Origin of the sequence: Neptuniibacter sp. QD37_11 (assembly GCF_047778105.1) — a bacterium.
Lineage (GTDB): Bacteria > Pseudomonadota > Gammaproteobacteria > Pseudomonadales > Balneatricaceae > Neptuniibacter.
Genome location: NZ_CP180554.1, coordinates 686,278 through 913,906, shown reverse-complemented (window position 1 = coordinate 913,906; position 227,629 = coordinate 686,278). Strand labels below are relative to the sequence as shown.

General features: G+C 43.5%; 247 protein-coding genes (2 of these 247 running past the window's edge). 72 read left to right on the top strand and 175 right to left on the bottom strand.

All coding sequences use genetic code 11. The features are described from left to right. The 6 genes from ACMXYT_RS23150 to ACMXYT_RS23125 form a co-directional block, all read right to left on the bottom strand. Positions 1–119: the 5' portion of a GDCCVxC domain-containing (seleno)protein gene (locus tag ACMXYT_RS23150; protein ID WP_415900918.1), read on the bottom strand. Its footprint begins 94 nt before the window's first position; 119 of the gene's 213 nt are visible here — the first part of the coding sequence; its start codon is at positions 117–119; the stop codon falls past the left edge of the window. Next, positions 119–529 carry an organomercurial transporter MerC gene (gene merC / locus ACMXYT_RS23145; RefSeq protein ID WP_415912782.1) on the bottom strand — a complete coding sequence of 137 codons (411 nt, stop codon included), beginning with the start codon at positions 527–529 and terminating at the stop codon, positions 119–121. The genes ACMXYT_RS23150 and merC overlap by 1 nt, the downstream gene beginning before the upstream one ends. Positions 530–599: 70 nt before the next feature. Continuing rightward, positions 600–995 carry a MerR family transcriptional regulator gene (locus ACMXYT_RS23140; RefSeq protein ID WP_415900916.1) on the bottom strand — a complete coding sequence of 132 codons (396 nt, stop codon included), beginning with the start codon at positions 993–995 and terminating at the stop codon, positions 600–602. A 215-nt stretch (positions 996–1,210) separates the two neighbouring features. Further along, positions 1,211–1,936 carry a hypothetical protein gene (locus ACMXYT_RS23135; RefSeq protein WP_415912781.1) on the bottom strand — a complete coding sequence of 242 codons (726 nt, stop codon included), beginning with the start codon at positions 1,934–1,936 and terminating at the stop codon, positions 1,211–1,213. Further along, positions 1,926–2,762 carry a ComEC/Rec2 family competence protein gene (locus ACMXYT_RS23130; protein WP_415912780.1) on the bottom strand — a complete coding sequence of 279 codons (837 nt, stop codon included), beginning with the start codon at positions 2,760–2,762 and terminating at the stop codon, positions 1,926–1,928. The genes ACMXYT_RS23135 and ACMXYT_RS23130 overlap by 11 nt, the downstream gene beginning before the upstream one ends. Before the next feature lie 343 nt (positions 2,763–3,105). Further along, positions 3,106–3,315 carry a hypothetical protein gene (locus tag ACMXYT_RS23125; RefSeq protein WP_415912779.1) on the bottom strand — a complete coding sequence of 70 codons (210 nt, stop codon included), beginning with the start codon at positions 3,313–3,315 and terminating at the stop codon, positions 3,106–3,108. A gap of 512 nt (positions 3,316–3,827) precedes the next feature. Here ACMXYT_RS23125 and ACMXYT_RS23120 point away from each other — a divergent pair. The 4 genes from ACMXYT_RS23120 (at position 3,828) to ACMXYT_RS23105 (ending at position 7,588) form a co-directional block, all read left to right on the top strand. Then, a complete protein-coding gene (locus ACMXYT_RS23120; protein ID WP_415912778.1) occupies positions 3,828–5,420 on the top strand; it encodes a hypothetical protein in 1,593 nt (530 codons plus the stop codon). A gap of 84 nt (positions 5,421–5,504) precedes the next feature. Continuing rightward, a complete protein-coding gene (locus ACMXYT_RS23115; protein WP_415912777.1) occupies positions 5,505–5,993 on the top strand; it encodes a hypothetical protein in 489 nt (162 codons plus the stop codon). A 6-nt stretch (positions 5,994–5,999) separates the two neighbouring features. Then, the gene (locus ACMXYT_RS23110; RefSeq protein WP_415912776.1) at positions 6,000–6,509 is read left to right on the top strand and encodes a hypothetical protein; all 510 of its coding nucleotides are present in this window, start codon (positions 6,000–6,002) and stop codon (positions 6,507–6,509) included. 191 nt (positions 6,510–6,700) lie between these two features. Further along, positions 6,701–7,588, top strand: a complete 888-nt coding sequence (locus ACMXYT_RS23105) for a hypothetical protein (protein ID WP_415912775.1) — start codon at positions 6,701–6,703, stop codon at positions 7,586–7,588. 19 nt (positions 7,589–7,607) lie between these two features. Here ACMXYT_RS23105 and ACMXYT_RS23100 read toward each other — a convergent pair whose 3' ends face one another. Continuing rightward, entirely contained in the window at positions 7,608–7,949 is a 342-nt protein-coding gene (locus ACMXYT_RS23100; protein ID WP_415912774.1) for a phosphotyrosine protein phosphatase, read from the bottom strand. Between the two features lie 359 nt (positions 7,950–8,308). Between ACMXYT_RS23100 and ACMXYT_RS23095 the strand changes: the two genes are divergently transcribed. After that, entirely contained in the window at positions 8,309–9,547 is a 1,239-nt protein-coding gene (locus ACMXYT_RS23095; RefSeq protein ID WP_415912773.1) for a hypothetical protein, read from the top strand. A 29-nt stretch (positions 9,548–9,576) separates the two neighbouring features. Here ACMXYT_RS23095 and ACMXYT_RS23090 read toward each other — a convergent pair whose 3' ends face one another. From ACMXYT_RS23090 to ACMXYT_RS23080, 3 genes are read right to left on the bottom strand one after another with little or no spacing between them, the layout of a single operon-like run. Continuing rightward, on the bottom strand, positions 9,577–10,113 hold the full coding sequence (locus tag ACMXYT_RS23090; RefSeq protein ID WP_415912772.1) for a hypothetical protein: 537 nt from the start codon (positions 10,111–10,113) through the stop codon (positions 9,577–9,579). 33 nt (positions 10,114–10,146) lie between these two features. Further along, entirely contained in the window at positions 10,147–10,911 is a 765-nt protein-coding gene (locus ACMXYT_RS23085; RefSeq protein WP_415912771.1) for a hypothetical protein, read from the bottom strand. 21 nt (positions 10,912–10,932) lie between these two features. Next, positions 10,933–11,802: a PhzF family phenazine biosynthesis protein gene (locus ACMXYT_RS23080; RefSeq protein ID WP_415912770.1), complete on the bottom strand. Its 870-nt coding sequence runs from the start codon at positions 11,800–11,802 to the stop codon at positions 10,933–10,935. An 80-nt stretch (positions 11,803–11,882) separates the two neighbouring features. Here ACMXYT_RS23080 and ACMXYT_RS23075 point away from each other — a divergent pair, with 80 nt between their 5' ends. Both ACMXYT_RS23075 and ACMXYT_RS23070 read left to right on the top strand, forming a co-directional pair. Then, complete coding sequence (locus ACMXYT_RS23075) at positions 11,883–12,449, top strand: hypothetical protein (protein WP_415912769.1); 567 nt, start codon at positions 11,883–11,885, stop codon at positions 12,447–12,449. A gap of 211 nt (positions 12,450–12,660) precedes the next feature. Next, entirely contained in the window at positions 12,661–13,509 is an 849-nt protein-coding gene (locus ACMXYT_RS23070; RefSeq protein ID WP_415912768.1) for a hypothetical protein, read from the top strand. 13 nt (positions 13,510–13,522) lie between these two features. Here the strand turns inward: ACMXYT_RS23070 and ACMXYT_RS23065 are convergent, their stop codons facing one another. From ACMXYT_RS23065 to ACMXYT_RS23055, 3 genes are all read right to left on the bottom strand, one after another. After that, on the bottom strand, positions 13,523–14,218 hold the full coding sequence (locus ACMXYT_RS23065; RefSeq protein ID WP_415912767.1) for a hypothetical protein: 696 nt from the start codon (positions 14,216–14,218) through the stop codon (positions 13,523–13,525). 47 nt (positions 14,219–14,265) lie between these two features. Then, the gene (locus ACMXYT_RS23060) at positions 14,266–15,129 is read right to left on the bottom strand and encodes a hypothetical protein (RefSeq protein ID WP_415912766.1); all 864 of its coding nucleotides are present in this window, start codon (positions 15,127–15,129) and stop codon (positions 14,266–14,268) included. Between the two features lie 323 nt (positions 15,130–15,452). After that, a complete protein-coding gene (locus ACMXYT_RS23055; RefSeq protein WP_415912765.1) occupies positions 15,453–16,697 on the bottom strand; it encodes a hypothetical protein in 1,245 nt (414 codons plus the stop codon). A 91-nt stretch (positions 16,698–16,788) separates the two neighbouring features. On the opposite strand from ACMXYT_RS23055, the gene ACMXYT_RS23050 reads away from it, so the two are divergent. The 5 genes from ACMXYT_RS23050 to ACMXYT_RS23030 all read left to right on the top strand — a co-directional run bounded on the left by ACMXYT_RS23050 (position 16,789) and on the right by ACMXYT_RS23030 (position 21,457). After that, positions 16,789–17,289 carry a YgjV family protein gene (locus ACMXYT_RS23050; RefSeq protein WP_415912764.1) on the top strand — a complete coding sequence of 167 codons (501 nt, stop codon included), beginning with the start codon at positions 16,789–16,791 and terminating at the stop codon, positions 17,287–17,289. A gap of 3 nt (positions 17,290–17,292) precedes the next feature. Beyond that, complete coding sequence (locus tag ACMXYT_RS23045) at positions 17,293–17,904, top strand: restriction endonuclease (RefSeq protein ID WP_415912763.1); 612 nt, start codon at positions 17,293–17,295, stop codon at positions 17,902–17,904. A 116-nt stretch (positions 17,905–18,020) separates the two neighbouring features. Next, positions 18,021–19,280, top strand: coding sequence for a serine--tRNA ligase (gene serS / locus ACMXYT_RS23040; RefSeq protein WP_415912762.1), 1,260 nt, complete (start codon positions 18,021–18,023; stop codon positions 19,278–19,280). A 72-nt stretch (positions 19,281–19,352) separates the two neighbouring features. Continuing rightward, positions 19,353–19,883 carry a hypothetical protein gene (locus tag ACMXYT_RS23035; RefSeq protein WP_415912761.1) on the top strand — a complete coding sequence of 177 codons (531 nt, stop codon included), beginning with the start codon at positions 19,353–19,355 and terminating at the stop codon, positions 19,881–19,883. A gap of 53 nt (positions 19,884–19,936) precedes the next feature. Beyond that, on the top strand, positions 19,937–21,457 hold the full coding sequence (locus ACMXYT_RS23030) for a flotillin family protein (protein WP_415912760.1): 1,521 nt from the start codon (positions 19,937–19,939) through the stop codon (positions 21,455–21,457). A gap of 77 nt (positions 21,458–21,534) precedes the next feature. On the opposite strand, the gene ACMXYT_RS23025 is transcribed toward ACMXYT_RS23030, so the two are convergent. Continuing rightward, the gene (locus tag ACMXYT_RS23025) at positions 21,535–22,398 is read right to left on the bottom strand and encodes a hypothetical protein (RefSeq protein WP_415912759.1); all 864 of its coding nucleotides are present in this window, start codon (positions 22,396–22,398) and stop codon (positions 21,535–21,537) included. A gap of 360 nt (positions 22,399–22,758) precedes the next feature. On the opposite strand from ACMXYT_RS23025, the gene ACMXYT_RS23020 reads away from it, so the two are divergent. Next, the gene (locus ACMXYT_RS23020) at positions 22,759–23,391 is read left to right on the top strand and encodes a helix-turn-helix domain-containing protein (protein ID WP_415912758.1); all 633 of its coding nucleotides are present in this window, start codon (positions 22,759–22,761) and stop codon (positions 23,389–23,391) included. A gap of 65 nt (positions 23,392–23,456) precedes the next feature. Next, positions 23,457–25,409, top strand: coding sequence for an ATP-dependent helicase (locus ACMXYT_RS23015; RefSeq protein WP_415912757.1), 1,953 nt, complete (start codon positions 23,457–23,459; stop codon positions 25,407–25,409). 75 nt (positions 25,410–25,484) lie between these two features. Here ACMXYT_RS23015 and ACMXYT_RS23010 read toward each other — a convergent pair whose 3' ends face one another. From ACMXYT_RS23010 to ACMXYT_RS22995, 4 genes are read right to left on the bottom strand one after another with little or no spacing between them, the layout of a single operon-like run. Continuing rightward, on the bottom strand, positions 25,485–25,919 hold the full coding sequence (locus ACMXYT_RS23010) for a hypothetical protein (protein ID WP_415912756.1): 435 nt from the start codon (positions 25,917–25,919) through the stop codon (positions 25,485–25,487). A 15-nt stretch (positions 25,920–25,934) separates the two neighbouring features. Further along, positions 25,935–26,414 carry a hypothetical protein gene (locus ACMXYT_RS23005; RefSeq protein WP_415912755.1) on the bottom strand — a complete coding sequence of 160 codons (480 nt, stop codon included), beginning with the start codon at positions 26,412–26,414 and terminating at the stop codon, positions 25,935–25,937. Between the two features lies 1 nt (position 26,415). Next, the gene (locus tag ACMXYT_RS23000; RefSeq protein ID WP_415912754.1) at positions 26,416–27,549 is read right to left on the bottom strand and encodes a hypothetical protein; all 1,134 of its coding nucleotides are present in this window, start codon (positions 27,547–27,549) and stop codon (positions 26,416–26,418) included. A gap of 17 nt (positions 27,550–27,566) precedes the next feature. Continuing rightward, positions 27,567–28,142, bottom strand: coding sequence for a hypothetical protein (locus ACMXYT_RS22995; protein ID WP_415912753.1), 576 nt, complete (start codon positions 28,140–28,142; stop codon positions 27,567–27,569). A gap of 76 nt (positions 28,143–28,218) precedes the next feature. On the opposite strand from ACMXYT_RS22995, the gene ACMXYT_RS22990 reads away from it, so the two are divergent. Next, complete coding sequence (locus ACMXYT_RS22990) at positions 28,219–28,728, top strand: hypothetical protein (RefSeq protein WP_415912752.1); 510 nt, start codon at positions 28,219–28,221, stop codon at positions 28,726–28,728. 23 nt (positions 28,729–28,751) lie between these two features. Here the strand turns inward: ACMXYT_RS22990 and ACMXYT_RS22985 are convergent, their stop codons facing one another. From ACMXYT_RS22985 to ACMXYT_RS22970, 4 genes are all read right to left on the bottom strand, one after another. Continuing rightward, positions 28,752–29,528 (bottom strand): hypothetical protein, encoded by a 777-nt coding sequence (locus tag ACMXYT_RS22985; RefSeq protein ID WP_415912751.1) that lies wholly within the window; start codon positions 29,526–29,528, stop codon positions 28,752–28,754. Positions 29,529–29,532: 4 nt separating this feature from the next. Next, positions 29,533–31,638 (bottom strand): EAL domain-containing protein, encoded by a 2,106-nt coding sequence (locus ACMXYT_RS22980; protein ID WP_415912750.1) that lies wholly within the window; start codon positions 31,636–31,638, stop codon positions 29,533–29,535. A 255-nt stretch (positions 31,639–31,893) separates the two neighbouring features. Next, a complete protein-coding gene (locus tag ACMXYT_RS22975) occupies positions 31,894–32,553 on the bottom strand; it encodes a hypothetical protein (RefSeq protein WP_415912749.1) in 660 nt (219 codons plus the stop codon). 148 nt (positions 32,554–32,701) lie between these two features. Continuing rightward, on the bottom strand, positions 32,702–33,421 hold the full coding sequence (locus ACMXYT_RS22970) for a hypothetical protein (RefSeq protein ID WP_415912748.1): 720 nt from the start codon (positions 33,419–33,421) through the stop codon (positions 32,702–32,704). Positions 33,422–33,546: 125 nt separating this feature from the next. On the opposite strand from ACMXYT_RS22970, the gene ACMXYT_RS22965 reads away from it, so the two are divergent. Both ACMXYT_RS22965 and ACMXYT_RS22960 read left to right on the top strand, forming a co-directional pair. Then, positions 33,547–34,104: a hypothetical protein gene (locus ACMXYT_RS22965; RefSeq protein WP_415912747.1), complete on the top strand. Its 558-nt coding sequence runs from the start codon at positions 33,547–33,549 to the stop codon at positions 34,102–34,104. Between the two features lie 75 nt (positions 34,105–34,179). Further along, positions 34,180–34,812, top strand: coding sequence for an HD domain-containing protein (locus ACMXYT_RS22960; RefSeq protein ID WP_415912746.1), 633 nt, complete (start codon positions 34,180–34,182; stop codon positions 34,810–34,812). On the opposite strand, the gene ung is transcribed toward ACMXYT_RS22960, so the two are convergent. Then, on the bottom strand, positions 34,804–35,505 hold the full coding sequence (gene ung / locus ACMXYT_RS22955) for a uracil-DNA glycosylase (RefSeq protein ID WP_415912745.1): 702 nt from the start codon (positions 35,503–35,505) through the stop codon (positions 34,804–34,806). The two genes, ACMXYT_RS22960 and ung, sit on opposite strands and share 9 nt — an antisense overlap. A 305-nt stretch (positions 35,506–35,810) precedes the next feature. On the opposite strand from ung, the gene ACMXYT_RS22950 reads away from it, so the two are divergent. From ACMXYT_RS22950 to ACMXYT_RS22930, 5 genes are all read left to right on the top strand, one after another. Then, positions 35,811–36,077 carry a hypothetical protein gene (locus tag ACMXYT_RS22950; protein ID WP_415912744.1) on the top strand — a complete coding sequence of 89 codons (267 nt, stop codon included), beginning with the start codon at positions 35,811–35,813 and terminating at the stop codon, positions 36,075–36,077. 108 nt (positions 36,078–36,185) lie between these two features. Next, positions 36,186–38,183: a GspE/PulE family protein gene (locus tag ACMXYT_RS22945; RefSeq protein ID WP_415912743.1), complete on the top strand. Its 1,998-nt coding sequence runs from the start codon at positions 36,186–36,188 to the stop codon at positions 38,181–38,183. An 8-nt stretch (positions 38,184–38,191) separates the two neighbouring features. Continuing rightward, positions 38,192–39,424 carry a type II secretion system F family protein gene (locus ACMXYT_RS22940; protein ID WP_415912742.1) on the top strand — a complete coding sequence of 411 codons (1,233 nt, stop codon included), beginning with the start codon at positions 38,192–38,194 and terminating at the stop codon, positions 39,422–39,424. A 126-nt stretch (positions 39,425–39,550) separates the two neighbouring features. Next, a complete protein-coding gene (recA, locus tag ACMXYT_RS22935; protein ID WP_415912741.1) occupies positions 39,551–40,639 on the top strand; it encodes a recombinase RecA in 1,089 nt (362 codons plus the stop codon). A gap of 70 nt (positions 40,640–40,709) precedes the next feature. Further along, positions 40,710–41,201 (top strand): DUF2939 domain-containing protein, encoded by a 492-nt coding sequence (locus tag ACMXYT_RS22930; RefSeq protein ID WP_415912740.1) that lies wholly within the window; start codon positions 40,710–40,712, stop codon positions 41,199–41,201. 37 nt (positions 41,202–41,238) lie between these two features. Here ACMXYT_RS22930 and ACMXYT_RS22925 read toward each other — a convergent pair whose 3' ends face one another. Genes ACMXYT_RS22925 through ACMXYT_RS22915 form a run of 3 tightly spaced genes read right to left on the bottom strand, consistent with a single transcriptional unit; the run spans position 41,239 to position 43,883 of the window. Continuing rightward, positions 41,239–41,745, bottom strand: coding sequence for a hypothetical protein (locus tag ACMXYT_RS22925; RefSeq protein ID WP_415912739.1), 507 nt, complete (start codon positions 41,743–41,745; stop codon positions 41,239–41,241). 6 nt (positions 41,746–41,751) lie between these two features. Beyond that, on the bottom strand, positions 41,752–42,933 hold the full coding sequence (locus ACMXYT_RS22920; RefSeq protein ID WP_415912738.1) for an acetate/propionate family kinase: 1,182 nt from the start codon (positions 42,931–42,933) through the stop codon (positions 41,752–41,754). 14 nt (positions 42,934–42,947) lie between these two features. Beyond that, positions 42,948–43,883 carry a bifunctional enoyl-CoA hydratase/phosphate acetyltransferase gene (locus ACMXYT_RS22915; RefSeq protein ID WP_415912737.1) on the bottom strand — a complete coding sequence of 312 codons (936 nt, stop codon included), beginning with the start codon at positions 43,881–43,883 and terminating at the stop codon, positions 42,948–42,950. A gap of 288 nt (positions 43,884–44,171) precedes the next feature. Here ACMXYT_RS22915 and ACMXYT_RS22910 point away from each other — a divergent pair, with 288 nt between their 5' ends. The 3 genes from ACMXYT_RS22910 (at position 44,172) to ACMXYT_RS22900 (ending at position 46,295) form a co-directional block, all read left to right on the top strand. Beyond that, positions 44,172–45,143, top strand: a complete 972-nt coding sequence (locus ACMXYT_RS22910; protein ID WP_415912736.1) for a CNNM domain-containing protein — start codon at positions 44,172–44,174, stop codon at positions 45,141–45,143. A gap of 97 nt (positions 45,144–45,240) precedes the next feature. Continuing rightward, positions 45,241–45,978 (top strand): hypothetical protein, encoded by a 738-nt coding sequence (locus ACMXYT_RS22905; protein ID WP_415912735.1) that lies wholly within the window; start codon positions 45,241–45,243, stop codon positions 45,976–45,978. Then, complete coding sequence (locus ACMXYT_RS22900) at positions 45,978–46,295, top strand: hypothetical protein (RefSeq protein WP_415912734.1); 318 nt, start codon at positions 45,978–45,980, stop codon at positions 46,293–46,295. The genes ACMXYT_RS22905 and ACMXYT_RS22900 overlap by 1 nt, the downstream gene beginning before the upstream one ends. Here ACMXYT_RS22900 and ACMXYT_RS22895 read toward each other — a convergent pair. The 3 genes from ACMXYT_RS22895 to ACMXYT_RS22885 all read right to left on the bottom strand — a co-directional run bounded on the left by ACMXYT_RS22895 (position 46,292) and on the right by ACMXYT_RS22885 (position 50,190). After that, a complete protein-coding gene (locus ACMXYT_RS22895) occupies positions 46,292–47,065 on the bottom strand; it encodes a hypothetical protein (RefSeq protein ID WP_415912733.1) in 774 nt (257 codons plus the stop codon). The genes ACMXYT_RS22900 and ACMXYT_RS22895 overlap by 4 nt on opposite strands. Before the next feature lie 100 nt (positions 47,066–47,165). Continuing rightward, complete coding sequence (locus ACMXYT_RS22890) at positions 47,166–48,050, bottom strand: hypothetical protein (RefSeq protein WP_415912732.1); 885 nt, start codon at positions 48,048–48,050, stop codon at positions 47,166–47,168. 106 nt (positions 48,051–48,156) lie between these two features. Beyond that, positions 48,157–50,190 (bottom strand): hypothetical protein, encoded by a 2,034-nt coding sequence (locus ACMXYT_RS22885; protein ID WP_415912731.1) that lies wholly within the window; start codon positions 50,188–50,190, stop codon positions 48,157–48,159. A 123-nt stretch (positions 50,191–50,313) separates the two neighbouring features. Between ACMXYT_RS22885 and ACMXYT_RS22880 the strand changes: the two genes are divergently transcribed. Genes ACMXYT_RS22880 through ACMXYT_RS22860 form a run of 5 tightly spaced genes read left to right on the top strand, consistent with a single transcriptional unit; the run spans position 50,314 to position 55,217 of the window. After that, entirely contained in the window at positions 50,314–51,696 is a 1,383-nt protein-coding gene (locus ACMXYT_RS22880) for a DUF4139 domain-containing protein (RefSeq protein WP_415912730.1), read from the top strand. Further along, positions 51,696–53,321, top strand: a complete 1,626-nt coding sequence (locus ACMXYT_RS22875; protein WP_415912729.1) for a hypothetical protein — start codon at positions 51,696–51,698, stop codon at positions 53,319–53,321. Before ACMXYT_RS22880 ends, ACMXYT_RS22875 begins: the two co-directional genes overlap by 1 nt. A 36-nt stretch (positions 53,322–53,357) precedes the next feature. Beyond that, positions 53,358–54,476, top strand: a complete 1,119-nt coding sequence (locus ACMXYT_RS22870; RefSeq protein WP_415912728.1) for a tetratricopeptide repeat protein — start codon at positions 53,358–53,360, stop codon at positions 54,474–54,476. After that, on the top strand, positions 54,445–54,846 hold the full coding sequence (locus tag ACMXYT_RS22865) for a hypothetical protein (protein WP_415912727.1): 402 nt from the start codon (positions 54,445–54,447) through the stop codon (positions 54,844–54,846). Before ACMXYT_RS22870 ends, ACMXYT_RS22865 begins: the two co-directional genes overlap by 32 nt. Then, positions 54,843–55,217 carry a hypothetical protein gene (locus ACMXYT_RS22860; protein ID WP_415912726.1) on the top strand — a complete coding sequence of 125 codons (375 nt, stop codon included), beginning with the start codon at positions 54,843–54,845 and terminating at the stop codon, positions 55,215–55,217. The genes ACMXYT_RS22865 and ACMXYT_RS22860 overlap by 4 nt, the downstream gene beginning before the upstream one ends. 61 nt (positions 55,218–55,278) lie before the next feature. Here ACMXYT_RS22860 and ACMXYT_RS22855 read toward each other — a convergent pair whose 3' ends face one another. The 6 genes from ACMXYT_RS22855 to ACMXYT_RS22830 all read right to left on the bottom strand — a co-directional run bounded on the left by ACMXYT_RS22855 (position 55,279) and on the right by ACMXYT_RS22830 (position 59,004). Beyond that, positions 55,279–55,527 (bottom strand): hypothetical protein, encoded by a 249-nt coding sequence (locus ACMXYT_RS22855; protein ID WP_415912725.1) that lies wholly within the window; start codon positions 55,525–55,527, stop codon positions 55,279–55,281. Then, positions 55,527–56,672 carry an ArdC family protein gene (locus ACMXYT_RS22850; RefSeq protein WP_415912724.1) on the bottom strand — a complete coding sequence of 382 codons (1,146 nt, stop codon included), beginning with the start codon at positions 56,670–56,672 and terminating at the stop codon, positions 55,527–55,529. Before ACMXYT_RS22850 ends, ACMXYT_RS22855 begins: the two co-directional genes overlap by 1 nt. Positions 56,673–56,684: 12 nt before the next feature. After that, positions 56,685–56,825, bottom strand: a complete 141-nt coding sequence (locus tag ACMXYT_RS22845; RefSeq protein ID WP_415912723.1) for a hypothetical protein — start codon at positions 56,823–56,825, stop codon at positions 56,685–56,687. Between the two features lie 49 nt (positions 56,826–56,874). After that, positions 56,875–57,603 (bottom strand): hypothetical protein, encoded by a 729-nt coding sequence (locus ACMXYT_RS22840; RefSeq protein WP_415912722.1) that lies wholly within the window; start codon positions 57,601–57,603, stop codon positions 56,875–56,877. A gap of 14 nt (positions 57,604–57,617) precedes the next feature. After that, complete coding sequence (locus ACMXYT_RS22835; protein ID WP_415912721.1) at positions 57,618–58,097, bottom strand: type II secretion system protein; 480 nt, start codon at positions 58,095–58,097, stop codon at positions 57,618–57,620. Between the two features lie 631 nt (positions 58,098–58,728). Then, positions 58,729–59,004, bottom strand: coding sequence for an HU family DNA-binding protein (locus ACMXYT_RS22830; RefSeq protein ID WP_415912720.1), 276 nt, complete (start codon positions 59,002–59,004; stop codon positions 58,729–58,731). Positions 59,005–59,124: 120 nt separating this feature from the next. Between ACMXYT_RS22830 and ACMXYT_RS22825 the strand changes: the two genes are divergently transcribed. Beyond that, positions 59,125–59,778: a hypothetical protein gene (locus tag ACMXYT_RS22825; RefSeq protein WP_415912719.1), complete on the top strand. Its 654-nt coding sequence runs from the start codon at positions 59,125–59,127 to the stop codon at positions 59,776–59,778. Positions 59,779–59,781: 3 nt separating this feature from the next. Here the strand turns inward: ACMXYT_RS22825 and ACMXYT_RS22820 are convergent, their stop codons facing one another. From ACMXYT_RS22820 to ACMXYT_RS22810, 3 genes are all read right to left on the bottom strand, one after another. Further along, the gene (locus ACMXYT_RS22820; protein ID WP_415912718.1) at positions 59,782–60,531 is read right to left on the bottom strand and encodes a DsbC family protein; all 750 of its coding nucleotides are present in this window, start codon (positions 60,529–60,531) and stop codon (positions 59,782–59,784) included. 15 nt (positions 60,532–60,546) lie between these two features. Then, positions 60,547–60,984: a hypothetical protein gene (locus ACMXYT_RS22815; RefSeq protein ID WP_415912717.1), complete on the bottom strand. Its 438-nt coding sequence runs from the start codon at positions 60,982–60,984 to the stop codon at positions 60,547–60,549. Positions 60,985–61,079: 95 nt separating this feature from the next. Continuing rightward, positions 61,080–62,294: a hypothetical protein gene (locus tag ACMXYT_RS22810; RefSeq protein WP_415912716.1), complete on the bottom strand. Its 1,215-nt coding sequence runs from the start codon at positions 62,292–62,294 to the stop codon at positions 61,080–61,082. A gap of 92 nt (positions 62,295–62,386) precedes the next feature. Here ACMXYT_RS22810 and ACMXYT_RS22805 point away from each other — a divergent pair, with 92 nt between their 5' ends. Then, the gene (locus ACMXYT_RS22805) at positions 62,387–63,139 is read left to right on the top strand and encodes a hypothetical protein (RefSeq protein ID WP_415912715.1); all 753 of its coding nucleotides are present in this window, start codon (positions 62,387–62,389) and stop codon (positions 63,137–63,139) included. A 260-nt stretch (positions 63,140–63,399) separates the two neighbouring features. Here ACMXYT_RS22805 and ACMXYT_RS22800 read toward each other — a convergent pair whose 3' ends face one another. Next, positions 63,400–64,011: a cyclic nucleotide-binding domain-containing protein gene (locus ACMXYT_RS22800; RefSeq protein WP_415912714.1), complete on the bottom strand. Its 612-nt coding sequence runs from the start codon at positions 64,009–64,011 to the stop codon at positions 63,400–63,402. Between the two features lie 148 nt (positions 64,012–64,159). Between ACMXYT_RS22800 and mfd the strand changes: the two genes are divergently transcribed. Continuing rightward, positions 64,160–67,525, top strand: coding sequence for a transcription-repair coupling factor (gene mfd / locus ACMXYT_RS22795; protein WP_415912713.1), 3,366 nt, complete (start codon positions 64,160–64,162; stop codon positions 67,523–67,525). A 34-nt stretch (positions 67,526–67,559) separates the two neighbouring features. Here the strand turns inward: mfd and ACMXYT_RS22790 are convergent, their stop codons facing one another. Next, complete coding sequence (locus ACMXYT_RS22790; protein WP_415912712.1) at positions 67,560–68,138, bottom strand: DUF3592 domain-containing protein; 579 nt, start codon at positions 68,136–68,138, stop codon at positions 67,560–67,562. A 9-nt stretch (positions 68,139–68,147) separates the two neighbouring features. Continuing rightward, a complete protein-coding gene (locus ACMXYT_RS22785; RefSeq protein WP_415912711.1) occupies positions 68,148–68,690 on the bottom strand; it encodes a hypothetical protein in 543 nt (180 codons plus the stop codon). Between the two features lie 68 nt (positions 68,691–68,758). Between ACMXYT_RS22785 and ACMXYT_RS22780 the strand changes: the two genes are divergently transcribed. Genes ACMXYT_RS22780 through ACMXYT_RS22765 form a run of 4 tightly spaced genes read left to right on the top strand, consistent with a single transcriptional unit; the run spans position 68,759 to position 71,210 of the window. Next, the gene (locus ACMXYT_RS22780) at positions 68,759–69,250 is read left to right on the top strand and encodes a prepilin peptidase (RefSeq protein ID WP_415912710.1); all 492 of its coding nucleotides are present in this window, start codon (positions 68,759–68,761) and stop codon (positions 69,248–69,250) included. Then, positions 69,250–70,191 carry a hypothetical protein gene (locus tag ACMXYT_RS22775; protein ID WP_415912709.1) on the top strand — a complete coding sequence of 314 codons (942 nt, stop codon included), beginning with the start codon at positions 69,250–69,252 and terminating at the stop codon, positions 70,189–70,191. The genes ACMXYT_RS22780 and ACMXYT_RS22775 overlap by 1 nt, the downstream gene beginning before the upstream one ends. 9 nt (positions 70,192–70,200) lie before the next feature. Beyond that, positions 70,201–70,557: a hypothetical protein gene (locus ACMXYT_RS22770; protein ID WP_415912708.1), complete on the top strand. Its 357-nt coding sequence runs from the start codon at positions 70,201–70,203 to the stop codon at positions 70,555–70,557. A 44-nt stretch (positions 70,558–70,601) separates the two neighbouring features. Beyond that, on the top strand, positions 70,602–71,210 hold the full coding sequence (locus tag ACMXYT_RS22765; protein ID WP_415912707.1) for a hypothetical protein: 609 nt from the start codon (positions 70,602–70,604) through the stop codon (positions 71,208–71,210). Here the strand turns inward: ACMXYT_RS22765 and ACMXYT_RS22760 are convergent. Beyond that, the gene (locus tag ACMXYT_RS22760; RefSeq protein ID WP_415912706.1) at positions 71,140–71,625 is read right to left on the bottom strand and encodes a hypothetical protein; all 486 of its coding nucleotides are present in this window, start codon (positions 71,623–71,625) and stop codon (positions 71,140–71,142) included. The genes ACMXYT_RS22765 and ACMXYT_RS22760 overlap by 71 nt on opposite strands. 119 nt (positions 71,626–71,744) lie before the next feature. Between ACMXYT_RS22760 and clpP the strand changes: the two genes are divergently transcribed. Together clpP and ACMXYT_RS22750 are read left to right on the top strand one after the other, a co-directional pair. After that, positions 71,745–72,332, top strand: a complete 588-nt coding sequence (clpP, locus tag ACMXYT_RS22755) for an ATP-dependent Clp endopeptidase proteolytic subunit ClpP (protein ID WP_415912705.1) — start codon at positions 71,745–71,747, stop codon at positions 72,330–72,332. A 63-nt stretch (positions 72,333–72,395) separates the two neighbouring features. Beyond that, a complete protein-coding gene (locus ACMXYT_RS22750; protein WP_415912704.1) occupies positions 72,396–72,668 on the top strand; it encodes a hypothetical protein in 273 nt (90 codons plus the stop codon). Here the strand turns inward: ACMXYT_RS22750 and ACMXYT_RS22745 are convergent. The 7 genes from ACMXYT_RS22745 to ACMXYT_RS22715 form a co-directional block, all read right to left on the bottom strand. Beyond that, positions 72,641–73,813 (bottom strand): adenylate/guanylate cyclase domain-containing protein, encoded by a 1,173-nt coding sequence (locus ACMXYT_RS22745; RefSeq protein ID WP_415912703.1) that lies wholly within the window; start codon positions 73,811–73,813, stop codon positions 72,641–72,643. The genes ACMXYT_RS22750 and ACMXYT_RS22745 overlap by 28 nt on opposite strands. 5 nt (positions 73,814–73,818) lie before the next feature. Then, positions 73,819–74,187 carry a PilZ domain-containing protein gene (locus ACMXYT_RS22740; RefSeq protein WP_415912702.1) on the bottom strand — a complete coding sequence of 123 codons (369 nt, stop codon included), beginning with the start codon at positions 74,185–74,187 and terminating at the stop codon, positions 73,819–73,821. Between the two features lie 63 nt (positions 74,188–74,250). Then, positions 74,251–74,616 carry a hypothetical protein gene (locus ACMXYT_RS22735; protein WP_415912701.1) on the bottom strand — a complete coding sequence of 122 codons (366 nt, stop codon included), beginning with the start codon at positions 74,614–74,616 and terminating at the stop codon, positions 74,251–74,253. A gap of 69 nt (positions 74,617–74,685) precedes the next feature. After that, on the bottom strand, positions 74,686–77,148 hold the full coding sequence (gene secA, locus ACMXYT_RS22730; RefSeq protein ID WP_415912700.1) for a preprotein translocase subunit SecA: 2,463 nt from the start codon (positions 77,146–77,148) through the stop codon (positions 74,686–74,688). Between the two features lie 55 nt (positions 77,149–77,203). Next, a complete protein-coding gene (locus ACMXYT_RS22725; RefSeq protein ID WP_415912699.1) occupies positions 77,204–77,539 on the bottom strand; it encodes a hypothetical protein in 336 nt (111 codons plus the stop codon). Positions 77,540–77,610: 71 nt separating this feature from the next. Further along, positions 77,611–77,820 (bottom strand): hypothetical protein, encoded by a 210-nt coding sequence (locus ACMXYT_RS22720; protein WP_415912698.1) that lies wholly within the window; start codon positions 77,818–77,820, stop codon positions 77,611–77,613. Then, complete coding sequence (locus tag ACMXYT_RS22715; protein WP_415912697.1) at positions 77,807–79,015, bottom strand: hypothetical protein; 1,209 nt, start codon at positions 79,013–79,015, stop codon at positions 77,807–77,809. Before ACMXYT_RS22715 ends, ACMXYT_RS22720 begins: the two co-directional genes overlap by 14 nt. 138 nt (positions 79,016–79,153) lie before the next feature. Between ACMXYT_RS22715 and ACMXYT_RS22710 the strand changes: the two genes are divergently transcribed. From ACMXYT_RS22710 to ACMXYT_RS22700, 3 genes are read left to right on the top strand one after another with little or no spacing between them, the layout of a single operon-like run. Next, positions 79,154–79,663, top strand: a complete 510-nt coding sequence (locus ACMXYT_RS22710; protein ID WP_415912696.1) for a hypothetical protein — start codon at positions 79,154–79,156, stop codon at positions 79,661–79,663. Beyond that, positions 79,660–80,142, top strand: coding sequence for a disulfide bond formation protein B (locus ACMXYT_RS22705; RefSeq protein WP_415912695.1), 483 nt, complete (start codon positions 79,660–79,662; stop codon positions 80,140–80,142). Before ACMXYT_RS22710 ends, ACMXYT_RS22705 begins: the two co-directional genes overlap by 4 nt. After that, the gene (locus tag ACMXYT_RS22700; RefSeq protein ID WP_415912694.1) at positions 80,129–80,401 is read left to right on the top strand and encodes a hypothetical protein; all 273 of its coding nucleotides are present in this window, start codon (positions 80,129–80,131) and stop codon (positions 80,399–80,401) included. Before ACMXYT_RS22705 ends, ACMXYT_RS22700 begins: the two co-directional genes overlap by 14 nt. Here the strand turns inward: ACMXYT_RS22700 and ACMXYT_RS22695 are convergent. After that, positions 80,389–81,807: a hypothetical protein gene (locus tag ACMXYT_RS22695; RefSeq protein ID WP_415912693.1), complete on the bottom strand. Its 1,419-nt coding sequence runs from the start codon at positions 81,805–81,807 to the stop codon at positions 80,389–80,391. The genes ACMXYT_RS22700 and ACMXYT_RS22695 overlap by 13 nt on opposite strands. Positions 81,808–81,865: 58 nt before the next feature. Here ACMXYT_RS22695 and ACMXYT_RS22690 point away from each other — a divergent pair, with 58 nt between their 5' ends. Further along, positions 81,866–82,372 (top strand): hypothetical protein, encoded by a 507-nt coding sequence (locus ACMXYT_RS22690; RefSeq protein WP_415912692.1) that lies wholly within the window; start codon positions 81,866–81,868, stop codon positions 82,370–82,372. Positions 82,373–82,456: 84 nt separating this feature from the next. On the opposite strand, the gene ACMXYT_RS22685 is transcribed toward ACMXYT_RS22690, so the two are convergent. Both ACMXYT_RS22685 and ACMXYT_RS22680 read right to left on the bottom strand, forming a co-directional pair. Next, positions 82,457–82,909 (bottom strand): hypothetical protein, encoded by a 453-nt coding sequence (locus tag ACMXYT_RS22685; protein ID WP_415912691.1) that lies wholly within the window; start codon positions 82,907–82,909, stop codon positions 82,457–82,459. Positions 82,910–82,994: 85 nt separating this feature from the next. Beyond that, on the bottom strand, positions 82,995–83,504 hold the full coding sequence (locus ACMXYT_RS22680; RefSeq protein WP_415912690.1) for a hypothetical protein: 510 nt from the start codon (positions 83,502–83,504) through the stop codon (positions 82,995–82,997). A 72-nt stretch (positions 83,505–83,576) separates the two neighbouring features. Between ACMXYT_RS22680 and ACMXYT_RS22675 the strand changes: the two genes are divergently transcribed. From ACMXYT_RS22675 to ACMXYT_RS22660, 4 genes are read left to right on the top strand one after another with little or no spacing between them, the layout of a single operon-like run. Beyond that, positions 83,577–84,131, top strand: coding sequence for a hypothetical protein (locus ACMXYT_RS22675; RefSeq protein ID WP_415912689.1), 555 nt, complete (start codon positions 83,577–83,579; stop codon positions 84,129–84,131). Between the two features lies 1 nt (position 84,132). After that, positions 84,133–85,320, top strand: coding sequence for a hypothetical protein (locus tag ACMXYT_RS22670; protein WP_415912688.1), 1,188 nt, complete (start codon positions 84,133–84,135; stop codon positions 85,318–85,320). After that, a complete protein-coding gene (locus ACMXYT_RS22665; RefSeq protein WP_415912687.1) occupies positions 85,292–86,416 on the top strand; it encodes a hypothetical protein in 1,125 nt (374 codons plus the stop codon). Before ACMXYT_RS22670 ends, ACMXYT_RS22665 begins: the two co-directional genes overlap by 29 nt. A 42-nt stretch (positions 86,417–86,458) precedes the next feature. Beyond that, complete coding sequence (locus ACMXYT_RS22660) at positions 86,459–87,415, top strand: hypothetical protein (protein WP_415912686.1); 957 nt, start codon at positions 86,459–86,461, stop codon at positions 87,413–87,415. Between the two features lie 59 nt (positions 87,416–87,474). Here the strand turns inward: ACMXYT_RS22660 and ACMXYT_RS22655 are convergent, their stop codons facing one another. From ACMXYT_RS22655 to ACMXYT_RS22640, 4 genes are all read right to left on the bottom strand, one after another. Then, on the bottom strand, positions 87,475–88,275 hold the full coding sequence (locus ACMXYT_RS22655; protein ID WP_415912685.1) for a hypothetical protein: 801 nt from the start codon (positions 88,273–88,275) through the stop codon (positions 87,475–87,477). Continuing rightward, positions 88,265–90,142 (bottom strand): hypothetical protein, encoded by a 1,878-nt coding sequence (locus tag ACMXYT_RS22650; RefSeq protein WP_415912684.1) that lies wholly within the window; start codon positions 90,140–90,142, stop codon positions 88,265–88,267. The genes ACMXYT_RS22655 and ACMXYT_RS22650 overlap by 11 nt, the downstream gene beginning before the upstream one ends. Before the next feature lie 2 nt (positions 90,143–90,144). Further along, positions 90,145–90,471 (bottom strand): hypothetical protein, encoded by a 327-nt coding sequence (locus ACMXYT_RS22645; RefSeq protein ID WP_415912683.1) that lies wholly within the window; start codon positions 90,469–90,471, stop codon positions 90,145–90,147. A 62-nt stretch (positions 90,472–90,533) separates the two neighbouring features. Then, a complete protein-coding gene (locus ACMXYT_RS22640; protein ID WP_415912682.1) occupies positions 90,534–92,654 on the bottom strand; it encodes an ATP-dependent helicase in 2,121 nt (706 codons plus the stop codon). A 95-nt stretch (positions 92,655–92,749) separates the two neighbouring features. Between ACMXYT_RS22640 and ACMXYT_RS22635 the strand changes: the two genes are divergently transcribed. Continuing rightward, positions 92,750–93,250, top strand: a complete 501-nt coding sequence (locus ACMXYT_RS22635; RefSeq protein ID WP_415912681.1) for a lytic transglycosylase domain-containing protein — start codon at positions 92,750–92,752, stop codon at positions 93,248–93,250. Beyond that, entirely contained in the window at positions 93,250–95,847 is a 2,598-nt protein-coding gene (locus ACMXYT_RS22630; protein WP_415912680.1) for a DNA topoisomerase, read from the top strand. Before ACMXYT_RS22635 ends, ACMXYT_RS22630 begins: the two co-directional genes overlap by 1 nt. Positions 95,848–95,857: 10 nt before the next feature. Here ACMXYT_RS22630 and ACMXYT_RS22625 read toward each other — a convergent pair whose 3' ends face one another. After that, positions 95,858–98,149: an ATP-binding protein gene (locus ACMXYT_RS22625; RefSeq protein WP_415912679.1), complete on the bottom strand. Its 2,292-nt coding sequence runs from the start codon at positions 98,147–98,149 to the stop codon at positions 95,858–95,860. A gap of 412 nt (positions 98,150–98,561) precedes the next feature. On the opposite strand from ACMXYT_RS22625, the gene ACMXYT_RS22620 reads away from it, so the two are divergent. Next, positions 98,562–98,912, top strand: a complete 351-nt coding sequence (locus ACMXYT_RS22620; protein WP_415912678.1) for a hypothetical protein — start codon at positions 98,562–98,564, stop codon at positions 98,910–98,912. Between the two features lie 3 nt (positions 98,913–98,915). Here the strand turns inward: ACMXYT_RS22620 and ACMXYT_RS22615 are convergent, their stop codons facing one another. Beyond that, positions 98,916–99,917, bottom strand: coding sequence for an EAL domain-containing protein (locus ACMXYT_RS22615; protein ID WP_415912677.1), 1,002 nt, complete (start codon positions 99,915–99,917; stop codon positions 98,916–98,918). A gap of 149 nt (positions 99,918–100,066) precedes the next feature. On the opposite strand from ACMXYT_RS22615, the gene ACMXYT_RS22610 reads away from it, so the two are divergent. Continuing rightward, on the top strand, positions 100,067–100,708 hold the full coding sequence (locus ACMXYT_RS22610; protein WP_415912676.1) for a hypothetical protein: 642 nt from the start codon (positions 100,067–100,069) through the stop codon (positions 100,706–100,708). Positions 100,709–100,723: 15 nt separating this feature from the next. Beyond that, complete coding sequence (locus tag ACMXYT_RS22605) at positions 100,724–101,068, top strand: hypothetical protein (RefSeq protein WP_415912675.1); 345 nt, start codon at positions 100,724–100,726, stop codon at positions 101,066–101,068. Between the two features lie 40 nt (positions 101,069–101,108). Here ACMXYT_RS22605 and ACMXYT_RS22600 read toward each other — a convergent pair whose 3' ends face one another. From ACMXYT_RS22600 to ACMXYT_RS22585, 4 genes are all read right to left on the bottom strand, one after another. Continuing rightward, positions 101,109–102,287, bottom strand: coding sequence for a hypothetical protein (locus ACMXYT_RS22600; RefSeq protein WP_415912674.1), 1,179 nt, complete (start codon positions 102,285–102,287; stop codon positions 101,109–101,111). Between the two features lie 697 nt (positions 102,288–102,984). After that, positions 102,985–105,234, bottom strand: a complete 2,250-nt coding sequence (locus ACMXYT_RS22595) for a helicase-related protein (RefSeq protein WP_415912673.1) — start codon at positions 105,232–105,234, stop codon at positions 102,985–102,987. Then, entirely contained in the window at positions 105,235–106,875 is a 1,641-nt protein-coding gene (gene dnaG / locus ACMXYT_RS22590; protein WP_415912672.1) for a DNA primase, read from the bottom strand. It lies immediately after the preceding gene. A 14-nt stretch (positions 106,876–106,889) separates the two neighbouring features. Continuing rightward, positions 106,890–107,969 carry a hypothetical protein gene (locus ACMXYT_RS22585; protein WP_415912671.1) on the bottom strand — a complete coding sequence of 360 codons (1,080 nt, stop codon included), beginning with the start codon at positions 107,967–107,969 and terminating at the stop codon, positions 106,890–106,892. A gap of 125 nt (positions 107,970–108,094) precedes the next feature. Here ACMXYT_RS22585 and ACMXYT_RS22580 point away from each other — a divergent pair, with 125 nt between their 5' ends. Further along, positions 108,095–108,721, top strand: a complete 627-nt coding sequence (locus ACMXYT_RS22580) for a hypothetical protein (protein ID WP_415912670.1) — start codon at positions 108,095–108,097, stop codon at positions 108,719–108,721. A 29-nt stretch (positions 108,722–108,750) separates the two neighbouring features. On the opposite strand, the gene dnaE is transcribed toward ACMXYT_RS22580, so the two are convergent. Next, positions 108,751–112,413: a DNA polymerase III subunit alpha gene (dnaE, locus tag ACMXYT_RS22575; protein WP_415912669.1), complete on the bottom strand. Its 3,663-nt coding sequence runs from the start codon at positions 112,411–112,413 to the stop codon at positions 108,751–108,753. Positions 112,414–112,542: 129 nt separating this feature from the next. Between dnaE and ACMXYT_RS22570 the strand changes: the two genes are divergently transcribed. Together ACMXYT_RS22570 and dnaQ are read left to right on the top strand one after the other, a co-directional pair. After that, a complete protein-coding gene (locus tag ACMXYT_RS22570; protein ID WP_415912668.1) occupies positions 112,543–113,907 on the top strand; it encodes a replicative DNA helicase in 1,365 nt (454 codons plus the stop codon). A 51-nt stretch (positions 113,908–113,958) separates the two neighbouring features. Further along, entirely contained in the window at positions 113,959–114,696 is a 738-nt protein-coding gene (gene dnaQ / locus ACMXYT_RS22565; protein WP_415912667.1) for a DNA polymerase III subunit epsilon, read from the top strand. Positions 114,697–114,778: 82 nt separating this feature from the next. On the opposite strand, the gene ACMXYT_RS22560 is transcribed toward dnaQ, so the two are convergent. Genes ACMXYT_RS22560 through ACMXYT_RS22550 form a run of 3 tightly spaced genes read right to left on the bottom strand, consistent with a single transcriptional unit; the run spans position 114,779 to position 116,934 of the window. Beyond that, complete coding sequence (locus ACMXYT_RS22560) at positions 114,779–115,966, bottom strand: thioredoxin fold domain-containing protein (protein ID WP_415912666.1); 1,188 nt, start codon at positions 115,964–115,966, stop codon at positions 114,779–114,781. Between the two features lie 10 nt (positions 115,967–115,976). Next, positions 115,977–116,714, bottom strand: a complete 738-nt coding sequence (locus ACMXYT_RS22555) for a hypothetical protein (protein ID WP_415912665.1) — start codon at positions 116,712–116,714, stop codon at positions 115,977–115,979. Positions 116,715–116,748: 34 nt separating this feature from the next. After that, positions 116,749–116,934 carry a hypothetical protein gene (locus ACMXYT_RS22550; RefSeq protein ID WP_415912664.1) on the bottom strand — a complete coding sequence of 62 codons (186 nt, stop codon included), beginning with the start codon at positions 116,932–116,934 and terminating at the stop codon, positions 116,749–116,751. Between the two features lie 111 nt (positions 116,935–117,045). On the opposite strand from ACMXYT_RS22550, the gene ACMXYT_RS22545 reads away from it, so the two are divergent. Beyond that, positions 117,046–118,584, top strand: coding sequence for a hypothetical protein (locus ACMXYT_RS22545; RefSeq protein WP_415912663.1), 1,539 nt, complete (start codon positions 117,046–117,048; stop codon positions 118,582–118,584). 27 nt (positions 118,585–118,611) lie between these two features. Here the strand turns inward: ACMXYT_RS22545 and ACMXYT_RS22540 are convergent, their stop codons facing one another. From ACMXYT_RS22540 to ACMXYT_RS22525, 4 genes are all read right to left on the bottom strand, one after another. Beyond that, on the bottom strand, positions 118,612–119,370 hold the full coding sequence (locus ACMXYT_RS22540) for a hypothetical protein (RefSeq protein WP_415912662.1): 759 nt from the start codon (positions 119,368–119,370) through the stop codon (positions 118,612–118,614). A 9-nt stretch (positions 119,371–119,379) separates the two neighbouring features. Then, positions 119,380–121,416: a single-stranded-DNA-specific exonuclease RecJ gene (locus ACMXYT_RS22535; RefSeq protein WP_415912661.1), complete on the bottom strand. Its 2,037-nt coding sequence runs from the start codon at positions 121,414–121,416 to the stop codon at positions 119,380–119,382. A gap of 83 nt (positions 121,417–121,499) precedes the next feature. Next, the gene (gene nrdB, locus ACMXYT_RS22530; protein ID WP_415912660.1) at positions 121,500–122,630 is read right to left on the bottom strand and encodes a class Ia ribonucleoside-diphosphate reductase subunit beta; all 1,131 of its coding nucleotides are present in this window, start codon (positions 122,628–122,630) and stop codon (positions 121,500–121,502) included. Positions 122,631–122,705: 75 nt separating this feature from the next. Next, positions 122,706–123,347, bottom strand: coding sequence for a hypothetical protein (locus tag ACMXYT_RS22525; RefSeq protein ID WP_415912659.1), 642 nt, complete (start codon positions 123,345–123,347; stop codon positions 122,706–122,708). A 77-nt stretch (positions 123,348–123,424) separates the two neighbouring features. Between ACMXYT_RS22525 and ACMXYT_RS22520 the strand changes: the two genes are divergently transcribed. Together ACMXYT_RS22520 and ACMXYT_RS22515 are read left to right on the top strand one after the other, a co-directional pair. Next, the gene (locus ACMXYT_RS22520) at positions 123,425–125,671 is read left to right on the top strand and encodes an AAA family ATPase (RefSeq protein WP_415912658.1); all 2,247 of its coding nucleotides are present in this window, start codon (positions 123,425–123,427) and stop codon (positions 125,669–125,671) included. A gap of 68 nt (positions 125,672–125,739) precedes the next feature. Beyond that, positions 125,740–126,741, top strand: a complete 1,002-nt coding sequence (locus tag ACMXYT_RS22515; protein WP_415912657.1) for a calcium/sodium antiporter — start codon at positions 125,740–125,742, stop codon at positions 126,739–126,741. Between the two features lie 422 nt (positions 126,742–127,163). Here the strand turns inward: ACMXYT_RS22515 and ACMXYT_RS22510 are convergent, their stop codons facing one another. Then, entirely contained in the window at positions 127,164–128,729 is a 1,566-nt protein-coding gene (locus tag ACMXYT_RS22510) for a hypothetical protein (protein WP_415912656.1), read from the bottom strand. Between the two features lie 146 nt (positions 128,730–128,875). Here ACMXYT_RS22510 and ACMXYT_RS22505 point away from each other — a divergent pair, with 146 nt between their 5' ends. Then, positions 128,876–130,945, top strand: coding sequence for a RecQ family ATP-dependent DNA helicase (locus ACMXYT_RS22505; RefSeq protein WP_415912655.1), 2,070 nt, complete (start codon positions 128,876–128,878; stop codon positions 130,943–130,945). A gap of 61 nt (positions 130,946–131,006) precedes the next feature. Here the strand turns inward: ACMXYT_RS22505 and ACMXYT_RS22500 are convergent, their stop codons facing one another. From ACMXYT_RS22500 to ACMXYT_RS22400, 21 genes are all read right to left on the bottom strand, one after another. Continuing rightward, positions 131,007–131,372 (bottom strand): hypothetical protein, encoded by a 366-nt coding sequence (locus ACMXYT_RS22500; protein WP_415912654.1) that lies wholly within the window; start codon positions 131,370–131,372, stop codon positions 131,007–131,009. Next, positions 131,369–131,581 (bottom strand): hypothetical protein, encoded by a 213-nt coding sequence (locus ACMXYT_RS22495; protein ID WP_415912653.1) that lies wholly within the window; start codon positions 131,579–131,581, stop codon positions 131,369–131,371. The genes ACMXYT_RS22500 and ACMXYT_RS22495 overlap by 4 nt, the downstream gene beginning before the upstream one ends. A gap of 29 nt (positions 131,582–131,610) precedes the next feature. Further along, complete coding sequence (locus ACMXYT_RS22490; protein WP_415912652.1) at positions 131,611–132,318, bottom strand: hypothetical protein; 708 nt, start codon at positions 132,316–132,318, stop codon at positions 131,611–131,613. Next, positions 132,311–132,814 (bottom strand): hypothetical protein, encoded by a 504-nt coding sequence (locus tag ACMXYT_RS22485; protein WP_415912651.1) that lies wholly within the window; start codon positions 132,812–132,814, stop codon positions 132,311–132,313. Before ACMXYT_RS22485 ends, ACMXYT_RS22490 begins: the two co-directional genes overlap by 8 nt. 80 nt (positions 132,815–132,894) lie before the next feature. Next, positions 132,895–134,067: a type II secretion system F family protein gene (locus ACMXYT_RS22480; RefSeq protein ID WP_415912650.1), complete on the bottom strand. Its 1,173-nt coding sequence runs from the start codon at positions 134,065–134,067 to the stop codon at positions 132,895–132,897. After that, on the bottom strand, positions 134,067–135,629 hold the full coding sequence (locus tag ACMXYT_RS22475) for a GspE/PulE family protein (RefSeq protein ID WP_415912649.1): 1,563 nt from the start codon (positions 135,627–135,629) through the stop codon (positions 134,067–134,069). Before ACMXYT_RS22475 ends, ACMXYT_RS22480 begins: the two co-directional genes overlap by 1 nt. Next, entirely contained in the window at positions 135,629–137,323 is a 1,695-nt protein-coding gene (locus ACMXYT_RS22470) for a hypothetical protein (protein ID WP_415912648.1), read from the bottom strand. Before ACMXYT_RS22470 ends, ACMXYT_RS22475 begins: the two co-directional genes overlap by 1 nt. Before the next feature lie 9 nt (positions 137,324–137,332). Further along, positions 137,333–137,737: a hypothetical protein gene (locus tag ACMXYT_RS22465; protein ID WP_415912647.1), complete on the bottom strand. Its 405-nt coding sequence runs from the start codon at positions 137,735–137,737 to the stop codon at positions 137,333–137,335. Between the two features lie 57 nt (positions 137,738–137,794). After that, positions 137,795–138,094 (bottom strand): hypothetical protein, encoded by a 300-nt coding sequence (locus tag ACMXYT_RS22460; protein ID WP_415912646.1) that lies wholly within the window; start codon positions 138,092–138,094, stop codon positions 137,795–137,797. A 120-nt stretch (positions 138,095–138,214) separates the two neighbouring features. Further along, complete coding sequence (locus ACMXYT_RS22455) at positions 138,215–138,721, bottom strand: hypothetical protein (RefSeq protein WP_415912645.1); 507 nt, start codon at positions 138,719–138,721, stop codon at positions 138,215–138,217. 134 nt (positions 138,722–138,855) lie between these two features. Next, positions 138,856–139,362, bottom strand: a complete 507-nt coding sequence (locus ACMXYT_RS22450) for a hypothetical protein (RefSeq protein WP_415912644.1) — start codon at positions 139,360–139,362, stop codon at positions 138,856–138,858. A gap of 134 nt (positions 139,363–139,496) precedes the next feature. After that, a complete protein-coding gene (locus tag ACMXYT_RS22445; protein WP_415912643.1) occupies positions 139,497–140,003 on the bottom strand; it encodes a hypothetical protein in 507 nt (168 codons plus the stop codon). A 102-nt stretch (positions 140,004–140,105) separates the two neighbouring features. Next, positions 140,106–140,516, bottom strand: coding sequence for a hypothetical protein (locus ACMXYT_RS22440; protein ID WP_415912642.1), 411 nt, complete (start codon positions 140,514–140,516; stop codon positions 140,106–140,108). Positions 140,517–140,541: 25 nt separating this feature from the next. Next, a complete protein-coding gene (locus tag ACMXYT_RS22435; protein ID WP_415912641.1) occupies positions 140,542–141,558 on the bottom strand; it encodes a hypothetical protein in 1,017 nt (338 codons plus the stop codon). After that, entirely contained in the window at positions 141,559–142,962 is a 1,404-nt protein-coding gene (locus tag ACMXYT_RS22430) for a type II secretion system protein GspD (protein ID WP_415912640.1), read from the bottom strand. It abuts the gene before it with no gap. Between the two features lies 1 nt (position 142,963). Next, a complete protein-coding gene (locus ACMXYT_RS22425) occupies positions 142,964–143,284 on the bottom strand; it encodes a hypothetical protein (RefSeq protein WP_415912639.1) in 321 nt (106 codons plus the stop codon). Then, on the bottom strand, positions 143,285–143,665 hold the full coding sequence (locus tag ACMXYT_RS22420) for a hypothetical protein (RefSeq protein WP_415912638.1): 381 nt from the start codon (positions 143,663–143,665) through the stop codon (positions 143,285–143,287). It abuts the gene before it with no gap. Between the two features lie 70 nt (positions 143,666–143,735). Continuing rightward, the gene (locus ACMXYT_RS22415; protein WP_415912637.1) at positions 143,736–144,638 is read right to left on the bottom strand and encodes a recombination-associated protein RdgC; all 903 of its coding nucleotides are present in this window, start codon (positions 144,636–144,638) and stop codon (positions 143,736–143,738) included. Then, positions 144,628–145,008, bottom strand: coding sequence for a hypothetical protein (locus tag ACMXYT_RS22410; RefSeq protein ID WP_415912636.1), 381 nt, complete (start codon positions 145,006–145,008; stop codon positions 144,628–144,630). Before ACMXYT_RS22410 ends, ACMXYT_RS22415 begins: the two co-directional genes overlap by 11 nt. Further along, positions 144,995–145,771: a hypothetical protein gene (locus tag ACMXYT_RS22405; RefSeq protein WP_415912635.1), complete on the bottom strand. Its 777-nt coding sequence runs from the start codon at positions 145,769–145,771 to the stop codon at positions 144,995–144,997. The genes ACMXYT_RS22410 and ACMXYT_RS22405 overlap by 14 nt, the downstream gene beginning before the upstream one ends. Further along, positions 145,768–146,439: a hypothetical protein gene (locus ACMXYT_RS22400; RefSeq protein WP_415912634.1), complete on the bottom strand. Its 672-nt coding sequence runs from the start codon at positions 146,437–146,439 to the stop codon at positions 145,768–145,770. The genes ACMXYT_RS22405 and ACMXYT_RS22400 overlap by 4 nt, the downstream gene beginning before the upstream one ends. Before the next feature lie 93 nt (positions 146,440–146,532). Here ACMXYT_RS22400 and ACMXYT_RS22395 point away from each other — a divergent pair, with 93 nt between their 5' ends. Next, positions 146,533–147,990 carry a hypothetical protein gene (locus ACMXYT_RS22395; protein WP_415912633.1) on the top strand — a complete coding sequence of 486 codons (1,458 nt, stop codon included), beginning with the start codon at positions 146,533–146,535 and terminating at the stop codon, positions 147,988–147,990. After that, complete coding sequence (locus ACMXYT_RS22390) at positions 147,990–150,116, top strand: hypothetical protein (RefSeq protein WP_415912632.1); 2,127 nt, start codon at positions 147,990–147,992, stop codon at positions 150,114–150,116. The genes ACMXYT_RS22395 and ACMXYT_RS22390 overlap by 1 nt, the downstream gene beginning before the upstream one ends. A 46-nt stretch (positions 150,117–150,162) precedes the next feature. Here ACMXYT_RS22390 and ACMXYT_RS22385 read toward each other — a convergent pair whose 3' ends face one another. The 16 genes from ACMXYT_RS22385 to ACMXYT_RS22310 form a co-directional block, all read right to left on the bottom strand. Beyond that, on the bottom strand, positions 150,163–151,059 hold the full coding sequence (locus tag ACMXYT_RS22385) for a hypothetical protein (RefSeq protein WP_415912631.1): 897 nt from the start codon (positions 151,057–151,059) through the stop codon (positions 150,163–150,165). A gap of 105 nt (positions 151,060–151,164) precedes the next feature. Continuing rightward, entirely contained in the window at positions 151,165–153,750 is a 2,586-nt protein-coding gene (locus ACMXYT_RS22380) for a type IV secretory system conjugative DNA transfer family protein (protein ID WP_415912630.1), read from the bottom strand. 34 nt (positions 153,751–153,784) lie between these two features. After that, positions 153,785–155,059, bottom strand: coding sequence for a hypothetical protein (locus tag ACMXYT_RS22375; protein WP_415912629.1), 1,275 nt, complete (start codon positions 155,057–155,059; stop codon positions 153,785–153,787). A 20-nt stretch (positions 155,060–155,079) separates the two neighbouring features. Beyond that, a complete protein-coding gene (locus ACMXYT_RS22370; protein WP_415912628.1) occupies positions 155,080–155,580 on the bottom strand; it encodes a hypothetical protein in 501 nt (166 codons plus the stop codon). After that, entirely contained in the window at positions 155,577–156,599 is a 1,023-nt protein-coding gene (gene parM / locus ACMXYT_RS22365; RefSeq protein WP_415912627.1) for a plasmid segregation protein ParM domain-containing protein, read from the bottom strand. The genes ACMXYT_RS22370 and parM overlap by 4 nt, the downstream gene beginning before the upstream one ends. 581 nt (positions 156,600–157,180) lie before the next feature. Next, a complete protein-coding gene (locus ACMXYT_RS22360) occupies positions 157,181–158,257 on the bottom strand; it encodes a ParB/RepB/Spo0J family partition protein (protein ID WP_415912626.1) in 1,077 nt (358 codons plus the stop codon). 18 nt (positions 158,258–158,275) lie between these two features. Further along, complete coding sequence (locus ACMXYT_RS22355) at positions 158,276–159,142, bottom strand: ParA family protein (RefSeq protein WP_415912625.1); 867 nt, start codon at positions 159,140–159,142, stop codon at positions 158,276–158,278. Positions 159,143–160,181: 1,039 nt separating this feature from the next. Then, positions 160,182–160,736, bottom strand: coding sequence for a hypothetical protein (locus ACMXYT_RS22350; protein WP_415912624.1), 555 nt, complete (start codon positions 160,734–160,736; stop codon positions 160,182–160,184). Then, the gene (gene clpX / locus ACMXYT_RS22345) at positions 160,736–161,986 is read right to left on the bottom strand and encodes an ATP-dependent Clp protease ATP-binding subunit ClpX (RefSeq protein ID WP_415912623.1); all 1,251 of its coding nucleotides are present in this window, start codon (positions 161,984–161,986) and stop codon (positions 160,736–160,738) included. The genes ACMXYT_RS22350 and clpX overlap by 1 nt, the downstream gene beginning before the upstream one ends. 75 nt (positions 161,987–162,061) lie before the next feature. Then, positions 162,062–164,539 carry a DNA polymerase gene (locus tag ACMXYT_RS22340; RefSeq protein ID WP_415912622.1) on the bottom strand — a complete coding sequence of 826 codons (2,478 nt, stop codon included), beginning with the start codon at positions 164,537–164,539 and terminating at the stop codon, positions 162,062–162,064. A gap of 454 nt (positions 164,540–164,993) precedes the next feature. Continuing rightward, positions 164,994–166,478 carry a hypothetical protein gene (locus ACMXYT_RS22335; RefSeq protein WP_415912621.1) on the bottom strand — a complete coding sequence of 495 codons (1,485 nt, stop codon included), beginning with the start codon at positions 166,476–166,478 and terminating at the stop codon, positions 164,994–164,996. A gap of 106 nt (positions 166,479–166,584) precedes the next feature. Beyond that, positions 166,585–167,610, bottom strand: coding sequence for a hypothetical protein (locus ACMXYT_RS22330; protein ID WP_415912620.1), 1,026 nt, complete (start codon positions 167,608–167,610; stop codon positions 166,585–166,587). A 49-nt stretch (positions 167,611–167,659) separates the two neighbouring features. Then, complete coding sequence (locus tag ACMXYT_RS22325; protein ID WP_415912619.1) at positions 167,660–167,971, bottom strand: hypothetical protein; 312 nt, start codon at positions 167,969–167,971, stop codon at positions 167,660–167,662. A 51-nt stretch (positions 167,972–168,022) separates the two neighbouring features. Further along, positions 168,023–169,567, bottom strand: a complete 1,545-nt coding sequence (locus ACMXYT_RS22320) for a DNA topoisomerase (protein WP_415912618.1) — start codon at positions 169,565–169,567, stop codon at positions 168,023–168,025. A gap of 6 nt (positions 169,568–169,573) precedes the next feature. Further along, on the bottom strand, positions 169,574–170,053 hold the full coding sequence (locus tag ACMXYT_RS22315; protein WP_415912617.1) for a hypothetical protein: 480 nt from the start codon (positions 170,051–170,053) through the stop codon (positions 169,574–169,576). Then, positions 170,050–170,535: a hypothetical protein gene (locus ACMXYT_RS22310; protein WP_415912616.1), complete on the bottom strand. Its 486-nt coding sequence runs from the start codon at positions 170,533–170,535 to the stop codon at positions 170,050–170,052. Before ACMXYT_RS22310 ends, ACMXYT_RS22315 begins: the two co-directional genes overlap by 4 nt. Positions 170,536–170,594: 59 nt before the next feature. On the opposite strand from ACMXYT_RS22310, the gene ACMXYT_RS22305 reads away from it, so the two are divergent. From ACMXYT_RS22305 to ACMXYT_RS22280, 6 genes are all read left to right on the top strand, one after another. Then, entirely contained in the window at positions 170,595–171,011 is a 417-nt protein-coding gene (locus ACMXYT_RS22305) for a hypothetical protein (protein WP_415912615.1), read from the top strand. Further along, the gene (locus ACMXYT_RS22300; RefSeq protein ID WP_415912614.1) at positions 171,011–172,099 is read left to right on the top strand and encodes a hypothetical protein; all 1,089 of its coding nucleotides are present in this window, start codon (positions 171,011–171,013) and stop codon (positions 172,097–172,099) included. Before ACMXYT_RS22305 ends, ACMXYT_RS22300 begins: the two co-directional genes overlap by 1 nt. Positions 172,100–172,134: 35 nt before the next feature. Beyond that, entirely contained in the window at positions 172,135–172,689 is a 555-nt protein-coding gene (locus ACMXYT_RS22295) for a hypothetical protein (protein ID WP_415912613.1), read from the top strand. Positions 172,690–172,691: 2 nt separating this feature from the next. Next, the gene (locus ACMXYT_RS22290; RefSeq protein ID WP_415912612.1) at positions 172,692–173,144 is read left to right on the top strand and encodes a hypothetical protein; all 453 of its coding nucleotides are present in this window, start codon (positions 172,692–172,694) and stop codon (positions 173,142–173,144) included. After that, positions 173,141–175,714 carry a DotA/TraY family protein gene (locus ACMXYT_RS22285; protein ID WP_415912611.1) on the top strand — a complete coding sequence of 858 codons (2,574 nt, stop codon included), beginning with the start codon at positions 173,141–173,143 and terminating at the stop codon, positions 175,712–175,714. The genes ACMXYT_RS22290 and ACMXYT_RS22285 overlap by 4 nt, the downstream gene beginning before the upstream one ends. Before the next feature lie 114 nt (positions 175,715–175,828). Continuing rightward, on the top strand, positions 175,829–177,598 hold the full coding sequence (locus tag ACMXYT_RS22280; protein WP_415912610.1) for a hypothetical protein: 1,770 nt from the start codon (positions 175,829–175,831) through the stop codon (positions 177,596–177,598). A gap of 61 nt (positions 177,599–177,659) precedes the next feature. On the opposite strand, the gene ACMXYT_RS22275 is transcribed toward ACMXYT_RS22280, so the two are convergent. Together ACMXYT_RS22275 and sbcB are read right to left on the bottom strand one after the other, a co-directional pair. Continuing rightward, positions 177,660–177,860, bottom strand: coding sequence for a hypothetical protein (locus ACMXYT_RS22275; protein ID WP_415912609.1), 201 nt, complete (start codon positions 177,858–177,860; stop codon positions 177,660–177,662). 63 nt (positions 177,861–177,923) lie between these two features. Continuing rightward, the gene (gene sbcB, locus ACMXYT_RS22270) at positions 177,924–179,705 is read right to left on the bottom strand and encodes an exodeoxyribonuclease I (RefSeq protein ID WP_415912608.1); all 1,782 of its coding nucleotides are present in this window, start codon (positions 179,703–179,705) and stop codon (positions 177,924–177,926) included. A 73-nt stretch (positions 179,706–179,778) separates the two neighbouring features. On the opposite strand from sbcB, the gene ACMXYT_RS22265 reads away from it, so the two are divergent. Further along, positions 179,779–180,120 carry a hypothetical protein gene (locus ACMXYT_RS22265; protein ID WP_415912607.1) on the top strand — a complete coding sequence of 114 codons (342 nt, stop codon included), beginning with the start codon at positions 179,779–179,781 and terminating at the stop codon, positions 180,118–180,120. A gap of 44 nt (positions 180,121–180,164) precedes the next feature. On the opposite strand, the gene ACMXYT_RS22260 is transcribed toward ACMXYT_RS22265, so the two are convergent. The 25 genes from ACMXYT_RS22260 to ACMXYT_RS22140 form a co-directional block, all read right to left on the bottom strand. Beyond that, positions 180,165–181,169, bottom strand: a complete 1,005-nt coding sequence (locus ACMXYT_RS22260; protein ID WP_415912606.1) for an ATPase, T2SS/T4P/T4SS family — start codon at positions 181,167–181,169, stop codon at positions 180,165–180,167. Positions 181,170–181,258: 89 nt separating this feature from the next. After that, entirely contained in the window at positions 181,259–181,744 is a 486-nt protein-coding gene (locus tag ACMXYT_RS22255; protein WP_415912605.1) for a type 4 pilus major pilin, read from the bottom strand. Between the two features lie 73 nt (positions 181,745–181,817). Further along, complete coding sequence (locus ACMXYT_RS22250) at positions 181,818–182,888, bottom strand: type II secretion system F family protein (RefSeq protein ID WP_415912604.1); 1,071 nt, start codon at positions 182,886–182,888, stop codon at positions 181,818–181,820. Then, positions 182,888–184,906 carry a GspE/PulE family protein gene (locus tag ACMXYT_RS22245; RefSeq protein WP_415912603.1) on the bottom strand — a complete coding sequence of 673 codons (2,019 nt, stop codon included), beginning with the start codon at positions 184,904–184,906 and terminating at the stop codon, positions 182,888–182,890. The genes ACMXYT_RS22250 and ACMXYT_RS22245 overlap by 1 nt, the downstream gene beginning before the upstream one ends. 46 nt (positions 184,907–184,952) lie before the next feature. After that, complete coding sequence (locus ACMXYT_RS22240) at positions 184,953–185,672, bottom strand: hypothetical protein (RefSeq protein WP_415912602.1); 720 nt, start codon at positions 185,670–185,672, stop codon at positions 184,953–184,955. Continuing rightward, on the bottom strand, positions 185,662–186,981 hold the full coding sequence (gene pilO2 / locus ACMXYT_RS22235; RefSeq protein ID WP_415912601.1) for a type 4b pilus protein PilO2: 1,320 nt from the start codon (positions 186,979–186,981) through the stop codon (positions 185,662–185,664). The genes ACMXYT_RS22240 and pilO2 overlap by 11 nt, the downstream gene beginning before the upstream one ends. A 12-nt stretch (positions 186,982–186,993) precedes the next feature. After that, positions 186,994–188,649, bottom strand: a complete 1,656-nt coding sequence (locus ACMXYT_RS22230; RefSeq protein ID WP_415912600.1) for a hypothetical protein — start codon at positions 188,647–188,649, stop codon at positions 186,994–186,996. Between the two features lie 12 nt (positions 188,650–188,661). Beyond that, positions 188,662–189,396 carry a toxin co-regulated pilus biosynthesis Q family protein gene (locus tag ACMXYT_RS22225; protein ID WP_415912599.1) on the bottom strand — a complete coding sequence of 245 codons (735 nt, stop codon included), beginning with the start codon at positions 189,394–189,396 and terminating at the stop codon, positions 188,662–188,664. A 76-nt stretch (positions 189,397–189,472) separates the two neighbouring features. After that, positions 189,473–189,718 (bottom strand): IcmT/TraK family protein, encoded by a 246-nt coding sequence (gene icmT, locus ACMXYT_RS22220; protein WP_415912598.1) that lies wholly within the window; start codon positions 189,716–189,718, stop codon positions 189,473–189,475. Positions 189,719–189,722: 4 nt separating this feature from the next. Continuing rightward, complete coding sequence (locus ACMXYT_RS22215; RefSeq protein WP_415912597.1) at positions 189,723–190,871, bottom strand: ATPase, T2SS/T4P/T4SS family; 1,149 nt, start codon at positions 190,869–190,871, stop codon at positions 189,723–189,725. A gap of 6 nt (positions 190,872–190,877) precedes the next feature. Next, a complete protein-coding gene (locus ACMXYT_RS22210) occupies positions 190,878–191,720 on the bottom strand; it encodes a type IV secretory system conjugative DNA transfer family protein (protein WP_415912596.1) in 843 nt (280 codons plus the stop codon). 3 nt (positions 191,721–191,723) lie between these two features. Next, a complete protein-coding gene (locus tag ACMXYT_RS22205) occupies positions 191,724–192,257 on the bottom strand; it encodes a DotD/TraH family lipoprotein (protein WP_415912595.1) in 534 nt (177 codons plus the stop codon). Between the two features lie 62 nt (positions 192,258–192,319). Beyond that, positions 192,320–195,289: a hypothetical protein gene (locus ACMXYT_RS22200; protein WP_415912594.1), complete on the bottom strand. Its 2,970-nt coding sequence runs from the start codon at positions 195,287–195,289 to the stop codon at positions 192,320–192,322. A gap of 17 nt (positions 195,290–195,306) precedes the next feature. Beyond that, positions 195,307–195,576: a hypothetical protein gene (locus tag ACMXYT_RS22195; RefSeq protein WP_415912593.1), complete on the bottom strand. Its 270-nt coding sequence runs from the start codon at positions 195,574–195,576 to the stop codon at positions 195,307–195,309. Beyond that, positions 195,576–196,766 (bottom strand): hypothetical protein, encoded by a 1,191-nt coding sequence (locus ACMXYT_RS22190; RefSeq protein ID WP_415912592.1) that lies wholly within the window; start codon positions 196,764–196,766, stop codon positions 195,576–195,578. The genes ACMXYT_RS22195 and ACMXYT_RS22190 overlap by 1 nt, the downstream gene beginning before the upstream one ends. A gap of 15 nt (positions 196,767–196,781) precedes the next feature. Continuing rightward, entirely contained in the window at positions 196,782–197,444 is a 663-nt protein-coding gene (icmJ, locus tag ACMXYT_RS22185) for a type IVB secretion system protein IcmJDotN (RefSeq protein ID WP_415912591.1), read from the bottom strand. A gap of 11 nt (positions 197,445–197,455) precedes the next feature. After that, positions 197,456–197,842, bottom strand: a complete 387-nt coding sequence (locus tag ACMXYT_RS22180; RefSeq protein ID WP_415912590.1) for a hypothetical protein — start codon at positions 197,840–197,842, stop codon at positions 197,456–197,458. Between the two features lie 124 nt (positions 197,843–197,966). After that, positions 197,967–198,335, bottom strand: a complete 369-nt coding sequence (locus tag ACMXYT_RS22175; RefSeq protein WP_415912589.1) for a hypothetical protein — start codon at positions 198,333–198,335, stop codon at positions 197,967–197,969. A 128-nt stretch (positions 198,336–198,463) separates the two neighbouring features. After that, complete coding sequence (locus tag ACMXYT_RS22170; protein WP_415912588.1) at positions 198,464–199,873, bottom strand: hypothetical protein; 1,410 nt, start codon at positions 199,871–199,873, stop codon at positions 198,464–198,466. A gap of 69 nt (positions 199,874–199,942) precedes the next feature. Beyond that, positions 199,943–201,430 carry a DotG/IcmE/VirB10 family protein gene (locus ACMXYT_RS22165; protein WP_415912587.1) on the bottom strand — a complete coding sequence of 496 codons (1,488 nt, stop codon included), beginning with the start codon at positions 201,428–201,430 and terminating at the stop codon, positions 199,943–199,945. Positions 201,431–201,445: 15 nt separating this feature from the next. After that, complete coding sequence (locus ACMXYT_RS22160; RefSeq protein WP_415912586.1) at positions 201,446–202,657, bottom strand: DotH/IcmK family type IV secretion protein; 1,212 nt, start codon at positions 202,655–202,657, stop codon at positions 201,446–201,448. Then, positions 202,657–203,364, bottom strand: a complete 708-nt coding sequence (locus tag ACMXYT_RS22155) for a DotI/IcmL family type IV secretion protein (RefSeq protein ID WP_415912585.1) — start codon at positions 203,362–203,364, stop codon at positions 202,657–202,659. The genes ACMXYT_RS22160 and ACMXYT_RS22155 overlap by 1 nt, the downstream gene beginning before the upstream one ends. 13 nt (positions 203,365–203,377) lie before the next feature. After that, positions 203,378–203,662, bottom strand: coding sequence for a hypothetical protein (locus tag ACMXYT_RS22150; RefSeq protein WP_415912584.1), 285 nt, complete (start codon positions 203,660–203,662; stop codon positions 203,378–203,380). A gap of 552 nt (positions 203,663–204,214) precedes the next feature. Next, positions 204,215–204,877 (bottom strand): DsbA family protein, encoded by a 663-nt coding sequence (locus tag ACMXYT_RS22145; RefSeq protein WP_415912583.1) that lies wholly within the window; start codon positions 204,875–204,877, stop codon positions 204,215–204,217. Positions 204,878–204,932: 55 nt separating this feature from the next. Next, positions 204,933–205,427, bottom strand: coding sequence for a hypothetical protein (locus ACMXYT_RS22140; protein WP_415912582.1), 495 nt, complete (start codon positions 205,425–205,427; stop codon positions 204,933–204,935). A gap of 200 nt (positions 205,428–205,627) precedes the next feature. On the opposite strand from ACMXYT_RS22140, the gene ACMXYT_RS22135 reads away from it, so the two are divergent. Further along, positions 205,628–205,963 carry a hypothetical protein gene (locus tag ACMXYT_RS22135; RefSeq protein WP_415912581.1) on the top strand — a complete coding sequence of 112 codons (336 nt, stop codon included), beginning with the start codon at positions 205,628–205,630 and terminating at the stop codon, positions 205,961–205,963. Between the two features lie 166 nt (positions 205,964–206,129). Here the strand turns inward: ACMXYT_RS22135 and dksA are convergent, their stop codons facing one another. The 21 genes from dksA to ACMXYT_RS22030 all read right to left on the bottom strand — a co-directional run bounded on the left by dksA (position 206,130) and on the right by ACMXYT_RS22030 (position 216,076). Further along, the gene (gene dksA, locus ACMXYT_RS22130; protein WP_415912580.1) at positions 206,130–206,558 is read right to left on the bottom strand and encodes an RNA polymerase-binding protein DksA; all 429 of its coding nucleotides are present in this window, start codon (positions 206,556–206,558) and stop codon (positions 206,130–206,132) included. A gap of 446 nt (positions 206,559–207,004) precedes the next feature. Beyond that, positions 207,005–207,565, bottom strand: coding sequence for a hypothetical protein (locus tag ACMXYT_RS22125; RefSeq protein WP_415912579.1), 561 nt, complete (start codon positions 207,563–207,565; stop codon positions 207,005–207,007). A gap of 12 nt (positions 207,566–207,577) precedes the next feature. After that, positions 207,578–207,805, bottom strand: a complete 228-nt coding sequence (locus tag ACMXYT_RS22120) for a hypothetical protein (protein WP_415912578.1) — start codon at positions 207,803–207,805, stop codon at positions 207,578–207,580. 125 nt (positions 207,806–207,930) lie between these two features. Then, positions 207,931–208,290, bottom strand: coding sequence for a ParB N-terminal domain-containing protein (locus tag ACMXYT_RS22115; RefSeq protein WP_415912577.1), 360 nt, complete (start codon positions 208,288–208,290; stop codon positions 207,931–207,933). A gap of 66 nt (positions 208,291–208,356) precedes the next feature. After that, a complete protein-coding gene (locus ACMXYT_RS22110) occupies positions 208,357–208,548 on the bottom strand; it encodes a hypothetical protein (RefSeq protein ID WP_415912576.1) in 192 nt (63 codons plus the stop codon). A 9-nt stretch (positions 208,549–208,557) separates the two neighbouring features. Next, the gene (locus ACMXYT_RS22105) at positions 208,558–208,860 is read right to left on the bottom strand and encodes a hypothetical protein (RefSeq protein ID WP_415912575.1); all 303 of its coding nucleotides are present in this window, start codon (positions 208,858–208,860) and stop codon (positions 208,558–208,560) included. Between the two features lie 107 nt (positions 208,861–208,967). Further along, positions 208,968–209,285 carry a hypothetical protein gene (locus ACMXYT_RS22100; RefSeq protein ID WP_415912574.1) on the bottom strand — a complete coding sequence of 106 codons (318 nt, stop codon included), beginning with the start codon at positions 209,283–209,285 and terminating at the stop codon, positions 208,968–208,970. Positions 209,286–209,295: 10 nt separating this feature from the next. Beyond that, positions 209,296–209,706: a hypothetical protein gene (locus ACMXYT_RS22095; RefSeq protein WP_415912573.1), complete on the bottom strand. Its 411-nt coding sequence runs from the start codon at positions 209,704–209,706 to the stop codon at positions 209,296–209,298. A gap of 79 nt (positions 209,707–209,785) precedes the next feature. Further along, complete coding sequence (locus tag ACMXYT_RS22090; RefSeq protein WP_415912572.1) at positions 209,786–210,070, bottom strand: hypothetical protein; 285 nt, start codon at positions 210,068–210,070, stop codon at positions 209,786–209,788. Then, the gene (locus tag ACMXYT_RS22085) at positions 210,067–210,285 is read right to left on the bottom strand and encodes a hypothetical protein (protein ID WP_415912571.1); all 219 of its coding nucleotides are present in this window, start codon (positions 210,283–210,285) and stop codon (positions 210,067–210,069) included. The genes ACMXYT_RS22090 and ACMXYT_RS22085 overlap by 4 nt, the downstream gene beginning before the upstream one ends. 14 nt (positions 210,286–210,299) lie before the next feature. After that, positions 210,300–210,479: a hypothetical protein gene (locus ACMXYT_RS22080; protein WP_415912570.1), complete on the bottom strand. Its 180-nt coding sequence runs from the start codon at positions 210,477–210,479 to the stop codon at positions 210,300–210,302. A gap of 261 nt (positions 210,480–210,740) precedes the next feature. Continuing rightward, positions 210,741–211,184 (bottom strand): hypothetical protein, encoded by a 444-nt coding sequence (locus ACMXYT_RS22075; protein ID WP_415912569.1) that lies wholly within the window; start codon positions 211,182–211,184, stop codon positions 210,741–210,743. 85 nt (positions 211,185–211,269) lie between these two features. Beyond that, positions 211,270–211,485 carry a hypothetical protein gene (locus tag ACMXYT_RS22070; RefSeq protein WP_415912568.1) on the bottom strand — a complete coding sequence of 72 codons (216 nt, stop codon included), beginning with the start codon at positions 211,483–211,485 and terminating at the stop codon, positions 211,270–211,272. Between the two features lie 289 nt (positions 211,486–211,774). Then, on the bottom strand, positions 211,775–212,020 hold the full coding sequence (locus tag ACMXYT_RS22065; RefSeq protein WP_415912567.1) for a hypothetical protein: 246 nt from the start codon (positions 212,018–212,020) through the stop codon (positions 211,775–211,777). Positions 212,021–212,203: 183 nt separating this feature from the next. After that, the gene (locus ACMXYT_RS22060) at positions 212,204–212,500 is read right to left on the bottom strand and encodes a hypothetical protein (protein WP_415912566.1); all 297 of its coding nucleotides are present in this window, start codon (positions 212,498–212,500) and stop codon (positions 212,204–212,206) included. A gap of 176 nt (positions 212,501–212,676) precedes the next feature. Beyond that, positions 212,677–213,408 carry a hypothetical protein gene (locus ACMXYT_RS22055; RefSeq protein ID WP_415912565.1) on the bottom strand — a complete coding sequence of 244 codons (732 nt, stop codon included), beginning with the start codon at positions 213,406–213,408 and terminating at the stop codon, positions 212,677–212,679. A 212-nt stretch (positions 213,409–213,620) separates the two neighbouring features. Further along, positions 213,621–214,136, bottom strand: a complete 516-nt coding sequence (locus ACMXYT_RS22050; RefSeq protein WP_415912564.1) for a hypothetical protein — start codon at positions 214,134–214,136, stop codon at positions 213,621–213,623. A 60-nt stretch (positions 214,137–214,196) separates the two neighbouring features. Then, positions 214,197–214,634 (bottom strand): hypothetical protein, encoded by a 438-nt coding sequence (locus ACMXYT_RS22045; RefSeq protein ID WP_415912563.1) that lies wholly within the window; start codon positions 214,632–214,634, stop codon positions 214,197–214,199. Positions 214,635–214,719: 85 nt separating this feature from the next. Next, the gene (locus tag ACMXYT_RS22040) at positions 214,720–215,160 is read right to left on the bottom strand and encodes a hypothetical protein (protein ID WP_415912562.1); all 441 of its coding nucleotides are present in this window, start codon (positions 215,158–215,160) and stop codon (positions 214,720–214,722) included. A gap of 118 nt (positions 215,161–215,278) precedes the next feature. After that, positions 215,279–215,611 (bottom strand): hypothetical protein, encoded by a 333-nt coding sequence (locus tag ACMXYT_RS22035; RefSeq protein ID WP_415912561.1) that lies wholly within the window; start codon positions 215,609–215,611, stop codon positions 215,279–215,281. Positions 215,612–215,680: 69 nt separating this feature from the next. Then, complete coding sequence (locus ACMXYT_RS22030) at positions 215,681–216,076, bottom strand: hypothetical protein (RefSeq protein WP_415912560.1); 396 nt, start codon at positions 216,074–216,076, stop codon at positions 215,681–215,683. Between ACMXYT_RS22030 and ACMXYT_RS22025 the strand changes: the two genes are divergently transcribed. Beyond that, positions 216,070–216,231 carry a hypothetical protein gene (locus ACMXYT_RS22025; protein WP_415912559.1) on the top strand — a complete coding sequence of 54 codons (162 nt, stop codon included), beginning with the start codon at positions 216,070–216,072 and terminating at the stop codon, positions 216,229–216,231. The two genes, ACMXYT_RS22030 and ACMXYT_RS22025, sit on opposite strands and share 7 nt — an antisense overlap. 154 nt (positions 216,232–216,385) lie before the next feature. Here ACMXYT_RS22025 and ACMXYT_RS22020 read toward each other — a convergent pair whose 3' ends face one another. The 9 genes from ACMXYT_RS22020 to ACMXYT_RS21980 all read right to left on the bottom strand — a co-directional run bounded on the left by ACMXYT_RS22020 (position 216,386) and on the right by ACMXYT_RS21980 (position 220,853). Then, positions 216,386–216,781, bottom strand: coding sequence for a hypothetical protein (locus tag ACMXYT_RS22020; RefSeq protein ID WP_415912558.1), 396 nt, complete (start codon positions 216,779–216,781; stop codon positions 216,386–216,388). Positions 216,782–216,883: 102 nt separating this feature from the next. Next, positions 216,884–217,507: a hypothetical protein gene (locus tag ACMXYT_RS22015; RefSeq protein ID WP_415912557.1), complete on the bottom strand. Its 624-nt coding sequence runs from the start codon at positions 217,505–217,507 to the stop codon at positions 216,884–216,886. 196 nt (positions 217,508–217,703) lie between these two features. Then, positions 217,704–218,288: a hypothetical protein gene (locus ACMXYT_RS22010; protein ID WP_415912556.1), complete on the bottom strand. Its 585-nt coding sequence runs from the start codon at positions 218,286–218,288 to the stop codon at positions 217,704–217,706. Positions 218,289–218,436: 148 nt separating this feature from the next. Further along, positions 218,437–218,778, bottom strand: a complete 342-nt coding sequence (locus ACMXYT_RS22005; protein WP_415912555.1) for a hypothetical protein — start codon at positions 218,776–218,778, stop codon at positions 218,437–218,439. 152 nt (positions 218,779–218,930) lie between these two features. Next, entirely contained in the window at positions 218,931–219,122 is a 192-nt protein-coding gene (locus tag ACMXYT_RS22000; RefSeq protein ID WP_415912554.1) for a hypothetical protein, read from the bottom strand. Positions 219,123–219,161: 39 nt separating this feature from the next. Beyond that, positions 219,162–219,422 (bottom strand): hypothetical protein, encoded by a 261-nt coding sequence (locus ACMXYT_RS21995; RefSeq protein ID WP_415912553.1) that lies wholly within the window; start codon positions 219,420–219,422, stop codon positions 219,162–219,164. 44 nt (positions 219,423–219,466) lie between these two features. Next, entirely contained in the window at positions 219,467–219,823 is a 357-nt protein-coding gene (locus ACMXYT_RS21990; RefSeq protein WP_415912552.1) for a hypothetical protein, read from the bottom strand. Between the two features lie 381 nt (positions 219,824–220,204). Continuing rightward, on the bottom strand, positions 220,205–220,387 hold the full coding sequence (locus ACMXYT_RS21985; protein WP_415912551.1) for a hypothetical protein: 183 nt from the start codon (positions 220,385–220,387) through the stop codon (positions 220,205–220,207). A gap of 85 nt (positions 220,388–220,472) precedes the next feature. After that, positions 220,473–220,853, bottom strand: coding sequence for a hypothetical protein (locus ACMXYT_RS21980; protein ID WP_415912550.1), 381 nt, complete (start codon positions 220,851–220,853; stop codon positions 220,473–220,475). A 193-nt stretch (positions 220,854–221,046) separates the two neighbouring features. Here ACMXYT_RS21980 and ACMXYT_RS21975 point away from each other — a divergent pair, with 193 nt between their 5' ends. Continuing rightward, positions 221,047–222,168: an RCC1 domain-containing protein gene (locus tag ACMXYT_RS21975; protein WP_415912549.1), complete on the top strand. Its 1,122-nt coding sequence runs from the start codon at positions 221,047–221,049 to the stop codon at positions 222,166–222,168. Between the two features lie 101 nt (positions 222,169–222,269). Here the strand turns inward: ACMXYT_RS21975 and ACMXYT_RS21970 are convergent, their stop codons facing one another. From ACMXYT_RS21970 to ACMXYT_RS21925, 10 genes are all read right to left on the bottom strand, one after another. Continuing rightward, positions 222,270–222,758: a Lar family restriction alleviation protein gene (locus ACMXYT_RS21970; protein ID WP_415912548.1), complete on the bottom strand. Its 489-nt coding sequence runs from the start codon at positions 222,756–222,758 to the stop codon at positions 222,270–222,272. Between the two features lie 44 nt (positions 222,759–222,802). Continuing rightward, complete coding sequence (locus ACMXYT_RS21965; protein ID WP_415912547.1) at positions 222,803–223,123, bottom strand: hypothetical protein; 321 nt, start codon at positions 223,121–223,123, stop codon at positions 222,803–222,805. A 72-nt stretch (positions 223,124–223,195) separates the two neighbouring features. After that, a complete protein-coding gene (locus ACMXYT_RS21960; protein WP_415912546.1) occupies positions 223,196–223,381 on the bottom strand; it encodes a hypothetical protein in 186 nt (61 codons plus the stop codon). Positions 223,382–223,431: 50 nt separating this feature from the next. Beyond that, the gene (locus ACMXYT_RS21955; RefSeq protein WP_415912545.1) at positions 223,432–223,713 is read right to left on the bottom strand and encodes a hypothetical protein; all 282 of its coding nucleotides are present in this window, start codon (positions 223,711–223,713) and stop codon (positions 223,432–223,434) included. Between the two features lie 160 nt (positions 223,714–223,873). Next, on the bottom strand, positions 223,874–224,302 hold the full coding sequence (locus ACMXYT_RS21950) for a hypothetical protein (RefSeq protein WP_415912544.1): 429 nt from the start codon (positions 224,300–224,302) through the stop codon (positions 223,874–223,876). Between the two features lie 102 nt (positions 224,303–224,404). Continuing rightward, positions 224,405–224,665, bottom strand: coding sequence for a hypothetical protein (locus ACMXYT_RS21945; protein ID WP_415912543.1), 261 nt, complete (start codon positions 224,663–224,665; stop codon positions 224,405–224,407). Between the two features lie 238 nt (positions 224,666–224,903). Continuing rightward, positions 224,904–225,239 (bottom strand): hypothetical protein, encoded by a 336-nt coding sequence (locus tag ACMXYT_RS21940; protein ID WP_415912542.1) that lies wholly within the window; start codon positions 225,237–225,239, stop codon positions 224,904–224,906. A gap of 31 nt (positions 225,240–225,270) precedes the next feature. Next, the gene (locus ACMXYT_RS21935) at positions 225,271–225,945 is read right to left on the bottom strand and encodes a hypothetical protein (protein WP_415912541.1); all 675 of its coding nucleotides are present in this window, start codon (positions 225,943–225,945) and stop codon (positions 225,271–225,273) included. Positions 225,946–226,099: 154 nt separating this feature from the next. Beyond that, a complete protein-coding gene (locus tag ACMXYT_RS21930) occupies positions 226,100–226,366 on the bottom strand; it encodes a hypothetical protein (protein WP_415912540.1) in 267 nt (88 codons plus the stop codon). Positions 226,367–226,521: 155 nt separating this feature from the next. Beyond that, complete coding sequence (locus tag ACMXYT_RS21925) at positions 226,522–227,148, bottom strand: hypothetical protein (protein ID WP_415912539.1); 627 nt, start codon at positions 227,146–227,148, stop codon at positions 226,522–226,524. Positions 227,149–227,393: 245 nt separating this feature from the next. Between ACMXYT_RS21925 and ACMXYT_RS21920 the strand changes: the two genes are divergently transcribed. Next, a protein-coding gene (locus tag ACMXYT_RS21920; protein WP_415912538.1) for an RCC1 domain-containing protein crosses the window boundary here: on the top strand, positions 227,394–227,629 show its 5' portion. The gene runs 898 nt beyond the window's last position; the window shows 236 of its 1,134 coding nt (coding positions 1–236); it begins with the start codon at positions 227,394–227,396; its stop codon lies beyond the right edge, outside the window.

Genomic DNA, 227,629 nt, shown 5'->3' with positions numbered 1-227,629 from the left:
ATCCCGCAACCCTCACATTTGTAAAACCATTGACACGCATCAGTTGGCATTGATTCCATTTTTGCATGCCCGCATTCAGGACAGGTAATTGTCGATTCCAAAATAATCTTGTTATTCATTACAACCCCTTATGCTCTCGAATGGTTTGGCAAACTTGGCGTGGTGGTGAAATTAAATCCCATAAGGACACACAAAGCATGAGCGTAAGGGCGATATAAAACATGTAAGTACTCCAAGCATCTGTCCAAAATAGATACAGAGTAGCAAGCACCATAACAGGCCCTAAAATAGCCAAAATTCCTCTCAGATGTCGTTTATGTGACCACCATGAGAATAATCCAGCGATAAGAGCGATAACCGCAAATAACGGAAGCAGGGTATTAATGAAAACACCTTCAAATTGTGCCAGAACCCCCATTCCTAATGCAGAACCTAAAGCCCCCAATACAGGGAAGCACGATGCACACCCCATCGCCGAGACGATAGCTCCCAAAACCCCTAGCCTTTCAGTAAGCATTGATAACTGCATATCTAATATCTCAAAACAATCTGATACATCGAGTATAAACTCCGTACTATGGTACGGAGTCAAGCATGAATCATTTGTCCTGTGAGATAGCGTCAATGATAGGGCAGGAGGATTTAAGGCTGTTGTCTTCACATGAATTGATCAATGCCTCTAACGTATTTGCGATTGAGCATAGATCTTTTATTTTATCTTTGACATCAACAAGCTTACTGGATGCTAACTGCTTGGTTTGGTCACAGTTTGCCTCTCCAAGTGAAAGCAGAGTTCTGATTTCAACGAGACTAAAACCAAGCTTCTTGGCCCGCTGTATGAACTGTAACTGCTGAACATCTTTATCAGTGTAGGTTCGATATCCTGAATCAGGTTTCGAAGGCTCTAGGATAAGCCCTATGCGTTGGTAATATCTTATAGTTTCAACACTCACACCAGCCTGTTTAGCAACTGTGCTGATAGTCAGTTTACTCATTGATTTAATCATCCGTTCTGATTATTTGGTGACTGATTAATACTATAGTCTCCAACATGGATGAATCTAATGTCCGCTTTTGGCACTTTTGAGACATGTTGACCCAGAACTGATCTGACAACATCTGTCAAATCAAATCCAGATTTTCACTCTAAGATAGCTTGAAGTGAGCTTTCTTTTGGTTTCAGTCAACTTTTGGGCGTTCCCTGCCCTGATTAAGCATCGCATGAAGCAAGCAAGCGCAAAGCATAGGACTCTGAGGCATCTTTGACCCAAGCTTTATTGACTAAAAGCATCCACCATAAGCCCATCAATAATGATAAGCCAAAGCATACAATGAGCACAGACTGTTCAAATGGCAGTTCATTGGGGCTTGTGAGTTGCGTGTAATACCATATGCTGATGAGCGCAGATGGCAAAGAAGAAAGCGACACCCCAAACCATTTTATTCCGTAGCAATTCCTTCTAAACCCGTAACTGATATTTTCATTAAAAAGCATACTAAACCGATTTAAATCTCGAGTTTGCTCCAACAGCCAAGTTACGGCTGCTGCATAAGCATGATCAGCTTTTCTTGGGTTTTCAGCTTCTTCGTCATTAGTAGGGGCAGCCCATCCATTGATGTTTTCGGCTAAATAATTATGGTATCTCGCCTTGGTTACAGGATCGATACTGCTGTCACTGTGCCGCAGCATCCTTGTTGTTGGTTTTTCTCCCCAAGCATCAAAAAGCTTCTTTTCAATGATGCGCCCCCTATATCTTGCAAAATGCGCCAAGCCCGTAACAAAACCAAAGATAACGAGCACGCTTACTGCGCCTGCAAATAGCTCATACAAATCAGGAAAAAGTGCGTAAATGGACACTGTTAATGGTAATAACGCAAGAAGTGCAGGTCTTACTCGGGCATTGAGGCTATATCTATCAAAATAATCAGACAACATTCAGTGACCACCCTTGATCTTTTAGAGTTAGTTTTAACGTCCCTTTATCCTGCGTAGTAAACACTTTATTGCCTTGTTTGGAGCCTTGGGTATACCGTTCGTATAGATCAATTGCTTCTGAATCAGGATGACCATGGGCATTATCGCCCACGGAGATAATCGTCATATCAGGGTTAATGGCTTTGATATGGCCGATGTAATAGTATTTGTCATCAGCGGGATCGTCAAAGAAACTAATGGAACCATGATGCGCTCCCATGAGAATAGAAGCCTTAACATCAGCCTCGTTATAATCCTGCATAATTGCCGATTTCCAAGTCTCAGCATCGCAATCACCAGTTAAGATGACGCTTGACCCGCAGTTCGAAGAATTCCAATGCTCAACTTTAATGACTAACCCTTGCGCATTAGCATTTTTTTCTAATCGTTCATCCTTCGCGCTTAAATAGCGCAACCGAGTCATTCCTAAATCTTCTCGGGTTTTCTTTTTCTTAACCCGATTACCCACCCTACGACGCAAATCCATATAGTCTTTATATTCTGAGGATGTGGTTGTTGTGCCGGGGTGATCGCTATCCCATATGCTTTGAATCGGGAAATAATCGTGAATTTTTTTAATCCCGCGCATGTGGTCTGCATCACGATGGGTGCAGATAAAGGCTGTAATTGGGGTGTACCAGCCAATTACACTTGCCATATAGGAAAGAACCTTTTCCTCATTGTCATTCGTGACGTTGCAGTCGCAAAGGTAATATTTGCCATCAGTTGCTTCCATCAAAACCATATTACCTTGACCGACATCGATAAAGTGTATAACTGTGCTCAATTGACGCTCCTTGTTAAGCAATTACATTGCATAGACGTTCGTCTATGGCTGAGTAATAGTGATACTAACCAACCTTCAACTTGGTTGCACGAACAGTAAAGGTTATATGTGGCATTTGTTATGTTTGATTACTTTCAAAAGGCCCTAAAACGTTTAAACATTACGCTAATCATTACAGGCTAATGAAAGAGAGTATTAATAAAGCTGTTAAGGCTGGATTTTTATTGGGGTCTGAAGTCACTCACTCATTCATTAAGTGATATATCCTAGGTAGAAGTTAAATACAGAATGCCGTTCTGAATTATACCATATTTAAGGGTAAAATATTACCATCTACGATTCATCAATCCATGCCAGCGTCAATTGCAGGATGCTTATAGTACCCATGATTGTCGCTATCAAAGAATGGCTCTTCCCCGTCTAGTAAATTTAAAACCGATTGTAAGGTGAAATATTCCTTTTCATCGAACGGACAATCCCATTCATCCTCATGAGGAGATCGGTCGCGCAGTTCTTTCATTCGCGCTTCAATAGTTTTACGAAGCTTAGTCATAATATGTGCTTACCTTATCTGAGGTTTTGTTATTAATTTTGCTACATTTAAATGCAGGATGACTCATTAGGCTTTGTTTAAAATTACATCGCAGCCAGAACAGCCCGTTTCTTACAGGCGATAATGTTTTACTAGAAATTAAGCACACCCATCCTTCGGATGGGCATGCCAGTTTTGAATCAGCAGCAGCCAGACGTAACTAAAAAGCAACGCCCGCTTACTGGTCGGTCAGGTAGGTTGATCCGCCCTCGCCAAACCCCGTTGGCCCTCGTGGCCTACGACCTTCCATTTGATGCTAGGAGTTAGGTCGCTAGCTCGATTCCAGTCATCTGTACTGATGTGATCCATCCACAGCTAAAAAACTGAGAACTTCAACACGCCGCTAAGGTTGGGCAGCACCCCCGCGCAAAGCCGAATTGCTATGATATCACACCCGAGTGCTGTATAATATAACAATAATAATTAATAGCTCATTAAAACCACTGATTGTTAGTTGGTTAAAGATACGTCCGATGATTATTGCTCCTTCTGGATCTTTAATGAGTTGGCGAAATGGCCCACCTTCAACTGGAGATATCACTTTGATAACAAAAAAAGAATACATTGATATGATTGGGCATGCATCTACGATAAATGCTAATGGGCATTTATTAACACAAGAAGCAAAGCATCTATCCACTCCTTCATCAAGCCCCGCATCAAGAATGCCTATTGGCGCCTGTCATGAATTTCTAGTTGAAGGAAATTGTGATTTCGATGATTTCGTCGACGCTTATAAGTACGAAGTAAAGGCAAAATATGAGTCTAGAAAAATATTAGAGGATGAAGACTTAGGCTGGGAAGCGTTCTCGCAAATGAATAGCCCGGTTATTGGCCAATCTAGAATTAAGGTTGGGTATAAATATGGTCTGATTGACGCCATTTCTCACAGCTTCATTTTGACTGATGAAGGCTGGCGTAATGATGAATATGAAGTTGTATTGCCAAATGATGCACCCATTGATGATGTATATTCAATGGTTTCAAGTAAAGTCCAAATAATCCCTTCTTTTACTCTGGCGGATTTTGAACAAGCCGAAACGATCGGAGAGTTCTACGTCAATGAGAGAATGATTGCATCGAAAGATCAGGAAGGCTCATGGATAGATCATAGTACGCAGAAGAAATTTAATGAAGGCGAGATTATTCGCTTGCTGCATCATAGGAATGATCCTTTTGTTCTAATGGGTGGGCATTCGGAAGCAACACTGTTTCATGGCAATGTATCTAAAAGCAACAAGCCACAATTAGAGTTCAGGGTGCGTAAAGACAGCTCTTATCAAGGTGATTGCGTATACAGCACAACATCGATAGATGAGGCGGTGAAAGTGTATGGAAACCCTCGATCCTTTGAAGTGCGAGGTAAACTCGACAGGGAACGAACACTGACTGGGGCCGATCCTTCCCCTTACAAGTTTGGTCACTTATACGAACTAACCACATCCGCAACGCTCTATAAGGCATCAATAAAACCAAAATACATCTCCTATAACGATCTGCCAAGTCACTCGGCATTCATGCTCTTAGCAAAGCACACAGGCTTGTCGGCTGGATTCGCCTCAAACCAGTGGCAAGAGATGAAATCCGCTGCCTGCACTTTGGACGTCTACAAGACTATTTCTACATTTTGCTCAAGAGCTAGATTAAATAATGTAAGCAGTAACATATTCAAACAAATATTTGGATCACTAGGCTTTGAAGGTGTCGAGATTAACGTACCATCGAAAGATGTTATGAATGAATTCAAGTCGACGGTCAACCAGCTAAGAACCACTAGGGAAGATGAATTTAACGAAAGAGGTGTGAAAAAAGAGTCGGTAATAAAGCTCTTGGATGACTACATTCACGGTCTTGAGGACTCTTTCCCTCCAAAGGCCCAGAACAGTCACGTTGTCGTATTTGATCACAATCAGATCGAAAGTAAACATTTAACAATACTGCCGTTGCATAAACACTTTGTTGGAAAAGAAGATGTCTTCTACTCATCGAGTAAATCGATTTGCTTAGAAGATGTACTCCAGTTTGGAGCGCGGAAACAAAACACATCAGAATTCGAGCCTTATTAAGGCCCAATTCGTTGCTTATGAAAGCTTTTTAAAAAATCAGGATTTACTCCTATATAATATAACAATTACCAAGAGGTCTCCGACATGGCAGATATTCAATGGAACAACGTCAATACATTTCTGGAATTTAGTGATTGCAAAGTAATTAAGGACGTTCGCGAGGATGAATCCGATGAGAATGAGAAGGCTATCTATACTACCAAAGAGATTGAGGTTGAAGGCGATACGTACCGACTTGAAGTAAAGGATATTCTGGACTGTGAAGGTCGGTGGTATGAAGAAAAGTGGTTTAAGAACGGTGAATTCCACCGACTTGGCGACCTTCCTGCACACACAGATATCAGGGATCATGGTATTCCAACCGAAGCCTATTTGGACCAATATACGGAATCCTACTACCTTGAGGGAAAGCTCCAAAAAACAATCGAAAAAGGTTTGGAATTGTTATCTCAAAAACCTCCCGAAGTTTTGGCTTACTTTGGGATAGATGTGGATGATATTAATAAAGCGGAATGTGACCGAGAGCCTAACCCAGTTATAGTTTATAACGATGATAACCCCTGCCCGTTTTGATTCTTTATGAGTATTTCACTTGAAACAATGTCGGAATCCCTTTTCCTGACGCACTGGATGGAACTTAAAGAGGATTCTGGCACGTACATGATTCGCTTTGTCGATGAGAAAAATGCAATTGGGGACCCGCATCCTCGTCTACTAAATATCCTTGCGACTGACATTAGCTACCCACAGTTAAACTCCATTCAGAAGATTGAAAGCCTATTGCCGTACCCTAAGTTAGCGGACGTACTGTCTGATTTGAATAATCAATACATCCGCGGCGGTCGCTGGCCGGTGTTTACTTTCGGCAAACGTCACGCCATTGCTATAGAGCGCTTTATAAAGGCGCACAGACACGAAATGCAGTCGCTTGTGATTGTTTGCCAATATGGCCAAAGCCGCTCCTACACGAGCGCTGAGGCACTCTCAAGTACTATTAAGGGGCTGGTAGTGAAAAAACATCACACGGCCTCGGGGCACTCGATAAACAAGCTAATTAAGCAGCGACTTTTAACCCAGCTCTTGAAGTAAGTTGCCGCCATTACTCCATTAATTTGCTAGCACCCAGCCTACTTTCGCTTTCAACATCACTTTCAATGCAACTTGGTCAAACTCCCCATTTAATATAATGGTAATTAACTATAGTTTTTGGTAGGATTCCCTGACATTGCATGTGCCAATTCATTTTGGTGCCGCAACATAACTAATAATAATGAATCTAAATGTACGAAATCCTTTGCGTGTTCGCCCTTTCCTTTTTGGGCGTGTTGTCATCTGTTATCGGCCTACGTTACTACAGTTTTCGAGACTTACTTGATAGCTGGAAAAATTTTGTTGCCATCTTTTTCTTACTGCAGTTCTTGTGGGTTAGTGGCTCTATTCAATGGAACTACTTTACTTTCTTAGAAGACTGGCGATTTTATCTCCTCCTTGGCTTTAATATTGCCAATCAGCTACTCATTCGAGTGGTTGCTAAGGCTAACGAAAATAACATGACGCTCATCCAGTTAGCCATGACCCTAACTCCCCTTATTGGGGCGCCATTGTTAGTATTCTATTTGAATGACTGGGCGGGCTTTACGCACACGTTAATGATTCAGTATGAACATGAGTATGAAGTGTATGCACTTACAGCAGCTCTTATTCTTTTATGCTCGATCTACACGTGGGGTAAGGTGAAAAGTGGTTACGTGCAGCGCCCCGTATTGCTGTCGGTATGCGTAATTTTGAGTGCGATTCTGCCAGTCTTTACTGTGAAAATGATGCAAATCTATCACGCCCCGACTCTATACATGATGTCAATTCTAGCCCTTTTCCTTATTTTTTCATTTAGGGCCTGTCATCAAAAGCAATGGAAGCATTACGCCGGTGAGTGGTGGCTTTGGATCTTAATGCCGATTATCTATGTTGGCTATTCACAAATGAATATAATCGTATCCACAACGCTGGCAGCAGAAACCAGTGTCATCATGCGGTGCGGTATGTCGGTCTTGATTGGGGCGGCTTTTGACTACTTCCTACATAAAAAGCTTAATCTCTGCCGAAAAGATGCTCTTGTTGTGGCAATCATACTTGGGCTAAGTAGCTTTATGCTATTAAGGACTATTTGATACAAGTGCCTGACAATCACTATAGATTGGTTAGCGAAGATTCGATTTTAGCTCTAAGAATATGATGGAGTTCAGGCTGGTCGTACTGATATATGTCAGGAATGCCAAGATTAATTATCTTGTGCTGATGTTTAGAGCCTGTATGCTCTAAAATACGAGCCTCATGCATCGATTCAAACACCATCACTACGTCAGCCCATTTAAGCATTAACTCAGAACACAGTGTGGTGCCATTTCGACCACACTCCTTCTTACTCACGCCAGCTGAGCGATATTCATGCTCAGGAAACCACTCTCTACACCGATGCTCAGCAGTAAGCGATCGTTGAATATTCGCCGTACACACAAAGAGGATTTTCATAGCAACCCCGAGTTAAATTAATATAATGGCCCATGTTATTATCATGGACCAATATTTAACCGATGACAATAATTACATTTACAGGCTGAGATCTCGATCGGCCTCATGCTGAAGATCCATCTAGCCACTAGGAATAAGAGTATTTTCACTTTAATTCTCAGAATGTATTTAATTTTATTTTAAGTTCTCATCGTCATTGATTGTTGACATTTCCTTTATAATACTTATTATATTATTTCAAGGGCGTACCGGCGTCCCTCCCCGCCGCGTGGACAATAAAACCGTTTTTAATCTTACTCTATCTGTAATTACAGTTAGACGATGCGAGCGGCACCCATTGTCACTATTGGAGATTGCAGATGAACCGTCCACCTGTATCAGGCCGAGCCTGCCTGTTGATCAAAGAGTTTGCCCTACGTTTTTCAAAAGAATTGTTTGAGGCTACGGGCCATAAGATTCGTGGAAACAAGCTCTACAATGCTTGCGTAAAGCCCTTGGGTTATGACTCTTTTGCTGAAGTTAAAGCCCTTTCTTCAAGGATTAATGATACAACCTATTTTGAGTATCAAGCCTTCTTTAGCTTGCTAAAAAACGAAATTCGTAATTTTTTACCAATCACACTAGAGCAAAAGTATCTGATTGATGCTATTAAGCGTGCCGAAGATCCCGGCCACATTACTGTTCAGATCATGGGTGCAGACGCGAGGCAGGCAGATGTCGAAGCACTTGAACACACAAGCACTTTTCAAGCTTTTGTTGATGATCTCTACTCAATCCTGCCTATCCGCCCGAGGCAGATTAAACTTCAGCTTTGCCTTCAAACACGGGAAAAGTATTGCTCAGAAGATCCAACTTCACCTATTGAAATTATTTTTGACTATTCCCGCTGGAAGAATGAATCCGACCCCATCAAGAAGCTACATTCGTATAAGCCATTCCTAAAGATGTTGAAAGGTGTTAATGGTGCGAGTTTGGATATAGACTGTACCATTAAACAAATCAACACGATCTGCAGCTATCGATTTCTGAATCGGATTGACCAATACGGTCGAGAGTTATGGGGCGATGAAGTCATGATTGTGGATGTCGGCCACCGCACCTTTGACCTTGCTAATCATAAAAAAATCGTGCTAGACAATAAAGGGCTGGGCACTTATGACAATGAACACCTTGAAATTGATCCGTTTACTAATGCGCTTGGGTATGCTCATGAGGTTTTTAAGCAGAACACCGAGCTAAGGGCCATCGTTAGTGAACGCAAGGATGGTTGCTTTTACCACAGAGTGATCAGTGCACCATCAGGCGTAGCTCGCTCATTTCTACTAGACGAAGACCTCAAGTCTAGGTATGCCGCAATCTTTAATTCTACACCTGTAGAGATTGATTTTAAGGACGTTGTAAATTTGAACAACTGTCCTGTTGTTGACCTTAGAGCAGCTAAAGGCAATGCTAAGGTTATGACTCTGGCGCTGGGTCAGGTAGCTAAAGAGAAAACACCCACGATTCTTTATACTGAAGATGATATGGAAGCCTTGATGGAATTCGACCCTAGTTCTGCAACTATACTAAGGTCACTCTCCCCACACCCAATTAGCTAGTTATTACGACCAGTATGACGCATGATTACTCATGCGTCATAGTCCCTCTCCACAAAGCCGGAGACCTTTTGGTTTAGCTTTTTTGGAAATTCTATTTCTGGGCGAATTTTTCTAATGGCCTTATGCATTGCTCCAATATTTGCACCATAATTCATGCAAACCTCATGAAAATTCCCATCATTTAATAGAATACCGGCTCGCGCACTTCCTTGGCCAGCATGAGACAGAGTGTTCCGATATTCAAAACGCTTAATATCGGAAATTGCCACATCAAAAGACCAAAGTTCTGAGTTTGGGTAACTTATAATGAAACGCTCTTTAGTTATTTTAACCTCATAAGTTGCAGGATGTGATCTCAGCCACCACGCCACAGCAAACAGAACTAAACTTGCTACCACAAAAATTCCCGAATATACCATCTTAAAATCAAATGAGATCGTGTCATTGAAGTGCTCTTCATATAAGAAGAGACCAGCAATGTAAGCATAACAAGACAAAGCGATCATTATGAATGTGTGCGATTGCTGCTTTCTTGTCTTCCTGTAAGAGTAAATCATACTGCCCATACATACACCTCTAAATACAATCAAATCATCAGGTTACATTTCATTCCTAAGACAATTTCTTGCTTTTAGTGACCCTAAGCCATATTCATCCTTAAGCTTTCTAACAATGGTGCTAGCGGACCAGCTTTGATCTGGCCACATGCAACTTATTAAATCATCTTCATCAAGATCTAAATCACTCAGTGTAGTTCCGGTTGAATTCTTGAGGATTAAGTCGACCTTAGTAAAAAGCTGCTCATACCGGCATTCAGAAGGCTCTTGTAACGCCTCACCGCCAAGGCAACCTTTATACGCTTTAGTAATAGCCCCTCTGTCCGGCAAACCTAGATATCCTCGCAATAATGGCAAATGATTAGTTCTCGCCATAAGTAAGTCGCCATTCATTTTGATCAGTCCTTCGTACCCAAAGCCGTTATAAAACTTTTCTAGGTTAAACCCTTCTTTTTGTGGAATTTCAACCCTTGCAAACAGAAATGAAAAATCATCCTCCCACACCTCTTTGCCTAGAGCTTCCATTAAACCGTTCCCAAGGCCACGCCCTCTCATATCCTTACCCACCTTGATTTCCATAAGGAAATTAACAGAACAACAGTGATCCTGTATAAAGTGCCATACACCCTCCAAGAATATCTCAGGAAAGACATTTTGCTGATCAACATGACCGATTAAATCACCCAGAGCCATTGCATTCGATTGGATATATTTTAATCGGCCGCTATCTTGGCTATCACCAATAGTTCGAACCCCGTCAATATCAAGATAAAGATCGGAGCTGTTTATTCTGAACTGCTCAATCATAGAATAAGGTTATCCTTTAATTTAGGCTGGCGCCAAAATATGTCCCTCAAGGCAGGTTACTGCGGAACCCCTTACACTAACCTTACCGTCTAATGAAAACCCTAAAGAAATGTATGCATCTCGCCCAACGTGACGCCCTTGCCGAATAAATCTCTCAACTTCAGTAGGCTTATCAGCATAATGCTGCATAAAATAACCAACTGCGCCGTTGCCACTCCCGCATGCAGCATCCTCATTCGTGCCCAAAGACGGCAAAAAGGCTCTAACCTCTGTCCACTCTTCATTACTTTCGCTTTCAGTTCCAAAAATCACAATCCCCGCGATTCCACTCTCCTTACTGAACTTTAAAATATCTTCAGTATTGGGAATTACGCTCATGACCGTGGAGGCATTCTTCATTTCCAAAACTAGCCATTTAATTCCCACATCAATAAAGAGAGGAGGCTTGTTGCTTAATATTCCAGAGCCAAACTGTCGATCTAACCAGACGGCATGTGTTTTTGAAACCCCTACTATATGTGCTGGTGGCATCTCAAAGCCGATAAGATCATCATCGACAAATACCTCAAAAATACCCGCAGGCGACTCCTGCAATACTGCGCCCCTTTTAGCCTCAATAGCACCAGACTCAAGCAACGCATGTGCGGTTCCTATTGTCGGGTGGCCTGCAAAAGGCAATTCAGACGACGTTGTAAATATCCGAACTCCGTAATCTGCATCCTTATTATGGGGCTTAACTACAAAGGTTGTCTCAGGAAGGTTTATCCAACTCGCAATCTCCTGCATCTGCTCTGTAGTAAAATTGTCCCCTCCCATTACAACCGCGACAGGATTTCCTCTAAAGGGCTTTGATGTAAATACATCCACCTGCCTAAATGATACGGTTTGCATACAATAAGTCTCTCTTGACTGGGTGTGAGTGAAATCATATCATTATTTACCTTTATAATAAACAATAGCTTAGGTGACCTATGACAACCTCACTGAATCAGGCAAAATTAGCTATGCTTACTTCCCGCTTGGCAACCGCATTACGAAATGATTCTGCCAATACTTTAAATGACGTACAGATAGATCAAACACCCAACAGTGAATATGCCAATGCCCTTCAAGCCCATCACTGTGCTTTTGACTCCCTCCACAACGCCCTCAATATTCATAATGGAACCATGGATCTTGACTGGATATCTAACGTCCATTCAGATTCGCAATTTGGGCCTGTTTCTATGGCAGAGCTCATTGAAGCTATAAATACTTTGGAGGTCGTTAAGATTGACCACTCTCCTCTTGCTGACAACCCCGCAGCTGAGGATGAATGGTCTGAGTTTTCACCCTCCGTGAAGTATGCCATTAAAGAGTTTGAAAACTTTTGCAAATCGGACCACTGCCAAGAAGACCCAGATAACAAAATCGACTCAAGCAATTCACAAGATTGGTTTAGCTTATCACTCGGTTTCTTTTCCGCAAAAGGGTTGCCTTCAGATGAAGCGTGGGCAGCAGCTTGCTTCGTTAGGTATCAGTGTCATTATTGGGTTTAGAAGGAGTGAATTTACCTTTACAATCCACATGCCTATAGAAGCATAACTGTCGACAGTTATGCTTCTTCTACCTTGCGTATCAAGGTATTCTACTCAAATACTTGTTATTTAAATAAGCACATTAATTCTATAATGTTATAGATACCCTCATTGACAATATGGCTTAATTGTCTACAATATAGACTCATCAGGGATAACATTCTACTTTCGCATGCGCACTATACTACCCTTTCTATTCTCCATAGCGCTACTTGGAAGTACACCTACCTATGCTGAAGATATTTTCATCATCAAGGCTGGTGGGCGTAGCCCTTCAGACACAATAAACCAGCTGTCGTATCAACTACACTCAAAATTACCAAACTCAAAAATAGTTCAAATTGGTGAGCACGAGCCCTCTGATCTTGCAAGCAAAACAGCCAAGTATATTGTTTTAGGGAGAAGCGGGTTTAGTTTTGCTGTAAGCAACCTTAATCCAACCTCTTATATTATCGCAGGCTTACCTTTTGTACCCACCGGTCATATAGGTGCACCTTACAGAATTGCCCCGGACACACTTATTAAGAGTATAAAGAAAGCTAATCTTGGGATTGCTGGCATTTCCGTTATTTACAGCACCCCTAATGCTCAGTACGTAAACTCTCTTAAAGAAGCCTTAGCTCATGATGACCTCACTCTAAATGCCCAAATGGTAAACTCTCGAGATAAGGTTCTTGATTCCTACGCGGAGTTTTTCAGTCAACCAGACTCAAAACAGGCTTTACTAGTTTTGTATGATCCTATGGCTACCCAAAATGGAGTGCTTTTACCCTACATTGCCACTAATGCTTGGAAATACAAATTAGTAACCATTACAACCTTTCCAAAGTACGTGAAATTGGGTATTTTACTAGGGATATATCCGACCGTCAGATCTACTGCAAATGTGATTATAAAGCGCTTACACTCTCAATCCACTTTATTTCCAAGAGAAACGGTCCTATCTATAAACAAGAAAGCTGTAGAACGAAGGGGATTACCCCTGTCAAAACAAAGCGATACGATCGTGATTTATCATTAATTATGAAGCTTTATTATAGGCTTAAGTTGTCACCTAACTCTTCTGGAGGTGCATCAGGCAGTCCATCAAACCCACACTGCTCCATCATTAAGTTTGCATTCAGATAAGCCTCTCGATCGTATGGCGTAACTCCAATTATGCTTTCTGGCGGTATTAGGCCTTCAAATGCAATATCCCCATGCTCCTCAAGATACCATTTGGTAAGCCACTGGAATGCTTCCGCCATCTCTGTGTCCAAGAAAGCGTCCCAATGCTCCAATAATGATTCTGCGTGCCCTAAAGGTACCCCTAACGCCTCTGAAATATCCTCAGGCGTTTCAAAGATATCCTCTTGAGCAAATCCACAATACAGGCCATCATCCGGGTACAGCGCAACCTGAGAGCCTCTCAGAATTGACGCATCTATCTTAAGAACGACGATATCACCTGTGTCATTCTCACCAAAACTTAAGCCATTTCTCTCAAACAAGCCTGTGTTTAAATTGGCCTGATAGGGATCAGTCGTTAGGTAAACGGCTTTCCCCGGAGTACTAACTTCCATAGTTCCATGAATCTGCCCATAGAAGTTAGGGGATAAACCCCATTTTGCTATAGAGCTTAATCGCTTGCGCTCCGTTACATGATACAGAATATCAAGCTCAGGAAACTCAAATAGATCTGGCTTTTCCGCCTTGATAACTTCAATGAGAGAACAATATTCTTTATTCATGACTTTTTTGAGCCGGGGCTGCGCCTACACTAGGGTCCCACCTCGCCTTATCGAGAAAGTTCTTCAGAATACTCCAGATCAGCCTGCTTTTCAGGCTTGATCCCATTTACCTTAAGAATGTGGGATGCAATTTCATAATCACTTCTTCCTTGGGCTTGCGAGCAATATTGTAAATATTGATCAGGCCTTATTCCCATATCCACAAGTGATGTAGAGCTGTAACACTGAATTACATGGTCCACATTCATAACTCGCTCATACTCATTAGGCTGAAATCCAGAACGAGCATAGGCATCAGCAACCAAGTACCGATCAAAACCACCTCTGGATACAACCTCTTTTGGAATGTGGCTGTGCGAAGAGAATGTATTTACATCCTGAGCGCATACTATATTGGCACGCTCCAGCAGTCGACCGGTTAGAATAGCATTGTTTACAGTGCCAAAGCTCCTATCCTGAATGCCCAGTGTATTCAATTGCGCATCACAGAATTTCATAATCGTCATTCTATCCGGCGCAATGGTAACACCTCCATGTGAAATCATTTTAACACCATTAGCTATGTAGTCATCATGCAACCCCAGTTCACTTAAAGTCTTCCCGCAATGCAGTGCTGTGAGATAACTAAGTGAAGTAACATGAGCAAAGTTTTCGAGCACTTCACTCTCTACCTTTAAATCGAAAGTTGGACTCTCACCCACAACTTTATCTAATTCTGTACGCAGTGCCTCCCTATCATATAAAGAATCTTCTATAAGGGTTGATGGTATGTAGCATAAGGAATCCAGAGCGCGGTCTTCTACAATCTGACTGATCAGCTTGTCTATAAACACCTCCCTAACTGAACTACCACCAACACTAACAAGATTAATTTTACTTGCGGACTGATGAATTGGACCTGCATGTAACATAAAATATTTCCTTGGATAATATATCCGGATGCTTAACTACTTAATATTATAACCTTTTTAAATTATCATTCCCAGCCAATTCAGGATTACTTGGCAATATAACGCTATCACCACAACCTCTCTTATTATTAAATGCAAGCCTAACGCAGGTTAGTGATTGAACAATTGAGGGGGCTCTCAGCGACTATCTTTTTAAATCAATGATTTCGTTTGTCAAAGCATCGCAATCGAAGGTAGGATGATCCTAATTACAGGATATTGCGAACTTGATTGCTTATTGGGGCTTTAATAGGGCTGAGCTCATACTGCAGCCCTAGTTACCTCTATCTGGAAAGCTCGATAGAATTATCCTGCTCAACCTGTTTTTCAGGCTTAATGCCATTTTCTCTAAGGATATGTGCAGCAATCGAATGCGTATTTAACGTACTCGCCTTCCCACAATGCTCACGATATTGCTCCGGCTCAACACCCATTTCAACCAATGTGGTCGGACTGTAGGACTGGATGGAGCGATCGACCTTCATCACGGTTTCATACTGTTTTACATCAAAGCCCGCTTTCGCAAAGCCCTCAGCAACGGCGTACTGGTCGAATTGACCCCGACTAACAACCTCAGCTGAAACATGATGGGCATCTTTAAAGTCCTTGGGACCTTGGAAACGATTTCGATCAGTAATCCGATCAGCGGCCTCAAGCAGCGTTCCAGTCTTAAGTGCTAATTTAACAGCATCAAAATCACGCTCTTGAATGCCCGCCTTGGTAAGCTCTTGATCAACAAACCGCTCAACCGAATCACGCCCCACACCATGACCGACCCCATCAACATCCCAGAACCACAGGCCTTCTTTAAGCATGTTGTCCATCAACCCAAGGTCACTGAAACTCTTGCCACAATGCATTTTACAGATAAAGTCTGCAGATAATGCACGCGCAAGGTGTTCGATGGCCCTTTCTTCCTGATATAGGCCGCTGATCTGTTTCTGCATCGCTTCATTCAATACAGCATGCAGCATCGATCGGTCATATAGGTCGTCATTAAGTATGGGCGCTGGAATAAGGCTTAATTCATCTAAAACTCGCTCCTTGATAATTACATCCACCAGTGCGTCTATAACCCGATCCTTCACACTTGGATGACTCGCATGGAATTTTGTGTAGCCCCAGAACGCATCAGTGACCTCAAACGCCTCAGCCACACCATCATCCAATGAAATTATTACTCCTCTCTCTTCATTTACGGGGCTCTCAAGTTGATGCTTGCCAATACCAATCACGTAATCGTAAGGCTTTCCAACCTCTTCAGATCCATCACGGCCACCATACGCAACTCCACCGAAAAGAGAAGGTGTGTAGTTCTCGATAACACGACCTTCAATCCTCGCACCCACACGGAAGATGCTGCCATCATACCGACCGACAATAGGATAAGTCCCTGCGGGGGCTTCCACCTTCGTGTGCCACGCGGCCACTTCATGCGACAACTCTTTCTGTTGAGGCTTACTTAATTCAACCTCACCCAACTCAAACGTAACTTTCCTTGCCACTTTGCCTAGAGGGCCTGTGTTCATAGTAAAGACTCCTACTTTTCTTATTGTAACAGCTGTTAATTTTATTTATTATAACATCTAATAAAACAAACAAAAACCTACATACTAGCATATGAGCGCTTTAGCGACGGATCTCATTGGTTACATCGCCATGGCCTGCTGTCTCATGGCAGTATCGCAAACCTGCGACCAAAAACTTCGAGGCCTAATGGCATTATCCCTTTCATTATTCTCATTGCACTTTGTTGGCCTTGGTGGTTATGCGGCTGCGGCTACTGTGGGTTGCGCTGCAACGAGGATTGCTCTTGCCTCATTGTTGCCTAAAAACAACTGGGTAATGACCTTCTTTGCCCTACTTGGCATGTCACTGTTTTCTATAACCTATCAAACACCTACTGACATTATTCCATTGGTGATTTACCTAATTGCAACCTACGCCTATTTCGCCCTTGCGCACATACCCCTCAGAGTCGGGCTTATTGCGTGCTCAGTGCTAGGTATCGTAAATGCCATCATCCTAAACAGCCCACCCCTTTTCATTACTGATGCGGTACTGATTGGCCTTAATGCTATGACCATCTATAGGCTGAAACACTTACCTAAGGTAGCCTGAACAATGTCATGGCAGGAATTCTTCAGCACGCATACTGCCAAGCTGATTGAGCTGACCCCCATCCTCCAAGACTTCGCTGCAGAACTACTATTAATCCCCGGTGCCACAGAAGGACTGATCATTTCGATATTGGCCTTACTGGCCTTCCTATGGAAACGCGGTGGTAAAAAGTCACATCGATGGCGGATACGTCAGGCAAAGCGCGTTTATAAGAAAATCCAAAAAATCCATAAGCAGCGAGGTGAAGCTGCAGTTTTCCAATATGTTCGAAAAATCGATCCTTTCGTATTTGAGGAGTTAATCTTAATTGCCATTGCCGCAAAGGGTGGGAAAATTAAACGTAATAAGCGCTATACCGGTGATGGTGGCATTGATGGGCAGTGCTGGATCAACCGCAAACACTACCTCATTCAAGCGAAACGCTATTCTGGGTATATTAAAGGCAGTCACCTTAATGATTTTGACACGATTGTCCGGAAACGCCGCACTCGCGGTTTGTTCATTCATACGGGCAAAAGCGGCCGACACGAAAGCTCGAAGGTCGTCACCATTATTAGTGGCCAAAAAATTCTTTGGCTTCTACTTGAACGCATTACCCTTAATGATTTATTATAGCGTTTATTAAGAAGTCAAGTTTTGAGATTTGATCTCCCTGCTGATTAACAAATGCCGCCCAATTTAGGGAAAATCTACATAAGATAACGGTATAAATAAAAAGGAATAAAAAGCAAATGCATGATCCAAAGCACATTGAGAAGAACCTTCAAGCGTTCACTGACAACCTTCGCCGGAAAGGTTTTGAGTTTGATGCCGATCTTTTCCTAGAGGCCCGCGCGCGTCAAAAAGCGTCACAGAGTGAGCTTGAATCACTGCAGGCAGAAAAGAAGTCCCATGCACGCGCTTTTGCTACCATCGCCAAGGAAAATGGTGACATTGAATCCCATAAGGCTGAAGGTGCGGCCATTCAGGCTAAAATTGCGGAGCTTAAAGAAAATACGTATGCGATTAACAGCCTCATTAATACGATGCTGATGCACACCCCCAACCCGATCGATGCGGATGTCCCCATTGGCAATGATGAAGCAAACAATGTGGAAATCCGCAAGTGGGGCGACATCCCCTACTTCGAGTTTGAAGTGCGCGACCATGCGGAACTGGGCGACCTTGCTAACGGTATGGACTTTGAGACTGCTGCCAAAATCAGTGGCTCTCGCTTCTGCGTAATGCGCGGGTTCGTCGCAAAACTCCACCGAGCACTGTCTCAGTTTATGCTGGACATGCATACGCAGCAGCACGGATACGAAGAGTGTGCAGTACCTTTCATTGTCAAAGAATCCAGCCTTGAAGGCACAGGCCAGCTACCCAAATTTAAAGATGACCTCTTTAGTCTGGAACACAGCAAGCCGGGCTACTACCTCATTCCAACGGCTGAGGTACCTCTTACCAACATTGTTCGTGACTCAATCCTTACAGATGCGATGCTCCCAATGAAGTTTACGGGTCACACCCCTTGTTTCCGTAGTGAAGCAGGCAGTCACGGAAAGGATACCCTCGGTTTAATCCGCCAGCATCAATTTGAAAAAGTAGAATTGGTTCAGATTGTACGCCCTAGTGATTCACCTGCTGCGCTTGAAGAACTTACAGTACATGCAGAGAACGTTTTGCAGGCTCTTGGCCTTCCCTACCGCACAGTTGTCCTTTGTGGTGGCGATACAGGCTTCAGTGCCGCTAAAACCTACGATATTGAGGTCTGGCTTCCTTCACAACAGACCTACCGTGAAATCTCTTCCTGCAGCAACACACGGAGTTTTCAGGCAAAACGCCTCAATGCGCGCTGGAAAAACCCTGAGACCGGTAAAAACGAGCCTGTTCATACACTCAATGGTTCAGGCTTGGCTGTTGGTCGTACACTCGCGGCCGTTCTTGAGAACTACCAAAACCAAGATGGAAGCGTAACTATCCCTGAAGTTTTAAAGCCTTACATGAATTAGGGCTTGACCGTTATTAAATTAACGTTATAGTAAATGACTTAAAACTAATAAAAACAGAAAAAAGGTACTTTTATGGATAATACCGTTTTGCAGTTTGTGGCAATTGCCACGACTACACTATTTATTTTAAAACTCCTCGGCGGTCTGATTTTCGGTGACACGGACTACGTTGATAACATCGAAACTGAAGGTGAATCCGGTGGTAACTTTATCTCCTTCTCTATCTCCAGCGTTCTGGCTTTCATGATGATGTTCTCATGGACGTACCTTGGTGTTCACGAAGAAATGGGTGTCGGTAAAGGTCTCGCGATTGCTTTTGTTGCGGGTACAGCAATGATGATGGCGTATAGCTTCATGATTCGTAAGCTTTTCTCCCTGAACTCCCCAGAGGTGTCTGAAGCTGTTCTGAGCAAAGGTTCTTCTGCCCGCGTTTACACATCCATTGAAGGTAGAGCAAAGAAATCCGGCTTGGTGAAAGCAACGGTAAACGGTGCAGAACGCACACTGGATGCCTTCACAAATGATACTAAAACCATCGCTACAGGTGAATCTGTACTGGTTGAGTCTCATGACAATGGTCGCTTGTTTGTAACACGCGCCTAATAATAAACGATTTAATAAAAACTCAATAAAAAACCAAAAAAGGAAACTAAACTATGGATCTATTCGGTGATTCCATCGCTCTAACTATTGCTGCTTTTGTTGTTCCAGCAATTGTATTTATTGGCTTCTCGATCTTTATGGTCAAGCAGTACCGCCGCTGTCAGCCCAACCAAGTGCTGGTGGTCTACGGTAAAACCATGGGTAACAAGTCTGCTAAAACCATTCATGGTGGTGGTACGTTTGTCATTCCGCTGTTTCAGGATTACCAGTACATGAGCCTTGAACCTATGGTTCTTGATGTACCGCTGGAAAATGGACTGAGCTCTAACAACATTCGTGTAAACATCCCTACTAACGTAACAGTAGCTATTTCTACGAAACCTGAAATTCTGCAGAATGCTGCAGAGCGTCTGCTAGGGCTATCCAATGATCAAATCAAATTAAAGGCATCTGAAATTTGTATTGGTCAGTTACGCGCTGCAATCTCAGCAATGACAATTGACGAAATCACATCAGACCGTGAAAAGTTTATTACTGAAGTGAATACCAATATTGGCGAAGAACTGGCCAAAATTGGTATCGATCTAGTGACGGTAAACATCGTTGACATCACCGATGAAAGCGGCTACATCGAAGCTGTTGGTAAGAAAGCGGCTGCAGAAGCGATCGAGCAGGCCAAAATCGATGTTGCTGAGCAAGAAAAGAAAGGTGAAATTGGTAAATCCGATGCCGAACGTGAACAGCAAATCGCCGTTGCCAAAAACAAGTCTAAAGCTGAACAGGGTACTGCAGCAGCAGAGCGAGAAAAAGAAGTCTATGTCGCTCAGCAGAACTCCGCTACGGTTCAAGGTGAAAACGCGGCGGCTCAGGAAATCGCACAATCCAATGCAGAACTGAAAGTTAAAGAAGCATCTGCTAACCGTCAGGGTGAAGTTGCAACCAACGAGGCGGAAAAAGCGATCTTTGAATCTGAGTCTGAAAAAGAGAAAGCCCGTCTACACGCGGAAGAAGTCGTTCCAATGGAGATTCAGCGTGAAAAAGATGTTATCGCAGCAGACGCTGCCAAACAGGTGGAAGAACTTGCCGCCAAAGGTGAAGCAGCCAAGATCCTTGAGCCACTAATAGCCAAAGCCGAAGGCGAGCGTAAGTTGTGGGAAGCCAAAGCCGAGGGCTTCAAAAAAATAGTTGAAGCGGTAGGTGGCAATACTGAAGCAGCGGTTCAAATGCTTATGGTTGAACAGAACCCTGAGATTACCAAGATCCAATCTGAAGCAATCCAGAATGTAGAATTTGGTAAGATTACAGTCTGGGATGGCGGCAAGAGCAATGGTGGCAACGGTGGCACTATGGACTTTTTGTCGAGCCTGACTTCCGGCCTTGCACCAATGCACTCAATGAATGAAATGGCAGGCGTCAAAGCTCCTGCGTGGCTTGGTACACTCATCAACCAATCTGAAGAAACGTCTCCAGAAGTACCAACAGAAGCCGGTAACTCAGGTAACGTGGTTGAAGGTACTGATACTCAGTCTTGGGAAGAACCAAAAGCTGAAGAAGCTGACTCTACCCAGAAGTAATCTCATGTAGAGACTTAAAAGCCACCGAAAGGTGGCTTTTTTATTAATGAGTTACAACTAAAACTTAATTCAACTTCTTAAGTAAAAGAAACCTCAACACCCACCCTATCCTGAGCACTATAGACTATCCCTTTCCCTGCATTATCAATCGGTGAGGCTTCGCTACTGAGCAGTCTTTGATCAGCAAACCAAGGTATGCATGCCTGACTCACTCCTAGCTCCTTCATGACAACACAGAAACCGCCATTCTGCTCAAATAGCAAATCAGTAAGGGGTTCTAACTTATATAGCCCACTGTAAGACTGGGCAAATGAAGCAATTAAACAGATATCACCGCTTAGAATTTCTGACTCTAAAGCCCCTGATAGATTGAGAACTTGGCTGGTCGGTATATCATAGATAAAGATAGTTGTTTTTTTAGGATAAGGCCCCCGCAAACCTTCTTTAATTAAGTCTGCAAGATCATTCAAGTCTGCTTGCTCATCAATGAATAAAGCTAACGGCTTTTCTTTAGCCATATCCAATGAAGTCCCTCCGCCTAAAGATCCAACCTCTAGACTTACCTCAGGCAAAGTGCCTTTAATTTCATCAAGTTGGGCGCCATTTCTACACAAGAAGATTACTTGACCTGATCGCTTTTTAAATTGACCGATTAACGAGATCAAGACTCTTGAACCTCCGCTGCCATACTCCCCTGAAATCACACCACCGTTTTCTACGATTCGCATTGGAAGGTAATAGCTTTTTTTAATAGGGCGCTTTACACCCAAAATACCATTGGTTTTCTCTGAACCAAGTTGGCACACAGACTCATTCGTCTGGAACATGAGGATTACTCCTTTATTATTATTTTTATAACGCAAGTATTTCATAACCGCTTGTTTTTTAAAAGTTCTTTGTATGACTTTTGTCGATATTCCCTGATCTTTTCCCGCCAGCATTTAACGGTGAGCCAAAGCACTATCCAGATGCCCCAATAATCTCATTCTTAACAAGCGCCAGACCTAGAAAGCCCCCTCAACCCTTACAACAGCCTTTTACTTCAGGGTGACACATAGTCACCCCGATGCATCTACAAATATTAAACCTCATGCTAATGCTTAACATAGGCGTAGCAAACACTCACATACCAAGATGTAACCCTCCGTCACCCTAACTTATAGTGTCACCCTATAGCCCAAAAGTGTCACCCTACTTGCTGTCACCCCCTTCCTCCACCATGCCTTAACTTACTGCAATTATTGACTTTTCAATAAGGTGACACTATAAATATCTCGACACCCACCAGCGGATTTCAGGATATGCACAGTTCGCCCCGTTCAGAGCTTCAACAGATTGCCGCCCTTCAGCGCCAAGTCGACTATCTTGAAAAACAGATTCGCGTCCTTATGCTTGCAGTAGGCCATGGACACGATCACCCACCCCCTCGCCCCTACGACGAACCTCTTGCTGAACCTCCTACTGAGGATGGTTTTGAAAAAAATATCCCTCACTCATCAGGTGCTAGTGGCTTATGGGACGACCTTGAATTTGGGAGTAAGCCTCAAGCGGATACGCCAGCTCAACATAAGCAAAGCAATCCACTACTTGCTTTATCACCCACCCCTAAATTGAGTCTACACAGCTATAACGGTCCTTTTGCAAGCCTATCACCTCGGCAGCATGCTATAGCTCAAATGCTCTCTGAGGGGCTTTCAGCAAGAGACATAGCCGAACGTATGGGTACGTCCGTAAATACCGAAAAAACCCTCATCCGCCGCCTTAACCTTAAATTTGGCGTATCATCCGTTAATGAATTAAGACTGCAGCTTAAAGCAATCTTTAGCACCATTTCACAAGATGACTATGCGGCACTTTCAGGCGGCCTGCCCCTGACATGGTCCTCTCGATATCAAGAGCCGGACCCTTATCGCCCCATCTACCACGCTGATTGAGGGCTGCATTCCGCTTCTATTTTTGCTATAATTTAGTCAGCAAAACATAATAAAAACAATAAATTATGCAACTTAATTCACAGCAATTGGCAGCTATCGAAAATCCACTTTCCATCCGGCATGCATTGGTTTTGGCAGGTGCGGGCTCTGGCAAGACAACCGTCATATCGGAACGGGTTAAATTTCTCATATCTGAAGGTGTTCAACCGGAAAAGGTTCTTGTCATAACCTTCACTAATCGCGCAGGCCGAGAACTTAAAAAGCGACTAAAAGGCACAATAGGCTCATCCTCATCCAAAGTTTGGGCAGGGACTTTCCATTCGTTCTGCTTGTTCGTTATGCGTAGCCATATGAAAGAATTTGGACTCAGAGGTATTCAAGTGCTCGACAGAGATGATTCTGATTCAGCCATTGCCCTCTTACGCTCTAAAGTAATCGAGCCCGGAAGTGAATTCCCGTCTTCCTTACAGCTCCTTGAGTGGTTTTCTTATTCAGCGAACGCACAGGTCCCTCTGGAACACTACTTGTCTGATGTGATTGGACTACCCATTGAATCAGCACAAAAGGCTTTAAGCATCCATGCTAAGTACCTTGTTTATAAAAGAGTTCGCAAGTACATGGATTTTGATGACATACTTTTACACTTTGTCACCACCCTAAAAGATAAACCAGATCTACTGATAACATGTCAGGCCAAATTCAGACATATCCTTGTAGATGAATTTCAAGATTCCAATCCCCTACAGTACTTGCTGGTTAAGTTATTAGCTGGCTCTGGCAATCACCTGTTTGCCGTTGGTGATGACTGCCAATCTATTTACGCCTTCCGAGCCGCTAAATTTGAGCACGTCCATCAATTTGCAGACTTTTTCCCGGGCAGTAAGACCTACCCCCTCAATCAAAATTATCGGTCCACTCAACCCATACTAGATATCAGTAACTGGCTACTCGCCAACTCCCCGCTTGATTATAAAAAACACCTAATCTCCAGAACTCCAGAAGACGATACCAAGCCCAAGCTCTTGGATTTCTACGATCAAGAATCTGAATCGATCTGGATTGCGGAGGATATTGCTTCTCACATAAAAGCAGGCCAGCCACCGGGGGAGATTATGATTCTTGTCCGCTCCTATTTTTCTGGAAGGTCGATTGAAGCTGAATTAATCAAATCCAAGATTTCTTACCAATTCATTGGCGGGCAATCTTTACTCAAGAGCGCCCATGTAAAGGACGTTGTCTGCACCCTACGCCTTATTAACAACCTTTCGGACGAAATATCGTGGGTCCGCTTCCTTCGTCTATTCCCGGGCGTGGGTGATATTAAATGTCAGCAAATCATACAGAAAATAGAAATTGCTTTAAATATGGACGGTAATACTAAATACAATATTATCAATACATTGAAAGGGTTTCCTAAAGTAAATGCTGGCCTTTTAGGCAAAATTTCTGACTTGCTGGATACCCCATCCTCCCCAGTTGAAGCAGCGCAGTATGTGATTGATTTACTCAGCTCCACCCTAAAAAGGAAGTATGATCGTTGGGGCACTCGTGTGAGAGACTTACATCTGATCGTTAAGCTTGCTGGACGTCACAAATCACTACAGGCTTTTGTCGAAGCGTTTACGATTGAGCCAATGCACTCCTCTCAGCTGGATGGCAATGGAAAGCAAGTTAAGCTCATTACAGTACATAGCGCTAAAGGAATGGAAGCGAATATCTGTTATTTCACCCAAGCTCAACTCGGCAACTACCCTAACCCCAAAAGCTGGGGTGATCTTTCTAAGGAGGAAGAAGAACGTCGTGTAGCCTATGTTGGCCTAACGCGTGCGAGACACCGGTTAACCATTACCCGCAGTACACCTTCTGCCAATCAAGATGTAGTCTTGAATAAAACTGCCGGGCAGAGCTATTTTTTTGCAAACCTGCCTACTGAATTGATTGATGAAAATCCTGAGTCCAATCCCTTGGATGGACATGCCGCAGACAATACTACAAAGGAAACAGTTTTTACACTATGAGAGAATTTTTTGATAATAAAAATAAGAATGATAATTACTCATCAAATCGCTAGCATGCTAGCGATTTTTTTGCAGTTACACGCCTTGGATTAAGGATTCCATACCACGACAACGCGTCATTTCGCGCCTAAAGACTTCTGCATTACTAATTTCATCAACACGAAGAGCTTCTGTCATTTCAAGCAGCTCGGTAACACTAGAGCCATCACCATTTAAAACTTCGAGGATTGCGTTTGCACATGTACGATACGCTTGACTGGTAGGGCTTTCTTGGATGGGTGATTCATATTTTTCCAATAAAAATGCGGTGTCTGAAAAAACTTTAGCCAACCCCTCCATCGACTCCTCGAGGGAAAGTAATTCGACGCGCTCAACTTCTACTGGGCTGCCCGTGCCTTTCTTATCACGCCCCAATAACCAGTCTCTCAAAAGAATTTGCCCATCTTCAGTGACAGGAAAATACTTTAGAGTTTTGCCACTACCCTTTTCTGAAATACGAAAATACTTCATTGAGCTACTTACACCCTACAGATCTGTTTCCAACATAATGAGGTTTTGCTTTGTCCGCTTAGAAATATCTCCGGCACTAACCTCAATGTTTGCCTCACACGTTAAATGCATGGTTATACCCTTGCCCGCATAGAGATTTTCCAATATTTCCCACTGACCCCTATTCATGCAGTGCCCACAGGTAATGACGTTAACTGATAGGATTCCCGGATTTTCCTTTAGTGCCCGCTCCAAAATGTGCCGTATCCTTCGACATCGCCATATTTCAGGCACCATCACCCATAGGTCTCCAAACTCGCTGTACTGGCCGCCTTCTATCCGGACCTTTCGAAACTCGGCGACAGAATCAACCATGGATTCCATTTCATCACGATGCCATAAGCACTCTAACGCAGCCTTTGTTCCTGTTGACGTCAATGTCTCCCAAAAGGGTTTGGCATACTTATCTACCATTTCCGGAACGGTACAGATAAGCGTCGGGGTAATAGGATTCATCCTATCTCCTTACCCACGGTACATTTAAGATACGCTGCCAGTAATACGCATTTGGCATCTTGCCTAAACCTAATTGACCTTCATTGTTACGGCCAGCGCCCAGCAGTACACCATCCTTACGCATAGCTACCGTAAAGCCTGCACCGGCTGCTACCTGACTAATGTTTTTCTGACAATAAACCCAGTTCGAGTGGAAGGCCTTACTCTTCCTCCCGAACTGATTCTCATCATTTACACCCATCATGTAGAGGTCGCCTGATAAATCTACCGCCGCGATATGATTATCGCCAATAGACACAGTTTTCACGCTGCTGCGGAGCTTAGTCCACTGATGAAAAACTCTTGATTGCTTAGGTGTGCGGCCAATTGAACCTATGACATACAGATCATCATCTTGATTCAGTACCGCCAATAGGTTTTTATTGGCATATATTTTCTTAGCACCCTTAAAGGCAGCCGAGAATTTATGACGATTAGATGCCTTGTGCCCAGTTATGGCACCAGAGACCCAAACAGACCGGTCTTTCTTGATTATCGCAGCGAATTTATCACCGGCAGCAATGTCATACACACCACGGGCAACAAGTGCCCACTGATCGGCCCTACTAAATTCTTGAGAAAGGCCCAATTGCCCATAATGATTATCACCCAGCACACGCAACGTCCCCTCTCGTGTAAGCAGATACGCTGATTTTTCACGGGCAATAGTCTTCATTGCATTGCGAACTTCAAACTCGCTGTAATCCATATTACCATCAATATCAGGCACAACGCTTTCAATAGGCAATGTTCCAAAAATACGAATTTTCTTATGTGGTACCGCGACAAGACAGTAGTTTTTAACACAGGACAATAGCCCTTCCTGCTCGCTTGATTTACGCAAATATGGAACACGTTTTCCGCGCTTCTGCACAAGCTCCTTATCCATGTTGAATCCCGCAACCCACATGCCTGCATTTGGGATAGAGATTGAGATCTGCTGTTCACCCGCATGAAGTGTTGCGTTATGGTAGGTTACTGGTGCCGAGACCTTAAAGAAGGAACGAGATTCTGCAGTCCCTTGTTGCTGGTGCAGCTTTATCCCTGCATGGGAAATGGATGTTGCAAGCAATGCCCCCAATACAACACTTTTCACTATAACGCTTTTTAATATCATGGATTTGCTAATGCCTCTGTCATGTTGGCAATAGCACTGTCTCCTAAGTGAGATAATTGCCATGAAGTGAATAACCTGTCTTTTTCCAACATGAACGAGAAGAAAGCAATCTGATTTTGCTTAAATTCTGCCTCATCCATGTAAGGGCATTCTGCATATACCAGCCTGCCATATGCCCTAAATTCTTCGTAGGGGACTGCCAGTCGATAGAGATCTAAATCGATCACGACCTTCGACGCTTCAATTGTTGGCACATGCTTGACCGTATCCATAATAATAGTTGTAGCGTCTTCTATTTCAGCCTTTTGCTCTCTATAAACTAAAGGGAAATGCTTGGCTATAATAGCCTGCATTAACTTAACACTAGCAATTTCATTCCCCTCATGACCCGGGATATACACCAAATCATGGCATAATATAGCCAACCTTTGTGAAAAACTCAGGTCAATTCCATGCTTTTCAGCAAGCTGAAGCATTTGCATAGGGTGATCCCAGTTATGATATGCCCTATGTGCCTCTTCATAATAGGGCTTGATCAAGCCCATCAGCTGCGTGAAAAATTCTTGCTGCATGTATATGCTAACCTTGTAAATTTAATTAATAAATATTATATTATTTCAAACAACCCTGTCAAAGGTTAAATAGGCAATGAAAATAAAAATAATGCGCCTAGATAATTACCTGCAGAATGCTTCCGAAATCCCAAGTTCTGCCTTTATTCTGTTTTTAACAGAACCACATTTCTGTGAACCCGCACTGAAGCATAGTGCACATCGCTTTCTATTAAGTGATATGAATGAGTTACAAGTTGAACCATGGGCCAGACCCCTGCTTCCGCTAGCGACGCACTCCATCTTGCACGATGCGTTTAATAAGTTGCACAACAGTTTCCGTGGTAATTGGGATTGCTACCCCCTAACCCCCTATCTCACATCGATGCTTTCTTCTTCAGCTTCTCACGCTGCAAACACTGACTCTATCGAGGAGCTTATCGTTATGACGCCTGATAATTTAAGATTGGCTAACTCTGTGGCAGCAGGCTTGGATGTTAGACTTAAGGAAGCGCGGTACATTCCACCGTTTGATCATGGTCCTTTAGAGCATGAGGAACTTATTAACTGGTTTGTCTTTAAAAAGGTCAAGGGTGGGAGTGTGTGACATCTGCCCCTCCTTTGAAATGGCTATTTGCAGCGCTGAAGCACCCCTCGAATATAATTAAACTCGCCTTTTGGCAGGTGTAACTTATAAGTGTAATGAACCTTTAACCATCGCGCTGCAATATCACAACGGTTCCCACTGTAAGTTAAGCGCTGTTTGAATAAAAACTCTTCCTTGTTGTACATCTCGCCCTCTTCAATAACGAGCAAGTTTTTGTCATCTAAGAAAAAGTGCCGTAGTTGCTCTTCGTTCCAGCGGTGCGCACCACGCTTTATTGCAAAGTCTATTGGGATTAAGCTCTCGACTTGCACCAGTCGATTATTCTGAATCGACTTGCCGGACAACTCACTTACCCATGTATTGGCCACAGACTGACATCGATCTTCACTACGAGGCAACCCGCGCTTATTGAGCACCTCAACATCCTTTCGGTCACACGTGCTTTCCCCCAGCTCCCACCTCTGTGTAGACTGAAGTACTTTGTCACTAACAACGCCTATGCGCATATTTACCCTTTCTGAATTACCCCCATCCTTTTTTGCGGCATGAGCTTGCTCCGAGGTCTTGGTCTTAGGTCGACCTAAAAATGCTGCAGCTTCTTGCGCATGCATCTCTTCCCTATCCTGCTCAGCGCCATCGCCCACACTCGGCAATTCACAATGGCTGGCATGACAATGATAAGCACCATTTGCTCCCACGTGCCCTCCGTTGCCATCCCTGATTTTAGGGTGCGCAAACGCAGAGCTAGCTGCGAACAGCAAGCCTAATGCACCCATACCAACTATTGCTAATACTTTCACGTAGTTATGTGTCCAATTCTTTACTAGGCTGGAAGCCTGATCGCAACCAACCTTCTTCCAACTTTTTATCTAGCCAGTCTATAAAGGCAGTGCTGGTCATAGGTCGTGCGATATGGAAACCCTGAATATAATCAGCACCAATTTCTTTAACGCAGTCAAAATGCTCTTTTGTCTCAACGCCCTCAGCCACTACAGGAATACCTAGATACTCGGCCATATTTACAATACCCTTTGCAATCGCAACATTTCTTGGGCTATCCACAATATCCCTAATAAAGAACTGATCGACCTTTAAAATATCGATCGGCATGCTCTGAATATAAGACAGCGAACTGGTTCCCGTGCCAAAATCATCCAGCGTCACTAAAACACCCATGTCTCTAAGTTTATCAATCTGTGTTATAGCTGTACTTGCATTAAAAAGGTCAGTGGTCTCCAGCACCTCGATACCCAACTGCTTGCTACTAATGCCACTCTTATAGAGCAGATCCTTTAAAAACTCTATAAACTGATCCGTCATTAGCTGCTTAGGGTGAATGTTGACATTTGCTTGCAGGACATGGCCTTTTGCTCGCCATAATTCCAAGTCTGATACAACCTTCTTCAACACCTCCTCACCTAATTGAGTGATGAGGGAGATATCATCAATGGATGGCAAGAATTCTGCTGGCTCAATAATGCCATTAGCCGGATGATCCCAACGAACTAAGGCCTCAATCGCCTTCACTTTCTTATTGGCAGGCTCAACAATAGGCTGATAAAAAATCTCAAGCTCATTGTTGATCAAGGCATTCTCAATAGAGTTCTTCAATGAAACCTTTTCATTGTTTTTGGTCGCCATATCCGCCTCAAAGTTTGTCACACGGTTTTTGCCAGCCTTCTTTGATTCATACATGGCCATGTCGGCATAACCCACCAGTGTTTCTGGATCGCGTGCATCATTAGGGAATAATGCCACCCCAATACTAAGCGTCACTTGAAGTTGATGCCCCTGAATACAGACCTTGCGTGTGGCAGCATTGATTAACCGTGCGGTTACACAATCAATATCATCCTGAGAGGTAATGTCATTGATGACAAAAATAAACTCATCACCACCCAGACGGGCTGCTGTATCACCAACGCGCAAGCATTCCTTCATACGTACACTTGCGGCCTTAAGGAAGTTATCTCCCATGTGGTGACCATATTGATCGTTTATCTGCTTAAAACCATCCATATCGGCGTAAATAACAGCAACTTGAGTATCGCAACGCTTAGCCTTTCGGAGAGATTTGCTCAACTCGTCCTTCACATGTGATCTGTTGGGTAGTCCCGTTAATGTGTCATAGTAAGCTAGCTGCTCAACCTGACGCTGCGTATTCCGAATTTCGGTGATGTCACTAAAAATACCAATATAATTGCTTACAAAACCTTCATCATTATGAATCGCAGATATGGTCGCTTTCTGGAAGTACAACTCATTGTCTTTTTTCTTGTTCCAAAGCTCTCCAGACCATGTATGATTCTCGTTAATCTCGCTCCACATATCCTTGTAAAAATTATCATCCTGCATGCCAGAAGATAATAGGTTAGGATTGCGCCCCACTACCTCATCTTCCGAGTAGCCGGTAATTTCTGTGAATGCTGTATTTACCTCAATAATCCGGAATGCACTATCCGTGACAACAATACCTTCTGGATTATATCGAAAGATACTGCTTGATAAGCGGGCAATTTGATCACGTTCTTGCTCGATTTGACTGTCATAGAATTCAGCCATATAACCTTTGAAGCCAGCAATACTTAACTCAGTTACGCACAGATGCTCAAGATACTCTCTTCCCTTGCTATCTTTATTCCAAATCTGGCCTTTCCATACACCTTGTCTCTGAATTGAATCCCAAAATTCACGATAGAACTTCTTAGACTGCCTACCTGACTTAAGGACATTCATATTCTGCCCCTTTATCGCCCCTTCGCGATAGCCGGTTACTTCCGTAAATTTCTGATTGACTGCCAAAACAGTTCCCGATGCATCTGTTACAGCCATTGCCGCTGGATGCTTCTTAAATGCCAAAGCAATATATGAGGGGATTTGGTCAGAGACTTCCTGTGTAACTAAAGTCATAAACTTCACTATTCTTTTTATTGTTATCTGCGGCAATATTACCAAACACAACCCACTATTTCAATATTTTCGTTATATTAAAGCGCCCAGTCTTACCCGGGCGCTTTAGTTTAATTGCTGGCACATATTTGCGATGTGGCTAACCTACCACGACATCTACGTGATGTCTCGCCCCTTCCCCTTGTATCGCAGCTTAGTGTAATGCAAGGTACTGTCAGGCAGTGCATTACAATGCACGCGCGTATGAGAACGAAGCTACTGACCCGGATCTACACTTGCGTACTTGTGCCAAGCTAGGACGCTACGTGGCTTTCCGTATTTTCTATAGCGATCACACATCTCAACACTTGTAATGGCATTGTCCAGCAATACCGCATCTAGCCCAAGCGCCTTACGAGTTTCTTTCTCGACCCTCACTACCTGATAGGCTTGCTGCTCACGAACCTTGCCATCGTATCGCTGACTAACGGAATCTTTGAACCGCCTTTGATTGCTTGCCATATGCTCCTTGTAGTAATTCAAGCGATCATACTGCGCACTACTGAGGTCAAGCGCCTTTTTAATCGTGGCATGATACCCTTTAGTCTTAGCAAGATTGTCGTAAATATACTTCTTTTCCTTGCTTCCGGCAAATACTGCTTTATGCCACTCAATGCGCTCAATAGCATAGCTTAACTCAGCGGTATCCTTCGCTTCAATAGCATGGTACTCCCTAGGGGTTCCAAATATTGACGACACCTTAGGATTGGGGAATTTTTTACAGTAGACAGACAGATCGACCATCATCTCACTCCCCTCGCCATTAGAATAAAATCCATTTTTATCTGCGCCCCAATAGCCTGCATTTGCTGCAGATGTCGCACCAATCATTGCGGTAATTAGAGCTGCCTTCATTACCTGACGAATTTTTTGCATAGCACACCCCAGTCTGATATATATTATTATCGTTATATTAATAACACAGGCAACTATTGTCAATAAAAAGCCAGCTTTGATAGCTGGCACAAGGTGGGCTGCTTATTGTTGTTATTGTGAAGCCCTCATCGCTTTATTTTTATTATTTTTAAAGCATCTGTAAAATCTTTTTCGCCCTAATATGGTGAAGACTCTCCCTTGGAAACATATCACTCCCAATAACGATGTTTGCCATCCGGAAGCTCCCCTCATTAAGATGATGGCCTGCAATCTTTACCACTTCAGCTTCAGGAATCAAGCATGCCTTTCGGTTAAACTTACTAAGATCTTCGGCAATGACATCATTCTGCATTGCCACATCCACTAGCATGCCCTTACTGGCCTGAAGCATTGTGCTTGAAGACTTGCATGACCAAAGCGATGCAGCCCTTAGCAGCAGGGATATTCCAGCCGCACGGATATTGGAGCATGGGTTGTTGAGCGCACTTTTTATCAAGCATGTATCTTCATCACATAGCTTGCATGCAGACATGAGCTTGGATGTTGTGTAATTGATTAATGCCAATGCTGAGGTTGAATTTTCAGGCGCCAATTGAATTAAGGTGCCCAATGCGGCCTCTATTTCCTTGTCGCTAAATAGGGCTTGCTGATTTAATACGGTCGAGGCTTGCAGAATACGTGAAGGGACGTGGGTGGCAGTTTGCATCACAATCCACTCAAGACCGTCTTGGACGGCCCGCTCATCATTCGCTAAAAGCAACTTGCCTAGCGAGTAGAAATAGCGTGCATCTACGTCACCTGCCAGTGCGTCACGATAGAGGCTGCCTGTCGCCCCGTTGGTAAAATGATTGAGAGCTGTTGAATTCATTTTTATATGTCTTGATTTACTCTGAACCAAATAATAAACGTTATAAAAATAATAGCAAGTACCTTTATTGACTTGATTGCCTCCTTTTTTTAGAATTTGCTTATATTTTGAACTAAGGAAAGCAGATGATTAAGCGATTTAAGATAGACGAAAGTGTCTGGAGTGCAGAACTGGAGCTTGAGAATACTGTTGAAGCAGCATTCTTTACCTCCAGTGATGATCTTTTTATTAGCTTTCAACACCCAGACTGCGTTTTCTTTGCGCATGATCAATCCCGCGCAATCCCATTACCGGAGGAGTCTATATGCGAACTTTGTAAGCATTTGGGCCAAACCCCACTTAATGAGGGTGAGCCCTATTGCTTAAGCTTATCTAGGGCGGAGGGCAGCAATTTCGTCACATTATCCTTTGAGACCAAGGATGCAAAAACCATTCGTATTGAGTTTCAGGTTCCAGCTAACAGCTGGCTTAGCAAAGAGATTAAATTACATAAGCGACACGTTTTAAAAAAAACATACTCATTGACCACTGAGCATGGTACGTGGCTTATCTCTAAGTATATAACTCCAAGCTCTCTTGGCATCTACGCAGAACTTAATCCATCTATGCACCCACCCAAAACACTGCCATCTTGGGTTATTGAAGAAGCTGGATCTGAATTATCCACATTAGAGGCACTTTAATACTTACAATACCTGAGCATTTATTATACAATTTATTAATAAGGAATATATAAAAAATTAAGTGAGGCAATTCTCATGGCAGACCTTCTCTTTGATTTTAATTTCAGGCCTGAAGATCATTGCCTATTAGTACAGAATGCTTTTTGCTTTGCCGTTGAGTCGCACGATGGTCAATACCGTAACCACTCCAACATTCCATACATATCACACCCTATTGGTGTAGCCGCCATACTTTTTAGTGCAGGATGCTCTGCAGAAGAAGTGGCTGCTGGATTAAATCACGATGTGAGAGAAGACTGCCCTGACGTGACCTACGCCATTCTCGCGACACGAACATCATTAGACGTGGCAGACATCGTTGAGTCCGTTACCTTCTTCCCAGACAAGACCCTCCCTCGTGAAGTCAGAGTCCAGCAACAAAAAGCGCATCTTATGGAAGGTGATAGCCGCACCCACAATATTAAGTGTGCCGATATTATCCATAACTTCACAGATTTCGTATTTGCTTACAACAACAACCCAAATAAAGCGATGCGCTATCTTGCAGAGAAGAAGGACCAGCACAGCATACTCACTAAAGCTGATCCTATTTTATTTGAACAGTGCCGCTTCAGACTGGAGCAGTGTGAAATCTTTGTTGAAAAGCAGCTAATACAAGAAAATGCAGCACGAAACCTATTGCAAGAAGCTAGCCCCTGCCTAGGCTAGCTTCCAATCCACACCCTTAATACCAACTGACTCCAGATACTCATTAGTGCGCTTAAAACAGTCACTTCCCATAAATGCTGAAAAGTCTTTCCCGGACTTGGTTGCACCCAATGGACTTGGATGAGATGTTTTAATAACTATGTGTGCTGGGTTGGTTACCAGTTCTTCTTTTTTGTGGGCATATTTGCCCCACAATAAAAACACTACAGGTGTCTCTTGAGCATTAATCTCGCGAATAACCTGATCCGTGAAGGCTTCCCACTCTCCTTTATGTGAATTGGCGACCCCTTCCTTAACTGTAAGAACACTATTTAACAGCATTACCCCCTCACTGCTGGCCCACTTGCTCAGATCGCCATGCTCCGGAATGTCATGCCCTAAACTACGATTTATCTCTTTATAGATATTTGAGAGGGATCTGGGAGTTTTTACACCCGGATTTACACTGAAGGCCAAACCCATACCATGCCCTTTGGTGGGATAAACATCCTGACCACACACAAAGACCTTTACCTTGCCCGGCTGGGTATCCTTCAGCGCTCTCAAACGAGTGCCTCTGGGTGGCAATATACTCTCCCCTGCCGCTTCGCGCCCCGCCAGTGACGCTTCCCTATCCTCAAGGAATTCATAAAAATCACTCAGTCGCTCTTTCCATTCACCGCAAGCTGATAGCTCTTCTATTAGTGTAGTCATAGATTACTCCTTATTAATGATCATCATTATACCAGCCTACGTATATTGCACAATGTAGTATTTTGTAATGTATATCTTTTACTACAAGATTACATTGTTTCCGACACGCCTTGCTTACTGCATTGACATATATTTTTATATCATTATAGTATTTCCTGCTCTGTTGGCGCACAGCAAGAACCAAGGCGTTTTAAATTATTATTGTTTTAATATTGACAAGCAAATAAAAAGCCTTATACTTAATATCAAGCATGTGAGAGATGCTTAAGAGTGACCCAAACAACCGAGAGAGAGTGAGAGAGACTATGAATAAGGTAACTTTTCTAATTGCACTGAGCGCTTCCATTGGTCTAGCTAGCATCATTCCTGCTGGCGAACTTGCCCGCCAGATTCAGGGCTTCCTTATGCTGGCAGCTTGCACCTCCATTGCAGCAGCGGTAGCCAGTATTACCAATGTAGCTGTTCACATTCTTTGGTACAAGAAAGCGAAAGAAGGCTTTTCCCCAGCTCAACGAGCTTTCTGTGAGCGCTTCATTGTTTGGCCAAATATGGTACCCAAGCGTTTCCGTTAATTCCTCACAATTCCCGCCATTGGGCCCGCTTATGCGGGCTTTTAACTTTTCACTTTAAATTTATTTATGTTATAGTAATCCCAATTAAAAATAATTGGAAAGATTGTGATGCTAAATTCCGGGAACCCACCTGTCGGTGAGCAGCCTAGATTCCGTATTGGCGAGCTCCTCGTCAACAAGAATATTATTTCTCAACCACAGCTTGATGCGGCACTGATCGAACAAAAGGATAGTCACCTAAAACTAGGTAAATTCCTAATTCACAAGGGCTTGATTAAAGAATCCGACCTTAGCCTCCTTCTCAGTGAGCAGCTTAAAATTGAGTATGTAGACTTATCGCTCTACCAGTACAATCCTGATGATGTAATGAAGCTCCCTGAGAACATCTCACGCTCTAAACGTGCGATTGTCCTACGGGAAGATGAAAGCTCATTCCTTGTTGGATTTGCAGACCCTATGGATATCTTCGCCTTCGATGAGGTAAGTCAGCATCTGAGTGGGATTAGCAATAAAGATGTGATCATGGCTTCCGTCCCCGAAAGTCAGCTCATACATGTGATTGATACCGTTTATACGGGAGATCAGTTTCGGTCGCTTGCAGATGAAGTAACCGATAGCTTGACCGACGCTACAGTTAATATCAACACAATACAAGCTCAATCTGATGATGAAGTACCCATTGTTCGAATGCTTAAACAGATCTTCGAAGATGCGGTACGACATGGTGCGTCTGATATTCACATTGAACCGGGTGAGAAATGCTTGAGAATCCGTCAGCGTATCGACGGCGTACTCAGAGAGACAAAAATCGACAACCCTAAAGTTGCTCAAGCTCTAGTATTAAAGCTCAAGCTTTTAGCATCTCTGAATATTTCTGAGAAACGTAGACCTCAAGATGGCCGTTTTCACATGGCTGTTGCCAACAAAGCTCTAGATGTTCGTCTTTCAACCATGCCAATTCAGCATGGTGAATCTGTTGTTATGCGTCTACTTGATCAATCCAGTGGTATTATGGGGCTTGATAATTCAGGCATGCCTGCATCGATCCTATCTCGCTTCCGATCCCTAATTCACAAACCTTATGGATTGATTTTGGTGACCGGCCCAACCGGTTCAGGTAAAACTACCACCCTTTATGGCGCCCTTTCAGAACTCAATACACCGGAAAAGAAAATTATTACTGCCGAAGATCCCGTTGAGTACCGTATTGATGGGATCAATCAGGTTCAAATTGACCATAAGATTGACCTCGATTTTGCTGTAGTTCTTAAGTCTATCCTGCGTCAAGATCCTGATATTGCGCTTGTTGGTGAGATTCGAGATAAAGAATCTGCCAAAATATCTCTTAAAGCCTCCATGACCGGTCATTTGGTTCTATCTACCTTGCATACCAATGACGCGGTTTCAAGTGCTATGCGTCTAATCGACTTAGGCGTTGAGCCATTCCTTATCTCATCATCTCTTAAGGCGATTATGGCACAGCGCCTTATTCGTAAGCTGTGCACGCACTGCTGTGTACCACTCAAGGAGAATAACGAAACACTGCAAACACTCCGCAATGGTACTGGGCAACACTTTGAAACGAATGGCTTTTATGAGCATGTCGGCTGCACCCAATGCCATAACACGGGCTACAAGGGCCGTATTGGTGTATTTGAGTTACTTGAGATTACAGAGCCGCTGGCAGATGCTTTGCGCTTGGGCGATGAAAGTCTATTTGTTAAGCGTGCCCGTGAAGCCGAAGGTTTCTTTACCCTTGCTGAAAACGCGCTGCAGTATGCTCGAGAAGGCATTACATCGTTGGACGAAGTTGTCCGCATTGCTAACGACGTGGAATCACTAAAAATCGCACCTAAAGCCACACCTGAGATCCGACACGAACAGGAAGCAGGTCAATCCATGCCCCCTCAGGGACATGCGGAAGCCGATCGCAAGGCAGACCACCTTCCTTCATCCGCTGCTGGTCACCCGCCAATTGAGCTGGAAGATGAGGCCCTACTAGGTAATATCGAAGATCTTGTAGGCGAGGTGCAGGATAACCAATTAAAAAATTCATTTGGGGATAACGAGTCCTCAAGTGACTCCGTGACCTTTGATCTGGAGTAACACTATATATGCCTTACTACAAATACCTTGGGCGCAACCCAGCCAATCAGGAATCTGAAGAAGGCGTTATTGAGTGCTCTAGCGCCCAAGAGGTGATGAATATTCTCTCGGATAAAGGAATGATTCCCATCTCTGTCGAGGAAACGGAGGAGCCTGAAGTCGAAGGCTCCCGTGAGTTAAAACAGTTTCAGATTTTTAAGCGCGTAACCCTTGATGAGCTGGTAATGTTCAGCCGTCAGTGCGCCCAGATGACTCGTGCAGGTGTTCCAATCACCCGCTGCTTCCGCGGCATTGCCAACACCACCAAGAAGAACCCCTACTTTTGTGATGCCTTGAATCACATTGCGGATGAACTTGAGAAAGGCAACCAGCTTTCCACTTGCCTTAATATGTATCCAAAGATTTTTAATGCGCTTTACGTGAATATGATCCATGTGGGTGAGAATACCGGCCAGCTGGACCAAGCGTTTACTCAAATGCATCAGTATTTGACTCTTGAGCGCCAAACAGTACGTAGCGTAAAGTCAGCCGTTCGATACCCCTTGTTCGTATTCGGTGCAATCGGTATCGCGATAGCGATCCTTAACTGGTTTGTAATTCCCGCGTTTGCTGAAGTCTTCCATTCATTTGGTAATGAGCTGCCATGGCAGACGCAAGTACTGATTGGGGTTTCGGACTTCTTCGTTGAATTCTGGTACGTCGTCGTAGGAACATTTATCGGCTTAGGTGTCTCCTATTTCAAATGGAAGAAAACAGAGTCGGGCCGATACTTAAATGACAAGTGGGCCCTCTCTGCCCCACTGATAGGTAAAGTGCTTAACAAAATCACACTGGGACGCTTCTCTCGTACTTTTGCGATCATGATGAAAGCAGGCATCTCTATCGAGAAAGCACTGGTTATCGTGGGTAACGCCCTTGATAACCGATATATTGGCGACAAAGTATCATCCCTCAGAACCTACATTGAACAAGGTGAATCAGTTCTCGCAGCCTGCACCAAAGCGGATCTCTTCTCAGAACTGGTAATACAGATGATTGCCGTGGGTGAAGAAACGGGTCGTATTGATGAAATGCTAGAAGAAGCAGCCTCATATTATGAGGAAGAGGTTGAATACGATCTGAAGGCACTTGCTGCAGCGATTGAGCCTATTATGATCACCATTATCGGTGCAATGGTGCTAGTACTGGCCCTTGGCATCTTCCTGCCACTGTGGGAACTCAACACGGCCGTCAACCACTAATAAAACCCTAGATTCAATATTATTCATAAAACCGGGCATTAGTCCGGTTTATTTTTATTATAACGTTTGACATTAGATAAATCATTATTATACTGAATATAAATCACTAACCGTTGAGAGAAAATTATGTCAAATCCAGATCGTAAAAAAGCTCTAGATGCCGCGCTGTCTCAGATTGAACGTCAATTCGGCAAAGGCGCAGTCATGAAAATGAGCGATCAACCACGCGAACTCATGCCATCTGTATCTACTGGCTCCCTTACTTTGGATGCCGCCCTTGGCATTGGAGGCCTACCGTACGGCCGTATCGTAGAAATTTACGGTCCAGAATCGTCTGGCAAAACGACCCTAACCCTGCAAGTTGTTGCTGAAGCTCAAAAAGATGGCAAGACCTGTGCGTTTGTAGATGCGGAACATGCACTAGACCCTATTTATGCTGAAGCGTTAGGTGTAAACATCGATGATCTTATTGTTTCTCAACCCGACACAGGTGAGCAAGCACTAGAGATCGTAGATATGCTGGTTCGCTCTAATGCTGTTGACGTTGTCATAGTTGACTCTGTTGCTGCTTTGACACCAAAAGCAGAGATTGAAGGTGACATGGGTGACGCACATGTTGGCTTGCAAGCGAGGCTTATGTCTCAAGCTCTTCGTAAGTTGACAGGCAATGTGAAAAACTCAAACACCCTACTGGTATTTATTAACCAAATCCGAATGAAGATAGGAGTCATGTTTGGCAACCCAGAAACTACTACCGGTGGTAACAGTTTGAAGTTCTACTCATCTGTACGTCTGGATATTCGCCGTACCGGTGCAGTCAAGGAAGGCGATGAAGTCGTGGGTAATGAAACTCGAGTCAAGGTTGTTAAAAACAAAGTCTCACCTCCTTTCAGACAAGCTGAATTCCAAATTGTGTATGGGAAAGGCATTAATCGCATGGCTGAAATTGTTGATCTGGGTGTGAAGCACGATATCATTGACAAATCCGGGGCTTGGTATGCCTACAACGGCCAAAAAATTGGTCAAGGTAAAGCCAATACCTGTAAATTCATTGCCGAAAATCCGGATATCTGCGAGGAAATTACTCTGCTGCTCAACGAGATTTTGATTCCAAAACTTGAGCCCAAGCAGGAAGGATCGCAAGAAGGCACTGATGCGCCATCCCCGATGACAGGTGGACAAATGGATATTGATAACATTCCAAGTGAATTTTAGTTATAATATCTAAATCAACTAGGCCACTATACTCCTTATGGTGGCCTTTTTTACTTTTTTAAGGATTTGTATGAAACTGATCTTTACTACCTTGCTTTTTGCTTTTTTGTTCGCAGCAGCATTTGTGCTTGGGCCTTTTTACTCTGCAGGTCAAATCTACACCTCTGTTTTTGCAGGGGATAAAAACTGGGAGAACTATGTTGATGAAGAAGCGGTAAAAGCTTCGCTAATCAAAGGTAATTCTGAAGAACTCAACAAGCATGTCGATGCTGTAACAGATAATGAAGCGGTTAAAGACATTACTGGAGCGCTCGTTTCTCCGTTATTCGAAGCCTTTGCCAAAGACGACGTGTCCACTGAAGGCCTTAAGGGCATGATGGGCAAGTCTGAAGGGGCCGCTCAGGAGGATATTATCTCCAGCATCACCTACCTGCTCCAAAACGGCACGTATCGAATTGAAGGTTTGGATGCGGTCACGCTGAAATACCCAAATTCGGAAACCGAGTTCACCTTTAATCGCGAAGGTTTAACATGGACACTAGTTGGTATTAGTCAGGGTTGAAGGTTATTAAAAAGGCTGCATTAATGCAGCCTTTTTTTTATTTGCCAAAACCATGCCTATTGAGTAACGCCTGATGCTCATTCAGGTAGTTACGTAAGTCATTATTGATTGCTTCCAAATCCTTGTGGTTGGTCCAGTCAACCTGTTCTAGTCTGCGCATAAGCCCCGAATCCATTGGCTCTATACTACGCCCTAATGCTGTCTGCAGGTCTTTCAACGTCCCCCCATCAACATGTGAAAGCAGCTTCTTAATTAAGCGCCCCGTTTCACTTGCTTCAAGGTCGATCTGACTGAAATCAATCACATTACCGGAATCAATTATTCTTCGAACCTCTGCCTCCAAGGCACTCCCTTTTGCGAGGTTCAACTGGTCTGCATCTAGCGCAAATCCCTGATCGCGGTTGTAGAGAACATCGGCAATAGGGTCATTTTCATAGGTAATGATGCGCATTGCATCTTGTTGTTGGAAGTCATCAAGCTCATCAGCCATTGCCGGAGTGGCGATGACTGATGCTATGATCAAAGTGATCATGGATTTGTGCATATTAAGCTACCTTAAAAGTTCACTTGCATGCTCTGCAAGCACCAACTCTTCATTGGTACTCATTAATATAACACTTTTATTGCTATGTACAGTATTTATGACCCCTCTATGGTTTACGGCATTTCGCATTTCATTTAGCTTAAACCCCTGCCACTCCATGGACGCCATGATAAGAGATCTTATTTCAGGGGACTTCTCTCCAACCCCTGCTGTAAACACAACAGTATCCAGTCCTCCCATTGATTGGGCTAAGCCTGCCATATGGTAGGCCGTCCAATGACAGAAGTATTCAATTGCCTGATCTGCCTCAGCTGAATCAGCATCCAAAACAGCCTTAAAGTCGCCTGATAGGCCTGATAAGCCCTTAATTCCTGAATTCTTATACAGCATCGCTTCTACTTGATCAGTGGACCACCCCAAATGATCTAGGAGGTACAGCAATATACCCGGGTCAAGACAGCCTGTGCGCGTGCCCATCGGCAACCCATCCACAGCACTAAAGCCCATCGTTGAAAGAACCGGTTTGCCATCGTGAATCGCACACAAGCTTGCACCAGAACCCAAATGAGCAACGATTACACGACCTTTTGCTAACTCCGGGTACTCCGCCTTCAGCGCTTTTGAGATGTACTCGTAAGACAATCCATGAAAACCGTAACGCTTAACGCCTTGATCGCGCAATTCTTTTGGAATGGCGTAATTTTCACGAATAAACCCTCGGTCTTGTGCATGAAACATGGTATCGAAACACCCTACCTGCTCCGCTTCAGGGAAGGCATTGCTCATCAGTTGGACCATGGCAAGATTATGCGGCTGGTGTAATGGCGCGAGAGGCTCTTTTGCTCGCAACTCAGCCATTACATCTGAAGTCAGTACCTGTGGCTTATTATAGTTGCCACCATGAACAATACGGTGAGATACGGCTACGACTTCATATTCACCATCTAAGGTTTCTATTTCCGAAAGTAGTCCCCGAATTGCTGCCGGGTGAGCTAATTCACCCTCTTGCATATCCAATGGGTACTCACGCACCTCACCACTCTCACTTAACTTACATTTCACTGCGCCTGTCTCCAACAAGCGGGAGGCCGTGTAAGACAGAATAGAATTAAGCTTACCCTCTGCAATGACATACAGAGAGGCTTTTAGGCTACTGGAGCCTGCATTAACGGTTAGAATACTCTTCATTAATATCTAACTCCTTACTTAACCTGATGGTGGGCAACCAATGCCGCCAGTGCAGCTGAAGCCATACGGCTATAAGCATTATCAGCACGTGAAGTCAGTACTACCGGGACTTTCGCGCCTAATACAAGACCTGCAGATTTAGCATTAGCCATGTAGATCTGCTGTTTGGCAATCATATTGCCAGCTTCCAAGTCCGGTGCTAGCAGGATATCTGCATCTCCAGCCACATTTGAAGCAATCCCCTTATCGATAGCAGCCTGTCTGCAGATAGCATTATCGAATGCCAGTGGTCCATCTAACTCACCGCCCGTGATCTGCTTGCGATCCGCCATTTTACATAGTGCAGCCGCATCCAGAGTACTTACCATACTCGCTTTCACTTTCTCTACTGCAGCCAGTACGGCAACCTTCGGTGTTTCAATACCCATGCACTGGCAGAAGTTAATCGCATTCTGTGTGATATCACGCTTCGCATTAAGGTCAGGCGTAACATTGATAGCAGCATCCGTCACAAACAGAGGCTTGTGATAATGCTCTGCACAATCCAGAGCAAAGATGTGAGACATGCGACGTTCTGTACGAAGACCCTCTGATCTGCTAAAGATGGCACTCAAGATCTCTGAAGAACCCAATGAGCCCTTCATCAGGCTCTGAACTTCACCAGTACGAGCCATGCCTGTCGCAATCGCTGCAGATTCGTGACTATGCAGTGAATCTACGATTTTAATATCAGTAAGATCGATATCATGCTCGTCCGCCAACCTCATAATCCGAGAAGCCGGGCCAACAAGGATTGGCTCAATAATATTGTTTTTAGCTGCATCTACAGCGCCCGACAGACTGTTAAAGTCTGCGGGATGTGCAACCGCCATGGTGATTTTGGTTTCAGCGGCTGCAATTTCAATGGCATGGTCAAGCGCATTTGTGCGCGAAAGCGTAATATCTGACATGATGTATCATCCTAATTTTTTATTTTCCATTATAATATCTTGATGACACGTATAAAGATAGTGTTGCAGTGCAATATTTTATTTGTTTGACAAGAGATATTATTTGCAAATCATTATTATTTATTATATTATATAAATGAATCAAGCAAGGAGTGTCACACATGTGTGATCAACCAGAAGGCCAAGATTTAAGCGCCTTTCAACTTAACGCCACTTACGGCCCCAAAGAAACCATCTGAAGTCAGAGCCTTATAAACTGACTTCAGTCAGTTGTTATGAGGTATAAATATGACTTTACTGCTTTGCACAATCCTTTTCGTTTTAACCAGCTCTGCATTTCTATCACTTTCCGAAGCGTCTGTTGTTGCTTTAAACCTTATTAAAGGCAAAGCGATCAACATGAAGATTGATACGCTATCATCTAGGGCTTTGCTAAAAGTTTTAACCGATAAGAAACGCTACCTATCTACTATCATTATACTCAATACCGCCGTTAACGTTGGCGGGGGGATTTTGATTGGCATTTTGTCTGCTGCAGTCCTTAACGATTGGATGAATACAGCTGTATCCATTATCTTTACTCTTTCCATTCTTTACGGTGCGGAGATGGTGCCTAAGCTGTACGCCTCATCCAATCCCGAAGAGGTAGGGCTAATTGTTGCCAAACCATTAATTGTGCTTGAGGTCCTCATTAGGCCCATGCTGTGGCTCAGCCGCAAGATTTGCGCCCCATTCCTTAAATCCGGTGGCACGGATAGCATTACCATGGAAGATGTAAAATTCATTATCGAAGAGTCTGAGACCTCTGGAATGATTACATCTACAGCCAAGGAACTCATGAATAACACGCTGCACCTTAATGAGAAAACGGCCGCCGATATCATGACCTGCAGGACAGAGATCGAATGCCTATCTGTTGATACGGTACTGGCAGACAATAAAGACGCGATTCTTAATTGCAAACATAAGCGTCTTGCAGTTGTAAACGCGGATGGCATGTTTATCGGCTCCGTTCATAAAGCTGAACTCTTAAGCTCAATCCTTCGGGGAGAGTGTGGCAGGTCAGTCAGAGACTTTATGATGCCAATCATCGCCACCAGCACAACAACACCGCTCTCAAATTTGCTTGCAGAATTTGAGACATCCGAAGGACCGATCGCCGTTGTTTTTAATGATGATAATGAGCCACTAGGTGCGCTGGCTATCGAAGATATCACCCACGCCCTATGCTCAGGTTATTGTCGCGAAGCACTTTGCTAGTACTGCCTTTATAGCCCCCTTTTGGGGGCTTTTGTTTGATCTTTTAATATCTTTCAACTAGAATTCATATCCCTTTTCTAGATCTATGCCTTCTCCAATGACTACAAGCACCGATATCGATAACTTAGCTTTTACTCTGGAAGTCCTTCCAAAAATAAAACGGGAATTAAGTGCGGAGTATGAGTCTAAAATTTCTGATCTCAATCAGCAGATTGAGCAGTTGCGCCAGTCGCTCGAAGTATCTGAGAGCGAAAAAGCCAAACTCCAACTGGAATCTGAACAACTACCAGCCCAGATTGAAGCAGCTGTCGTTGATGCCACTACACAGCACGAAAAGGCTTTAGAAAAAGCAGAGCAGCGTCGCAAGAAAATCACAGACCTCTACAATGACAGCCAAAGCCAACTTAAAGCATTTAAGGCTATGGACCCTAAAAGCCTAGAGAAACGCAACAAGTCTCTAAAAAAGAAAACCGAAGAGCAGGCTGCGTCGATTACAGGGCTGAAAGAACAGATCGCCAAACAAAAGACTAAAATCAAAAGTCTGGATGAGCTTGTTGATGCTGCGAAACCTCTCGATCCTGTGTGGGAATCAGAGGATGGTAAGTGGACAGCCTTCTTCTCTGAATTCCAATACCGTAACGAAGAAAAGAAGAGCATCAAGGTACGCGTTCTCAATCAAGATAATGGTGAATCTCGTGTTGCTTTAATGGATGATGATAGGAGGATTACGTTCTGTGAATCTGAGCCAGTGCCACAAGATGTACTTGAAGATATCACCAAGGCCTTATTGAAAAATTCGATTGCTAAAAAAGTATTACTCAAGGACTTCTCTTAATGACTCCTAAAAATGCAGCTCAATACAACCGCCTTCATGGTGAATACAATCAAGTATATGCTGAACTTAAAAACCGAGAAGATATGCTAAATGCACTGATCGGTCGCGCACATGATCTGGATAGGTCAAATAATAATGAGTTTTTACAACTCATGATAATTTCAGAAAAGATTACAGAACGACAAGATGAGATCAAAATGCTCTCTGACCTTAAGGAAGAAAAGCAAGCTGAAATGATTCGCTTATGCCTTCCAACAGAGGAAGAAGTCGACCATTTCAACCTGCATAAAGATGAGAATCCTTCTAAACCCTTTTAAACCCGCACCCCGCGGTCGAAGAAGAACAGAAGCTTCAGTGTTAATGTATTATCTGTAAGCTTCTGAATGACCTCTGGCATAGCCTCAAGCTGACTCATATGCTCTTCCGCCTTATCAACTAGTGGCTGATGACGCTCAATCCAGCCTTGCTTAACGATTTCCCACGTTTGATGCTTGAGTACACGGGAATCATAGACGTTGATATTATAAGCACCTTGCTTATCGATGTAGTTCAGCATGAAATTCTGGTACCCGAAAGAGTCGCCCTTTTTAAGCTCATTGAGCATTGAGGTGTAATACTCTTTGGGTGAAGCATAGGATAATGCATTGGCAACTGAAAACTCATGATTTACAGAGTAGATTGGCTTGCCACCAAAGGAGGTGGAGTTCATTTGATCGCCGAAATGCGCTTGGTAGTGCGACACTGCCTTCTCAAAGGAGTCTTTGCCTGCTGTTGTTTTCACCTCAACAAGGCCGATAGTACCTTCACTATCTGTTGCGATATTAACGATCCTGCCTTCTTCTGTTTTGGTGTATAGCTTTAATGAGGAACCGGATGGCAATAAAGGAAACACTGTACGAGGACTTTCAGACGATAGCGTGAAATCCGCATCTACCTTCTCACCGGTTTTATATTCAATAGCTTCTGTAATTTTATGATTGGCATTTACACTTGCTTCTGGAAACTGCACTGTCTGGTCAACATATACACCAAAACCAACAATAGATGCGATAACTGAGGCCGCAAGGCCTGTTGCAACTTTACTCATACTACCTCGTTTGTGGAAAATTTTTTATTTATTATACAGTTTATCAATTGATTGTATAGCATCAATTGCAATGATAAAAAAGGCCCCGAAGGGCCTTTGATTAGTTTAGAAAGTACTTGTAGCGCTGCTCGAAGTATTCAGGGTTGTCAACCGACAATTCTCTGAAAAGCTGACTAATCGCGCCGTACGGATGATCCTTCAGCAGCTCGGAATAGCCCGCAAGCTTTTCTGAACCTAAGCCTTCAATGTCACTTATTAAGTGCCGACCCACCCTTGAAACTCCAAATAATGATTTTACCTCATTGTTGGAAAATCCATATCCAATAATACTATTCCTAACAGATTCTAGGTTACGGCTTTTTTTGTTTGGCTTCCCATATTCATAGAGATAAGCAAATGCATCTGCACTTAACTCGTGCAAATAATACCGGTATGCCGACAACATTGCCCCGACCTCTTCATTTGACATGCTATATCTTCTCTTCCAAACAATAGCATCATCTAACACACCTGAGAAAACACCGGAAAAGGATGCTACATCATCAGAAATACCCCCGCTCAACGCGCAATGACCCAACTCATGAGCAAGTACAGCCTCAGAATCATATGGAAGCCCATCAATAAACATTCGACTAAAATTCCACAAATCGTCATGCAATACGACTGCACAATAACCATTACTACGATAAAACCCCGAGTGAGCAAAAACCTTTGCAACAGACCTTACGCCCTCAGAATCCTCAACCAAAGACTCAACCTGCTGCCTAATCTGCCCCTCATGCTCTAAAATGCCTTTATTCTTTAATCTTAGTATTTCGCCACCAAGTGAACTCGATACCCTATCTCCCTCCACGAGAACAACCGACTGATCAAATACTTCCTCAAAATATGCCTGCTCTGAAGCCAAGTGTGACGGCTTATAATCCGCCATCAGTCCGAGCGATAAACCAAACACTGCTATGAAAACCAACAAGAAACCATACATACCAATACACCCCTTAACCTTACACATATTATAACAATTTTAAAAATAAAGTCAAGTTGCGTTAGCGCAAAAGAAGGGGATTTAACCCCTTCAAAAGTATCCAGAACTACATCGAGTAACTATTATCATCGTCCTGCCTTATCGTACTGCGCTCAACCTCGACGTCAATACCTAGCTTATCCTTGAAGAATGCTGCAACAGAATTTTGTTCGGCGGGTGTTTGCGTCGTGAGCCCATTCGCACTCTCACTTGGACTAACCATCCAATCTTGTTTTTCAGCATGCGTTAAAGTCCCATCCATACCCTCCAGCGTATTTGGAAATTTAATCTCCTGCCCGGGATGAACAATATTTGGGTTTTCCATGTCGAGTGTATTAATCATTTCTGATATATATGCATCCTGCTTTGCAGCTGACAATTGATCAAAAGTTTGCCCTTCAAATTTAGCACCTTCCATGCCACTAAGGTGAGTTTTAGCCGCTGCCCATGCCGAATTACCATCTTCCCCAATAACGTATGTACTTGTCCCTTTAGAAACTTCATTTTGGTCAACAATCCCTTCTTGCCCTAAGGGATGAGCTGAATTACCCACGACGGCTTCATCAACTTTAGGCTCTGAAGTGGTAGTAGATCCACCCTCAACTTCTGGCCGTGCTATAAAAGAGCTCTGATCAGCAGAATCCACTTTATCATCCAATGTTGGGTCGGAGGTAAGTGGTCGGGAGTTCCCAGATTCATTCATATGCTGGGCAAAAGCCTGCTTTTCTTTAAGGGCAGCTTCAGCAGCCTCTATATGTCCACCCGGAATTGCTCTTGTAGCCTCTTGACTTAATTCGTCAATATCATTGCTGGCAACCATTTGTGGTTTTTCTGCTGTCTGTGAAGCATCTACATACGAACCGCCTGTATATGCAGCATGGGCCTCATGGTCGAGCTCGCCCGTACTTACATCCGCAACAACCCCTTCTGTTGGTGCACCATCAGCTGTGGCAACCTCGATTTGCTCGCCCACTTCTTTTGCACCCTTGAAAGCTTCGGCTACAGTCTCGTTAGCAGCATTGGCTATTGTTTCACCAAGTGCATTAGCGCCACCTTTCATATCCTCCCAGTGATTAGCTACAGCATCCACTGTTGAATCAGTCACGCCATCAACAGTCAGATCATCTAGATTGTCAGACAGATCCGTCATAGCATGACTCGCATCCGCAACCAAACCGTCAACCGCCTGTGCACCGTCCAAGACAGCCTCGGTGCCGCCCTCAGCGACCTCAAGTGCGGTATCACCCACCGCGCCAGCAGCATCATTAATTTGCGCTACGATATTATCTCCCGCCTCTCCCCAATCCACTCCAGAGAGATGGCCTGCGCCCAAAGCAACAACACCTAGACCCACAACCGAAGCGATTGCCTTACCTTTGTCAGAACCCAATTTTTTCGCGACAGCCTCAATGCCATCTTTTGCACGGGCTTTAATCTTATCCATCGGAAAGCCACAGCCCTCCAAAAAGCCAGATACCTTGCCGCCAACTTTATCCATACAGTTTCGGAATGTACTGGATTTCGCACAGCGTCCCGCAACCATCATGCCAATCGCAAGCGCACCACCACCCGAAGCGATAGCCGTGCCTAGCGCTGCATAGGAAATACCTTTTCGCACTGTGTCATTGCTTAGCGTGCTAATAATGGAGTCTTTAGCACCCTTGATCCGATCGACAAGCGGCTTCGCATTGGGATTGTCGTCCTGATACAAGTTTTCCATCGCTTGCATGGCTTTGAATTCTTGAATGTGTTCCGGTTGTAGCTTGTCAGCATCATCGCCAAGTGCTGTCTTTAACAACGTATCAACCGGCGTACTGTCCACCAGCTTATCAACCTTTCCACCCTTACCCAGTACGCCCGGACACACTTCAGCCCAATCAATTTTACCATCAGGCTCACTAATCAACTGATCAACCTGACTTAAATCTTCTGGTGTCTTTGCTTCCGCACGGTTATCGAGACCAAGCCGCTCGTAAATTGCCTCAAGCAACTTTGTAAACTCAGCCTCATGCTCATCTTGCGCAAGGAAATGCAGTGCAATTTTATGACGATATGCGTCCGTTGCATGCATATTATTGTAATCAAAGCTAGATGCGGACATAGATCCATCCTTTTATTATTTTTATTTATTTTTAATATAATATCACAGTTTCAGGCAGTGCGTCTATTGACAACACCTCATGCCGGTAATAAATTTACCTTATAATAAAAAGAGATTCACGCCATGCATACCGTTACAAAACTAGCTACCGCGATGCTGATCGCTAGCGCATCAATTGCTCACGCTTCTGACAAGCCTTCTTCAACGGTCAATCTCACGATTTACCCATCAGGCTCAGCCTTCGTGCAGCAAACTATTCAATCCGAAAAACCACAATCAGTTTGGGATATGTCTGCCCTCCTTAAGGGCTTGGATGCCAGTTCACTGTATACCAACTTGGATCATCAGCTGAAGTCTGCGTCGCTCATCAAACACACCAAACAAGACCGTCAGCTCACCGTTTACCTCAATTCGCCGATCAATGGGGCAATGTCTCTTTCAGGCAAGCTGCATGATAGTAACCGCAATATGATTTCACTAAAACATAATGGTTCAGTGATTGGCATACCTACCGCCAATATTGCTTACTTTATCACTGCCGATTTACCCAATGATGATGCGTACTGGACCTACAGATTCAATGGCCCAGTGGGTGAAGTGAAAACCAGCTATCAACTTCAAGGTGTGAGCTGGGAGCCAAAATACGTAGCTCACTTAAATACTAACAATAAGATGGTTATGCGCAGTGGAGTATCACTGGCTAACAATACTGATAACGCGATAAACGCTGCTCCTCTGTCATTAGTTGCTGGTCAGGTTAAGCAACACTATTCGCCTCGCCCAATGATGCAGAAATCCGCTCGATTCAATATGATGGCTGATGCCTCCATGGAAATGGCTAGCATGGAATCCACTCCGCCGTCGGGTGAGAAATTCGGACATTTAACCCGCTTTACCTACAAAGAACCTGTGCACATCCCCGCAAATAGTGTTCATAGGTTACCACTCAATAAAGACTTCAATATGGACTTTACAGAGAAGCGTCAAGTGTCCCTCAATGTATCTCGCCATGATCGTAAGCGAAATGCCACCGTCTCGCTGAATGTTGAAGCAAAACTACCCCAAGACATCTGGATGAACCATTTACCGGCAGGTAGCGTTAAGCTAATCGACCATCGCGGACTAGATCCACTCTTTGTTGGCGACATCCGCCTTGCAGATACAGCAGGTGGTGCCGACGTTAAATTCAACCTCGGCAAGGATCATGAAGTTAAAGTCAAATCCGAACTGTTGAACCTTAAGGCCTCAAAGAAATATGACTCCGTTCAGCACTACCGTAAGCATTACACATGGGAGCAAGAGGTTGTTTTGTCGAACCACTCCGACAAAGCAAAAGATATCGATGTAACATTGCTACTGAGCGGCCATGAAGCGAAAGCCAAGTGGGTCTGGTTAGGTGAAAGTGATACGATTAAAGCTTCCGGCGAGATCTCTGATAAAGCTATCTCCCTCAACCTTAAACCACGATCAGAGTCTGTCCTCCTGATTCAGGCTGAGACGTTCTAATGCAAGCCACAACAGACGTACGTTTCTTGCTGAGCCTCCTCCACGAAGGCCGTACGTTTGTTTCTCGCATTTTTCCGAACTGGCTGGCTTATTCCGTCATTACACTGGTCGTGGTAGGGATAGTCTTCTACTTTAAGCAGGTGGATGACGTAGCCTCCTTAGCGCTAGGAGGCTATCTCTGTCTGGGCATTTCTACGGCATACCTTGCATTGCCCTCCCTAAATCGCACATGGTTTTGTCCCAAGGCGCTCTTTAGTGCATTAATTGCTGCGGGAATGATAACCGCGAGCCTATATGCTGCAAGGCTTGATATACATGATGCCATCATTGGCTTATCCAGCGTAGCCATCCTCTTTGCGCTAAACAACCTGTTCAATAATGAGTTCCCTAGCTTCTCTTTACAGGCCGTTATTGTTTTTAGTTTGGCCCTAGGGAGCCTACTCTTTGAAAACAGTTCGTTTGATCTCTTTTTGATCCAAGCTACTGCACTTATATTGGTGGGTGTGTATTTGCTGCCATCGGATAATTTCTCTGCCTATGACAAGTTATTTATTTTCTCTTCCTACCTGATATTTGAAGAACAAATCCTTGAAGGACACAAGATTGATATTTACATCGGTACGCTATGCAGCATCCTCCTATTTGTGTACCCACTTACGAAGGTCTTCTTTTCTAACTTCCTGATTAAACGCAATCTTACCCATGATGAAACGGCCATTACCGCAGGTTTAACTGCCGCATTTGTGATGAATATCAACGTTATTTGTGCAGACAATATTATGGCCTTATTGGAGTTCTCCCTTCTCCTTGCTGCACCGTTCTATCTTTATGCCATTACGTATTTCTCAAACTACCATTCAGAGCGTCAATGGATTGTATCCGCTAACATAGCGTTCTTCATCATAGCACCGGTAATTCCTGCCGCTATGGGTATCGAAAAAGAGCACTGGGGTATGATATTTGAAGGCGTACTCCTTCTTTACCTCGGTTGCAGACTGCAAGAGTCATTATTGCGCATTGAGGCCGCCATACTGGTGAGCTTGTCGGCGATCTATAGTGCTCTGATTGTGGCACACAATATGGATTGGACACACAATTTTAACTTATCGGACTTTTACCACTCGCTGTATCAATGGGCGCTGACGATTCTACTTCTGTGCACTGCTCTTCTTATCAACCTTAGTTATCGACGCAAAATTCAGGTTGATCATTTCTTCACGACACTCTATAAGGAGTTGCTACTTACCATCTTCTTTGGCTTCTTCTTACTCTCTCTTGCCTTGTGGGCGATGTTGCCAACCAATTCACCTGAAGTGCTTAACGTCCTATTTCATACAACTGTGCTAATTACCCCTACTTTTCTTTACCTAGGATATAAGTACAACAGCCCTTCACTAAAGATGATTTCAGCGCTCTTTCAGGCTGCAGGTGTTTGGCTTATGCTCAAATCTGGCATTGGTGCAATGACTGCCTTGCCCCTGTATTTAGTTCAGGTAGCAGCTGTCACCCTCTCTCCTAAACGATCAAGGGAGGCCCGCGTGGTTCACGCCGGATTAATTTTCATTATAATGCTTTTTGGTATTGCTTCTTTAGTTGAATCTATTGATTGGACTGCCTTTTTTTAATATACTGCTTTTTAATTAACACAAATAAAAAGACCAATGATCAAAAAAACACTGGCCATCACCCTGCTTGCTCTTTCGCTACCAGCTACTGCCGATATCATTACTGGCAATCCTTTAATGCCGACTGAGCAAACACCGAATAATATCTCAGACTTAATGAAACTCTCTGCTGAGGGTAACGCGGTGGCCAAATACCGTCTAGCTAATCGGCTCATTAATGGTGATGGTATTGAGATGAATGAGACACTTGGGTACCAGTTTATGCTGGACCTAGCGCGGAAAAATGTTGTCTTGGCACAAGCGATTACTGCCAAGAAGCTATATGAACAGGAAAAATACCGCGAAGCGGTATTCTGGTATCGCCAAGCTGCAGATAACCATGATGTGCAATCTCAGATTGAATTATCACGGATGTACCTATCCGGTACCGGGATTGCCAAGAATCCTGAGGATGCGTATTACTGGCTTAATCGTGCACTCAAAGCTAACAGCTCTGAAGCTGCCTATATGCTATCCCAGATGTACCTTGATGGCTTTGGCATTCGACGCAATAAAAACAAGGCGTTCCAGTTAGCCGAAATAGCAGCTGAATCACCAGACCCTCGCTATCAATTCCGTCTAGCCTATATGATCGATCGTGGTGTTGGTACCGCTGAAAACCCTGACTTAGCAGCTCAGCTTTACCGTAAAGCGGCTGTTGATGGCTATGCAGCTGCAGCACTCTCTTTCGCCAAGAAGATGCTCAAAGGCCATGGTGTAGCCAAGAATCAGATAAAAGCCGCCGCTTGGCTCGATGTCTACTTGCACTCCGAAGCTAATGAAAATGTACAAAAGCTTAGGGATCGTTTACTTGAACTAATGACCGACCAAGAGCGAGACCAGCATAAGAAATTTTCAAGTGCGTATTTTAAAGTGGTTTTTGGTGCACAAACCAAGAGATCAACACCACCGAGTGAAAGCATAAACGCCAACATTGAGGCACCGGTTAGCACCTCGCCAATTAAAGATCAAAATACCGATAAAGAAGGCAGCGCCCTTCTGCAAGACAATAACAACAATAAGGCCCCTGTAGTCACCCCGGTAGCTGCTAAAGAGGAGCCAAAACAGCAGGAGAAACGCCACTATGACAAACGAGACTTCCTCCCAAGTTCCTGAGCCTGATGAAGCACTCAACTCACCCCTGAATCTTGCGATCCAAGGGCTTCAATCTATTCCTGAAGATAAGGTGCTTAATCAGGTTTTAGTTACCTTTGAAAAAACTTCTTTCCAATTAAAGCGTGTTACAGACTGCTGGATTTTACAACACAAAGATGACAGTGAAGGTTTGAAATACTATGGCCACATAGGTCATGCCGTACACTCTATTCCCGATGTAATCCTTCGACTAGGGTTCCATGAAGAGTATTCCGAAAGCGAACTTCTCAAGAAGGCTGAAGAGATTAGTGATGAGATCACTAAGGCTGTTGTGGCTGCATGGGAATCGCTAATGGTTCAACACCCACTAGACGCCGCGGAGGCACCATGACTCAACTAAGCCGAGAAGAATTGCTGGAGGTCCTTCGCAAAGCGCGCGAAAACAGACTTCCAATCTATCACCCTAAAATTACCGCTGAAAACTGCCCTTTCACCATGATGACAACAAGACATCAATGGTTTATTCGAACAGGGGACCGTAATATAGGCCATTATTCCAGCCTAAAACAAGCTATGCAGTATGCACCCATGCTTTGCCATAGGCTGGTTAAAGAGGAGAAGCTTTCTGAGGAAGAAAAGGAAGGTTTGTTTTCACTCTATATTAAGTGTGCCAATCTACTCACCACCATGACACCGGGTGCAACAGGCGATCATGCATCTGAAATGCTGGCTGAAATTAACCACACCCTGTGGCCCGCTTAACAAACGCGTAACTCCTGCAATAAAAAACCGGCATCTGCCGGTTTTCTCTTTCTTTGGTATGCTAAAGGCCAAGCTGACCTAAAACAGCAAACATTTCTCGAGCTTCATAAAACATAAAGCCCGCAGTTGCCAAAAACTCAAATGCCACCAACATACCCACTAAGAGAAGCAGATTTTTCCGCTTCGTTTTCTCGGAATCATCCTTGCTCCGTTTCATATACGCCCTAACAGCAATTAAACAAGGTATAGTAATCGCCACCGCAATACCAATAATTACGTAAGGCAAAATTCCGAGCATTGAAGGGTCCATTATCTCTCCAGTTGGTTCTCATTCGAGTTGTTGTAGTTCTGCTTAAGTGCATCACGCTCTGCACTGTAACGCTCTTCTTTCGTCTTTTCTTGAGCGAGGTAGGGTTCCACACCCATCAAAAGTGAGTCACATGCCTTTTCAGCAAGTTTTGATGCTTTCATAATGGCCTGTGGATCGTTCTTGAGGACCTGTAGCCAGCTTTCGACATAGGCTGCATGCTGGGTGAAACTCTGTACGCCATTATGGCTGCAGAAATAAGCTGCCCCAATTTCCGCAACCAGTTCCTCAAATGCATAACTTTCGGAACCAAATCGGCCTGTCATATCGCGCTCTAATCGTGAGGGATGGCCTGTCCAGTGCATAGATTCATGCGCTACTGTTTGCAGATAATGCTCACGGCTTTTGTACTGCTCTGGAAGTGGTGACACGATATGATCCGGTCCCGGGGAATAATAAGCCTGATCACCTGAGATGAAATTGATATCGATATCATTCTTCGATATCAGGGCCTGAACCACATCTTCAAAGCGCTGATCATGCTCACCCTTAGTTTCAGTAATGGTTGGCGTATAAGCGCCTACCTTACGCATTTCCTGATATTTTTCAGGAATATAGGACATCTGATCAATATTCCAGACCGGAGTCGTTTTTGTAATAATGCTCTTACGCAGTTGATGCTGCTTAATTTCATCTGTGGAAGGGAAGATATCCCGTCCGCTTGAATCTTTCTTACATTTCCATTGAGAGCCATCTGGCTTTCTGTAAGTAATAACAGGATACATCACAAAACCACAGGATTTTGTCCCTGCTAACGGATGATTTACACTGGCAGGCGTTACATCAGTATTTTTTCGATCCTTAACCTGCTTCATAAGATCAGGCGAGATGCCCGCTACAGCGGCGGCTTGATTAAATGTCAGAAAGTATGGCGTTTTGAAATTATTCTCCAATTGCGCACAATTCAACAAAAGGGAGTTAATGCCCTCATACGTCCTATCTGTTTGAAAGTTTTTAGGTGCCTGAACACCACCTGCATGCCATGGCTTTTCCCAAGGCACAGTGCCCTGCTCAAGTAAACGGACAATCGTATCAGTAACTCGCTGATAAATTGCTGCTGCACCACCTTTTGCTTTAGCCTTAGCCATGACCTTAAATCCTCAGTCGTCGTGATCTTCTGCCAATGCTGGATCGCCCAAATCAAACATCTGAAGCTCTTCCTCGCTTACAAAGACCTCGATTGATGACTCTGCATCTTTTAGCGCGGGATCATTTAGTTCTTCTAGTAGGTCGTCATACATTAGCTTTACCATTAATTATAACAGTTTTAATTATCACTGGAAACAGGACTTATGCTTTCGCGTTTATACCAGAGGTAGCCTGCTTCTCCCCCTCTTTAAGTCCATGAATATCTTCTGCAGCAACATCTCGCTCTTCCATCAAACGGATATATTCTTTAAATAAGTTATCGGCCACCACACCACACGACACAATGGATGTCATAAGTTCCTTAACAGTGACATTCTTCAGCAGAAATACGCGATCCGAGCCACTGATGAAGTCGAAATAGCCAGAGTTTGGTGTCGGTGAGGATGGTGAGTAGAACCGAAAATGCTCACCTTCTTGCGCCATGACCAAACAAGGACGCCAAGCAGCACGGTGATCGGGGCCGTATAGGTTAATCAGCGCAGGCTTACCTTTTTTAAATGGCGAGTTGTCACTGGTCAACTGAGTGAACATATCATGAATCATTGAGAAGACCGGGTTAACTTTATTCATCAAGCTAACAAATCGGTCATGCACAGGCTTACCAATACGGGAATGGATCAGTAGGCCAAGACCTAAACTCGCGGTAATTAGGATGGACAGCGCAAACATATCCGCTACCCACTCTGGGGCAGACATGTACTTCAATATAATGTTAGTAATTGGCTGTATAAAGTCTGTAATTAGCGTGTATATCCACTTGTATACTGCTACAGAAAGGGCAGTTGCAATGACTACAACCAAGCCACCCAGTAATGCAGTATTAACTAATTTACGCAACTTAATAATATGTCTATTTTCCTTAAAACTCATAGCGAAATCCCTTATTAACAGCCTTTAGTTACCATAACAGTTTTATATTCGTTCTTTGCAGCAGCTGCATCAGCTTCTTGATATTCAACATAGCAACCGACGGCATCTGTCAGATTAAAGCCAACACGGAATTCAGTTTCACTTGGATGGGAAGTTTTTAGACCATCGCCCTTCAGGATGATCATCTTATCGATACCCACATGACCTTCAGCGTCAACTTTTGCTTCCGGATAACCCCATTTAACATCAACGATTTTGCCTTCCATATTGACCTGTTCATTGTCGTAAGCAATGTCGTTAACACCATGCACAGCTGCGAAGGAATACGTCACCAAAGCCGCATCATTTAATGAGGCCTCCACCCCTTTCAATACGGATACGCGAGCTTCTTTAGATACACCTACAAACTTAGGCAAGGCGACCGCTGCCAGCACCCCCAAAATAGAGATAACAACCACGAGTTCAATAATCGTGAAACCAGACTGCTTTTTCATAGAATTACCAGTATTTTTATTTTTCGTTATATTAAATCATTTATTGCCGCAAATCAACTCAAAGCATGAAGCATCAGCCAAATGCCAAACATGCTTAAAATGCCTGATAATAAACTATAACAGGACGCAAAAGCCCATGTTGTATTGGCTGTAAACTTAACAATCCTAGCGGAGTTCATCCAAATCGCAATCATACCGAGTGCAACCGCATACATGAGAGCCACAGCACTGGGTAGTTCAAACATTCGTGCAATAACTGACACTAATAAGCATGACACACAGAAGGCTATGGTACTGCTGTATGAGACATAGATCCCCAAGCTTACAAAGTGACTAAATTGCCTCACATGCAAGGAAACAGGCCACAATAGTAATAACATGAAGATAGGGCTCAAAATAATCAACAAGAGCAAGGGCATCATTGCAATATTACCCTGCACATGCGCGGGAACAAACCAACCCGACAGTCCAATGGAACTCATTAGTGCAAATACCACCAAAAACTGCATTTTTAGTGTCTGGAAGTGTTGCTCAACGCTTAAATATTTATGGTATAAGAAATGGTTAGGATTATTATTATGCATTTGCAAAAAAAAAGCCGGTTGCCCGGCCTTTCCTATTTAAATATTACTTAATTGTTAACTTTTTCTTTCAGCTCTTTGCCCGGCTTGAATGCTGGCAGAGTGGCTGCTGCAATCTCAATAGCCGCACCAGTCTGCGGGTTTCGCCCCGTACGAGCTGCGCGCTCTTTTGTAGAGAAAGTGCCGAAGCCAATCAGCTGTACAGAACCGCCGTTAGCCATCTCATTAGAAATTGCATCCAAAGCGGCAGTTAGCGCTTTACCAGAATCACCTTTAGTTAGACCAGACTCTTTTGCGATAGCATCAATCAGTTCAGTTTTATTCATTTGTAACACCCTGTGCGGCTGAAATTTATTGGAAACAACTCAACTATAGTGATTTTTATTTTTTTGTCAAACCCCAAATCATAGAATTTTCGCTATTTTTGCCTTTTTTATGCTATAATCATGATTATGAACAAATTAACGGCCAAAGACTTTAAAAATGTGCGGCTTGGTGTCATTGAAATGACGCTAAATCAGCGTGCTGCCTGCGAAGTTTTCCCCCTGCCGCGCTTAGATGGCGCGGGTGTGGAGATCGTTTTTTCTTGCAGTCTTAAAGATATTAACGTTTACGAACGCGACTTGCTACATAAAGTCTTCCCCTCTGACCTTTCAGGAGAGCCCTACATTGAGTTTTCTGACATCCTTCAGCAGCATGATTTAGAGGAGCTTAGTCTCTCAGCTGGCAATATAAAAGGGATACAAGCAAAACAGCGCGTTCTTTATATAGATGATATTGTTGGCACCCTGCAGGATATGCACAGCTTCTACTGTGAACCCATCAAGGATGTTAAGAAACCGCCTTCCACAACAAGGGAACAGGACTTATCTATCGATGCACTAGATAATATAAGGAAAAATAATAAACCAATCCCCTCTGATGCTTTTGATGGCCCCCCTTCCGTCAAAACCAACGCTCTAGTTGCAAAGGCATTTTCCCTACTTGAAAAGCAAAACAGCGTTCAACTTGAGTCCAGCGCGCCACAGGCGTCATCAACCCATTCACAGAAACAAAAGCGCCCGCTAAATAGCGGGCACGAGATTGACATTCACGTCTAACTCTTACTTTTGCTCTTCCTTATTGAGGCCGAGGATCTCCACAATCTGCTCTGCCTTCATGTAAGATGCTAGTAACTCACCTGTCTCAAACATCATTGCCGGTGTACCCTTAGCACCTAAACGAATGCCAACATCCTTATGCTTGGCAATAACGTCTGCACACTCTGCCACACCTGCCTCTGCGGTTCTCTCACCCTGCGGCAATGCTTTAAACTCAGCCAACTTTGCAGCCTTATCGTCCGCGCACCATATAGCCTGCATCGCCTCAGTTGAATTTCCTTGGAATGGCAGCGCAGCATACTTAACCGTCACACCTGCCTTGTTCAGCGCAGGCACTTCATTGTGGAACATACGGCAATATGGGCAATTAACGTCTGTAAATACAATGATTTCCGCCTTCTGATTTTTAGCCGGGAATGTCACCAGATTGGTCATTTCGGCCATAATAGCCTTATTGATTGGCGCGTCACGCTCTGCTGTCAGGTTACGCTCCGTTTCAATATCCATGACCGCAATATCACCTGCCTGCCCAGTCATAATGATGTGCTTCTTATCACGATCAATCAGAATATGAGAGCCATCCATCATTCGCACCTCATATAGACCATTTACACCTGACTTACCCACATTCTCTAGCTTCACATGAGGAAATTTGCCCTCAAGGAAATTTTGGATTTCTACCGCACCGGAAATAGTATCCGCAAATACAGTAGAGGACATCATCAGTGCCGCAGCTGCAATAATTTTTTTCATAAACATTGTTTCCTATTATTGTTGGATATGTAACGCATTTAAGATTTCGGGCGACAAGCGCTTCGCAGCTGGAAGTGCCAGCACAGCAGCTTGAAGCAATACTGCATCTTCATCGCTCGCCCGAAGATGAACCGTTGATGGCTTCTCCATTTCAATAAACGAAAATGGACCTGACTCCCGCTGCTTTTGCTCAACAAAGGCTTCCAAAGCCTCATAGAATTCATCAGTCAGCTCAAGACCTCGATCGACACCATCGATAGTGAAAGTTCCCCTAATGGCGCCAGAGCCTGCTTTTGATAAGTATGCCAGCTTCATCGGCTTACCTGAGCAGGTAGCCTCCAATGTAATCTTAAGCACCACTTTATGCGTCAGATGGGTTAAATACTGCTGAGTTCCGCGCATGAAGTCAAGAGGGCCACTCAGGCCCAAATCGGATATCACTTCTTTTAACATTTATTTATCCTAGTATGATCTTGTCACATTTTCCAAAAACTATAACATAAATAAATACCAATGCAAGTTCCGAAGCATGTTGAGCTTACTTTGGATTAGCGAGCACAAGCCGCCTCCATATGTAGCTCATTTTTAATGTGATTACTCACAGCTAATAGTGTTCCTATCATAGTGTTATAGCAAAGGGGTTGCTCACCTACATGCTCTACCACCACATCCTCCACGCTTTGCTCCCACCCTTGACGCTGTCTTGCCCAGCCTTCAGATCCGAGAATGCGCTTATAATCGTCCACGCTGAGACGGATGTCATCACTATCACGTAAGACACTCATTGCTGTTTCACGCATGCGAGGGTGCGCTTGCAAGTTTTTCTCCAGCATCCAGAGGTAGTTATCTCGCTGCTCTTTGGAATACCTAGGATTAACAGCCCGATACAGTGTTTGCTTTACTGACTTTTCTGCACCCTGTTTGGCTAAGCTATCAGCCCATAGATTCCCGATTTGGGCCCGACTCGCGCCTGCCGCTATTAAGTCATCATAAGATGCGCTCTCACACAGCGCGTCGACCTGATGCGCCTTAACCTTAATGACATTGAGTGAAATCTTGCCTTCAAGCCCCTTAACGACACTGCCAATCTCTTTCCAGAGTTTGATTTGTCGCATCTCCTTCCGGGTATTTCTATCGTAGTCTCGCAATGAGCTACCTTCCAACTCACAAAATTGACTCAAATATTGCTGTAAATTGGCCAATCTCACAATCACATCTGCACAGTCTGTGTGTAGCTTAATCTCCACGCCAACAGGCAATCCTTTTTTACGATACACATCTTTTAAACTGGAAATTTCCTTACGCTCGACCAATGCTGATGATAGCGCGTGGATCTGCTCATCCAGAGAAGGCGCTTTAGCTTCAGGATCAGACATCTTAAGTATCTTTTTTTCCTGCAAAAGGCCTTTAAGCTCATTAACTTTAATCATACTGTCCACTTTTATTAAAGCTTCAAGTGTTGCCTTAACTTCAACTTGGGCAGCATTGTGATTGCCGTGCGCATCGTAACGTTGGGCCTTTGGGGTATTTTGCTGCTCCCGCATCATTACATAGCCCCATCCACTGAAACCCTTACCATCTGCCTCAGACAGATAGGAGGACCCGTCAGTGTAAACCTCAAGAGCAGGTATGTTTTGCTTGTCTGTTTCTGTAGTTAAGATAGTCTGTTGAGCCCCTTCCGACACATCAGTATCCCTATACCCTTCCTGCTTATATAGTGCAGCGTCCATTCTGCGACCTTGGGATCTCAGGAGATTCGCCATACTCAACTCCAAATGCTACAATTAGATTTATTATAACATTTATTTATAATTAGGGCTATCAATAGCGCAGGACTACGATAATGATAAAAATAATGACGTTTGACTCTTTAACATTAAGTGCGAGCCTAACTGTGAACGGCGAAGCCGTAATGGTCATACCCCCCTATCATCAGGAAAACAGCTTTGCTTTGGATGAGGACTTGTCGCACTTGAAGTACCCAATGTCGAGTTTTGAGAATTGGGCTGATGCTACACTGTACCTGCAAGCGATCAGGCTCTCATTTGTTATATCCGAATTTGACAAGGTTATGTCGTACAAAGACCCTAATCACAGAAATTTTACCCTATCGCAGTGTGTTCCTTACATCATGGACCACCTGAGAAGTAAAATTGGCATCGAACCACTGGCGCATCAGAATCTTAAGTTACTTGCTGCTTGCAAACTATTCTTACCTCTATCAGAAGAGCAGTGCGAAGAGATTGATGAACTTTGCTATGAGCATTCACCAGAAGAACTTGAATCTTCATTTCAACGAATAAGTATGGAGCCTAACAATCAGATCTCTGCCCTAAAAGGCATCTTGCTTCTCCATATTGCCCAGCGTAGAACATATTGGGATGAAGCAGAGGTCAATATGGTTGCACTCATGTATCTACGAAAGCATCTTGACTTCTCCTCTCAGGAGGTGGCGATGATTGATGCTTTATTTAGCCAGCTTTCTGAATCCGCGAAAATTAATGCATGGAAAGAACGTAAAGAAGAAAATAGTAAAGTTAAAGGCTGGCAGAAAAGGACGCCTCGTGAAAATTTTACAAAAGCATCTGGCCGTGCCCGCAAGAATTAACTTATTTAAGTGAACTTGTTCACTCCCTGTATTCCTACGTTTGCTATTCTAAAACTGTAGGCAAAATGATTTCTTGAACATGTTATTTCCAGTTTTAGACCCCGCATTGCGGGGTTTTTTTTACCTATTTATAAATAGTGTGAAGAACTTCACTCCATGAGATCATGAGTTAAGTATTATTAAATTGTAGGCAAATAAATGATTTCTTGAACATGTTACTCCGTTACTTAGGCCCCATACTACCAGTTAGGGGCCTTTTTTTATGCATCGGTTTCTATGCCAATGGAGAAACCCTTCAGTTTCACCTTACCCTCTCGCTCCAATTCCTTTACCAAATTGTTTGCATGCTCACGCGTACAACCCACCATTCGACCCAATTCATGCCGTGTTTTCTTGGTATAGACCCACCCATTCTCTGTATCTGCAGAGGGCAAGCTCGCGAGAGCCTTTAACTTGATGAACAGCCGCTCTTTCGTTGAATTATTTACAAAATAGGAGGCATTCGAGGTCGTATCTGCAATGCGCGATGCCATCTGCTCACAGATGAGGGTAATGGGTGCGATATCATCTTCGATATAGTGCATGAATTGGGGATAGGTCATCTCAGCCACATGCAGTTCACTCTCAGCCACCAGTGTCGCTGAACGTAACTTTTCCTTTCCAAACAACCCCATTTCACCAACAAACAAGCCCGGTGGAATTGTGGCAACGATAAATTCCTCACCAGCTTGGTTTATGAGTGACACTGATACGCACCCGGAAATAATATAGAAAAGGCTCATGGCTTCCTCGCCCTGCACTACAAAAGCCTGATTTTTCGGGATTTTCTTTATTTTTGCACTATCAATAAATGCGCGCAGCTCTGGCTTCATGACGGCCACCTTAATTATTATAACGATATTGTATATGAGCTATTCTACTGAATCAATATGACATAAGACCCACCTTCGCTTGACCTACGGAAAAAAATCATTAGACTTTATTCTGCAGACCCTTTCTATCGGTTACATAGGTTATTGAATGAAGATTTCATGCAGTGGTTCCGGTCGTAGCTTACATTTTTCACATAAAGCACGTTTCTCGGTAATTTTTTGTGAATCAGATCACGAAGCACAACACATCAAGGATGAGCTACATTTTTTCCACAATGTGGACCTTGATTCCATTCACATTCTTAGGGATGTAGAAACGCTTCCTTACGATACAGAGTCACCCAGCGCAGAGATAATCTCTGAGCGCGGCAAGATACTTCACGCGCTAGCAACGCAAAACCTGCCTAGATGCTTAATTATTTCCGTCCCTGCGGCTATGCGCAGGTTTAGCCAACCATCTTTCTGGACTGAAAGCACAATTACACTAAAGATCGGCGATGGTTTTGACTCAGTCCGTGTCAAAGAGCAGCTTAAAAAGATTGGCTACATACAGCAGAACAACGCTGCAGATTTTGGCGACTTTACTATACGCAATAATCGTTTTGATGTGGTACCTCTGGGTTCCGAAGATGCCTACCGCATCTTCATTGACGATCAAAACACTATCTATGACATTAAAGTATTAAACACATCCTCTCAACTTTCTGGGAAGTCTGTTGGGACGATCAATATCTTACCCCGTCAGGAATTCCCGATTTGTGAAGCTGCGATTAAAGAGTTTGCTAGAAATTGGCGAGCTACCCTCTCTGATGTTTCTGATATTCCCGCCTTTAAGCACCCTATTTACAGCGCTGTCAGAGAAGGCCTGTTACCATCAGGTATTGAATACTATCAGGCATTTTTCACCACATCGGCCACTATTGCAGAATACCTACCTAAGAACGCAAACATATCCTTCTACGGGAATTGCGAGGCCGTCGCTGATCAGCTTTACAATACCGCTCTTGAACGCTTCACTTATATGTCCTCAGTGGACCCCTGTATCGTCCCTGTGGATCTATTGTGGCAAGCTCCAACGTATTTCGCATCGGATCGCCTAAAGAAAAGCAATTACATCTCTGAGTTTCCAGATCTCGAAGCTAAAACTACGGGCAACAGTGTATCTCGTTGCGATACACTTAATGACACTATCAGTATGCTGCGGCCTGCCGTTGCTGATTTTAACAAAGTTCTTTTCTGCGCCAATACTGAGTCACGTGTCGAACATATACAACTGATTTGCAAGCTTCTCGGCAAGAAAGCCGAGGTGGTTGCTAACTGGGCCGAATGCCAATCTGCTGATGACGGTATCTATATTACACTTGGTCAGTTACACACTGGCTTTAAAGACCCAGCTTCATCCTTGCTTGTCATAACCGAAGCAGAGGTATTTGGTGAGGCAATTCTTCAGAAATCGTTTGATGGCGACGACACGGACAATGATGTTTATAGCTTCATTGAAGATCTTAAATCCCTTAAGCCGGGAGACCCGCTTGTACACCTCAGTTACGGCGTAGGGCGCTACAAGAGCCTTGGCATGTACAACCTGCAAGGAGTTGAGAAAGAGTACCTCACAATCAGCTATGCAGAAGATGCAACCGCTTATGTCCCTATGTCAGACCTTCATCTTGTTTCGTCCTATAGCGGCATCGATAATGAGAAGGCTCCTTTGGATAAGATGGGTTCTGAGAAGTGGCTGAAAGGATTAAATGACAGTTCTTCCAACATCGCCGACACTGCCCAACTCCTAATTAAACTACATGCGGCCAGAGATGCTGAGCAAGGGATTTCATTCGAAGAACCAGATTACCAGTTTGAGCGCTTCTGTCATGAGTTCCCCTTTCAGGATACGCCCGATCAGCGACGCGCTGTTTCTGACATTATTGCCGACATGACCAGTCCGCGTCCGATGGACAGACTCGTTGCGGGCGATGTTGGCTTTGGCAAAACAGAGGTCGCTATGCGGGCAGCCTTCCTCGCAGTACAAAGCGGGAAGCAAGTCGCTATTATAGTACCGACACTCCTATTAGCTAAGCAGCATGTTGAGTCATTCAGAAAACGTTTCAGTCTTTTCAAAATTGAAATTGAAGAAATGACGCGCTTTGACAATAAGAGTGAAGAAAGAGCCGCTTTAGCCAGACTGATTTCAGGCGAAGCTAAAATTGTCATTGGGACACACAAGATTATTCAAGATAGCGTTAAATTCAACAATCTAGGCCTCCTGATTATTGATGAAGAGCATCGCTTTGGCGTTAAACAGAAAGAAGCTTTACGTGCCAAGCGTGGAAAGCTTGACGTTTTAGCTATGACTGCAACACCCATCCCACGTACATTGAGCTCTACCATGCATGGCATAAAGGATATGAGTGTATTGGCTACACCCCCTGCCAAGCGACTTTCTATCCGCACCTCGGCAATCCAGTGGGATGAGGACACTATTCAATTAGCGGTCCAGCGTGAACGTGCTCGTAACGGCCAAATCTTCTTCCTCCATAATCGTGTTGAAACCATTGAAGAAGCGGCGGAGCGCATTCAGATTGCAGCGCCCAATGAGCGTGTTCGCTTTGCACATGGTCAAATGTCAGATGTTGAACTTGAGGAAATTATGAGTGCCTTTTATAGGCATGAGTTTGACATTCTTGTCTCAACAACAATCATTGAAACCGGTATTGACGTACCTAATGCTAATACCATTATCATAGATGATGCTGACAAACTTGGCCTTGCGCAGCTACACCAGCTAAGGGGGCGTGTTGGTCGAAGTAACCACCAAGCTTATTGCTACCTTATCTCTTCAGGCTCAGAGAGTGAAGCAGGCTCTAAGCGACTCAAAGCTATGGAAGAGGTCAGTGCTCTGGGTGAAGGCTTTATCCTTGCCAATCATGACCTTGAGATACGTGGTGCCGGTGAAATCCTTGGTGAAGAACAGAGTGGCCATATCACCAAGATTGGATTTGGACTTTATCTGCGTCTTCTTGAGCGCGCTGTTGAACAGCTTAAAGCAGGAAAATCCATTATAGAGGCTCTCAAGCCACAGGACCCTGCAGAAATCCAACTTTCCCTCTCCGGCTATATCCCTCAAACCTACATTGAGCACGATATTGATCGCCTGTCATTCTATAAACGCTTGACCTCGGCTTCGACACCCCAAGAGATCGATCAACTCGAAGCAGAACTTGAAGACCGCTTTGGTGAAGTTCCTTTGGAAACCTTCCAGCTAATCATCATCAATCAATTACGCGCCCTTATGCACACTATTGGCATTAAGAAATTGGTGGCGGGTGCTGAGGATGGTTATCTCGAGTTTGAAAAAGACAATCAAGTTGAAATGGAAAAAGTACTGATGCTGTTGGCACGTCGAGACTCTGGCTTCAGCTATATAGACAATAAACTCAAGTTCAGTAAGCCCGTTCCCAATGTGCTGCCTGATCGCATAGAGATGCTTTTTGAAACACTAGGTGCTATCGCAAAATAAGACCCTAAAAAGGGGGCTAAACGCCCCCTTTTTATCACACACCCAATATCCTCAAGCCCCAATCAACTAGCAATTTGCCAAATAAAATAACCGTAAACAGTATTACAATGACTGACGGAATCAACATTGGGTAATCTGCCTGTGTAAGCTTCCTACTCAATACCGAATGATATGGGTTTTTCGGGTTGTAATATACCCTAACCATCATACCATCCCATTTATCTACAGGGGTTTCATCATCAATATTGAGGATGTACTTTATCAAGGCAGGCTCAGCATTGGGCTGTGCGTGATCAAATACATCGTTCGTATACGGAATATCGTTAACCGTATAGTTATACGTCACTGTTGTCTTCTTGTTTCCATAGATGTCTGACTCCTGTTGAACATCAAAGATACGCCCGGCAACATAAGGCCACTTCCTTGCTGCCAGTAGCGTGAGCTCTGTCTTACCATAAGTGATCGCTAGAACGCACATTACAGCCAACATCAGCATGTACAGACCCATCAAAGAGTCGCCATCAGGCATGACACCCGTCGCCGGATACTCTCTAAACGCATAGCCCAGTGCAACCAAGAGCACCATTGCTGAAAATATACCTAGTTTCTTCATTTGACCCTCTTATGTCATATTATATTCTAGTGTTCGCGTCTTTCCACGAATACGCTGCTTCCAAAATTCGTGATTCTCATCCCTAATTGCAGATAAAAGAAGCACCTGTGCAACATCAATATTGATACTGCCCTCTCGACTATCGGTACACCACTCCCGCATTCGGGATAGTAACTTATCCCTACCCATACGATACTGAGCCGTATTATAAGCCGCTACAACATTAGCCCCCTTGTTTAGCTCATCCAAAGTCTGGTCCGTCAACAATGTTTCAAGCTCAATTTCCCGAATGATGCAGCCGTTATATTTTTCAGAGACCTGTCGGGCAAGCACACTAAACACAGGATCACCTAGAGAAGATGGCTCTACGAACTCCACTTCCCAACGTGTCAATCCAAACTCTTTTTTAATACTAAATTTTAATGGATGGTAAACTTTCATCAGTACATCAGACATAGCCAACAGAACATTATCTGTCGCAAAGCACGCTACACTCTCTTTCTGTGCATACCGCTCAGAAACAAAGAAAAATATCCCACCTTTCGATTGCATTCGGCTTGCCTGTTTATTAATATTTGTTATATTAAAACATAAACCATTGATCCGAGCAAGCTACTACCATGATTATAGATCTTCAGCATTTAAAGACATACTACGATTTACTTGCAAGCCTCTATATCGTGATCACCGGCCTCTGTATAGGCAGCTTCATCAATGTGTGGATTTTTCGTGGCGCTAACGCCAAACTTAACCTGTACCCAAGTCTCCCTAAGGACCTTACAACCCCCTCTACCTGCCCCAATTGCGGCGTTAAAATTCCATTTTATCTTAACGTGCCAGTATTAGGCTATATTGCACTCAGAGGAAAAACAGCGTGCTGTAAACAGCCATACTCGCCACAATACCTGCTGCTTGAGCTGTCCGTTGGCATCCTTTATTATTTATGTTATATTATGTCAAATAATTTTATAGAGCTGATTGCAGGCTTTGTCTTTATTGCATGCCTAGTAGTCTACGTGGGCCAGAAGCGTTTAGGGCATCATAGTCTTAATCTGATTCTCATTACAGCCAGCTCTGCTGCTTTATTTACTCTCGTGAGGCTCTACTACTAATGGTTCTTTTTCTACAGCGATTTGTCGGCTTTTCCATATTAGCGCTATTGCTTTGGGGCGTGGTCTGCCTTCTTCCTTTTTTTATATCACCAGAATTGAAGCCCATATACCCATCAAACAGCAACGACCTATCCAGTTACGAAAACCTACTTGAACAGGGGTGCAGCCCGGATGCATGCATTGACCAGTGGTCGAGAACATTTCATCAGGAGTCAAAGTTTAGCACCCTACGTACAATCTTTGCCTCAACCAGTGAGGGTCACTCAGACCTACACCTGCTGTTTAAATCAGCAAAGGACAGCGAAGTAAGTCGCACAGTTTACCAGCTTTATCATGATCTCCTACCGCTTGTAGGCGAAAACCTAACGATAGTAGGCTACTATCTTGACACCCCCGGAAGCAAAAAGTTTGACCTTAATTGGTACTTCGAACAAAGTCGCCAACTTAACATGCCGCGACCACTGTTCGATGCGGCTATCCGCCTAAATCACAAAGATGATATTTCAGTCACATCAGCTAGAGGAAAACTACTCTCTCTTTATGATACTCAACAGGCTGATATTACCAACGAAGTTTACAAAAACATGAAGGTTATCGATTTTAAAGAGGTCAAGACCGACTACCTCAAACTTTACACTTACCTGCTCTCATCATTTAACGAGTTTCAACACACAAGAGATGGCTACAGCTGGTTGGATATTGAAAGTATTGACCAGACCCAGAAAACTGAAATTCTCATTCCTCTTACATTCACTTCTGTTGAGCGTCTCGACAAAATTGCCTCCGGTATTGACAAGAAAGTTTCAGTCCAGCAATTGAAAACCGTTGTATCTGATTGGCTTCACGCAGCCTTCTTAAGATCTGATAAGTATCACAACATCTACACTCTCAGATTTTTACACCCCAAAACCCAAGAGATCGTTTTTACTATAGGCGATTAAGGATCTAATATGCTTAAACTACGACTTAACTTACTTCTAGCCGCAGGTATTGCACTGACATGTCTACCATCTTATGCTGATATTGAAACAGAATCCTCAGCTATTTCTAGCGCACCTACTGAAGCCAAGCAGCCCCCTGCTACTCCAGTTTCACTTATCACTCTGGCAAACCTGCATACAGGTGAAGCCGACCAAGTAAACCCCAAAACTCTCTCGCAAGAGGAGGGTTTACGCTACTTACCTAAAGAGCCCATCATCGTAGAGCTGTATAACACCTACAACAATACGGAGTTAAGCCCTTTTGAAGCCTTAATGGCAACGTACTCTGATATCCTGCAGGCAAATACTGTAGCGACCCCTGATTGATTCATGTTATAATTAACTTAACGGTTTAAGGAACGGAGCTAGTCATGTTCGCCGCATTTCAGAAGGGTAAGGCAATCATACACGGTGATTACCAATACATTCTTTTTGACAAGGTATATCGACGTCAGGCAGGTAAAAATAAGCCCTACAAGGAGGTGGATCACCTGTCAGTTATGGATCTTATAAATTCCATTCCACCGGACTCCAATAATGCACCTGAACTAACTAATGTCTTGCCTGTTAAGGACCGACTAAACTCTTTAATAGAGTTCCACAATCAATACAAACAGGCAGACATCATACCTCATGAATTTATGCGCCCTGACGGTACGCAGATTGAACATGAGGGAACTTTAGATGCATCAGGCATGTATATAGGTCATGCCACATATGCCTCTTACGATCTAGAGGATGGGAAGGATTCAGTTGGCACCATCATTAGCATTTGGCATATCATGAAAAATGAAGAGCTTATCGGCACGGTTTTTGGACCAGCAATTGCCGAGGATGGCCGCACCTTCAAACCCTGCTTCAACATTAATGCACCCAAGTACGGCCTGTTAATGAATGATCCACTCCCCGCTAATGAACCACAGACGCCTGTGAAAACCCATAATTCACGAGCCCATGAGGCTGACTCGCTTGATTTTTGAAGGCATCAATTTCACATTCAACCCACTGCAGTTCTTTATCTGCCAGCACTCCGGGGCCTTGTTTTAATGCCTTAGCAGGGCTTAAGTGATCCATTTGACCCGTTACTGCATAATATGAGCGATAGACGCGCACCTCAACATCCTTGATCTCAATAATTTGAACTTCAAAAATTTTATCATCCTCTGTCTTGGCATTTACCAACACAACCTCAGATACTTCGGCCTTCCCATAAAGCTCTTTAGCACGCTGGATCAGGCTTTCATTTGCAGCCATAGGATCTTGAGGGAGCTCTATGGGCGCATAGACACCGCTATTACCCTCTACGGCAATATGCACACGTGCGAATAAGAACGGCCTCCTGCAGCCCCATACCTTCATTCCCTTAGAGCACAATGCCATAAACGCTTTATTCATTTGTAAGTCCTGTAATCAATACATCCTTATGTATAGCAAAAAAACATAATAAGTCAAATTACCGGTTCACCATGAAATTAATTTGCTATATAATATATCCAAACAATAAGGAATAATTTATGTCACTAGTACCCATGGTTATTGAAACCACCGCACATGGTGAGCGGGCTTTTGATATCTTTTCTCGCCTCCTGAAAGAGCGTGTTATCCACCTAACCGGCCCAATTACAGATGACTTAGCACATTTGGTCTGCGCTCAGCTGCTTTATCTTGAAGCAGAGAACCCTGAAAAAGATATTCACTTGTATATCAACAGTCCCGGCGGCAGCGTTACTGCCGGTCTTAGTATCTATGACACTATGCAGCACATCAAACCATCCGTTTCTACAATGTGCTTAGGTCAAGCGGCCTCCATGGGTGCGTTCCTGCTAAACGCTGGGGCCAAAGGTAAGCGCTTCAGCCTACCTAATGCACGCATCATGATTCATCAACCACTGGGTGGGTACAGCGGTCAAGCTTCTGACATTGAAATCCATACTAAGGAAATCTTATTCCTGCGCTCCCGGCTGAACACCCTCATGGCAAAGCACTGTGGGCAGCCCATCGAGACAATTGAACGTGACACTGATCGCGATAACTTTATGGATTCTGAGACTGCTATGGCTTATGGGATTGTCGATGACGTATTGTGGCCTAAACACCCATAGCACACTTGCGATTTCCCAATAAGTTTATTATTATATCAATAATAACAAAGGGGCCTTTGCAGCATGCACACCATTTCAAATTATGAGCTTTTGACCTGTGACGGGAAGTTCCTCGTCCTATCTAAGGAATTGCTTGAAAGAATTGATGCCAAGTTTGCAAAGGCCACCCTGACCGCAAATGGACTAGAGCTCATCGATGAAGAGAATACCTTTGTTCTCAAAAATATTCCCGAAGCCTCACAAGAGATCCTCACCAATCAGGAATTTGTTGAACTTCTTGTTCCCGCCCCAAAAGGCTGGGGTGCTTACTACATCCCTTTCAGTTCAGATAGGTAACAAACCTGATCACCAAAGTTTCTAACACCCACTACTGTCTTTACACCCTGTTGATCAAGTAAGAGCTCTGGGTTGATGAGTTTTGCTAACTCACCAGAAATAATGAAATGGTTTTTTGGACAGATTTCCTGCAAGCGCTGCGTGTAATTTACATCACTCCCCATAAGGGTATATTGCCGTCGATCAACACCCAAGACTCCTCCATAAACATCCCCCAAGTGAAGTGCGCACGTTAACGGGTACCGCTCCCCCAATGAAAGGTCACACCTGAAGTCATTAAGATGTTTAATTAGCTTTGGATACATAGCGCTAAGCTCAACATCATCAATACTTGTGCTGTAAAAGAAAATCCCATCCCCCCTGTAACTATCCACCTCAAAACCAAGTGCTAACATACCCTTTGCCAGTGAGGAAAGGTAGTTATTTACCGACCGCACTGCCTCAATCGACTGATCCTTATGCATCATATCTGTGAATCCACTAATATCAACAAAGCCAAGCAATGTCTGCTTTTCAAGGGTGAATTCTTCTGCCTCTGCACTACCGATTTTCAAGGAAAGGCTTCGACTAACATGGCGCTCCAGATCCTTGTTTAACGCGCGAATACGATTTCGCTGCATCCTGACCTTATCACTGTACCGACGCAGCAGTTCAGTTCTTCGATAACCTTCTCGCGCAACTATAGCGAGATACATGATATAAAGTGCACCAGTGAGAAGATCCACCCATGTGAACACAATAGGTTGATATGTTATTTTGATAGCAGAGTTAAGTGCGGAAGGAATTAGAATTAAAGATAATGACCCAATAACCATCAACCCACCCCTACTCCCACTATGGATAACGGTCGTCATCAATAAGGAAGCAATAATTAAAGCAGAAGGCACGATGCTGAATTCAATCAGGACAATACTCACGGCAACCAACGTGGCATCGAGTATGTATGTCACATAATTAAACAATGGAGAACGATTAAATCTGGGTTTATGTGCTAACGTCTGTATTGAATGTGGGATCACCAACAGGGCTGGTATCAACGCCATTACACTAAATGAATACGCCCCATATGTTTGACCCATAACAAGGCTACAAGCAGCCAGCAAGTAACAAACTGTCCGCTCGCGATAGATTGATGTGGCTCTCACACGCCTTATACCCGTGAATGCCGGTATTTGTTGAATACGGCAAGTTCAGTCTGCCTATCAAGGTAGCGCAGCCAAAAGTCACTCATGAAGCTAGATTTGGTAGAGATGTAACAGCCGTAAGTCATATCGGGAGCGTTACCGGAACGGTGCTTTATCGCGATACGGCATCGCAAGGGCCATTCCATAACACTATCTTTGGCAAAGACAGTTAATGGGTACTCCGTACCGACACTTAATTGCAGATCACCTATAATTGTCATACCTTCCCGCGAAATATTTTCAAGGGTTACCGTATGCTGCTTATCATCAACTACAATTAGGGCGGTCCAGTTTTGCTCAAAACGTGGGAACCGCCTGTTTTCAAAGGCGCTCATGTGAAGTAATTCTCATATATTTTTATTTATTATATAAGAAATAGAAAAATTATCAAGATTCAATCACATCATCCAAGGAGCAAATGCCAAGCACCAAGCCACCTGCGCGCCGCCACTAGCGGACACTCTCTTCTTCTTTATATTGTATGAACACAACTGTGATTTTGCCGGGGCGCAACCACAGTGATTACTTAGGATTGACGCGGGACCTTCGTTAGCCACCTGTAAATAGCAAATGAACAATCTCTTGGCAGGATTATCCATATCACGCATCATCTGACTCCTTGTAGCTTTCTTGTCCATCCGTTCTTTCGGGGCGAAGTTATGCCCCCGATCCACACCGGGATCTGTGAAGCACCCAAATTCACCTGCATTTGCTGCAAATGGGATAAAGAAAGCTAAAATAAAACACAAAAGCTTAGCGCGCATAAAGTTCACCATTAATTTTTATTATAGTAATAAATTAATTCTACCCTTTATTGCGCACTAATCAAGCATTTATGCTGCTTTCTCTTTTGACAGGGCGTACGCTTCGTCCAACCCGGCAATGACGGCCAGTAGGTAGTCGCGCTCAATCCCTTCAACCATGCCCTTAAAGAGCCTAAACCCCTCTTCCTTGTATTCCAGTATTGGATCTTTCTGGACAAAGGTACGCCAACCCACACTGTTACGTAATTCATCAAGTGTTTCAAGATGCTGTCGCCATTTTGCATCTGCAACCTGAAGGAATACCGTGCTTAAGACCGCATTGGCCATCGCGGGGTTAGACACTTGCTGCATTCGTGCATTCAATTTACCCACAATACCCTGCGCTACCATATTGACCAGCGCCTCTTCGGTCTCGCACGCATTCATCGATGCGACAGGAAGATCGATAGCCATCTGCGACATAAGGAATTCATTCAGCTCTTTCAGCTTCCACGCTTCATCAAACGAGTCTTCTGGTACATAATCACGAATAATTTTTGTCAGTCCCTCATGAATCCACGGCTGAACATCTGTTGATGGTGCCTCAGAGTAGAATACTTCATCCCGCATGCCATAAAAGGTTAAGCGCTGCTCATTTAACACATCATCATAAGATAAAAGCGCCTTACGCATTTTAGAGTTCTCTTCCTCCAAGCGGATCTGCGCATCTGCTACACCCTTGTTAGCCATTCGATGCTCGATCGCGCTGGACGGGTCTGCACCAAGCCCCTCAAAGAGACCTATTAGCTTGTCTGCACCAAATTTTTTCATGATCTCATCCTGCAGAGAGACATAAAAGACACTCTCTCCCACATCCCCCTGACGGCCAGCACGACCTCGAAGCTGATCATCCACCCTACGGCTCTCATGACGCTCTGTACCTACTACTAGCAGGCCACCAGCTGCAATCACAGCGCTCTTTTCCGTTTCTACATCATGGTTCTCATCGACAGGGTGCTCCGGATCACCCCCTAAAAGGATGTCCGTCCCTCGACCTGCCATATTGGTGATAATTGTAACTGCACCCAAACGGCCTGCTTGTGCGATGATACCCGCCTCAGCCTCATGATGTTTGGCATTCAGTACATTAAACCTAACGTTCGCCTTCGTAAGCAATGACGCCATAATTTCTGATTGCTCTACTGAAGCTGTTCCTACCAATACCGGCTGTGATCGCTTATGTGCAGCAGCAATGCGGGTTACGGCGGCTTTCAGCTTCGCCTCTTCATACAAGAAGATTTGATCCTTATGGTCGATCCTTACAAACGGCTTATTAGGTGGGATCTGGATAACGTTCAATCCATAAACACTATGCAGTTCTGCGGCTTCAGACATGGCCGTACCTGTCATTCCCGACATCTTCTGATAAAGCCTGAAGAAGTTCTGTTTGGTGATTGAGCCAATAGACTTGGTATCGGGCTTAACTTCGACACCCTCTTTAATCTCAACCGCCTGATGCAGGCCATCGCCCCATCGACTACCGTAACCTAGACGACCGGTTCCTTGATCAATAATTATGACTTCTCCATTTAGAACGACATAATCAACATCCTTCTTCATCATCTTCTGGGCACATAAAGCCTTATCGAAGCCATGGTAGATCGCCAACCCATCACCTGTATACAGCTCCGAAGGCGTGGTGATCATATTAGCCTTAACAAGGAGTCCTTCCAGTTTGGATGCGCCTGTATCCGTCAACAACACAGATAGACCTGTATTGGAAACCAATACATCAACGTCTGTGCGATGCTTCGTGTCTTTATCTTCAAAATCTGCCACGTCTGAAGTGAATTCTTTTGCCCACACACTCAGCTGTTGGTGCAATTCCAGATCGGACTCTGTATCGATGTTTAATGCCATAGGCTTACGTGCATCATCGATCAATACGCTATCAGCCTCGTCAACAATCACAAATTCTCGCGTTGCTGGAACAACCATATCAACGGAATGTACAACGTTATTCCTCAGGTAATCCAACGAGAGCTCTTTACTCGTTGAATAGGTGATGTGGCCATTGTATGCAGCCTGTCGGCCTTCGGTTGGTGTTTCTGTTACGATGCAATTTACTGTGTAGCCTGCAAATTCCGCAACGGGCTTCATGAACTCAGCATCACGCGCGGCTAGGTAATCATTGACTGTTACGATGTGGGTTTTAATTCCTTTTGTAGCTTGAATTAACGAAGCTATAGCCGCAACTAGCGTTTTACCCTCGCCGGTTTTCATTTCTGAAATATATCCATCTATGAGCGCCTGAGCCCCCATAAGCTGTACATTATAAGCGATTAAACCCGTAGCACGGAACGTAATCTCTTTTGCCAAGGCCAGTCCGAAAGCAGCGTCTTTTGGCTCACTCCCAAAAGCAATAAATTGTGCTTTAAGCTCTTCATCCGAATAGGTGCCAGCCTGTTCCGCATACCCTGCCGCCTTACCAGCCAGCTTATTGTACACGCCCAACTGACGATTATGCCGCCTGTTAAGAATTTTCTTTAGCATGAATAAACCTTCTTATTTTTCCATTAGTATAACGGAATTAAATAAAATATCCATACTATATTTGCATCCAATGTCCTTTTTGAACCATTAGCCATTTTCCCGGATGGCTAGTTAATAACTTAACCTCAGACTCAATTAATCCAATTTCAGCCAATAACCGATAAGTGTTAATTTCCACCCACTGATTGGTCATCAGAACATAGCCAAATCCCAGATATATAATGGCCCAGAGTGGAGCTTGATAGATCAACAAGAACACACTTGCCCTCATCTTACCCATAAACCTAATAGCAACCATGATTAGAATCAGCAGCACACCATAGAGCAGACCATTGGAAATCCAAAAACCCAAATGAATAGCATCACCCATCTGGCTATGCAGGTACGCCACGCCCGAAACCCCTATGGCCCAAAAACTCGACAGTACACCCAGAAGAAATGCAGATATGTAAGGAATCCGCACTACACCACCCCCTCACTAAGCAGCTTATTCATACCCTCTAAAGCAGCCTCTGACAACGTTAGTTGCCGCTTTTTTCCTGTAGCAATCACACGAAGTAGCTGCCTCGAGACCTCTAATTCGAATTCCTGCGCGTAAAGAGGGCGACCATAGCGATGATATAAATCATAAGCCAATTCAATTCGTGCTACCGGGACCTCAAATTGCTGCATATTCACCTCCAGCAGGATTAATCAAACCTACCCTGCCTTGCGGCTTTCTCATTCCATGGATATTACTCAACAGCATATTACCCTTTCCTGCGCCCTTTCTAATCTTCGCAAGCCGGACCCCCACGTCAGTATACAATAGTGCCCCGTCATTCAGGTAATTACTAAAAGGATTATTATAAAATTGACTACCCAAGTAGGTTTTCATCAACTTTGAATCCTTCCTAACCCCCTTTGCATCTATACCACCTACGCCCAATGCCAGATCGTTATCAAACTGACTTTTAGCTGTTTGCGAGTTAATACGATGTACAGGGATGATTTCGATCAGACCTGAGGCGTTAACATGTCTAGATAGCCAATTTAACTGCTTTGTGAAATACGGCTCAGCTAAAACCTCCTCAACGGTTTTAGCGCGACCTAATCCAGCATCATAAGTCATCTTAACAAATGTAACGCTCCGCTCCACAATCCCCTGTGTGGTCCGCACTCTAATCATGGCAGAACCATAAGTACCTTCACGCGTATATGCCGGTAGCATGACAGCTAGTGTATCCACGAGAACCTGCCGCCAATTGGAGTCAGTCCCTTCGATGTACTTAATTTTATTAACCCTCAATAGGCACGCAGTGTACCACATGTTGCGGAAGCCGATCGCCCGGCGATATATATCAAGAATTCTTGCCGCTACATCTGGGTTTTGGATGGACATAAAGTCAGTAGCGCCGGACTGCTGCAAGAGTACCTCGTATTCACGTCGCAGTTGTAAGAATTCCGGCTCCTTACAGACAGCTGATGAGATTTCCAAATAACCCTTCCCTATCAATGCAGGTGGCTTGCTAGGGCTACTCCGTAATACACTCATCCATGTAGCGGTGAAATTATTGGTATCACCGTACCGACTCACCTGCTCACAAAGGAGAGTACCTGAAGGTGTAGAACGATTGTTATCTGGTGCAGCCAAACACGGGTTTTTTGCGCATTCCAAATCATCATCAGCAAACTCCTCCAAATCTGGAATAGCCTTACCCTGAGAGCTAACTCCCCCTTTTTGATATCCATCAGGCAGCCTCAAGAATACACGGCAAAGCAAAGACTCTTCATCTACGCCCTCAACATATGATCGGTCAGGATTTTTATAGTCAATGTGGTATTTTCGAGGGAATATCACTTTCCCTCCACCGATAGGGGTCAGCATGCAGCTACCTTTTAGTTTATTTTTTTTATTTAAAACTATTATATCAAACAAATATTAAAACGCAAATTCTTGTTGACACCGAATAAATAGATGACATAGTATTTAGGAAATTCATTAATCACCGGAGCAATAAAAAATATGCAGAGCCAAAATGTGGTTAACAACCTTCGCGCAAAACTGCCTCAAGTTAAGAATGCAGCCATGCCTGAGGTCGATGAATCCTTGACCCCCGAAGCCATCGCTGAAAAATTTGATTCCTTTGCCGGAGATGGTATTGAAGTTTTTCAGTACTTCCATAGCTTAAACGCCTCTCACCCTGAATCTGTTTGGCCTCTGCTGCATCAGGCAATTGAACGCGATTTTGACACTGCGGTTCTTAACTCAATGATCTCGCGCATTTCATCAACTAACTCAAACGCCTATGTAACCCTGATTACTCATGCAGCTAATGCAGCAGCACCTGCTGAAGTTGTCTCAATCCTTATATCAGCCGCATCCAAGCACCTGAGTAACCGCCAACTAAATGAATTACCATCCCTCTATGAAGGTCTTGATGGTAGCATCACGCCTGAAATCATGAGTAAAATGATTGTTGATACCCAACTGGATGCGATGTTTGATATCCAACCTTCTGTACGCTGTGCATGATGCTTAAATTTGCCTTACCTGCAATTACTGGTGCCTCACTTTTAGTGGGGCTTTTTCTCCAACATGTTCTGGATATGCAACCTTGCCCTATTTGCATTGTCCAACGCCTTATCCTAATCAGTATATTTATTGTCAGTGCCCTCCCCCTACTGCTTACTAATAAGCTAGTAATACAATGCAGCAATATTGCTGTCGCTATACTGACTGTTACCGGTTTGTATTTCAGTTTTGACCACATTACGTTAATTAGCGCAGAGAGCTTCTTAGTATTGTGCAGTGCTTTTTATGAGCAAATCATTGATTTCACCCACTTAAACACACTACTGCCAAGCATGTTTGCCGTGACCGGGTCCTGCACAGATCCTGATAGTGCCTTTTTGGGGATTCCGTTACCCTATGCTACCCTTGTGCTATACCTAGCAATACTTCCCGTATGCTACACGCTGGTTTACAAAGAGATAGCCCATGGAAATAAATGATTTTGATGTCATCTTGAGCAATGATTACAGTGGCGGTTTAATTATTGCACTGCCTGTTGGGCTAAAATCATGCCTAAATGAAGGAAGTAACGCCCTAGTCTACTTAAGGTGGAGTGACGAAGGAGATACCTTTACTCTCACAGTCAATACAACCGATATGATTCTTAATGGCCTAGAGCTGCATAAGGAGCTTATCGACAAGCTTGACGACCACCTCCTAACCTTTGGTGAAGAGATGCTGCCTATTTATAAAGCGTAGCTAACCTTCTCATCCTTGTATTTGCTCTCAATTAGCCAACCATAAGCCTCTCTCAAACTATCCTGATCTTCGAGCTTTACGCCAATCTCTGGCCCAGCACATTTCATGAACATTATTTTATCTTCGAGCTTATTTAGGGTGTTCATCTCTGATTGAAGACCCGGCTGCTTCCATTCAGCATATGCCTCAAGTGCGCCAAGTAGCTTATCCTTGGTTAACACAGCGCCGCCCCGCTCAACCGCTTCGCTATTTAACTTCAATAAACTATGAAACTTAGAAAGGGTCTGCTCCACACGTGCAGACAAAGCATTCTCGACCTCTCGGTGGCTAACATTTCTATCTTGGAAGGTTCGCATTAGCTCAGTCACCATTTTACTAGGTGACTCACCCCCATATACAATAGCGAGTGCAACTTGATCAATTTTGCCATTTTCTTTCGTTAAGCTGAAAGTGGGTCCAAAATCATAGTCCTCAACCAACGAAGATGTTAGTTCAGCAATCTGCTTCTCGGTCAGCAATGAAAGCTTCTCGGGATCAATTTCATTGATTATCTTGACCATAAAGAGCCTTGTATCATGTGTATTTCCGGGAGACATGCTCCTTAGTGGCTCTACCAAGCTATTGTAAGCATCGAAATTACCTGTAATCCTCGCCATCATGAGTGATGAATACAGGTCCGCAAAACACTCCTCTTTGTACTTCTGTACCTTTTGATCTGGATGACGTGTAGTGCAATCCAATGCGTGGCCGATTTCGTGCAGATCAATACTGATCTCAAATGCCAAGGGATTAACAGGCAATCTTGTGATTACACCAGCGACTGGCAGATCTATACTGCCGTGAGCTGCATCCTTTTTTCGGTAAGTGATACCAGCATAACTGGGCATTACCACCTTGATTGATATCGCTTCGCCATCAGTCCCTACCAAGGTCATCACCTTTGGCTTACCGGCTTGCTTTACCATTTCGTTGGCTAAACTCAGTTTTGCAGCGACAATGTCGGTATACTGCTCAGCAAACACCCCACTCCCAATATCACTGGCCACTTCTTTAGCATAAGTTTTTGCCAGTTTTGGCAGGTAGTTATATGCCCCATACTTAAGAACATCCTTTAGAGCCCGCCTAAAATCGGTTGACCCTTTGCTAGTATGCATCAGAACATTATCATGATCTAAATCCGCTATCATCAACGACTTAAAATAATTTTTATCATTTACGTGCAGAACCAGATTGCCGGTTGGGTTTAATGAATTCTGTATTCTCTTGTTAATATCACCCAAGCTCTCACCAATCGGCATCCCAGACGTGGCATATGCAGCGAGTCTTTCCACATCCACGCCGCCTATGGTCACTCCAGATCCCTTACCGTGCCTAATGACGACAGCCTGCTTCAATAGGTTATGCATTTGCCAATCCTATTTTATTTTAGTTATAATAATTCTAACACCTAGAGGATTTACTGTCATGCAATACAGAAGCGTTGAAAACGAAGATATGCTTGAGCTCGCTTTCTATACGGAAATACTCCCTCATATCTCCAGCCTCACTCCTGAATCAAATGATTCTCTTAATGCATTAGAGCCTTTCGTTTCACAGAATTCTGAAGACGATGCCTTCTCATTATTTAAATCTATTTGCAATAAACAAGGATATTCCATCATTAGCACTCCTAATGGCTTTGCTCTTTCCGCTCAAAGCATGGCTGAAGCTTATCTGAGGAATTTAAGTTCGCTCAACTTTGATGATGTTGTTACGAGAGCGTGTGATGAGGACACAATCTCTATTGATTTGGAAAACGACCGCATCATATTCGATGATGGCTCCTTCCTGTTCCCTATTCATGGCAAGGCAGCACCTAATGAAAACTTTATACCAGTGAATTCTGAATCCCTTACGGAGCTTGCAAGCAAGTTCAACAGGAGCATGAAGTCAGAGCTAATTAAAGAAGATGACGGTTTGGAGCTGCATTAAAGCTCCCACCTACTTAAATCACTTAACCCTAAGGTACAAAAAACAAAAAAACCCGCTTTTAGCGGGTTTTTTTCTATCCAACAATTAGGTTGTTGCAGAAGAGCAGCAAGGTACGTCGAATGGCAAGTCTGACTTGCTGCACTGTGGAATACCTTTAGAAGAATCAGAAGCCAGTGCATCAACACCTTCTTCTGCTGGGTCAAATTCAAAGCCCATGACCTCGTTAGCGCGGTAGCAAACCAACTCTTCAACGCCGGTACGGATAACGCGGTTATCCTGAATATCCCATTCACCTTCTGGAACGGACTTGAGGTACTCAGGAACTAGATCCTGCAGTGTAAAGTCAGATGGCAGACCGCCCTGTTGTACGCGGTATGCGTTGATCGCACCAACGATCTGTGCTGATTCGTTTTTATATTCCGCAACAGTTGTTTTGATACCGTTGTCACGGAAAGCTGCACCACCGTAGTACAGTGTTGCGCCAGCCAATGCAACTACCAATGCAATGGCAATAATTGAAATGATAAGTGAAAACATGGTTTCTCCAGTTTTTTTTATTGTTATGTAGGCGAGGCTGATATTATCCTAGTAATAAATAGATGTCAATCCTTTACTATAACATTTATTTATTCCATTCAGGCTCCCACGTTGGCTCATCCATGACAAATACCGGAAGCGTACGATACGTCATCGAAGCCTTATTAATCTTCTGCGTTTGCCCCTGCACATGGCCTATAACGTGGATCATGCGGTGCTTACTTAACACCTCAACCCTTGCTGGACGCATATTAATTCGAACCGCATATATTTTCGCATCAGCCTCCATATTATAGGTAAACAGCAGGAATATACCGGACATGCCATTTATTATTCGGATACTACTCCAGTTCATATCCAAAAAACGCGGGTACAACTCTGCAGGTACAGCCAAGAATGGGTGTCCATCAATCACATCAAACAAAAACGAGCTACTGGCATACTGTGACAGCATATATGTATTTTTCCATCGCCAAGACTTCCCCATTTTTCGGGTATTTACAATTTCATTGCCGATGTCAAGCAAAAAGCGCATAGCAGGTTGATCTGGGTGAATATCCACCAGCACATCAATATCTTTAGGATTTACATTCATGATTGAATCGCAGGCCTATATATCTTATAATTTTCGCTATAATAATAAAATTTCGCTTAATGGGCAAATCCAATGACAACAGTTCAATCTGCAGTAGACACGCATAAGGCTATTCTCAATAATCTGAAAATTAGTAAGAAATTGCCTGAAGACTTTGATGGCGCTGTTTTTCTGAAATTCATGAACGATCCCTACGCGTGGCTACCCATCTGGATGCTTAAGTCCGAAGTGGTGAGTATGGTACTATTCGACAAACGCCTTTGGGATGTGCACTACATTGCTGATAATTCCGCAGGCCTTCGCGGCATTAAAGTATTGGATGGCCCTCACCCACAGCAAGAGGTCTTTGATATCGCCAGCGAAGATGAATGCACGGCAGCAATGCGCTACCAAATCTCACAGTTTGCTGTAGAGTCCACGCTTGAGTCTTTAGATAACACTATCACACTGCGCCCTATTACCGAATTTTATCCACGCTCTTCACATCTACTCATCCAAGATAAACAAGTTATCCCGGTGCCAGATCAACCACGCGCAGTTGCTATGACACTCCATCAACTAACACGTGATTTGGGTAAGTATTTTGAAATTTCCAGCCCATCCCTGAAACAGGAAGTGGATCTCTAAATTGACTAGTTTTAATGTGACAGCAACTGAGGTTGATTATGCACCTCAAGATAACTCACCTTCTGACGCCAATAGCACGCAGTCTAATGAAGGTGGCTTTTATGGCATGAGAACGCCGTCAGCCAAGGCCGATGCGTTTGTGCGCGCATTGTCTGACGTTCAAGGATTGGCGTTTACAGAGAACCCAAAACAGCTTGTTGAACTATTCACTCTGCAATTTGAAATCATTAATTTCTTAACGAAGCACTTTAAAATTGATCCAGAAGACATCAACCAGCAGGAGTTGATCAGGAGTGCAACAACATCACTCTCCCGGCTAATGCCCAATATCTCCGATATTGAACTGCTTTCCTCGGGCTCTTTTATCGACACCGTACTGGAACGGTGCAATGAATCCCTACTTCCGATAAAAGATGAATTTAGCTACGACATACTGTCGGAAGTTAAAATAGAACTATTCCTACTTTGCCATAGCATCCAGCTTCAGTCCGAACTCCATGGCATTGAGCCTCCTGAGGACTTTATTAGGGATATGGCTGATTGCTGCATATCAGTCACTAAAGACATCGCCTTTAATTGGAGTGGTGAAAGCGATCTTACTGATAGGACATTTGTTTTCCAGTCGCTACTTCGTGTCGTACGTGAAATTATTGAACTTAGCGTTAAGAAGCAAATCCTTGCCTCAGTTAAAGCGCTTGATGCAGAAGTGGCCTTGCCAGCGCGTGAGTTTATTTTTTCTGATGAGTTTACAGATGTTCTTTCCGCAAACGATACCCTATTCTTTGAAGATGAATCACTCGCTGAAACATTCGTTATTTCCTCATTGGAACTGTTTCGTGCTGAAGTTGACCAATACAGTGAGGGGTATCGAGCCTATGCCTTTGATCGGCTTTGTGATGCATTGCAGAACCGATTGGAGGATATTTTTAATGCCTTTGAAACTGAGTATGAAGGCCTAGAATCCGAAGGCCTTGACGATGAAGTGATGGACGACCGTGGCGCAGCCATGGTCCACAACCTACGGCTTGCAATTTCCACTGCACCACAGGACGCGATCACAAAAACAGGTAGCACATTATCCGAATCTGAAATTTTCCCTTCCCGAAGTGAAATGCAGCATTTGGTAAAAACACGAATTGCAAAAATCTGGGGTATTACAGATGTTGTTCTTAAAAAACAAACGGCATAGCATTGCCATCATATTACTTTCCGCAAGTCTATTCTCGCAGTCTACGCATGCGGAGATACCGAATATTAATATCACCTTACTCTTGAATAAACTATCGGGGAACTTACAGCGCTTCAACCAGTTTCAGGAGATTACACAACATCACGCCTTTGATGCCGCAATGATTGAGATGAACTCCCGTAACCTTGCTGATGCGGCTGCAAATGGAGCTTCCAACCTTGCCATACGCTCTGCACAGACAGAGCAAGAAGTTCAAGAATCCGAACTGCGTGAAAAAACAGCCCCAATGCTAAATGCATGTGAAAGCTTTGTTTTTAGCCAATCCCTTGATGACCTTGCATGCGAAACAGAAGACCAAACGACCAGCGTTAGGAATAAATCTGCTGCATTGTCAGGGGGCTCTCTATATCAGGAGCCCGGAAGTAAGAATAATACCGAAGTGACTAACTACATAAAGAATAAGGTGGAAAAGTTAGTTTCCGAATCTAAAGCGAATGGTGAAAGCACAACCATCGCCATAGACGCCGATAATCAAGACAACCCTGTAGGAGACTGGGCGGGAGCGTCTGACACTGTTGACGTAACCACCATAACACCATCACCACTTGTTGCGCTAGGTGCATTCTCTTCCCTATATGGCCCATCTGACCTTGGTGACCCTGTACCCTATTCTGAAAAACAAAAAGAGGCAGCTCTGGACTTGATTGATCTGTTAGCACCTCCCCATCTTGATACCATTGCAGTTGACAGTACGGCTGTAAAATATGCACATTTACGGATGGTAACACTTAGCGCAGTCCCTCGAGAAACACTTCTTCGAATACTTAATGACAATACTCGCACTGGTACTAAGCCCTCACGCCATGATTTGATCCACGCTTACGCTAAACCAAAATTTGTTGATAGTAACCCCGAAAGCAATATGTCCATGATCTCAGCTTCAAGGAACATTTCAGCGGCTCAAATATATAGAAAGGTTGCTGAGATGCTAGCTTTTCAGACGTATATGAAGCTTGACGCTTACAAAAAAAGTTTAGATCGCGAATCTGTACTAGCGACTCTTGTTTCTATTAAACTTAATAGACCACCAAATTAAATTAATGTTATAATAATAAAAACAATTAAGAGTGGCCCCGCTATGGAACATGTAGAGCGCACAGATTCGCAAAAAGTAGCTGATTTGCTTAATCAGCTATCTCAGTCTTCTACTCCGATCAAAAACACTTACCTCAAGAGTCAGCTGTTTACAGACGGGATCAATGGAGAGCATCCTTTTATTGAAGCGCTTGAAGCCCTTCCTGATGGGACTGAAAAGCATATTTCCGACTGGATGGAATTTGCTAAGGGAAATGGCATTGATCTTGACGGCGTGGACAAACCAATAGAAAAAACTGCTGAACAGATCTCACAGGAAGCCAATCAAATGGCATCAGGTGAACCCAAGCCTCCTCCTAAATCACCTGAAAAAGACGAACCGCAAGCTAAACGTGTGGACTCTGACTCGGCCCGCAAGCTTGCCGAAATGGTACAAAACTCACAACAGCAGACAGGCTCGCCTGCTGCATCACAGCAGATGCATAATCATGATGTAGCAGGTCTTGGTGCGGCGGCTAGGTCTATTGTAGGTGCTTTTAAAAATGCTGGAGCAAAAGCAAAAGAAGCTCATCAAAGAAAAGGGGCTCACCACCTTATTGACCATGCGGTATCCGAACTTAATGACACTATTTTAAATGCCGATCGCATGGTTGAAAAAATGGCCAGTAATTTTGATGCAGACGGCAAAGTTATCGATCGAGCGCTTCATAACAACCTTAAAAAAGGTATTAATCAAGCCATCCGCAATACAGATAACAAAATCTCAGAAATCGAAGACCTTGGTGAGGTAACAGGCCTTTCCACCAAAAATAAGAAAGGTATGGGCGAGTCTAAACAAGCACTGGATGCACTGAGTAATAAACTCGAAGAGCATTCTGATAAAGCTGGCTTTGATGAACTCTATAAGTCCGTTTCTAAATTGGCACAACGTGTTGTTGATGTATTTAAAAAGCTTTTTAATGTAGGCAAAAAGAATGAGTCTCAACTGTCCCCATCTTAACCTATAACTAATAACTAAAATACCCGCCAATATTAGCGGGTATTTTTATACGCCATACACTACAAAACACGATCACTAACTTGTCGATCTAGCTCAAAAACATGGGCTTTTACCCTATCTGTAACCGATAAGTCACTCACAATTTGTTCAATTGTTCGGATCTCACCGGATTCCTTCGCTCGCATTTTCTTACCCATCAAGCCGGAAACAAACTGACTCGAACGCCCCTTACCCTTCAAGGTAACGCGCTCCGCATCAGCGAGATCAAACGAATCGGATTCAATCTTGCCATCATACAACCATTTTTCAGGTTCGGGTTTCGATAGAATCCACACGCCCGGCTCTATGCTCTCCATTTTTTTTGAGATCCGAACAGATGGCAGCGGCTTCAATAATCCCTTTCCTGCATCCCACTCTTCGCTTTGCATGGTTCCATTAAGCTCTACCTGAAAAGTGTCATGAGCTCGTTTAATGATTACAGATTTATCTGCAGCGGAAATAACATCGCCACAGCTAAGTTCGTAGCCATCTTCACCAATAACCTCTGAAGCGGTTACTGTAGTAATTAGCTGCATGATTTCACGGGCACTATCAGAGCACTGTTTGCTCGGAGTATAGAAGAGCGCCGGAGTTTCCATAAATAAAGATACCAGCGGCGTTACATATTGCACTTTCTCGGGAAGCTTAAACGTCCGACCAATAAACACGGGCATCAGGTTCTGCTCGCTTGCCACCTTAAGGTAGCGCTCAAGCTTAGTCATGACTGCGCCATAGTAGTCATCAATTCGACCTTCAGGCGGAGTTACACTGATAGACATATGTGTAACCAGCATAAAACCCTTGTAGTTATCAATGTGCATGCTTTTCACCGTTCATTGAGCCCTTACAGAATGGGCATACATCTCCCACTTCTTCCAATAGTGAAGCTATATTTACCTTTATCTGACTTTGTTGTTGCTCCATAGCAGCCAATCGACCGGATGTACCCCTAATTGCCTTAGTTGCTTCTGACAAGGACTTAGCTAGCGCATCAACCCCTTCCGAATGGACGACTTCTCTCAACTCCACACGCCCTTCTGGTAAAGACTCAAGCGCTTGAATCAATGACAATGATGACACCATCTGCCTACCGATCGAGACAAATTCAGCGTTATCACGAGGCTTGGTCAATGAGAGAGGATCTTCACACTCAACCTGACTGTAAATTTGGAGCATTCCAGTCGTTTGGCCCATTTCATCTGCAAGGTCATTGAGCGCGCTAATAGAGCTTATATTGGCAACATCTACCTTTTGCAGCTCTATTGAATCTTCCGGTAACGTTTCCAGCAGGGTAATCATCTCCTGAAGCTTAACCATTTCACTGCCCACAGCATTTAGTTGGGTGACGAAATCATAGTCTTGTTCCAGTTTTTTTAGCACGGGATCAAACTCGGCAGGGTCCAGATCGCATACAGGGCGTACAATGTTCAATTCATTCTTGACTCGCGACAGTGACCGCTTGGTTTCATTCTGAGCTTTTGTATGGGCGGTTACATTTGCACGGTGCTGGCCAATCATATCAACAACTTTTGCAGCCTCACTACCGATAGACAGCAGTTTTGCTCTTTGCGTTGGTGAGCAGCATTTATTATCAAGCATCTGCGCAGGATGATTCTGACTACAAAAATTGATATCAACGCCAGCCACCAATGGCATTGCTAGATAATCATCCATCCATGGTGGGAGTGATTCTTTACCATTATGAGGCTCTTCTATATCAGTGCCAGAAGCATCTGTCATAGTATATGTCGCCTTTACCTTAGCTTTATTTTTCCCGCGAAAATATTCATAGGCCAATACACTGCCATCATCAATGGTGGCCTCAACTCGCATAGAATCAGCCCCATGCGAAATAAGCCCCATAGTGCCGCCATTTCGTGCGAGTGCCCGGAATGCTTTTAGAGCAGATGACTTACCTACATCATTTGTACCGGTTAGGACTGTCATAAACGGACCTAACTCTAATGTCACATCCTGCAGACGACGCATATTCTTGTATCGAATTGAAGAGACCCCTGAAGATATCCACTCATCCTTTTCAACACTGTGGCGCTTAAGATGTCGAGCGACAACCTTGTTATCCACCTCATCAAAGGAAATAATATCAGCCAATCCCTCAAAAATACCTGCATCCAAATGACTGACATACAGTACCTGAACACCTAAGGTTCTGGATAGCTCAGCGACGACCTTGGCAAATGCGGGTATAAGCTCCTCTTTTATTGCCTTATCTGCCTCATCAAATAATACGAAGGGTCTGTTGCCCGATTTAACAAGCGTTATAAACTGTAGCCCAAGCGACAGAATACTATTGATGCTACCACCACGTTGCTCCCAAACGTTCTCGGGATGGCCTTCATTATCGATACATACATCTAATGTTGTGTGGTCACGGTAGGTGCCTCGCTGCAATACCACTTTACAGTCTGCACGGTGAGGTAAGATATCACGAACCAATTGCGAGAGGAGATCTTCGACCTCGCGCTTTTCTTCGTACTCCCACTCTTCTTGAATAGCCTGCAGCACATGCAATGTTTCCGCTTTATCTTCAAGGTATTCTTCCGCGGCAAGCATATCCCCAACGACACGAGACTTTTCTTCAAGCAGAATACTTTGACGCGCATTTATCTGAGCGTACTCTGTTTTTAGCCAAGATATATCACGTTCAAAAGGCGCTAAAATAGACATAATTATGCTCTTAGTGAACCAGTTTTCAGTTCAGCAATCTGACGATTAACCTGCTCCACTAAACTCCTACGACCTTCAATCAGCTGTTTATTGTGCTGGATCGCCTCGGCGCTCTCTCTAGCGCGCTGACGGCTTATTTCACGCATCTGTTCAAGATCGCTGGTACCGCACATTTCGACCGCCTGACGCTCAAGTTCAGTAAGACGCTCTTTCAGGGGCCCCAGCTGCCCGCGCATTTCCGAGATCTCACGATCAAGTTGATTACTCTCATTTACCTGACGCTCATACTCAGCAAGCGGACTGGTAGAAATCTGTTGATTCTGCTGCATTTATAACAACCTTATGTCATCTCTCTTAGTTATTAATAATTATAATAATAATTAACAGAAAGTCAAATTTGGTGCTCTGCAGTTAGGGTGTTTGTATTTTCGTTATAAATTTTGACAACATTTCCTAATTTCCCCTCCATCTCGCGGATGTAAGGAGAGACTTCAGTGTCGGTCCACTGACCATTGATTTGAACGTCTTGAGCAAAACTGCACATGACTTTCTCTTCAGCACGTGTCACGCCAACATAAAAGAGTCGACGCCCCTCTTCCAGCTCATTAATGTCGTCCGGATCTGAAGGGTACATAGATTCCTTATCGCAGCCAATAATATAGACATGCGGGAATTCCCGCCCTTTGGCCGCATGTAAAGTCATAAGCTGTACAGCCTCCTGCTCTTTTGCCATATCAGCAATCAACGCTAGATTCATTATAGCCTCATCTAACGGCAGGCCTGCTTTTAGGTCCTTGATGAAGCGGTCACGAATGTATGCCGCATTTTCAACACGCATATCAATCTGATAGTCGTCAATCTCGACATTACCATTCTCGTCTTTTTTGGTAAATTGATTCACGATTTGCGGCTTGAAAAATATATCCCAAAAGCGAGACAAGGATCTTTCTAAAAAGTCTGTGTCCGGGTTAGGTTTAGAAGCACCCTCTTTTAGTAAAGTACATAGGTCAACGAAAACCTTACACTTCTTAGCAAACTCCTTTCTTTCAGGTGTTTGTCCCGGCTTAGCTTTCTTATACTGCTCTGATTGCTCAAGAAGAAAGTTATAGACAGCCTTACCTTGAGACATGGAGTCCTTTGCACGCTTTTCTGAGATGCCAAAGTTTGTTGATTTTAATACTGCAAGCCCAGCCGTACCATCCCAAGGATGCGCAATAAAACGCATCATCTTGATCATATCCTTGACCTCTCTTCGCCCATATAGGCCCTTATCGTTTACAATGCGATAAGGCGTATCAAGAGATAGGAGCGCCTTTTCTAGCTTATCTTTATACTTGCGCGCACGATATAGGACAGCAACAGACCCTGCAGGCGTACCGCTGCGTATATCACGCTTGATAGCCTTGGCAATCATCATCGCCTCTTGGTCCTGATCCTTAAAGCCGATGCAGAAAGGGGGCTTATTTGAACTTTCTTTATTGCAAACCAACTGTCCATCATTAACACGCTGCTGCATACAACTCGCTATCGCATTACCCCATGTAAGCACCTCTGGTGAGGAGCGATAGTTATCTGCCAGCTTAATCGTTTGCGCCTGTGGATAGCGTTGCGTAAAGGATAAGAAAGTCTGGATATCAGAACCACGCCAGCTATAAATCAACTGCTTTTCATCACCTACAGCGCACACGTTCTGATGGAAGGCAATAATTCTATCCATAACAGACATTTGCACCTTGTTGGTATCCTGATACTCATCCAGCATAAGATACTTGAACGTTTCAGCTAGATCTTTTGCAAGGTAGGGCTCCAGCTCCAATATCTTGTCCGCAAACAAGATAATGTTATCAAAATCTACACCGTTAGCCGCGCGGCACATCGCTTCGTATTCTTGCCAAATCTTGCCTATAAGCGCCATGCCCATGTATTTCTTATCATTCGGATTTAGTCGAGACTGGTAATCCGAATAGCCGTGTCCTTTCGCACGCTCCATGGTGAGGATTTCTTCAATATCGCCTTGCTTAACCTTGGCGTCATCCAAGACCTTCTTTTCATTCTTAGGCAAGTCGTCAATCACCATCTTCAGGAGTTTTTTGCTATCCTCTTCATCTATGATTTCCAACTGAAAAGGATCTAGCCCGCGCATTTCCCAAAACTTAGCGTCTGTATACTTCTTTAAGATGTGAGTGAAAATTACTGAGTGAAACGTTCCTGCTGTGATGTATTCAGCATCCAAGCCAATCCCCGGCATCTGAAGCAGTCGATTCTTAATCTCTCTGGCAGCCTCATTTGTAAAGGTTACCAACAAGATCTGTGTAGCTGGAATACCAAGCTTCAATAGGGTAGCTGTACGGTGAATGATCGTTTTTGTTTTACCTGAACCGGCACCCGCGGTGATCAAAACGGGCCCTTCCACTGACATTGCAGCCTCTTTTTGAGATTCATTGAGGGACTCATGCATCTCCATAAGCTCAAAGAGAAGCTCAGGATCTTTGATGTTCCAAACGGCAGTCATACAGTCATTCCACGTCAAGCAAGGTTGATTAATTTCTCTTTTAGTATATAATATCACAGTTATGCAAACCAGCAAATATAAACCTTATAATAAGCATGCTTGATATTCCAGACAACCTACCCACACCAGTGATGCCTAATGAGAATGCGGTTGATGTCTGCATTATTCATGCATCCCAAAGGCTCAAAGTTGATCCCGTAGCCCTTAAGGCCATTCGCCTTCAAGAAGCCGGTAAAATTGGCAGCGTCATGAAGAATACGAACGGTTCTTATGACCTAGGCGTTATGCAAATCAATACTATCCACATGCCGGATCTAAAAAAGCGTTATCGTGGCATTACATGGCAAGATGTTGCCTACAAACCCTGCACCAACATTGCTATTGCAGCCCGAATGCTACAGCAGCGGATTTCAGAAGCGGGACAGTTCTGGAAAGGGGTAGGTAACTATCATTCGAAAACACCTAAGTATCACAACAAATACCTAGGGCTTGTTAAAAATCGTTATAACAAACTAAAGAAGCAGCGCTGGGCAGCTAAAGCAAACCAGCTCTATGGTCGCGTAATGAAGAATAAGTATAAAAATAAGAGGTTATAATGCCCCGGTTAATGCTATGTGAAAAGCGAGATCAGGCTCAACATATTGCCAACACCCTTGGACTTTCTAAGAATGGTATGGCCTTCTCTGGCCAATGGAAAGGTGACAAACTCACTATTGTTTATGCAAGTGGTCACCTACTTGGACTTCAGACGCTGAATGAAATTGCGCCTGATGTTGGTTGGCATAAGCCCCTTGAGCTGGTGCCAATCCCTCGCGTCATTCCGATGATGGTTAATCCACCACCAAAGAATTCTAAGGCCCCATCTGCCCAAAAATACCTTAACAACATTAAATCTCACCTAAAGGGTTTGACAGAATTCATTATTGCTACGGACTCTGATCGTGAAGGTGAAGCTATTGGCTGGGAAGTAGTGGAACACTTTGATATCTCTTGTCCAATCAAACGCTGCTGGCTGGCAGCAGGCTTGGATAAGAAGAGTATTCTTGATGCGACAAACAACCTCCGTGAGCCTCATATCACCAAAGGCTGGTGGCGCGCCTCTCAAGCTCGAAACTATAGCGATTGGCTCTATATGCCATTAACACGCTGTTATACCCATTATGCTGAATACGGCATAATGGGACAGCACTTGGCACAAGGCAAAGGGCGTAGTGGTGTTGTTTCCGGTGGTCGTGTTCAATCATGCGCCCTCAACCTATGCCATATCCGAGAGATGGAGATTAAAAACCATGTCCCGGTTACACATTACAGTATCAACTGCAAGATGCTAGCCCAAGGTGCGGACTATGCTTCCGACTATAAACCTGAAGTGACTGCCGAACTGACCCAGCAAGAGATACAAAGTGTTCACTGGGAGCCTTCTCGTAAAATACCAAAGGATGGAGAGGAGCCACCACTAGACCGTCCTTTATTTATCGATCAGCATTTGGTTAATGAGTTCAAGGATAGGCTTGAAAAGGTGCCTTCTTATGTTAAAAGCTACTCTGAATCACCAGAGTCAAAAGCACCCCCTAAAACATTTGAACTTTTAGATGCTCAGGATGCATTATCCAAAGCCTGTGGTATAAGCTCCAGCCTAGCCCAAACAGTCTTTGAAGACCTTTACGAGCAGGGTTGGACATCTTACGCACGGACATCGAAGCAAGAACTACCGATGAACCTATATCAGGCATCAGAGCGTAACAGCATGTTGGCTGCCTGCATGCAACTACCTGAAGTAACAGAACAAGCTAAGATTGCTCAATCCATTCACGATGGCAATCATCCTGACTACAAACCCTTTAAGCCCACAGTGTTTGTTGCTAAGGATATGGAGCACTATGGCATTGTTCCCACCCATAAATTAATGACACCTAGTGCCTTTTCTCAACTGAAAGCTAAAAAATCAGAAAAAGGAGCCCCAGCCCATTCGACAGAACATATGCAACAGGCATACCTTCTGGTTTGTAAGCAATTCATTCAGGCACTTTACCCTGCTGCGAAATACACAAAGCAGCAAGTAATCTTTCATGCTAAAACTCCGGGATTACTCAAGGAACCTGAAGCACGCTTTACATCTACAGCTAGTAAGCTGGAAGATCCGGGCTGGCTGGATGCCTTCAAATCTAAGGATAACTCCGATCAGCTTATGCCCGCCCTTACAGTGGGTGATGATGCACAAGCACGTGACGTTATGACTAAATCAGGTACCACTAAGCCGCCACCACGTTTTAATATCACCACCTTCCCTAAAGAACTTAAAAACGTGTCGAAAAAGGTAAGGAATCCGGCATATCGAAAATTATTGGTCAATGCAGAGGGTATTGGAACCCCAGCAACACGTAAAACGATCATAGAAACACTGATTGCTCGTGAGTACATTACGGTTAATAAGCAGGGCACTATCTCTGTTCCCCAGAAAGGCACTGAATTTATCCGCTTCCATAAAGATGAGCAATGGCTTATTTCTCCTGAAACCACTGCTGTTTGGGAAGAATACCTTGTCCAAATATGCGAAGAGAAAGATGATGCAAAAGCTATCCAAATGCGGGACAATTTTGTAAATAAGCAAAGAGATAAGGTGGAAGGCCTTATCAATAAGATGAATAACACCCATTATAATAACTTGGGTGAGAAAGTTCGCCGCACAAGTACGACCGTAACTCCCGGTAAGAAAAACGCTATTAAGGCTATTGCCCAGAAGAAAGGGGTACCGATCCCTCGTGGCACTTTGGTTAACCCCGAAAAAGCTGACGCATTCTTAGCGGAACATGGGGACAAAAACTATGATCCAAGTAAATTGTCAGAAGCTCAAGTGGGTCGTGTTACTAAAATCTTTAATGCACTTCCCGCAGATTCAGGCTGCAGCATGACGCTCGAACAGATCTTGGCTGATAAAAAGGTGGCAGCTGAGTTTATGGAGACATATGGTCAATATTACCCAGCAACTCCGGGTCAAATTGACTACGCCAACAAGCTGGCTGCAAACCTTCCTGAAGACAAAAGGCCTGACCCTGAGAAGTTGAAGTACGCAGATTTTTGTTCGAAATTTATTGACAAGAACAAGCCCAAAGGAAAACCGGGCAGTAAAGGAACAGCAGGAACTAAAGGGAAGCCGAAGACAAAACGACCTTCCCGACAATCGAAGAAGTAAACAATAGGCCTTAGCTTAACACTAAGGCCTGTTTTCTCATGGTAGCTTCAATAATGGCATTAACCATGTGCTGGTCGTTATATGGCTTGATCAGAATGCCATCAAATAATGATTGAAGCTCTTCATTTTTTGGAGCTAACTGGCTCGCCGTAACACAGATTATTGGCGTACCACGATTGATGTTTTCTAGGTTGCGTATGATTCTAGTGGCGGTATCACCCGTCATCTCAGGCATCATTAGGTCCATCAAGATACAATCAAATTCGGCTGATGAAGCCAATCTGATGGCATCCTCCCCTGACTCTGCTAATTGCACTTTAGCGCCTAGACCTTCAAGCTGCATGGACATGGCATCCCTGTTCATGTCGGAATCATCGACAATCATAATAAGCTGACCACTTATTGGGCGATCATCAACCAATTCAGGAATCATCGCAGGCTCAATCTCCTTTGAGTCCATCAAAGAGCCATGCCCAATTTTCGCCTCTGTATGCTTAACCAGCGTTCTTGCATCCAGCATTTTATTAACAATCTGATTGATCTGCAGGGTTAATGGAAGCGCATAATCATATGCATCCAATTCTGAGATCCTCCCCAGATCTTTAGAGTCCGATGTTCGCTCAAACGTGATTACCTGCTTTACTTTGCCGGACTTACGTGCCGTTAGGATCTCTTGTTCGCAGCGCCTTAGATCGCATCCGACTAAAATATCCCAATGTCCAGCATCGAGGCTCGATGGGCGAATAACTTCGAAGTTTCTCAACCCCTTCAGGTACAAACGACCTTCTAATGAACGAATGAACTTAGTTGCCCCATAATCCATGAGCGCCACTGTCACATCCTTCATGTCCTCCATGAACCGACGATCACCTATCTCAGATTGAACAATCTGGGCCTCAAGCTGTATCGTAAATTTAGACCCAAGACCTTCTGTACTTTCTACATTAATGGTTCCGCCGAGGCGCGTAATGCTACCCTTAACAATGGAAAGGCCCAGCCCAGTGCCACCATAACGACGTGCATTTGAACCATCTACCTGCTTAAATGGCACAAATATTTCTTCAATAAAGGCTTCCGGAATACCAATTCCGGTGTCCATAACCTCAATTATCAGCTGACTCTCATCGTGGTCATACTTAACATTTAACGTGACACTACCTTCTTTGGTAAATTTAATAGCATTACCTAAGAGGTTCGTTACTGCAGGCAATGTTTGTTTTTCATCAATCAGCGCGATTGTAGGCAAATCCTTAGCGGGCGTGAAGTATAGCCCAATCCCCTTTTCTTGCGCTGCATTTGATAACTGCCCAACGCATTTCTCAAAGAAAGGTGCTACTTTAACTTTATTATAAACGATAGCCTGATTATCATTCTCTTGCTCAGAGAAGTTGAGAATATCCTCAATCATTTCGACAATATTACGCTCACTACGCTTAATCTGATCCAAGCAATCTAGCTGCCTTTGCGTAAGCTGTTCCTTTAGTAGGGTATCTGTACATATTGAGAGTGCATTCAGCGGCGTTCTCAACTCATGGCTGATATTTGCTAAAAACTGAGTCTTCGCATGATTTGCATCAAGCATCTCTTTATTTAGCTTGATAAGCTGAGCATTGCTGTCAGATAATTCCCTTGTCCGCTCATTTATCTTATCTTCTTGATAGTTCTGGTGGCGCTCAATTTCTTCAGTCATTTGCTGGAAGAACTCGCACAACTGTTGGATTTCAGCTACGGGTACATTTGGGATCTGATAATCGAAATTCCCCTTCTCTACAGACTTCATAGCGTCGATTAGTCGCTTAAGGGGGTACGTGAATTTCTTACTCAAGTGATCTGCCAGCATAGCAATCAACCACCAACTGATGGCTAGAGTGGTAAAACAGATTAGGATTATTTCACCAACACTTCTATATAGTACGCCCGTGTTAAGGGTGAGACGGACATCGCCAATTGCATTTTCCTGTACGGAAAACTGAAATTCACTTTCACCCTCAACAGTCACTTGAACTTCATTAGGGAACACTCTTTTATTAAACACATAATAGCTAATGGGGAGAGAACTGGAGGAAGAGACGGCTGCATCGCGGGACTGCTCATAGAGCATACTACCATCAGCATCAAACAATTCAATTGCTGTGACATCGTCATCACTGAAATGACTCGATGCGATAGAACTTAGAACTTCCTTTTGATCAAACATGACAGGGTATACGGAGGAAGCAGCAATACTATTAACGATGAGCTGGCCTTTTTTCTCTAGAGCACCTTTTGCATAAATGTAATAGACTGCCACAAATACCGTCATAACAAACACCATTGCGCAAATCAGCGGCACCTTTGCTGTCAGCCTAATAATGCTATCAATATTGATTAATCTCTGCGGATTCGTGGAGTTACTCATATTCTCAAAAGACCATAAGAAAAACGTAACGCACTTTACCTGTTGTTGAGTGCCTTTTCAAGATAGTTATGGTCTAAATTAAACAAAATCAAAAGGCAGAAAATTTTAGCTTGCATGCCCTTAAGTATTGATTTAAATGGACTTCCGTTCATATCCTTTATGCCTAATTTCAAACAGTGGTTTGAATATAGCGGTATTTAATTAATTGTGAAACCACTCAGCTGCATGCCTACATTTACTGAGCATTTAATATAATTAGCTTGTCAGAACGCTGATTAATGTTACAATCACGTATCAAATTTATTATTGGTTTATTATGCTTAAGATCGCAAGCAAAGACACACAGGAGCCTACCGCCATCGGCAGCAAGTCATCCTTAGAGCTTGTCCTTGAACGAAACTCTGTATACGGAGTACATTCTGTCCACCTAATGCGACATGATGACAACCTCTTTTTATACAAGATGCTTGTATCACTAAAAGGCGATCGGCGCCAACATTGGCTTGCAGGTAACGTGACAGGTCTGGATAAAATCGCCCATTTGATTTTACAAGCATTTGATAACTGCAATTGCGGACATGCTGACTATGAAACTTGGAGATCCAAACTCCTAAAATGGAAATCTTCTCCATTTACACCGTTAAGCCTCTATCACATCCCTGTTTAATTCTTATCGCCCCAACTCACTACCACCCGGACTACCCGCTTTTAAGGCAGGCTCGTTTTCACGCTCCAGCTCCATGGACTTCTTAAATTCATTCTTCATTTGATGATATAAATCTATACCCCTGATTGGCTCCAACGCTGCCCTGCCAAAGAGAAAGCCTTGACCACAGCCAACACCAAGCTCTCGCATCTTATTTAAGGTTTCTATATTTTCGATCCCTTCGGCGACCACATTCATTGGCGGATCTTTCGTTCCGCATTCCTCAATAATGCGCTGAGCATAAAACTCGACAGCTGGATTGGGTTTAATTTTTATTAATTGACCCTTATTCACTTTATCATCTTTCACACCCATGATTGGATTTACTACTTCCCCTCTATCCAGCTTTATGCCCTTAATATTCATTGCATGCATATCTTTTATAAACTGGGCGCCAACATATTCTTTATCTTTGTAAATCCCAGCCCCCACATCATCTAGCTTGAATTCCACACCACATGCGTTAATTTTACGCATTGCAATACCCATCACTTTCTTATCTTCAGGTAGGAATTTCTCGGTAATCTCTAATCGTAATTGAGATAGGTCAACCCCGGCATCATGAGCGACCTCGATAATATCCGCCAAATCATTAGCAGACTTAGAATTACTAATTGTGCGCCATGAGATGTTTACAGCAATAGGGACTGATGGGCCAGCGTTTTTCCTAAAATCTTTTAAGTCCTCAATAAAGCCCGCGACGGTATCTACATCGAACTGAAGATCCAAGCCTTCCTCATGAAGTTTTTCAATATGCTCATCAAAATCAACCCCCTGCGTGAATTCCTTTAATCGAGTAAGCCCCTCGTAGCTCTCAATCATCCCATTGATAAGGTGTACAGGCGGTGTTTCCTCACGCTCTATATAGCCCATAACTTGCGCATACTTATCCATATCAACAATCGGTTGAAATGTCCTTTCATAAGCACCCATATCGAGCACATTTGCTGATGAGCTATTAGCCATTGGATGGCCTCATTTTTATTATTATTAATAACTATTATACTAAGTATTAGACGTCCTTTCAATTCTATAATTCCGCTAATCCTGTTTGCAGCTATATTATATAATTGTTATACTAATTAACTTGAATAATAAAAATACTAGGTTCCATCATGAGCTTACTAAGTCACGTAAAAGATGCCGGTAAGGCAGTCGTAGATATGCTAAAGCAGTTGTTTACAAAATTTGGTACCCAATCCGAAGGGCCGCCTGACTGCGAAGACTTTAAAGAACAACTAGAGGAGATGATGCATGCTCTGAAAGATCTTTACGACAGCTATGAAGCTGAAGGTAATTATACAGGGATGATGATGACTGCAAATGCAATGTCTAGCACCCATGCCATGTCTGCTGCCGTAAGTAAACTTCCTAACGATATGCCTATGGATCTGCATACGCTTGCGCAAAACCCTCAGATCATGGATATTGCAGATATGACCCATACGAAGCTCGTAGAAGATTTGGCTAAATCTGAGCTTGGCACCATGGCAAAAGGTGATTTTGAAAACCATACTCCTGAAAAACTTGCCGAGATTAACATGAACATAAAGGACACTTTGCGCCTTTCTATGCCGGGCTTGGATATGGCCATGTCGGGAATGCTAGGAAAAGTAACTGCATCCATGACACGGGCCCCTGAGTCCGCCCTGCAAGAAGCTGCCATTGAGCGCGGCGAAGAACTTACTCCAGAACTCACCCCTGAACCTAAACCTGAGCGTGAGTATAACTCACCTCAAATGACCCCAAGAATGTAATATTTGAGGATAAAAATGACTAAGAAATCTAAGCGACTAATTAGCGCTTCAGCCTGTGCGCTAATCGGAATAATCGGACTATTTTTTTCATATCTTATGGCAACCGCAAATAAGTTTGTGATCATAAATACTGTCAATAAACTCAATCAAGGCATGCCTTTTGAGGAAATAAAGAGTCCTGTACTAAAACTCCTTGCTGAAGGCCGAATTGAAGTCTACCCTCTGTATTCCATCATCTTGGTTGCTTTCTTCTCCTTAATTGCACTTTATGTTGCTGCAATGCTGATCAAAAACCGCAACAACAAACATGCCATTAAACAAGTATTCAATTTGAGCTATTGGACTTATTACAAGCATTAAAAAAGGGAGGTAATGCCTCCCTTTTTTTCACTCTTAGCAATTATCTTGCTGATTGCTGCTTCTGAGCAAATCGCGCCAGTCGATCTTTAAGACCTACCTGATGACCGCCAACCTTATCGCCTTGAGTTTGAGACTCAGTTTCTGAGTAAGTTTCCTCAATCTGCGTGGTTTCAGCCTGAAGTTTCTGCATATGCTCCTCAGCTACATCTTCCTTAGTCTTAGCTTTCTGAGGTGCTGAGTCCGTGATTTTTGCTACAGACTTGCCTTCAAGCTTAGCAATTTTAGCCTCAACCTTCTTAAGATTCTGCTTCGCTACAGCATCCTTAGTAGTCTTCAGGATTAAGCGCAGAGCATAACGCTCATCTTTCAGCTTCTTAATCTGGCGCTCTTTCTTGGCTTCACCAGTCAGCTTAGATTCTTCCTGAGCAATCATTGCATTTAGTTCTGCAATTTTGTCATTAACAATCCTTAAGCGCTCAGCTTTAGGGATTGGAGTTCGACCACGAGTGCTTGTTGGCTCTGGCGCCTGATCAGGGAGTGCCTCTGCATCTTTCAGCTTTCTAAGCTGATGCTTGAGCTTAGAGTCAAGCTCACCCAGCAAGCCATGAGACTTACGCCCCGCTTTACTCTTAATCTCGCTTGCTTCAGCTCTAATAAATGCCTTAATTTCATCAAAAGTAGATGGAAGTTCAACATTTTCAGCTTTTGCAGCGATCTGAAGCTCGCCAAACGCCTCGTTAAATGCATCACGCGCTCTATAGAACTCAACTTCCATTGGCACTGGAGGTCTACCCAAGCCGCGAGCTGATAAGATCGCAGCGCCATCTTGCTCCCACTCTTCCTTGGTCATACCTAGATAAGGAAGTCTTGCCATCTTATCTATCTGCGCATCTTCTTTCTTCTTAGCCTTTTTATAGGCTGCATCAAAAGCCTTGTATTCAGCGGAGTTTTTCTTGTCCTGCTTTTCTAGATCAAACTTACCACGGCGAGATGCTTTCTTCTCTACCTGCGCAGCGTGCATCATTTCTGCAACCGCTAGGCGCTCTTTATATACTTTTACCAACTCAGCAGAGCGTTCTGCCCCACCCTCGGCCTCAGTGGCGCTAACTTGCAGAGTGATTTTCTTCTGGAGGTCTTCCATCGCATCGATAGTTTTCAGCACTTGACGCTTTGCCTTAACCAGTGGAGAGTCTGCTTTGCGACCTACTTTGTTAGCCATTTTCAACTCCTGATGCCTTCTTGGCACTTTTAATTTTAAATCCATTAAAACAATTTAAATTTAATTAACGGTTTAAAGTATATGGCGAAATAATAAAAAGTCAAATCACTAAGACCTATTTTTCCGCAAATAATCCCTTTTTTTTAAAATAAATATAAATTGCATCGGGTCACTGTATGCCCATACAGTTAAATTAGGATGGCTTTCGTTTCTCCTAGGTCTAGGACCGGTTCGAGGGCGTTTTTTAGGCTCTCAATAAAGCCCCTCATTCCTTGTGGTGTAATTTTTGTTTTAGAAATTACGCCCTTAGAATAACCGGCTTGCTTTAAACCTTACTTCTCAAGAGCTCCAAACCCACGCATACCTATATTCATCTCTGCTATAAGGGTGCCGTAGTTAGTGCCCCTCACCACAGATAGCCGCTTCAAGGAGTGAGTCCGCAAGGTCGATGTGCCTTTTATTAGCATGATAAATAAGCCCCGTCCGCCATCCCTTGTAATATGGCCCCTTTACTGGCGCAGTGTATCACATCCATAGTTAGCTAAATCCAGTACAACCAAAAGCTTTAATCTGGTGAAATTCATACCAACCTCAATTACCGCTGTTGAAACGAAGGCAATGAAAATCTATTTTCTAGTTAATAATCCCCTTTTTAAAATAAATTTAAATTACGCAAAACCACTGATTAGGCATGCAGCTAAAGAAGGATTGCTTGCGATTTTCCTAGGTCTACGACGGGTTCGAAAGGTATTTTCAAGCTCTCAATAAACCCCTTCATTCCTTGTGGTGTAATTTTTGTTTTAGAAATTACACCCTTAGAATAGCCAGCCTGCTTTAGACCTTGCTTCTCAAGATCTCCAAACCCACGCATTTCCATATCCATCTCAGCCAGAAGAGTGCCATCGTTAGTATCCCTCACTACTGCTAATCTCTCCAAGGAGTGGGTCTGCAAGGTCGATGGATCTTTATTTATTAACATGATAAATAATCCCTCTCCGCCATCCCTTGCAATACGGCCCCTCAACTGGTGTAGTGTATTACAACCATAGTTATCTGAATCCAGTGTAACCAATAGCTTCAATCCGGGAAAATTCATACCTACCTCAATGACTGTTGTAGAAACAATGAACGAGTAGGTGCCATCCGCTATTTTCCTTATAACCTCCTGCTTTTCCTTCGCTTTCATACCTCCATGTAATTTTGCCACTTTCCCCGGGAATTGCTTTTCCCAGTCTTTAGCCGCCTCTTCGACATTCCTTTTATTTAAAATATTTGTCAGATAGGGGGCAGAATCCGTTTTTTTTGATTTAATATCATCATCGTATTGGGTGCTGATATGCTCTTTGATTACCTTAGCCTGCTTGGGTGTGGCAATTAAATTCAGCTTAATCCCCTCTTTTGGATTGTAATACGGATCATTTGGCATCAAAAAATAGGGTTTTTTTGCCCCAAAACCCTTCAATGACTCAAGCTCAAGGCCTGCATGAGGCACACTAAAGCTGTAAATATGCTCATTTCGCTCCCTAGAAGGGTAGATTATGGCCGCTTTATCGCCATTTTTAACCGTTTCTATGATTTTTTGTTGTATTTTTTCTCTTGATTTTTGTGTTAATAATACCGACCGAATGTCCTTTTTTACTGGACATTCTTTTAACGAAAATATTTTCTTGTTGCCGAACGCAGCCAACGCCATTGTACGGGGAACCGGTGTTGCCGTTGCTTCTAGTAGGTTTGTGTAATCTGAACACAGATCATTTACCTGCGAAACAGACATCTTCTGCTGCTCATCTACTATAACAAAATCGAATACATGCCCTGCTCCTGCCTTCTTCATCCAACCATGTACCGCTGATGTGCCTATAACAATGGATTGGCCATCATATGTTTTGGGGTGCTTTTCATCATCAATTATCAGGTTAATACTGACGTCGCTATGATGTTTTTGTAGCTCATCTGCTACCTGACGGCACAACATGATATTTGGGATAAAGATAGCCACCCGCTTCCCAAAGAAATAGGCCATTACTGCCAGTGTGAGATAAGGTACTGTCTTGCCGAATCCTACATCACCCTGAAGTATAGCATTCATGGGTTCATTAGCTGCCAATAACTTCGCCATTTCCTCAATCCCTTCACGCTGTGAGTTTGTGGGAGGGAAAGGGTATCGAGATGCGATCTTTTGAATAAGCCCTTCATCACAAGGGATTACACTACGCATATCCCTTACTAAGGTATGCGTGTGCTTGATTTTATTGTACAGCTGATAACAGTTGATGATTTGTGATGCCTTTTCAATCTTTTCAATTGAGTCCACATCAACCGGCATATGCACATCCATTAGGTAAGATTCTAAATTAGGATAAGGAAAATCGACCTCTTTACGCATATCAAACTCAGACGCACCCATTTCTGTTTCGATATGCTTTACAGCATCTCGCACATTGCTAAATAACACGAGTTGTGTGTTGCGCCTTAGTGTTTCCGGGGTCATTACATCTTTCTTGCCTGTGTAGACAGGTGCGACTCGGTTATGATCTGCGGGCGGAATTAACATCGCACTTTTAAATGAGACCATTCCTTCCCATTGATCAACCTTACCTCGAATAAATACAAAATCTAATGACTTAACATCCTTCCATGCCTGAACTCCACCGAAAATTGTTGCTGTTGCATTTTGAAGACCATCCGTCAGTGTTACGGTCATCATGGCCGGACGACCCTTTTTACGCTTTATTGCTCCCTTCTTTACCACGCGCAAGGTAGCTATTACATACTGGCCAAAGCAATTACCCATCATATCGGCTAGTGATGTAAGGGGCTTTGTATAATCGTTATATTTTTTCGGGAAGTTCATCAATAGATCAACAGGCGTACTAATACCCATTTCACCTACTGCGCCCCAGAACTCATCCGTAACCCCATCAATGTGCGTGTTTAAAGCATTCACTTACTGCATTTTCTCCAATAACACTTCTACAGGGATAGGTTTTTGCTGGCGTATTCGACCAGAGAGTTGAGCTATCGTTTCCGGACTGGAAGTAAATAGCTCCTCAAGCAACAAACCACGACTTAACGGAAGATTTTCCTTCTCTGCACGCATAATGACCCGAAGAATAATCTTTGAAACCTTACTCTCTGGTAACCGCTGATACAGGCGGTGCATTAGATCAATATCTGCCAAAATTTGCGGCTTACATATAAGGGCCCAAAAGAACTGTGGTACCAACTCACTTTGCTTAATGTCATCCATTAGCTCTACTGCCGCGGCTGACACCAAACTGAGTATCTCTTGGATAGGTTGCTCACTGACTTCTGCCAACTCATGACACAAAGCATAGCGACGGCCCGAATTATCGACTTTTGCAATAAGATTGCAGACATCAGATATCACAACCCACTTGTCATGTGTGGAGAGTTCTTTCTTCTTCGCCTGTGCAATCCCTGATAGATACATGGCTTCGATAAAAGAATGGGTCTTCAATTCGAAGTAGGCGGACTCGCCATACTGTTTTATGTAACTATCGGGGTCTTCATCCTCAGGCAGAAGCCTTATTCTTACATCCTTTAATAGATATTTTGGCTGTCCAATCACCTGCTTAAACAATGTCCTCAGGCCCTTTCGACCCGCATTATCACCATCAAATACAAATACTGCCTGCTTTGTATGCGCAAAGAGCAATTCAAGATTCTCATGTGTGAGTGAGGACCCCATCAAACAAACACCATAGGGGTATAGGCGAACAACGTCTAACTGCCCCTCCAGCACTTCCAGACTATCAATGATTTTATTGCCATGTGCCTTTTTAACCTCATACAATCCGTATAAGATTTTTGACTTATTGAAGTACTGCGTTTCATTAGTGTTTAAGTATTTATTCCGCGCTGTATCCGTAATGTCTCGACCCGCAAAAGCAACAATATCTCCACGCTCATTACGTATTGGAAACATAATCCGCGCTGACATTCTGTCCCAAGATTTCCGGCCATCATTATCTACAAGCCCCATCTGCTTCAGGAAGCCGGACTTGGAGGCTTCCAGATCGGAGATTTTTCGACTTGAGGCAACTACATTTCCTCTCTGATAAGCATAACCTAGCTGAAAATTATCAATAGCTTCATCACTAAACCCTCTCTTATCTTTTAAGTATCGCAAGGCAGGCTCAGAAAGCTTTTTGTTTTTTTCGGCAGGTTCAGTAAGGCAGACACGATAAAGGCCAGCAACCTTACTGAGCGCTATTTGAATGTGGTCAGTTTGAGATATAGCTTCTTTTTTCAGATGCGGGGTTAAATCGTAGTTTACGTGGTCAGCGACCCACTTAACAGCTTCCCTGAACTTTAGGCTTTGATGTTCCATCAAGAAGGAAAATACATTACCGCCAGCGCCACAGCCAAAACAGTAATACATTCCCTTTTCATTCTCCACAGTGAATGAGGGCGTCTTTTCCCGATGAAATGGGCAGCAAGCGGATGCATTTTTCTTGTCAGCGTTTTTTAGCTGAACAAACTGCCCTATGACATCAGTAAGGCGCACTCTGCGCCTTAAATCATCCAGTACATCATCTGGTATTTGTTGGAAAACTTTTGACAAAGATTTTTATCCTTTTATTTGGAATCATCTTCAACCACTAATCGGTAAACGCCATACTCTTCTTTGAATAAAATTGGTGAATAGTTCAGCGCCATCGAAAAGCTTTGCTTTTTGCTAATATTGCGAACCACTGCATCCTCGAGGCGCTTCTCCCGCTCACGCCCTTTGTATCCAAGCATGATTTCTTTAGCGATTTTTATTTCATAAGGGCGTAGAAGTTTTTTATCGTTATAAGATTTATTTGCAATAGCGACGATCCAATCACCCTCTTCTATCACAAACTCACCCGTTGCTATCAGCATTTCCTTTAAAACATTAACTTCAGGGATCTGTGACTTTACGTACTCAGTGTCATCCTTGTGCCAAGATCGCTTAATGCCCTCAAGTACATTGGAAACGTGCGCTCTGCTTCCGTAAACGAATATCTTCCTAACACGGGATAATACGCAGTTTGTTTTCCCTTCTAGGAAAAAGAATCGACGCCCCTCACTGATGTAACAAATATCCTCACGGATCTCTATAACATCTTTGACAAATGGAAGTACTCTATCTTGCTCCAATCCATGAACTTGCGCACAAATACTATTAATATCTGCCGTGCCGTTGTGTGAAACAGTCTTACCCGCTATCGACAAAAACTTTTTTGGCCACCCTTTTTGACTTGGTAATACAACAAACCTTACACCACGCTCTTTTTCAATCCGAGCACCACCAAGTGCCGTGGCGTCAACCATGTTAATGGCATTAATGATTCCTTCAATCTTAAAGCGGTTCGTAATAAGGCCTTCATCCTGAAGAGCTGACTCAATTCGATCTGCTGATGCGGGCACTAGTGAGTTAATTAACTTCGCTGCTTTAAGTAGTTTTACGGGCATCTCAAGCTCACCCATTTCACGCTGCGCATTCACAACAACCTGACGTACGCGCTCACGTGTTAACCCATGCTCCTCCCCCGTCTTTTCTAGAGGGCAACCACCTCCACCATCAAAACCTTTGTGCTTGCTTACGATTTTAACATTCCTGTCGGCATGAGCCCCACGGCATGCTTTTTTTACGAGCGACAGTATCTCGCTCCTTACGTTCAGAGAAGACATGTTGCAACCCCAATTTTTTCTTATTATTGTTAGTTGTATTTAATATAACGCTATTTAAATAACTAGTCAACTCTTCTTTAATATTATATTATTTATAAAGTCAAGTTTTTACGGGATTCATCATAATGAAAGAGAAGCTAAAAGGTACATGGAATCATCACTACCTTCGTTTTAAGGCCCATAACACCAAGGGGGCTAGCAATCATAAAGTTACCGATGAGTATAATGATCTGCTTTTTTACTTTCTTCACGATAAGCAAATACAGGGGCATCAGATTGAATTTGATGACATGCAAACTTATGCTGCCCAACTGTTTACTAAAGCAGAAAGGATTATTGAGGTTGGCGGCGATGTCGAAACCCGCTTCTCTCAGGATGCCCTTAAACGCGCCATCTCCAATATGGAACTCATGTGCACCGTCGTTACTCATGATGATACTGGGGTGGAGTACAACATCCCCCGTTTTGTTGCATTTGGGATGATTAATTGTCGCCAACTGGCTGATCCTGAAATTGATACGTTAGAGCGTGCGCTCAAAACGCCTATTGAGGACAGTATTATTACTTTCCAGATCTTTAATGTTATTCAAGGCAAACGCCGTACAAAAGCTGACGAAACAACCCTATACCCAGTTGCTGTCAATCTGGTCAATAAAGCTGTATGTGAATTGGTAGGTGATACAGATAAGTATCAATTTGAGTACAAGCTATTGCAGCGATTAAAGGATTATTGGATTCACACGTCAATCTAACGCAGCGAAGTGTGAGGCGGAAAACCGCCTTACATACCCAAACCCATCAAGTCTTCGGCCTCATCAAGTAACTGAGTTACTTTACGCTTCCATGCATCTTCATCCACCAGTGCACCATCCACCTTATAGAGACTCGACATGTCCACATTACACTTAATAGGGTCTGCCTCAACCTGCGTTTTGGTTAATGCTGATATATTATCTTCCCCAAACAAACAGCCTAGCTGATGGATTAAGTCAGGGGTATATGATGTTGATAACGGTGGGTGTGGCATCCTTTCACCATTCACACCTTTCTCAATTAGCAATACTGGCGTAAAACCGGCCTCATTGGCCTGAATGATGTCTCTCGCTTCGGCCAAGTGCACATCAAGACCTTGAGGGACCTCAACTCGAATCTCAGCTGTCTTTTTCTGCCGATACGTTGTGATCTCTATAATGTCTTCTGCAGCAATACTGTAGCCATACTCACTGTGATACTTCAATACACCTTCCAGCATGACCAGCGAGTTCTCACCCAGCATGTACTGGCACTCAGTATAGGTTTTAGCGTCCACATTTACCTTAACCATGGAGGTGCCATCATCTATCTTGAATATTGCGCGATTGCCCTTCTTAGTGGCCTTAAGCTCCAGATCGGCAATACTACCAATCACAGAAACATTTTTACCCACGTAGTCACTCGAATCAGAGGTCTTGGTTACCCCCTGCTTAGTCTGAATGTTACCTTCGGTGATGTTGTAAAGGGTATCAGTAATCTCTCCTTCTAAGGATTCACGGTATTCATCGGTCGGATGGCCAGAAAAATACAAACCCAAAGCCTCTTTTTCGTTGCGCAACAATTCTTGTCGGGACCATGGCTTGGCCTCCACCAATGTATGCAACTCTTCTGCCGCAGAAAGGCCGCCAAATAGATCATCCTGTGCATCATTTTCTTTACGCCCTTGCTTTGCAGCCTCAAGAGCGACATCAATAGATGCCATTAATGATGCCCTGTTGGTATCAAACTCATCCAGCATGCCCGCTTTAATCATGGTAGCTAACTGCTTTTTTGATACCTTTACACGATTGACCAAATCAAACATGTCCCGGAACGGACCACCCGTTTCGCGCTCAGCAAGCAGTACCTTTGTTACAGACTCACCTAGGCCATCACAGGCTTCCAAACCATAGATGATCTCTCCATTATCTACGGTAAATAGCACCTCTGAGCGATTTACCGAAGGTGGCGCAAGACGTAAGCCCATACGACGAATCTCATCTATAAATCGCACTACTTTATGTGTTTTATCGATATCAGATGAGGCTACAGCTGCCATAAATTCTGATGGATAGTGTGCTTTCAGCCACGCAGTCTGATAAGAAATTAATGCATACGCTGCTGAATGGGATTTGTTGAATCCGTAACCCGCGAACTTCTCAACGAGATCAAATATATTTGAAGCAAGATCTCCATCAATGCCGTTTCCCTCTGCACCAGCAATGAATTCTGATCGCTGCTTGGCCATTTCTTCGGCTTTTTTCTTACCCATAGCACGACGCAGTAAGTCTGCCTGACCTAGCGTATAACCTGCTAGCACTTGGGCAATCTGCATTACCTGCTCTTGATAGAGGATAATCCCGTATGTTGGCTCAAGGATTGGCTTCAGTAATTCATGCTGATATTGCGGGTGAGGATAAGAGACTTCTGCTCGCCCATGCTTACGGTTGATAAAATCATCAACCATACCCGATTGGAGTGGTCCGGGACGGAACAATGCTACCAGTGCTACCAGATCCTCAAAACAGTCAGGTTGCAGCTTCCGAATAATCCCCTTCATTCCAGAGGATTCAAGCTGGAAGACAGCAGTTGTCTCAGCGGATTTCAAGAGCTCGAAGGATTGTTTGTCTTTGAGGCTTATATCCTCAATCCTCAGTGGCTCTTCACCTTTCTTAGCACGGCTATCATTAACAAACTTCAGGGCCCAATCGGTAATGGTAAGTGTACGTAAGCCAAGGAAGTCAAACTTAACAAGGCCCACACCCTCTACATCATCCTTATCTAACTGGCTGACAAGGCCTTCACCATTATGGTCGGCGTAAGTGGCGGTAAAGTCCGTTAATTTGCCATCCGCAATCAGAACCCCACCAGCATGCTTACCTGTTTGGCGCGCAAGACCTTCTAGACTACGTGCCTCACTGATAATGTAACGGACGTCCGGGTCCTTTTCGCACATTGCAGCCAATGCTGGGTTTTGTTCAAGTGCTTTTGTGATGGTCATGCCCGGTTCAGACGGAATTTGCTTAGCAATTCGATCAGCGACGCTATAAGCATAACTCCTAGCCCTTGCGACATCACGAATTACAGCTTTCGCCGACATGGTCCCGTAAGTGATAATTTGCGATACCGCATCATGACCGTACGTGTCTGCTACATACTGAATAACTTGATCCCGCTTATTCATGCAGAAATCGACATCGAAGTCGGGCATGGATACGCGCTCAGGATTCAAGAAGCGTTCGAAAAGCAGGTCATACTCTAAGGGATCAAGGTCGGTAATCTTTAATGCGTACGCAACCAATGAACCCGCACCAGAGCCCCTACCCGGCCCTACAGGGACATCATTTGCCTTACCCCACTGGATAAAGTCGGCAACTATTAGGAAGTACCCCGGAAAACCCATCTGAGTAATAACATTAAGCTCGAATTCCAATCGCTCATGAAACTCATCCTTTTTCTGCCAGTATTCAGCCGTATCTTTACCGAACAGCTGTACCAAGCGATCCTCAAGCCCATCTAAGGACATCTTTCTGAGGTACTCAGCCTCAGTCTCAATACGTTTGCCGTTAAAGTCATATGACTCTGGGATTGGGAATGCAGGCAGGTAGTACTTACCCAACTCAATATCGATACTACAGCGCTTAGCTATCTCGACACTATTTTCCAGCGCTGATGGGATGTCTGAAAACAACTCCTGCATCTGTTCAGAGGTTTTGTAATACTGCTCCTGCGTGATCTCATCGGAATGCAATTGGAGGTATTCATCTACATTAATACCCTTATCTATCGCACTACGTAAGTGTGCATGATCATGATCTTCAGGCTCTAGGAATCTAACCCCATTGGTGGCTACTACCGGCAAGCTTAGCGAACGTGCAAGCTCTACTGCCTTTTGGACATATTCATTGTCATCTTCATGACCAATGCGCTGCAATTCAATGTAAAAATTTCCGGGATGCTTGTTTGCATAATGCCGCGCTACCGCCATAGCATCTTCAACTTTGCCAGCGAGCAGATGCTGGCCAATCACCCCTTCACGCCCGCCTGACAACATAATTACATTATTGCCATCTACAAGATCTTCTTTAACCGGTGGGACAGTTCCCTCTGCACGAGGCTGTGAGGTATACCCTTCACTGATAGCCACCAACAAAGACTTATAGCCATCATTATTCAAGCAATAATATCTCGCTTTGCCGGACTGGCCCGTAACAGTATCTACAACATCGCAAGATGTACCAAGGATGGGTTTTAGTCCTGATGCCTGTGCTTGCTTATAGAGCTTAACTGAGTTGAAGAAGTTAGTGGGATCGGATACAGCAACTGCGGGAACCCCACATTCGTCTGCTTTTTTAAGCAAAGGCTTTAGGCGGACTATACTGTCCCCCATTGAATATTCCGTGTGAACATCTAAATGTACAAAGCTCGCCATAAGCCCTACCGATTAATTAAAACTGTTTTAATAATTCTACCACTTTATGAATGTGAATTGTACAGCAAGACAACTTGACATTCTATTTTTTTTTGTTTTATTATTTCCCTCAAATAATAAGGACCGTAAATGGCTATTCAAACAACTGAACATATGCCTTTTGAGCAGCAAGTGCTTGGCGTTTGCTTGAATCATCCCTATCGATTTGCTCAGATATCAAGCTTTATCAATGCAGGTGATTTTACCTCTATTGAACATAGAGCTATTCATGATATTTTGGCCGATGCTCATGCTAATAAGGCGGAATTCACACTATCTCTGCTAGTCGACCGGCTCCACGGTACCGTTGCGCCCGATTACATCAGTTGGCTGTACAATAATTTTACCATTGATGAGGATGTTGAGTGCCTTGCACGTGATTTGCGTGGGTATAGAAATAAACGCGATATATTAAATGCTGCTTCAGAGGTTCAAAAACGCGTTAATCGCGCCACAGCTGATGAGCTAATCAATCTGCCGAGTGAAAGCCTTAAAGTTTTCGATGCCGTGAGGCTGTCCAATGAAATTCATTCTGGCAGCGTAAAAAACGCGACGCAGTCTGTTGATCGATACCTTACGAAATTTAGTGAAAAGAAACATAGCGGTGGCCGGGGTCTTCAATTAGGCATTCCTGAATTTGATGATAAGACGCTAGGCCTTCACAGTACGGACCTTATTATTGTCGGTGCCAGACCTTCGATGGGTAAAACCGTATTCGGTCTTCAGTGCGTTCTCCCCGCGCTTAAATTCACGACGGGCAAAATCATCATTGCCTCTCTTGAAATGCCGGTTGAGCAACTAATCGAACGATTGATTTGCTGCATCGCTAAAATTGATTACAGCAAACTACGTGAGGGTAAACTAACCAGCGGTGATGCGGCATCTTTCCGTCAAGCCGGGGAATGGCTCTCCAGCTTCGGTGATCGGTTGCTAATCGAAGATTGTGAAGAAAAAGGCTACCTAGAATACCGTGACTTTGAAACATGGGTGCGGAGCGAGGCATCTAAAGGTGAAATTAGTCTTGTTCTGGTCGATTACCTTCAACTGTTCCGTCGAACGGGCATACCCGGCGACACTGATTCTGCAAAGCTTGGTAATATTAGCATGGGCCTGAAAGCATTAGCTAAACTCACCAATGCTCCGGTCGTATCTCTTGCCCAACTCAACCGATCGCTAGAGCAGCGCGTAGATAAGCGACCGATCATGTCGGATCTCCGTGAATCCGGTAATATTGAGCAGGATGCAGATGTTATTTTATTCCTGTACCGCGACACCGTTTACAATCCGGATACTGAATTCCCGGAGTTGGCTGAAATTATTATCGGCAAACAACGTGCAGGCCAAAAGGGCACAATTAAAACGGCCTTCAAGGGACATCATATGCACTTCGCCCCGTGGATTGAAAATGGGAATCTCACGATGACCGAGTGTCCTCCGCTCAATACCTATCAATAATTATTGATAAATATTATAATTATATAATTCGGTGATTTTTGGACTATTAATATGTCAGATTTTAATTTAGCAGGCGAGATTGTTATATTCGATACCGAGACCACTGGTATTGATCCTGAGACGGGTGACAAGATTGTTGAATTTGGTGCCATTGTTGTTAACAACCGAAAGGTTACGGAAGAGAAACTACAGCTATATTTTGACCCTGAACGCGACATTCCCGAAGAAACAACGGACATCCACGGTATCGATAATGAATCTATTAAAGAGCTAAGCAACGGAATGATCTTTGCTGATCACGCGCAAGGATTATGGGATTTCCTACAAGGGCGTCAATGGGCTGCACATAACGCATCATTCGATGTAGGCTTTTTGGATGCTGAATTTGTTCAAGCAGGTTTCGGTAAAATTTCGGACCATATGCCACCTGTTTTCGACACTTTAAAATACGCTCAGCAAGCCAACCCTAATCAAAGAAACTCACTGGATGCCCTGTGTAAGCGCTTCGGCATAGACCTGTCTGAACGTACAGATCACGGCGCATTGTTGGATTCTCAGCTACTCGCTGATGTATTTCTCCTGCTCACTACCGTTCAAACTGACCTTTCACTAACAGATGATAAACGTGTAGCTAAGGCCTCCAATCTACTGGAAAATATCGTTAGAGTGGACGGGAGTGGTCTGAACGTCCTTAAAGCATCAGAGACCGAAGCGATTCAGCACCTTGAAAAAATCAACTCCATACGCCAGAAATCTGAAAAGGAAGTTGATTGGGATTATGGGCCCTAGAATCATAAAAAGTTATTCTCCTTAACAAGCCACTTCAATAAAAAAGCCAGCAAATGCTGGCTTTTCACATTTAACAATTCAATTACTCTACATCGCTGTTAGAAATTGAATTAATGTACTTTTTCATCACACCTGCGCTACCCACACCACTCAATTCATGACCTGTGTCAAATACGGAAAATGGAGTGCCTTCAACACCAAATAATCGCCCCAGTTGTACACCCATACCTACAGCCTCAGGACTAACCTTTGAGTCAGCATCACATTCTTCATACTCAACATTATTGTTCTTATAAAGATAGTCTAATGCTGCTTCAGGATCTTTCGCACATGCTGCGTATGACATAAGCTGAGCAACCTTACGGCTCCTTTGTCTAATGTGTCCCTTTTGCATATCAGCCGCCAGTGCTCTTGGAAAAGCAAGATACTTAATCTCAACACCAGATTTGTTTAAATCTGGAATAATGTTATGAAGATTCTTACAGTATCCGCACGTAAAGTCACTAAACACAACCATGGTGCGCTTTTTCTCACCAACTGCTGGATAAGTTGCAATAAACATCTCTTCGGGGATTTTATTGATAATCTCAGCCACCTTCGCCTGCTTTTCAGCCTTGGTCATTTTCGTGCCATCTGGGCGATATCCGATTTTCAGCAAGGGTACTTCACTCGGTACTTCTTTACTGACTCTTTTCTTCGGTGATGTGCTAGGAGAAGCCTTAGCGATATTTGATTTTCCCGCTTTCAATGCTGCTAATTTCTTCTCTAACGCTTTTTTAGTATCAGAAGAAATTTCAATAGGCTTAGCGACTGGCTGGATCTGACCATGGTCCTTTGCCGTAGTTTTAGCCACTAATCCTATTTGGGATTCTGTATCAACCTTTACCGCCACCTTACGGGGAGCCGTGTTTTCAACATCGGTGCTAACGCGGTGCTGGGCCTCTCCCAACCCATCAGGAACTTTTGGATTAATATTGGCTGCAAATGTCTGCTTCATCGCATCAATAGAAATCAAAGCGCCCTTAAATGCGAAATCCACATCGTCATTTACATATAATTCATGCCCGCCAGCTGATCTTAGCTTAATGACAGGTGCATTGGCTATATAACTAATCTCTATCGGAGTACCATGAGGCATTTGAAGTTTTGTTGCAATATCCGTGATATCAGGTCGCTCAGAGCCTGAATGCTCAGTAATTAGGTGCCCCGTTAGACCACCCAGACCAAATAGTGCTATACCAACTACGGCATTAAATACATTTATTTTCATCATAGTTTTCTTATCGAGTTAAAGATGGGCTGTTAGGCCCCTCATTTTGTATATTTCTCAGCTCTTCCAGACTACGCATCTGGTAGCTTGGATTTTCGGTTTGCCGAGTGAACTCAGCCTGCAGGTCACGAAGTTCGTCTAAACTGGCATCAGGGTTATTTTTCTTTAGCATCTGTTGAATAGGAGTTAATGCAAACCCAGCCTGACGGGACTTACCTTCCATCTTTCCTTCGATGGTCTTTTCTGCACCTTCTTCCAAGCCTTCGCTTTGCTGCATTAATGGAGCAAAACCACCATCGGCTATATCTGAGAGTTCTTGTACTTCATTTAGTTCATTTATATTTTCAGCACTAGTCTTAACGAACTCTTGACCTTCCTTTGAATTATTTGAAGAATTGGCAGCGGCGCTATTGGAGCTGGAGTTATCCTCCATACCACTCTCAAGACCCTCTTGATTGCGCGTCTTTTGCATCTCACTTTGCTCAAGTTGTTGCTGCTGCACTTCAGTCTCGACTTGCTGAGCTCGCGTCTGTTCTGCATCCAAACGCTGTTTTTGGAGATTTATCTCTGCAGCACTAACACTGAAGCGATTGCTATCAATTGCATTCGATAGTTCTTCTAAATCCACCAGTGCTGCCCTTTCCTCAGGACTGAGATCATCCGCAGGATTTTGAAGCTCTACATCCTCAATTTCCCTTTCTTTTTTTTGTGTAGGTGGTTCAGGCACCAACTCGGTATTGATTTCCATTAGGCGACTCTCCTAAATGTGAGGCTGATCGTATTTACTGTCCGTCACCCGGCTGCTTGTTTAAAAATTCCACACGACGGAAATCTTCTATAACAAGCATGCGCTCTTCTGGAGATAGCAACACCTTCCGGTCAGTTTCGACCTGATGCATTTCCTGATTCAACGCGCGGTAACGTAAAAGGGTTTGCTTACTGATCTTTTTTTTAGCTTCTTGTGACATAAGCCCTCCTATCATTTAACTATAACATTTTTAAACCGCCACCTCCATGCTATGAAGGCTTTTTTAAAGATGTTATAATATTGATAAATATAAGAATGAAAGGCTCGCATCATGACAGCTAAAATCCCTTTTATCACTTTAGATGGCCAACGGGATACAACGCTCAATAAGACCCGTGATTTTACATGGAATGACATTGTTTCTTTCTTTAAGGACCATTTGCCTTCTGATGTAAAAGAGGTTGAAGGCTTTATGCCCGTAGTTCCGGTTGCAGATGATAAAATCATTGACCAACCTCGACCGAGCGGTGGCACATCCCAACGTGTCGATGCGAACATCGCGGCCATCTCTATGCTGGTACTCGATTTGGATGAAGAAGGTGCTTACGATATTGCAAAAGAAAAGTTTGCGGCATACGACCACCTTGTTTACTCCACTTTCAGTCACAACGAAAACGCGCCATATAAACTCCGCATGATGCTCAGGCTAGATCAGCCCATTCCCATCAAGGAATGGGAAGAATGCTTCCATGCGCTGGTGTCTGATCTGCCTAGTGATATCCAATGCGGCAACCCAAGCCGTTTTTACTACTACCCAACGGTCAATACAGCATCGACCATCCCGCCCGTTTTTATCGAAAACAAGGGAATAGCACTTACCAAGGATGATATCTTGGGAATGCATAACGAACAGGGTATGAATGCAGAGTGGGTTAAGGAGCAAGAGAAGCGTAAAAAGATGGCAGGCGGTATTCGTGACTACCGTGGTGAGTACCATTCTGTTGCACAACGCCCGAAAGGCTACTCTTATGAAGACTACATTGAGCGGCATGCCAAGCCCCTAGAGGATCTGCGCCGTTACCCGTCTGCACGTCATAAGTTTGCGGCGGCCGTTACTATGTCCGAAATAGCGCGCTTCAAGGAGCATGCGGACCCGAAAACACTGATTGAGTTTGTTATGCGAGCTTGCGAAGACGTCGGCCAGCCGCCGCTATATTCCAGTGGCGACACCCTAGCTGAATTAATCGATACTTATGGCAATAAGGGCTTAATTTTCTCAGCCTATTTAAAATCCGGTATGGAGAAATGTCCGAACCATATTAACCGTCAATATCTCCAACAGTGTGCTAATGCTGGAACCGCCGCCTCCAAAAGTAAGAATTGGTCATTTGAGCCGGATAAGAACTATCTTCCACAGGAAATGACTTATGATTATGCCGGTATCCGTTCTCGCAACCTGCCTGCAATGAAGAGTTTGATGGAAAACGGAAATATTATCGACTTCTGCACCAATGTTTTGGCAAATGAAGTCTCAATTAACCCTGAAGGTGCAAAGCTCTCTTTTGTAGGTCAGTTTATTTTTAAAACGGCGGCTTCATATTATGAGAAACAGCATGGACTAGCCGATGCCACCAAAACAAGAGCGCTGAATGCTATTGCTGACAAGAGTGATACTATTGCCAACGAAGTCCTTGCTAAGGTGGGTAATGCAGTTAAGGACCACCAGCAATTTAAAGGCTTTGTAGATATGGCACTTGGCTTTGGAATGAAAACATCAATGAATAATGAATTTGTTTTCGAGGGCTTCCGTAAGCAAAATAATCGCTCTTATGCGAACCGCCGGGATGACAATACCCCCTCACCCTCTTGAGTCCAAAAAGCCCCTGAGGGGCTTTTTTTACCGGATAGAGAACCCTATAGAGGACTCAGGCTTTGTCGATGACAACATCTTATCAAACAGTCGCTCCCCCAATGCAGATGAGCTCGGCGCTGCTTTGCTAAGGTTTAATGGTTCTTTATATTCCTCAATGCTCGAAAAGAGTTCCGCATGTGACTCTAATGTCTCAACATAGTCACGCAATGCATCCTCACCTTCCAGTACAGGAATGTAAAAATCATAGGACGGCAATGCATCCCACATGGCTTCAATACCATTCATCCGATTTAACCGGTCTATATGGGATTTTTTTTCACCTTCTGTAAATTCAATATTCCCATTATGAATACGCTCCGCTTGATAGCGCTGCATTTGCAAACTCACAGGACATTCAAGATAGCCGATTGAAACAGGGATGTTGTTTTGAACACAATAATTATGAAGATTCACAGCCCCTTCAGGCTCCAAAACAGCGACAACTTTCTTCTGCATATCAGTTAGCTGAGTAATTGCCTCTTTTGTTGTGCCATAATGAATACGCGCACCACTCTCATCTGTAAAGCAGAATGACTCAGCCATCTCACCTTTAGCCTCTAGTTCAAGGAAATGCGCTTCATCCGTGAAGTGATAGCTAACACCATCAATCTCATTAAGATGTTGCCGAGGGGCACGTGTTGTCGTGCTTATTGTTTCCTCATAACCAAACTCAGATTTCAGTAGCTGAGCAAGGAACGTTTTCCCCGAACAGGTCTTGCCACATAGTATCAATACACTACTCATAATTCCCCCTCAGAAAAGTGAACATTCTTCTGAAATGACTTCAACCACTTGTTTCTTATTTTGCGTTTGAGTCTGCTGGTCATAGTTAGGGTCCTGCGGTGTCACAGGTGTATACCCTAGATCATCTTTAACCTCGACACCAGTTTCAATCTCAGCAAGCTTTTCCTTTATCCATTCAGGATCTTGCGCATATTCAATATTAAGCTGAACCTTACGTGCGCCTCTAAATTCATTTACTTCGATTTTAAATACTGCCTCAAGATTCTTCTTGAATGGAAAGCCGTAAACTTCATCACGACAACGCCACCAAACGGCTTCAAATGTTTCAGCACCACCTATTGGCCTCAAGAATAACTTAGCATGGTTTTTCTCAGCACCAAGAGGGATGAAGTTAACAATCTCAAATTCACCACCAAACACCGGTGCTTCGAACTCCATTCCCCATGGGCCTGCCTGACTTATCTCTATCGCATTGTCGATAGTGATCAGACCTTCATCAGGATTCATGACATCAACACGCATCAATCCTGCTTTCATGTCCGCGGTAAATTCTTTTTCAATCACACGGCTAAATTCACGCGTAAATTGATCCAGATACTTGAGTGGAATGCTTAAGCCAGCAGCGGCAGCATGACCACCAAATTTTGGCAACATATCTTGGTTCTTTTTAAACATGCCATCCAATGCGTGCTTGAGATGACATCCCGGAATTGAACGGCTTGAGCCCTTTATTAGCATATCCTGCATCAGGCTTTCAATTTGCTTACGCTCTGGCTCGGTTTCAGCTCGAGCCAATTGTCTCTGTGCTTCTTTCAGCTCTGCAGTCGCTGTGAATGATATTACAGCTGCATTCATTTCCTTCATAATGTAAGAAGAAACCAGTCCAACAACCCCCTCATGCCAATCCGGGTTGTAAAGTACGTAAGCACACTGGTCATTCTCATTATCGAGATTTATCTGCTCAACAATCCCCCTTGCCTCACCCTGCATTTCTGCCTGAAGTTGCTTTCGCTCAATGTTTGTTGCATCAAGATCCTCTGCCAATGCTTTTGCATGATGGTAATCATCACAAATAAGCATTTGCACAGCCTTTGTAGCGTCCTCTAATCGACCTGCAGCATTAATACGAGGCCCCAACCCGAAACCAAACGTAAACTCATCCACCTGACCTATAGTCTTGCCAGATACTTCAATAAGAGCCCTTAGCCCGGGGGCTAAGCTAAATACTGGATTGCCCTTGTCATCTAAGGTGTCGGCACTATTAATTAATCGCAGGCCATGAGAAACAATTGTTCTGTTGTAGTGATACTTCATTGGCACCATATCAGCTACAGTGCCCAGTGCCACATAAGGAATCAGGCTACTAAGGCTTGGTTTATCAATGTTGAGCTGATCAAAATAACCCTTTTTCTCCATGTGAGCCCTAAGTGCAATAATGGTGTAAAACATCACACCAACACCCGCTAAGCCATTTAGCCCTGATGTATCACCCGGTTGGGATGGGTTGATTATTGCAGACGCTTCAGGTGGAACTTTACCAGACTCATCAGGTAGGTGATGGTCGGTAATAATCAGCTCGCAGGAAGGCAGCATCTCTTCTACCGCTTTTGCACCTTGGAAAGATGAAATACCACAGTCCACTGTGATAATCAGATCGGGTTTATATTCAGCTGCAAGCTCAACAATTGCAGGGGTCAAACCATAACCATGAATTGAGCGATCCGGGAGTATATAGTCAACATTCTTAGCGCCACACAACTCTAACCCTTTCTTGCCTGTCGATGTGCTTGTAGCCCCATCACAATCGAAGTCACCAATAATTAGCACACTACTGTCAGCCATAATATGACGACTTAAGACATCAACGGCCTTATCAATATCTTTAAGGGTATCTGGCTTAGGTAACTTGCTGATAGGGTATTCAAGATCAGATGGGCTCTCAATACCTCTACGCAGATAAACTTGATTTAATAAAGGGTTATTATGCACGATGTCCGAGTGGCTCTTCGTCTTTTTTTCTTTAATTGGACGTATTTTTAATTGCATAGTAATACCTTACGATAGTTTATTAACGGTTTAATATGTTAGAAGGAGAGATGCTTGTGGCACCCAAAGGTGCCACAGAGGAATTACAGAGCGAAGCCATCAAAGTCGTTTTCATCAACTTCATTATCGATCTGGCCGACCAAGTAAGAGCTGATTTCAGTTTCTTGTGGGGCAACCTGAACGTTGTCACTTTGCAGCCAACCGTTCATCCAAGGCAGTGGATTCTTACGCTCAGGGTACGGTTTTTTCATGCCCAATGCGCCCATCCTTACGTTGGTGATGTACTCAACATAATCGCACAGGATTTGCTCGTTAAGGCCAATCATAGAACCGTCCTTAAACAAGTATTTTGCCCATGCTTTTTCCTGCTCAGCTGCATCAAAAAAGATTTTTGTAAATTCTTCTTCGTTTTCTTTCCATATTTCTGCACACTCAGGATCGTCTACGCCGCTGCGCCAGAGATTACAAATATGCTGTGTGCCTGTCAGGTGAAGTGCCTCATCACGCGCAATTAGCTTAATGATCTTTGCATTACCTTCCATCAAGCTACGCTCAGCGAACGAGAATGAGCATGCGAAACTCACATAGAAGCGTACTGCTTCCAGTGCATTAACTGAGACCATGGTCTTCATCGCACACTTCTTCAGATTACGCAGCGTGCAATCTTTCTCTTCACCGTTAATAGTGTGAACGCCCTCACCAATCGCTTGATATAACTGAGTAAGCTCAATGAATTCATCATATTCACTCGTTACGGCAGACGCACGCTCTTGGATTTCAGGCACATTTACGATGTTATCAAAGACCTCTGATGGGTCATTAAAAATATTACGCAAAATGTGTGTGTATGAACGACTATGGATAGTCTCACTGAAGGACCATGTTTCCAGCCATGTTTCGAGTTCTGGAATGGATACAACAGGCAGGAATGCGATATTCGGCGAACGCCCCTGAACAGAATCCAAAAGGGTTTGATATTTCAAGTTGCTGACAAAAATATGTTTTTCATGCTCTGGCAACGCTTGGAACTGAATTCGATCGGTAGATAAATCTACCTCTTCCGGGCGCCAGAAAAAACTTAATTGCTTTTCAATCAGTTTTTCAAAAAGTGGGTGCTTCTGTTGATCATAGCGCGCAACATTAACACTATTCCCGAAGAACATAGGCTCTAGGCGAGCATCATTCGCTTCAGGTCTAAAGGTTTGGTAAGCCATATTGGTGTACCTATTTCTGAGTTTTTATTCGCATACTATTTAGTATAACACTTATTAAATACTCAGAAAACACCCTTATTCGAGTTTGTTCTCGTCATTAAGCTCAAACATGCCATAGCCTGACGACCAAACGCCTTTTAGCTTTAGCTTTGCTACTTCTTCAGCTTTTGCGTAACTTCTAGCATCTTTTTCATGCAGCTGGTTTGTGCGGTCATACTTAAACAGTCCTTCGAAAATAACACCATGCGCATAGTCAATATCACCTATCAGCAGCATGCATTCCGGGATTTGCATCTGCTCATTCTTTCCTATGCAGATTAGCTCCACTGGTGCATCATCGAGTACATACTTCGAGAATGCTAGTGATGCGGCCCTATACTTCTTTACGTCAGCTTCTCTTAGGCCTGCAATATGCATCTCGAACTGCCCTCGGTCCTTGTGGTAGTAACCGGGACCAGAGATACCCTCTAAACGCCTATATTCGTCATTATAGCGTGGGTCATCTCGACGCTCCTTGTAATCCTTTATCTGAACCTTTATGTGATCACCAGCGCGCACGGACTCCACTTCGCCCTCAATAATTAGCGGGTTACTGTAACTCACTACGGCGCCATTATCGCTGGGTAACTTGTAATTAAAATCCGCCGCAACGGCAAAAGTACTGCTGCAAGCAATTGCTGCAACAAGTGATTTTAGGATTTTTTTACTTTTACACATGGATACGCTCTGGTCTGGTTTTTGTTATTAGTGTTATAATAATAGTGTTATACCAAATAATTAGGCCATATACAAACATGCGCATAAAAGTTTCAGTTACACAAGGCTTATTGAGCAAGGATGCTGATGATAACGTTCATTTTACCTGCGCTGTATCGCAGGTTCTTGAACCTGATCAGAATGGCCTCATCCGTGAGGGTAAGGAGGTTACAATCTCCGGTGTCCACCCCAATGTGAATGTGGGTGATGAATTTATTGTGCGTGGCAATCCGATTGATCATGATGGGGTTGTAAGTGTAATTGCAGACTCCATTAGCTCGCCAGATTTTTGTAGGGCACACACTTTAGCGTACCTCAAAGCTAGAATTAAAGACCATGTAAGCACCCCTGTTATTCAATACCTCTACGATCTCTATGAAGAAGATACCATTCACCAGCTAATTACCAAACCTCAAGATATTGCGATTAATAACGATATCCATCCAACAACCATGAATCACATCGCTGACCTACTTAAAAAGGACAGCTTGTTTCGAGAAAGCTTTAACTACCTAACCAATTTGGGCATTGACGACTCAAAGCGCGACTCCGTCCTTGAATTTTTTGGGGAGAAGGCACACGGCGTTGTATCTGGCTCCCCATACAGACTCACTGAGGTAAAAGGGTTTAATATTAAAAACATTGACCCTATCGCCAAGAAGCTGGGATTTTCAGAGTCCAGCCGCCTAAGACTTCACGCCGCATTTAATACTGCTCTGGAACGTGAGTCCGGATCAGGCAATACGCTATTTCCGGTAAACTCTCTTGCAGGCCGGATATCCCGTGGAGCACAGATTTCTTATGAAGATGTTCAGCGCTTTATCCAAGAAGAGAAAATCGAAAAAAAACAGGTTCGACAACGGAAAATGGAAGACGGCCGTCTTGCCATATGCCTTAAAGAGGACTTTGTTCGCGAGCAGGAAATTGGACAACGCTTAGCTAAGCTTCAATTTAGTCCATTTCCCCAAAAAAATACTCACTTTAATTTTGATGGGGTTAAACTCGATGACACACAAAAAGGGGGTGTTGTCCGCTGTGCAGAATCGAAAATTAGCATATTAACCGGAGGGCCCGGTACCGGTAAGACCACGGTACTTGATCAGGTTCTTGAATCATTAAGACCTGAGGTAAATGCGGGTCGCAAAATTTTATGCTCCGCTCCCACAGGCAAGGCAGTTGGCCGAATAAAAGAGCAAATCCAATCTCGACTCGATGAAGGTATAATATCACAGATAGGCACCATCCATGCTCTACTCAAATACACACCTGAAACTGGCTTTCAGCATAATGAGAACAATCCTTTGGATGTAGATACATTTGTGATTGACGAACACAGCATGGTCGATACAGAACTGTTTCTATCTCTACTTAGAGCCTTACCTCAGCACTGTAGACTTATTATGCTTGGAGATATTGATCAATTGCCTTCTGTTGGCCCGGGCCAAGTTCTAAAGGATCTCATTGACTCCAAGATGATCGAATATACTAAACTTGAGAAGTGCTATCGCCTAGATGAGAATGGTCGTGCGATACGTAACGCTCGTGCAATTATAAATGGTCAGGATGATAAAGTCATAGATTACGGCATTAATGACAAGGGTGACTATCACTTTGTACATACTCCTGATGATACAGAAAATATTATTCAGGAAATTAAAAGACTTCTTTTAAATACCTTGCCAGAAAAGGGAATTGACCTTAAGAATACTCAGGTTCTAGCCCCCATGCTTTCTAAAGGACCCGGTGTTTATAAATTAAATGAGGCACTTAAACCTATTTTTAATCCCTCTTCACTGAGATCTAAAGACTTTATTAAAAAATTTAGCAACACCTTTCATGTGGGTGATCGCGTCATGCAAACTCAAAACAATTCGAAGCTAGGTATCTTTAACGGTGACATTGGCCACATTACTGAAATCAACAAAGCCCGAAAATCGGTGTCCGTTCAGTTTGATGACAAGAATATCACAATCTCCTATAAAGAATTGAATGACCTAACACTTGCGTATGCAATGACAACTCACAAATCCCAAGGGTCTGAGTTTGAGGCTGTAATCATGCCTATTTCATCATCTCATGCCAACATGAATACACCAAACCTAGTTTACACAGGAATTACTCGCGGCAAAAAACAGGTATTTATGGTAGGTAGCCGCGCTGCTCTAAAAGATGCTATCGAGAACACCAAAAATCGTGTCAGAACCACCTCATTGAAAGACTCCATTGTGCACTTTTTTGGCGTGATGGCTCGGCGATTAGAAACCCAATATCAACACGCCGTTTAATTGCCTGAATATTGATCTAATTTCCGTTTTGTTTTAATATAACAGAAAAAAATAAAACGGAAATTATCATGTTTTTAGAAATCTGCATGATCCTTGCGGGCTTGGCACTTTTAATTATTTTCGCAGACAAATTTGTTGAAGGCGCCGCCAGTATTGCTCATCATCACAATGTTCCAATTGTTGTGATAGGCTTTATTATCGTTGGCCTTGGCACTTCCCTCCCTGAAATGTTTGTTGCTGCGTCCAGCTCCCTTGATGGCGTTCCAAGCCTCGCTGTTGGCAATGCGCTGGGGTCAAATATTGCCAATATTGCCTTAATATTGAGCGTAACCGCCTTAATTAGCCCGATTGCAATTAGCCAACATTCTTTAAAGTTTCAGGTTCCGCTATTACTTGGAGCAACAGTCATAGCAGGCACTGTACTTCATGATGGCAAACTTTCCTTCTGGGAAGGATTTTCACTGATATCTGCAATGTCATTTGTATTGTTTGCGCTTTCTTACGTTATTCCTAAGCTTCAGGCAAATGCAGATGCAGTTCAAGACATTATGAATGATTCTGGCTTAGACATTCCCGAAGAGTTCAGCCAGACGTCGTCATGGATGAACCTTATCCTAGGTGGCATATTTCTCTTTGTCGGCTCCAAACTTCTTGTTACTGGATCAACTGATGTAGCATTGGAATTCGGTATAGAAGAGTCTATTATCGGCTTAACCATAATAGCTATCGGTACATCACTACCCGAGCTAAGCGCATCTGTTGCCGCTGCAGTTAAGGGCAAACACGACCTAATTATTGGCAATGTCTTAGGCTCCAACGTATTCAACACCCTGATGGTTTTGGGTATCCCGGGTTTACTAGTGCCTGCTCAAGCCCTTCCAGACTCCATTATGTCACGCGACCTGCCTTGGATGGTTGGCATCACCCTACTTTTGGTTGGTATTGGCTTCTTCTGCTATAAGCGTGGAACAAAGCTTAACCGCAGCTGGGCAATGCTTTTAGGTGCCTTATTTGTCACCTATATGTCTATTCTAGCTATTGATGTCCTCAACACCGGTGCTGCAGCCTAATTTTCAGGCTTAGCCCTATCTAGCCACCCATTATGAGTAAATAGTGAAAACTGTGTACAAATGCGAGTGAGCGAGTTCCAGCCCAGCAATAGCTGGGCTTTTTTATGTATATTCTCACTAGCAAACTTTTCCTGTTCTACTATTGCCGCTACGCGGCGGTTTAACAGGGTGGTAGTCCGATTCTGAATACACAGTACACGAAATACCCTATATTTCTGGTAGTGCTTTAGGTATGAAAAAGGCCACTAAAAGTGGCCTAAATACTAATTATACACAGTCCAAAGAGCTATATATATAACATCTAGGGTGGCTAGTTTCTCACAAGCCAGCGGTCTTAATTAAATCGCTCATCCTGCCCAACTCTACTTCCAATTGGGCATAAAAAACCAGCGCAAGCGCTGGTTTTTTCACAAATTATGTTGCTACAGGAGACCCATCTCCAATGCCACAACTCCAAAGCCCAATCCTGTTGCGAGTACTAAACTCATGCCCACAAATACCTTAACTACAGTATTGGATGATGCCAGCTGCTTGTTGCGAGTTGATAACATTTTTTTAGTGTTAGCAAGCTGCTTCTGCGATTTATTGAATGAAGCCGCCAACTGTTTATTGCTACCATGAAGCTTATTGTATGCGGCGTAATACTTGTTCAACTTGTCCATAATAGCATCCAGCTTCTCAGCTTCAATCACACGGACACTATCACTAATTTCGCCACCCATTAGTGCTACCAAACGCTGCTCAAGACCTTCCATACCAACTTGCATATTTTGAATCATTGAATTCTTCTCAGTTAGCTGTGAAGAAAGCTCTAAGGTAGCTTGGGTCATCTGCTCTTTTTCTATCTGCAGCGACTCCACACGACCTAAATACTGAGAGACAGTCTCGTTTAACAGATCTACCTTACCAAGGACGTCATTGTACTCTTCAGCTTTAACAAAATTATCAGAGTTGTAATACGCTAGCGCATTATCCACAATTTCTTGTTTCGCCTTCAATTCCGCCTCATGCGCATAAGTTATTGTTGAAACTGTGCCCTGATGTTCCTGAACTAAGACTTCAACTTTGCGATCATATTCAGTTGCGAGAACATTTTTTTGCTCAGCAAGCGCCATTGTAACTGCTTGCTCAAGTTCCTTTTTGCTTTTCGCCTCAGCTTCTGTTTTAGCTTCAGCTACCGCAATGGTCATCCGTGTTGATAATGACGACTCTAGCTGTTTTACCGCTTCGTTATGCTGTTTTTTTACTGAAGACATCTCAGAAACATAACCATTTTTAAGCGCGGCAATTTCACTCTCATGACTTTCCGCAAGTACTGACATCTCAGTGCCATACTTATCTTTTAGAGTGTTGATTTCTGCATTGTGGGCGATAGACATCTCTTCACGCACTTGCGTGCGGACACTGCCAATTTGACCTTTTAGCTCACTAACTTCTTTAGTTAGACAAATATTACCCTCTTGCAGAACAGTATTTTCCTGCATGTATTGGCGATTTTCAGATACCAGTTCATCATTTTTTTCAGAGAGTTGAGCAATTTTTGTTTCTGACTGCTGTTTTAGGACATTATCTTTATATAAGTGATACTCCTGTGCATTGAGCGGCTCACGGCCCATGACCTTGGTTACGTCGTTAAACTGACGCACTACCTCTTTTGGGTCATCTGTAGCGATCTCGAACTCCTTTTTCACTCGGGTAGCCAACGCTTCCTCATACCACTCATCCCACGCTATCCCAAGACCACCATCACATTCAGGAGTGGTAACAAAATCACCCAAGGTTTTATGCCCTAGTAGTGATGCTAACGACTTGTCTACGATCGGTGTTTCAGCATTTTCAGCATGCTTTACATCAAAGCCATTAATGCCTGCTTTCTCAAGAACCACCTGAGCCCTTATCGACCAAGGCAGGATTTTATATGTTTTTTTGAGCGTGGATAGCTCTGGCTGATGGATGCTCATCGCCTGAAGATCAGGAGCAGTAGACACAGTAGTCACCTATAGTTAGTATTATTTTTCGTTATAGTATATGAAGAAATAAAAAAACTCAACTTTTTTGCCACTTTATACGTTAGGTTAATTTGACTCCTTGGGATTTATTATTATAATTGTAAATATTGATAATGGAGATTTTAGTGGACATAGCAACCAGCACGCTACAACAGTATTTTGGCCACTCATCTTTCAGAGATGGGCAAGAAGCCTCTATTTCCGCCTGCCTCAATAAACAGGATGCTTTAACCATCCTGCAGACCGGCAGCGGTAAATCTATTTGCTATCAAATCCCCGCTCTGATCAACGAGGGCGTTACTATTGTCGTAAGTCCACTGATCGCTTTAATGAAGGATCAGGTCGATGCCTTACGCCACAAAGGCATTTCCGCAGCGTACTTGAACTCTACAATTTCACCCGCTGAATCTATGAACATACTTCAGCGCTACATTGAGGGATCACTTAAGCTTCTTTATGTATCACCTGAAAGGTTTGCTAATGACCAATTCTGGCAGGCGTCCCTTCGCGCACCACTTTACAACATAGTCGTTGACGAATCCCACTGTATTTCCCTATGGGGTCATGACTTCCGGCTGCATTATTCTGCGTTAGGTAATTACATCAGAGAGCTTGAACAGCAGCGGAATCAAAGAATCACCGTCTCAGCCTTTACTGCGACGGCCACACCGGATGTGCAGGCTGATATTGTTGAGCAGCTGAAGTTAAACGACCCGGAACTTATCGTTCAATTGTCTGCGCGGGACAATATTGAATACCATTGTATACACTCGGAAGACAAGAACGCTGACATCCTTAATACGCTACGAGGGACTCTTAAAGGCCCTACGATCATATATTGCAACACCATTAAGGAAGTAGAGTCCGTATTCACCTTCTTGCGCAAAGAAGGCGTTGAATGCACCTATTACCACGGCAAGCTTTCTTCGGCCGACAAGGTTCGCAACCAAGAAGCCTTTGTGCAGTCTGATACGCTAACCCTAATCGCGACTAAAGCCTTTGGGATGGGCATTGATAAGTCCAATATTCGCACTGTTATTCATGCTAGCATGCCTGACAGCCTCGAAAACTACTCCCAAGAATCGGGAAGGGCCGGGCGTGATGGAAAACCATCTAAAGCATTCCTGATTTACAGTAAGAAAGATCGATTTACCCATCAATTCTTCATCGACAACAAATATCCGTCTCTGGACCAGCTAGAAGCGATTAAGTTCTTTGTATGCACTCAATACCTAGATATGCAGCCGGGGTTCACTCTCAAAGAGATTGCAGCCGTCTCCCCATATGACCTCAATCCAATGCAAGTTAAGCAGATTTTAGGCGTTCTTGAACATAGCGGTGCAATAGCAGTCAGCTATTTTGACAATCCAGATGTACCTACTATTGAAGTCCTTAACCCAAGCGCACATGTTGATGATGAGAAATTCCGCATTCGTCGACGTGTTGCCGCTGAAAACCTTAATATTATGGAGCAATACTGCAGGTCCAAACTATGCAGAAAACGTAGTATGCAGAAGCACTTTGGTGATAATTCTGCTCCACTTAACTGCCACGCATGTGATAATTGCTTCCGCAAAAACCTTGAGAATGAAGGCATTACAGAAGAAATACCGGTCAGTTTTTTTGCGTCTGTTCTCAATAATTTAATACTTCTCCCACAACCTGCCAAAAAGCAGAACGTAATTGGTGTGTCACTGGGCATTGAAAACCCACTCTTAAATCACCTAGGACTAACCTCAAACTCTGCATTTGGAAATTTACGCGGCACAGACAAGCCAAAATTTTTACGAGCGTTTGTTTACCTTCAAAAGCATGGATTAATTACGATCAATAATGATGACCTTAAGTTAACCAAGCGTGGTTCAGATTGGCTTATGAAACCGGGCAAGCTTTCTGGAAGCAATTCCCGTCCTCAAACAACCAACACCACTAAAAAGATCATTAAGCCTCAGGAATGCAATGAGACAATCCACTTCATTAATGACGGCCTAAAGCTGCTGAGACGTAAGGCTGCGAAAATATTACGCAAAGGTGAGTTTTTAGTACTTTCCAATCTTGAGATCAGGAAGATCGCCACATCGCAACCAACCTCCCTCGAAGAACTGTCTGCGCATGGCATTAAATCACAGGTAGTCCAGTGTGTCGGCAACGAGATTCTTGACCTCATCTCACAGGCAAAAGAAAAGGCCGCATAGTGTTATATAGAGTATATATAACACTATGCAGCCTAATTGCATCCAATATTTACTAAAACAACTACTCCACTTCCTCTGCATGCTCCAGCTGCAGAAATGTTTCAACCGTTAAGTAAAGCTTTTGGCCCTCATCATCGCGTATAACCACAGGCGCAGTAATGGCCAAAGGATCAACCCCAAGCAAGGTACCTCGTTTAGACGCGCTTATAACGACAGTGCAACCGACAGAGACCTCTTCTAGCCCCATAGATTTACTTAGCGCCTCAAATGTATCAGCTAGGAGTTGATCATGACTTACATCATGTAGGATAGGCATAAGCATAAGAATATCCCCTTTGCGAACAAACGGGATATCCTCAACTTCGTAACCATATTTTAGGCAGGTTTTCCGAACCTCTTCGACAAGCTTATTATCTAGACCACTCATGCAATTCGTTCATAACTCAATAGCGGTTCCAGTGAATAATGATGGTAATCTGCAGGCATAACCTCAACCACACGCTCATCCAATTGACCATCCGGACGTACGCGGGATATGCGGGCAAATGAGTCACATACTTCAAGCACGTAGTAGTAAACAACACGTTCACCCACCTGTCTGGATACATATGAGTACTGCGACCATTTATCAAACATAACTCACCTCCTATTAATTATTATTATAATTAATTAGTCGGTTTAGTCAAGTCATATTGGCTGCTGGCCTTTGGATCTAAACGCCGGAATGTTATTTTAGAGACGTAATCATTAATACGATTCTTCCAATAAGACGACAGGTCGTCCAGACAAGTATACTTCACATTCAGAAGCGATATTTTTTCTAACTCAATTTCCGCCATCTCGTAGTAGGTGCCCAGATCACCAGTAAAGCTACATACTCGAATTTCTGCTTGATACTTATCAACAGGCGCAATGCCATCACGCATCAACTGTTCGTTGATCAGGTCATTACCCATCTGAGGTGTAAGGAATTCCTCACCATGCTCAAACGTCACTTTATGCGTGATCTCACCATGCTTAAGGCCATCAGGGTCAATCAAATGATGCCGCTGCTCGATCTTTACCCCTTCATGCATCACATCACGGTTTACATTAAACTCCATATGCAGCGCACGCTGAATCCGATTCTCAAGGTAGAAATCAATCAATCCGAAATCAACATCTTTGGCTTGCGCATATCTTGCAGCCTTTACGAGCTCAGTTATTTCACGAACAGATAGCTTATCTAAACGATCCTGACTCTCATAGTTCAAGTCCTCGCCTACCAACACCGAGTAAGCAGGCTTGCCCGGAATATCATGAGCGCATACAACACCTGCAGAGACAGCAAACATTACAGCAGCCAAAGAATTTAATACCTTATTTTTACGCACCGGACACTTTCTCCTCTAGAATACCACGCATAGCCGTAACACACTCATATGTTCCGAGACTCATCATCTCTTTAACCTGAGAGGCTGGCTTGCCGAAAATGCGGCTGATCGCGGTAATGTTGCGATAGATCTTCACTTCGCCCTCGTCATTTTCTTCACGTAGGCACGCAAAGCAAACTCGTGGATTTACAGTACCATCAGTGGGTAAAGTCATTGCATCAATGAATACACCTTCTTCAAACATTGACTGATTCATAAGAGACAAAAGAACCGGATGTGCATCAACACCCGGTTCATTTAGTACTTCTTCAGCGGAAACAAATGATGATCCCTCGCCGTTAAATGCCATCAAATCAGAGGCAAAACTAAATTCACCCATCTCAAGGGATGCTGTAAATTTATTGACTGGCTTTTCTGGCTTTTCTGGAACCATTTCATCAACAGGAATTGACTTCAAATAATCCAAAGCAGCACGATAGGAATCTTGATTCATCATTTGTTATATCCTTTTTATATTGAATGCTGACAATTAATATAAGGCTTATTAATTAAATGTCAACATCAATATTCGCTTTTTTACATCAATCCGCCACCTGCCAGTTTCAGGATAGGCATTACAGTCTGTCCGAAGAGAACCGCACCAGCCGCAATCAAGAACAACATCGCAACTGCCTGCAAAACAGGAGCAAGCGTCGAGACTCGCTGTCCGTATAATGCGCGGTACTGATATGAGAGGGCCTCAAGCGTCCTAGCGATTTGTTCTCGGTCCTCCGATGTTGACAGTGCGGCTTTATCGGTGGGGTGCAGTGTTTTCATCGCCATCGCCCATGGTTTACCAACTTTCACCGCACCAGTGGCTGCCATCAAGTCATCTTTAAGAGCCCCTTTGGGTGCTGAATCTGCAGATAACTTCAAGGCAGCCTCCATACTCACCCCCGAATGAGCAAGCATAGCCAAACCGTATAAGACCGTGTAGTTATTCTTAGCCAGTGCCAAATCTTTATAAAATGGAATCTTAAGAATAAGTTTATCAGCCAATCTGGCATTAATTTTCTTACCAAGGTTACCTAGTAGCCATAAAGATACGAGCACTGTTAATACCACAATCGCTGCAATCTCCAGATAGTCACCCAGTATTAATGCCCAACCCACTTTCATGTCATCACCACCGATCTTCACAAGGTCGGAATCCATGATCATAGGCCCGAAATACATCGTAGTACCGAATACAATACCTACAGCGGATAGTATCCCTGCAATACCTGACCAGATACCTTTACCGCTCTCACGCTTAATGCGCTCCATTTCAACTTCAAATTCGGCCGCATTTTTCAGTGCCTTGCCGGTATCACCACCTTTAGAACCCGCCTGTACCAGAGCAACGACGTTGGAAGGGAAATAGCTGTCACCCATTCGACCCATAGCTTGTCCAATATCGTCGCCATTTTCGATCAGCTTCAGCATGCGACCAGCTGTTTTCTTTACTGCACCAGCAAATGTTTGCTCCATGAGCGCCAATGCTTCACCCGCACCAACCTTAGACTCCTGCATCGCGCCAAGGCGTTGCAGGAAGATCTGTCGATCTGCGGGACTGAGTGGAGAATCAACATTGAAACGATTAACCTTTTTACAGCTAATGACTTGGCCGTACTTACGGCCCGCACGACGTGCGGCCTGTAAGTCCAGCGCTTCAATTTCACGCTCTTCGGTTCCCTTTCGTGTTTTAACTACGATGCGAAATGTTTTCATTATTCAGACACCTCACCAACAGTAAAAGGCTCGTCACCTTCCCGGTATCCCTTACTCTCACATAACCGCGTCGCCTCAGGCCCAAAGACTCGCTCAAATTCTTTGTAGTCTGTATCCCCATTGATGTATTTTCCGTACGCATCCTCAACCATAGTGGGCCAGTGTACATCATCACTCGTTAGAAGCCCCATCACCTCATTAATACTTTCAAAATAATGGCATTCAGAAACGATGGTTCGAGCATGATAACCACTACCAAAGCATTTCTTACATTTGGACTGTTCTTCTTTCGGCAAATCCATGCATGTTGGGCAACGCACACGCATCAATCGCTGAGCCAACACCGAACGCACGACACTCTTCAATTCATGCGGGTCGATCTCCAAATCTCGTAGACGGTTTACAGCACCATGGATTGAACCTGTATGCAAAGTTCCTAACACCAAGTGACCTGTTTCAGCCGCTTTAATTGCGTTTCGTGCGGTCTCTGGGTCTCGGATCTCACCTACGAGGATGATGTCTGGATCACTCCTCATAAATGCCCTCACAGCCCTAGAGAAATCAAGGCCTACAGCATGATTGATATTTACCTGTGCAACGTAAGGAATACGATATTCGACAGGATCTTCCGCGGAGAAAATAGCCTTTTCAAAACGGTCCAATTCTCGAATCGATGCGTTCAGCGTTGTTGTCTTCCCTGAACCCGTTGGTCCACATACAAGACAAATGCCATGAGAGTTCTGAACCCCTTTACGCCATTGTTCAAGTCGAGTGATGCCCAAATCATCCATCTTGTGTTGCGATTTGGCGGGATCAAGAATACGTATTACGATGACCTCACCGTCATTCGTTGGTACCGTAGCAACACGCATATCTACAAGGCGGCCATTGTATTCGATAGAGAAACCGCCATCCTGTGGTACTCGGCGTTCTGCCAAATCCATACGAGAGCGGTCTTTGATTCGTGACGCAAGCATCATGAATTCTTCCATATCACCCTCATGGTCAATGCGTCGAACACCAAGATATCGGTACATAACACTGTAAGATTCTCGGCGCGGACCAATATGAATATCCGAAGCACCCATAGAAATACCTTTTCGGATAATCTGCTCCATTACCGAGGCATCACTATCATGGATGGTAGACAGCTTCTCGGAATAGGAAAAGATCTTATCCGGATTGGCTGGAACAAAGGTCAATTCTTGCTTTGGGAAATAATCACGCAGTAGTTCTTCCGCAAGGGACTGCCGACATAAGCAAGCCACATAAACCTTCTTTACTGTCTGTGCTGTAAACATGATCTTGTATTCGATCAACATTTCAGCTGGTATATGTGGAATAACGATTTCTTCATCTACTACTGCCTGATCATCTAGCTCAAGCAGTGCCTGAATTAGGATGTCTTGGTTCAAAAAACCATTTTTTACCAAAACAGAGCCGATAGTATCACCCGTGATGGCACACTCTCGCTCGGCCGCGTCGAGGGCATTTGGACGAACAATATCTTCTTTTATTAAATATTCTTTTAATAATATATCGCGATTTTGGACACTACTCATTAATTACAGCTCCAGTTACTCTGGTTGAAAATCTTATAGTTATTATCTAGGGCTTCTGATGTACCAGTGTTTGGGCTTGCAACGGAGGTAAAGATCGTACCCTGCCAGCATTGATTACCATTTATCACCGCCCCCGTACCGAAGATGAATGTGGCGCCACGATCATCAATCGTGGTAACCGGTCGATCTGATGGAGATGCGCTGCCTATCAGAGAGCCATTGTTTGCACTAAACCTTGCCTGATCATCAAGAATTACTGCATATGGCATAGGCACATTCGATACCAGATCAGTATTATTTAATTCCACATTCCCTTGCGTATAGAGGATAGTTTCGCCATCAGCATTAGCCGTTAGGAATGAATCGCGCAGCACTGCAGATGAAGAAGAATCCAAACTCAATAGACTCAATGGCTTAATAGCACCTCCGGAAGACAATACTGTTAGACTATCCGCGTAGATCTGACTTCCATCAATCGCAAGGATTAATGGAATTGTCGCGTCCGTTGCCATAGTTAAGGTTACAGATTCTGCTGAGTTGATTTTACTGCCATCCAATGAAAAGACTGCGGTATTGGCCGCATCACCATTCATATTCACATTAAAGCCTTTAAAATCAATCTCACTATCTACAGCATTTACCGTATTGACACTGTGTGCCGTGCCGTTGAAAGTGGCAGTACCCTCGAACACAAGTCGTGACTTCTCGATAGACAGCTCATTTAAGGTCACGTTATCAAGAATCACTTCAGAATTTTTAGCTGAAACCGTTAAGTCATCATCAAACGACAAGTCTCTGAATGTAACCTTCAGATTCTCAAAACTCAGCGTTTCTTGCGCACCAGCGGCAGGCACATCAATAACGGTACCCGCTCTTGTTTCACCCACAAACACAATTTCCTTCATTGTGGATGATTGCGGAATAGCTAACTCCAAGTCTGTTACTAAATAAGGCTCAACCCTATCTGTCAATTTTACATATACACGATCATACTGTGCTGAATCCCAGCTATTTAGGGCATTGTTTAGTGGATCTGTCAGGCCATACTCAGAGTGAAAATCAACCACCTCAACACCGCCAGATGTAAGTCCTGTCGAGTTCTCTTTAGTGATTGCACGAACAACCGCAGCACCTGTACTGTCTTTAAAGCGCTCACCGTTGTAAATAACGTTAGAGCAATCAGGGATGGTGCTCGTGTTGGGCATTGGTGACATAATAAAAGCAATAACACCCTTGCTTTGCGCACTTACATCGACAGGCACGTCCGACTTCCAAACGTAGTCTCGGCCACTCTGTGCAATGGTTTCGATATCATATGTCTCTGTAGCATTTAACTGCACTGTGCCATTAGCAGATAACGTAGTAACCTCACCATAAGGGCAATACACCAATGGGTGACCCCAAGCATTCTTTACATTTGCATTAAGATAAGAAGGCAATTTCTGCGCAACAATATCTTCAGTGGGCAGACCTTCATCGACAACATAATCCTCTCCCAAAGGAGGGCTTAAGTACTGATTAGGCCCATGCCGAATCGTATTCTGGGTAATTAGGTTTTCCCATTGATCAAGAATCAGATGCTCATCAGCAGTCTTAACCGTTTTACGTGTAACATCAGTGATTGATAACAATGTATAGCCCGCAAAACCTGCCATACCAATTATAAATACACCTAGTATCATCAAGTAAATCATTAGAAACCCTTATTTAGTAATATAATATGTTGCTTTAAGGGCAACCGGAAAGGATGGTGAAGCGATAGGACTGGTATTGTCCCCGCAGGCATCACTTAAAGAAAAGACAGTCTCACCCAAATTACTTCTCATACGATCTAGAGCCATAAACACACTTTCATTAACACTTCCATCAAAGCAGAAGTAGTTCTTATTTGATTCATCGTATGTAACTGTCATGCCCTGCGGCAACTTAGGCTCATCAATCAACGCTGTAGTCATATCTGTCAATGTGTCAGGAGGAACTTCATGAAGATTTTCATACATGCGGTAGCCACTAGTCAGCTGAGTGATAGCATTACTGAACTGAGACTCATGCTCGTAAGAAGCCATCTTGTCATAGTTAAAATAGCCCGAACCCGCCACTACAAACATAGAGAAGACAGCTAAGGCTATTATAACGATAATTAACTGAAACATCAGACACCCCCTTTACGCAGTAGTTTGATCCACGGAATCTGAACTTGCAGGGGCTTCTTTAGCTTTTGTATTGGCGCCTTTTAGGATTTTTTTCTCGATATGATTATGAACGCGCTTAGCAGGGTTATAGTATGCTAGAAATACCGCAAGAACGCCTACAGCCAATATAACCCACGTCAAAATACTCTCAAGGCCATCTGTATGCACTAGATATGCACCATAACCAAGGGAAGCCGCAGCGCCAATCCAGTCAACAACATTCATTTTGCCAGAACGCACCAGATCTGACACTTTCATTACAAGTGCTTTCATAAGAACCTCTAGGGTATTTTTATAGTTATTTTGCGTTATTATAACACTTTTTAACTAAATTGGAAGATGCCTGCAACGTAAAAAAGGAGGCATAAAGCCTCCCTTTAAGCTTCTTTCAAATTATAGTTTGTAGAAGAAAGCGTTGCTGTCAGTCAGAGTCGCACCAGCACCATCTACATCTACTACGCAAGAGTAAACAGATGAAGAGTGGTCAGTTGCGCCTGCGCCAGCACCGCCCTGTTTCTGCGCTTCAGCACATACTTCGTCAGACAGGTTAGCCTGAACATCAGCGATTACCAACACTTTAGCAGTGTCAGCTGTACCAGCGCCATCCATGTCGAAAGTATCTTCGATAGCCCAAGAACCTGTTGGAGGAGTTGGCATTGCAGATAGGTAGCCTTCAGTTACCAGATCACCGATCGTAGACGCTTCAGTCATAGTTGCACCACCGTGGTCTACAGCGTATAGCGTGTGAGCCGCAGCGATCTGCTGACCTTGGTTAGCTAGCGTAGAAGCTTGTGCAGCAGCAGAACCTTTAGAGAACGCATCACCACCGTAGTAAAGTGTAGCACCTGCAAGAGCAACAACTAGAGCGATAGCGATGATAGAGATAATTAGTGAGAACATGTTTTAATACCTTATGTTATTTTTATTGTGTGTAGAGCAAAGGATAAAAACCCTTTTAATAATTACCCGCGGTAGCTAGTAAAAGAATTCTTAAGTAAGAGGGTCAAAGACCCTCTTACACAACTTACTTCCGATTACAGCTTGTAGAAGAAAGCGTTGTTGTCAGCTAGAGTCGCACCAGCACCATCTACATCTACTACGCAAGAGTAAACAGATGAAGAGTGGTCAGTTGCGCCTGCGCCAGCACCGCCCTGTTTCTGCGCTTCAGCACATACTTCGTCAGACAGGTTAGCCTGAACATCAGCGATTACCAATACTTTAGCAGTGTCAGCTGTACCAGTACCATCCATGTCGAAAGTATCTTCGATAGCCCAAGAACCTGTTGGAGGAGTTGGCATTGCAGATAGGTAGCCTTCAGTTACCAGATCACCGATCGTAGACGCTTCAGTCATAGTTGCACCACCGTGGTCTACAGCGTATAGCGTGTGAGCCGCAGCGATCTGCTGACCTTGGTTAGCTAGCGTAGAAGCTTGTGCAGCAGCAGAACCTTTAGAGAACGCATCACCACCGTAGTAAAGTGTAGCACCTGCAAGAGCAACAACTAGAGCGATAGCGATGATAGAGATAATTAGTGAGAACATGTTTTAATACCTTATGTTATTTTTATTGTGTGTAGAGCAAAGGATAAAAACCCTTTTAATAATTACCCGCGGTAGCTAGTAAAAGAATTCTTAAGTAAGAGGGTCAAAGACCCTCTTACACAACTTACTTCCGATTACAGCTTGTAGAAGAAAGCGTTGTTGTCAGCTAGAGTCGCACCAGCACCATCTACATCTACTACGCAAGAGTAAACAGATGAAGAGTGGTCAGTTGCGCCTGCGCCAGCACCGCCCTGTTTCTGCGCTTCAGCACATACTTCGTCAGACAGGTTAGCCTGAACATCAGCGATTACCAACACCTTAGCAGTGTCAGCTGTACCAGCACCATCCATGTCGAAAGTATCTTCGATAGCCCAAGAACCTGTTGGAGGAGTTGGCATTGCAGATAGGTAGCCTTCAGTTACCAGATCACCGATTGTAGACGCTTCAGTCATAGTTGCACCACCGTGGTCTACAGCGTATAGCGTGTGAGCCGCAGCGATCTGCTGACCTTGGTTAGCTAGCGTAGAAGCTTGTGCAGCAGCAGAACCTTTAGAGAACGCGTCACCACCGTAGTAAAGTGTAGCACCTGCAAGAGCAACAACTAGAGCGATAGCGATGATAGAGATAATTAGTGAGAACATGCTTTAATACCTTATTTTATTTTTATTGTTATTTCCCGCTAGGGAGTGATTGAAATACTATAACGGTTATTATTATATTTCAACCACTTTTTGAATCTTTTCTTATTTTTTTGAATCAGGGTTCAAAACTGGCACGTATTTCATGGTCAAAACGCCGCCCACATAAGGGTTTCCGTTTTCATTTTCACATTTTGTACCAAGGCAGAACTTCTTCATCTCAAAGCCTTTACACTCACTTAAGAGGTAGCTGGTCTTATATATATTCTCCTTATAGTTTTGAATTCCTGAAAACTTCACTACGAATTCATCTTTCTTAGGGTCGTCCACAAACGACATAGACAGTCGGTTAGCCACCTTACGGCACTCATTATATTCAGCCTTCTTTACAATGTTTGGGTCTTCCGTTTGTACCGGATACAAAAGAAAGTATGCACCAAGCCCTAAGCCTACCAAGCCTGCAATAAACGTGAAGGCCCCTGTTAGCGATTTAAAAAACTTTGTTAGAAAATTCACCTTACTTCTTCCTCACTTACTTGGTCTACTGTGTCTTCGCGGTATTTTTAGGCTTGAAGGCCGTATCTGCTTTAGCTTTCCTTGTGACATCAATCTCATCTGGAAGCTCAGCACCTTCTAGCGCAAACGTCATTTCTTCAGGTGTGTCAGCAACATTCGGCTCCATGCCCGATTCAGGCCCTTTCACCTCGTGTTCCGCTGCTTCTTCTGGCTCTATACCCATAAAGTCATCATTCTTCAGTTCCATCAGCTCTTCAGTTTCCCTAATAAGCTCTTCTTCTGGATCTGACATCACCTCACTTTCAATACGCTCTTCCAGTCGGCCTGTATCAAATGTCCATGCGCCATTTTCATATTTCATAGCCACAACATATTCATGCTCACTGGTTGAATATTTAATGAGCTCAGAAATTTGATTGAGCGGCGTATCCTTGCCAAACACCTTGCGCTCGACAACCTCCTTCTTATCTATAACAAGGTACTTCGCAACCGCACCGCCCGTAGCAAACAGTGCGCCGATAACACCAAATACTATGCCAAACACCATAAACCCATAGCCGCCATTTACCATAGGCTTTAGGCTGTCCTTGTACTGAATGCTCGCTGATGGAGCCAGTCCTTCATCTTGTGGCGCATTATCCGGCAAGAGGTAGCATACAATGCCATTATCCTTGCGGACAACCTTAACCCAACGGTCAGCGGTAGGGATGATAAATTCGGACTCATCTGTATCTTTAAGGGCTTTAATAAGTGATTTAATAATTCCTTTGCCTGCACCACCCTCATGAACCTCATAAAGAAATCCACCACCAAACTTAACCATGCCATATTTGACAATGCGCAAGGAATCAAACTTCTCCTCAGCTAAGCCACGGACATAAGCGTCCAAATCGCTTTTCTTCATATTGGACATGTGGCCAATGTAGAGGTTTTGTGGCAAGTCATCGATATGCTCTAAATTAACCGCCTCATCGGCTGAAAAAACCACATCCTCCACTGTCGCTTCAGGCGACTTGTCCTCTTTTTTCTTAAAAATACCCACTTACTTCTCCTTAAAATCGTAAACAACTACGGTTGGACGTAACAGAATGAACATGGCATTTACACTTCGCTTAGCATTCTTATTTGCAATTTTCTGGTCTTCCACATAAGCGATACTGGTTCGGTTATCAGAGACGGTTTCAAATGTCAGCCCCCCAATAATCGCTGACTCACCTGCTTCTGTTCGCACTACACTAGTCAGCTTCTGCTGCTGAGTGTTTGGGCGCGTAATCGTACCGAGACCACTACCTGCAGAAACCTCAGTAAAGCCAAGCAGGCTGGATAGATCCAAAGAGACATCCATCGTCACAAGCTCATTTTCATGATCGAAATACGGCTCAATACTGAAATTCAGACCCACTTCGACATCTTCAATTTCAGCACTACCCGTTACCGCACCATCTGAAGATGTTGCACCAACACTCTTCGTATATGGCACTTTCTGGTTTGAATTTATATCTACAGATTTGCCAGACAGTGTTTTAAGCAATAGAGATTGGGTCGTTGTAGTTTTACCATAGTTACTCAGAAAGTTGATTGCCCCAGCAAATGAGAAGTCACCTTTTAAGGCCTTAAAAGCAAGAGCGCTTGACCCTAATGTGCCGTAGGCCACGATATCCGACAGTGAATTACCTAGCTCACTCGCAGTTTCATCATTCTTTAATGCAAGCGCACCCATCTTGGCATTCAATGAACCCCAATCAAAGCCTGTGTTGCGATTCTTATCAATGCCTACCGTCACAATTGCAGTCTGGATGTTGATCGTTGCGATATTCTTAACTGCGCGCTCTAAGAAATGAGAAATACGTTTCTGTGCAGATCCTGTAGCCTTGTAGGTTATTACACCTGCAATTTGGCTTGCAAAGACTTCTTCAGCGCCCAGTTCAGTTACCGTCTCTTTAAGATCATCCAAAATATCCGAATTTTGGATGGCCTGAATCATATAAGAGGAATTACGCTCAATAGATAGAATATTTCCATCATTCCAATTAAATGATACGTCGTAATTAACCGCAAAAGCCTTTAGTAGGTCACCCAGTGTACCACTGTATGCAGAGATGTCGATCTCAGTGCTTCGAAGCTCCTCTTCTGGAATTATCGTCGCAATATCAATCTCATTTAGGAACGCAGAAAGGTGATTGAGCGTCACACCGTCTGTGAAGGTCGTATCCACATAAGTGTTAAGTATCTCCTCTGGAATTGGAGTTGGCCCCTTGAGAACAATTGATCGCTTCAACTTACGAACACTGGTAGCAGGCAGCTCAGCTTTCCACTCATTGTTGATTTTGTCGGTAATCTCTTGTCGTGTCTCTATGGTATCCACCTTAGGTATATTACCTGAGCAGCCCGTAAGAACCATAGCAGCGGCCAACGCCGCACCCAATACTGTTTTCTTTAAAATCATGTTACCTTAGCCCCTCCGGTAGTTGATCAATCAGCTGCTTCAGCTGCTCATCATCTGGAGCGGCCTCTTTAGTTTCCTTGTAGATATAAACCTTTTTATTGGTGTTATAATAAATCTCTTTACCGTTAATTGTTCCAATCAACGTTGCACCAATAATGTCATTGTCATACATCTGATCCATCATACCCATATCTGGACCATAACCCGGGCCAATGCCCTGATCAGCCGTTTCTACATCTCGCTTAGCTTCAAACGGATTAATATCTGCCACTACAGGCACGGAAAATGACACCATGATTGCAGCAAGTAATGCACGTTTCATTTACTGCCCCTCAAGGTTTGAAATTTTTGTTATACGGTCAACAACCTGCTTAAGAAGCTCGCACTTACGGTCATTGAACATATCGCTATGCTCACGGCCGTTTATCGTATACATGTAACAGTCAGTACTGGTAATTACGAACTCTGGGATACCCTTAAGCTTAGGAATTCCGCGTATCTGACGTACAGTGCCGCCAGATACACCATTCTCTCTAAAGAACGCCTCAGGGTATATGCTAACAATCTCTGTACTGCCAAACTTACCCAGATCCGTATTCCTTAAAACATCCATATACGGACCATTAGAATCAAGGACGCAGAACGTTAAATCCGGCCCTAAATGCTGCTGGTTGGTAAGCAGTCTGGAGAGTTTAGTAGACATGTTGACCTTTTTATTTTAGTTTTCCTGAATAGTATAACAGTAATTAATTAATGTCTATACCTTGGTTGACCTATACGTAATCAACTTCACCATCAAACTGTTCAATCATGAATGCTACCAGTTCACGCACTTCCATCGTGAAGAAATTGAACTCAAAATCATACTGGTCCATGAAGTCCTGCAGATCCGCCTCATGCTTTGCATCCATAAACTTCACATATTTAAGGCCCTTGAATGTAAAGGCGTCAGTAAAGGTGAACATGACTGTCTCATCGAATTCAAACTGAGCATCCTTAATAACCTTATCTGCACACAGATAATCAGTAATACCCTCATCACCCATATCCTGCTTGTTATATTTTATGGTTCCACTATCTTCCATGTTTTTCAATGAGCACTTATCGCCCCAAAGCAATCGATCCGGGATAGCCTCATCCTTCTGCCATCGACCCATCTCTGTACTAACAGACATGTTTACCTGAATAGGGAACGCCTTAAAGTCTTCTGCACCTACCGTATTCCGGAAGGATTCTATAAATTTATCTGCATTCTTTGAGGATGTTGCTTCAACCACTACCATTTTATTCTGATAATCAATGTAGCCAAAGATACGCGAAGGCTTGCATGGCGCGGTTGGCAGCATCTCCTGAATAATCTCATCCTTAATATCCTGCTTTTCTTTCTTACCAATTTTGTTTCCACGCTCCTTCTCCAGCTTGCGAACGCGATTACTAAGCTCTTCTTTTACGATTGCAGGAATAATCACCTTATCTTCGGTCTTCAGGCACATCAGTGCTCGGCCTGCAATTTCAAAAACAATCATCTCATGGTCGTCAACGATAGGTGAGACCCACCCACTCGACGTTTCATCCAATCGACCACATGGCTGAAAGGCTTTAGCTTTCAGCTTATCACTCAGGTCTTTTACTTCATCAGTAGCCAGTCGGTATACGATTGCATTTTTAAATAACATCTTCAGTCCTTATATTTCTATTTTCTTTTATTAGATCAATTGTTGGTTTATCGAAATTGGTACCTGATATGAGCCCATGGTCATCTGCAGTGAGGAGTAAATATTTACAGATAATGTCATCATCGCGCATTAACGCCCTTTCAGCCTCAAGCCACCGATGAGCTACAACAAAGCAAGAAGTGAAGTTGTCCCCTTCTGTCCAAAAGAGCGTTGGTGAAAACTTACCGGACAACATCCATTCACGTACAAACTCATTACTCTGCAGCTCTTTTGTTGAGAAATTCTCAAAGTATGCCTCCGTAAAAGCACACGCCAATTCAAACGCTGAATGCAGGCCTTTATCTAAATTTATGGATTTAACACCACTCATTTGACCGCATTCCTTGAATCATTAAGTCAATTTCATCAAAAGAGACATATTCTTCTTTCTCTTCCGTAGGGCTTACTGGTAGATCCTCTTCAATATCGCCCCTAAGGTAAGCAATTGCAGCCTCATGGTAATATTTTGAAAACTGTCGCTTGGAAGCCCCTTCATCCGTCATGTGAAGAAGCCTAGAACAAGGCTTTTGCCTTCTTAATGCCCGCTCAAACCCAGACACGCCACCTAGAGGGAGATGCAATCTTGACCATGCATTTTCTAAACTGACGACCTCAACCCCTTTGAGCGTTGAGAGGTAGCGCACCTCCAAATCAACTAGAGAGCAAATACTCTGACCCGCTAACCTTCTTTGCATATCTGCAGTGACGCTTTCTAAAACATTCAGGTTTACATCTAGCGCTTCTAACGCATCCACCCATACTTCCACTTTATCAATCTCAGGAGGGCGGTACCCCAGTCGCGCATGCTCTTTTTGCAAGAACGCACGCAAAATAAGCGTAGTTTGAACACGCCGCTTACCCGTTGATAACTCAATAAACTCAGCGGTTGAAGGTGGGTATTTCCATTGTTTAACATGCGCCTTAAGTATCTGAAGTGCTTCAATACAGCCTTCATCACTTACATCAGCTGCTTTTAACTCCGACTCCCAATACTTTATTGTATTCAGGTTTACTGCATTGTCATCACTAAACCATAACCTACCATACATGGCAGAGAATTCCGGAAACAATCGCGTGCGAACAAATGCTGTCATACTGCCTCCACAGGCGCGCACAAACTACCCAAATGCTCTGCTTTTTTATTTTCCTTTTCCATCCAGCGAAGCAATAGCTGAAATGTATGTACTGCAGATCTACGGGATGTGACATTTTTGATCAAATATGCGTAAACATCCTTCATGACTACATCCGCATCGATAAGTGTAAATTTCGCACCAAAGGACGCCACCTGATCAGCTCCAATGCTTAGAACTTCACCGCACGACATGAAACGATTTGTTGGGAAAAACCCATTGTATTCAACTGGCAGGACACGCTCAGTCATACACGATGTAGAAACTCGACCACAATCTATCATCAAGGAACTGTCCGTAATCTCCTCAATCTCTGCTTCCTTAATCTGCTCCTTAAGGAATGGGCTAGAGAGCACCTCATCCATAGCCTCAAAACAATACTCAGATCTCAGAAGGTAAGGGCTTGAGTGACATACCGACTCTACCCACTCATCAAGCGTGGCAATATCAGTGTTGACCGCTTTTGATAACTCTATCTTACAAATCTGGCTTTTAAATCCAGATTCTGACATCCATAGCTCATCCAGAATATATGACACTGCCAGCTCTGCAGCTAGCGGGTAATCCAAGCTCTGCGTAACCGAACGTATCAATTCGGGGCTTCGAGTGTAAGCAGCATTTTTATTCATTTTCTTATAACACTAAATAATTCAAGCGCAAGTTTATATCAAAACAACGTCATGTTACAATAGTATAACGTAAATAAATTACAGGATATAGCCATGGATCTCCCATCTGACATCTTTGACTTACTTGATGACTCCCTATCTATTATGAATCCTCCGGGCATTACCGATGAACTTAAGCAGGATTGGCTTGAAGAGAATTATCGAAGTTGCATTAATGACGCATTTGAGTTTTCTGATCTTAATGAGATCAATGAGGCGGCTTTGCATGAAAAGGCTTTAAATCGCCTAAGAGGGCGTATCCGTGCCATCTCCAAGTTTTCTCCATATGATTTAGCTTGTGCCTATATGGAACAAGAAGGGCTGTTTGCTCAAGGGGATGATACATCACGCGCCTCAATTGCTAAGCAAAAAGCGCTTATTCATACTTCCAGTCCTGACATGAAGTATCTAATGCGCAAAATTAACAACAAAGGCAGTGCAGAAAAGCTATTTTGCAGGACTTTATCAGGTCTTGGTCTTACTAGGGATATAGAGACTTTAACTAAGATTTCTGAATTCAATATTCGTGGCAATCGTATAGAGGGAATGCCATGGCTTGACCCCCGTCCAGATGGCTTATTAGAGGACTCCGACGGCAACCGTCATTTGGTGCACTATGTTTGCACTGCGGATGCAAGTCGCCTTGACACTCTCAGTATGACAACTCCTGATGAGTACGCCCTCAGGTTGCATGCAAACCGCCTCGCACTGGGTCATCTTGGTGTTAAGGTGGATGAAATGCATGTTGTGATGTACGACATCGCCAATCATAACGTTGCATATGCCGATGTGGAGCCCAACCTAGAGATAGAACAAAGCCTAGCAGATGCAGGGTTTGAGATGTCTCAGCACATCCATATGGGTGCAGAACCGAAGCGCCCACCATCGGATCAGGATTACTCTAAGGTCCCCGCGCTACCGGAAGACGCTCATGATCTCATGTGTCGATTTATTTTGGCAGATGTGCTTGAAAAACTCGTGGCTAAAGATGCTAAGAAAGCCAAAACGGCACTGGAAGAAGTCCTTAAAAAGTATGGCATGTATCCTGAGTCACCCAATTCTAAAGTAAATATTCCTTTTGTGAATATTGGTTGCTCAAAGGGCCGGGAAACCGTAGATAAGCCAGCTCTACTTCAAGCGTATATTGAGAATGTCGGGAACCTTGATGACTTGCAAGCTACCGACGATAAAGGAAACGTACAGTTTGATTACCTAAGGTCGCACCTCGTAGAACGTTTCGGTAAAGAGATTGAAGAAAGCTTCGTTAAACAAGGTAAGAATTCTGTCCGTTTTACTATTGATAAAAAGACCCACAAGGATGTCTATGACGCTCTTGTTGTGGCAGCCGATAATTTCAAGGCTGCATATACAGCAGATGCCCTCATTGAGTTAGAGGCTATACCTTTTATTGCTGAAGGTTTTAAAGACTTATCAGTAGATAAGGACTTGTTGGCAGGCTTAGCAGATCAGTCCGTGCAAATGGATAAGACAGAGGATGAGTTAGGTTTCTAATGTCGCATTCGGATCGTAACAAAGTCATTATCCTTTATCCTCGTGAATACAATAAGCGTGGTAATGCTGACCTCCATTCCATCCTTGGGGTCACTCCTGAGGGAGAAGAAATCAATGTAAAGCTTAGGTTAGGGGATCAGTACAAGTACATGAATCCCCCTCCTTCTGTTCAGTTGTTTAGTGATATGCGGCCTAATAACCCCCTCAGGTGCCACGCTACAGCAGAGAACAGTGCATCGTCTCGGGACGGTGTATTAATATTCAAAGATGTTCACAAAGATCGTAACAATCGCCGCAATATCCCCAGCTACATTGCACATTACGCTAACGTTCTTGCCAGTGACAACTCATGTGCTGAACCTGTGATGGGTATTGGCCGTGTCCACTATGAGCTCGATAAAGTCCGCAAAGCTAAGCTATCCAGAGACCTTAAGGAACTACAGGCCTCCAACCCCGAACACCCCAAGATCCAGTCATTAAAACGAGATATTTCAGGTCCCGGCTGCTATAAATTCGCGGTATTGATTTACAAAATCGAACATACACGCAGTTGCTCAACATCAGACTATTCAATCCTAAAAAAACTGGTTATCGATGCCGTTGACTTGCTTTATAACGAAGGCATTACCGGCGGGTTCGCAATTAAGGCAAATGATGATAATAACGCAATTTTCGATGGGTCTTATAAGGAGTTTTTCCCTGCCTTCTTACGGGATGAGACTCGTTATGAAACAGGCCTAGAATTATTTGAAAAACTGAAGCCTTACTTTGATGAATGGTCTGGTAAAGGTCAGGAATTCTTTGTTACCCCTATCCAGAAAATTAACGCCAATGCTGCAGCAACACATTTTTTCTCGAGTGCGAACAATTTCCGTGATCTTCAAAAAGCATATGGCTCCGGTAGTGAATTCAATCTTCGTAAAATTGCTGTTCGCATTGAGTATATGACTAACTATGAGTCATATACTGCTGCACATGCGCATCATATATCTGACAATTTAGGCCAACCTATTCAAATTGATGCATTGGGCGAATTCACGCTCCAGCCTCAATCAAAATACATAGATAATGGTAAATTCTGTGAGAGCCCGGAGCTATCAGCTATACCCTTATATTCATTTTTGGAATATATGGGTATTGAACATTTACGCTCATCCTCTTCAATACCTCAAGAAGAGACAAGGGATACAGTCCCTATTGAAACTAATGAGAGGCACGTGGGCGAAGAAGCTGCCTGTACGCAGATAGAGAATAGTCAGGACCAGCAGGCAGCCAACAACTCAGAAACGCTTACCAACACAATCTCTGATGCCTCAGAACTAAATCAGGGGTCACAGCCGAGCGATCATCCCGATGAGCCAACAGATGATCCGAGTGGACAATTATCTGATATTAGTGAAGACGTTCTCATGGATTCTATATCTGATGGTCAAGAAGAAGATAATAATCAGCATAGCCCAAGTGCCACAGACGAAAATAGCGATACTACTGTTAATATAGAGAGTGACTTACCGATCGTCGTGGAATCTCAGGACGATAGCTTTGATGCGCTAGATTCCTTACTTGAAAATAGTGATCCAGTTTTGGATGTTGAGCATAACAATGACTGCCCTAAGAATACTGAGGTTGAACCTTTAATTGATGATGGTGAGAACCACCCTCCTATCGAGGAAGAGATAGATGATGTATCTACAGATGCCGGGTCTGATCACGCTGTTGAATTGTCAGTAGGTCAAGAGTCAGAAGGCGATATAGGCCTGAAATCGGACCACGATATAGATACTCCAGATGATGACCAATCTGACTCTGAAACCAATCCTAGCTCTCAATCCTCTGCTCAAGTCGAGATTGAACAAGAAGATGAAACAGATCAACTTCAAGAGTTGGGTGCTGAATCTATTGCTGAAACCGAATCCGAAACTGAAACTGAAACTGAAACTGAAACTGAAACTGAAACTGAAACTGAAACTGAAATTGAAATTGAAATTGAAAGTATTGACGAAATCACAGAGATTCCGTCAGCACCCGCCACTGACAAAAAACCGGGTTGGGCACGTTTTACGAAAAACTCATCAGGTGGAACAAAAAATCGCCTAAAGAGTACTCTGAAAGGTCTCAAAAAATAAAAAAGCATGACCCAAGGGTCATGCCAGTAAAATGAATTAAAAGCCTTTAACGCGAGTAACTTTGCTCATTTCGCCTACTAGCAGGCTGAGATAACCATTCAGGATTTTTGGCCACATTACAGAAGAATGTATCTTTAGCTTTCTTTGCCGCTTCAACTTTTTCCTGTCCATATACAAACTCTGGAACATCTTCTTTAGAGCAGCCAGCTTGCTTAGCAATAGCCTCACCATCAGCTTTCATCTGAAAGCCTTCTTTCATGCTTTCTGCCACTTCAAGTGACATAATGTCAAAATTCTTATAGTTGTCGTTCCTTGTAGACCATAAACTACCGATTTGAACCATCTCGCCTTTATTACCCATAGTCAGCAGACGCCCCGGTTGCTTTGGTGCTTTTGGCTTATAGAACACACAGGACATGCCCTGAACATCACTTGGATTCACATCACCCGGGATATGCTTCAGGTATGCTACATTTCCTTTCTTGTCCTCAATGTCGAGGATTACTACTTCCAAATCATATGCCTTATGAGCTAATGCAACAAAACCCTGATCAAAAACCAATCCTGCATCGCTAGCTTCACGCAAAACACCCAGTGCTTTTGATACTTCACCGAGTTTTAGTTTTTCAGCCTTTTGCCCCTCTTGACGAACATAGTAAACATCGCCTTTCGACGCAGTAGCTTCAAAATCATGCTTAACTCCTACGCCATTGATAATAGTGCGGTCCCCAATTTGGATATGACCATGTTCAGTAAGGCTTATAGTATGACCTCTCCAAGTATCACCCACCTTGGCTTGAAAATGAGAGCCATTACTGCGATAGATGGTCAGTTCGCCGCCATTCTGATGGGCTTCCCAATTATCTAAGACACCTTCAGCAACTTGATACTCACGGTACACAAATTTCGACAAAACTTTTGACTTAGGCTTATTGTCGGTCATGGGAATCCCTAACGTTAAAATTGTTATAATAAATTAATTATAACACATATAGAATTTGGCTTGAATACACTTCTCGTGGAAATCCCTTTCCACGAGAATGCTTATTTAATCGACGTGCTGCTTACTTTTGTCGGTAATTTCTTTGAAAAGTGCATCCAGTTTACTTCGGATGTTTTCCTCAGTCAGTTTCTCTGGCATTGGTTGTTCAGGATACTGATTTACACGTGCAGATAGAACTTCAATAGTTTTCTGAGCATCCCCTTCTGGGTCATCTGATCCCATGTCACTACCCGATTGAACCAGTTGGTTTCTTGGCTTGAACTTCTCTTTCTCGAGATAACTCATTGGTATGGTATTGCCTTTAGTGATTTGAGTTTCAATCACCTCTTCCAGCATTTCCTCATACTCATCAGCCAAAGCAGCTGCATCCTTCTTAATAGACTCTTCTTCAACAGGCTTATTCTCGTCCTGAAGAAGATCAATCGTATCATCAGGTAAATCATCATTAGGCTCTTCATCGAAGACATCATCAAAACTTGAAACATCAATTTCAACCTTAGTTTTCTCTTGAGGCTGTTTCGCTTCAGCTGGCGTCTCGGCAGCTTCTTTATCAGTACCACTTTCCTTATCCGCAATCGTAGGTTCGGTAGGTTTAGGGCGTGGCTGTGGGATACCAGCATCAACTGGACCATTCGCCACACTGATACCTGCTTCCTCGCTCATGGATTTATCGATTTCCTGCTCTTCTAGCTCCTCAATGCCTAGGGCAATGATGCAAGCTTCATTAAGGTCTTCGCCCTTCTCAATTGCCTTGTTGATATTATCAAACATTTTGGCCAGATTATTATCCAGTGGGTAAATAGCTCTAGCCGCATCCATAGGCTCATCGCGACTTATAGCTTTAATCTTGTCTTCAGCTTTCTTAATCATATCCAGCTTGTCTTTTGGCCAGCCACGTACCTGTAAGAAACGGTTAAGCAATGCATCTCGGCACTGATAAGGATCGGCATAGAATAGCTGCACGGGCACTAGTGTATCAGCGAAGATGATTGTAGCCTGACCTTTATCCAGTGCTGTAAAGTCACGAAGATTCAAACGGTTCTTCTGCTCAATTCGAGTAGACATCTGATCTTTATAACCCATACCCATACTCTCAAGATCCATTTCATAACCCTGAGTGACAGATTCATAAGCGGTACCAGCACGTTCTTCGAGAAGTTTAAATGTATTAATTTCCTCGATTTTCATTCCCACCGTCACGTTTGTGTTGGCGATAGTTTGTTCGGCCTCCTCTTCTGAGCCCTTCTTAAAGCCTGCATAATCCTGCCCTGCAAATATACAGCACACCCCAAGACTTCGTGCCTGCGCCGCGATGACAGCAAATCCTTTTACAGAATAAAATCCGTACTCATCAAGGATCAAAAGGAATGGAACATCAGAAGTTGTTGGTTTTGTTTCAATAACTTCTCGATAAGTACCTTCAATGTCAGAACCCAGTGCAGGTGAAAGTGCAGCCTTAATACCGGCCACCACCAACTTACCCAGACCTGCCAAGGCATCAATATCCTTCTGAATAGCCGGGAGCATAACGAACAAGCAACGACGGTTAAAAACAACATCCTTGAAGTCAATTTCACCCAAACTGGTCTTGAATATATGTGCATAAGTCTCCGATAAGTCAGCCATAACCTCTGTGAGCTGCATAATCAAGAATCCATGTTGCTCCAGCGCTTTGGAAGAAATCTGCCCCATAATGGCGTCTTCTTCACTAAAGCCCGGAAGCTCCAATAGATATGCTTTAAGGAATTGCGTCACTGCAGGAGGCATATCACCACGGTTTGACAATTCAACAATTTTTTCTAAGGGGAAATAGCCACGGATTGTTTCTACATCTAGGTAAATCTCCCCTATATCACGCAAATAGCAGAGCGCTTTAAGCAAAGTACCCAACATTGCAGAGGATCTACCTTTCCACATATCGTCGCCACCTCCATCTCTCATCAACCCCACGAATAGGGAACGGAGGGACTCGCTGTCACCGTGAGCACAAGGGTTTGTCGTATTGGATTTACGCTCTAAATTTCGCGTATTAAAGAGGCTATTATTCTTGCCATCAATAAGGTAGTTTATTACAAGAAGGTCATCCTCTCGCCCGACTCGCCTACATAAACTAAAGGCAAGCCAGAACACGGTGTTATCTGATTTGCCATCTACAAAAATGGCGCCTGACCCAAATATCATGGCTTGATAGAGCAAACCAAGCAAAAATCTCGACTTACCCGAACCAGTCGAGCCAAAAACTAATACATGCGTTTTTAATATATCTGCACAAAACCAGACTTCTGATCCATCTTCACGGGAATTCCCCATAAATACGATACCGGCCTTATCATCAATAGTACCATCTGACTTAACATGCTCAGGTCCAACCGGTTTATTAAATTGATAATCAATGTGTTTATTGCGTGCATACATGACATAAAGCATCGCAAAAACAAACGCAATATCATAAAAAACAGGTAAGGATTGGAATAAAATAGGAACAGCAGCTATCGCAATTCCCGCGATAACCATAAAGACCCCACCCATTTCAGCCGTGGATTCAGCAAAAACCTGTCGAAATGGCCTTACATCTCGACGTATAAGAGCAGGATCTAGATCTTGCTTATTTGATATACTGTGTTGTTTCATAGCGTTTTCTTATTATTATTGTGTTTTTTATTTTTTATGCTTCAGCAGTCGGTATCTTCAAGTAAAGTCGCAATGCTTTAACAGCTTCGGTTACTTCTGGATGAGTTATGGGTTGCCCCACCTGTCTCTCAATACACCAATGTGCAAACACGCCAGCACATTCTGAAAACGGTGTATTCCTGCCTGTTGAACTAATGCAGTACCACAGTACTCGATCCTTACCTTTCAGATCATTTCTCACCTTACAAGATGGAACGGTACCGCCTTTACGTGCCTCTTCTAGTAGCGACATGATGCCTGTACGCACAAATCCATGCCTCATCATTACCATTTCAGCCGTTAGAGCATTAAAGGTTTTGGAATATTTCTCATTGTCCAAAGCACCCATCACCAGCTCTTCCAAATGCAGTGGGTCAACATCTGCTTTATTTCTAAATTTCTTACCCTTCTTCAAGGCTTCACCTTCAACAGAATTAATCTGCTTAAAGATACGCTTTAAGACATCATCCCATTTAGGTTCAGGTTTGGTTTTTCCAGTTAGGAATCTCTTATATACCTTTTGCAGGAGAGGGATAAATTCCTCCTCAGAAAAGGCAACTTTGGAGGCATATAAATCGTATGCAAAACGTTCTTCTTTACTTAAATACTCCAAACCGCGGAACGGAGGGCCGATCTGACGTTCAAAAGCACGTCGAGCGAGATCCTCATCAAAATCATCTTTGCCATCCCAAACAGATGTCCTAGCTTTTGTATTTTCCATGCCAATCGGCGGCACACGCTGCGCCCAGTCTTCAGGAGATACCGCCAGTGCAAACAACGCAGAATCTTCATCATTAACCTTAAATCGACTTTTCTTTTGTTCAGGATGCACATCCGTGAACATTTCAACCGCTGGGAAGAATGGTGCCACACGCGATAGATATTGATTTAAATCATAATTATTCTTAACTTCAAAGTTACGCTTAATATGACGCATGCCATAAACAATAAGGATAATACCTAGCGGCCATGAGAAATAATTTTTGAAGTAATTATCTATTTCTGTAATAAAGAATGGCTGGACTTCAGTTGCCTTCATGTTCTGAAGCGTATCAATGGCTTGCTCAATCTCAAGCTTGCCATACAAAGGTACCCAATCAGGAATCCATGCTACCAGATAGAGTTCAAATAGCCGCAAGGTCTTCCAAGGACCCGCAATATATTCAAAGTTGTACTTAAAGAACAGATAGAGACCACCTATAATAATTAAACTTAAAATAAAGTAGGGTAAAAAACGATCTTCACCTGCCTGTTGTGTGCCTGCTCTCATTCTTTATATTTCCGTTATAGTTACATATTCTGTAATGCCGCTAATGGGTCATCAAACCCTTCTTCGTCAAACTCATTCAATTCATCATCTATTTCATCAGCATCCTGCATCCGAGGATCAAACTCCTCAATCAACTCTGCCTTGGTTGCCTCTTCATTCATCTCAGCCGATGGATGCTGAGATTGCTGCATGGAGGTTTTTTCTTCCTGTGCGTTATTGTGTTGCGTTTCAACGCCTACACTTGGTGCTGGTTCCTTTTCCGTAACCGGTGCACTTTGCATTGGCACTACTTGCTGTGGAGCATGTTGCACCGGTATAGCAGGCACGAATCCGGGCAATGGAGATTCGAGAGCTTGCTGGACTGCTACTGCATCCTTTAAGCCCTTGGAATAACTATTAAACCCGGCACGCACCAGTGTTCGCAAGGCCTCCTGCTTATTACGACTCTCTGCAAGAAAATCTAGGATTTCTGCATCTAAGATGTCGTCTGTATACAGGGCAACCTGTATCCGTCGTCTCATTTGTCATTTTGTTTTTGCTTACGTTTCTGAAGCGTCATCGCAACGTACTTAAACATACCCCACGCATTAGCAAATGCCGGATCTTTGTGGATTTCCTGACTCGGGAACCAACCTTCAACATAAGGTGCGATTACGGCGCTCGTACCACCAATGAATACAACTTTGTCGATGTTAGCGCTCTTCTTAAGCTGCTTAAGAACCAATGACTGAAGACGTGTGGCGAAGGATTTCAGGCATTGTGCAACAGCAGGGCTAACATCCTGCTCCTGCCCCCAAATACGTACCTTTCCAGTCTTCATGATCTGCTGGATTTGCTCAAAGTCCAACTCTGTACCGAGCTCCTCTTCAATAACCTCTTTAATTTCATCATGAATATCCAGCATACCCAAATCTTCAGTATGCGATCGCTTGTCGACTATATACTCCCTTACAACAACGATATCTGTTGTACGACCACCAACATCAATATAAGCAATCCGCTCATTGAGCTTCGCATCATTTATAAAGTATTCACCAGATCCATTTTGATCAATGATGTAATCAAACCAAGCAGCAAGCCCCTCAGAAACCACCTGATGATTAGCTATGCGTGGCATAGAAAACCCATCAATTGATGTGATATCATTCTTCATCAAATTGGCCTGCTTCTCTTTAATTAAATCTTTATTAGGCTTACCTGCACGGTAGTATTTCTTGTAAGGCAAGCCAGTACATATAAAGAGATTTTCATTCGATGTTACGCCCGCCGCTATCAGTGCATTAGCCACTGCAACACGGTTTTGCGCGGATAAAGGGAATGCGTCAAATGCTGTGGAATCTGCGTCACTAATGTTGCCAGCTGTGTATGCATTACCGTCGCCGTCATTGTAGCTAAACATGTCTTTATGTTGATCATTAACGACTACTTGCTCTTCGATGCCTGCCTTCACGCGTGTAGGCTGACGGAACGTTGAACCATCTGGCAGAACAATCTTAATTTCACCGTAGCCATCATCTACGCCGACAGGAATCATGTCCATTAAGGTACTCCAAAACTTGTTATTTTTATTATTCAATAATATAAAACATATTAATTGCTGAGTCTAGTTATTATAACGCTTTATATGGTACGTATTTGAATGTCGTTATAATAACCACTCATGCCTATCGCAATTCCTACCACTTAAAGAAGGGGGTTTTAGATGCCGAAGTAATACCCTACATGACTCGCAGATAACTATTAGTGTTTTAGCGCCCGATTGATACCACAGACAATTCCATTGAAAGTTAAGCACGATTTATCACACCCTAACCATTAATGGTGCCGAGAACGACGGAGGCCCCAACTTACACACGCAAATCTACCTGCGAAATTTAGCCGCAGCTATCAGACATTTCTTTTGTGAGATTTATAATGTGCTGCGATTTTCATCAACCTCACTCAATTAGGACTTTCGCAGTTGAGGTCGATCATAAGGTGGATTAACACAATAAGCTGGATTCTATTGCTTCACACTCCCTACCCCCAATCCTTACTGGGATAGAAAAAGAGCCACTATAAAGTGGCCCTAATATGAGCATTAATTTAAGTTACTCCATTAACCTAAAGGTTCATTTGCTTCTAAAGCTTATATTCAGTATATGTAACATCTACCGCCCTCAAGTCTTCCAGCTTCACCAGAAGTGGCTGTGCCCCACCTTCATATTCTGTGTCAAAAACATCAAGAAATACCGTATTGGGTTCTTCTGAAATTTTCTCGCTGATTATACCCTGAGTGACCTTCCCGCAAACAGTTGCATAAATACATGTAGGAACAACTTTCTTTTTTAATTCCTTTTTCTTTTTTGGTGGAGGAACTAATGTAGGTGCACGATCTTCATCGGATGGGTCGAAACCCTCCCAGTTTTCAGGATTTGCATAAGGATCTTTTTCCTTTTGCTCTTTCTTTCGAAGCAGAGGCTCGTACTTAGACTTTACTGTCTTTCTTGTGAGCTCCTCTGAAGAGCTTGCAATGATCGCCATCAGAGATGCTTCTTTAGGATCTAGCTCACATAGCAAAGAGAAATAGTAGATAGCATCTGCATCTTTAACGAATCCCTTAATCTTATTCCAAAGATTTTCAGGTATATTCCCAATAGACATGTACCTTCTTACATATTCTTTTTTCTTACCTGTAAGCTGAGCAAGCTCACTAAGCGTATATTCAACGCCAGCTACCTTCTGGATTTCTTTGTAACTGCCATATATCTCCTCTGGCGTTAATTCATCACGCTGTATGTTTTCTGTAATTTGATCTAGAAGAGAGTCTAATTTATCCTTTTCTGTTTTTGGCTTGTCAATAACCTTACAGTCAATATACTTCCATTCCGCATGGCCTTGCTCTACTAATAACTTAGCACCCCTCCATCGACGCTCACCCACCTGAATGATATATCTTGAGCCATCCCTATATACAATAATTGCCTGCAACTGTCCTCGAGATAGGAGGCTGGCAGCAATTTCGTCTATATCAGAAAATTCTTTTCGTATTTGAGGGTTACTAAAAATGTTACTTATTGGCAGTCTTTGATAAGACTTGCTGAACTCCTCTTGCTCCTTAAGCTTTTCAGTCTTCTCCTCAACCTTTGTTTGCTGCTTCTGTCCTTCTGCCACTTTCGTGAGTGCAGCCGCCCGAGCTTTATCCATTGAGTTGCCCATATCCCCTTCCCTCTCTCATTAAATCTTTTTGAATTCTAAACCACAGCTAGCCTTCAAGTCATCCGGCCAGAACAATGCCACCATGTAATGATTCATTACAGCAGCCAACTCTTTGCGAGCATCTAAAGACGCCTTGGTTTTTTTATCCCAAATTGACATTTGATTGTTTTTTGCAAACTTCATAGCCACCCTGTGCTCCGTCTGTCTAAAGGGTCCATATTTTAAGTTTTCAGGGTTATCTTTAAACTTAGTCAATGCCTGAAGTTCGTTAATATTCATTGATACCTGCGTGAAAAAAGTACCCAAGTGTGTAATATCAATCTCATCTCCAAATTCCTTTTTCATTGCCTCAATTAATGAGAGCGTTCTTGCCAAGCCTTTAAAACTATCGATATCTACCGTGCTTGGGAACAGCGTGTGTGTGCTAGTATATATGCAGCTTTCCCACACCCTGTTGTGCCCAGCCTGAGTATCAAAGAAAACAAGGTCGTAATCCCCATACTCAATCATTTTCATCACATTGGCTTTGAAATTCTCAAATGCTTTAATTCTAGTTTTTTTGATCCCATCCATAATAAACAGCCCAGAAGGTACTACATGGATGTTTGACCCAAACTTACTCGCCTGAATTAAGTCTTCCGGATTTTGTAGTTTCTTATTATAAAGAACGGAAGGGCAGACCAGCTCACCACGGCCCATCTTATCTTCGAAATCAGGAAGCATCCAAGCGCTTGAATCCCCCTGAGGGTCAAGATCTATAACTAAAATCTTTACCCCTGCCTCCGCCAACTGTCTGCCAATATACACGGCACAATGCACCAAAGTAGTACTTTTGCCAATTCCGCCTTTTTGGTTATTCGTAGTCACAATCTTTACTTTGCTCATTGCAGCAACCCCTTCCCTATAAAGCTGACTTTATGCATAGGTTAGGCATGCAAAACCACCCAGTCAAGAAACTTTTGCTTATTTTTAAAAAATCGTTATATATGGTGATTACCACCCTCTAAAGATCTTCCGATAGCCCCAATTGCCGCACCTTGAATTCAAACCATACTCCCCACTAGCATGCTAGCGCTCATTTTTATTAACACCCTCTGATGATGGACTAGGGGTTGTTCTTCTAGCATGCTAGCGTTCTTTGATGACCAAGACAGATCCGCACTTATAGAAACCACTAGCATGCTAGCGTTTTTTGATGACCAAGACAGATCCGCACTTATAGAAACCACTAGCATGCTAGCGTTTTTTGATGACCAAGACAGATCCGCACTTATAGAAACCACTAGCATGCTAGCGTTTTTTTGATGGACCAACATAGAACCGCGCTTATGCAAACCACTAGCATGCTAGCGATTTTTTGATGGACCAACATAGAACCGCGCTTATGCAAACCCCTAGCATGCTAGAGCTTTTTAAATGTCACTCTATGAAGAAGAAATGGGTAACGCTTCTAGCATGCTAGCGCTTTTTTTGATGACAAAGGTAGATCCGCACTCATTGAGTGCTACTAGCATGCTAGCGCATTTTTTGGTGGATTAAATTACAATCACGCTCATGAAACCTCTAGCATGCTAGCATCGATTTATTTGCTTAATAATCTCGGCGCTTAAATGGAGGTGATTCGGCTTGCGTACAGACAAGTTGCGACAATTGGACAGAAGTTTTAGAAACTACCATCTCTACAAGTTAGAAGATTAGGGTTTTCTATGGGCTCCTCTCGAGAATGCAATCACTAGCATGCTAGAGGTATTACCACTGTAGCTTAATAGAGGAGTTTTAATGAAGAGCAGGGTGCTGCGGTGAATATCCTTTTTCCGTCTCTTCAACAAAGAGGATAGCCACTCCAATAAGATTGGAAGGCAAAAAACATCCATTACACTCAATTACATGTGAGAATTAACAAGCGGAGGAGAGGTTGTTCGAATTACAATCTTTTAACAATAACAAAATTATAAGATTCTGATGTCTTTTTGAACTTGCTATACATCTTTAATGTAGGTAATTCGACATCACTTTCATCCCCTTTAGTTACTGACTTCAGATAGTCAGCAGGAATTGGCTCCAAGGTTGCGAACTGGTAAAGACTCTTAGCAACTCTAACCATGTTGTTGTATTCAGATTCAGATATAGAGCTAGGAAAATCAAAAACAAGACCCAGAATAGCTCCCCCATTACTTGTAATCATGAATTGAGGAAAATATTCCTCTCCATCAACATCCACATAAGTAGATTCAAGTTTACAATGAAGGTATTTGCTCTGGTTGGAAATTCTCTCCGCAGAAAAGGTCTCAGCTATCTCTGAGCATAAAGTTTCTGGACTACGCTGAGTAAATACTTGGTCACCCTTGTATTCATGGATCACATTGATCGTTTGGTGAGGTTTGGTCTTAGCAATGTACGCGATCCCCATCATTCCGAAAATTAGGATAAGCACAATAGCAGCAATTAGATAACCCAACCTCCCAATATGAAGAATCATTATGCAGCCCTCATATGATCAGGGAAAACAAAGCCATTTTTGACAGTTTCTGCTGTAACCGTATATTTATCTATGCTTGACAGGGAAGGGGCCTCATACATGAGATCCAATAGAGACTCTTCCATTATACTTCTAAGCGAACGTGCTCCAGTTTTCTTTTCTATAGCCCGATCCACTATCGCATCCAAGGCACATTCCGAAAACTCGAGTTCAAAGCCAGCCTTACTAGCCAGTTTAGTATACTGAGCAGTTAAGCTACTTTCTGTATTAACAAGTATAGAACGCAACTGCTCACGCGTAAGTTGATGCATAGTAACTACATGATGGAATCTGCCAATAAATTCAGGAATCAATCCTCCAAATTCTACTAAGTCATCTGATGTGAAGTTAGCCTTTGGGGCATCCATAGTAGCAGAAGGGGAGTTTGTATCATCTTGTCGACTAAACCCTATGCTTGATTTAGATTCCAGCTCCTTTCGCTTTTCAATATGTGCAAAGGCCCCACCAGCAATAAAAAGGATATCCGTAGTATCAATAAGCCACTGATCTTCATTTGGATGCTTGCGATTACCTGTTTTAGGTACACTTACAATAGTGCCTTCGACAAGTTTTAACAGCGCTTCCTGCACACCTTCACCAGAAACATCACGCGTCACGGAAGGGGAGTCTGCCTTGCGGCTAATCTTATCAATCTCATCGATGTACACAATGCCATGCTGCGCTTTCCCAATATCACCGTCAGCTGCCGTAATAAGACGCTGTAGGATAGTTGATACATCATCACCCACATAGCCAGACTCAGTAAGTGATGTAGCATCAACAACAGCAAAAGGAACATTCAGTAACTTAGCAATCATCCTTGCCACATGACTCTTACCACAGCCACTAGGACCTGCGATAAGGATATTACTCTTTTCAATTACAACAGAGTCAGAATCAGAACGCGTTTCAATGCGGTTGTAGTGGTTATGAATGGCAACAGCAAGAACTTTTTTACAGAAATCTTGACCAACAACATGTTTATCAAGCTCGGCTGTGATCTCTCGTGGCTTAAGCTTTTCATGCTCAGTGGTGAATGTGGCGCCAGAAACCTGATTATTCTGAGAGTCTAGTAAATCAGATGCATTATCTACGCACTCATTACATATGCAAACGCTAACCCCCTTAACAATAGGGCCCTTAATGAGAATAACACCATCACTATGGTCCTTTTTACAGAATGTGCAGAAGAGCGAAGACTGGTCAGCCAACGTAGATACCTTTTTATACTTGTTTTTATAGCAATATTATATATTTTCCTTATATTAAGTCAACACAATCTATTACTATAACGTTTTTTGACCACTCAGCTCTAAGTCGTGGGATTCTTTAAGGTTGTCACCAACAGAAAGATCCACCTTTAGCTCAAACGATGATGCGGACTCCATTGCATTCGTGATGATTGGGACCGCTTGTGCGGCCACGGAGGAGGGTACTTCGAAAATTAACTCATCATGGACCTGCATAACCATTCTTGCACCCACATCAGAAAGGCCGTTTTTATCAAGAACATCACAGGTTTTAACCATCGCAATTTTTACAATATCTGCTGCGGTACCTTGTATTACAGCATTTACACACTGGCGTTCAGCACGCTCGCGCAATCTACGATCTTTTGAGTTGATGTCTGGGTAGAAACATCTCCGTCCATAAAATGTTTCAACATAGCCATTTTCACGACAGAATGCTTTCGTTTTTTCGATAAAGCCTTTAATAGTAGGAAATCGATCGAAATACTGATTAATGTAGCTCTTTGCATCATTTGTTGATATATCCAATTGCTTAGATAGCCCGTATTCTGACATGCCATAGATTAAACCAAAGTTGATAGCTTTGGCATAGCGTCTCTGCTCACCTGTAACTTGGTCAAAAGGAACACCAAAAACTTCCGCAGCCGTCATTTTATGAAGGTCAACGCCATCTTTAAATGCCTGAATCAAGGCCGGGTCTTCTGATAGCTCAGCGAGAATACCGAGCTCCATTTGTGAGTAATCCCCCGCTATAAGCTTATTGCCTGCATCAGGAATAATTAGTGTTCTTGCCGCTCTACCACCTTGATCCCTGTTTGGCATATTCTGCATAGCAGGCTCATAAGATGAAATGCGCCCGGTCTTCTTAAGCTGATCGAAATGGGTATGGACCCGATCTGTCAGATTATCAGCCACAGGTAGCAACTCTTTACCCATCTTTGACTTCAAAGCGTGAAAGAGGGACTTGTACTCACGTATTTTGGCGATAAGAGAATTGTTCTCTTCGAGTATCTCTAGAAACTCATTCTTTACACTGCGATTTCCTTCTTTTTGACCGGGAACTGTGAGTTTAAGTGTGTCGTAAATGAATTCAGCAAGTTCATTTTCAGCAGTAACGTCTACAGCGTGACCCCAATGCTTTTTAATGTGGTCAGACATCTTCTGAATTTTCCTATCCAAAACCTCGGACATCTCCATGGCTCGAATACGATCCACCTTCAGGCCTGCTGATTCGACTTCTGCCAGTATCTTGGTGCAAGGCATCTCAACATCCTTAAAAAGCGAGAAAAGCTTCCCTTGGTCAGATAAGGCCTTATACAAGTGTCTATTGAGCGACAGCGTTTTCCTCATTTCCTCTGAGACACGTTTTCCGAAATCTCCTGCTGCCAATTCCTGCTCAAACCCAAATACAGCTACTGCATCTAGTGGATTTTTAGCCTCACTGCACTCATAGTTGAGTAGAGTGCCAGCGACATAAGAGTCAGAAATGAATTCAAGTCGGGATAGGTCAACGCTGTAAGGCCGCAAATGACGTCGAGTTTCGATTGTATAATGGCCTACCTTCCGGACCTGCTCGTTATACAGAAGATTGTTGGCAAATTCTGTATCTACAATATTCACCTTGTTTAGATCGATTAGGTAGGAAACCCCTGAATCCCCCATTACTGCAAGATAACATGTGTTATTGGCTTCATAACTTGATACACAAACAGTTTCACTATCAATAAGCGACTTGTATGCGCTCTCTAAAGCGGAGTCGCTATCAACTTGAACATACCCCCTACGAATAATCTCATACTTCTCTTTCAGAGGGTGTGAGTTAGGTATCAAATCTACAAGGCCATTATCTCCAAGTAGAGTATATAGGGAATCATTGTCTGACTTTACGCGTTTTACATCAGGCAAATCCTGTTCTGGTGGTTGATGAGAGGCAAAACGAAGCATTTGTCGGGCTGATCGTTCTAAATCATCAGTATAGTGCTGAGCAATACGCGCTTCCCTGCCTGAAACTTCTTCCAAGCCCTTTAAGCTTGTTTCTATGTCTTTGAATGGATCTAATAAGCCAATAATATTGCTTTCAGACAAAAATACGGATGGATGAATTTTTAAAGCGACATACAGTGCTAATTGCTCGCCTTTGAATGAGCGAGCTGTATTGCTCATTTCAACATCCAGTGTATTAACTTTACAAGAATTTGCACCCTGTGAGGTAAGTTCAAGTAAGCAGACTTGCAGGTTGTTCGTGATGACATCTACATCTGTTTTATTTAGAGCGTTTTTAACAAACGAACCTGTAAAGTCCTTGATTACTGTAAAGCCTAATGATTCTGAAATGTTCTGAATAATTTCTTGACCAACCTCTGAAACCGCTTCTACGTTAGGTACGGTTACGGCAATAGCATCCTTTGACTTGTAGTCCGTTAATGCAACACGAAATGCATCAAGCAATGCTTGCAGATTTTTTTCCTTACTCAAACCTGTTGTCAGGAAGGATGCTGAGTCAATTACTAACATTTTCTGGTCTCATTTCTACTCTAGATTCTTATTATAACGTTTTTTAATCGAGAAAACTAATTCAAATCTGTTTGTTTATTAACCAAGAGTTAACTTGAATTAGTTCTGCCCTAATGAGCGTTAAAATAAAAGAAAGCTACATTACCGTGAAGAGTTCAGTTTTATCTGAGAAAGAGGAGCGCCGGGAAAGACTAGGGAACCTCGTAAATCCGCGAAGCGGTAATATTTTTAAGAGGGTAGCATGATACATTTTATGAATCAGAAATCGCCAATACCGTTATTTTATGAATATTTTTTTTTGAGGCATGTATTGCTCATACCAAAAGAACCATGCTAGTGTGAAAATAAGCGCTCTTTAGACCAATTTTCCCCGTTAAAATAAAAATAATACAGATGCTGAGATAAAAAAAACGGCCTCTTTGGGAGACCGTTTTTAAGTTTTTGGCTGCTTAACTTAGCTGGCTAGCACCGTCTGTGCGTATGCTATTGCTGCTTCATGGTGGCGTTTCTTTTCAGCCTGCAGCTCTTCGATCACATCAGCTGCTTTCCTAAGTAGCGTTGGGATTTGCTCATCACTTGCGCTGGCAGACAGTGCTTCAGATGATTTAGCTAACAAGTCAGTCAGGACATCTTCAAGCTCTGTTCCAGCTGTCTCAGACTGTTGAGCAACTTCCATTGTAGGTGCAGGGATTTCAGGAATGGCTGGTGCAGGTTCGGCTGGTGTTTCAACTGCTGGTGCTGATGTTTCTGCTGTTGAAACCTGCTCCTGAGTTTGCGCTTCAGTTATAGCAGTGCTCGTTTCTGTCTGCTCTGCAGCAGCAATCATAGCCTTAAATTGTTCAGATCCTTTGCGTGAGATAGACAGAGCTTGTGGCTTCTTCTTCTTGTTGAGCAGCAGTAACCCATCATCAATAAGTTTCTTGATATGGTAGGTGGCACGACCAGAATTTAGACCTAGGCCTTCTTGGATTGCCTCTTTTACTTTGCTGCGAACTTGTGGAGAGTTTGGCTTAAGGATATTTGTGCAGATGTATGCAAGGACATCATCTGTTCGAACATTCCCTTCGGTACGTACTGTGGCAACAACTTCGGCTTCCGCTTGCTCTTTTGCTTCTGTAGGTGACGCTTCTATTTCTGCAGCTTCTACTACATCCAAGTCTTCTGGGATTTCGGTTGCTATACCCGCATCTGTTAGGGAAAGTACTGCATCATCCATTAATGATTCGCTTGTCATCAAGCCCATATCAACAAAGTCGGCAACGTCGGATTCGCTCATGCCTGTATTTTTCATAAATTCAGACTGAGTGATAGTGTTGCCGCTATCCATAATAAGCTTGATAGCGCGCAGGATAGGAAGATCTTCTTCAGTATATTCTTCAAATACTTCTTGAGAGGCTACTTCCTGTGTGACTAGTGTCTCTACTTCTTCCTGAATTGGTGAAGTTGCAGGTTGCTGTTCTTCTCCGGCTAATACACGATCACCTTCTAAAAGTGATATATCCAGAGCATCAATGCCGAGTCCTTGTACCATCTCTGTTTGTCCTTGTTTTACATCTTTGTTTGTTTGAGGTGCGGCTTTTGCTGCTGGTTTTCTGGTTGCAGGTGCCTTTTTAGGGGTTTTCTTACCAGCTGTCTTTTTCGCCGTGGTTTTTTTCTTTGGAGTCGACTTTTTAGCTGGCGTAGATGATTCAGCACCACTCTTTGCAAGAGCATGCTTTATTAGATCGGGATTGGAGATTGTGTATGTAGGAGAACCATCAACATCTTGAATGTTGATTATCTGCGGTTTACGCTGACTCTCTGTCATTGTAATAACGCGCAAGATGCCTAAAGACAATCCCGTTTCTTTATTCAGTTCAACAGCAGTTAAACCGCCTTTAGCGCTATTCAGCGCAGAAAGTACTTTCGTTGTATTTGCATCAAAGCTTAGCGCAGACATACATAATTGCCTCCAGACCAATATTTAATCTGGAGTATAATGGCAATTATGTAAAACGCAATTGTATTTCGCTTTTTTTGGTCAAAAAATGGAAAATATTACGGTTTTAGTCCCGGTCTTTACGTTTTTTCCGATTTTTGTCATCAGATTCTAGGGAATACTGGCCTTTTATGGTGTCGATTTCACTCAAAATATCATCGACAGTATCGGTGATTTTTTCTGCTTTAGCACCACGCCTATTTCGCTTAGCGCCACCTGTACTTCCTTTATAAGAAGCCTCCAATTCACGCTTATGCGCTTCAATAGAAGCCTGTACGTTTTCAATTGAATCATTATTTTTATAAGATTTTTCAAGATTCAGTTGATGTTCCAGCTGGTTAGATATGGATTTGTAATTGGCCTTATAGGGAATAACCATCAACTGCGATACAAAGTAGCGGTCTTCCTCGGTCAGCTGTTCGTTAGTTAAGCGATTTAGCAGGGAATCCCATTTTTCCTTGTTTAAGTCCAATTGGCTCTGATCTGTACCGTTTTTAAGGAAAACTATTTCCATTGGTGGAGGAGGGGAGAAAGGCTGCCCTGTAAGCATCATGCCATATAGAGACTGATGGAAATAGTCCATACTTGCTCTAAGTGTTGCACCCTGAACGCCAAAGATTTGCTCACTAATTACATTCTTATCTGTTGAGCCAAGCCATTGCGAAATAACAGCCATCCCCGCTTGGTCTAGCGTATCCCAAGAAAAGCCAATACCACCCGTATACATAAGGCCAACATCAGCATTGGTTTCACCACCAAATGAACCTTTACCGGTACGGTCATCATTAACCAAGATGGTTCCGGCTGGACCAGACACGGTTGTGCCTTCTGGAAGGCGAATGGACTCAAAAACCTTGATATAGGTACTTAAGGCCTCCTGCAGGCCAGCATCCTGATTTGCCGCGGCACGTAGATCACCTGCGTTGACTGCAGTGATTGCTAGAGATGTAGCTGAATCTGAGTGGTTTGGAACACTGTAAGATCCAATAAACTGGTCTTTATATTGTGTGTAACCATAACCGCCCAGCGCAGCTCCAGATATCACTAGCGTAAGTAGTGTATTTTTTAATTTTTTCTTAGCTGAAGCTTTCATTTTTAAATCCCAAAGCCCGGACTTGCCGGGCTTATTTTTTATTTTTGTTTTACTTGCGTTTTCGCTGAGCTGCGCTTACTTTCTTTTGATTCTTTTTCTTTTTCATTAAGGAATCTTTTGAAGTAATCATGTGCTCCACAAAATTTTCTTCTGTGATTTTCATTTTCACATCAGATGTTAGTTTAGGATAGATTTCTTTAGCGAAATCTCTCATGGAATCGTCGCTTGAGCAGGCATCCACAATACGATCATAGCCCATTTTCTTTGCGATCTTAGTGGCTTGAGTTGTTACTTGCGTTAGCAGTTTTGTTGCGTACACACCTGCACCCAGCATCTTACGTGCTTGACTTACTTTGCCCATGCTTTCCTCTTTTTATTAGTAGCAATATCGCTTTATTATAACGCTTATTAATTATAGATCAATAGTATTGTTATCGTTTTCTTGATGGTATTCACGAACGTCGGTGCTTGGTTTCTTGGTGTTGATGTTTAGTGCACTCATGCAGTTGAGGACTTTCTGGTTGGCATCTAGGTCGCGCTGCTTGAGAATGTGCTCTAATTGCCTGTAGGTGGAATGTAGCAGTAAGGCAGGCAAGACCTTTGCGGCATGGTTTAACGCATTTTCACCGTGTATATTGATCTGTCCGCTGTTGCTTAGGTACTTGGAGCTAATCTTCGCTGCATGAGTCACGATTGTGCTTGGTTCAGCAATTCCAAGGCTGGACATCATTTTCAGTAGTGTTAGCTGAGTTGAGCGAGGCCATACTACTCCCAACTCCACGCCTGTATTTAAGCCAAAGATCATCGAATTTCCATCATGCGTACAACAGAGTCTCTCATCGGGGGTTGTAAATTCATAGATATATGAAGGCGTTTTGATTCTAAACTGCTCCAAGATGGTTTTAATTTTTGGTGTTGGTGTTAGCTTTATGCTTTTCTTTTTGTATTTTCCGGTTAGGGCGATTGCACATCTTCGTGAGAGAAGTCCGTACGCGGTCGTCTTGGGATTATTGTGATCTACTCTGTAATCTAGACCTTTCAGGGGGATAATCGCTGAATGTGTATGATTGTTTGTGTTAATGAGGTGATCGCCATTAGCTGTGTCATCTCCTGTGTCTTGAAAGAGTTGTCTCTTGAGTACTTCTACTTGTTCAGGTGTGGCATCTCGACTTATCGTTCTGGGATAGCTTATGGCACCTTCCTCATAAAGTTTCTGTACTGCAGCTTCAACCTCTACAGGCTCCTTTTGAGTGATGGATGAAACATTGCTAATCAGATCTTCGAAATTAGCTAAACTGTTTACTTTATCCTCATTGATGAGGTCAGATACATCAACACTGCAAGGATCATGCTTCAGGGTGTCAGCTAAGACCTTTAGTCCTTCTTCTGACTCAGAGGTAAAGGCAATATTATTTCCATTAACGGATAGGGTAATGCAGAAATCACCTATTAGCCCTCCTTCTTTTTTTACTTCTGAAAGCGTAGGGGTCAGTACGCGACCTACAGTTGCGCCACCCGGATACAAGCTATTTGGTTTACTTGAATAATTGAACCCAACAAGTCGGTCAATCATTCGCTTTGCAGCAGCTTCATTGATCATATCAGTCCGTAACTGCACGGGGTTTTGGAATGCTTTTTTAAGTGACATGTGATCTAGGTCGGAAATAATGATCCGATCGTACTCGATCTGCGGTGCGATAGTATGTGCATGATAGCCAATCAGCTCGCCCTCAACATCATTGTCTGTTGCAATAACTATCCGGTCGACATTAGCTAACTCACCCTCAAGATAGCTATATACTGAATTATTTACGGGGATGTAATTGTTTGTTTCTTCGCAGAGGTCATAAATTCTGCCTTTGGTGGCAATCACCTTAAAGTCATTAGGATAAAACTGATCGAGGGCGCTGTAAAAAAGCGCCCTCTTGTTGGGTGATTCTATGACGATAGCGTGCATTGCCTGTTAGTCACCTGTAATATTGAGGACTGATTGTGGGTCAGGGAAGGAAAAGTCCATTCCTTCTAATGCATTAGAAGTGGCGTCCATGAGGCTAGAAAATGCACCATCTACAGATGCGCCAGTTATGTTCATAAGGCCTGCGGCACACTCACTGAATCCGTCTAGCCCGCCGCCAAGTGTGGGCATGCCCGGGAGTTCAAAATTAAATCCGTCACCGAGGCATGCCTTGGCTGTATTCACCATTAGGTAGGGGTTTTCAGAGATATCTGTATCGAAATTTAGGTTTACATTACACATATCCTGCTTGTCAGGAATGAGGTCATTAAGAGTGAGCTTTTTATCCCCACAGTAGTTACTTTGCAGTGCATTTTGAATGTTTGCAGTGACTTCATCTGCCGCATCTGTGCTTGTCTCTTCCGCCATGGCATTTGCACTAACAATCAGGGTGCTTGCAAACAACGTTGTTCCTATTATTCTTCTCATTGTAATCTCTCGCTATCTTTGAGGCTTGAAAACAGCACGCCACTTAATGATGTGCGCATCAAGCTGACGACTCGGTCATAAAACATCTTCATGTGTAGGTGCTCTGGATCTTGCGTATCCAATTTCGCCGCCCTACCGGCTTCAATAATAATTTTGCCACCTTTACCTATTTCATCCGGGTTGCCTTGATTATCCAGCCATGCAATCGCTGAAATACTAGGGCGCATCTTGATGGTAGAGAGCAGTACGATTAATTGATCGATAGTCTCGCTAGACATTTCGCCATTATCTGCAGCAAGCTTGGGTAATATGTCAGCTAAACCGTCATAAAGTTCCGGATATTCTTCGAAGGCATAGGCCCAACCTTCCTTGGATTCAAACTGTTCAAGGAAGATTCGAATATCGGGAGTCAATTTGCTCCAGACCATCTCTTGTGCGTCTGGGTGAAATAGGTGCTTTGAAGGCATAGTTGCTGTTGCCATTAGTTATTAACTGTTATAATATATTAGCTATAAAAATAACAATATGCAATGGCTTTAGTATGAAGAACATACCGCACGATGGTTTCCATCCGGACTTCTTTAGGCAGGGTTCCTCTAGAAGTGTGGCCGATGCTTTACCTTCCATAGTTTTCTGTTCTCGTGATGCTGCTAAGGATGCTGGTCTGGTATACCTATTTGCACCCGAAGGTTATGAAAAGATGGGCGGGAGGAAAGTAATGAATGCTGCTAAACGTGAAGCTACCAGTCAGCTCAATACTGCTTCATTTATGCTTAAGCAGTTTGCCGAAGCTATTGACTTCAATAGTAAAATGAGAGCAAAGATTTCTAAAAGCATACCTGAATTGTCTCCACAGCTATCTGAGCTTCAAAGTCAGGTGGAAGGTCTCAAGGACCCGGGGCAGCAACTCGCAGAAGCCGTTGCGCAAGCAAGTCAATATAATATGGGGAATCGATAATGTTTAAAAGAGTGATGTTAGCCTCAGTCTTTACGGTGGGTGTTTCAACAGCTAATGCAACAGGGGTTATTCCAACAGGTGACGCTCCTGTTCTTGCTGAGACTATGGCTGGGAATTTGCAGAACATGCTTCATTACGCTCGAAATGAATTGCTGATGCAGTCTGAAATTGAGGGGGAGGGGCTGCAAACAGCGTTGTTTGTGGATGGTCTTAACAATGGCTTTGCAAATACGATTCTTCGGAACTCTCTTACGGCAGAAAAGAAAAGAGAGTCTGAAGTCAAAGAGCAGGCGATGTATGACCTAAATGCCTGCGATAACTTTGCTATTACAACCTCGCTGGATGATATTGTTTGTGATGTTCAGGCGAAAAAAGAATCTAAATCTTCTGCTCGGCGAAATAAGACTTCGGGCTTTATTTCTGCGGAGGGGTTATCGGATTATGCTGCAAGTCGTAAGTCAGACCTCCTACCTAAAGAAGAGAAACAGAATATTCTTGATGAGTGTATTGCTGCGGTAGATCCTACCGTGACAGGTGATGAAGGGCAGAAGGGGTCTCTTTGTACGCGTGCTGATGTTCTCCTTGGCTCCAAGGGATCTGTTATTTCCCCTGTTATTGATAAGGAGATGGATAGGGTTATTGATGTAATAGCTCATAACATTCCAGTGCCGCAGCCTGAAGGTTTAACTAATGCAAAAAGTCCACACCAATCAATGAATTGGTTCAGGCAAATCGCTATTCGCAATCAGGTGAATCATTCCTTTGAAGAGATTAAGGGAATGCGTACTGATGATGGTAATGGTCGCTCCCAGTTAGCGATGTTGGAGCTTTTTGTGAATCAGCGCTTTGGTACAGATGAGAGTGGACAGTTCATTGCGGAATTGGGTGCTGCTAATGGTAATAAGAACCAAGTCACGGAGACAGGTGATCGTAACGCACTTGTGATGCCTACTGAGGTATTAAGAAGGATGGCAGCCATGGAATCTTTTGGGGTTTATATGGACCTTCTTCAGTATAAGCAGCAGATGCGAATGGAAGGCTTAATGGCGACTTTAGTGTCCTTAGAGTTAAAGCCAATCGTTAAATAATAAATATAACAACAATAATAAGAAACTTAAAAAAAATGGATTATATAACAGAGTATTCGGCAATAGCAGATGTCATTATGACTATCTCCTTCATGATTGGATTGGTCATGATGGGGCTAGGTTTTGTCGCCATAAGCAGGTCTCAGGCTACGCCGCAGACTATTAGTGAGTGGCAGGCAATACGTACAATTTTTGTCGGTGGTATCCTACTTGGGGCTCCAGTTTTTTATGGGATTATCTACGGGAGTTTGGCTGGTAGTCCAGTTGAGTCAGGGGCCGAGTTGAATATAAACCAAGCTGGCATAAACGAGCTCATGGGAAGTGATGAGATTTCAGGCTTTATGGCGTTAATGCCTGATCGGGCCGGGACAATGATCTTTGGGTTTGTATGGATTTTCGGTTTGATTTCATATTTGCGTGGTTTGTTTATGCTCAAAGATGTTGGGTTTAATAACACTAGTGGCGGAGGTCAAAACGGTATAGCTAAACCAATTACTCACATCATTGGTGGGATTGCATGTATGAATATTGCGGACTTGGCGTGCTTCGTGGGTAAGTTCTTCGGTATTGGGATGCTTTGTGGGGGGTGATTATGTTTAATTTTAGAGATTATTCTCGTAGCTTACGTTTGAATGGTTATGTTACCAACACGGTTAAGAGTGTTGTGAAGAATAAGGGTGCAGTTGAGAATAGTGAGGAGGCCCGTAATTATGTTCCTCATGGCATGAGCAAAGACGAATTTATTAAACGTTATAATATTGGAAGAGTTCAGCTTTTCGTCTGCATTTTGTTTTTGCTTATTACTCCGATATTTACAATGCTCAGTCATGGTTTTGCTAGTGCTGTTATTGGCTTGCTCGTTGAGTTTATTACTTTTGCTTTATATTTTAAGTACTGCTTCCACCTATGGATGGCGCGAGTAATCTATAAAGACTGGAAAAATAGAAATAGTGAAAAGAATTTCACGCACAAAAAATTCATACTTCTTGCCTTAGAGAAGCCTGCTGTCTTTATGCCAATTGCTATTAGGGGTGTCTGCAAATGAAAACTTTTTTTTCATATTGTCTTTTAATATTTGCTTTAGTTTCACCTCATGCGATAGCTGAAACTGCTGATACCTCAACAGCCTCGGCCGAGGCTGAAGCGTCTGTAGATGCGATCTTTAACTACACTATTAATCCCAAAGAGGATGCTATGCAATATTATTTGCAGCGTTTGTTTGGTGATTTTATTTTTGAACCTTTTGGGGGTGTTCCTGCGGATGCGGCCACGGTTGATGCGACAGTAATTGCTCATGCGGTTGCCTTTTCAAATATATTGGCGTTAATACTTGCATCTGTAATTCTTGGGTATGTAGTTTTGGGAGCTGCCTTAAATACTGCGCATGCTGGTGAGGTTCTTGGTAAAAGCTGGAGTCAGGTATGGTTGCCGATACGAAGTAGTATCGGGTTTTTCCTTATTATGCCAATGCCGGGTTTGGCTTCTACCGCGGGCGGAGTTGTTTCGATTGCTCAGTCTCTAATACTATCCCTAATTCTTATTGGTTCAAATGCTGCGAGTTACTTTTGGGCTAATATAGCTGAAGTTATAACTGAAACACCCAGTTCTTCAGTTATGGAAAATGTGGCAACCTCTTTAGGTAGAAATGAATTGCAAAACATATACCTATCCTTGGTTTGTGCGCATGTCACATTTGATGATTTCACTGTACGGAAAGAATATAAACCCGAGAAGCTTTTCGTTATGGAGGTTAGATACCAACCAGCTAGAGGTGCAGCTTTCGGTAGTATTGAGAAAGGTGAGATGGTGCCTTCAGGAAGAGTTAGTGAAATATCTAAAATTTATTTTGGTGGCGGTCCTTCTAAAGGTTCCTGTGGGGTATTAGATCTCTCTGATTTGTCACGCTACATCAAAGAGTATGGTGATTCAACTGATGTAAAAAAACGCGCCCAAGCTAGTGCCTATGCAAGTGGTATGGGTATTCTTGTCAATTATATTAACGCAGTTAGTCCTTATGCGAAGCTTTATACGGGTCGTAGAGGGGTCGCAGCCGCCTCTGTTAGTGCTGCTAGTGGCTTTGACTTATTGGAAAGCAAAAAGTCCAATTCAGATTCATCTTTGTATGATTCTTACGTCGAGGAAGTCGGCGCAAGGGTTTATAATGCTGGTGTTGCCTTTCAGGGTGCTATATATCCTGCTGTACATGCAGAGACACTGGGCAACGATGCATTTGCTGAGGAGCTAGTTAGGGGCATTACGCGTGGTGGCTGGGCAAATGCTGGCCTATGGTTTTTTGAGATTGGTAAGATGGAGACTGTATCCCTAGAGATAGCACATGATATCGTCGCGACCATCAAAGCTCATAAGCGCCCGCCTGCATCTACTTGTACGGGCTTCTGGTCGATGTTTGAAGACTGCGAAGATAAAGTGCAGCCCGCATTGGATGCTGCCGCCATGATTGATTCTGATTATAAAAGGAAGGCTACGGATGACACGTTGTCGAATTCGGAGGGTAGTAATGAGGCTATTTCCGATATTATAGGTTCTTGCGGCATGGAAGGCTGTACTATTGAGACAAACTTTGAGCAGACCATTGCTGCCAATATAACCCAGAAGGTTCTGTCGTCTATCCAGTACTTTGGTATGACGAACAATCCCTTAACGACAAGAACGGATGTTGACGGGGATAGGAATACGACAGGAGTGGGCATCTCCGATCCCTTTGCAGCGGTTACAACTATTGGTCATGGATTAAATCAAATTAATTATGTTGTATTGGCAACAATGGTTGTTGGGACGATTGCGCATGATACAATAAGTGCGGTGACAGACGGTGCGACTAGTAGTTTACCTACTACTATTCTAGGTCTTATTCCAGCAGCAGCAATGGGTCTGATAAAAGCAGTTTTAACCACATTATTTGCAATATTAATGATGTTGGCGGCTTTAGGCTTTACATTGGCGTATATGATCCCATTCATGCCTTTGATTGTCTGGATTATGGTTCTCACGGGATACCTGTTAACCGTTATTGAGGCGGTTGTGGCAGCACCTTTGGCTGTGGTTATGATGATTACCCCGGAAGGGGAGGGAATAAGTGGGCAGCGTCTCGAGAGAGCAATATCCTTGCTTGCGATGGCTATCATGAAACCTTCCATGTTAATCATGGGGTTATTGGCCGCGATTTTCCTGTCGTACGTTGGATTTACAATCCTTAACTACATATTTTGGACCGGTGTTGGTATCATAGGGCCTTCAGGTACATTTGGTGTTATGGACTTTGCCCTGTTTGAAATCATTGCCATTCTTACAATATATACCATGGCGGCTTATAACCTGTGTAAGACCTGTATTGGCATCATCTATAAGCTTGGTGATCAGATCCTAGAATGGTACGCAGGATCAGCTCATGGCCGTTCTTTCGGTGAGAATGATACTGGTGGTCAGCTTGAAGGCGTAACCAACCAGAGCAAGCAGTTTGGTAATCAGTTAACTCAGAGCGCTATACAGGGTTTAGCTAAAAACAAACAAGGTGGTCCAAATGGTGGAGGCCCGGGTGGGTTATTCCCCGGGGGCGGAGGTGGTGCGCAGTCTGCCGTTGGAGGAAAAAAATAGGATCATCACTTCCATTAATAAAACCCCGTAATTTAGAATCACGGGGTTTTGCTTTTTTGAGCAATTAATATCTGTTATAATTAAGTTGTACATAATAAATAGTGGGACAAGATCATGAGTGATTATGGTAAGCAGGCACTAGCTGAACTTCTACAGGAAATGGATGAAGCTGGTCATAACTTTCTCTTAGCGGATCGTCAGGGTGCTATCGCGGCTTCAGTCTCATATAACAGTGATACGGATCAGCTCTCTATTGCTGTAGATGATAAATGTACAGCTGGTATGATTCCGATTAAAAAAGGCAGTGATATAACTATTGATGACTTTTCAACGAAAGGTGTAAAGTCACAAATTGCAAAAACTTGTTTACCTAAAGAATTCTTTAAGGCTTTTGATGCTGAGCGCATGGCGAACCAGAGCTCTACCGTGCCTGAGTCATTAAGTACCGTCGCATTTAATGCCTTTACCGCCATATCAAATGAAGAAGATGGTGATCTGAACTTTTTGACTGATTCTTATATGGAGCAGGTTAATCTTACGCGTCAGTCCAGACTGGATATTCGGTATAATGGTTTTGATGATAGCTTAACTATTAAGCATGGCCACGGTGGCACTGATTACGCACCTGAGGTTGGAGCAACTCATACCATTAGTAATTTTTCCAGTTCACTTAATAGCGCGTCAGTGAAAACACTGGTTCCGCAAGAAATTCTTAACCAAGTGCAGGGCTTTGACCAGTTGTCGAAAGGACAGCGTTTGGGTCAGTTCAATAAGATCTTCAAGGGTATGGGGGGAGTGGATTATGATGGTGCCACCAAAACAGATTATGTCAGTCAGGTGATTGTTGATCGTAACTTGCCTTTTGCTGCAATTCCTCAGGAGAACGTGCTTGAGGGGAGTATTGATGCTGTCAAAGATGCGGGCCTTAACTCTCTAGCTTCTATGACCAAAATGGGTGAAGGTTTTGTGCAAACCGCAGGTGGATTGCAAAAATTCTCCATTACCGAGTGCAGCTATGACGATGAGAGGGAGGAGGTTAAGCGAGCTGCGGTCGCGTCGAAGATCGTTGCGGGTGCAGGTATAGCCTCAGAGCAAGTTCGTTATGCTGCTTCTGGTGGTAAGCAATTTAAAATTGAATTTGACCCTAAGCAAGGCGTTATTCCAAGTCAATTCATGGGGGATGCGTACTACGTTAAGCAAAGTGATTTAGGGTCGCAGCGTAGTTATATTTCAGACTATGAATTGGGATCGCTTGTAGATCCAAAATTTGAAGATGCTCATAGTGAGGCGGGAATGCTGGCAGCTCGAATTAGTGTGATTAAATCACGATCCAGTAATACTAACTCACAGGATTTTTCTGAGAAACTTGCTACTGCAATGGTGCTGAATCACCTACTTGGGAACAAAAACGGTTTGCGTAATGCCATCGAGTTTGAAGTATCTAACGGCGATAATGGTATTTCACTTAAGGGGTTCCGGATGGCTAATCTAGGTGTTAATTCATTAAACAACCTGAACTATGCTGAGCGGGATTTTGTGAATATGGGGCATATCCGTGATGGTAAGGTGGGCACCGACAAGCTACTCGCAATTCCTTGCTTGAAGTTCATAGAAAACCAGAATCCTCAACTGTTTGCTAAAGCATTGGACAATGCTCTGTCAATCAGTCGGGGAGTTCAGATGGAGTTAATAAGCGCTAAAAATGCGGGCTTACTGGCTAATATTCCTGAAAATAATCAGGTCGTGAGAGATCTGCCTACGCAACAAAGTGTATTTGGTAGTAATAAGCCTTCCGATTCTGCGAAATCTCAGTTTGAAGAGCGTATGCAGAAAAAGAATAACCTTAATAATGACAAGGATGACGGAGGAGATCTGGGAATGTAATTCCCTATACTCTGAATCAAAAAAAAAGCAGCCTTAGGCTGCTTTTTTATTTGGTTATGAATCAATCTTCAAAATCAAAAACTTCTCTTAGACGCTTCTCGCTAAGATCCACCGGCACTATCTCAGAAACTGTTTTTTCGTAGTGCGCCATCAGAATATCAATACCTGAAATCACAGCCTGCTCAGGATCTTCGTAATGACCACTCAGAGTCATTAATTTTTTCATTTGTTCTTTGCTGATTGAGAGAGCGTTGTCAGGCATTTGTCTATCTCCTTAAGAGTTTCTTTTAATATATCAGAAATAATTAAGAAGTCAAGCACTGTGTTAGAAGCCTGCGTCTAACACGCATTCTTCAGTTTCTTTAGTTGTCTCAGGTTCCCTTTGCCCCTGCTGTGTTTTTACTTCAGTTTCCAAAGCCTTTTCTTCCTCAGCGATCAGGGTGACTTCTTCAGTATTTTGGGTGTAACGTTGTCGAAATTTATCAATCAACGCAATTTTATTAGGGTCTTTAGCGAGTTCCTGATCGGCATACATCTGGAATTGAGGTGATGATACAAGCCCTTTTAGAGCTTCAAAATTTTCCGATGAAATTTCCACATGATGACGGAGCTTTTTAATGATCTCTTTTTCCTCACCGGTAAGCTCAAATTCCATATCCATGGCATTGCAGGCCTCGTTGAACGAATCTAAGGTTAAGTCGCCGTCATATTGAGGCTGAGTAAGGCGTTCTTCAAGAAACTCGACGTATAAGCGCAATTCGGCCGGGGAGTATTCCTGTTGATTCACCAGTTCGTTCAAGTAATTTCCGTACTTGGCGTGAAGCAGGATGCCGACATGTCGATCATCATCCATTTTCAGAGCTGCGTCTAGGGCATCAACATACTTTAGTCGAGGCTCATTATTCTTTGCGGGCACAGGAGACAATAGGCGAGCTCTGGAGTCCTTTTGATGATCCTCAAAGAAGCCTCCGTACAAATCACCCATAACATGCTCAGAGGGCCACTCACGGCCGTTGTAGGCCTCCATGAGGCGCTGACCAACATCATTATCCTTGCTTAAGAGTTCAAGGTTTTTATTGATTCGATCTAGATTGAGATCTCCCCAGCGCGCAGCGCGTTCAGCTGTAAGTACACTTTCAGCTGGGAAAAGCATTGGGCATTTATTTGTTTGAATGGTACATCCTGCGATCTTTGGGGCCAAAGCAGGACGCTCTGTTCTCTTTGTAAACATGTACTGACGCATTTCTTCTGGCGTTAAATCCCACATCTCTGTCAGGTCTTCGGTAAGGTCAACGCAGATGTATTTCTTGGAATTATACTTGTCTACCTTGAGAGGCTTGATGACATTGACAAAATGATTATCTTTACCATTAAATCCTGAGATATTAACGAGTGCAGAGCCGCGGCAAAGGAGCTTTTTAACGTTATCTCCAACACTCATGCCCATCATATAATCAAAGAACCGAGGATTGGCCTCTTTAACGAGTTTAGCCATGCCAGCGGTAGCATAGATGTCACTCAAGGCATCGTGGGCATTTTCATGGATAATGCCATTCGCTTGACTTAAATTTTCTAATTTAAGTGATACTGTCTCCTTGCCATCAACCATAGTGGTTGGCCATTCAAGGATCTCTGGGCAAATAGCGTATGCTGCCTGCATCATATAGAAAATATCAGTTCTGTGGTTTCTGTGGCGCCACTCATGCTCATATGGGTCATACAGGTTACGGTAGAAGAGATTGCGTGTTACTTCGTCGTCAAAGCGTATACTGTTATACCCTGCATTACACTTGCCTTGACCGCTAAGTGCCATCTTAACTTGCTTTGCAAACTCGAGCTCATTTAAGCCATTGCGCTCTAAGTGAACAGGATCAATATGTGTTACTTTGAATGCATATGGGTTGGGAACTACATCAGGGCGAAGTTTGCAGAAAATATTTACTTCACTTCCGGGAATTTTCTCCAGTGTTTGTGCATCATAATTAGCAGATGCGAACTGAACAGCTTGATCGTATTTTGAGTTAATCCCGGTAGTTTCATAGTCGTAAAACGTGAAAATCTTAGTATTAGGGCTTGCAGGGAAGAACGGTCGTTGTTTGCGTATCATGGCCATATTCTCTCGACTATGCTTTTTATTTATTATAACATATATAAACAACAATAAGAATAAGGGGTGCCGTGTGAAATTAGAACATATCATGGAGCGCTATAAATTAGATCCAAATGACCTTTCCATTATTGGAGAGGCGATCCAAAACAACCTGTCGTTATCCGATCTTGTGGTACTGTTGCCAGACAGCATCGGGGAGCCTCAAGCCTATGCGCTTGCCTCTCACTTCTGCCAAGAAGAGATGTGTTCTTCAATCGAAGAAGTGGCGCCTCAAATGTATGCTGAAAGGCAGGAGACTTTGTCATCAAAAAAAGGTCATTGGATTAAAGAAAAACAAGAAAAGGAAGAATGTGAAGAGTTGGGTGATCTTGTAGAGGATCTATCTTTATTCTTATCCGAAAAACAGTCTTAGGATTTAAAGGTGTAAAAAAGAGCAGGCACAGGCCTGCTCTTTTTTTAGTAGATGGGGCGGAGTTCTATTTTCTGTCTGAGTTTAACGATGTTGTTCTGCATCGCTTGCTCATTGTTGATGTGGTCAAGATTCGTCTCTGGGTTAGAAATGATGGATGCAACAGCTTGTGTATCTTGAAGCATCTCTGCATGTAAAATCTTCTTCTCAGGGTTTCTAGGGTCTTTTTTGAGCTGCTGATGAACGAATAGGCGGCATGAATTACCTAGGAGCTGTCTTGCTTGACTGTGACCTAAGCTATCTTCTGTGCGAGATAGTAGAACTTTAATTGCTTGTAAGTTATTACCAGCATGCATCGTCATGAATACTAGTCGCCCGTCATTTGCTGAGCGAATTGCAATTTCAGCTGTTTCTGCATCACGTACCTCACCCAGTAGGAGCATATTATTTATGCCAGAAGGGTAGGAGCGAAGAGTCTGCTTGAGAGCGTCTGCAAACTGCTCTGCATCAACGTCCTGCTGAATACAAACTCCGCGATTATATATCCCATCTAATGGCATTTCGGGTGGATCTTCCAGTGTTAAGCAAAGGCCTCCGTACGCCTGAAGGCGAGCAATGATTGCAGAAGCAATGGTGGTACTCTTACCATTGCCCGGACTACCAGAGATAAGAATAAGCCCGCCACGATTAAGGCGAGGGTCAATTAAAGCATTCAATAGAAGGGGATTAAGACTTAAATCTTTAATATCCGGTACTGACTCTGGCATGCCACGAAACAGTATCCTGCCGCCTGTGATGCCTTCGATCCGCTGTGCTCGATAAGTTCTGTTAGCGACTGTTACAGCCAAGCTCCCTTTCTTATACTTTTCTTCAAGTGGGATTTCATCAATATTGTAGCGGTATTTGGTTTTGAAGCCATTTCGGTATCCATCTAAAAGGGCGCTTAGGTAAGCCATCTCTTCAGGCGTTGGTGTTGCGTCACCAATTTCTGGGTAAATTATGCTCTGATCTAAGTGATTTTCGTAAAGAAGTATATCGGAATGGTTTCTCATATGTGACTCTTTATTATTGTTTTAATATATAAGATTTACCTAGAAAAAAAGGGGTCACAGGGACCCCCTTTTAGCAAACTGATTTTCGATTAGAAGTCAGTCCAAGTCATTACGTTAGTAGCTTTACATGCAGAAGATGTGTCAGCTGCTTTTGTGATAGTAGTAGAACCGACTTTCAGGGAATTGAAAGACTTGTAAGTCAGTTTACCCATTTCGTTACATGCTTCTTCAGGCATACCGTTGAAAGTGATGGTGAACTGAGTGTTACCAGTAGCAGGTGCAATAGCAATTGTGCCTCCCCACTCGTGCTTACCACCAGCGTAGTTTGCAGGCCAAGCAGAGTGCTTCTGAACGTCTGCCAGAGTCAGACCGTCGTAGTTGCCTTGCATGCCGTAAGACGCTTTGATAGCCGCCTGAATGGTAGTCAGGTTTTTAGAGCCACTGTTTACGTCAGAACCGGATTTAGCACCGCCATACAGGCTCATTACGCCCATGATGCCGATAGCCAAAATAGCCATTACTACGATGATCTCTACGAGCGAGAAACCGCCCTGTTTCTTGAAGGTTTTTTGCATGGTGTTACTCCAGTTTTTTTTATTGTTGTGATAAGGATTCTAATTTAATTTCCGTTATATTAAAAGGCTTTTTTTAAATTGTTGCAGCCATTGACTTGATTGACTGGATAAGCTCAAAGAAGCCGTAAAGACTGAAGATAATGTAGCCAGCCACCATAAGCAGGGCTAGATTATTCATTACACCAGTCAATACTTTGATTGCACCAATACCGTCTTCAATTGCACGCTTACCAATACGCTCAAGTGATTTTTTGAAATCCGAACCTTTAGCCATAACTGCTACAGTAATAGCTGTTTTTCGAATCAAAATACCCCCAGACAGCAGATCGCCAATACTGCGGCCATCACTCAATCCTTTACGGATGCGAATAAGATGCTTGCGAGTAATAGGGTTAGCGTGCTCGATTAGCTGGTTTACCGCATCACTCAAAGGCACACCAGATTTTACTAGGCTTGATAAGCTGATTAGGAATAAAGAAGACGAATACGCCTTATAGATTGACCATGGTGGCAACTTATCAAAGAATTTAATACGGATATCATGTGTCCAGTTAGCTAGACTCCAACCAACAAGGATAACAAATCCTACAAAGCCAAGTGCTGCAAAAATACCCCAGTTCTTGATGAATTCAGACATCGTATGTTGAACTTTAAGCGTTGGCGGCCATGTAGCCGGGTCCATGATTTCTGAGATCTGTGGGATGATGCTTAAAGCGAACAGTAACAAGAAGCCGATCAATGCAGAAAACAGAACTACTGGGTATACGGATTTTGAGATAATTGCACCACGGATAGCCATGATGCTATTTACAGCCTCTATACAGTTGCGGATTGCATCTGCAAGCTTACCTGTTTTCTCACCAGCCTGAATAAGCATAACTTCATTATTCGGAACCCATTGAGAGAGTGGTTCTGCCAAGCTACCTGATTCAGAGATAAGCTCACTAATATTATCGAGAATTTTAGCGCGGTTATCTTTTTTGTTATATTTTTTATATTCCTGAGATAGGCTGCGAATAATCATCTCGATAGGCTGTCCGTCCTCAAGCTGAGTTAGAATAGCCTCATACATCTCCAAGCGCATTTTAGCGGAGAATGTCTTCTTTAAGACCCAAAAATCTACTTTTTCAAATGCATTGCTCATTATTCTTGCCCTGCTGAATCAGAGTTACTGGTGGTTGGTAATTCAAGAGTTACAACATCTGCAGTCTTGGATTTCTCATTGTTGCCGAACAACTCTGATTCCATTTCTACACTGTTTATATCTACGCCATTGTCTTCAACGTCAGAGTCTTGAGCCGACATGTCGAGATCCGTTAGGTCACCCAAATGCATTGTATCTTCGGTTTCTTCTTCAATCCGGTATGGGGCAGCGATTTCCTCTTGTCCTTTTTCAATAAAGCCTGCGTCTTCACGCTCATTGCTGTAATCCATTACACCGTCATCCATTATGATTTCTGCTGTTAAGAGACCTAGCTTAGTTTCTACATCTTTCGGGTCAGCAACACCTTGAAGCATTTTATGAATACCGTGGTCCAGTGCTGTACGACCACCGTTTTTCTGGAAATGTTTTTTCGCCAATAAGTCTTCACCACGAGTAAAGTGTTGAAGGATTACATGGTCAGGAATTAGCACCTCACCTGTAACGGTACGCCCACCAACACCTTCCACACAGTGTGGGCAGCCTTTTTCATTTTTAAAGCGGATCTTGGTTATATCTCTGTCACCAGCAACCTTGGAAATACGCTTAAACAAAGCAGTCATCTGTGGAGTTTCTTTTGCTGTGTCTAAGTATTCATCCAGTGACATGCAACAGTGCTCACAAACAACCGGCAGCAGTGTTTGGAAGATGATTGCTGAGATAAAGTCATGGTTGCCCAATACTGAGTTAGGTACACCAAGGTCACGCAATCGAGTTACAGCACTCAAGCTTGAAGGAGCGTGGAGTGTTGCATATGCAGGGTGACCAGAGAATACAGCTTTTACCAGCAGATTGGCGGTCGTTTTATCTCGGACCTCACCTACACCGATCACATCGGGGTCTGCTCGCATCGCACTTCGAATGGATTCAGTAAATGGATCAATGTCCGTACCTTCATATTGGTTACGGTTGATGTTTACCTGTGTAACGCCCGGCATTTCTCGCTCAATAGGCTCCTCAATGAAGATAATTTTATCTTTACCTTCACTTTCAGTTACGCGCTGACCTACCAAGGCTGTGTTAGTTGTACTTTTACCAGAGCCGGTAACACCTACAGTCAGGATTACACCAACTGGGCGTTTGTTTGCCATTTGCAGATCTGCAAGATGCTCTGCAGAGAAACCAATCTGTTTAATGTCCTTGATGCTATCATCGTTTTCAAGGATACGGAAAATTAGTTCATAACCATTCTGAGAAGTAGGCACCACCTCAAGACGCATACGAGTAGGCTGGCCATTGATCTCACGCGAAACCATACCAGATTGTGGGCGAAGAGGGTTGAATGTTGGCTCTTTCTCACTACACAGTACGGTGTAGATTACGAATGCCATTTTCTTGGCTTTATCTGACTCTAAGCTATGTTCTTTAATTTCAACAACAGAGCCGTGAATACGCATGCGCACTTTAGCGATTATAGGGTAGATCTCTAAGTGAATATCGGACGCGCCTTTATTTACGCCAGTTGTCACGATTTTATCAAACAGTTCAGTTAATTCAGACTTAGAAACATCATCGAGGTCTGAGTCGAACTTATCATGAACGGCATGAAATACCGCTGAAGACACGTAAAGTTTTTGAATGCCAAATTCACCTTCAGCATTTTTTATAACGTTTTTTACAGCGATAAAGTCACGACGGCTATCACTTGCCTGATAATTATCAGCTGTTCTGACAACAACAATCAGGTCTTTAGCTGATTCGCCTGTGCAAATTAAAAAGTTTTCAGCTAGCTGAGAAGCCAGCTGAAACTCCTTCTCCTTTAGGCTTTTCACACTAGTAATAGTGGGTAGATCCTCAAAGGAATCGACAATGCTGATCTTATTGTCAGCTTGGAGCTTCGGAGTGCTCGGAGCCTGTGGCTTTTTATTTTCCGCAATCTGCTTTTTATTGTTGTTAGCCGCAGATTTTCTTACTGGTTTTTTTGCTGGCTTTTTACCACCAAAACCTAAAAATGAGAGCATTGACTCGAGACTCCGTTTTATTATTTTTATTATTAATTCAATCTTCTTAGTTCATGTCCTGACCCATGTATGGGTCCATTGGAGGCATTGAACTGGAAGGTTGATAATTGTTATAAATATTACCATTTTCAGGCATATTTTCAACACTTGGTGCAGCTGTTGGGAATGAATTTGCCACAGCATAGCCACGAGTAGTCATGTTAATCTTCTCGCTCTTTTTGGTCTGTGTGTTGTACAGCGTAATGTAGTTAGTACCGATATTGGATACCTTAATTACGTCTGTTACTTTATCCCCTGCAGAAACAGTTAAGATGTTGTAATCATGATAGATTTTCGCGGTACGAGACTTACCTTCACCCATAATCTCAGTTACAAAGATTTTTTCTTTCTTTGTAATGGGTTCATGTGTGTTTTCTTTCTCTTTTGCGGCCATCATTGAGCGAATTTGTTCTTCAAATTCAATTTGCATCATTTGAATCTGTGATTCATGTTCTGCGCGCATATTGTCAAGCTCTGCAGCGTGAGCTGCATTCTCTTCTTCAATCTGCTTTTCAAGTTCAGAAACGCGGTTCTTACTTTTGATTTTGTTGATCTCTTCATCCATGATTTCGATTTCAAGATCAATTTTTTTCATATCCCTTTCAGACTGTTTGCTAGAATACTCATACAGTTTAACGCCTGTATCAGCAGCCACCGCTGTATTCATGCCTCCAGCCATAACGGCTGCAGCAACCAAGCCAGCAATGAGTGTTTTTTTAGTTTTCATAAAGCTCCCCTTTAACGGACCAGATAAGCTCATCGCCGAGCTCGAAGTTAATTTCAGTTATAGTAATAGGTTTGTCGTTGGTCATGATTTTGCTCAATGAAGCAAATTTACCGTAACCAGATTCTTTGATCTCAAAGCCAAGCTTAGGCAACACCAGTTGCTTCTGTCTTGCTAACGTAGGATCTTGGATGCCCGGAATTGCTTCCTTACGTTGGCCATCATCCACGATAGGCGTCAGAGCCCATTCGCCATACGCACCTTGGATCATGTCATGCATCAATTGCTTGCGACCATAAGTATTGCCTCCAATAAAGGCCTCGGGGTCGTCTAGCATACGTGATGTTTCAAAGATATGTGGCTGATACACAGTAGCTGTTGAGGCATCAAGTGCATAGACAATATCCTTTCCATCATTGGCAGCATCTAACGTTAGTGGGGTTGCACCCGGCTTACGTTCATACGTTTTAACAAACGTATTTGGTAGCTGTGGACCATATGATAGAGTTTTGATCTTCCAACCACCGCTAAAGATGTCTTGCGTTTTCAAGATCTCTTCACCTGCAGCCATAGCTGCAGCAGGCTCAAACTTTTTCAGGTCGACTTTAAGCCATTCGATCTCTTGCTCTTTGGCTTTAGCGAAAAGCTCATCCTGATTTTGTGTCTGCTCAATTAGCCCATCAATGGCAACGCTTTGCCCTTCAATAACCGGAACGGCGTCTGTTGTTTTGATGAAGTTTTCATAGCCCCATAGGCCAGCAACGCCAAGAATTACAATGCCGCCAATAACACCAATCAATGGGTTCATGCCTGTTAATTTCTTAATCAGGTAAGAATCATTTTCGCAGTTTGCGATAGATTGTAAGATTTCTTCGAAATCAATATCGTCAGCAACGATGTCCAGCTCTTCGGCCACTTCAGGAGAAACATACATTTGCACCTGTTCGCCGAGGTCCTGTGCTACATCTTGGAGTACAGTGGATAATTCTTCAGCATTTACGACCTTATCGCCAGTCGGTAGTAATGCACCGTCTAGGCTGGCTGTAATCCAGAAAAGATCATCTTCAATTTTGTGAATAAGGATTGCTTCGCCTTCCTGAATTGCTTCAGCAAAAGCAAGCGCTGCAGACAAACTGCCCACAGCACTTTTATCATCGGTCAGGCCACAAAGCATCCCATCACCATACTCACCAAGTACACCGATGTTCTTCTCTTCAGTGTTAGTGAGGTCTCCAACCTCTTTGCGGTCGGAGATGATGTGCCAGTCTAAGCCGACTACCACATCTTGATTGTTGATGTTAATAAGCTTCATGAATGCACCTTATTACTTAGCCATGATGTATGGAGTAACCATGATCATTGTTACTTTCTTTTTCTTCTGACCGTAACGGTTGCCACCAGCCCACATAGCCTTGTTGGAACCGATGCCAGATTCGTCACTTGCAACTACATCTTTCAGTGCGCCAGTGATAACCATTGCTTCGCCAGACTTCAGAATTACATTCTGCGTGAAGCTCTTAGAATCACTGTTTTTAAGCTGCAGCTGATTGTCGCCAACTGTGCGATCAGTAAACTCATTGATGGTTGCCAGATCGATAGACATGCTAAGATCCACACGGCCATCAGAAGTGATGCGTGGATCTACCAGCATGCTGTGACCTTCTACAGCTGTATCTGTTTCAGTTGTGTAAGAAATGTTGCCATTCTCATCAACTTCGGCTGCGATACTTGGAATGTAATCCTGCTGTGTTACGTCAGTAATTGGTACAGGTTTACCGTTGCGCGTGTAGAATTTGTTTGTCGCTGTGAGGCTGATTGTGCTGTGAGAATCCAATGCTTTGATGAACATTTGCGTTGGATTTGCCGCGCCACCTGACCAGCTGCTAGCTTCACGAATTAGGCCTACACTTGCTTGACCTGTCAACGCTGCACCAAGGTTAGATGCGAAGTTAAAGCCAACATGCTTGGAGCCATCAAAGATGATGTTCCAATCAAGACCGTAGTCCATCTCGCGGTCAAATACTACGTCAAAGATGTCGACTTTAACGGCAATCTGCTGAGTAGCCAGTGAGTTTGTGCGATCTAGATAATCTTCAATCTTGCTCAGCGCACGAGGGGTGTCAGAAATGATAACAGTGTTTAGCGCCTTGTTAGGGCTAATTTTGCCGCTATCTGTCATTAGTGTCTGAATGCCCTCAATTGCAGCATCCCATGCGCTGCCTTTCTCCGAACGAGATGTGAATGTGTGGCGACTCAGAGAGTTGGCACTTGCACCGTCTGCATCAGATGGCTCAAAAGAACTGGAGGTTTCAGAATCGATCACTTCTTCTTTGGTTGATACATCGACTACAAATGTGCGTGTTTCAGTGCGGAAAAATTCAACCTTATTGTTTTCCCATTTCCAGTGTAATCCGCTCTTAAGAGCGATCTTATCCAGAAGGCTTCGGAGTGAACCGTTATGTTCAATAGCGATTGTGATTTCAGAAGGAACCAGCGTCAGACCCTCTTCCAAATCGTCAGCAACATCGTATGGTGCGGCATCCAGCACGAGAGATTCATCTGTAGGTGTGGGCAGGTCAGTTTCGTCATCATCAACAGTTGTATTTTCAGTCATACTCTGAAAGTAGGACAACGCATCATCCGTAAATTCAATCTGAATGCCTTTTGTACGCAAGACAGTAGTTACTACTTCATCTAGACGGTATGGGTCCAAGCGACTCATGACGATATTTGTGTCAAACACTTCAGGGGTCATGTCGTTATTTTCGAGCTTGAATGACTTACCTACGATAAACATATCATTGCTCATGCGTACTGCTGTAGGCTCAATAGTCATGCGATCCATTGTCTTTACGGCGTGCACACGTTTATCATACCTAACTTCATTTTCTGCACGGTTGTCTTTTACAAACTGCATGTTGCAGCCTGCAAGTGTGGTTGATGCAGCGATAACTGCTATAGCTAGTGGAGTTTTCTTCATTTTTTGTATTCCTTACTTAGCAAAGCCTGCTGCATGAATTCGCAGGACGTTATTAGCGGTATAGAATGTCCCAGCCAGAGGCGTGTCTGAGTTCTTAGTAGATTTAAGGATCTTAGATACAACACCACTTGGGCCTTCAAAATCACCAGTTAGGACTGCAGAATGGAAGACTGGATAATCAATCTGAAGAGTTTCGTCCCAGCTTAGACGCCAGCCAGCTTTGCCAGCCCACGCTTTCAGGTTTTCACGCAGAGTGCGCTCTGTGCTTAATTCCCAGATTTTTGGATTTGTGGATGCAAGTGCATGAGACATGCGCTTATCAAATGAAACACCGATCGCTCGCTCTGTTTCATTAACTGTAATTTCAAGATCATTCTGATCGGCAATCACGTCAAGAACGCTCTGCCAAGTTTCACCGCCTTTCCAGCTTACAGCGAGGTCTTGAACTCCATCATAGTGAACAGTCCATTTCTTGGCATCTGGGATCACGCTTTCAATAGCGATAAAAATTGGTACATCTTTGCCAAAGCGCAGCGTGCTGCCGCTACCGATGTTTTCGCGCATTACGAAGTTGCCGTGAGCCTTTGAGTGACCCTGTATGCGCGCACCTTGACCATTGTCTTTACGAGACTCTATGGTCTCGATCTGGGCGCTGTCACGTACGATAGGGGAAATATACAGATCTGCCTGAGCTGCACTACAAACTGTAGCGGCAACAATGCCTGCCAATATTGTTTTCTTGAGCATGATGTAACCTATGTTTATTTTTATTTTTTTGTTATATTAAATTGACATGATAAACAAGTCAAATATTTTTGTTATATTAATGCTGATCTTTAGGTGGCGGCCTGATTGCAAGCCGAGGGCCTACAAGTTTTCGCCGTAAGAATCGGGCGAGCATTGGCAATCTTAGGCCTTTCATGCCTAAAACCACCAATAGCGCGACTGTTCCCATGAGGAAGTACAACATTTCCCAGCTTATATGCAGCAATAATAGTAAAAATGGAACTGCTGCTATAGCTTCTAAGAAGAAGAATTTAACGGGTCTAGCAATATCCCTTCGTGCCATATTCTTAAGCCCCTTGATTTTTCTTTAAGTCAAAGGTGCGGCGATATTCGTTGAATGTTGCATCGCTAATAAGCCTGTCACTGTGAAGCTTGATTAGGTCTTCCATAAATGGCTGCCCATAGTCATGAACCAGCTTTACCGCTTCAACTGGAAGGTTCTTTGCGTCATATAGCTTTTCTTTCAACTGTTGGTCCAGTATTAGCACTTCACGTAGCGCACGTCGCGTGCCATCCTCAATCTTAATCAGGCGCTGGGCGACGATCATGCCAATAGGGTCAACAATATCGACGACTGATGTGCCGGTTCCTTCATAGAAGCCTTCTAGTCGCTGGAATGTCATGTGAACGTTGTTCGCGTGCAGGGTTGTCATACAGTGGTGACCAGACAAAGATGCTTGTGTTGTTGCTTCAGCTGTCTCTGTGTCGCGAGTCTCACCCACTAGTATGTTTTGAGGTGCCATGCGTAACGCGGTACGAATGCCTTCCTTAAAACTCTGAATTTTGCGTCCCACCTCGATCTGCGTAAAAAAAGAAGTAGGGCGGTTATAGCCATAATGTACAAATTCAACAGGCTCTTCGATTGTGTATGTGTGCAGGTGGGCTTCAGGATCTTCTGCGCAATAGCGTAGCAATGCTGCCAAAAGGGTGGATTTTCCTTGACCGGTAGCCCCGCAAACATAGGTAACACCTTGCTTTGTTTCCTTGAAGGTCTTAACCAGTTCATCATCTTCGTGGAGGCCTACGTCACCCAGTTGCGGCGGGGTGGTTGGGATACTACGGAATACGATTGTTATGTCATCTTCCATCCGGTGGCAGCCAATCGCACACACACGGTAGCGATAGGACTTATATTCGCCACCAATCTCTGTGTCAAAGGCATAGGAAGTACTCAGTTCGCTGCCATCACCAAGCTTGGATATGGCATGCGTGCCGTAGAACGCCTGAAGTAAGCTTTCAACTTCACCAAGACGAACCTTGCGAGTAGTAAACCGTAGTTTTTGGTTATTGATAGAGGCAATGATTGGCTCATTGCTTGGTAAGAACAAGTCTGAACCACCAAATTTCTCAAGATGAAGAAGGAGGTCGTTCAGATGTTGTTCGTTAGCTAGTTGTACTGCTAGATCAGCTATTATGTAATTATTATTCGCTGTCATGTTTTGTTACCTTAATGTCTCCCGATTATCTACAACACGAGCCTTCCACTGACCATGGTTAGGGTTAAGTTGTGCAGGGGCCGCAATGCGATAAATTGTTTCCTGCTCTGCCATGCTATCTCCACCGCCAACAACATCGTTGTATGTCTTAACAACCATGGTTGCTTTAACCTTGCCTTGGCCCATTAGGCGAATATATCGATACATGCCTGCAAACTCGGCACCTAATTTACGGATCTTGCGGGTCATAACCCGATCGGCCTGCATTACACCAGCATTCCAGCCTTCAGTAATCCAGTTCTTCCACAGAGCTCTTTCGTGAGCTGTTTTTGGCACGAACAACTGACTCGGAAGACCTATTTCATACTGGGTGTTAGTCAGGAGGTAGTCGCGCCAATCAGGTGGGGAGGTAACTAGGCGCTCTTTTTTAATAATATTGTACTGACGGCCGCTTAGCCTTAGTGTATCGGGGTTAATGTTGCTTTTAACCTCTTCTGCCTGCTGAATTGCAGGAGGGAGGTAATGAAGCTCATGTCCACCTGTTGAAGCAAGCTTCATGAGTGTTGCGAAATCATAGATCTTGTCCAGCTTATGAGTTTCAGCAATCAATTCATCACGGATATCCGCCATCGTAGAGGCGTAACCATGCTGCGCACCCAACTCAAGAGCTGCTTCTCGCATTACATTGAGGTAAGCATCTTTCTTCTCATCCTTATATTTAACAACTGCGTTAGGATTTGAGTAGGCATTTTTATTTAACGATGTGAGCTCATCTAGAGAAAGAGCACCAGCCTGTGTGCCTAGGCTAGTGCTCATCATGATGGCCAAAACAGTAGCTTTTATCTTCATAATTTAATTATTTGGATTGGTGTATTTGAAAATCATGAGTTTTGCAGATGGGTAAATTTCCAATCTGGCGGAATCACCTGTCTGGATGCCGAGTTCTTTGACGACCTCATTGACAGGCTCGTCGTCAACTTTGATGTTTACCCAAGGCTCTTTGCCTACAGGGTTGCCTTCAATGTTTAGCTCATAATTCACAGCTAGAGCCAGTGCTTTAGCAGCTTCACTGGCCTTGCCAACATAATCAAAATCAATGCGATGCTTAAAGTCATCAGGCACAACGGTGGCTTTTCTAAGCTGTTGCTTGTGACGCGCGTTAGACATGCCATTTTCAGACATTGCTTGCTGATGTTTTGCATTAAGACGGACTTCGTCACGTACCTCAATGCTCACTTCTGTAAGTACATCTTTCCATTTGGCATTGACGGTCTGGATTTTCTCTACAGGCACTACGGTTTTTGTTTGGGCAGACTGGCAACCCGCCAGTAGCCCTGTGGAAGCTACGACGGAACCGAGAACAATCGCCTTAAATTGTTTTCTCATTTTTGGTCTCTTTATTATTTTTCTTTATATTAAGAGGATGATAAAGTATAACGAGATTAAATTCAAGCCGCTAGTTTCTGTCGATGCTTATCGATTACTTCAGATGCGATAGTTTCAAACAGGTTTGCTTCGCCTTCGTATTCTGCGGCTCGAGTATCAATATATTCCTTAATCCCTTTAGGGAATTCTGAGGAAAGGATATCAAGCGCGTTATCCAATCCGATACGGTCAGCCATTCGTCCGCGCATTTCATTATCCTCATCAACGGTTGAAAAGGCCCACAGTTCTTTTGGAGATAGGGTTAGGTACAGGACCTGCTCTACACGCTCCCTAGAGTCCTTAATGTTGCCTATATAGAGCATTGAGGAGCCATTAACTGGTGATGGTCCATTTACGTGACGTGTAAGTGCACGAATGGAATCCACAGAAGGGCTGAAACGAGTGATAATTTCTTCAAGTTCAATATTACCGTTGCCCTTAGACATGATGAATATATTATTCGCTGCTTTAACCATTTCCTCATCAAAATCTGTTGCAAACTGACTCAGTAGGGAGATGTGTACAGCATATTTACGGCCCTCTCGAATATCACGTAGTACCTGCTCACGTATTTGCTTAACGCTAGCAGTACGGTGGAATTCGTCGTAGCAAAGCTTACGTGGCACACCTGCTTCCTTATCTAGTCGTTCTGCATGGTACGCACGATATGCTTCAGGGATCTGAGGTAAGGTCGTTTCTTTTTTGCGGTAATACTCTTTAGCCAGTACAAAGCGGCCAAGCATGTACATGATTGCACACATTTTGTCAGCTGATGGAGAGCCGCCTTGCGCAACGTTTTGAAGGTCAAGTGATACAATGCGACTCTCTCCAATATCGAAGCGTGTAGGGGCAGATAGAACCTTGTATTCATCAGTAGCAGAAATGATCATGGTAGAGAGCATGTTCATTAAGCTTTCATCATTAGCTTTAGACTTGCCAAATACATCCTTAACAACCACATCAGTATTAAGTACTTTTGTGGCATCAGTTAGTGTAGGTACAGCGTATCGCTGAGCTAGCATTGCATGATGGTATTCACCGTGAGAATGCAAAAAGTCGACAACACTCCACCAAGAAGTCCGCCCTTCTTTCTGTGTAAAATTATATGCCTGAAGCTTTGCGTCAACTTCTAGGTCGATCCCAATATCATACTTTTTCGGCTTTTCATCAAAGTAGATGTACATCTGTCGAGTGAGTGCCGATACTAGCTCTCCTAATTTCTCAACACTTTCAGTGCCTGCAGGTGTCAAAAGCAGTGCCATGATGTTATCAAGGAAGCCTTTGTCAACACTGAGCGGGTGGCGGCAGCCTAGAGGAGTGTCGAACGGGTTAATGGCATGATCGATTGTATTCTCCATGGTGTAAGTTTGAGCCAAGTGTTTCTGGTTCATTGGAAGTGCTTCTTTGATAAATTTGACATAGTTTGCACTGGAGAAACCAACGTCCAAAATACCAATACGAGGCAGCATACCCTGAGCATTTGGCGTTAAGAGGAGGGCGGTGTTGTCAGCAGCTAGTTTGAAAGACTTACCGTAACCCATTGGGGCATATGTCAGGTCCGTCCATGAGGTTTGCTTGCTGGTACCTAGGCCAACAGGGAATAGCTTTTCATCAACCGTTCTATATAACATTGCCCCTGTTTTCCATGGGGAGCTTGGTCGGGTGAACGGCAGTGTTAGGATAATATCGCCGAGTGGCACAACGAATGTTGGGGATACCTCTTTCTTCATGATTGCAGGCAGGCTGGAAAGCCAACCTTCAATTGGATCTCCCTTCTCTTCAATGACAGATGTTTGACCCCATGATTGGATGGCCTGAATCACCATTGCTTTATTCTGTAGAGCTGCGCGTTTTGATTTACCCCAAGTGCAGAAGTTAATGCGACAAAGAGTAAGTACTTCGTTTTTGGCGAGTTCTTGTAGATCATCTGCTGCTTTCTGAATTTGCCCATTGTTGAATTTGGCTGTCAGCTTTAGAAGTGATGCAACAGTATGCTTGCTACTTACCTTGCCCAGAGCTATCTCATGACCAGTTTCAATTGAAACTTTTATACGCCAAGGGATGTTCTTATCAATGCTGTCAAATAGCTCCTGAAAGGGCTTGGGATCATGCGCAGGCATATCAACAAGTAGTGGTGAGTAGAAATTCTCACCCACTTCAACTAGATTGCCCTCAACCACTTCTGGAGCTGTCGAGAACAGCTGGAAAGCGAGAGATGGATGCATTGCATGACTAATGTCATTCTTATTTGTTGAATATCGGTCGTTGGAAAGCAGGAGCTTGTCGCCTTCAATGTAAGGCTTCCAATCTGGGGTATAAAACTCCGGCGCAATCTCTCGTTTAATGATACTGAGTGCTTCACGTACTTTGCAGGTGTTAACTTGGGTAATAGCGCCCATAATCTCTTCAATATTGTTGACGAAACCTTTATGGAGTTCCACGAGACTACGAATAATGGTGTTGGTGGATTGGCCAAATTCACCGGGCTTAATACCTAAACCCTCAGCCACTGCCCCGTCTACACGGTCTTTCATTGCAGCCTTAGTTGCATAGGAAGACATTGCCCCCGCTGTTGTAGTGATTACAATGTATGCACGTTCAGCACATGTTCTTTTTGCCATAAACTGATATTTGTTCTTACATAAAGATGTAAGTGCCAAATTATTTCGTTTAACAGAGTTCAGCATTGCAGCAATAGAGGGTTTAATCGACATAGCAGAGGACTCACTGTCACGTACAAAGACGAAGTCGATTTTAAATCCGGGTTTATCAAGCACACCCGAGAGCCTTTCGAATGCGAGCAGGATGCTCTCGTCATATCTGTTTGAGCCATAAGTGGAATATGAACCCTGAAGCTCCATTAGCGTTACAAGGCCACCTTCTTTGGTTACAAGCATATCTGAATCAGGCCCTTCTACTGACTCTAGATTACAATAATCATAGGTACCTGTTTTCATGGTACTTGATAAAAAATTTGCGATTGATTCAAACATTATTATACCTTTTTATTTTATAGTTCGAACTGAATTCCGTTGTTTTGTTCTTCTTTAACTTGCCCCTGACTTTCTGTGTCAGAGATAAAGCCCGTTAAACATTTTTGTATGATTTGTTCTTTTTCTTTAGACCCATTTTCTAGTAGGCATGCTGTATCCATTTCCAATACGCCACTGGTCATGTTTCTTCCAAGTTCATGCATGATTGAAAATGTCTTGTAGAGAATATCGTTCTCAATTCTCTGCATGAGATCAGATGAGATACCGCCTTTCTGGAACTCTTCCATTAGCCATTCTCCAAAATAGATAGTGGTGCTAAAAGTCCGCATTCTTTGGCGATTTCGCGAGCGCCGTTATACTGAGTTGGCCTTAAAAACATAATTACCCTGCCAGTACTATATGAGCCAACCGTATAGTTGTTCTGACTCAGTATTTCGGCGGCGCGATTACACGCAATTCGATCGTACGCACGCATGTACGCGCCTAGTGGCGTGTGGTGTGTGTCCATTTTATGGCATAGGCCTACCCAAATATTTTCATTAAGTAGGCTCTCTGCTATAGAAGATTCGCTGTAGTTGAATTCAAATCTTTCAACTAGATCTAAAGGCCCAGCAGGGCAAGTGAAACCCTCCTCAATCTTGACAACAGAATATCTTGCCATTTCTAGGATTTCCGGCAGGGTTGCCCAGTGGCGAGGGTGTGATCGTGGGCCAGACACACCAAATGTGGCAAAGGCAGAATAGTCTTTATCTATGCTTTCCACGCTCACCCTAAATACAGCGGCATGATCTTCGTTGATGCGATTTAACGTCTCCAGAATTGCCTTAGTGCCCGGGATTGCATCACCTCTTAGCGTGCCAAATCTTGTTTCTGAATTAGTTTTCTTTATAGCTGTCCATTTCCTGCCAGTAGGATATTTCTGGGAGAGAATGTGACTGGCATATGCAGACCTAGGGAAGTAGAAAGATACGCCTGTTGTGCCTTTAGGTTTGCTTTTTCCTGTCATTCCCTGATTGATCTGAGTCGCTTCTTTGAAGGCTTCTTGCAGCAAGTATGGTTGATCACCCTGAGGGGTTCCACGTGCAAAAGAAGGGGTCAGAACGTCTTGTGTCGCTATAAAATAACGGTAATTGCAGGATGTAATGTCAATACCATACTTTTTCTGACCTAGGTGAGCCATTCTACTGAAGATTCCAGAGAGGATTTCGCAAGCAGCTGGTGAATCCGAGCGGTCAATACCCAGCTCGTCCATCAATTGAGAAATGCTTGTACGAAAGAATTGACCGTCAAAAATATGCTGAGATCCTTGGAAATTGAGGCGACGGTGATCTTGATGCCCCATATTGGTTACCCACAAGACATCAGTAGCAAGTTCGCCATGACCTGAAATGCGCGTGGCTTTAGACCCTTCTACAGAAGTCCACCCATTGGCAGCTATCTGCGGGTCATCAAAAAAACAAACACCAACTTTTCTCAATTTATTTGCCTTATATTAAATCAAACCTAGGCTAGGAGCCTTGTTTTCAGCAATGGAGACCCATTGATTCAGTGGAATCGTTTTAAAAGTCTCTTTTTTCCAATATTGAAAGGCTTGTAGAAAGCCTTCTTTTTCTGGAAGTAGGAATACATTCTTAAATAAGTTCTCACGCCCATTATCATACAGGTCATCGTCATTCAGGAGTGAATTCGCAATCACAGCGGGATCACTAGTCCCAAGATGACGTTTTGCATTTATGTGGGACTTCTCTAGCCTTTTCAGAAGGTTAGATGAGAGTGACACAAGTGAAGGATCGTTTGATTCACTGGCAACCCATAAGATGCGTACAAAGTTATTCAACATTGGCTGGGTTATGTGCACATTAGTCTTAAGATAAATCAGGCGACCTCTGCTTTTAAGGCCCGTTAAGCCAATATGGAAACATGCGTGGCATAACGGGCAAACAGTAATCAGGTTATCTTCGGAATTATTACTGTGGTCATCATCAGCATGATGGACTTCCTGATACTTCAAGGCGCGAAAATCGCAGAAACGACATTTATGGTCATCTCTATCAAGAATAGTAGGGCGAATCGCCTTGAATTCCTTAGTATTCATTTCTAAGGAAGGGTCATCAGACCTAAATTTACCACGCTTAACCGACAGTAATAATTCCATGTTGCAACCTATTAGTAGTAGCCTTTAGCGTGATCATCCATCTTGTCCTTAGTCTTGGTTGGGTCACCAGACACAGAACCACTGATAATTGCAGCCACTACTGGAAGTGCCATCAGAACACCACCGATAACAAGTGCCATCATGCCTTGTTTTGCCAAACCTTGCTGGCCATTACTTTTTTGGTCAGCGTAGATCTGGTAAGCACCAAAACCAACTAAGCACAGACCGCCAAGGAAGAACAGGGCCATAGCAATCTCGCCAATTGCATACACTTCCCTAGTAAAGCCCGCTACCCAACCTGAGATATTGTCAGAACGACCACCTGTACTTTCAGCTGAGGCTAAAACTGGCACTAGCAGGAGAGCGGCACCAATCGTCAAATTATTTAGTTTTTTCATTGCATTACCTATTTTTTTTATTTTAGTTATTACTTTTCATGCCACAGAGTGATTTTAGATTCAGCCTTGCTTTATAGATGCATGCTTCAATCTAAATACACGGTGGCGAATGCCGACAGACAACTTAATAGTAGCCGCCAGAATGATTACCCAACTTCTCTTTAGTTTTACTTGGATCACCAGACACAGAACCACTGATCATTGCAGCCACTACTGGAAGCGCCATTAGGACACCACCGATAACAAGCGCCATCATGCCTTGTTTTGCCAAACCTTGCTGGCCATTACTTTTTTGGTCAGCGTAGATCTGGTAAGCACCAAAACCAACTAAGCACAGACCGCCAAGGAAGAACAGAGCCATAGCGATTTCACCAACTGCATAAAGCTCACCAATAAATCCTGCCTTCCAGCCGGAAATGCTATCAGCAGCCATTACTGAACTGGTAGCCATCATAGCACCTGCGGCAATCACTAAAGATTGTAGCTTTTTCATAAAACACCATTTTTTATTATTGTCTGGAATTATTATATGGCTTTTGAATTGCCTTTTCTACATTTTTTGTGAAGAAAATCACAAAAAAAAGGCCGTAAATACGGCCTTTTGGTATAGCGCTCTATGATTTATTTGGCGCGCTGAATAATGTTATTCCCAACTCGCAGGTCACTATTCACATCAAGCCCTTCAACCGTGCCAAGACCGTCAATTTCTGCACCGAGCTCGACCTTCACAAAGTCACCCGCCGGATTCTTAACGATGAAGTAATTCTCGTTACCGCCATTCAGGGTCCAGCCATCAATTACTTTAACTAACTGGCTGTAGCGCTGCTGAGTGGAACCGACTTTTTCCAATTTAACAGGAGTTGTCGCGCCATGCTGATCACGCACATTTTCCACTTTTGCTTTCATGGGCTTGGATGTACGTTCTTTCTTATACGTCCGTTGCTTAGCCGGGATGCGAGAAGTATCGATATACCACTTAGAGCCTACCAGCACGAGATTGCCTTCATTGTAAACGCCTACAATCTCAGTAGTGCCGCCATGCAATCTCAGTTTTTCCCCAATAAAGAACACATTAACACGGCCTGTTGAGGATTTAACGATAGACATTTCACCGTCAGTGCTTGTTGCAATTACGTTAAAGCCCGGTAGTTGCTTACGACTGCCAAGTAAGTGCTTAAATTCTGACGTTGGTTTAGCCTCAGAAACCTGAGACATATTTGCAACCGTAGGCTTTTCAGCCATCTTTGCCTCTACGCCTGCGATCTTACTTTTCAGGCCATTGATTGCCGCAATAATGGCATTCTTATTGTTGCGCTGACCAGTAATCACACTTTTCTCAACATTGTCGATATCATCTGACAGGTTGGGGATTTCCACTTTAGGCATCTCAATAGAGGAGAGGTCAATCTGCTGCTGATTCTCTTTCATAACTTCAGTTAGAATCTTGCGCAACTCTTCCTTACTAACACCTACTGTTGTATTTAGAACATTCTCTGGTTTGGCGTTGCGAACAGGCCTTAAGTCGGAGTAGGTATCGTCAGTCGTCGAGCCCGCTGCGCCAACAATCTGAACTCCCTCTACAGGGGGTAATGTCTGATCCTGATTGTCCTTATCTGCCACTACAGCAAGGCTAGAAGGTTCAACCACTGCAATAGGCTGAGGCATAGGTGCTTCTGCAATAGGCTGAGATAGAGTAGCGGGTACTGGCTGTGGCATTGATGAAATGGACTGACCTGTAGGCTCAGTTGGGGCCTCAACTACAGGCTCAGAACCGCCTGTGAAGCGTTTCATCATCACGTAGCCACCACCCAAAGCGACTGTGGTAATTACTAAGCCAGCCACACCCATAACTAGCTTGCTTGGACCACCCGATGATGAAGGTCCATCACCCTCATCATATTCATCTTCATCATCTAGATCTTCCTGATCCATCTCTTCTTCATCCAACTCATCTGGATCAGGGATGCTATCTACACCCTGTTCTAGATCTTGATCAAGCTGATCGAGCATATCCAGTTCATCGTTACTCATAAAAACACCTTACTATTAAAAATTGTTATACTTTTTCGGGATACTATCATTTATTTATTATTACATCAATTAATTCTTAGGAATATCAAAGCCTGACATGAACAGAATTCCGATACCTTGTTGTTTGGTTCCACTATCATAAACCTCTACTGTTGGGGGTGTATCAAAACGCTGTTCTAGCTTAGGTGTTAGAACCTTGCCGATACTGCCAATCGCATACAGCATTTGTTCGCTGGCATCAGGAATTCGACCAGTAGTCTCCACAACGCCACCGTCAGTAGTTGACTGACCTGACTCAGCTAGTGCGTCAGCATAACCACCTGCAAAAGAGGCAAGGGCAAGCATGCCGTAGCGCTCAAGCAAGTGCCTATCGACATTGTCAGCTAACAATGTTTTTTTCGTATTCAGGTCTATAGCTACAGCCTCAACACTATATTCTCTTTCATCTAGCGCAAGGGTGGTAAAAGTTAATAGAGCCTTTTCGCCAGACCGTTCAAAAGAGCCTAGCAACTTAGCTCCATCTAAAGGTCCGTTCTGGACAACGGTAGCCCAAATAGGAGATGGTTCATCAGTGTTTACGCCTGTATGTAGGTAGGCGTAATAGTGTTCACCCGCAACAATGCGCTGAGTTGGCCCATTGATACCTGATTCTTCTTGCTGGTAGGAATCCATAGAGTCAGCGTCCATTCCGTAGTCGTTTTGACCCATACCTGCTCCGCCGCCGTTCTGATAGTAAGGGTTATTGGGTCCACCCATTGGCTCACCCAGCATTGGATCACCACCCTCCATTCCAGCTTGTTGCTCCTGAATGTGCCAACTTACTATAGCTTTGGGTGAGGAGAAGTCCTCAGATACAATGCTGTCTGTGATTTTATCCATACTTTCTGTATTGTATGCGGCGCGAGCAAGCTCCTTTTCAAGAAATGCAGCTGCATCAAATGTAGGTTTAGCTGGACCTCTATTAATCTGATGCTGATTAGGATTCTGCGCAACTGCGCGAGGACGATTATTCTCAGCTTCCTTTTTCCGCTCCTCTTCAGCTAGAGACTCGCGGCGACGATCTACCATTTTCCTTAAATGCCCCTTATAGGCAATTGCGGAATCTTCTTCTTCGACCTTCTCGGCTATTGCGTGTTTATTTGCAGCCTGTAAGGCATCAATGTGACTCTTGCCTGAGTCTAGTTTTGATTTTTCTTCAATGGACTGCTCGTGCAGTTTGTCGAATTTATTATTGATGTCACTCTTTTTTTCCTGATTTGCCAATGCTAATGCTTTAGGGTTATCTTTTAATAAAGCATTAACATCATTCTGGACTTGTTTGTCATTCACTGCAGCAACACCCTCAAACTGGCCCTTATTGACGGCTTTATCATTTGGATTGAAGTTTAGCTTAGCCTTGCCAGCAGTTTCTTGAGCAGTGAATTCATTGCCACTGGTTACTGCATTATATACAAGTGTTCCACCTACGCCTGCGATTACTGTAAAGATAATTGCTCCAGTAATACGCTGTGTTCCATTTAGGCCACCGCCTCTATTGAATAATGATTTCTTAGCCATTTTTATTCTCTTTTATTATTTACTGAAATGATCAATCACATTTGGCTGCTTGTGGCTGCGCACTTCTCGCAGAGTTGCATAGACAACATCACCATTTAGGCTAAATGTGAGTTCGGGTGTAGGTGGTACCTTGTAGATGTTTGTTCCTTGGAAGGTCATAACATCAGTACCAAAATAGGGCGACTTTAAGAGGGCCTTACTTCGAATGTATAGGCTGTCACCAATCAGGTAAGCCTCACCCGGTACACCTACAAGCTCAAACTCCTTATCTGCTTGTACATGCCCATTATAAATATCAAGCAGGACTGGATCTTGCTGAATCTGCGGATGTGTAGTGAAAGACATTTGATTGTCAAAATCCATATTTGGCCCAAACTGAGGAATGCGCACGGTTAGTCGGCTATCATATGCATCTGCATCTCCAATCAATTTTACAATTACTGGGTTTGGTACATCTTTCAGCTTAATGATTGCATTACTTTCTGAAAATGGTTTCATAATTTCCAGAATAATAATGTGCTTAGATTCACCAAAGATTGATGATTTGAATGCAGTCTGATCACCTAGGACATCACCTTCTACGGGCCAAGGATTGCCACTTGAGTCGAAAAAGACTATTGAAGATGCCTTGTTGTGAGACACGAGTAGATCAACCGACTCATTTGACTCCACGTCGAAGTCCACAGTACGAATCTGAAGAGTTGCATTCCTTACAGGTGAATTAGTTGCTTGCTGGACGTTCAATTGAAGTTCTCGTAGTTCACGAATCTCTTCAGGAACAACAGGAATAACCTCATGCTTTTGATCCTCAAATGCTTGATGGCGGCTCTGATCAGATAGGATTTCACGAAGATCTTCTAGCTCCTGCTTTTCAAACAGGTAGCGCTTAAGAGCTTCCTTCTTGCGTTCTATAAGCTTTAAGTGATCTTCAGCCACATTGGCCTTAAGGTCATATTTATCTATTGTGACCTCTTGGGTTTTAGGTGATTGGTTTGCCTGATTAAAGCCTGCGGGAACGGAATCTCGTACAACCTCACCCCCGGTAGCTGGTGCATTCCTCTTATTCCCAGATGAGTTTAAGGAAGTAGACTGCACTGTTACTGGCGTGGGATTCTGGTGGCCCGCAACCTGTTCTTGAGAGTAGTAGTCCAATGGTCCAGCAATACATGCGCCTGATGCAACAGCCACTACAGCGGCTACTAAATTGTGTCTAAAAATGGGTTTCATTATTTGGAGTCTCCAGTTGGTCGGCGCATTATGATTTTAGAAATACGAACACCTCGCGGATCTGAAAGTAGGCTTACACGTTCTACTACCATGCTTACGTCCATTCTATTGGAGAAGGCATTTTCGCGTGTTCTAAAAGTAATGTTTACAGGAACCTGAACAATCCACTGATGAGGGCGCGGTCCAGCTCCCGGGATCTGTTTGACCACAATAGGGTTATGCTTAGTATTCAGAGTAACGATTAACTCGTTTCTAATAACACTACTGAAGCTACCTTGTTCTTTAAGGGCTGAAATAAGACTATCTTTACCAGAGCGAGTGAAGTATTTGCTGCCTGACTCAATGATGTGCTTTTCAATATTCATATAGTTGAAATCGAAGGTATCGGTTAGTGCAGTAGTTACCCAATTACTAATTGCGGTCTCTTTTAAATTTGGCTTACTTAATGGAACCAGAGTCATGGGTTCCATATTTTCATACGCAGAAATGTAGACGTTCTGTGTCTTTTTATTTGCGCTATAAAATGAAGTGCCAATCGCAACGGTTGTTAACACCCCCATAACTACAGTCAGGCGCTTAATGGTCTTAAGTCCAGAGTGGAAATAGTCATACTGCATGCCAACGGCATCTACAGGCTGCTTCTTAGCGGGAGTTTTATTTCTATTAGGTGTGGTCTTTCTTTTTGGGTTTTTATTGTTATCAGTCATCTCGTTTTTCCAGTTAATTTACCTTAACTATCTTTGCGGGAACGACAGTGCCCTGTTCAGTTGTTAAATAGACATTGGGCACCACTGATGTCTTAAATGCATAAAAGCAGTTCACCAAGACACACAATGCAATAATCAGTGCCATCACTACATTGATTAGTGAGTAAGCACGCGTAAGCTTTATTAGCCGATCTAGCGGAATAACGCGCGATTGAATCTCACTGTCTGCGTCAGCAACCTTTGCAAATTTAGCAAAGCGCTTCACTGTGCTGTCTATTATCTTATTAATATCTGTCATAATAAATCACCTCGCTGGCGATTCTATCACCAGCCTTCCGGCCTGTCCATCAAACCGCCTGCGACAAAGCCATTATCCACAACAGCCTATAGCAGAAGACCAAAAAGCAGCAACCTTGCGGTGCTGCAAACACGTATAGCTAGCGAATTATTAGTGTTTTGCGGCCATTTGCCATATTTGACTGACAGTCTGCCGTTTTTGGCAGCGCGCATGCCTTTTGCGACATTAGATTTGCCCCTCTTGGCAACACTGTCGCCCTGTATTTTGGCGAACTTTTGCGCACTTTTTATATTTTTTTTCTGCCATCCTTACAGGAAATTATAAATTATTAAGATTATATAAATTATAAATACTATAACATGTATTAATTAACTAAAAAAGGGGTTTTTTAATGCTTTTTATGAAATAGTGCCCTTGTGACGTACCCGAAAAGGCTTGTACATCTGTAGTAACTCAAGACTAGAATCTGTAAATCAACAGCAATTTTCAAATGTGGCTTGCGGGGTATGCGGGAGGAACGCCCTCCGCTTGAAGGGCGAGTGGGGCAGGAATTTAGCTCAGGGCATTCAAGGCAACCAATGCACGATTAAGCACATCCTCCCAAGACTTAACTCCGTCCATTGATACAAGATACTCACCGCGGATCAGTAGCTTTGGAACCCCATTAATGCCTGACTGAGCTGTTAGCTGCTTGGCCTCTTCTACCTGATGTTTAACCTTATCTGAGCTGATAGCTTCACTTAAGACAGTAGGTTCAATCTTCAATTTGGCACTCGCACTATTGATAAATTCATCTTCTGAACTGATTTTGCGCTCTGCCATTTCTGTGAAGATCTTATTGAATGCTGAGTGCTTCAGCATGTTCTTCTGTGATGCCTCAATGAAGCCATAATACCACTTGGCGTGATCAACCCAACGCTTATTAAGCGTTGCATGGATCTTATGAATCTTTAGCTTATTGTCTTTTTGGAACTTGATAACGTGCGGCTCTAAGTCATGACAGTGAGGGCAGCCGATCCAGAAGAATTCTGCAATATCTACATTCTTAAGCGATTCAATGGGATTACTAATTCGCTCCACATTAGGTATGGCCTTCTGCTTACCTTCTAGGTTTCGGTGTTGTTTTGATGAATTTTTCTCTTCCGAATTGCAACCTGCCAATAGGGAGGCAAAAGGGGCTATTGCTGCCCCCAAGAGAAGTGTACGGCGCTTCATGTTATTTCTCCGATATACTGTTTTTAAAAATAGTATAACGGAAATAAATAAGGAATCAACGCCAATTTTTACTACTGCATATCTTGGGAATAATTAGGTTGTTCTCATAATTGAAGGAGATTTGCTCTATAAGCAGTGCGCTTTGAGGTGAGGCTGGACGTCCATGTAAAAAGTTGCCAGCAAGTCCTTTCTGCACTTGCCTCTGAGGTGTATTTTTTGGCTTCTCATAGTTTTCTAAATAGAGAGCCATTATTTCAGACCTTATTGCCTCTATAGTGTCCGCCAAGGTAAATCCATCTGGCGAGTCCACTTCTACCTCTCTGATAATATCGGAAGGGAAGGGGTAGCCAATCTTTAGATTGCAGGAGGTGCACGTTGTTATGATCCTGTCTAAGCCTTCAATCTCAACCTCTTTGAAGTATGGACGACCTTTACTATTGAACATTATAAGGCTGGCTGAATAGTTCTGCTTGGCCTCAACAACTTTTAGAATGGAGTTGCAGATAACGGTTCCGGTTGATACTGATGCTAAGCGCTTTGCGTTAATCAATTCTGTTACCTAAGTGCCGGTTGATGCCTGATCGCAAAAAAACTATAACACCAAGTAGAAATAATGCAACAATGATTATTTCCGTCACACGTGAAAAAAACCGTCACATTAGTTGCAATTTATCTTCAAATGTAGTTGACATACTGTTTTTTTTGATTATAATAAATAGTGAAGATAGAGATTAACCGGAGGATTCCAAAATGTACGCGTTCATCTTCTTAATGGTTTGGATTTTTGTACTACCACAATTTGCAGCTGAATGGTTAAGTAGCGCAGTATTGTTTGTGTATGAACCATTCCGAGATCTGATGGTTTGGGCGATTGGTGAACCAAGCGTTGAAGGTTGGGACTGGAATTACATCTGGCACTCACTACCATGGTATGACTCAGCTGATATCATGAGAGGGTTTGAGTCAGATAGTTTCCTAATGATTCACGTGGTGGTTGGGATCTTCCTTTCAGGAATTGTTGTGAGTCTTGGCTCATCAGCTTCTCACAATGAGTTCTTGGACATTGTCAGAAGATCAAATAGTTAAGACACGCTCTATCTAAATAAAAGGTGCTTCTAAATGAGGTGCCTTTTTTTATGTCTTCGGTTTGCATGGGATGGTGAGGCTAAGGGATAGTTTTAAAAAAAGTATAATGTGGAATATATGGAATGGAAGGGCTAGGCTATAAGGAGAAGCCTAACCCTTTTGGGTGTTAGGCGTGTAAGCGCTCTCTACGTTCTTCAGCGGTTTTGCATTCGATGCACAGGCTGGCTGTTGGTCGAGCTTCCAATCGCTTAAGGCCAATATCAGCACCGCAGTTGTCACAGAAGCCGTACTCATCATCATGGATGCGCTCTAAAGCTGAATCAATCTTACGAATAGCCTGTGCCTCACGCTCACGCGTACGCATCTCTGTGCGAAGCTCTTCAGCCTTTGATGCTTGGTCTACTGGATCAGCCAGATGTTCATTGTTGTCCTGAAGATTTTCAACAGAGGCGCGAGCGCTCTCAATCAGTTCGGATTTCCAATTCAGTAGAATAGTTTTGAAATGGGCAATCTGTTCGTCACTCATATACCCTTCATCAGCTGCAGGTACATAAGGTTCGAACGAGGAAAAATTAGAATTGTTTTTATTAGTCATAGCTCTTCTTCTTTATTGAAATAAAGTAGCCAAGACTGAAATTCACCTAATAGGCAACCCGGTCTCGGCTATCGATCGAGCAATACTACCATACCAATTTACATATTACTATAACGCTAATTAATTGAACCACCAGCAGAGTCTGACCATTCGTTAAGTAACAATATTTGCCTTAAGCTAGGTACGCAATCCTGCGGGCCTTACTGATGTATTCCGCTATAAAGCTGGGCGTTACGTTTGGACTGATTGGAATTTATGCTTTATTGACAACACTAGCTAGCCTGCAATCTCGCGCTAAATAGTTATGTTAATGATGGATCTGGCGCAGGCTGCAGTACCCTTACTTATCCAACCTATAATTAATATTATAATGATAATCTACTAAAAAGCAAGCACAGATTGATGGAATTGTTATATTTGAGACAACCCCACCTTTGAGCAGATAGCTAGCGGTTAACAATCGACAGTTCGTTTAATCTAATATTAAGATTAAGGTGTTCACTCTCAACCCTTGCTTGAACTCGACCATAGGTGATCGCTGGCAGTAAATTTAGCAAGCCTTGGGCTCCAAGCTTAGCAGCAATCCACTCAACAACAGCTGAAACGTCATGCTCATCAACTTGCTCTTGGATGTCTGTGTGGTCAAGATGACTCAGATCATTCAGTTCCAGCAATTCACTAAGGACACTGTCATGATCACCCATCTCTGATTCAAAGATGCTTACCATCTCACGATCTGCGTTATTGAAGCCTATAGCATTACGACTATAGGTATTTACGACTCGGTCGTTGTCACCATCTGTCTCTGTAACGATGATCGTAACCAACTCTGGCTGTGCTGCCACTGATTGCGCTGCGAAATGCTTTACGAAGTCAGCCTTCTCGATACCTACAATTGCAGAAAGAAGATCTACAGGGCTCATGGAGGTGGAACTAAGTATCGCTTTATCTGCGCGCTCCAGCAGGGTAGTTAAGCTATCCTTGATAATTACTGTATCATTGCTCATCTGTGACGCCTCTTACTGACGGAATGCTGCAGCGGAACCAGTTTTGCCACAACCATCGGCGCGACATACCATTTGGGAACCATCATCCCAATCATCACTGTGATCCTGAGCGTCATCAGTATCGGTTTCAATATCACCATCTTCGTTCTGGTATACACGTGCCCACTTATGCACTACCACTTCAAGATGTTCACTGCTGCCACAATCAGGGCATATATACGTAGTATTTGGATTCGTCATTTAACATCCCCTCTCTCAATCTCTATTTATTATTATAATAGAAATAACAAAAAAGTCAAATAGGATATTAAAGTAATTCGCACCGGAACTAGATATTCGCCAACCCGCGTAGCGGCTATACAAAGTCATTGGATTATCTGGCCTATGTAGGCAGGAATGGTTTCCCGTCCACCAGCAATCGCTGCTGCGACTCTATGCCACCCATCCCATATGTAGTACTTCCCGTTAACGTAACTAAGAATGATAGGGTTACGGATAGGATTGCATTTAAGGTCGTGGTAGTAAGCCAGACCTCTAATATCCTGATAATCTTCTATCTCGCGCTCTAGCCAAGCCTCCCACTGCTCTTTGCTATCCATAAGACCTATAAGCTCATCTACTGAGAACTCAGGGTTATGCGTCCACTCAGAGCTTACTGGATCTATAAAGCCTTCATCACCCGGGTATAAGTTATCCCCTATGACCAATAGGGCTTCCTGAGCCATGCTTTCCTGTGTGTGTAGTTGAGTTATAAAGGAAACTCTATTGCTGGCCTAAGACCTTGAAGCTCATTAACTATTGAGTGGCTGGATAGTCTGCACTTCAACTTGAGGCATTTTAGTCGGTGCCTTGTAGAAGTGCTCCATGTGTTCGGTACACATATGCGCGGTGTATGCGCTCTTGCCGTCGCTTGAAAGGGAGGTGTCTAGGTAACCTACCTCCCATTTTGCCTGCTTGTCACAACTCTGACACGCCTCTGACATGGTATTACCTCAAGCAGTGTATGGGCCTGTCTCAGCAGAGATACGGCGTAGAGACTGTGGTACAAGCTCTAACTCAGGAAGGACGGACTCAACCATCTCCACCAGCGCTTCCCCTTTGTAATCAACCATAAGCATATGCAGGTCTTCAGTACACCCATTGTCTGGGGCAAAGTCTGCACCGCTCTCAGGGATGATATAGAGCTGACCTTCCGTATCTACAAACCAAGGGATCTGCATGTACGCTTCATTGAAGACCCACTTCTCAGCTTCATTATCGTAGAAGCCATATGCGTCTGATGTATCTATTGCCATGCTTTGAACCTCACTCAACTCTTATTTAATATTATAATGACAATAATATAAAACGCAAGTAGGCATTTAAGGGTTAATTACTTGGCCCAAGACCTTGAAGATCATACCTACTTCAGTAAGTTATTAGCCTCAAAGCCATAAATTAGCAGTGTGGCTACCTTAGGGTCCATATGAGGGTGCTTCCACTCCTTCTTGCGTGTTTGGTGATAGAGCTTACCATTAAGCATGTGAGCTGCCTCAGTAGGACTGATGTCATCCCCTTGGAACTTGGCACTAATAATCTTGCCGTCATCGTCATGTGTGGTCTCTATGCCACATAGCTTACGGTCATTAATATAAATACGGTGACAAGTAGCACCCCAAGTCCCCTGATTGCCAAGTAAGAGGAGTGTTTTAAGCTGTTCTTCTGTGTACGTGCGTTGCATACCTGCCTCCCTAACTCTGTGACTGGTTGTACTCATCTTCTATACTTTGGGTGGTGAGGCGCACAGCAAGCTCGTGTTCGTCTCCTAGATCGGCATCACAGTTTATTACCTCTGTGCCGTCCTCATGGGTAACAGCCAATAAAAGTGTGTTATCTGACTCAGTAGTAGCGTTTATTACCCACTGCTCAAGGCAGAGGGCTGTAGTGATAGGGTAGTCTCTATCACTTACTGCCTCAGGCTGCGTAGAGATAGTTTGCACCTTAATTGCATATTGGGACTTTTTGTTGGGTGAATCGGCAAGACCTTGAAGCTCACAAGCGCTTCCCTCTTGATGAGTTACAAATAGCTCAAGGTGACTGTCACTATCTACTACAAGGTTTAATACCCACTCGCCAAGGTTTAGATTCTTAATACTATTCACTGTTAGCTAACCTCTCTCATAATTAGCTTTGATGTAGCCTCTATGTGTAATAGAGGCTTATCCAGATCCCTACGTACTACTAGAAGAGTTTCTTCATGTTTCCGTAGACTATGTTGAAAGCGGCTATCTCGTAGCCTAGGTGGTGTAGAACACCGTGTGGATCTTCACAAGGAGACTCGTATGCTTCCTCTATACGGGCCTGAAGGCTCTCTAAGGCCTCTAACAGGTCTTCGGTGCCTGAGTATCGCTTAACGTCTTCTGTCGCTCTCAGGAAGGCACTGTCGTCCTTCAGGTCATAACCGTACTCTGCGTAGTGATCGCTTGGTACGGAAAAGAACTCTTCAAACTGGCTGCGGTCTTTCATTGGATGCCATTCTCTAGAATATCAAACACTTCAATCATGCCGTTGTTTAGCTTATCCACGTCTTCATGACTGTAATTGCTCATATTAAGCTCTGGAGCCTCATATGCTACATCTCTGGCTTTTTGGAGTTGAGCCTTTAGTGTTTCAAGCTCTTGGTCCTGCTCTTCTATGATCGCTTCCAGATCAGAAGGAGACAATCCTGTGAAGTCTCTCATACCCTTACCACCCCTTACTGGCTATTCTCAGCCTTAATGCTTTTGTTGAGTTCACTCAGGTGCTCTAGCGCTGGTACTGCCTTGTGGCTTGCTGAGTGTGCATTGATGAAGTTGGCATTATGCTGGCTGAAGATTTCACAATACACTTCTCCAGTATCGCGGTGTTTAACTATCCAGCTTCCAATCTTAGCCATGCTTTGATTCCTCTCTCAATCCTTATATTTAATTATAATGATAATAACAGAAAGTTCAAGGATAATACGCCTAAAGCCTTTAAATTATAATAGTTTTAAGGTATTCGAAGGTGGTGCCGCAACAGGATTTTTAGTCGACCTTCCCCGCGAAGCGGTATTGAAAAGGGAAGTGACACAAGAGGTATGATCTGCAAGGTCTTAGCGTTATCCCGGACTGCGGGTCCAAGACCTTGAAGATCGAAGGTTTACGATAAGCGGTGATTACAGGTTATCTGCTTCCTCTAGCTCATCTTCGAACTGCTCAGTGATGATGTTGGCTAGGGTGCCTTCTGGTAGCATATCTGCCATCTTGTTCACCAGCTGGCGTAACGCTGCAGACTCACGCTCCCAGTCAGAACAAATGACCTGATCTAGCTTCTCCAGAGCCTCTCCATCATCCAACGCACCTTCTTCTGGCTGTGCATCCTGACTGAACTGCTGGACGGTGAACCAGCCGCGGAAATCTACACCATCCTCAGGGTCATCAACGTAGTGAGCGATGTTATCGTTGAGTTCGCCTTCACGCATACCGTTTTCAATCATAAGGCGAGCCTGCTCTGAGCCCGTCTCTTGCAGCATATCCGTGTAGCGGGATACATCGACTGTCTTATCTTCTGACCACCACTTCTGAACGATCTGTGTTGCGATAACTACTTGCTTAGCCATAATTCATTCCTCTCTCACCTCTAAGTACTACTATAATGATAATAACAAAAAGATCAACAAGAATATGGCTTAACCCCTTTATTTATCAGGGTTTGGCGTTATTTTCTGGCAGAGGTTTTAGCTCACCGAAGGGGAAAATAGCACTGTGAACATCTACGTGCTTGGGTACTGCTCTGGGTGCGGGTTTAATGGATGCAGGGAAGGGTAACAGCTCACCTATCTCTAGGGCAGCGGCGCGGAAGGCTTGATTTATTTCATCCTTAGCCTGTTCAATGGGGATTCTTTTATTGGTTACTGACATTACTTTTGCCTAAAACGGGTTGTAATGCCCTTAAATTATGATAATTTCCTGATTCTTTCAATAATTTATAATAAAAATAACGGAAAGAGTGTATGCAGAGATCTTTAACTCGTTACTCCCCGCGCCAGCGGCATTAAATCAACACAGCAGACACGGGATCACTGATATACGAGGTCTTAGCGGTAGTAGGGGCCAAGACCTTGTGTATCAGCTGGTTAGGGGGAGCTTAGTCCCTAGGTGAGATATAGGCGCAATAAGCCCTGAACTAACAGGGCCTCAGCCTAAAAGCCTAGTCTACAGTACCCGCCCCATAAAACTCACCCATAGTCAGGCCGCGGCGAACCTTATTGACAGGGCAGAAAGCATATCCGTCCATCTTTGCTGACCTACCAAAGTACGCCCATTGATATTTTGGATCATTCAGATCCCCTAACGAGGGATCATTCCATTTCAAGAAGGGTACACTCTCATGTAAAGCCTTTTCTTCAGGTGTAGCAGGGCGAAACACACGATCTGTAAATTTAGAAGCTGACATATTTATTCCTCTCTCATCTCTAAGTACTATTATAATGATAATAATAAAAAGATCAACATAAATATGCCTGTAGCCCTTATTTGTAAGGGGTGGGAGGTATTTTTGGGTTATGAAAGAAGGCTCTTATCTACAGGTGGGATTAAGGATATTTGTGTTAAAAGCCTAAGGGTCGATAAGGGCTGCTTAGCAGATATTTAAATTTTGCATGCTCATGGCGATTTTTAAGGCCTCCTTAGCCATCTTACCAAGGCTAAGAACTTCGTGTGAGACCACCGCGAGCTCACGTAATGACATTAAATTAAATGTGACTGCGCATGAAGCGATGCTTTTTAGCTTATTGTAGCGGTTTAGCATCTGGAGGTGTTTACCCTCAAGATCGGAACGTTTATCTTCTGGAAGGCTCTGGATCAGGCTGTCTAGCTTGTTAAGGTGTTCTTCTACCTTACTTAGAAGGCTAGTAAACTTATCATGTGGTTTCATTTATCAATCGACCTTCCCTATGCTTTTCCCATTTTATCCATTATAACGCAAACAAGGCAAAAGCCACGCATTACTTTATTGCGACCCTAAGAATAGTCTACAGGGTTTCAGTGGTAACACAAAGAGCCCCTAGGTGGTTTAAGGCCTAGAGGCTCATAAGTAACCCGTGCTCTGGGTTAACTCAGTTCTTGCTTTAAGTTCGATGTATGGTGTTTACCTATTCTGAAGAACGCTTCTGGATTTTCGGAGGAGTAGATCTCGAAGAACCATCCTACCACCTCTTCCTTTTGGGTGACATTAAGCATCTCAAGGAATGAAGTGTACACTTCGGAGGTAGAGGCATCTGCTACTTCAAAATCGAAAACAGGGCCAAAGCCTGAATCTACTGCGCGGCTGATCAGTTCGTCCACCAGCCCTTCATCTGAAGTAATCTCTTCTTCTACAGCGCCAAGCAGGGTGTCTACTGTCTCATCAAGTGTGGAAAACGTAAGGGGACCGACGATAGACTCGTGTACAGACTGTTCGCTATCACTGGCAAATAGAGTGTAGATTAGAGTGAACATCTCTGTAGCAGCAACCGGATTGCAGTACAGGTCAATCACGTCACCTTCTTCATTCTCGAATGAGCTGGCAATGGTACCATCCTTAGTTCCTGCTTTATTGATAGCTGATACAACAAGGGATAGCGCCATCTCAACCGTCATCTCGGGGCTGCGAGTCTCAACGCCAAAAGAAGGGGCTTTGGTTGAATAGGGTAGTGCGCCGTCCACATGGATTAGTGCAACACCTTCACAGGCCTCAGGGCACTCTTTGATAAGTTCAATGCAGTACTCGCCGGTATCAGGCATTGCTTCAAGTAACTTAACAGCGTACTGGGTGTTTTCTTGTGACTGGATAGTGTTTGGCATTGCATTATTCCTCTCTCATCTCTTGGTAATTATTATAATGACAATACGTAATAAATCAATAAAAATAAGCTTAAATGCCTGTGTTTATAGGGATTGGCGGTTAAATGAATGTCAGGTGGTAATGTGGAAGGGTAGTGAAGTGTTATAGATATACAAGGTCTTACCGTTTAATGGCCCAAGACCTTGTATATCAGTAGATCGTTAGTCTGTATTTAATGATCTTGAGGTGAATCTAGGTTGCGTAATGCCTTGAGAGTGTCTGCGACTTCGACTGAGATATCATCTACAGCTTCATTGGCTTTAACCGCATTAAGGAAGATTAGCTTATCCCGCGCTTCAGTAATGGCCTTGTATGACTGACCCTTAGGGAGTGCTTGCTCCATGTTCTTAATGACTTCAAGCAGCAAGGCAGGATCGCTATCGACACTCAGCGAGTTAACCGCTTCATAGTCAGCGTTTGCCTTTAAAGTCTCAGAAGTAGGATCTAGGTAAACGGGTGGTTTGTGCTCGATACTCCAAAAGCCCTCAAATCGGACCTTTTCGCCATCACAACCCACTTTAGGTAGTTTAACAAACTCCTCACGCTCAGCCGCGCCCCCATTAATGCCGTCAGCAACTAGGAGTTGACCTGCTCCTTCAAGCGCTTCTTGGTACAGGCGAATGTCAACGTCATCGACACAAGCCCATTCTTGGAAGATTGTACGTTCAATTGATACTTGGCGTTGCATATAATTCCCTCTCTTATGGTCTCTATGCTGTGATATTTAGCTTAGTGCTAAGTGCTGTAGCTAGGGCATACGCTCAAGTGTTTTAGGGCTGTAGCCAAACGATGTTATCAGGGGTGTTAGGGCTGAACTATCTTTGAATTCAGTTAAATTATGAAATAACTCACCACGGATGAATCCGATTAGGTCTTCCTTATCACATGCGCCTGATGCAGGCCCTACAAGGAATTCTAGATCGGCATCTTCAAGAAGATTAAATAAATGATCTCCATCTTCACAATGCTCTCTAGCGGCATTACAGATGAACTCAATCAAATCACCATGGGGTACGATACTTTCAGCTGTAAGGGATTTTAGGGAGTCTTTCAGCAATTCAATTCTATGCTCAACGTTACTACGTTCAACAGAGTTATTGGGCAGATTGTCTAGAATGTCCTCTAGCTGACTAATCGCCTCTTTAGAATCTAGATGGAATTTACGAATTTGCTCTTGTAGTGTCATTGCTTTAACCCTTAGTGCGTTAGTTTGAGCTTTAAGGTCTCAGGATTATATGGCCTAAGACCTTGTGTGTCAGTGGATCTGAGGGCTACTTCTCCTCTAGGGTATCCACATCATAACCCATGGCATCCAGTACACGGATGATCAGGCTGTAATCATCGCTTTGATCCAGCAATTCACTACGAACCAGATTGGCTAGATCTTCTACATCAGGGCATTCTGGCGCATCATTAAGAAGATCAGCAAGGCCTGCGTCCTCCAGCATCTCACTAATGCCGTCAGCGTCATCATAATCAGCCTCAATAGCGCCATGGATGAATGCCACCAGCTCATCAAAGGACATTACATCAAAGGCGGTAGTGCTTGATACAGCGCGCTCCAACTCATTGAAGTTGTTTATTAGTACCAGACGCTGGCACTCTGACTCAATATTTCCGTGAGACGGCAAACAGTTAATCAGGTTCTGTAGTTCGTTTAGGTGAATTTCAGCTTCGCTCTGGAACTGCTTTAACTTATCTTGTGGATTCATCACTAAATTTCCTCTCCCTCAATCTCTTCTTATATTATAATGATTATATTTAAAAAGTAAATAAAATGTCTTTTGATTTACTAACGGACAAGACTTTCGCCGCCTACATAAAACGCCCCTATGAGGGGGCGATAAAGTCCAACATGTCCATCAATAAACGGGACTTGCTGATTGATATGTCATGCTTTTCAGCATGCTCCTTAAAAAATGCATCTGAAGAGGGGGATATAAAGCAATCAATTCCTGTTTTCCTATTGTTTAGCGCAGGGCTGTATTGATCAGAAAAACCCTTCTCCTCAGCGAGTTGGATTAGTAAGTCGATCGCATCACCTAATGAACCTGACTCTTGAGAATCTCTAAGTGCAGTCAATTGCTGACGGTAGCGATCGAATATTTGCGCTTCTAAACGAATAGCCTTAGAGGCTTGCGCCTTTTTCGAACAAAATGGCATAGGGTACTCCTTACCTTAGATGAGGGACTAGGGTGATATGCACCCTAGGAACGTGTTACGGCGAGGCTATTAAAGATCGTCGTAATACCAACCATCATCTTCAGTAAAGCCAAACTCGAAATCTGGCATTAAGTGTCGCAAGAACTCAGTAATGTCCGCAACATCTTTAGTGGCAGGACTAGGGATCAACTCGTCAAGGAGGGATCGAACATCTCCAGACTCTTGCGAGCGAATCGACTCTAAAAACTCTTGATTGCGCACAATCGTTTCAAATGACGGAGAAGAAGCATCCATCGCAGCCTTCAAGGGCTCAATGCTTGAATACCCATCTAGCTCTGCAAATGCTTTAAGTAGCTTATTGCCGCCAACAGAAGAGTAACCCAGCTCTCTGAGCTTATCGGAATACGCGTGAAAGCGATTAGAAAGAGCAGTAAACGAAGTAAAACCAGAAATAAGGTATGACATACAAAATCCTCTTAAAGTCGTCAGTGCAAGCTCTCTTCATTACCCAAAACGACAAGGAGTCTGTACGTTTTGAATGGGTGTTAACTGATGATTTGCGTAAAGCCTTGAAGAGCACAGGTTATCAACCTTTCCATAGCTGGTTAACGGGATGGTAACGCAGCCTTGACTGGATATGTATTATTATAATTAAAATTAAGCAAATTGCAACAATGGAATGGATTTCGATATGATTTATTTAGTAAGGGGAGTGAGGGAAGGCTAGGATCGTCTATGCAAGCTTAACGCAAAGACGATCCCTTGCAGTGTATATCAGGCCGTAGGGAATGATTGGCTTTCGATGCGGTAGAACGAGTCAGGGTTGTCCTCTCGATACACATCAAAATACCACTGCACCGCGCTCTCCATCTGGTCTGTGGGCAAAGTAGATAGGAACTCACCAAGTTCCTCTTGCGCCTTATCGTAGGTGTTAGAGTCGTCTATAACGATGTGTGATACATCTACTCCATGGCTTTCTTGATCATCAATAAATGATTCAAGGTGGTCGCAGATATTTGGCTTAACGACCTCAAGCATAGCCCTGACAGCCTCACCATGTGTCTTGTGGATGGTTGGGCCCTTCAGCTTACTTTCAACCGTGGTTAAGTCATCATCCCACGCCATAAGAAGGTAAACTAAGGTGTAAAACGTATTATTTGCTTCTTGCATAACTAATTCCTCTCTCAAAACAAGGCAAGGCAAGACCTTGAGGGCTCAGTGCTTGGGGGCTTCAAGGTCCGCTCGATAAGATGCTTGACGGGATGCTAGTCCCTATTGCAGTGGCTGACCTGTCACGGAAACGTTCGTCTTAAAGATGCCGAAGATGTTGGAGTAATCACGATCATCTTCGTCAGCATTCAAAGGAATGTCTGAACCCTCACACTTACCGCCACTGGTCATTGACCATTCCATTTCATCAAGGGCTTTGCGTGCCACTTGGAAGAACGGCAGATTGTGGGCTTCCGCTACTGCATTGGGGCCTTCTGGGATTTTCCAGCTGATTCTCTCCTGTGCAACATCAAGCTCCATAATGGCGTCATTAAATTCTATATGCACAAAGTCATTAGGCAGCTTAATTAACCAGAGATCTTCTTCATCAGGCAAGCTTGGTGGTAGGGCAAAATTCCCGAAGATGCTCTCACTTAGCATATCAAAGGCAAAATCATTTCCTGCTTCCAAATCAATCAGGCGGCGCATTTCCTCACAGACGACAGCAGTCCACTCAACATTTATATTGCCCTTATGCTTGAGTAGGGAATTCCTTACTGCTTCTTGGGTTTTCTTAAAAAGCGTATTTAGGTACGCATTGTATGCGCCTACAATCTGTTCCAATAAAGGTGCAGTTTCGCCACGCGGAAGGATGTACTCAGCTTGCTCTTTTTGCATATTTTCCATGGGTATTTCCTCTCTCATCTCTTAGTGCTTATTATAATGAAAAACAGGAAAGAGGCAATATGAAAGTGTCTTTAATGACGATATTTTGGCTTAAAGATTGGATCTTAGCTTTTATCGGTTATAGCTAAATAGGCTGGGTAATACCCAACAAAAAACCACCCGAAGGTGGCTTGTAAGTTGGAATGCAAGTGCTTGGCTAAGCGACGCCTAGAATCTCTGCGATCTGCATCATCTGGTTAACGGAGATAGGGCGACACTTTTCGGCGTCATAATCGCTGTAATTGTTAAGAAGCCCCTTAACAAATTCATTGTAAGCGTCAAGAAATTCATCCTCTAAAGGCATGATCTCGTCTATACAATAACCGTCTTCAAATTTAGCGATTATGGCACTGACCAATACTGAATCAAGCTTAGAAGCAGAGCAGCTTAAAATAAGCGCCTGATCCAGCACTCGGATTTTAATCGTTATGTCGTCCCAACACTCACGGGAACTCAAGCTAAATTCCGAAGAGCAGGCTCCCGCGATACTAATGAATTCAACATTTCCGTCCAGAAGCGCACAATAACGAGCATAGCAATTCGACCCATCCCCATACTCGGCAATAAACTTTTTTCGGGGCATGCGCTCGACAGGGAGGCCTTTAAAGAAATCCACCAGCATTTCCTGAAGTGGATGCTGATTTGGCTCTTGAAGCCCGACCTGCTTCGAATAATCACACATAGCAGACATCTTAGCTACAACAGCATTTTCGATCGCTTGAATAGTTTTAGTTGCAGTCATAATAAGGCCCTCTCTCATCTCAAACTTACTGATATATATTATAATGATTTTAACATAAAGAACAACTGCTAATATTGGAAGTGGCTTTTCTATACCAAAGACCTTGAAGATCGAAACACTTGAACTCCAAGGGCTTTGGGCGCTGACCTTAGCCTAGCAACTCAAGCACTTGATCAATATTGAATGTGTAACCGTCCTTACCAACACACAGATCGTTCTCGCTGTAATCTTGGCATTGCTGAAGCGCAGCACGCAGCATTAGCTTAATTTCCTTTTGAGTCTCAAGCTCTTGCTTAACCTGCTCCAAGTGACGGCTAAGAGCTGCCTTGGTACTCATTTCAGGCGTGCCACTGGTGTAATGATTCACGCTTTCCAGATCAATAGAAGACCAGTGCTCCAGATCGCCTACATAGGCAGACAGGTGACTGTAGCCTTCAATGCTAAGTGTGTTATTGAAAGCAGTAACGGTATTTAGATTAACTTTAGGCATGGTGATTTCCTCTCTCATCTCTTAATACTTATTATAAGGATTATTAAAGTAAAAGCAAGCAAATAAGAGAGTTAAATGAAGCTATAAATACAAAGGACCCTGAGGATCGAAACTCTTGATCTCCAAGGTCCAAGCGGTCTGAGCAAGGGTGTTTAACTGGCGCTAGCGATCAATTCAGCGTTAGTTTTGCCCACCAGCACAGTCTCTGTTTGCCAGCAACGTCGAGGTTTCCAGTCCTTGCAACGGTTTGTTGTTACCTGAGAAAGCGTTTCTACGCGCTTAGTACACATAACCATCTTGGCATTAGCGTATCGGCAGTGGTTGCAAGCAAGATTCTCGCTCATACATCCTTCGGATGGACTAATAAACAGGGTTGTGGTCTTTTAACGGGTTGATACGGGCTGGATACTAGGCTCCATTACCTCGTAGCACTGCGTATGACTCATAATAGAGAAATACACGATCGGGCCTACAAATCCCATCAGTGTGATAGGGGAGGTTACAATCAGGTAATCAATACTCAGAATCTCTTTCTGGGTGGTACCAATGATCTGACCTACTGCAGCAAACCATGTAAAGGCAATAATAGCGCCTAGTGCAGAGCAGGCCAGTTCATAATAAAAGGTTTTCGATAGCTTAGGCATCAGGGTGTTATCTCTCCATGTATAACGGGTTATTGGTGTTTGCGTCAGTGCCAGAAGTAGTAATCATCGCCATCAGGCACGCAGATTCTCACTTTGCCGAACTGGATATACCAATTCAGGCCTTCACGCTCTGCATCAGCGATCTGCTCCTCAATATCATCATGCATATCAATCAGATCAAACTCAGCCTGATACACCTTAGTGATAACATTAGGTGTTGCAGTACCTAACGGGAAGATGCCCTTACCGTCCTCTAGGGTGATGCAGCGAGGATGGCCATTATCGTCTTTAAGCCAGTACGTGCCCTGCTCAGAGCGTGTTACGGCGTAAACCTTACGCTCGCTGAACATTGCAGAGGCAGGGTGATTGTTAGAGCGGCAAAGTACGGAAACTGTTTTCATGAACACACCCTCAATTAGGCAGCATTAAGCGCTAAAAGTAAGTAAGAAAGACTCAGTGTCAGCCATACTGGCGCAGTCACAAGTAGAGCGCACAAACCGAATCTCAAAGGTTCACAAGTACTGATCTTAGAAGTAATTGCATTAATCATAGTAAAGCCCTCTCTCATCTCTTAATATTTATTATAATGATTATAATATAAAACACAAGAGATTTATGGTGCAATTATCATCCAAGGCATCACTAAATCCAGCTATCAGATGGAGCACGGAGCTTAATAGTAGGGTATTGATAATAAAGTGTGACCTTAAAGATAATACTGCCTGATCTTTAAGGTCTACAAGGTCCACTCAAGGGTAGAGTGAAGTAAAGAACGCGCCACATTAGCATGTGGCGCGGAAGAAAGTAGGCTCCCATATAGGCTGTGGTTTAACGGCCTTATGATCTTCTACCCACTGCTTGAACTCATCCAGCGCAGGCTTGTTTGCACACTCGGCAGGGCATGTGGCCTTACCGCAATTCTTAGCCTGACAGCTCAGGGGGTACTGGCGTGTTTCCATTTCCATGGTGCAAACCTCCGCAATCGGCTTAATGTAGCTCTTTAAACAGGTAGCTTAAATTAAAGTGACCTTTCGACTTAAAAGCGATCATTCATCGACTTTTAATTAGAGCAACTTTGTCTGCTACAAACTTTAAGAAATCAGATTCATTTTCAAATGCGTTGCGATGTATATTGCACCCGCCCGAACGAATCTTTCCTTCTTGTGTGATATAAACTTCGCCAAAATAGTCATAGTGCATGTTTCCACCACTGACTGACTTAACATGGATGGCAGGGCAAGGAAAGTGCGCCTTATCCGTATGCATGATCACTTTAAACCCATAATCCTCTAAGCTCTTCATAGAAGCCATCAAAGGCTGTAAAGCGGCCATCTCTTTATTAAACCGAGCGTCTTGGTCGTTTCTCTGACGCTGGTTTTCAGCTTGCTTCTGAGCGATGCTTGTATCAATCATCTTTGCTAAATCATTCATTTTAATTTCCTCTCATCTCTTAATGCTTATTATAATGATTTTTATTAAATAAGCAATATAAATCTACCACTTTTTACGTTGTATCTATAGGTTTGATGATTAATGAGCATCGGTGTTCAGGGAGGGATTTGACAAGTCATAGTCGGATAATTAATGTTACATAAAATAATAAAAATAATCTATGGTGGAAACTATGCTTAAAAAGCACCTTTTAGGTGGCGCTATTGTTGCGGCACTGTCCCTATCTGCGCATGCAGAGTTCGAATATCGTGTTCCTATGGGAATGGATTTTGATGTTTCATCCGCTTTGGAGAGTGCTCCACAAGATTTAAACTCTATTAGTTGCGCTGATTCACACTGTTATGCGTTGAAGGGCGGTACGATCTGGTCGGTAGGGTCCAACGCTTATGGCGAGTTAGGGCGCGAGGGTACAACATCGCAATATACGTGGGGTAATACCGGTCAGCCTGCAGATAGTGTAGTTGCGGGAAATAACTATGGCTATGCACTTCATAACGGGACGGTGTGGTCAGTAGGGTCCAACACCTATGGCATGGCAGGTCGAAGTGGTGACCTGACTGTTTGGGGTGATACGGGTCAGCCTGCAACGGCTATTGCTGCGGGGGATCATCATGGATATGCTCTTCACAATGGTACCATCTGGTCGGTAGGGCGAAATACCAAAGGGCAATTAGGGCGCGCTGGGACAACGACTCAAACCACATGGGGTGATACCGGACAACCAGCGAGTAGTATTGCGGCTGGGTATCAGCATGGTTATGCGTTACATAACGGTACCATCTGGTCGGTTGGATACAACCATGCAGGGCAGCTAGGCCTATCGGACCTTTCAGATCGGCAAGCGTGGGTCAATACAGGACAACCCGCGACAGCAATCACATCAGGTTCGAATTTTGGCTACGCACTTTTTAGCGGGACGGTTTGGTCGGTAGGCTTCAATGGCTCCGGTCAATTGGGTCGTGGGGGTACAGCGAATCAATCTTCATGGGGTGATACCGGTCAACCTGCTAGTAGCATCAATGGTGGTAGTGCGCACGGTTACGCGTTGCACAACGGAACGGTGTGGTCGATAGGGCGCAATGTAAAAGGCCAGCTTGGACGTGCAGGAACGACTGATCAATCCTCATGGGGTGATACTGGACAACTTGCGGACAGTATTGTTGCTGCTGGTCAGTATGGCTATATCACCAATGGCAGTGAAACCTTATCTGTTGGGCATAATAGTAATGGTCAGTTGGGGTTTGGTGACACGGCAGATAGAGGTAACTTTACCGCTGTGACCATCTCTGAGTGATGACATGCTTCGCTCAAGATTAAGGGTGGTGAACGAAACCACCCTTAACCCTATACGCGCTTAGACTGCTGAAGTAAGGAGCATGTCCTTAGCATAACTTGCTATCTTGCTCTGGTGTTCCAATTTCGAATTGCTTCATGCTTGGCGCGCTCAATAAACTCTTCACCATGTCGGCAATCAGTGAATTTATCAGACATGCGTTCTTCGATGGTCATCAGGTCTTTAATCTGTACTGTAGAAAGCGCCATCCCGCAGTCGCATTCAATTTCGTACTGGGAGTTATCGCCATCCGGCAGCTCCGGTACCTCTCCGCAGAATGGACAAGGCAGCAAGCCATCCTTATTTACCGTCCCTTCTCCGGTTAGCTTAAAATTAAGACTACCATGAAATATCAGCTCAATATCTCGCGATCCGAATCCTGTATCTGACGGTAAGTTATTGATCTCGGTGAAGGTACCAAAACATCGCGCGTCTGCGTCATCTTCACCGGTCGAGACATCAACACTGCAGGTGGTAGTTAAGCCGCTTTCTCTGACCTTATCCATGGCCTGCTTGAATAGCCTAACCGCTTCCTCTTGCTCTTCTGTCATTGCAGTACTCCCAGTAGGGTAAAGTTGATTTGGAGTGCCAGACTCTAAGCAATTTCAAGAAGCTCATCAAAAAGCTTTTTGTGCTTATGAGGTTTGCCGTAAAAGTCCTCAAAGTCATCAAGGACCTCTTTTAGAGATCCAAGAATCTCTGGGCGAAGCGCTTTAACTTTATTGATAGATTCTGCAGTTAGGGGTAACTCAAGAAATTCAACAAAATCATGATTGTCACGGAAGTAATCCTTAGCAGGGGCAACATAGTGATCAGTTGGAATAATCCGCAATGGTATGCGATCCCATCCATCCTTTGAGCCAAGCAGAACGATATCGTTTCGACGCTTACTCTCTAATCTTCGATCTTTAGGCATCTCTTACCTCCAATATTAAATTTTGAAACGGATAGATCTAAATAGTTTTACTACTGCAACCATACATGACATCTAATAAGGGATGCGGTAACGGCAGGATTTATCCTCTGAATTACTAAAATCAGCGGATTTGTTAAGTTCAGAGTCACCACGAATACAGCCTTTGCATTCACGGACGCAACCCGCTAGACCTGTGGATGAGCCATTGATAATGGCTGTAAATTTAGAGATAACCTTATTGCCTTTTGGTTCAATCATGAAGCACACCCCGCGGATATTAAAATTTGCTTAAGCATTATCTTAGTTGATTAGCAGGGGTAGGAATCACCCTTCTGAATGATGAATTGGCGCATCAGACCGTCTCTGCACAACGCTACGGCGTTATTAAGTTCATCCCAACCCAATGCCAGCACTTTAACTGTTTGGCCTTCAAGGCGCTTAGATTCCTTACGAATCTCTTTGCAGTTAAGCTCACGGATTTCAGCCAGCGGCAGAGCTTTGCTGCTCACACTGATGTGAGTAACACCATTACCGGCACTGTCCGAAATAAACTGACGAATAAGCTTCTGTTTTTGAATACGTGTTAGCATGACAATTCCCTCTCTCATTTATACTATTAATTATAATGATAATAATAAACAAAGCAAGAATAAAAGTGGCGGCAGGCAAGTTTATTTCAACCGACCCACCAGCGAGAGTTATTTCGGGCTTATCAGCGATAGTTGTATTAAAGATGGGGCCTAGGCGTTATTAGGTCTCTTTCTCCAAGGTATTAATGCTGTACCCGAAGTGACCTAAGATACTGGCGATAAAGCAGCTTTCATCCAATGCAAGAAGCTCTGTGCGCACCTCACTGATCGCATCATGTATGTCCCCGTTGGTGAAGTTATCCATGAGGAAATCGCAACTACATTCCTCCAGATGACTGAGTAGGTTAGAGGGGGTTTGGCACTCAGTTGAGAGGATGCTGCAGGTAAACTGCACCAGTTCTAAATGTGGCAAAATGTCAAAGGCACTGGCATTTTTTAGGCTATTCCTTACCTGCATTAAGTCTTTGAATATCAAATTACGCTGATGTGTATCTTTAGGAGCAGCTAGATTTTCAAACGTACATTCTAAGGCGTAGAGGTGACGCTCAGTCTCGCTGTGAAACATTTTGATATGATCTTGTAGTGACATAATCCATTCCCTTCTATAATTCTTTTGCTGTTCCTGCACATATATGTGCGTAGTTTAAAACCTTGGAACGCGATAGTTAAGGGCTTTAATCTCTTAAGGTATTTAAGCGTTCATAGGACCGGTCATAAGCGTTCGCTCAAACCCGTAGAAAACGCCACGATCACGCATAATGGTGTTGTATAGCTGCCGTGCGGGTCCCTCGCTAGGGATCTGGCTTGGGTCAACTTCAACAAAGGCATCAAGGTCATCAAATTCCATCAGCATTTCAACGCCGTCAACCAAGATAGAGCAGGGGTGCTTTTCGAGCGCAACATCAGTAATGGCATTATTTGCAAACAGAAAAACGAGGTAGCTGAGACCCAAAAAAAACAGCTAGAGAGACTAGGGACACTTCGAAAACACCCATTAGCACCATCAAAAACAAGGCAAAGCCGATAATCTCCAAGAGAATTTTTTTGATTTTCGTCTACAAATTTACTCTGAGTCTTTAGTAACTCTTGCAGCTCTAATACCTCTCACCGTTTCAGGTATGACCCATTCCTTATTAATACCGCACCAGACCTTTAGTGAATGTAGGTTGCATAGATATCGGTTTGCATAATTAATTCTCAGGGGTATTGGATTTGAGACTATTTACTTCCAATGCATCTTTGACTTCAGCCAGCAAGTCTTCAGCGGGGTTTTCGACATGATAGGTCTCAGAGCCCAATGAGTGCTCCGGAGGTGAGTTCTTTTCATCCTGTGAGTTTCCACCTTCTGCTCGGTCGAAGCAGTCGTAGCAGCGGTAGTGTAGTGACACCTTCATGGTGCTATTAAGCAATTCAGAAGGGTTAACTGGCTTACCTTCTACGATTGAAGTACTAAGTGCCTCCCGAAGATAAGCAATCGTGCTCTTCAGGTCCGCAATAGCATCTCCAGTAACTTTGATTTCTAACATATTATGCCTCTCAGGAAGTAAAAGGGCGCAGCTAAGCGGGCGTACCCATGCCTAGTGCTTTTCCAATCTTTGATAAGAAGCTTGGGGCTTTCTTCTCAGTGGGCCGATCATAGACGCCAAATGTAGCCTCGTATTCTCTCAGCTTCGCATCAGGCGGTGTATCTGTACCCCAAATACGGCCACCAGAATCGGCCGTCCACTTAATTGATTCTACTGAACTCAGTAAGAACGCGAGTACGGGATTTCTGTAGGCCTGTTCTACTGCTAAGGGTCCTTCAGCTATTGCCCAGCTTATCTTTCTGTCAGATGCTGAAGACATAATAACAATACCTTCAAACATAATATGAATGTGATTTTGTGATGAATCTTCTAAGTGACAGTCAATATTGGTAGGTACCACGGCTTCTTGAATGCAGTTGTGAGGCATGTTGCCGAAAGGGGGAATGCCGCTACTGATTAAATCGTAAGCCTTACTAGCATCTTCTTTGTTACCAAAAGTCTGCCATAGCTCGCGCATACAAAGCTCAGGCCAATTCACACCCGCCTTGCCGTCATGCTGTTCTTTAACCGCAATTAAAGCAGCGCATGCTTCTTTGAATAATATATTCAGGTGTTCATTGTAGACTTCCGCTAAGGATTCATGGACCTGCTTAACCATGCCTACAGGCAAGATGTATTCCGCTTGTTCACGCTGTATGTTTTGCATTGGGAGCCTATCAATACCAACTTAGAATAGTTATTTATTATAATGAATATCAGCCAAGATGCAAGCAGGTAAGCCAGTGAGGCGATTGGGCTGTAAGACCTTATGAAAGCATTCGGTGGGAGTGGTGGTTCGCGAGAAAAAGAGGGATTTAACCCTACTGGCTTTGTAGTTTGGGTCTGTAGATTCGCGTGCGGGCATACATAATCTCTTGCTCGTCCTCTGTGAAGAGCATATCTCGGATAATCTCTCGATCAAAGTCATTACCACCACCCCAAGCATGGTTTGGGTGTTCTGGGTTCTTGCCTGATAGTAGCTTGATGACGGCGTCTGCAACCTCGATAGGGGTCAGGTCACGGCCTGAAGAGTAAGTGCCATTAATGCCATAGAAGCCATTCATGTACGCTGTAAACTCTTCAATCATGCTTTAACGCCTATAAAGTTAGTGGTCTTTAGGAAAGATAGAGCAATTGATGTGAAACAGCAAGGGTGGGAGCTGCGGCAGACTACTAGGGGCATTATAAAAAGACCTTGAAGAGCGAAAGATACGATTTTCAAGGCCTGATGGGTTAGTTAGCGCTAACGTAAGCGGAAACGGTCCTCTTTAGCGTTGCCTAGCTGCCCGTAGTAGTTAATTGGGTCATGACCAAACTCTTGTGCAGCGTCCTGTGCGTACTCATCACTACCCCAGCGCTGACCGCCTGTGGTGCGGGTCCACTTTACGCGACCGAGCGCATTTAATACTGCCTGAAATACAAAGTGTTCCATTGCATGATCTACGGCGTGGTTATTCTCTGGGATATGCCAGCGAATGGTACGCTTATCAGTGCAGATAGTGATATTCGCTTCACCCACCTCAATGGATACGTTAGGCGATGATATCTTCTTCAGCGGGATTTGTTTCTTCTGGGGTTTTAGGGGGCGTTTATTGCCTGCGATGAATAAACTGTCACGGAACAGGTGGCTTGCCAACTCAATACTCTGGTCATTATCCAGTAGGCGTGTTAGTTCATTCTTAACAACCTGATGCCAGTCTACATTACGGCGCCCTTTGTGTGTGGCCTTAACGTTCTCTACGGCACGGGCCGATTTAGTGAACAACATGGTCAGGTACTCATTGTGTGCGCCTACCACGGCTTTACGAAAAGGTACCATTGCTGCGGAAGGCAACGTGTATTCAGCAGTTTCCCATTCATATTTGCTCATAGTCTAAATCCTCTCTCATCTCTCTTTTTATTATAATGATTTTATATCTTTGTGCAACGATTATCTTGAGGCAAGCCTGAATTCATGGGTTCTGGCGAGGGGTTTAGTGCGGGTATTGAATGATGAGTTAGGGCGATCAAGTCGTGAACGTGTGACAGTTAGATGACGCGATCTGCAAGGTCTTTGACTTAGATATGCTTCACGATTATAATTATTAAAATAATAATTAAAAATAAGGTTTATACATGTTAAGGGAAAAACTTTTTCTCGCTGCTTTATCAATGAGCCTATCACTACCTGTCGCTGCGGGATTTCAGTATCGAGTTCCTCTAGGTATGGAATTTGCTACCACTCAGTCTGCCGGTGTGGATGCGGAAGCACCGGCAGGGCTACATAGTATTAGTTGTGGGTACTATTTCTGCTATGGTTTGAAGGATGGTGTGATTTGGTCAGTAGGCAATAATGCTGCAAGTCAGTTAGG

Excerpts from the sequence above, each read along its gene's own strand:
- ACMXYT_RS22065 (WP_415912567.1), bottom strand. The coding sequence starts at position 212,020 with ATGTCAGCTTCTAAATTTACAGATCGTGTGTTTCGCCCTGCTACACCT.
- ACMXYT_RS22740 (WP_415912702.1), bottom strand. The coding sequence starts at position 74,187 with ATGAGCGCCTTTGAAAACAGGCGGTTCCCACGTTTTGAGCAAAACTGG.
- ACMXYT_RS23100 (WP_415912774.1), bottom strand. The coding sequence starts at position 7,949 with ATGAAAATCCTCTTTGTGTGTACGGCGAATATTCAACGATCGCTTACT.
- ACMXYT_RS22295 (WP_415912613.1), top strand. The coding sequence starts at position 172,135 with ATGGATTATATAACAGAGTATTCGGCAATAGCAGATGTCATTATGACT.
- ACMXYT_RS22560 (WP_415912666.1), bottom strand. The coding sequence starts at position 115,966 with ATGAAAATAAATGTATTTAATGCCGTAGTTGGTATAGCACTATTTGGT.
- ACMXYT_RS22055 (WP_415912565.1), bottom strand. The coding sequence starts at position 213,408 with ATGCCAAACACTATCCAGTCACAAGAAAACACCCAGTACGCTGTTAAG.
- ACMXYT_RS22555 (WP_415912665.1), bottom strand. The coding sequence starts at position 116,714 with ATGGAAATCAATACCGAGTTGGTGCCTGAACCACCTACACAAAAAAAA.
- ung (WP_415912745.1), bottom strand. The coding sequence starts at position 35,505 with ATGACTACACTAATAGAAGAGCTATCAGCTTGCGGTGAATGGAAAGAG.
- ACMXYT_RS22945 (WP_415912743.1), top strand. The coding sequence starts at position 36,186 with ATGCTAAATTCCGGGAACCCACCTGTCGGTGAGCAGCCTAGATTCCGT.
- ACMXYT_RS23095 (WP_415912773.1), top strand. The coding sequence starts at position 8,309 with ATGAACCGTCCACCTGTATCAGGCCGAGCCTGCCTGTTGATCAAAGAG.
- ACMXYT_RS22075 (WP_415912569.1), bottom strand. The coding sequence starts at position 211,184 with ATGGCTAAGCAAGTAGTTATCGCAACACAGATCGTTCAGAAGTGGTGG.
- ACMXYT_RS22025 (WP_415912559.1), top strand. The coding sequence starts at position 216,070 with ATGACATACAAAATCCTCTTAAAGTCGTCAGTGCAAGCTCTCTTCATT.
- ACMXYT_RS22965 (WP_415912747.1), top strand. The coding sequence starts at position 33,547 with ATGATTAAGCGATTTAAGATAGACGAAAGTGTCTGGAGTGCAGAACTG.
- serS (WP_415912762.1), top strand. The coding sequence starts at position 18,021 with ATGCATGATCCAAAGCACATTGAGAAGAACCTTCAAGCGTTCACTGAC.
- ACMXYT_RS23115 (WP_415912777.1), top strand. The coding sequence starts at position 5,505 with ATGGCAGATATTCAATGGAACAACGTCAATACATTTCTGGAATTTAGT.
- ACMXYT_RS22940 (WP_415912742.1), top strand. The coding sequence starts at position 38,192 with ATGCCTTACTACAAATACCTTGGGCGCAACCCAGCCAATCAGGAATCT.
- ACMXYT_RS22370 (WP_415912628.1), bottom strand. The coding sequence starts at position 155,580 with ATGAGACGACGGATACAGGTTGCCCTGTATACAGACGACATCTTAGAT.
- ACMXYT_RS22525 (WP_415912659.1), bottom strand. The coding sequence starts at position 123,347 with ATGTGTAAAAGTAAAAAAATCCTAAAATCACTTGTTGCAGCAATTGCT.
- parM (WP_415912627.1), bottom strand. The coding sequence starts at position 156,599 with ATGGACATGATTCCTGTCGGCGTAGATGATGGCTACGGTGAAATTAAG.
- ACMXYT_RS22825 (WP_415912719.1), top strand. The coding sequence starts at position 59,125 with ATGATTATGAACAAATTAACGGCCAAAGACTTTAAAAATGTGCGGCTT.
- ACMXYT_RS22820 (WP_415912718.1), bottom strand. The coding sequence starts at position 60,531 with ATGAAAAAAATTATTGCAGCTGCGGCACTGATGATGTCCTCTACTGTA.
- ACMXYT_RS22110 (WP_415912576.1), bottom strand. The coding sequence starts at position 208,548 with ATGTCAGAGGCGTGTCAGAGTTGTGACAAGCAGGCAAAATGGGAGGTA.
- ACMXYT_RS21990 (WP_415912552.1), bottom strand. The coding sequence starts at position 219,823 with ATGAAAACAGTTTCCGTACTTTGCCGCTCTAACAATCACCCTGCCTCT.
- ACMXYT_RS22315 (WP_415912617.1), bottom strand. The coding sequence starts at position 170,053 with ATGAGAAGAATAATAGGAACAACGTTGTTTGCAAGCACCCTGATTGTT.
- ACMXYT_RS22625 (WP_415912679.1), bottom strand. The coding sequence starts at position 98,149 with ATGACGGTATTTGTGGCAGTCTATTACATTTATGCAAAAGGTGCTCTA.
- ACMXYT_RS23140 (WP_415900916.1), bottom strand. The coding sequence starts at position 995 with ATGAGTAAACTGACTATCAGCACAGTTGCTAAACAGGCTGGTGTGAGT.
- ACMXYT_RS21980 (WP_415912550.1), bottom strand. The coding sequence starts at position 220,853 with ATGAATGATTTAGCAAAGATGATTGATACAAGCATCGCTCAGAAGCAA.
- ACMXYT_RS22760 (WP_415912706.1), bottom strand. The coding sequence starts at position 71,625 with ATGAATAAAGCGTTTATGGCATTGTGCTCTAAGGGAATGAAGGTATGG.
- ACMXYT_RS22695 (WP_415912693.1), bottom strand. The coding sequence starts at position 81,807 with ATGCATAACCTATTGAAGCAGGCTGTCGTCATTAGGCACGGTAAGGGA.
- ACMXYT_RS22550 (WP_415912664.1), bottom strand. The coding sequence starts at position 116,934 with ATGTCACAAGAAGCTAAAAAAAAGATCAGTAAGCAAACCCTTTTACGT.
- ACMXYT_RS22630 (WP_415912680.1), top strand. The coding sequence starts at position 93,250 with ATGCCCCGGTTAATGCTATGTGAAAAGCGAGATCAGGCTCAACATATT.
- ACMXYT_RS22655 (WP_415912685.1), bottom strand. The coding sequence starts at position 88,275 with ATGCACATTGATAACTACAAGGGTTTTATGCTGGTTACACATATGTCT.
- recA (WP_415912741.1), top strand. The coding sequence starts at position 39,551 with ATGTCAAATCCAGATCGTAAAAAAGCTCTAGATGCCGCGCTGTCTCAG.
- ACMXYT_RS22675 (WP_415912689.1), top strand. The coding sequence starts at position 83,577 with ATGACAACAGTTCAATCTGCAGTAGACACGCATAAGGCTATTCTCAAT.
- ACMXYT_RS22040 (WP_415912562.1), bottom strand. The coding sequence starts at position 215,160 with ATGAATCCACAAGATAAGTTAAAGCAGTTCCAGAGCGAAGCTGAAATT.
- ACMXYT_RS22660 (WP_415912686.1), top strand. The coding sequence starts at position 86,459 with ATGGAACATGTAGAGCGCACAGATTCGCAAAAAGTAGCTGATTTGCTT.
- ACMXYT_RS21935 (WP_415912541.1), bottom strand. The coding sequence starts at position 225,945 with ATGCAAAACATACAGCGTGAACAAGCGGAATACATCTTGCCTGTAGGC.
- ACMXYT_RS23035 (WP_415912761.1), top strand. The coding sequence starts at position 19,353 with ATGGATAATACCGTTTTGCAGTTTGTGGCAATTGCCACGACTACACTA.
- ACMXYT_RS22230 (WP_415912600.1), bottom strand. The coding sequence starts at position 188,649 with ATGAAGAAAACTCCACTAGCTATAGCAGTTATCGCTGCATCAACCACA.
- ACMXYT_RS22535 (WP_415912661.1), bottom strand. The coding sequence starts at position 121,416 with ATGCAATTAAAAATACGTCCAATTAAAGAAAAAAAGACGAAGAGCCAC.
- ACMXYT_RS22970 (WP_415912748.1), bottom strand. The coding sequence starts at position 33,421 with ATGAATTCAACAGCTCTCAATCATTTTACCAACGGGGCGACAGGCAGC.
- nrdB (WP_415912660.1), bottom strand. The coding sequence starts at position 122,630 with ATGGCTTACCAAACCTTTAGACCTGAAGCGAATGATGCTCGCCTAGAG.
- ACMXYT_RS23025 (WP_415912759.1), bottom strand. The coding sequence starts at position 22,398 with ATGCTGGCGGGAAAAGATCAGGGAATATCGACAAAAGTCATACAAAGA.
- ACMXYT_RS23105 (WP_415912775.1), top strand. The coding sequence starts at position 6,701 with ATGTACGAAATCCTTTGCGTGTTCGCCCTTTCCTTTTTGGGCGTGTTG.
- ACMXYT_RS22690 (WP_415912692.1), top strand. The coding sequence starts at position 81,866 with ATGCAATACAGAAGCGTTGAAAACGAAGATATGCTTGAGCTCGCTTTC.
- ACMXYT_RS23050 (WP_415912764.1), top strand. The coding sequence starts at position 16,789 with ATGAGCGCTTTAGCGACGGATCTCATTGGTTACATCGCCATGGCCTGC.
- ACMXYT_RS22860 (WP_415912726.1), top strand. The coding sequence starts at position 54,843 with ATGACTCAACTAAGCCGAGAAGAATTGCTGGAGGTCCTTCGCAAAGCG.
- ACMXYT_RS22875 (WP_415912729.1), top strand. The coding sequence starts at position 51,696 with ATGCAAGCCACAACAGACGTACGTTTCTTGCTGAGCCTCCTCCACGAA.
- ACMXYT_RS22715 (WP_415912697.1), bottom strand. The coding sequence starts at position 79,015 with ATGCTGACCCCTATCGGTGGAGGGAAAGTGATATTCCCTCGAAAATAC.
- ACMXYT_RS22900 (WP_415912734.1), top strand. The coding sequence starts at position 45,978 with ATGACTCCTAAAAATGCAGCTCAATACAACCGCCTTCATGGTGAATAC.
- sbcB (WP_415912608.1), bottom strand. The coding sequence starts at position 179,705 with ATGATACGCAAACAACGACCGTTCTTCCCTGCAAGCCCTAATACTAAG.
- ACMXYT_RS22195 (WP_415912593.1), bottom strand. The coding sequence starts at position 195,576 with ATGGAAGAGTTCCAGAAAGGCGGTATCTCATCTGATCTCATGCAGAGA.
- ACMXYT_RS23045 (WP_415912763.1), top strand. The coding sequence starts at position 17,293 with ATGTCATGGCAGGAATTCTTCAGCACGCATACTGCCAAGCTGATTGAG.
- ACMXYT_RS22215 (WP_415912597.1), bottom strand. The coding sequence starts at position 190,871 with ATGACAGCGAATAATAATTACATAATAGCTGATCTAGCAGTACAACTA.
- ACMXYT_RS22750 (WP_415912704.1), top strand. The coding sequence starts at position 72,396 with ATGCACACCATTTCAAATTATGAGCTTTTGACCTGTGACGGGAAGTTC.
- ACMXYT_RS22470 (WP_415912648.1), bottom strand. The coding sequence starts at position 137,323 with ATGATTTACTTGATGATACTAGGTGTATTTATAATTGGTATGGCAGGT.
- ACMXYT_RS22460 (WP_415912646.1), bottom strand. The coding sequence starts at position 138,094 with ATGAAAGCACTTGTAATGAAAGTGTCAGATCTGGTGCGTTCTGGCAAA.
- ACMXYT_RS22225 (WP_415912599.1), bottom strand. The coding sequence starts at position 189,396 with ATGCTCAAGAAAACAATATTGGCAGGCATTGTTGCCGCTACAGTTTGT.
- ACMXYT_RS22245 (WP_415912603.1), bottom strand. The coding sequence starts at position 184,906 with ATGCTCTCATTTTTAGGTTTTGGTGGTAAAAAGCCAGCAAAAAAACCA.
- ACMXYT_RS22635 (WP_415912681.1), top strand. The coding sequence starts at position 92,750 with ATGCTTGATATTCCAGACAACCTACCCACACCAGTGATGCCTAATGAG.
- ACMXYT_RS22275 (WP_415912609.1), bottom strand. The coding sequence starts at position 177,860 with ATGCCTGACAACGCTCTCTCAATCAGCAAAGAACAAATGAAAAAATTA.
- ACMXYT_RS22975 (WP_415912749.1), bottom strand. The coding sequence starts at position 32,553 with ATGCAAAAAATTCGTCAGGTAATGAAGGCAGCTCTAATTACCGCAATG.
- ACMXYT_RS22840 (WP_415912722.1), bottom strand. The coding sequence starts at position 57,603 with ATGAGTTTTAAGGAAAATAGACATATTATTAAGTTGCGTAAATTAGTT.
- ACMXYT_RS22685 (WP_415912691.1), bottom strand. The coding sequence starts at position 82,909 with ATGTTTTCACTTATCATTTCAATTATTGCCATTGCATTGGTAGTTGCA.
- ACMXYT_RS22915 (WP_415912737.1), bottom strand. The coding sequence starts at position 43,883 with ATGTCAGATATTACGCTTTCGCGCACAAATGCGCTTGACCATGCCATT.
- icmT (WP_415912598.1), bottom strand. The coding sequence starts at position 189,718 with ATGGCACGAAGGGATATTGCTAGACCCGTTAAATTCTTCTTCTTAGAA.
- ACMXYT_RS23065 (WP_415912767.1), bottom strand. The coding sequence starts at position 14,218 with ATGAATAAAGAATATTGTTCTCTCATTGAAGTTATCAAGGCGGAAAAG.
- ACMXYT_RS22870 (WP_415912728.1), top strand. The coding sequence starts at position 53,358 with ATGATCAAAAAAACACTGGCCATCACCCTGCTTGCTCTTTCGCTACCA.
- mfd (WP_415912713.1), top strand. The coding sequence starts at position 64,160 with ATGAAGATTTCATGCAGTGGTTCCGGTCGTAGCTTACATTTTTCACAT.
- ACMXYT_RS22785 (WP_415912711.1), bottom strand. The coding sequence starts at position 68,690 with ATGCAATCGAAAGGTGGGATATTTTTCTTTGTTTCTGAGCGGTATGCA.
- ACMXYT_RS22890 (WP_415912732.1), bottom strand. The coding sequence starts at position 48,050 with ATGTATGGTTTCTTGTTGGTTTTCATAGCAGTGTTTGGTTTATCGCTC.
- ACMXYT_RS22210 (WP_415912596.1), bottom strand. The coding sequence starts at position 191,720 with ATGAAGATAAAAGCTACTGTTTTGGCCATCATGATGAGCACTAGCCTA.
- ACMXYT_RS22150 (WP_415912584.1), bottom strand. The coding sequence starts at position 203,662 with ATGACAGATATTAATAAGATAATAGACAGCACAGTGAAGCGCTTTGCT.
- ACMXYT_RS22120 (WP_415912578.1), bottom strand. The coding sequence starts at position 207,805 with ATGACGAATCCAAATACTACGTATATATGCCCTGATTGTGGCAGCAGT.
- ACMXYT_RS22285 (WP_415912611.1), top strand. The coding sequence starts at position 173,141 with ATGAAAACTTTTTTTTCATATTGTCTTTTAATATTTGCTTTAGTTTCA.
- ACMXYT_RS22070 (WP_415912568.1), bottom strand. The coding sequence starts at position 211,485 with ATGTCAGTAACCAATAAAAGAATCCCCATTGAACAGGCTAAGGATGAA.
- ACMXYT_RS22080 (WP_415912570.1), bottom strand. The coding sequence starts at position 210,479 with ATGGCTAAGATTGGAAGCTGGATAGTTAAACACCGCGATACTGGAGAA.
- ACMXYT_RS22880 (WP_415912730.1), top strand. The coding sequence starts at position 50,314 with ATGCATACCGTTACAAAACTAGCTACCGCGATGCTGATCGCTAGCGCA.
- ACMXYT_RS22030 (WP_415912560.1), bottom strand. The coding sequence starts at position 216,076 with ATGTCATACCTTATTTCTGGTTTTACTTCGTTTACTGCTCTTTCTAAT.
- ACMXYT_RS22765 (WP_415912707.1), top strand. The coding sequence starts at position 70,602 with ATGTTCGCCGCATTTCAGAAGGGTAAGGCAATCATACACGGTGATTAC.
- ACMXYT_RS22925 (WP_415912739.1), bottom strand. The coding sequence starts at position 41,745 with ATGCACAAATCCATGATCACTTTGATCATAGCATCAGTCATCGCCACT.
- ACMXYT_RS22175 (WP_415912589.1), bottom strand. The coding sequence starts at position 198,335 with ATGAAAAAGCTACAATCTTTAGTGATTGCCGCAGGTGCTATGATGGCT.
- ACMXYT_RS22930 (WP_415912740.1), top strand. The coding sequence starts at position 40,710 with ATGAAACTGATCTTTACTACCTTGCTTTTTGCTTTTTTGTTCGCAGCA.
- ACMXYT_RS22450 (WP_415912644.1), bottom strand. The coding sequence starts at position 139,362 with ATGTTCTCACTAATTATCTCTATCATCGCTATCGCTCTAGTTGTTGCT.
- ACMXYT_RS22905 (WP_415912735.1), top strand. The coding sequence starts at position 45,241 with ATGACTACAAGCACCGATATCGATAACTTAGCTTTTACTCTGGAAGTC.
- ACMXYT_RS22305 (WP_415912615.1), top strand. The coding sequence starts at position 170,595 with ATGAAGAACATACCGCACGATGGTTTCCATCCGGACTTCTTTAGGCAG.
- ACMXYT_RS22085 (WP_415912571.1), bottom strand. The coding sequence starts at position 210,285 with ATGAGAGACTTCACAGGATTGTCTCCTTCTGATCTGGAAGCGATCATA.
- ACMXYT_RS23005 (WP_415912755.1), bottom strand. The coding sequence starts at position 26,414 with ATGAATCCTATTACCCCGACGCTTATCTGTACCGTTCCGGAAATGGTA.
- ACMXYT_RS22445 (WP_415912643.1), bottom strand. The coding sequence starts at position 140,003 with ATGTTCTCACTAATTATCTCTATCATCGCTATCGCTCTAGTTGTTGCT.
- ACMXYT_RS22810 (WP_415912716.1), bottom strand. The coding sequence starts at position 62,294 with ATGGCGAATCTCCTGAGATCCCAAGGTCGCAGAATGGACGCTGCACTA.
- ACMXYT_RS22830 (WP_415912720.1), bottom strand. The coding sequence starts at position 59,004 with ATGAATAAAACTGAACTGATTGATGCTATCGCAAAAGAGTCTGGTCTA.
- ACMXYT_RS23020 (WP_415912758.1), top strand. The coding sequence starts at position 22,759 with ATGCACAGTTCGCCCCGTTCAGAGCTTCAACAGATTGCCGCCCTTCAG.
- ACMXYT_RS22515 (WP_415912657.1), top strand. The coding sequence starts at position 125,740 with ATGTTTTTAGAAATCTGCATGATCCTTGCGGGCTTGGCACTTTTAATT.
- ACMXYT_RS22260 (WP_415912606.1), bottom strand. The coding sequence starts at position 181,169 with ATGAGAAACCATTCCGATATACTTCTTTACGAAAATCACTTAGATCAG.
- ACMXYT_RS22165 (WP_415912587.1), bottom strand. The coding sequence starts at position 201,430 with ATGGCTAAGAAATCATTATTCAATAGAGGCGGTGGCCTAAATGGAACA.
- ACMXYT_RS22800 (WP_415912714.1), bottom strand. The coding sequence starts at position 64,011 with ATGAAGCCAGAGCTGCGCGCATTTATTGATAGTGCAAAAATAAAGAAA.
- ACMXYT_RS21995 (WP_415912553.1), bottom strand. The coding sequence starts at position 219,422 with ATGCCTAAGCTATCGAAAACCTTTTATTATGAACTGGCCTGCTCTGCA.
- ACMXYT_RS22050 (WP_415912564.1), bottom strand. The coding sequence starts at position 214,136 with ATGCAACGCCAAGTATCAATTGAACGTACAATCTTCCAAGAATGGGCT.
- ACMXYT_RS21975 (WP_415912549.1), top strand. The coding sequence starts at position 221,047 with ATGCTTAAAAAGCACCTTTTAGGTGGCGCTATTGTTGCGGCACTGTCC.
- ACMXYT_RS22385 (WP_415912631.1), bottom strand. The coding sequence starts at position 151,059 with ATGACCGACAATAAGCCTAAGTCAAAAGTTTTGTCGAAATTTGTGTAC.
- ACMXYT_RS23060 (WP_415912766.1), bottom strand. The coding sequence starts at position 15,129 with ATGTTACATGCAGGTCCAATTCATCAGTCCGCAAGTAAAATTAATCTT.
- ACMXYT_RS22920 (WP_415912738.1), bottom strand. The coding sequence starts at position 42,933 with ATGAAGAGTATTCTAACCGTTAATGCAGGCTCCAGTAGCCTAAAAGCC.
- ACMXYT_RS22960 (WP_415912746.1), top strand. The coding sequence starts at position 34,180 with ATGGCAGACCTTCTCTTTGATTTTAATTTCAGGCCTGAAGATCATTGC.
- clpP (WP_415912705.1), top strand. The coding sequence starts at position 71,745 with ATGTCACTAGTACCCATGGTTATTGAAACCACCGCACATGGTGAGCGG.
- ACMXYT_RS23015 (WP_415912757.1), top strand. The coding sequence starts at position 23,457 with ATGCAACTTAATTCACAGCAATTGGCAGCTATCGAAAATCCACTTTCC.
- ACMXYT_RS22010 (WP_415912556.1), bottom strand. The coding sequence starts at position 218,288 with ATGACTGCAACTAAAACTATTCAAGCGATCGAAAATGCTGTTGTAGCT.
- ACMXYT_RS22035 (WP_415912561.1), bottom strand. The coding sequence starts at position 215,611 with ATGCCATTTTGTTCGAAAAAGGCGCAAGCCTCTAAGGCTATTCGTTTA.
- ACMXYT_RS23125 (WP_415912779.1), bottom strand. The coding sequence starts at position 3,315 with ATGACTAAGCTTCGTAAAACTATTGAAGCGCGAATGAAAGAACTGCGC.
- ACMXYT_RS22615 (WP_415912677.1), bottom strand. The coding sequence starts at position 99,917 with ATGGCTAATAGCTCATCAGCAAATGTGCTCGATATGGGTGCTTATGAA.
- ACMXYT_RS22680 (WP_415912690.1), bottom strand. The coding sequence starts at position 83,504 with ATGAATGTAAATCCTAAAGATATTGATGTGCTGGTGGATATTCACCCA.
- ACMXYT_RS22815 (WP_415912717.1), bottom strand. The coding sequence starts at position 60,984 with ATGTTAAAAGAAGTGATATCCGATTTGGGCCTGAGTGGCCCTCTTGAC.
- ACMXYT_RS22005 (WP_415912555.1), bottom strand. The coding sequence starts at position 218,778 with ATGCCTAAAGTTAATCTAAATACCGTTACTGCTTTCAATAACACACTT.
- ACMXYT_RS22665 (WP_415912687.1), top strand. The coding sequence starts at position 85,292 with ATGTTGTTCTTAAAAAACAAACGGCATAGCATTGCCATCATATTACTT.
- ACMXYT_RS22280 (WP_415912610.1), top strand. The coding sequence starts at position 175,829 with ATGAGTGATTATGGTAAGCAGGCACTAGCTGAACTTCTACAGGAAATG.
- ACMXYT_RS22045 (WP_415912563.1), bottom strand. The coding sequence starts at position 214,634 with ATGACACTACAAGAGCAAATTCGTAAATTCCATCTAGATTCTAAAGAG.
- ACMXYT_RS22320 (WP_415912618.1), bottom strand. The coding sequence starts at position 169,567 with ATGCACGCTATCGTCATAGAATCACCCAACAAGAGGGCGCTTTTTTAC.
- ACMXYT_RS22790 (WP_415912712.1), bottom strand. The coding sequence starts at position 68,138 with ATGAAGAAACTAGGTATATTTTCAGCAATGGTGCTCTTGGTTGCACTG.
- ACMXYT_RS22600 (WP_415912674.1), bottom strand. The coding sequence starts at position 102,287 with ATGGCTAACAAAGTAGGTCGCAAAGCAGACTCTCCACTGGTTAAGGCA.
- ACMXYT_RS22090 (WP_415912572.1), bottom strand. The coding sequence starts at position 210,070 with ATGAAAGACCGCAGCCAGTTTGAAGAGTTCTTTTCCGTACCAAGCGAT.
- ACMXYT_RS21925 (WP_415912539.1), bottom strand. The coding sequence starts at position 227,148 with ATGAGCAAATATGAATGGGAAACTGCTGAATACACGTTGCCTTCCGCA.
- ACMXYT_RS22335 (WP_415912621.1), bottom strand. The coding sequence starts at position 166,478 with ATGTCTGCGCTAAGCTTTGATGCAAATACAACGAAAGTACTTTCTGCG.
- ACMXYT_RS22400 (WP_415912634.1), bottom strand. The coding sequence starts at position 146,439 with ATGAATAAAAATGCTGCTTACACTCGAAGCCCCGAATTGATACGTTCG.
- ACMXYT_RS22845 (WP_415912723.1), bottom strand. The coding sequence starts at position 56,825 with ATGTATGACGACCTACTAGAAGAACTAAATGATCCCGCGCTAAAAGAT.
- ACMXYT_RS23010 (WP_415912756.1), bottom strand. The coding sequence starts at position 25,919 with ATGAAGTATTTTCGTATTTCAGAAAAGGGTAGTGGCAAAACTCTAAAG.
- ACMXYT_RS22135 (WP_415912581.1), top strand. The coding sequence starts at position 205,628 with ATGTACGCGTTCATCTTCTTAATGGTTTGGATTTTTGTACTACCACAA.
- ACMXYT_RS22910 (WP_415912736.1), top strand. The coding sequence starts at position 44,172 with ATGACTTTACTGCTTTGCACAATCCTTTTCGTTTTAACCAGCTCTGCA.
- ACMXYT_RS22410 (WP_415912636.1), bottom strand. The coding sequence starts at position 145,008 with ATGAGTGGTGTTAAATCCATAAATTTAGATAAAGGCCTGCATTCAGCG.
- ACMXYT_RS22200 (WP_415912594.1), bottom strand. The coding sequence starts at position 195,289 with ATGTTTGAATCAATCGCAAATTTTTTATCAAGTACCATGAAAACAGGT.
- ACMXYT_RS23080 (WP_415912770.1), bottom strand. The coding sequence starts at position 11,802 with ATGCAAACCGTATCATTTAGGCAGGTGGATGTATTTACATCAAAGCCC.
- ACMXYT_RS22205 (WP_415912595.1), bottom strand. The coding sequence starts at position 192,257 with ATGAGAAAACAATTTAAGGCGATTGTTCTCGGTTCCGTCGTAGCTTCC.
- ACMXYT_RS22310 (WP_415912616.1), bottom strand. The coding sequence starts at position 170,535 with ATGGCAACAGCAACTATGCCTTCAAAGCACCTATTTCACCCAGACGCA.
- ACMXYT_RS22485 (WP_415912651.1), bottom strand. The coding sequence starts at position 132,814 with ATGATGAATCAAGATTCCTATCGTGCTGCTTTGGATTATTTGAAGTCA.
- ACMXYT_RS22375 (WP_415912629.1), bottom strand. The coding sequence starts at position 155,059 with ATGAGAGCAGGCACACAACAGGCAGGTGAAGATCGTTTTTTACCCTAC.
- ACMXYT_RS23070 (WP_415912768.1), top strand. The coding sequence starts at position 12,661 with ATGCGCACTATACTACCCTTTCTATTCTCCATAGCGCTACTTGGAAGT.
- ACMXYT_RS22520 (WP_415912658.1), top strand. The coding sequence starts at position 123,425 with ATGCGCATAAAAGTTTCAGTTACACAAGGCTTATTGAGCAAGGATGCT.
- ACMXYT_RS22430 (WP_415912640.1), bottom strand. The coding sequence starts at position 142,962 with ATGATTTTAAAGAAAACAGTATTGGGTGCGGCGTTGGCCGCTGCTATG.
- ACMXYT_RS22360 (WP_415912626.1), bottom strand. The coding sequence starts at position 158,257 with ATGGGCAACTCAATGGATAAAGCTCGGGCGGCTGCACTCACGAAAGTG.
- ACMXYT_RS22735 (WP_415912701.1), bottom strand. The coding sequence starts at position 74,616 with ATGCGCGCTAAGCTTTTGTGTTTTATTTTAGCTTTCTTTATCCCATTT.
- ACMXYT_RS22645 (WP_415912683.1), bottom strand. The coding sequence starts at position 90,471 with ATGCAGCAGAATCAACAGATTTCTACCAGTCCGCTTGCTGAGTATGAG.
- ACMXYT_RS21965 (WP_415912547.1), bottom strand. The coding sequence starts at position 223,123 with ATGCCTAAAGATCGAAGATTAGAGAGTAAGCGTCGAAACGATATCGTT.
- ACMXYT_RS21985 (WP_415912551.1), bottom strand. The coding sequence starts at position 220,387 with ATGGAAATGGAAACACGCCAGTACCCCCTGAGCTGTCAGGCTAAGAAT.
- pilO2 (WP_415912601.1), bottom strand. The coding sequence starts at position 186,981 with ATGAAGCTTATTAACATCAACAATCAAGATGTGGTAGTCGGCTTAGAC.
- ACMXYT_RS22395 (WP_415912633.1), top strand. The coding sequence starts at position 146,533 with ATGGATCTCCCATCTGACATCTTTGACTTACTTGATGACTCCCTATCT.
- merC (WP_415912782.1), bottom strand. The coding sequence starts at position 529 with ATGCAGTTATCAATGCTTACTGAAAGGCTAGGGGTTTTGGGAGCTATC.
- ACMXYT_RS22330 (WP_415912620.1), bottom strand. The coding sequence starts at position 167,610 with ATGAAAGCTTCAGCTAAGAAAAAATTAAAAAATACACTACTTACGCTA.
- ACMXYT_RS22585 (WP_415912671.1), bottom strand. The coding sequence starts at position 107,969 with ATGTCTTCTCTGAACGTAAGGAGCGAGATACTGTCGCTCGTAAAAAAA.
- ACMXYT_RS22415 (WP_415912637.1), bottom strand. The coding sequence starts at position 144,638 with ATGTTATTTAAAAATGCAATCGTATACCGACTGGCTACTGATGAAGTA.
- ACMXYT_RS22060 (WP_415912566.1), bottom strand. The coding sequence starts at position 212,500 with ATGAAACCACATGATAAGTTTACTAGCCTTCTAAGTAAGGTAGAAGAA.
- ACMXYT_RS22620 (WP_415912678.1), top strand. The coding sequence starts at position 98,562 with ATGCTTAAGATCGCAAGCAAAGACACACAGGAGCCTACCGCCATCGGC.
- dnaE (WP_415912669.1), bottom strand. The coding sequence starts at position 112,413 with ATGGCGAGCTTTGTACATTTAGATGTTCACACGGAATATTCAATGGGG.
- ACMXYT_RS22650 (WP_415912684.1), bottom strand. The coding sequence starts at position 90,142 with ATGTCTATTTTAGCGCCTTTTGAACGTGATATATCTTGGCTAAAAACA.
- ACMXYT_RS22480 (WP_415912650.1), bottom strand. The coding sequence starts at position 134,067 with ATGAAAACATTTCGCATCGTAGTTAAAACACGAAAGGGAACCGAAGAG.
- ACMXYT_RS22170 (WP_415912588.1), bottom strand. The coding sequence starts at position 199,873 with ATGAGTAACGATGAACTGGATATGCTCGATCAGCTTGATCAAGATCTA.
- ACMXYT_RS21930 (WP_415912540.1), bottom strand. The coding sequence starts at position 226,366 with ATGATTGAAGAGTTTACAGCGTACATGAATGGCTTCTATGGCATTAAT.
- ACMXYT_RS22640 (WP_415912682.1), bottom strand. The coding sequence starts at position 92,654 with ATGACTGCCGTTTGGAACATCAAAGATCCTGAGCTTCTCTTTGAGCTT.
- ACMXYT_RS22545 (WP_415912663.1), top strand. The coding sequence starts at position 117,046 with ATGACAGCTAAAATCCCTTTTATCACTTTAGATGGCCAACGGGATACA.
- ACMXYT_RS22885 (WP_415912731.1), bottom strand. The coding sequence starts at position 50,190 with ATGTCCGCATCTAGCTTTGATTACAATAATATGCATGCAACGGACGCA.
- ACMXYT_RS22705 (WP_415912695.1), top strand. The coding sequence starts at position 79,660 with ATGATGCTTAAATTTGCCTTACCTGCAATTACTGGTGCCTCACTTTTA.
- ACMXYT_RS22775 (WP_415912709.1), top strand. The coding sequence starts at position 69,250 with ATGGTTCTTTTTCTACAGCGATTTGTCGGCTTTTCCATATTAGCGCTA.
- ACMXYT_RS22950 (WP_415912744.1), top strand. The coding sequence starts at position 35,811 with ATGAATAAGGTAACTTTTCTAATTGCACTGAGCGCTTCCATTGGTCTA.
- ACMXYT_RS22425 (WP_415912639.1), bottom strand. The coding sequence starts at position 143,284 with ATGAAACGTGCATTACTTGCTGCAATCATGGTGTCATTTTCCGTGCCT.
- ACMXYT_RS23120 (WP_415912778.1), top strand. The coding sequence starts at position 3,828 with ATGATTATTGCTCCTTCTGGATCTTTAATGAGTTGGCGAAATGGCCCA.
- ACMXYT_RS21950 (WP_415912544.1), bottom strand. The coding sequence starts at position 224,302 with ATGTCACTACAAGATCATATCAAAATGTTTCACAGCGAGACTGAGCGT.
- ACMXYT_RS22105 (WP_415912575.1), bottom strand. The coding sequence starts at position 208,860 with ATGGCAATAGATACATCAGACGCATATGGCTTCTACGATAATGAAGCT.
- ACMXYT_RS22720 (WP_415912698.1), bottom strand. The coding sequence starts at position 77,820 with ATGCAGCAATTTGAGGTCCCGGTAGCACGAATTGAATTGGCTTATGAT.
- ACMXYT_RS22100 (WP_415912574.1), bottom strand. The coding sequence starts at position 209,285 with ATGCAACGCACGTACACAGAAGAACAGCTTAAAACACTCCTCTTACTT.
- ACMXYT_RS21955 (WP_415912545.1), bottom strand. The coding sequence starts at position 223,713 with ATGCTAACACGTATTCAAAAACAGAAGCTTATTCGTCAGTTTATTTCG.
- ACMXYT_RS22300 (WP_415912614.1), top strand. The coding sequence starts at position 171,011 with ATGTTTAAAAGAGTGATGTTAGCCTCAGTCTTTACGGTGGGTGTTTCA.
- ACMXYT_RS22500 (WP_415912654.1), bottom strand. The coding sequence starts at position 131,372 with ATGAGTGGTCTAGATAATAAGCTTGTCGAAGAGGTTCGGAAAACCTGC.
- ACMXYT_RS22020 (WP_415912558.1), bottom strand. The coding sequence starts at position 216,781 with ATGCAAGAAGCAAATAATACGTTTTACACCTTAGTTTACCTTCTTATG.
- ACMXYT_RS22465 (WP_415912647.1), bottom strand. The coding sequence starts at position 137,737 with ATGTTTGTAGTGGCGGGTTCGGGCTATTTTAACTATGACAAGATGGCT.
- ACMXYT_RS22580 (WP_415912670.1), top strand. The coding sequence starts at position 108,095 with ATGAAAGAGAAGCTAAAAGGTACATGGAATCATCACTACCTTCGTTTT.
- ACMXYT_RS22420 (WP_415912638.1), bottom strand. The coding sequence starts at position 143,665 with ATGTCTACTAAACTCTCCAGACTGCTTACCAACCAGCAGCATTTAGGG.
- ACMXYT_RS22325 (WP_415912619.1), bottom strand. The coding sequence starts at position 167,971 with ATGGGCAAAGTAAGTCAAGCACGTAAGATGCTGGGTGCAGGTGTGTAC.
- ACMXYT_RS23090 (WP_415912772.1), bottom strand. The coding sequence starts at position 10,113 with ATGGGCAGTATGATTTACTCTTACAGGAAGACAAGAAAGCAGCAATCG.
- icmJ (WP_415912591.1), bottom strand. The coding sequence starts at position 197,444 with ATGGAATTATTACTGTCGGTTAAGCGTGGTAAATTTAGGTCTGATGAC.
- ACMXYT_RS22865 (WP_415912727.1), top strand. The coding sequence starts at position 54,445 with ATGACAAACGAGACTTCCTCCCAAGTTCCTGAGCCTGATGAAGCACTC.
- ACMXYT_RS22380 (WP_415912630.1), bottom strand. The coding sequence starts at position 153,750 with ATGAAACAACACAGTATATCAAATAAGCAAGATCTAGATCCTGCTCTT.
- ACMXYT_RS22610 (WP_415912676.1), top strand. The coding sequence starts at position 100,067 with ATGAGCTTACTAAGTCACGTAAAAGATGCCGGTAAGGCAGTCGTAGAT.
- ACMXYT_RS22605 (WP_415912675.1), top strand. The coding sequence starts at position 100,724 with ATGACTAAGAAATCTAAGCGACTAATTAGCGCTTCAGCCTGTGCGCTA.
- ACMXYT_RS22405 (WP_415912635.1), bottom strand. The coding sequence starts at position 145,771 with ATGACAGCATTTGTTCGCACGCGATTGTTTCCGGAATTCTCTGCCATG.
- ACMXYT_RS22250 (WP_415912604.1), bottom strand. The coding sequence starts at position 182,888 with ATGAGCAATGCATTTGAAAAAGTAGATTTTTGGGTCTTAAAGAAGACA.
- ACMXYT_RS22145 (WP_415912583.1), bottom strand. The coding sequence starts at position 204,877 with ATGAAGCGCCGTACACTTCTCTTGGGGGCAGCAATAGCCCCTTTTGCC.
- ACMXYT_RS22835 (WP_415912721.1), bottom strand. The coding sequence starts at position 58,097 with ATGAAAAAGCAGTCTGGTTTCACGATTATTGAACTCGTGGTTGTTATC.
- ACMXYT_RS23055 (WP_415912765.1), bottom strand. The coding sequence starts at position 16,697 with ATGAACACAGGCCCTCTAGGCAAAGTGGCAAGGAAAGTTACGTTTGAG.
- ACMXYT_RS22475 (WP_415912649.1), bottom strand. The coding sequence starts at position 135,629 with ATGAGTAGTGTCCAAAATCGCGATATATTATTAAAAGAATATTTAATA.
- ACMXYT_RS22710 (WP_415912696.1), top strand. The coding sequence starts at position 79,154 with ATGCAGAGCCAAAATGTGGTTAACAACCTTCGCGCAAAACTGCCTCAA.
- dnaQ (WP_415912667.1), top strand. The coding sequence starts at position 113,959 with ATGTCAGATTTTAATTTAGCAGGCGAGATTGTTATATTCGATACCGAG.
- ACMXYT_RS22350 (WP_415912624.1), bottom strand. The coding sequence starts at position 160,736 with ATGATTCTTCATATTGGGAGGTTGGGTTATCTAATTGCTGCTATTGTG.
- ACMXYT_RS22770 (WP_415912708.1), top strand. The coding sequence starts at position 70,201 with ATGCTTAAACTACGACTTAACTTACTTCTAGCCGCAGGTATTGCACTG.
- ACMXYT_RS22340 (WP_415912622.1), bottom strand. The coding sequence starts at position 164,539 with ATGTTAGTAATTGACTCAGCATCCTTCCTGACAACAGGTTTGAGTAAG.
- ACMXYT_RS22115 (WP_415912577.1), bottom strand. The coding sequence starts at position 208,290 with ATGGCTCAGGAAGCCCTATTGGTCATAGGGGATAACTTATACCCGGGT.
- ACMXYT_RS23110 (WP_415912776.1), top strand. The coding sequence starts at position 6,000 with ATGAGTATTTCACTTGAAACAATGTCGGAATCCCTTTTCCTGACGCAC.
- ACMXYT_RS22995 (WP_415912753.1), bottom strand. The coding sequence starts at position 28,142 with ATGCAGCAAGAATTTTTCACGCAGCTGATGGGCTTGATCAAGCCCTAT.
- ACMXYT_RS22155 (WP_415912585.1), bottom strand. The coding sequence starts at position 203,364 with ATGACTGATAACAATAAAAACCCAAAAAGAAAGACCACACCTAATAGA.
- ACMXYT_RS23075 (WP_415912769.1), top strand. The coding sequence starts at position 11,883 with ATGACAACCTCACTGAATCAGGCAAAATTAGCTATGCTTACTTCCCGC.
- ACMXYT_RS22290 (WP_415912612.1), top strand. The coding sequence starts at position 172,692 with ATGTTTAATTTTAGAGATTATTCTCGTAGCTTACGTTTGAATGGTTAT.
- ACMXYT_RS22015 (WP_415912557.1), bottom strand. The coding sequence starts at position 217,507 with ATGGAAAATATGCAAAAAGAGCAAGCTGAGTACATCCTTCCGCGTGGC.
- ACMXYT_RS22240 (WP_415912602.1), bottom strand. The coding sequence starts at position 185,672 with ATGAAAACTAAAAAAACACTCATTGCTGGCTTGGTTGCTGCAGCCGTT.
- ACMXYT_RS22255 (WP_415912605.1), bottom strand. The coding sequence starts at position 181,744 with ATGCAAAAAACCTTCAAGAAACAGGGCGGTTTCTCGCTCGTAGAGATC.
- ACMXYT_RS22895 (WP_415912733.1), bottom strand. The coding sequence starts at position 47,065 with ATGAGTAAAGTTGCAACAGGCCTTGCGGCCTCAGTTATCGCATCTATT.
- ACMXYT_RS22850 (WP_415912724.1), bottom strand. The coding sequence starts at position 56,672 with ATGGCTAAGGCTAAAGCAAAAGGTGGTGCAGCAGCAATTTATCAGCGA.
- ACMXYT_RS22990 (WP_415912752.1), top strand. The coding sequence starts at position 28,219 with ATGAAAATAAAAATAATGCGCCTAGATAATTACCTGCAGAATGCTTCC.
- ACMXYT_RS22570 (WP_415912668.1), top strand. The coding sequence starts at position 112,543 with ATGGCTATTCAAACAACTGAACATATGCCTTTTGAGCAGCAAGTGCTT.
- ACMXYT_RS22495 (WP_415912653.1), bottom strand. The coding sequence starts at position 131,581 with ATGTTTGATAAATGGTCGCAGTACTCATATGTATCCAGACAGGTGGGT.
- ACMXYT_RS22780 (WP_415912710.1), top strand. The coding sequence starts at position 68,759 with ATGATTATAGATCTTCAGCATTTAAAGACATACTACGATTTACTTGCA.
- ACMXYT_RS23135 (WP_415912781.1), bottom strand. The coding sequence starts at position 1,936 with ATGTTGTCTGATTATTTTGATAGATATAGCCTCAATGCCCGAGTAAGA.
- ACMXYT_RS22180 (WP_415912590.1), bottom strand. The coding sequence starts at position 197,842 with ATGAAAAAACTAAATAATTTGACGATTGGTGCCGCTCTCCTGCTAGTG.
- dksA (WP_415912580.1), bottom strand. The coding sequence starts at position 206,558 with ATGACTAATAAAAACAATTCTAATTTTTCCTCGTTCGAACCTTATGTA.
- ACMXYT_RS21940 (WP_415912542.1), bottom strand. The coding sequence starts at position 225,239 with ATGTTAGAAATCAAAGTTACTGGAGATGCTATTGCGGACCTGAAGAGC.
- ACMXYT_RS22160 (WP_415912586.1), bottom strand. The coding sequence starts at position 202,657 with ATGAAACCCATTTTTAGACACAATTTAGTAGCCGCTGTAGTGGCTGTT.
- ACMXYT_RS23085 (WP_415912771.1), bottom strand. The coding sequence starts at position 10,911 with ATGATTGAGCAGTTCAGAATAAACAGCTCCGATCTTTATCTTGATATT.
- ACMXYT_RS22000 (WP_415912554.1), bottom strand. The coding sequence starts at position 219,122 with ATGAGCGAGAATCTTGCTTGCAACCACTGCCGATACGCTAATGCCAAG.
- ACMXYT_RS22980 (WP_415912750.1), bottom strand. The coding sequence starts at position 31,638 with ATGACTTTAGTTACACAGGAAGTCTCTGACCAAATCCCCTCATATATT.
- ACMXYT_RS21960 (WP_415912546.1), bottom strand. The coding sequence starts at position 223,381 with ATGATTGAACCAAAAGGCAATAAGGTTATCTCTAAATTTACAGCCATT.
- ACMXYT_RS22390 (WP_415912632.1), top strand. The coding sequence starts at position 147,990 with ATGTCGCATTCGGATCGTAACAAAGTCATTATCCTTTATCCTCGTGAA.
- ACMXYT_RS21970 (WP_415912548.1), bottom strand. The coding sequence starts at position 222,758 with ATGACAGAAGAGCAAGAGGAAGCGGTTAGGCTATTCAAGCAGGCCATG.
- secA (WP_415912700.1), bottom strand. The coding sequence starts at position 77,148 with ATGCTAAAGAAAATTCTTAACAGGCGGCATAATCGTCAGTTGGGCGTG.
- ACMXYT_RS22805 (WP_415912715.1), top strand. The coding sequence starts at position 62,387 with ATGACGTTTGACTCTTTAACATTAAGTGCGAGCCTAACTGTGAACGGC.
- ACMXYT_RS22540 (WP_415912662.1), bottom strand. The coding sequence starts at position 119,370 with ATGAGTAGTGTATTGATACTATGTGGCAAGACCTGTTCGGGGAAAACG.
- ACMXYT_RS22455 (WP_415912645.1), bottom strand. The coding sequence starts at position 138,721 with ATGTTCTCACTAATTATCTCTATCATCGCTATCGCTCTAGTTGTTGCT.
- ACMXYT_RS22855 (WP_415912725.1), bottom strand. The coding sequence starts at position 55,527 with ATGGACCCTTCAATGCTCGGAATTTTGCCTTACGTAATTATTGGTATT.
- ACMXYT_RS22355 (WP_415912625.1), bottom strand. The coding sequence starts at position 159,142 with ATGAGCAAAGTAAAGATTGTGACTACGAATAACCAAAAAGGCGGAATT.
- ACMXYT_RS22700 (WP_415912694.1), top strand. The coding sequence starts at position 80,129 with ATGGAAATAAATGATTTTGATGTCATCTTGAGCAATGATTACAGTGGC.
- ACMXYT_RS23030 (WP_415912760.1), top strand. The coding sequence starts at position 19,937 with ATGGATCTATTCGGTGATTCCATCGCTCTAACTATTGCTGCTTTTGTT.
- ACMXYT_RS22125 (WP_415912579.1), bottom strand. The coding sequence starts at position 207,565 with ATGAGCAATGATACAGTAATTATCAAGGATAGCTTAACTACCCTGCTG.